Genomic DNA, 226,975 nt, shown 5'->3' on the forward strand with positions numbered 1-226,975 from the left:
CGACGCCGACGCCCTGCTGCTGGCCGAGGTGCGGGGCGAGCAGGGGGACCGCCGGATGCGCGTCGAGGTGACGGACACCAGCGACGACCTGCCGCACATGCGCCGCCCCGGGGAACTGGCGTCGTCCGGGCGGGGCCTGATGCTGATCGAGCTGCTGGCGCACGCCTGGGGCGTGGACCCGCGGGGCGAGGGCAAGAGCATCTGGTTCGAGTTCTACGAGTCCGAGGGCGCCGGGGGTGCGGGCGGGCCGGGGGGCGCGGACGGCTCCGAGGGCTCCGAGTCGCCGTAGCGCTCCCTGAGTTCGTGTACGACCGCGGTGGCGGCTGCGGTGAGCGGCACGGCGAGCAGCATGCCGAGGATGCCGGCCACGGAGGCCCCCGCGGTGATCGTCACCATGACGACGGCCGGGTGCATCTGGACGGTCCGGCTCTGGATCACCGGCGTCAGCACATGCCCCTCCAGCTGCTGCACGGCGAGCACGATGCCCGTCACCCACAGCGCGATGACGAAACCCCTGTCGGCCAACGCGACCAGCACGGCGACTGCTCCCGAGATGAAGGCGCCGAGATAGGGGATGTAGGCCCCGATGAAGACGAGCGCACCAAGCCCGACCGCACCCGGCACGTCGAGGATCAGCAGTCCGACGGTGATGCAGACGGCATCGATGAAGGCGATGAAGGTGGTCCCCCGCATGAACCCCTCCACCGCCCGGAAGGCGCGCCTGGCCATGGCCTCCACGAGGTCCCCGCTGTTACGGGGCACCACGGACCGCACGGCATCGGCGGCCCGGTCGGAGTCCCGCAGGAAGAAGAAGACGAGCAGCAGCGCGAGCACGGCGATGGCGATGGTCTCGCCCACGACACTGACCCCGCTGATGACCCCGGAGGCGGCCGTCCCGCCGAACTTGGTGAGTAGCTCCTTGGAGTTGGTGGCGAGGTCATCCAGCGAGGTTCCGGCGGCCCCGAAGTGCTCGGCCAGGTCCTGGCCCGCCTGCTTGAGCGAGGCGACGATCTGGTCCCCGCTGTCGACGATCGCGGCGGCGACGATGTAGACGGTCCCGCCCACGACGGCCACCACGGCGACACAGGTGAGCGCGGCGGCCACCGACCGGTTCACCTTGGCCTTCACCAGCCGCCGGTGCAGCGGCCCGAGCAGCGCCGTCCCGAGCATGGCGAGGAGGACGGGCACCACGGCCGTACTGAACTCCACGGCCAGCCGGATCCCGACGTAGACGACCCCGGCGACCAGCAACACGACGACGCACCAGGCGGCGAGCCGCCGTACGGGATCGGGGAGCAGCGGGGTGGGGGCCTGCACGGTTCCAGCGGATCATGCACGGGGCGATGCTGTCGTGCGCGGGCGGACCGGGTGGGTGACGGGACGACGGAAGGCCCGCAGCCGCACCGGGGGGCGGAGGCGGGCCTTCTCGTGTCGGCGGGTCAGGCGTGTGTCGCGGATCAGGCGGGTCAGGCCTTGGACGGGCCGTCCGCGCTCATCCCGTGCACGGCCGGGATCGTGCCGAGCCGGCCCTTCTGGAAGTCGTCGAAGGCCTGCTGGAGTTCGTCACGGGTGTTCATGACGAACGGGCCGTAGTGGGCCATCGGCTCCCGGATCGGCTGTCCGCCGAGGAGGACGACCTCCAGGTCCGGGGTGTGGGAGTCCTGCTTCTCGTCGGCGCGGACGGTCAGGGAACCGCCGTTGCCGAAGACCGCCGTCTGGCCCAGCTGGATCGGGCGGCGCTCGGCACCCACGCTGCCGCGGCCCGCGAGGACGTACGCGAGGCCGTTGAAGTCCTCTCGCCACGGCAGCGTGATCTCCGCGCCCGGAGCCAGCGTCGCGTGGATCATCGTGATCGGGGTGTGGGTGACACCGGGACCCTGGTGGCCGTCCAGCTCGCCCGCGATGACGCGCAGCAGCGCGCCGCCGTCGGGGGTGGTGAGCAGCTGGACGTTGCCGCCGCGGATGTCCTGGTAGCGCGGGGCCATCATCTTGTCCTTGGCCGGGAGGTTCACCCACAGCTGCAGGCCGTGGAAGAGGCCGCCGGACATGACGAGGGACTCCGGCGGGGCCTCGATGTGGAGGAGTCCGCTGCCTGCCGTCATCCACTGGGTGTCGCCGTTGGTGATGGTCCCGCCGCCGCCGTTGCTGTCCTGGTGGTCGAAGATCCCGTCGATGATGTACGTGACGGTCTCGAAGCCGCGGTGCGGGTGCCAGGGGGTGCCCTTGGGCTCGCCCGGCGCGTACTCCACCTCGCCCATCTGGTCCATCATGATGAACGGGTCCAGGTGGCGGTAGTTGATCCCGGCGAACGCACGGCGCACCGGGAAGCCCTCACCCTCGAAACCACTCGGCGCGGTCGTGACGGTCAGCACGGGACGGGCCACGGCGTCCGCGGGCGCGGCCACGCGCGGCAGCGTCAGCGGGTTCTCGACGGTCACTGCAGGCATGTCGGTACCTCCTTGTGCGTCCACTTTAGTTGAGCATTGAACTTCTTGCTACCCCTAACGGGAAGAACCCGGAGGGCATTCCCTCCGGGCACAGCCGAAGGCCGACACCCGGAGGGGGCGCCGGCCTTCATCACAAGGACCCGGTGTTGCGGGAGCGGCTCAGTGTGCCAGGAAGAGCGCGGACTTGAAGGTCAGACGACCGGTTCGAGCCGCTTGCCGGCCGTGGGGTCCGACTGGTCCGTTCCGGCCGTGCCGTCCGCGGCGTCCGGCTTCTTCCGGTCGTCCCGCATCACCAGCGTCGCCAGCAGCGCCGCCGCCAGGACACCGATCGCGCTGACCGTGAAGGTGGTGGACATCGAGGCGGTGAAGGCCTCGCGGGCCGCCGCGACCAGACCGGCGTCACCGCCGGCCACCGCCCCGGCGATCGAGTGCTTCGCCTCCTCCGGCGCCCCCTCGGGCATCCGGTCCGCGAAGCCGCTCGACAGCAGCGAGCCCAGGATCGCGATGCCGAGTGCGGTGCCGGCCTGCTGGATGGTGTCGTTCAGGGCCGAGCCGACGCCCGCCTTGTCCTCGGGGATGGTGCCCATCAGCGCGCCGACCGCGGCCGGCATCGCGAGGCCGGCGCCCAGGCCGAGCAGACCGAGCGCCACCGCCGGGACCGTGAAACCGGAGTCCGCCGAGACCGTGGCCATGAGGGCGAAGCAGGCCACCATCACCAGCATCCCCGCGAGGATCACCCACCTGTTGCCGTACTTCGCGGCGAGCTTGACGCCCACGCCGTTGCCGAGCAGCGCGGTGATCGCCAGCGGCAGGAAGGCGAGGCCCGCCTTGAGGGGCGAGTAGCCGAGCACGAACTGCAGGTACTGGGTGAGGACCAGCAGCAGACCGCCGTTGCCGATCTGCACGAGCGCCAGCGAGAGCGAACCGCCGCTGAAGTTGCGGTGCTTGAACAGGACCAGCGGGACCATCGGCGACTTGGTGACGTTCTCCCAGACCACGAAGCCGGCCAGGGAGGCGACCGCCGCCACCAGGGTGACCGTGGAACGCCCGCCCAGCGCACCGTGCTGCGGAAGCTCGATGATCCACCAGACCAGGGCCGTCATCCCGACCGCCGACAGCACCGCACCCAGCGGGTCCGCCTTCTGCCAGGGCGCCCTGGACTCCGGCATCAGCGCCAGGGCGGCGACGATCGCGAGCGCCACGATCGGCACGTTGATGAAGAAGATCGACTGCCAGGAGAAGTGGTCGATCAGGACGCCGCCCAGCACCGGGCTCCCGACCAGGCCGAGCATGGACACCGAGCTCCAGGCCGCCATCGCCTTGCCGCGCTCCTCCTCGTCGAAGACGGTGATGAGGATCGACAGGGTGGACGGCATGATCAGGGCCCCGCCGACACCCATCGCGACGCGTGCGGCGATCACCTCGCCGGGGCTGGTGCACCAGGTCGCGACCAGTGAGGCCGCCCCGAAGAGCAGGAGCCCGATCAGCATCACCTTCCGGCGCCCGAACCGGTCGCCCAGGCTGCCGGAGGTGAGCAGGAGGCCGGCGAAGACCAGGATGTAGGAGTCCAGGATCCACTGGGTGTCCTGGGCGCTCGCCCCGATGTCCCCGGTCATCACGGGCACCGCGACGGTCAGCGCCATGCTGTCGACGACCAGCACGAGCGTGCTCAGGCAGAGCACGATCAGGATCCACCAGCGGCGTGGATCACGCGTTTCCTTGACGTCCATGACGTTCCCCTCCATGACGCTCTCCCCGGCTTCGTGAACACCGTTCCTTCGATGCGAACACTGTACGCACAAAGGAACAGTGTTCGCAACTACCGATTCCTGTACGCTTGATGCGAACGATGTACGCAGGGATGCGAAGGAGTGCCGATGGCCGCCAGGACGACGAAGCAGAGCTCCATCCCCTCCGTCTGGGCCCGCCCCCAGCGCGAGTCCGACCAGCCGGCGCTCAGCCGCGCCACGATCGTGCGTGAGGCGATCGCCATGCTGGACGCGGAGGGTGTCGAGGCGCTGAGCATGCGCAAGCTCGCGACCCGGCTCAACGCCGGCGCCGCCTCCCTCTACCGGCACGTCGCCACCAAGGACGAGCTGATGGAGCTGGCCGTGGACGAGGTCGCGGCCGAGATCCACGTACCGCCGGCCGACAGCCCCGACTGGCGCACGGCGGTCGCGGAGGCGGCCCACTCGTTCCGTACGACGGCGCTACGGCACCCGTGGCTGTCGTCGGTTCTCGGCCAGGCCGGGCTGGCCTACCTCGGCCCCAACCTGATGTCGTACTCGGAGCGGCTCGCCGCTCTGTTCACGGCAGCCGGCTTCCAGGACCCCAACGGCGCGATCGACGCCGTCCTGTCGTACGTCATCGGCATGAGCACCACCGAGGGCGCCTGGCTCATCACGGTCGCCCGCTCCGGCGAGACCGAGGCCGACTTCATCGCCCGCCTCATGCCCGCCGCTCAGCAGGCCGTCGCGGAACACGAGCACCTGGCCCGGGGGTACGCAGAGACCGCACGGGTGACCACGGACCCCGTCGCGCTGCGCGACGCCAAGTTCGCCCATGCCCTGGACATCGTCCTCGACGGCCTGGCGCTACGGCTCAGGTGAGACGGGCCGCCGCTCGACCGTCGCCGGGGCAGGTGCGACGGCCGTGGATAGGGTGACGGCATGTACACGCGGGTGCCCGGAAGCAGATTCACGGCGGTGGCGGCGATGGCCGTGCTGGCCCTGACCGGGTTTTCGTCGGGTTGTGGTCACGAGGGCCGCGGCGATTCCCGTTCGGCCGGCGGCTCGTCCGGCAGTGACGCGCATGACTCCGGGACAAGTACCGGTGGCAGCGGCGGCGGTACGCACCTCGCGCAGCCCACTCGCCGTTCCACCCCCACGGCGTCCCTCGCCAGCGAACCCGCCCGGCCCCTGAAGGACGGCACCGCGGTGCTCATCAGCTGCGCGAGCACGGACGATCCGTACGCGATTGTCGACATCAGAAATCCGAACGCACGCGACGCCGTCTTCACCGTGAAGATCAGCTTCAAGGACGAGCACGGCTTCACCATGATCGACACGCGAGATCAAGTGTCGGTGCCCGCGAAGGACACGACGACCTACCGCCGGGCCATGGCCGGCGCGGGGCCCCTGGACGAGATCGCTCGCTGCGAGGTCGATCCGCGGGCCACTGCCGACCGGTGACGGCCCGCGGCACCCACCGCGTCCGGAAACCGGGACAGGGCGCAGGTCAGCCGTACATGCGCCGCATCGCGAACTCGACCATCTGCTCCACGGCCTTCGCGTCGAAGACCATGCGGTGCTCGCCCTCCATGTCGAGGACGCAGCCGTAGCCGGTCGGCAGCAGGTCGATCACCTCGGCGCCGGTGATGACGAAGTACTTGGACTCCTTGCCCGCGTACCGGCGCAGCTCCTTCAGCGAGGTGAACATCGGGATCACCGGCTGCTGGGTGTTGTGCAGGGCGAGGAAGCCCGGGTTGTCTCCGCGCGGGCAGTAGACCTTCGACGTCGCGAAGACCTGCTGGAAGTCCTCGGCGGACATCTGCCCGGTGGTGAAGGCCCGCACCGCGTCCGCGAGCGAGGGCGGTGACGGCTCGGGGTACAGGGGAGGCTGCTGGCCATAGCCGCCGACGCCGCCGGCCATGGGCTGCTGCGGCGAGGCGTACTGCTGCTGAGCGCCGACGTTCTGGTCGTAGCCGTACATGGACGCAAGCGTACCGAGAGCGGTGGGGAGAGCGGGCCGGTACCGGGGCCGCTTCGACGGCTCGGGCAAAACCGACAGCGAGTTGACAGCCGTCGTACTGCCTTCCGACAGCCGTCCCTCACTAGCGTCTGTCGTATCGGGAGTATCGGCAGGGGTGCCTGAACGGCACCGCACCAGCGAGGGGACAGCCATGGGCCGACACCACGCCGACGAGGTCCACGTCGGCGGAGTCCACGAGCACGACAGAGGGCTCTCGTACGACCTTCCCGTCCTCGCCCGCCGGCGCATGATCCGGCTGGTGGCGGGCGCGAGCCTGGTCCCGCTGGTGGGCTGCACCTCGCAGGACGGGACTCCGGCGTCGTCCTCGGCCTCCTCCGCCAAGGGCTCCGCGTCGTCGTCCGCGTCGTCCGCCGAGTGCGCGACCATCCCGGACGAGACCGCCGGGCCCTTCCCCGGCGACGGCTCGAACGGCGTGAACGTCCTCAAGGAGAGCGGTGTCGTCCGCAGCGACATCACCAGCAGCTTCGGCGACTCCGCGGGCGGCACCGCCGAGGGCGTGCCCCTGACCGTCACTCTCACGGTGGTCGACGCCGCCTCCGGGTGCGGGACGCCGAAGAAGGGCGCCGCGGTCTACATCTGGCACTGCGACCGGGCGGGCGACTACTCGCTGTACTCCGAGGGCGTCACCGACGAGAACTGGCTGCGCGGCGTCCAGGAGGCCGACGGCTCGGGCCAGGTCACCTTCCGGAGCATCTTCCCCGGGTGTTACGCGGGCCGCTGGCCGCACATCCACTTCGAGGTCTACGGCAGCCTGACGGACGCCACGGCGGCCACGTCCATCACCAGCACCTCGCAGCTCGCCTTCCCGAAGGACGTCTGCGACACGGTCTACGCCACGGACGGCTACGACGAGAGCATGCGCAACCTCAGCAGCCTCTCCCTGGACACGGACGGCATCTTCAGCGACGGTTACGACCGGCAGCTGGCCGCGATGAAGGGCAACGCGGCGGAGGGTTACACGGCGACACTGACGGTTCCGGTGTGACCTGTCACAGATTGCGGATCGGGGTTGCGTCTTATTACTGACGGGTAGCATCATCGTAGCTACTTGTTGGTACGTGAACTAGCGCGAGGAACCAAGTGCCTCGCCGACCCTCTACGGAGCCGTGACCATGGGGCACTACAAGTCGAACCTCCGCGACATCGAGTTCAACCTCTTCGAGGTACTCGGACGCGACAAGCTGTACGGCACGGGTCCGTTCGAGGAGATGGACGTCGAGACCGCGAAGAGCATCCTCGAGGAGCTGACCCGGCTCGCGGAGAACGAGCTGGCGGAGTCCTTCGCCGACGCCGACCGCAACCCGCCGGTCTTCGACCCCGAGACGAACACCGCGCCCGTCCCGGCGTCCTTCAAGAAGAGCTACAAGGCCTTCATGGACTCCGAGTACTGGCGTCTCGGCCTGCCCGAGGCCATCGGTGGCACCACCTCCCCCCGCTCCCTGATCTGGGCGTACGCGGAGCTGCTGCTCGGCTCGAACCCGGCCGTGTGGATGTACTGCTCCGGCCCGGCGTTCGCCGGCATCCTCTACGAGGAGGGCAACGAGGTCCAGAAGAAGATCGCCCAGATCGCCGTCGACAAGACCTGGGGCTCCACCATGGTCCTCACCGAGCCGGACGCCGGCTCGGACGTGGGCGCCGGCCGCGCCAAGGCGGTCCAGCAGGAGGACGGCTCCTGGCACATCGAGGGCGTGAAGCGTTTCATCACGTCCGGTGAGCACGACATGGAGGAGAACATCCTCCACTACGTTCTCGCCCGCCCCGAGGGCCACGGCCCCGGCACCAAGGGCCTGTCGCTCTTCCTCGTCCCGAAGTACCTGTTCGACTTCGAGACCGGCGAGCTGGGCGAGCGCAACGGCGTCTACGCCACGAACGTCGAGCACAAGATGGGCCTGAAGGCCTCCAACACCTGCGAGATGACCTTCGGCGACCAGCACCCCGCCAAGGGCTGGCTGATCGGCGACAAGCACGACGGCATCCGCCAGATGTTCCGCATCATCGAGTTCGCCCGCATGATGGTCGGCACGAAGGCGATCTCCACGCTGTCGACGGGCTACCTGAACGCGCTGGAGTACGCCAAGGAGCGCGTCCAGGGTCCGGACCTGGCGAACTTCATGGACAAGACCGCGCCCAAGGTCACCATCACTCACCACCCCGACGTCCGCCGCTCGCTGATGACGCAGAAGGCGTACGCGGAGGGCATGCGCGCGCTGGTGCTCTACACGGCGTCCATCCAGGACGAGATCCAGGTCAAGGAGGCCGCCGGCGAGGACGCCTCCACGCTGGAGGCCCTGAACGACCTGCTCCTGCCGATCGTGAAGGGCTACGGCTCCGAGAAGGGCTACGAGCAGCTCGCCCAGTCGCTGCAGACCTTCGGCGGCTCCGGGTTCCTCCAGGAGTACCCGATCGAGCAGTACATCCGCGACGCCAAGATCGACACCCTGTACGAGGGCACGACGGCGATCCAGGGGCAGGACTACTTCTTCCGGAAGATCGTCCGCAACCAGGGCGCCGCGCTGAACTCGCTCGCCGAGGACATCAAGAAGTTCCTGGCGCTCGGTGAGGGCGGCGAGGAGCTGGCCGGAGCCCGCGAGCACCTCGCGAAGGCCGCCGTCGAGCTGGAGGCGATCGTCGGTCTGATGCTGACCGACCTCGCGGCCACCGAGCAGGACGTCAAGAACATCTACAAGGTGGGCCTGAACACCACCCGCCTGCTGCTGGCCTCCGGTGACGTGGTCGTCGGCTACCTGCTGCTCAAGGGCGCCACGGTCGCCGCCGAGAAGCTGGAGACGGCCTCCGCCAAGGACAAGGCCTTCTACACCGGCAAGATCGCGGCGGCGAAGTTCTTCGCGGCCAACGTCCTGCCGGGCGTCACCGGCGCGCGCAAGCTCGCCGAGGGCGTCGAGCTGGACCTGATGGAGCTGGACGAGGCCGCCTTCTAGTCGGCCCCTTCCACTCGGCGAAGGCGGCGAAGGCGGCGAAGGGACGCCGCCACCGCCCCTTTCAAGCCACCTGTTCCAGTCACTCACGGACATTCCACATCGCCCTTACGAGGGCCCGCTCCCCTTCACCGGGAGCGGGCCCTCGTACGTCGTTAAGGTGAACCCATGAGCGAACCCCCCCGCTTCGACCGCGGCCACACCGACGACCTCATGTCCTTCCTGGCGGCGAGCCCGACGCCGTACCACGCCGTGGCGAACACCGCCGAACGGCTGGAAAAGGCCGGATTCAGGCAGGTCTCGGAGACGGACGCCTGGGACGGAACGAGCGGCGGCAAGTACGTGCTGCGCGGTGGCGCGATCGTGGCCTGGTACGTCCCCGAGGGCGCGGCGCCCCACACGCCGTACCGGATCGTCGGCGCGCACACGGACTCCCCCAACCTGCGCGTGAAGCCGCTGCCCGACACCGGTGCGCACGGCTGGCGGCAGGTGGCCGTGGAGATCTACGGCGGACCGCTCCTCAACTCCTGGCTCGACCGCGACCTGGGCATCGCGGGCCGGCTGACGCTGCGGGACGGTACGACACAGCTGGTGAACGTGGACCGGCCGCTGCTGCGCGTCCCCCAACTCGCCATCCACCTGGACCGTTCCGTGTCGGCGGAGGGGCTCAAGCTCGACAAGCAGCGGCATCTGCAGCCCATTTGGGGCCTTGGCAGCGATGTGCGCGACGGCGATCTGATCGCCTTCCTCGAGGAGACGGCCGGGCTCGCGGCGGGCGAGGTCGCCGGCTGGGACCTGATGGTGCACTCCGTGGAGCCGCCTGCCTACCTGGGCCGCGACAAGGAACTCGTCGCGGGCCCGCGCATGGACAACCTGCTCTCGGTCCACGCCGGAACCGCGGCGCTGGCCGCGGTGGCCGGCTCGGGCGCCGCACTGCCGTACATCCCGGTGCTGGCCGCCTTCGACCACGAGGAGAACGGCTCGCAGAGCGACACGGGTGCCGACGGCCCGCTGCTGGGCGGCGTCCTGGAGCGCTCGGTGTTCGCGCGCGGAGGGTCGTACGAGGACCGGGCGCGGGCCTTCGCCGGCACGGTCTGTCTGTCCTCCGACACGGGCCACGCGGTCCACCCCAACTACGCGGAGCGCCACGACCCGACGCACCACCCGCGCGTCAACGGCGGGCCGATCCTGAAGGTCAACGTCAACAACCGCTACGCGACCGACGGCTCGGGCCGGGCGGTGTGGGCGGCGGCCTGCGAGAAGGCCGACGTGCCCTTCCAGTCCTTCGTCTCCAACAACTCCATGCCCTGCGGCACGACGATCGGCCCGATCACCGCGGCCCGGCACGGCATCAAGACCGTCGACATCGGCGTGGCGATCCTCTCCATGCACAGCGCGCGGGAGTTGTGCGGCGCGGAAGACCCGTGGCTGCTGGCGAACTCGTTGGTGGCGTTCCTGGAGGGGTAGTTCCCGGGCGGTGGGGTACCCGCCTCCGACCGGAACCACCGGACCGGACAGGGAGGCGACAACTCATGGGCCTCGGCGGGTGCATCATCCTCATCGCCGCAGGAGCCATCCTCACGTTTGCAACGGACTGGGAGATGGAGGGGGTCAATCTCGACCTGGTCGGGATCATCCTCATGATCGTGGGGCTCATCGGCGTCACGACGTTCAGCAGCATCGCCAGGCGCAAGCGCGTGGTGGTCCCGCCGACGACACCGGTCGTCGGCCAGGAGCCCCAGCATCGGAGGGACGGCTACAGCGACGGTTACGGCGTCTGAGACTCCGCCCCGCTGTCCATCCCGGCGAGCACCAACGGGAGCCGGTCCGCGCCGGTCCCGGTCACGCGGACCGGCACACCCCAGTCCTGCTGATGGACGTGGCAGGCGGGGTATTCGTTGGCGGAACCCGCGGCGGAGCCACTGTCGGATGCTGTGTCGCAGGACGCCGCCATCGCCGAGACGTGCAGGACGCCCTCGGCGATCTCGGGGTTGAGGTGGAGGGTGCGGGCGAGACCGGTGTCCGCACCCTCGCCCGAGAGCAGCAGCTCGGGCGGGGTGGCGGAGACCAGGAGCCGCGTCGCCGGGCCGTATCGGGTGTCGAGCTTCTGGCCTGCCGGCGCCTGGAAGATCACGTCCAACTGAAGCCTGCCGGGGGCGACTTCGGTGGCGGCGCGCCGGGTGCGGTGGGCGACCGCATCCACGCGCACGGCCTCCTCCGGCAGGCGCAGCCGGGTCAGCCGGTGCCCGGCCGACTCCACCACCACGATCTCGTCCCCGACGAGCACGGCGTCCGACGGCTCCCGCAGATCCGTGGCCAGGGTGGTGACCTGGCCGCTCGCGGGGTCGTAGCGGCGCAGGGCGTGGTTGTAGGTGTCGCTGATCGCGACCGAGCCGTCGGGCAGAGCGGTCACGCCCAACGGGTGCTGCAACAGGGCCTGTTCCGCGGCACCGTCGCGGTGCCCGAAGTCGAACAGGCCGGTGCCCACGGCGGTGTGGACGGTGCCGTCGAGCTCGACCCGGCGCAGGGCGCTCGTCTCGGAGTCGGCGAGCCAGAGACGCTCCCCGTCGGGGGATACGGCGAGGCCGGACGGCTGGGCGAACCAGGCCTCGGCGCCGGGACCGTCGACCAGGCCCTCGTTGGTCGTGCCGGCTGTGACGGACACTGTGCCGTCGGCCGGGTCGTACGCCCACAGCTGGTGGACGCCGGCCATGGCGATCCACACCCTCCCGGCGAAGACGGCCACGTCCCACGGTGACGACAGGTCCACCTCGCGCGCGGGACCGGACGTGGGCGAGCCCTGCCACCACTGCCTGCCGGTGCCCGCGAGCGTGCTGACCTCGCCGGTGGCGAGGTCGAGGCGGCGCAGAGCGTGGTTGACGGTGTCGGCGACGACGGCCGTCGTCCCGTCGAGGAGGGCGAGGCCCTGCGGCTCGCTGAAGGCCGCCGTGCGGGCCGGACCGTCGGCGAAGGCGCGCGTGCCGGAACCGATCCGGCGCACGACCGTCTCCCCGTCCGCGTCCAGCTCCACCAGCTGATGCCGGGTGGTGTCACTGACCAGGAAGTTCCCGCTCGGCAGCAGTAGTGCCTTGCCCGGGAAACGCAAGGAGGTCGGCTCCGGCTCCGGCGCGACATACGGGCCGTCCCCGCGCCGCAGCGTCCCCTTCTCCTCGTGCTCGGCCTCCAACTCGGTCACGAGTCGCTCGATCGCATGCACATGCCCCTCCCCGGCGTGCTGCGCGACGACGTACCCCTCCGGATCGATCACGACGAGCGTCGGCCACGCCCGCACCGCGTACTGCTTCCAGGTGGCCAGCTCGGGGTCGTCGAGCACCGGATGCTCGACGCCGTACCGCTCCACGGCATCGACGACGGCCTGATGCTCGGCCTCGTGGACGAACTTCGGGGAGTGGACACCGATGACGACCACCGTGTCCCGGTGCTTCTCCTCCAGCTCTCTGAGCTCGTCCAGGACGTGCAGGCAGTTGATGCAGCAGAAGGTCCAGAAGTCCAGGATGACGATGCGTCCGCGCAGGTCGACGAGGGAGTACGAGCGGTCGCCCGTGTTCAGCCAGCCGCCGTCGCCGACCAGCTCGGGGGCGCGGACGCGGACGCGTCGAGGTGCGGAGTCGTTCATGCCCCCCAGGGTGCCACCGGCCACTGACAGTCAGGTCAGCGCATGCCCGGTGGTCGCGTCCACATGGTCCGGAACCTCGTCGTGGTGGTCGCCGACGGTCAGGGTGCCCGTGGGTTCGAAGAGAAGGATGGCCGTGGGGGCGGGGGCGTACGGCTTGTGTTCGGTGCCGCGGGGGACCGTGAAGACGGCGCCCCTGGGGAGGACGACCGTGCGCTCGCCCTGGGGCTCGCGCAGGGCGATGTGCAGTTCGCCGTCCAGGACCAGGAAGAACTCGTCGGTGTGGTCGTGGACGTGCCAGACGTGCTCGCCGTCGACCTTGGCGACGCGGACGTCGTAGTCGTTGACGGCCGTGACGATCCGGGGGCTCCAGGTCTGCGTGAAGGAGGCGAGGGCCTCTTCCAGGGAGATGGCCTGGGAGATGGGCTGGGAGACGGGCTGGGAGACGGGCCGGGAGACGGGCTGGGAGATGGGTTCCATGCGCTCATCGTGCGGGTGGTACCCGCGCCGCACGAGTGCTAGGAATCGCATATGGCGCAAGGATCCTCTCAGCAGCCCTCGGCGCACCGCGTCGCCGTGATCGTCGACGAGGGCACCAACCCCTTCGAGGTCGGCGTCGCCACCGAGCTGTTCGGACTGCCGCGGCCCGAGCTGGGCCTCGCCGGGCCGCTGTACGACGTGACGCTGTGCACGCCCACGCCCGAGGTCCGGATGAACCACGGCTTCTTCACGCTGACCGGCGTGCCCGGACTGGAGGCGGTCGACGCGGCGGACACCCTCGTCGTGCCCGGCCGTCCGGACAACGTCGTGCCGCGCGGCGCCGCCGTGCTCGACGCCATCCGGCGCAGCCACGCGCGCGGGGCCCGCGTCATGAGCCTGTGCACCGGCAGCTTCGCGCTCGCCGAGGCCGGGCTGCTCGACGGACGCCGCGCCACCACCCACTGGCGCTGGGCCGACACCTTCCGCGCGCTGCACCCCGAGGTCCTGCTGGAACCGGACGTGCTCTTCGTCGACGAGGGCGACATCCTGACCGCCGCGGGCAGCGCCGCAGCGCTCGACCTGTGCCTGCATGTCGTACGGCGCGACCATGGCGCCGAAGTCGCCAACGCGGTCTCTCGCAGGCTCGTGTTCGCCGCACACCGTGACGGCGGGCAGAAGCAGTTCGTGGAGCGGCCGGTGCCGGACGTGCCGGACGAGTCGCTGGCGCCCCTGCTGGCGTGGGCGCAGCAGCGGCTGGGCGAGCCGCTGACGGTGGCGGGCCTGGCGGCGCGGGCGGCGGTGTCGCCGGCCACCCTGCACCGCCGTTTCCGGGCGCAGCTCGGGACGACCCCGCTGGCCTGGCTGACGGGGGAGCGCGTGGCACTGGCGTGCCGGCTGATCGAGCGCGGGGAGGAACGGCTCGACGTGGTGGCGGCCAGGTGCGGGCTCGGCACCGCGGCGAACCTACGCGCGCGCGTGCGCCGCGACACGGGACTCAGCCCGTCGGCCTACAGACGGCGTTTCGGACCGGGCGGCGGGGAACCCCTCGTGTCATGAGATTCCTCGTACGCGACCGGCTCCTCGGCTTCGGTGACGACTACTGGATCGAGGACGACCGGGGCAACAAGGTGTTCCTCGTCGACGGCAAGGCGATGCGGCTGCGGGACACCTTCGAGCTGAAGGACACCCAGGGGCGCGTCCTCATCGACATCCACCAGAAGATGCTCGCCCTGCGCGACACGATGGTGATCGAGCGGGCCGGTGAACCGCTCGCCACGATCCGCCGCAAGCGGCTGTCCCTGCTGCGCAACCACTACCGGGTGTCCCTGGCGGACGGCAGCACGGAACTCGACGTCAGCGGCAAGATCCTCGACCGCGAGTTCGCCGTCGAGTACGACGGCGAGCTGCTGGCCGTCGTATCCCGCCGGTGGCTGCACGTGCGGGAGACCTACGGCGTGGACGTCGTACGGGACGACGCGGATCCGGCGCTGCTGATCGCGGTGGCGGTGTGCGTGATCCACCTGGCGGAGAAGGAGCGAGGGGACGACGACTGACGGATGGCTGCCCCCGGGGGGGGGAGGGGGACGGTACGGCGTCAGCGACGCGGCGGCGTCAGCCCCAGCATCCGGTCCTTGAGCGCCGGGAACCGATCCCGCGTCACCGCGACCTTCCCCGGGTCGAACTCCACCGTGAGGACCTGCTCCCCCGCACCGGCCTGCGCCAGCACCTCGCCCCACGGATCGACCACGATCGAGTGACCGGCCTGCGGAACTCCCGCGTGCGTCCCGGCCGTTCCACAGGCGAGCACGAACGCCTGGTTCTCCACCGCCCGCGCCTGAGCCAGCAGCGTCCAGTGCGCCCGGCGGCGCTCCGGCCAGCCCGCCGGGACGACCAGGGTCTCGGCGCCGGCGTCGACGAGGCCGCGGAAGAGTTCGGGGAAGCGGAGGTCGTAGCACGTGGCCACACCAAGGGTCGTCTCGGGCAGCCGGACCGTCACCAGTTCGTCGCCCGCGCCCATCAGCACCGCCTCGCCCTTGTCGAAGCCGAAGCGATGGATCTTGCGGTATGCGGCGGCCAGATCACCCGAGGGGGAGAAGACGAGAGAGGTGTTGTAGAGCGCTCCGTCAGGGTCCCGTTCGGGGATCGAGCCCGCGTGCAGCCACACGCCCGCGTCGCTCGCGGCCTTCGCCATCGCCTCGTGCGTGGGCCCTTCGAGCGGCTCGGCCCCGCTGCCGAAGTCCTCGTAGGCGAACGCCCCGGTGGTCCACAGCTCGGGCAGGACGACCAGATCCGCGCCCGCCTGTTCCCGCACGAGCGAGGCGACCCTCAGCCGACGCGATTCGACCGATTCGCCCTCATTGACGTCGATCTGAAGCAGAGAGGCGCGCACACTACCACCGTCCTGGCATTCGAGCGGTCCACACGGGCATCCACGCGGGGCCTACGATCGTCACACGAAAGCACTGCCGGGGTGCCTCACAGCAGCGTAACTTAGCGTTTCAAGACACCCGCCGCCGCCCACTGGCACCGCCGCCACAACCTGCCCGCGTACCGACGTTCCAACCGCCGAGGGGTCCCGTTTCCGTGAGTCTGCATCCCACCCTCCAGCCCTACGCCGACGCCTGGACCCACTCCATCGAAGCGATATCCGAGCTGGTGACGCCGCTTGTGGAGGGCGAGTGGAATCGGCGCACGCCCTGCCCCGGCTGGTCCGTCCGCGACGTCGTGTCCCATGTCATCGGACTGGACTGCGAGATGCTCGGCGACCCGCGTCCCATCCACACGCTTCCGCGCGACCTCTTCCACGTCACGAACGACAGCCAGCGCTACATGGAGATGCAGGTCGACGTCCGCCGCCACCACACGGCGCCGGAGATGACGTCCGAGCTGGAGTACACGGTCATCCGCCGCAACCGCCAGCTGCGCAACGAGTCCCGCGACCCCGGCACGAAGGTGCGCGGCCCGCTGGGGGCGGAGCTCACCCTCGAGGAGTCGATGCGCACCCACGCGTTCGACATCTGGGTCCACGAACAGGACCTGCGCGCGGCCCTCGGCCGCCCCGGCAACCTCGACTCCCCCGGCGCGCACGTCGCCCGTGACGTCCTGCTGTCCAAGCTGCCCGACATCATCGCCACCAAGGCGGACGCGCCCCGCAGTTCGGCGATCGTCCTCGACGTGCACGGTCCGATCGAGTTCCTGCGCACGATCCGCATCGACATCCAGGGCCGCGGCACCCTCGAAACGGCCCCCGCGCTGGGCCCCGCCGCCACCCTCACCCTCGACTGGGAGACCTACGTCCGCCTGGCCTGCGGCCGCATCACGCCGGAGGCCGCGGCGGACCGGCTGAAGTCGGAGGGCGACGCGGACCTGACCGCGGCGATCCTGCGGAACTTCACGGTCACGCCGTAGGAATCCAATCCCGTCGGGCGCCGGGCGCCGGGTGCCGAGTGCCGAGTGCCGGAAGGCGGGCGCCGAGTGCCGGGAGGCGGCTGCCCGTTATTCGCTGTCGGCGGCAGGGAACGCCGAGTTAGCGTGCCTGCCGTGACTGACACGACAACTGCAACCGAGGCCGCCCCCGGCCACCGTACCGACGAACCGCCCCGCCTCACCCGGCTGACCTTCCACGGTCCGCTGTCCGAGGCACGGGCGCAGGGCCTCGTCCAGCGGCTCACCCGCACGAACCCCACGTCGGTCCTCGACATCGGCTGCGGCTGGGGCGAGCTGATGCTGCGCGTCCTGTCCGCCGCGCCCGACGCGACGGGGGTCGGCATCGACATCAAGGCCGAGGATCTCGCACGCGGCCGCCGCCTTGCCGAGGACCGAGGGCTGGCGGGCCGGGCCGAGTTCGTCGAGGAGTCCGCGGTCGGGACCGCACGCGGTCCGGCCGACCTGGTGCTGTGCGTCGGGGCGAGCCAGGCCCTGAGCTCGGCCGAGCCGCCCCAGCTCCTCATGGACGCCCTGCGCGAACTGCGCCGCCTGGTCGCCGACGGCGGACGCGTACTGCTCGGGGAGGGTTTCTGGCAGCGCACCCCGACGGCTGCCGAGCTCTCCGGCATGTGGCCCGGAGCCGCCCCCACCGACCACCACGACCTCGCGACCCTGCTCGACCTCGTGGTCGACGCCGGTTTCCGCCCGGAGTGGACGGAGACGGCGACCCTCGGTGAGTGGGAGGAGTTCGAGTCGGCGTACCAGGCGGACGTCGAGATCTGGCTGGCCGAACACCCGGATCACCCGCTCGCGGCCGAGACGCGCGAGCGCCTCGACCGGCATCGCGCCCAGTGGATGAGCTACCGCGGGGTGCTCGGGATCGCCTACCTCACGCTCGTGCCCGTACGCGGCTGACGTCCCCTCCGGCTACGCCGGCACGTGTACGGTCTCCACCCTGCTGGCGACCAGCCGCTCCCGCTCCCTGCGCGCCGCGCGCCCGCGCAGCCGCAGGATCTGGCTGACGCCCAGGGCCTGGAGGACGAACACCGCCGAGAAGGCGACGGCGTAGTCGTCCCCCGTCGCGTCGAGCAGCACGCCGATCGCGAACAGTGTCGTCATCGAGGCGACGAACCCGCCCATGTTGGTGATCCCGGACGCCGTCCCCTGACGCTCCGGCGGGTTCGCCGGCCGCGCGAAGTCGAAGCCGAGCATGGAGGCGGGCCCGCACGCCCCGAGCACCGTGCACAGCACGATCAGCAGCCACATCGGCGCCGTCGCACCGGGCCAGGCCAGTGTCGTCGCCCACAGCACCGCCGTCGCTCCCACCGTGCCCAGCGCCAGCGGGAGCCGCGCCTCGTGGTGCCGGGCGACGACCTGGCCGTAGACGAGGCCCACGACCATGTTCGACAGGACGACCAGGGTAAGCAGTTCACCGGCCGTCGCCCGGGACAGCCCCTGCGCCTCCACCAGGAACGGCATGCCCCACAGCAGCAGGAACACCATCGCCGGGAACTGCGTCGTGAAGTGCACCCACAGCCCGAGACGGGTGCCGGGCTCCCGCCAGGACGCGGCTATCTGGCGTCGTACGTACGCCGACCCCCGGTGCGCGAGCGGTTCCGGCTCGTGCCCCTCGGGGTGGTCCTTGAGGAACAGGAGCAGCAGGACGAGTACGACGACACCGGCGGCCGCGCTGCCCGCGAACGCCGCCGTCCAGCCCACCCCGTGCAGCAGCCGCGCCAGGACCAGTGTGGAGACGAGGTTGCCCGCCATGCCCGCAAGGCCCGCGAGCTGTGCGATCAGCGGGCCGCGTCGGGCCGGGAACCAGCGGGTGCCGAGCCGCAGCACGCTGATGAACGTCATCGCGTCGCCGCAGCCCAGCAGGGCGCGCGAGGCGAGGGCCGTGCCGTACGACGGCGAGAAGGCGAAGCCGAGTTGGCCCGCCGTGAACAGCACCACGCCGATGGCCAGCACCTTCTTGGTGCCGAGCCGGTCGACCAGCAGGCCGACGGGTATCTGCATGCCCGCGTAGACGAGCAGTTGGAGGATCGAGAACGTCGACAGGGCCGAGGCGTTCACGTGGAAGCGGTCCGCCGCGTCGAGGCCGGCGACCCCGAGGGACGTACGGAAGATGACGGCGACGAAGTAGACCGAGACGCCGATGCCCCAGATGGCGACGGCGCGGCGGCCGCCCGGGGGTGACCCCTCTGAGGGAGGACCGCCCGGCAACGCGGCAGCCTTCATCGCTCCTCACCCCGCGCCAGATGCGAGAACCAGCCGATGTGCCGGTGGACCATCCCGACGGCCTCCTCGGCGTCCCCCGAGCGCAGGGCCTGCAGGATCTCCTCGTGCTCGACGAGGGTCTTGGCGATCCGGTCGGGGTGGGAGTGCAGGACGGCCACGCCCATGCGCAGTTGCCGGTCGCGCAGTTGGTCGTACAGCCGCGACAGGATCTCGTTGCCGCCGCTGCGGACGATCTCCACATGGAAGCACCGGTCGGTGACGGCGGCACCGGCGAGGTCACCGGCGGCGGCCTGTGCCTTCTGCCGGGCGAGCAGTTCCTCCAGGCGCTCGATGAGTCCGGGGGGCGCGGGGACGGCCTTGCGCGCCGCGTGCTCCTCCACAAGCATCCGCGTCTCCACCACGTCCTTGATCTCCTGTGCGGAGACCGGCAGGACCAGTGCGCCCTTCTTCGGGTAGAGCTTGATCAGCCCTTCGGCCTCCAGCCGCAGCAGCGCCTCCCGCACCGGGGTGCGCGAGACCCCCACGGCCTCGGCCAGCTCGCCCTCGGTAAGGAGGGTGCCGCCCTCGTAACGGCGGTCCAGGACGCCCTGTTTGACGTGGCTGTAGACGCGGTCGGCGGCGGGTGGCTGCCTGAGCGGGGCGGGTGGGGCGGAAGGCATGGCCACAGCATAGATACAACACGTACGCATGGCGGTCGGCGTCCACCATGCGGACCCCAAAAGGAATCCCTGGGTAAAGACGCGGCACCTGCCGCATCTGGTGCACAACCTTCTGTGTTAATTACGTGTCACACACGTGCGGCCCCACTTTCTTCCCCTTCCAACTCGGCCGCACTTTCGGGGCATTCGACGTAATCGGGGTATTTAAGTTGATAACCGCCACCAAGGGCCTCCGCGTGCGCAGAGCCGCAGCCGTCGCCGTCACGACCGGCGCCGTGCTCGTGACCGGAGCCCTCACCGCGGCTCCCGCGCAGGCCGTGACGGCGCCCTCCATCACCGCCAAGGGCGGGTACCTGATGAACAGCGCGACCGGCACGACGCTCTTCACCAAGGCCGCTGACACCAAGAGGCTCACCGCCTCCACCACGAAGATCATGACCGCGAAGGTCGTACTGTCGCAGTCGAACCTGAACCTGGACACCAAGGTGACGATCAAGAAGGAGGTCAGCGATTACATGGTCCGCAAGGGCTACCCGTCGACGGCCCACCTGATCGTCGGCGACAAGGTGACCGTCCGTCAGCTGCTGTACGGGATGATGCTGCCCTCCGGCTGCGACGCCGCGATGGCCCTCGCCGACAAGTTCGGTTCCGGCTCGACGGTCTCGGCCCGCACCAAGAGCTTCATCGGCAAGATGAACACCATGGCCAAGAGCCTGGGCATGACGAACACGAAGTTCGACTCCTTCGACGGCATAAGCAACGGCTCCAACGCCTCGACGCCGCGCGACCTGACGAAGCTCGCCCGCAGCGTGATGAAGAGCTCCACGTTCAAGACCGTCGTGAAGACCAAGTCGTACACGGCCAAGACGATCACGAAGACCGGTTCCACCCGCACGATGGCGGCGTGGAAGAACACCAACGCGCTGCTCGGCTGGAACGGCACGCTCGGCATCAAGACCGGCTCCGGCACCGAGGCCAAGTACTGCCTCGTCTTCGCCGCCACGATGAACGGCGAGCAGGTCATGGGCGCCGTGCTGACCGCCTCCTCGGAGGCCAACCGCACGGCGGACGTGAAGAAGCTGATCAACTACGGCTACGCCAGGATCAGCTGACGCGTGGACATGACTGAGGGGCCCGCTTCCGCGGGCCCCTCAGTCATGGGAACTACCGGGCTCAGTAGTAGGTGTTGCCGTCCCAGGCGGACACCTCGCAGCCGAGCGCCGAATCTCCCTCGAAGACGCAGACCTGGATACGCATCGCCCAGATGCCGCGGTTGTCCTTCAACGAGGTCACCCACGTGCCGGCGGTGCCGGCGCCGGCGGTGACGGAGCGCCAGGCGTAGTTGGTCACCACTCGGTCCGGGGTGAGGGACTGCGCCCGGATGCGGACGTGGTGCCCGTCCGCCTTCCTGTCGTGCAGTTCGAGGTAAATGTCGTCCGCGTGGGTCTTGCTCGCGTAGTGGAAGTCGCCCTGGCGCAGCCAAGGCCAGACCGGATCTCCGGTCAGGCTAGGCAGGGTTACCAGTGGAGACTTCGAACTGCATCTCCGGCGGGTCATCCGGGTCGAAGTCCGTCCCCGCCTTGGGAGTCTGCCTGAGCACGGTGCCCTCGCCGAAGGTGTTCTCGTCCACCTTCGTCGGTTCGTAGTCGTCCCATCCCGCGGCCTTCAGACACTCGACCACCGAATCCCAGTCCTTGTACGTGAGATCCGGCATCCGCACCTGATCGGGGTCGAAGGTCGACTCCAACGGCTCGGTGCACTCGGTGGTCTCGACCGTACGACCCTTGTCCCCGGCCCGGTACCCAGGCTCGTGCGACGTCGCCGTCGCCGTCGTGCCGCCGCTCCCACCCCCGTCGTCCTCGGTGCCCCCGCCCTTCAGCGTCAGGGCCACGATCAGGCCGCCCACCGCGACGACGGACACGATGATCGAGCCGATGATCATCGGCCGGTTGCTCTTGCCGCCGCCCGAAGTGGCCTGCGTCTGGGGCGACATGGTGTACGGCGCCGGGGTCGGGTGGCCCGGCTGCGGGGAGTACGAGGCCGGTGGCGGCGTCTGGAAGCCCTGCTGCTGCGGGTAGCCGTATGCCGGCGACGGCATCGACGGCGGCGGGGTGCCGTACGGGTTCGGGGCCGGCGTCTGCTGGTACGGCGACTGGACGGAGCCCGCGGGCGGGGACGTCTGGCCGACCGGCGGGAACACCGAGGCGCCGACGCCCTGGCCGCTCTGCGTCTGCGAGCCGGGCACGATGCTGGGCGGGGCCGCCTGGAAGGACGCGGCCACGCGCAGGCACTCGTCGCGCATGGACTCGGAGCTCGGGAAGCGCTCGTTCGGGTTCTTCTTCAGCGCGCGGGCGATCAGCGCGTCCACGGCCGGCGGCAGGGCGCTGTTGATCGAGGACGCAGGCACCGGCTCCTCCTGCACGTGCGCGTACGCGATCGCCAGCGGTGAGTCGGCGTCGAACGGCAGCCGCCCGGTGACCAGTTGGAACAGCATGATGCCGACCGAGTAGAGGTCGGAGCGGGCGTCCACGGCCCGGCCCAGTGCCTGTTCCGGCGATAGGTACTGCGGGGTGCCGACCACCATGCCGGTCTGTGTCATCGACGTCACACCGGACTGCATGGCGCGCGCGATGCCGAAGTCCATGACCTTGACGACGCCGCGCTTGTTCATCATCACGTTGCCCGGCTTGATGTCCCGGTGGACCAGGCCCATCTCGTGGCTGATCTCCAGCGCCGCGAGCACATCCGCGGTGATCTTCAGCGCCTTGTCTGCGGGCATCGCGCCGAACTGCCGTACGTCCTCGTCGAAGACGGAGCTGAGGGGGCGGCCCTCGATGTACTCCATGACGATGTACGGCGTCGTCATGCCGTCGACTTCGTCCTCGCCGGTGTCGAACACCGAGACGATGTTGGTGTGCGTGAGCTTCGCCACGGCCTGGGCCTCGCGGCGGAAGCGCTCGCGGAAGGCCTGTTCGCGGCCGAGTTCGGTGTGCAGCGTCTTGACCGCGACCTGCCGGTCGAGCACGGAGTCGTAGGCGAGATGCACGGCGGCCATGCCGCCCTGGCCGAGCAGGTCGCGCAGCTGATAGCGGCCGCCGGCCAGCGACCGCCCCGCGTTCTGGCCCTGTGCGCCGTCCTGGCTCATGTTCTGCGTCCCCCGTACCCTCTCGGGCGCCTGCGATTGCCGTGGATCGAGTGATCCCGAGTGATCCAATGTGGTATTCCCGGCCAAGTCTGCCCCACGGCACTGACAGGTCAAGCGCGGTGCCCGTTCCGTGACCGTACGCGAAGGCAGCGTCGCGGAAGCGTTACAGGGGCTGTACGGCCGGCGCACAGAATTTGCACGACGGGACGGAGTAACGGTTTGATGGCCGGTCCGTCTTCGTCAGGCCGGGGCCACCGTCTCGGACCGACGGCTTGCGCCGAGCCTGTAGCGTGGCCGACGGAGACCGTAACAACACCGCGCGCACCGCGGGCAGAAACGACGGCGAGGACCGATGGCACAGCAGCAGCGCGCTCAGGGCCCGTCCGACCCCGAGGCGGCTGGCGGCGGTATGTCAGATGCGCCGGAAATGTGGGGTAATGGCGGACTTGTCGGGGACGGCCGATATCGGCTGACCCGCAGACTCGGCCGGGGCGGCATGGCCGAGGTGTTCGCGGCCGAGGACGTACGCCTCGGACGCACCGTGGCGGTCAAGCTGCTGCGCTCCGACCTCGCCGAGGACCCCGTCTCCAAGGCGCGCTTCACGCGCGAGGCCCAGTCGGTGGCCGGCCTCAACCACCATGCGATCGTCGCCGTGTACGACTCCGGCGAGGACGTCGTGGGCGCGCACAGCGTGCCGTACATCGTGATGGAGATCGTCGAGGGCCGCACCATCCGCGACCTCCTCCTCAACGCCGAGGCGCCCGGCCCCGAGCAGGCCCTGATCATCGTCTCCGGTGTCCTGGAGGCCCTCGCCTACTCGCACCAGCACGGCATCGTGCACCGCGACATCAAGCCCGCCAACGTCATCATCACGCACAACGGCGCCGTGAAGGTGATGGACTTCGGCATCGCCCGCGCCCTGCACGGCGCGCAGTCGACGATGACGCAGACCGGCATGGTCATGGGCACCCCGCAGTACCTGTCGCCCGAGCAGGCGCTCGGCAAGGCGGTCGACCACCGCTCCGACCTGTACGCGACGGGCTGCCTGCTCTACGAACTCCTCGCACTGCGCCCGCCGTTCACCGGCGAGACGCCGCTGTCGGTGGTCTACCAGCACGTCCAGGACATCCCGACCCCGCCGTCCGAGGCCTCCGACGCCGTGCCGCCGGAGCTCGACGGCCTGGTCATGCGCTCCCTCGCCAAGGAACCGGACGACCGCTTCCAGACGGCCGAGGAGATGCGCGGCCTCGTCCAGTACGCCCTGCAGATGCTGTACGACCAGGGCGGCCACACCGGCACCTGGAACACCGGCCCGGTGGCGATGCACGAAGGCCGGAACACTCCGGCCGCGGGCTTCGCGAACACGACCGTCATGGGGCACCCCGGCGACTCCGGCTCCGGCACGACGCAGATCCCGCAGCCGATCATCCCCTCCGGGTACGGCGGCGGAGACGACGGCGGCTTCGAGGGGCGCGGGAACAGGGGCAGCGGGCGCGGCAAGCTGTGGATCCTCGCCGTCCTCGCCGTGATCGCCATCGCGGCGGGTGTCGCGCTGGCACTGAACAACGGCGGTGGTGGTGGCGGCGGCGGAGACACCAAGGAGACGCCGACCACCTCGCAGACCACCGACGAGGACAAGGCCACCGACGATCCGACGGACGAGCCGACCGACGAGCCGACCGACGAGGTCACGGACGACGGCTCCGGCACGGGCACCGACCCGGACTACACGCCGACGGACACGCCGACGGAAGAGCCGACGGAGGAGCCGACGGAGGAGCCGACGGAGGAGCCGACGGAGGAGCCGACCACCACGGAGCCGACGGACGAGCCGACCACCACGGAGCCGACGGACGAGCCGACCGAGGATCCCACGCTGCCGACACCGCCGACGGGCGGCGTCGAGGGCTGACCCCTTCCTTGGCGCCTTCCTGGCGCCCTCCTGGCGCAAAACAGCCTGTACACGCGCGTGCGGCCCGGCAACGGGCTGCACGCGCGTGTGGCGTTTTCGGGGCATATCGGCCGACCGGGTGGTACTCCGAGGACACCTCCGGCTGCGATCTCACGTCCGGCGACTCTTCCCGTGACCTGGGTCACCGATATAACGTGCCGTTGTTCCGGCCCCCTGCAAGGCTGTGACCAGGACTTGTTCCCGACTTTCGCGATTTACTTGGAAATCCAAGCAAAATCGCAGGTCAGGAGGGGTTTCACAGAAATGTGGAGCACTGGGTAACGTGCCTATTGCAGGGCGCTCGCCGGGGCACCTGTCACGCCTGTCCCCCATGAGCCGCACCCACCCTGTGCGTCCGTAGGGCTTCAGGTGAGCCGCACTGGCGCCCGGCGAACCCGGGTAGCCGGACCGACGGAGGAGCACACGTGACCGTGGAGAGCACTGCCGCGCGCAAGCCGCGACGCAGCGCCGGTACCAAGAGCACGGCCGGCAAGACAACCGCAAGGAAATCGCCGAGCACGGACCCCGAGCTCGTGCAATTGCTGACGCCCGAGGGCAAGCGCGTCAAGAACGCCGAGTACGACAAGTACGTCGCCGGCATCACCCCTGAAGAGCTCCGCGGCCTCTACCGCGACATGGTGCTCACCCGCCGCTTCGACGCCGAGGCCACCTCCCTGCAGCGCCAGGGCGAGCTGGGCCTGTGGGCGTCGCTGCTCGGCCAGGAGGCCGCCCAGATCGGCTCCGGCCGCGCGACCCGCGAGGACGACTACGTCTTCCCGACCTACCGCGAGCACGGCGTCGCCTGGTGCCGCGGGGTCGACCCGACCAACCTGCTGGGCATGTTCCGAGGCGTGAACAACGGCGGCTGGGACCCGAACAGCAACAACTTCCAGCTGTACACGATCGTCATCGGTTCCCAGACGCTGCACGCGACCGGCTACGCGATGGGCATCGCCAAGGACGGCGCCGACAGCGCGGTGATCGCGTACTTCGGTGACGGCGCCTCCAGCCAGGGCGACGTCGCGGAGTCCTTCACCTTCTCCGCGGTCTACAACGCCCCCGTGGTGTTCTTCTGCCAGAACAACCAGTGGGCGATCTCCGAGCCGACCGAGAAGCAGACCCGGGTGCCGCTCTACCAGCGCGCACAGGGCTACGGCTTCCCCGGCGTCCGCGTCGACGGCAACGACGTCCTGGCCTGTCTGGCCGTGACGAAGTGGGCGCTGGAGCGCGCTCGCAACGGTGAGGGACCGACGCTCGTCGAGGCCTACACGTACCGCATGGGCGCCCACACCACGTCCGACGACCCGACGAAGTACCGGGCCGACGAGGAGCGAGAGGCCTGGGAGGCGAAGGACCCGATCCTGCGCGTTCGCCGGTACCTCGAGGCTTCAAACCACGCGGACGAGGGATTCTTCGCGGAACTGGAGACCGAGAGCGAGGCGTTGGGCAAGGGAGTGCGTGAGGCGGTCCGTGCCATGCCGGACCCGGACCACTTCGCCATCTTCGAGAACGTGTACGCGGACGGGCATGCGCTCGTCGACGAGGAGCGCGCCCAGTTCGCCGCCTACCAGGCGTCGTTCGCGGACGTAGAGGGGGCCTGACATGGCAGCGGAGACAGTCAAGAGCATGGCTCTTGCCAAGGCGATCAACGAATCGCTGCGGCACGCGCTCGACGCGGACCCCAAGGTCCTCATCATGGGCGAGGACGTCGGCAAGCTCGGCGGCGTCTTCCGGGTCACCGACGGCCTGCAGAAGGACTTCGGCGAGAGCCGGGTCATCGACACCCCGCTGGCCGAGTCGGGCATCGTCGGCACCGCGATCGGCCTGGCCCTGCGCGGCTACCGCCCCGTGGTGGAGATCCAGTTCGACGGCTTCGTCTTCCCGGCCTACGACCAGATCGTCACCCAGCTCGCGAAGATGCACGCGCGCTCGCTGGGCAAGGTCAAGCTCCCGGTCGTCGTCCGCATCCCCTACGGCGGCGGCATCGGTGCGGTCGAGCACCACTCGGAGTCGCCGGAAGCCCTCTTCGCGCACGTGGCGGGCCTGAAGATCGTGTCGCCGTCCAACGCGTCGGACGCGTACTGGATGATGCAGCAGGCCATCCAGAGCGACGACCCGGTGATCTTCTTCGAGCCCAAGCGGCGCTACTGGGACAAGGGCGAGGTCAGCACCGAGGCGATCCCGGGCCCGCTGCACAAGGCGAAGGTCGTCCGCGAGGGCACGGACCTCACGCTGGCCGCGTACGGTCCGATGGTGAAGCTCTGCCAGGAGGTCGCCGCCGCGGCCGCCGAGGAGGGCCGGAACCTGGAGGTCCTGGACCTGCGCTCGGTCTCCCCTCTGGACTTCGACTCGATCCAGACGTCGGTCGAGAAGACCCGCCGTCTTGTGGTGGTCCACGAGGCCCCGGTGTTCTTCGGCTCGGGCGCGGAGATCGCCGCCCGGATCACGGAGCGCTGCTTCTACCATCTGGAGGCCCCGGTGCTGCGGGTGGGCGGCTATCACGCCCCGTATCCGCCGGCGCGTCTGGAGGAGGAGTACCTGCCGGGCCTGGACCGGGTGCTCGACGCCGTCGACCGTGCCCTGGCGTACTGAGGAGAGGGTCGTGACGACGATGACGGAAGCGTCCGTGCGCGAGTTCAAGATGCCCGACGTGGGCGAGGGACTCACCGAGGCCGAGATCCTCAAGTGGTACGTCCAGCCGGGCGACACGGTCACCGACGGCCAGGTGGTGTGCGAGGTCGAGACGGCCAAGGCGGCCGTCGAGCTGCCCATCCCGTACGACGGGGTGGTCCGCGAGCTGCACTTCCCCGAGGGCACCACGGTGGACGTCGGCACGGCGATCATCGCGGTGGACCTGGCGGGCGGGGCGGCGCCGGCCGCTGAGGCGCCGGCCGCGCAGCCAGAAGCCGCTCAGGAGGAGCCCAAGCCGGAGGGGTCCGGCCGCCAGCCGGTCCTGGTCGGCTACGGCGTGGCCCAGACCTCGACGAAGCGCCGCCCGCGCAAGGGGGCCGACGTCCCGCACCAGGAGCCCTCGACGCCGGCGCAGGCACTGCAGTCCGAGCTGAACGGCCACGGCCCGGCGCCGGCGGTGACGTCCGACCGACCGCTGGCGAAGCCGCCGGTGCGCAAGCTGGCGAAGGACCTGGGCGTCGACCTGGCCACGGTGACTCCGACGGGCCCCGACGGCATCATCACGCGCGAGGACGTCCACGCGGCGGTGGCCCCGTCCGCGCCGGCCGCCGAGCCGGTGCCCCAGGCCGCCCCGGCCGTCGCTCCGGCCGCCCCGGCGCCGATGGCCGCGGCCACGTACGACACGGCCCGTGAGACCCGTATCCCGGTCAAGGGCGTGCGCAAGGCGACGGCGGCGGCGATGGTCGGGTCGGCGTTCACGGCGCCGCATGTCACGGAGTTCGTGACGGTGGACGTGACGCGCACGATGAAGCTGGTCGAGGAGCTCAAGCAGGACAAGGAGTTCGCGGGCCTGCGCGTGAACCCCCTGCTGCTGATCTCCAAGGCCCTGCTGGTCGCGATCAAGCGCAATCCGGAGGTCAACGCGTCCTGGGACGAGGCGAACCAGGAGATCGTGCAGAAGCACTACGTCAACCTGGGCATCGCGGCGGCGACCCCGCGCGGCCTGATCGTCCCGAACATCAAGGACGCCCAAGCCAGGACGCTCCCGCAACTGGCCCAGGCGCTCGGCGAGCTGGTGTCGACGGCAAGGGACGGCAAGACGACCCCCGCCGCGATGCAGGGCGGCACGGTCACCATCACCAACGTCGGCGTCTTCGGCGTCGACACCGGCACGCCGATCCTGAACCCCGGCGAGTCCGCGATCCTCGCGGTCGGCGCGATCAAGCTCCAGCCGTGGGTCCACAAGGGCAAGGTGAAGCCGCGTCAGGTCACGACGCTGGCGCTCAGCTTCGACCACCGCCTGGTGGACGGTGAGCTGGGCTCCAAGGTGCTGGCGGACGTGGCGGCGATCCTGGAACAGCCGAAGCGGCTGATCACCTGGGCGTGAGCCATGCGTGAGGGAGCCCGGCACCTGCGGTGCCGGGCTCCGTCCGTCATGGGCCGGGCGCCTACAGGTACGGTCCGCCCGAGCGGCCGCCCGGGTGCTGCTCGCCGTCCTCGGGGCCGCCGACGCCCGGCGGGAGGGCCCGGCGCATCTGCTCCAACTGGGCCCGCGCGGCCATCTGCTGGGCGAACAGCGTGGTCTGGATGCCGTGGAACAGGCCCTCCAGCCAGCCGACCAACTGGGCCTGCGCGATCCGCAGTTCCGCGTCGCTCGGTGTCGCCTCGTCCGTGAACGGCAGGGACAGCCGCTCCAGCTCCTCGACGAGTTCCGGGGCCAGGCCGTCCTCCAGCTCCTTCACGGAGCTGGCGTGGATCTCCTTGAGCCGGACGCGGCTCGCCTCGTCCAGCGGCGCCACGCGGACCTCTTCGAGCAGCTGCTTGATCATGCTTCCGATCCGCATGACCTTCGCCGGCTGCTCGACCATCTCCGTCACCGGAACCTCGCGGGAGTCCTCGTCGCCTCCGCCGCCGATGGCCATCCCGTCCTGGCCCACGACCAGGATCTGGGGGTTCTCCGACGACCGTTCGTTCCTCGGCATCTCCATGCCGCCATTCTCTCGCACCCGTACAGCTCATCATCGTGGTGCCCCCCATGTGGGGTGATCCACCGTTTACAGGGCGGGAGATTCCGTCAGGCTCGGTTCGGTCGGGTGGCTGCTTCCGAAATGCCGGGTTTGCCAGGTCCTGTGAGGCTTGTGCCATGACTTCATGGCTGGGGGGCGTACGGGCGGGGCGGGCAGGGCGGGGGCGACCGCGGGAGCTGCGTGCCGCGGGAGTGCTGGGGGTGCTGGCGTTGGGGCTGATCCTGGGGCCGGGCGGGTCTGTGATGGCGTACGGGCTGGAGGGCGGGCGTGGCGCTGCCCCGTCAGGGGCTTCCTCCGATGCCAGGGCCGGGTCCAGGGGTTCCGCCGACTCCGGAGCCGGGTCCAGGGCCTCCTCCGACCCCACAGCCGGGTCCCGGGCCATCTCCCGCTCCACGGGCGAGTCCAGGGGCTCCTACGGCTCCGCAAGCACGCCCCGGCCCGGCCCGGCCGCCGCTTCCCGTGGCCCCTCCGGCTCGGCGGCGACGCCCCCGGCCTCCTCCGGGCCCTCGGGTTCCCCCGCAACGGCGTCCGAGGGCTCCGCCGGCTCCGACTCCGAGTCCGAGTCCGGGCCCCCCTCCGGTTCGCCCCCGGCGTCCGGGATCGCCTCCGCCCCCGCCTCCCCCACGGTCTCCGGGAAATCCGGCAAGCACTGGGAGGCCGGGAGGTCGGGCGAAGACATGAAGTCCGGGGCAACGCCCACCTCCACGGCCCACGGCCCCGGCGCCTCCCGCCCCAGCCCCTCCGACGGGCCGTCCCGGGCCGGGAGCCGGGCCGGCGAGGGACGGGAGCGGCCCGGGCGGGAGAAGGGGCCGCTGGAGGACGAGGAAGCGGTGACGGGGCGGGAACCCGACCGCGAGGAGTCGGGTGACGGCTCGACGCGGCCGGAGTCGGAGGGCGAGGACGACGGGGGTGGGGCGACGGAGAGCTCGGAGGCCGCCGGAGACGCCTCCGCCCCGGCGACCCACTCCGTACCCCGGCCCGTCACGCACGCCGAGGACCGCGCCGAACCCGTACTGCAGGTCCTGCCCCTCGGCGCCGGGCTCGTGCTCATCGGGCTCGGCCTGGGCCTCGCCTTCGTGGGTCTCAGGCTGCGGCGCGGCTAGCGGCCGGCGGCCGGCAGGTGGCCGCTCGGGGCGCCCTGGCCACCGTGCCCACCGTGGCCGACCTACGGCACGACGAGGAGCACCTTGCCCACGTGCCCGCTCTCCTCCAGCACCCGGTGCGCCCCGGCCGCGTCGTTCATCGGCATCTCGCGGTCCACCACCGGCCGTACGTGCCCGGCGTCCAGCAGGGGCCACACGTGCTCGCGTACGGCCGCGACGATCGCCGCCTTCTCACCGAGGGGACGGGCACGCAGCGAGGTCGCGCTCACGGCAGCCCGCTTGGCCAGGAGCGCGCCGATGTTGAGCTCGCCCTTGACGCCGCCCTGCAGGCCGATGATGGCGAGGCGGCCGTTCACGGCGAGGGTCTGGACGTTGCGGTCGAGGTACTTGGCGCCCATGTTGTCGAGGATGACGTCGGCTCCGGCCCCGTCGGTGGCCTTCTTGACCTCGGCGACGAAGTCCTGCTCCCGGTAGTTGACGAGGATGTCGGCGCCCAGCTCGGCGCACCGGTCGAGCTTCTCCTTGCTGCCCGCCGTGACGGCGACCTTGGCGCCGACGGCCTTGGCCAGCTGGACGGCCATGGTGCCGATGCCGCTCGAACCGCCGTGCACGAGCAGGGTCTCGCCCGGGCGCAGGTGGGAGACCATGAAGACGTTCGACCAGACCGTGCAGACCACCTCGGGCAGCGCGGCGGCCTGCGTGAGGCTCACGCCCTTGGGCACGGGCAGCAGCTGGCCCGCCGGTACGGCGACCTTCTCGGCGTAGCCGCCGCCCGCGAGCAGCGCGCACACCTCGTCGCCGACGGCCCAGCCGGAGACGCCGGGGCCGATCTCGGCGATCCGGCCGGAGCACTCCAGACCGGGGTAGGGGGAGGCGCCGGGCGGCGGGTTGTAGAAGCCCTGCCGCTGCAGGATGTCGGCACGGTTGACGGCCCCGGCCACCACCTCGACCAGCACCTCGCCCTCTCCGGCGACGGGATCGGGGACCTCGTCCCACACCAGCGCCTCGGGCCCACCAGGTTCGGGAATCGTGATCGCATGCATGGCACGGACGCTACTCCTCACTCCGCACACCCCGGCCGCGCTACTCCCACCCAAGCCCTCCAGCCACCGTCCCGGTCCCACCCGAGCCTTCGTCCCGGTTCCCCACCTGAGCCCCTCCGCTTCGGCCCCTGTCCTCCCGCCCGAGCCTCCCGCCTCGTTCCCTGTCCACCCGCCCGGCCCGCACTCCCGGCGGAGCCCCCACCTCGCCCCCGTCCTCCTACCCGACGCCCTCAACCCGGCCCCTGCGCTCCCGCCGGAGCTCCGCGCCCGGCCGCGGCACTCCCGCCCAAGCTTCTCCGCCCGGTCCCCCGTCTCGGGTTCGAGCCCCCGACTCCGCCCCGCACTCCCGGCGGAGCCCCCGCCTCGCCCCCGTCCTCCTACCCGACGCCCTCAACCCGGCCCCTCCGCTCCACCCGAGGCCCGTGCCCTGCCCGCGGCACTCCCGCCCGAGCTTCTCCGCCCTGCCCCCTCTCCCGTCCGAGCCCTCCAGGCTCCGCCCCCCGTTCCCCCGGCCGAGCCCCGCCTCACTCCCCGTCCTCCCGCCCGACGCCCTCAACCCGGCCCCTGCGCTCACGCCCGAGGTCCGCACCCCGGCCGCGGTACTCCCACCCGGCTTTCCAGCCACCGTCCCGGTCTCCCACCCGAGCCCTCCAGCCTCCGCCCCCGTTCCCGCGGCGGAGCCCCCCGCCTCGGTCCCCGGTCCCATGTCCCTCGGTCCTTGGGCCGGTCATTCGAAAATCCCTGTGCATCGCCGATGAGTTTGCGCGACCGTAAAGGTCTCCCCATGCGTAGCCCAAGAACGCGGAAGGACCACCCGGAAGGAACCCCGAAAGCATGAGCACGCAGACGACGTCCGGTCTCGCGATCGAGACCGCGGGCCTGGTGAAGACATTCGGTGAGACACGGGCCGTCGACGGCGTGGACCTCGCGGTTCCGGCCGGCACGGTCTACGGCGTCCTCGGCCCCAACGGCGCCGGAAAGACCACCACGGTGAAGATGCTCGCCACCCTCCTACGACCCGACGGCGGCGAGGCGCACGTCTTCGGCCACGACGTCGTCCGCGAGGCCGACGAGGTGCGCGGCCGCGTCAGCCTCACCGGCCAGTACGCCTCCGTGGACGAGGACCTCACCGGCACCGAGAACCTGGTCCTGCTGGGCCGGCTCCTCGGACACGGCAAGCAGGCCGCGCGGCAGCGCTCCGGGCAGCTCCTGGAGGCCTTCGGGCTGACGGAGGCGGCCGGGAAGCAGGTCAAGAACTACTCCGGCGGCATGCGGCGCCGTATCGACATCGCCGCCTCCATCCTCAACACCCCCGACCTGCTCTTCCTCGACGAGCCGACGACCGGCCTGGACCCGCGCAGCCGCAACCAGGTGTGGGACATCGTGCGCGCGGTCGTCGCCCAGGGCACCACCGTGCTGCTGACCACGCAGTACCTGGACGAGGCCGACCAGCTGGCCTCCCGGATCGCCGTGATCGACCGCGGCAAGGTGATCGCCGAGGGGACCAAGGGCGAGCTCAAGGCGTCCGTGGGCGCCGGTTCCGTCCATCTGCGGCTGCGCGACGCGGCGCAGCGTCCTGAGGCCGAGCGCATCCTGCGGCTGGCCCTGGACGCGGACGTGCAACTGGAGCCGGATCCCGTGGCCCTCACCGCGCGTGTCGGCTCCGGGGCGGCCAATGGCCAGGGCGCGGCGGAACAGGCCGCCCGCGCGCTCGCCGAGCTGGCCCGCACCGGCATCACCGTCGACAACTTCTCGCTGGGCCAGCCGAGCCTGGACGAGGTCTTCCTCGCCCTCACCGGGCACGACACCCACGACGCACGCGACGCACGCGACAACGACGACCGGACGGACAAGGCCGACGGGGCCGACGGGGCCGACGGGGCCGGCAAGGACGACAAGGACGGGGTGGCGGCATGAGCACCGTGACGCAGACCGAGAACAAGGAACTCGCCCCCGTCAGCGCCGAGTCGCTCGCGGCGTTGCTCGTCGCGGGGGAGCGGCCGGCGCGGCCCAGCGCCCTCTCCGCCTCGATGACCTTCGGCTGGCGCGCGATCCTGAAGATCAAGCACGTGCCGGAGCAGCTCTTCGACGTCACCGCGTTCCCGATCATGATGGTGCTGATGTACACGTACCTGTTCGGGGGCGCCCTCGCCGGGTCCCCGAAGGAGTACATCCAGTTCCTGCTGCCGGGCATCCTGGTGATGTCGGTCGTGATGATCACGATGTACACGGGCGTCTCGGTCAACACCGACATCGAGAAGGGCGTCTTCGACCGGTTCCGTTCGCTGCCCATCTGGCGGCCGTCGACGATGGTCGGCTATCTGCTGGGCGACGCCCTGCGCTACACGATCGCGTCCGTGGTGATGCTCACCGTCGGCATGATCATCGGCTACCGCCCGGACGGCGGGGTGCTCGGTGTCCTCGCCGGGATCGCCCTGCTGGTCGCCTTCTCGTTCGCGTTCTCGTGGGTCTGGACGATGTTCGGGCTGTTGCTGCGCAGCGAGAAGTCGGTGATGGGCGTCAGCATGATGGTGCTGTTCCCGTTGACCTTCCTGTCGAACATCTTCGTCGACCCGAAGACCATGCCGGGCTGGCTCCAGGCCTTCGTCAACAACAGCCCGATCACTCATCTGGCCTCGGCTGTCCGCGAGTTGATGGCGGGCAATTGGCCGGCGGACGAGATCGCCTGGTCGGTGGGCTGGGCGGGCCTGTTCGTGCTGGTCTTCGGGCCGATCACGATGCGGCTGTACAACCGCAAGTAGCGCGTACAGCCGCAAGCAGCGCGTACAACCCCAAGAAACGCGTACAGCCGCAAGCAGCGCCGGACATGAAGCCCGCCCGAGACGTCAGACGGGCTTCATCCCCGGGGGCAGACGCCGGTCATCAGGTGCGACCTGACTGCCCGGCGTCGCCCTCACGATCGTGATGAGCCGGTCCGTCAACTCCAGTGTCCCGACGGCCGGATCGTCGTATCCGAGCACCCGGTGCCCCCGCAGGACACTCACCACCAAGTCGTCCATCTGGCGCGGGTTCTTGCCCACCTCGGCCTTTATGACCGGCCGTTCGACGATGTCGAGCCCGCTGCCCTGCTGGATCAGGTCCTCCAGCACCATGCCCGCAGCGGGGCTGAGCACGGAGAGGCCGAGCAGCCGCCCGGCCGCGCTGGCGCTGGTGATGACCGCGTCGGCGCCGGACTGCTTGAGCAGCGGCGCGTTCTCCTCCTCACGCACCGCGGCCACGATCTTCGCCCCGCGGTTGAGCTGCCGGGCCGTCAACGTCACCAGGACGGCGGTGTCGTCGCGCTGGGTGGCGATGATGATCTTCCGTGCCTTGTGCACCTCGGCCCGCTTCAGGACCTCGCTGCGCGTCGCGTCCCCCGTGACCCCGGCGTATCCGTCCGCGACCGCTGCCTCGATCACCTTGGAACTCGGGTCGACCACGATGACCTGCTCCTTCTTCAAGCCCGTCGCGCAGACGGTCTGGATCGCCGAACGGCCCTTCGTGCCGAAGCCGACGACGACGGTGTGGTCGCGCAAGGTGGACCTCCAGCGGTTCAGACGCCATTCCTCCCGGGTCCGTTCGGTGAGGACCTCGAGCGTGGTGCCGACCAGGATGATCAGGAACAGCACACGCATGGGCGTGATGACGAAGATATTGGTGAGCCGCGCGGCGTCACTGACCGGGGTGATGTCGCCGTATCCGGTGGTGGAGAGGCTGACGGTCGCGTAGTAGAAGGCGTCGAGAAGGTCTACGGAACCATCGGAGCTGTCGTTGTAGCCGTCGTGGTCGGCGTAGACGATCAAGGCGGACGCAACGAGCAGTGACATGGCGATCGTGACCCGCTTGGCGACCTGGCGGAACGGATGCTCCACGATCTTCTTCGGGAGCTTCACGCGATAGGTGGCGACCCGCTCGTCCGCCTCGCGAGCTATGGCGTCCTGGCCCGGAAGTTTCACGTGAAACACACCTCGATACCGGCAGTGGCCCAGGGCAGGTCGAGCAGTTCGGTCTCCTGACCGGCGCGGACACCGCCCGGTGGTACGACAGCGACGGCATCGGCCGCCGCCATACCCCGCAGCATGGCAGGGCCGTGGTAGCGCAGTGGCACAGCATGGTCGCCGCGCAGCACGACGGGGATGAGCCGGGTGTCATACGGATGCCCGTGCGCCGCCTCGCTCAGCGGCAGCGTGTAGGGCTCCGGGGCGGGGCGTGCCGCGAGCGTACGCAGCAGGGGTTCGGCGAGCGTGAGCAGGCCGGAGACGGCGGCCAAGGGGTTGCCGGGCAGGCCCACTAGGTGCTGGTTCTCCTTGAGGCTGGCCAGCAGCATGGGATGGCCGGGGCGCACCTTGACGCTGTCGACCAGGAGCTCGGCGCCGATGCGGTGCAGGGTGGGGTGGACGTGGTCGACGGGGCCTGCCGCGGTGCCGCCGGTGGTGACGACGAGGTCCGCGTGGGAGCTGGTGAGCGCCTTGCGCAGGGCCTTGGCGTCGTCGCCGAGCCGGCGTACGGCGGTGACCTCTGCGCCGAGTGCGCGCAGCCAGGGCGGCAGCATCGGGCCGAGGGCGTCGCGGATCAGCCCGTCGTGCGGGAGTCCTTCGGTGAGCAACTCGTCGCCGAGGACGAGCACTTCGACGCGGGGGCGGGGTACGGCGGTGACGGTGTCGTATCCGGCGGCAGCGGCCAGGCCGAGCACGGCCGGGGTCACAAGGGTGCCGACGGCCAGCAGATGGTCGCCCTTACGGCACTCCTGGCCGCGTGCGCGGATGTCCTGACCGGGCTGGGTGTTGCGGGTGGCGTGCAGATGGCCCTGGGCGTCCGTGCGGCCGTGTTCGCTGCGCAGGACGGCGGTGGTGTCCGGAGGGATGCGGGCGCCGGTCGCGATACGGACGGCCTCGCCGTCGGTGAGCGGCTCGGGTTCGCCGTGCCCGGCCAGCACGCCCTCGTCCCGTACGTCCCAGGGGCCGGGGCCCGCGATGGCCCAGCCGTCCATGGCCGAGGTGTCGAAGGAGGGCAGATCGGTGAGGGCGGTGAGGGGAGCGGCCAGGGCGAGGCCCAGGGCGGCGTCGAGAGGGACGGAGACGGGGGCACGGCCGGCGGCCCGGGTACCGGACCGGGCGGCGCGGGCGGCGATGTCGCGGGCTTCGGGCCAGGGGGTGGCTTTGTGCCGGCCGTCCGGCTTGGGGGAGCCCGGGGTGGGGGAGCCGGGGGCGGGCGGGGTGGTTGCGGGCACGTGATCGCCCGGTGTGTGGTGGCCGTTGTCCTCGTTCACAAGGGCGAGCACCTCCTCGACGTCGAGGTCCTCGGCGTCCTCGTCGGCCTGGATGCCGCGGGGGGTCATCCGGCGTCCGGGCGGGTGTCCGGGGTGGCGTGGGGGGCCACGTCGGACTTGGCGGCGGCCTCTTCGGCCCAGCGCAGCGCGAGGGCGGCGGCCTTGCGGGACGCCTCGGCGACCGCTTCGGGTCCGCCTTCGCCGTCCCTGGCCTGCGCTGCCGCGTACCCGACGAGGAAGGTGGTCAGCGGAGCCGCGGGCCGTGCCACGCCGTGGGCGGCGTCGCGGGCGAGGTCCAGCAGCACCTTGGTGTCGACGTCGAGGTCGACGCCCAGTTCGTCCTTGACTGCGGAAATCCATTCATCCAACACGTGCCCATGCTCCCTGATGCGTGCCCTGGCGGTGGCGATGTCGTCCCAGGTGTCGCAGTCGAAGGACGCGACGGGGTCGGGGACGCGGGTGAGACCGAGCGCGCCGGTCAGCCGGCGCAGAGGAAGGCCGGCGAGGCCGTCCTGCCCTTCGGCGAGCACGGCCAGTTCGCGGCGCAGCGCGGGCGCGCGGTACGCGGCGACGAGCGGCTGGTCGCGGCCGTCGGCGTCGGTGAGCAGCGCGCCCTCGGCGTCGCCGGTGCGCAGGGCGGCCAACAGCCGCCGTACCGTGCCCTCGTCGAGGAACGGCAGGTCGGCGGAGAGGACGACGACCTGCTCCGCGCCGGTGTGCCGGAGCCCGGCGTCGAGGGCGGCGACCGGGCCGCCCCCGGGCGGGTCCTCACGCGCCCAGGTCACCGGGCGCGCGGTAGGCCGGGGGTCGGCGACGACGACGGTGGTGTGTGCGTCGGCGCAGGCGGCGAGCACTCGGTCGAGCAGGGGACGCCCGCCGACCCGCACCCCGGGTTTGTCCACCCCGCCGAGCCGCCGCGCGGCACCGCCGGCGAGCACGACGGCGTCGTACGCGACGTCGTGAACAGCATCGGCGGCGCCTTGGGCGCCCGTCGGTTCGTACGCGGTCACCCCCCGAGTATGCGTGCCTCGGCGATCACAGGGAACGCAGGGGAAGCAGCCGAAACTCGGGGGGCTTCGTCACAGCGTGCGCAGCAGCACCGCCGGGTGTTCCACGCAGTCCGCCACATATCGCAGGAAGCCGCCCGCGGTACCGCCGTCACAGACCCGGTGGTCGAAGGTGAGCGAGAGCTCGACGAGCTGCCGCACCGCCAGTTCACCCTCGTGCACCCAGGGCTTGGGGATGATGCGGCCGACGCCGAGCATCGCGGCCTCGGGGTGGTTGATGATCGGGGTGGAGCCGTCGACGCCGAACACGCCGTAGTTGTTCAACGTGAAGGTGCCGCCGGTGAGTTCCGCCGGTGTGAGGGTGCCCGTGCGGCCCGCCTCGGTCAGCCTGGCGAACTCCGCCGTCAGTGACTCCGCGTCCCGCGCGTGCGCGTCCCGTACGACCGGGACGACGAGCCCGCGCTCGGTCTGCGCGGCGAACCCGAGGTGCACGTGGTCGAACTGGACTACCTCCCTGGCCTCCATGTCGACCGTGGAGTTGAGCTCGGGGAACCGGGCCAGGGCAGCGGTGGTGATGCGGGCCAGCAGGGCGATCAGGGAGATCTTCGGTCCCCCCGCCGCGTTCATCGCGGCCCGCGCCCGCATGAGCTCCGTCGCGTCCGCGTCCACCCAGCAGGTCGCGTCCGGGATCTCCCGCCGGCTGCGGGAGAGCTTGTCGGCCACCGCACCGCGGACGCCCTTGAGGGGGGTGCGGATACCGGCGGGAGGGGCGGAGGAGCGGACGGGGGGCTGCGCGGTCGGGACGGCGGCGGAGGAAGCCGTGGCCGGTGCCGGGGTGGGGGTCACGCGCATGTGCGGCTCGGCCGCCGGCGGTGCCGTGCGCCCGTGTGCCTGGGCGGCCCGCAGGGCGTACTCGACGTCGGCGCGCAGGATCAGCCCCTCCGGCCCTGAGCCGTGCAACTCCCTGAGGTCCAGGCCGTTCTCCCGGGCGAGGCGGCGGACCAGGGGCGAGATGACGGGCACGGGCCCCTCGCTCACCTCCCGCGCGGCAGCGGCGCCGTTGGCGGACACGGGTTCCACGGGTACGGCAGGTGCCGACTCCCCCGGGCGCACCCTTCTGCGTCGCGCCGGCGCCTCGGAGGTGCCGTAGCCGACCAGGACATTGCCGGAGCCCTTGTCCGAGGCCGCACCCGAGTCCTCGGCCCGGCCGTCGGAGGCGGGCGCGCCGACAGCCACCGTCAGCAGCGGCGCCCCCACGGGAAGCTCGGAGCCCTCCTCGCCGAAGCGGGCCGTGACCACCCCGGCGTAGGGGCAGGGGACGTCGACCATCGCCTTGGCCGTCTCGACCTCGACGACCGGCTGGTCGACGGCGACGACGTCACCGACCTCCACCAGCCAGCGGACGATCTCCGCCTCGGTGAGCCCCTCCCCGAGGTCGGGGAGCTTGAACTCCAACACCTGTGCCATCAGCTCTCGGCCTCCCACTGCAGACGCCCCACGGCGTCCAGGATCCGGTCCACGCCGGGCAGGTGGTGACGCTCCAGCATCGGCGGCGGGTAGGGGATGTCGAACCCGGCCACGCGCAGCACCGGCGCCTCCAGGTGGTGGAAGCAGCGCTCCGTGACGCGGGCCGCGATCTCCCCTCCCGGGCCGCCGAACCCGCCCGACTCGTGCACGACGACCGCTCGCCCGGTCCGTCGTACCGAGGCGCTGACCGTCTCGTCGTCGAACGGCACCAGCGAGCGCAGATCGACGACCTCCAGGTCCCACCCCTCCTCCCGGGCCGCCTCGGCGGCTTCGAGGCAGACGGGCACGGACGGTCCGTACGTGATGAGCGTGGCGCTCCGGCCCGAGCGCCGCACCACCGCGCGGCCAATCGGTTCAACGCTCTGCGGCTCGTCCGGGTTCCAGGTGTCCTTCGACCAGTACAGCCGCTTCGGCTCCAGGAAGACGACCGGGTCGTCGGAGGCGATGGCGGCGCGCAGCAGCCCGTAGGCGTCGGCGACGGTCGCGGGCGTGACGACATGGAGCCCCGGAGTCGCCATGTAGTACGCCTCGGACGAGTCGCTGTGGTGCTCGACGCCGCCGATGCCGCCGCCGTAGGGGACGCGGATGGTGATGGGGAGCGGCATCCTGCCGCGGGTGCGGTTGCGCGTGCGCGCCACATGCGAGATGAGCTGCTCGAACGCCGGATAGGCGAACGCGTCGAACTGCATCTCCACGACCGGGCGCAGGCCGTACATGGCCATGCCCACCGCGGTGCCCAGGATGCCCGCCTCGGCCAGCGGTGTGTCGGTGCAGCGGTCCTCGCCGAACTCCTTGGCGAGCCCGTCGGTGACCCGGAAGACACCGCCGAGGGTGCCGACGTCCTCACCCATGACGTGCACGGTGGGGTCGTCCGCCATGGCGTCGCGCAGCCCGCGCGTGAGGGCCTGCGCCATGGTGGCCGGCTTGGCGGCGACGGTGGTCATCGGTGCGACCCTTCCGACTCGGCTTCGAGCTCGGCCCTCAACTGGGCCTGCTGTTCCCGCAGTTGCTGGGTGGGCTCGGCGTACACGTGGCCGAAGAGGTCCATCGGGTCGAGCGCCGGGTCCTGGTTCATGCGTTCGCGCAGGTCGGCGGCCATGGTCTCGGCGGCGTCCCGGGCGGCCTGCTTGCCGGCCTCGTCGAGCAGGCCGCGCTCGGTCAGCTCGTGCTCCAGGAGCGTGATCGGGTCGTGCCCGCGCCAGGTCTCGACCTCGGAGTCGCCGCGGTAGCGGGTCGCGTCGTCGGCGTTGGTGTGGGCGTCGATGCGGTAGGTGATCGCCTCGATCAGCGTGGGACCGCCGCCCGCGCGCGCATGCCGTACGGCGTCGCTCAGCACCTCGTGCACGGCGGCCGCGTCGTTGCCGTCGACCAGGCGGCCGGGCATGCCGTAGCCGACGGCCTTGTGGGCCAGCGACGGGGCCGCGGTCTGCTTGGCGAGCGGGACGGAGATCGCGAAGCCGTTGTTCTGGACGAGGAAGACGACCGGCGCCTGCCATACGGCGGCGAAGTTCAGCGCCTCGTGGAAGTCGCCCTCGCTGGTGCCGCCGTCGCCGACCATGGCGAGCGCGACCACGTCGTCGCCCTTGAGGCGGGCGGCGTGCGCGAGGCCGACGGCGTGCGGGAGCTGGGTGGCGAGCGGCGTGCACAGGGGGGCCACACGGTGTTCGTACGGGTCGTAGCCGGTGTGCCAGTCACCGCGCAGGAGGGTCAGCGCGTCGACGGGGTCCACGCCGCGTGCGACCGCGGCGAGGGTGTCGCGGTAGCTCGGGAAGAGCCAGTCGCGCTCCTGAAGCGCCAGCGCGGCGGCGACCTCGCAGGCCTCCTGGCCGGTGCTGGACGGGTAGACGGCGAGTCGGCCCTGCTTGGTCAGCGCGGTCGCCTGCACGTTGTACCGGCGGCCGCGGACCAGCGCGGCGTACAGCCGGCGCAGCAGGTCCGGGTCGGCCTTCGCGGCGGCCTCGGTGCCGAGGACGCGGTACGGCTCGGCGTCGGGCAGCAGCGGCGCGGGGTCCATGCGGGGCTGCCAGGCGGGCGGCGGCGATGGCCGGTACGCGCCTCGCTGCTCCATGACCGTCATGACGGCACCTCCTCGTGGGAGCGGCTACGGGAGGCGCAGCTCCAGTGACGCGCCTCACCTACCGATTGTTCGGTCGTCGGCACATTTTGGCTACAGGCGCCCTCAGGCTGTGGACAAACGGTTCTCCACAGCCTCCAATGAACGCAGTACGTCCACGGAGGGAAGGTGGGGGGACATGGCGCCTGAACAAATGGCCGAAAGCCCGGACGACGGCGCTCTCCTGCCACCCGCGCGCCCGCTCGACGCCATCGACGAGGACATCCTGCAGATGCTCCAGGCGGACGGCCGCGCGTCGATACGGTCGGTCGCCGAGCGGGTCCATGTCTCCCGCGCCAACGCCTACGCGCGCATCAACCGCCTCGTCGAGGACGGCGTCATCCGCGGTTTCGGCGCCCGCGTCAATCACGAGCGCGCCGGTCACGGAACCTCTGCCTACATCACCCTCAAGATCGTCCAGAACACCTGGCGCACGGTCCGCGAGCAGCTCAGACAGCTGCCGGGCGCCTCTCACATCGCCCTCGTCGGGGGCGATTTCGATGTCCTGCTGCTGGTCCACACCTCCGACAACAGGGCCCTGCGCGAACTGGTCCTCACCCGCCTCCAGGCGATCCCCGAGGTGCTCAGCACGCGCACGCTGCTGGTGTTCGAGGAGGAGGACCTGGAGCCGCAGGGCTGAGGGCCGAGTCGGACGGTCAGCCCGAGGCCATGGCCATCAGCATCGCGAACAGCACCGGAAGGAGTCCCGGCCCATCGGGCGGCGTACTCACCCGCTCACGCGCGCGTACTCAGGCCGGCCGTGCTGCGAGGTCGGCGACCTCGGCGGTCAGCTCGCCCGGCGCAGTCCCCCGAAGACCAGTCGCGCGACGGTGTCGGCGACCTCGCGCTCATTCATGCCACGGCCGTCGGGGCGGTACCACTCGACGATCGAGTTGATCATGCCGAAGACGAGTCGGGTCGCCAGCCGGACCTCCACGTCGGCGCGCACCTCCCCGTCGGCGGCGGCCGCCTTCAGCAGGGCGGCGACCTGGTGGTCGAAGTCGCGGCGCCGTTCGAGGGCCCACCGCTCGGCGTCGGTGTTGCCGCGCACCCGCAGCAGCAGCGTCACGTACGGCAGCTCCGCTATGAGCACCTCGACCATGCGCCGGACGACGTACTCAAGCCGGTCGGCGGCGTGCCCCCCGCGCGCCTGCTCCTCGTCGAGGATCCCGAAAAGGCCGTCCAGCGCCCGGCTGACGGCGCGGCGCAGCAGCTCCTCCTTGCCCGTGACGTGGTGGTAGATCGACGACTTGGAGATGCCGGCCGCGCGGGAGAGGTGCTCCATGGACGTGCCGTCGTAGCCGCGCTCGTTGAAGACCCGCACGGCGACGGAGAGCAGCGTCTCCGGGGTGTACGTGTCGCGCTTGGCGGTGGTCATGAGGTGCTGCCCTCCCGCTTGTCGGAGGCGTACGCGTGGCGGTACAGCGCGAGGGACGGTGCGTAGCGCCCGGAGGGGTCGCGCAGGTGCAGGTCGTCGAGCAGGGCGTACGCCCAGTTGCGGCCGAGCCTGCGGCTCCACTCGAAGGGGCCGAGCGGGTAGTTCACGCCAAGGCGCATCGCCGTGTCGATGTCCTCCTCGGTGGCCACTCCCTTGGCGACCGCGTCGTGCGCGAGGTCGACCACCCGGGCGACCGTGCGGGCGACGATCATGCCGGGGACGTCGCCGATGACGCTGACGTCCTTGCCGAGCGCCTGGAAGAGGCCGGTGGCCTCGGCGAGGGTCTGCTGCGAGGTGTCCTGGGAGGCGGACAGCGCGATCCGGGTGGCCCGGCGGTAGTCGACGGCGAGGTCGAAGTAGACGACGTCCCGGAACTCCACCGACGTCTGGCCGTCGGCGAGCGCGAGCTGGCCGCCGCCGGGCAGCACCAGGCGGCTGCCGTGGTCCTCGTCCTCCTCGCGGACCGGAATGCCCGCCTCGCGGATCAGCGTGAGCAGTTCGGAGGCGGGGCCCAGGTCGCCCTCGACGACGACGTAGGCGGGCTGCCGGGCCTTCTCCGCGGTGTGCGGCTCGGCGGCCTCGGCATCGTCGGCGTAGTCGTACCAGCCGTGTCCGCTCTTGCGGCCGAGCCGGCCGGACTCGACCAGGCGCCGCTGGGCGAGGGAGGGCGTGAAGCGCACGTCCTGGAAGAAGGACTGCCACACGGAGTGCGTGACGGATTCGTTGACGTCCTGCCCGATGAGGTCGGTCAGCTCGAACGCGCCCATCCTGAAGCCGCCGCACTCGCGCAGGACGGCGTCGATGGTGGCCGGATCCGCGCCCTGGGCCTCGTACACAGCGAAGGCCTCGGCGTAGAAGGGCCGCGCGATGCGGTTGACGATGAAGCCGGGGGTGTCCGCGCAGGCGACCGGCGTCTTGCCCCACGCGCGAGCCGTCTCGTACGCGCGCGTGGCCGACGTGACGTCGGTGGCGAACCCGGAGACGACCTCGACCAGCGGCAGCAGCGGCGCGGGGTTGAAGAAGTGCAGGCCGACGAAGCGGCCGGGGTTGTCCAGAGCGCCGCCGATGGCGGTCACCGACAGGGAGGAGGTGTTGGTGGCGAGCAGGCAGTCCTCGCCGACGACGCCCTCCAGCTCGCGGAAGAGCTCCTGTTTGACGTCGAGGCGCTCCAGGACGGCCTCGATCACCAGGGTGCAGTCCGCGAGCTCGGTGAGGGACTCCGCGGGCAGCAGCCGCGCGCGGGCCGCGTCCCGGTCGGCGCCGGTGAGGCGGTCCTTCTCCACGAGCCTGTCGAGGCGCGCGCCGATCGCGTCGGCGGCGTCCTGGGCGCGTCCCGGAGCAGCGTCGTACAGCCGTACGGGGTGGCCCGCCACCAACGCGACCTGGGCGATGCCCTGGCCCATGGTGCCGGTGCCGACGACGGCCACGGGGCTGCTGAGGTCGAGTGCTGTCATGAGCGCGATCCTCCCGCACGGGGTTTTCCACAGATGCGGCGGACCCCCTTGAACCGACCGATCGTTCGGTTACTCTAACTCTGACTGGCCTTTCCTGCCCATGTTTCTGCCCAGGTCATGAGCTCGACGGAGAGCTCTTGAAACGAGGAGTTGGTCCCGCATGGCCGCCGAACTGACCGCCCACGAGCTGATCGCCAAGCACCGGCCCACCCTCGACCAGGCGCTGGAAGCGATCCGCACACGTGCGTACTGGTCCCCGCACCCCGAGCACCCCAAGGCCTACGGCGAGAACGGCAGCCTGGACGCGGCGGCGGGCAAGGCCGCCTTCGACGCCCTCCTCGGCGGCCGCCTCGACCTCGGCCAGCCCGGCACCGACGGCTGGGTGGGCGGCGAGGCCTCTCCGTACGGCATCGACGTGGGCGTCGAGTACCCGCACGCGGACATCGACCAGCTGCTGCCCGCCATGAAGTCGGGCATGCGGGCGTGGCGGGACGCGGGCGCGGAGATGCGCGCGGTGGTCTGTCTGGAGATCCTCAAGCGGATCAGCGACCGCACGCACGAGTTCGCGCACGCGGTCATGCACACCTCCGGCCAGGCCTTCATGATGTCGTTCCAGGCCGGCGGCCCGCACGCACAGGACCGCGGCATGGAGGCGGTGGCGTACGCGTACGTCGAGCAGGTCCGCACCCCCGACACGGCGGAGTGGACCAAGCCGCAGGGCAAGCGCGACCCGCTCGCCCTGAACAAGCAGTTCACGCCGGTCCCGCGCGGGATCGCGATGGTCATCGGCTGCAACACCTTCCCGACCTGGAACGGCTACCCGGGCCTGTTCGCCTCCCTCGCCACCGGCAACGCGGTCCTGGTGAAGCCCCACCCGCGCGCGGTCCTGCCGCTCGCGCTCACCGTGCAGGTCGCCCGGCAGGTGCTCGCCGAGGCGGGCTTCGACGCGAACCTGGTCGCCCTGGCCGCCGAGCGCCCCGGTGAGGGCATCGCCAAGACGCTGGCCACGCGCCCGGAGATCCGGATCATCGACTACACGGGCTCGACCGTGTTCGGAGACTGGCTGGAGGCCAACGCCCGCCAGGCGCAGGTCTACACGGAGAAGGCCGGCGTCAACACGGTGATCGTCGACTCGACGGACAACTACAAGGGCATGCTGTCCAACCTGGCGTTCTCGCTGTCCCTCTACAGCGGCCAGATGTGCACCACCCCGCAGAACCTGCTGATCCCCCGTGACGGCATCCGCACCGAGGAGGGCCCGCGGACCTTCGACGAGGTCGTCGCCGACCTCGCCCGCTCGGTCGACGGCCTCCTCGGCGACGACGCCCGCGCGAACGCGCTGCTCGGCGCGATCGTCAACCCCGACGTCAAGGCGCGCCTGGAGGCTGCCGCCGGACTCGGCGAAGTCGCGCTCGCCTCCCGCGAGATCGCGAACCCGGAGTTCCCGGACGCGGTGGTCCGTACGCCGGTGATCGTGAAGCTGGACGGCGCCAAGCCGGACGACGAGGCCGCCTACATGAGCGAGTGCTTCGGCCCTGTCTCCTTCGCCGTCGCGGTCGACTCGGCCGCGGACGCGGTGGAGCTGCTGCGGCGGACCGTGCGCGAGAAGGGGGCGATGACGGTCGGCGCGTACACCACCGACGACGAGGTCGAGCAGGCCGTGCAGGAGGCGTGCCTGGAGGAGGCGGCCCAGCTGTCGCTGAACCTCACGGGCGGGGTGTACGTGAACCAGACGGCCGCGTTCTCGGACTTCCACGGGTCGGGCGGCAACCCGGCGGCCAACTCGGCACTGTGCGACGGAGCGTTCGTGGCGAACCGGTTCCGGGTCGTCGAGGTGCGCCGGGAGGCCTAAGCCCTGAAGGCGCCCCCGGTGAGACTCCAGTGATACAGCGTCATCGCCACGCTCGTCGCAAGGTTGTAGCTGGAGACCTGGGGGCGCATCGGCAAGGCCACCAAATGGTCGGCACGCGCGCGTAGTTCGGCCGACAGGCCGGTGCGTTCGGAGCCGAAGGCGAGGACGGCGTCGTCCGGGAGCTTGCTGCCCCGGATGTCGTCGCCCTCGGGGTCCAGGGCGAACAGCGGTCCGGGCGGCAGGTCTTCGACGCCCAGCCGCTCCACCGCGGTCGCGAAGTGCAGCCCCGCCCCGCCGCGTACGACCGTCGGATGCCAGGGGTCGAGAGTGCCGGTGGTGACGACGCCGGTCGCGCCGAAGCCGGCGGCCAGACGGATCACGGCGCCCGCGTTGCCCAGGTTGCGCGGGTTGTCGAGGACCACGACGGGGGCGGCGCGCGGGGTGTGCGCCAGCTTCTCCAGGTTGGCGGCGCGAGGCGGCCGTACCGCCAGGGCGGCGACCCCGGTGGGGTGCGGACGCGGCACCAGCGAGGTGTACGTCGACTCCGGGACCTGTGTCAGGAGCGCGTCCAGGGCGTCCCGAACGTCGGGCGCCAGCTCGTCGGCGAGGGCCAGCGCCGCAGCCCGGTCGACGGCGACCGCGACCGGGACCTCGGCGCCGAAGCGCACGGCGTGCTTGAGGGCGTGGAAGCCGTCGAGCAGCACGGAGGTGCCGGCGAGCCGGTTCCAGGAGGTCACGGTCATGCCGTGAAGCCTACGTGCGCGTGCTCCGGGTTCTCCGGGGCGCGCGGCCCCGGCAGTTCCGTGGGGTCGTCACCGCGCCGGACCAGCCTCGACAGCCCGCCACGCGTGCGTGCCGCCCAGCCGCCCAGGCGGCGCAGGAACGATGTCGGCAGGAAGACCGCGTCGGCCGCGATCATCGCCAGGGAGAAGAACGGCAGCCCGAGAACGATCGCGATCACGGCGTGCTCGGTGATCATCGCGGCCAGCAGGACGTTCTTGACCCGCCGGTTGAACAGCGTGAACGGGAAGGCGACCTGCACGATGACCGTGCCGTAGGTGATGAGCATCACCATCGTGCCGCTGGAGGACAGCAGGTCGGCGAGGGCGGGCCAGGGCGAGAAGTAGTCGAGGTGCAGCGGGTAGTGGACGGCGGTGCCGTCCTGCCAGCGGGAGCCCTGGATCTTGTACCAGCCGGCGGTCGCGTAGATCAGGCACGCCTCGGCCATGATCACCAGCAGGGCGCCGTTGTGGACGATGTTGCCGATGACGCCGAGCAGGATGCGGGGCTCGTCGGTCCGCGCGAGGCGGTGCACGATCCATCGGACGGCCAGTGCGAGCCAGACACCCCACAGGATCAGCGGCACGGTCAGGTCGCCGTCGAGACGGCCCACCGCGGTCACGGCGACCAGCGCGACCCCGAGCACGCTCCACAGGAGCGGACCGATCCGGTCCGGCCCGACCCGCTCGCCACGCGCGCGTGCCTCGCCCGCACGTCTGGCCCGGCGCTCGTCCAGCGACCAGACCTGGCCGCAGCGCGTGAACACGAGGTAGACGCACATCAGGTGCAGGACGTTGTCGCCGCCGTCGCCCATGAAGATGGAGCGGTTCTGCAGCGAGAGCACGCCGACCATGAAGAGCACGGACATCGTGCGGGTGCGCCAGCCGAGCAGCAGCAGCACGCCGGCCAGGACCGCGAGGACGTAGACGCTCTCGAACCAGAACTCGCTCCTCGACCAGATCAGGGCCGTGAACGAGCCGTTCGTCCCGATCAGCTGCTGGGCCAGGTCGAAGTCCCAGGGGCCGTCGGGGCCGTACAGCTCCTGGCGGTGCGGGAACTCACGCAGCAGGAACAGCAGCCAGGTCGCCGTGAAGCCGATGCGGATCACGGCCGTCTGGTACGGGCCGAGGGCGGACTCGGTGACCCGGGCGATGCCGGCGGAGACCGCGAGGGAGAAGCGGTTCACCGGGCGCTCCCCTCTTGCGCGCCCGCGCTGTCGGTCGTGTCATCGGTGACCCGCCACCAGGGCAGCACCCGGTAGGCCGGCTTGTCGGAGACCTGCTCGTCGCTCCACCTGGGCGGATGCACGTTGGTGGTGCGGGAGCGGACCTGGACGCGTTCGAGGACGCCGCTCTCACCGGCCGCGTCCGCGCGGGCGAGGCGCAGCTCGACGATGCGCCGCAGATACGTCTCGGACAGAGCGCCGCGCAGGCCCACGGGGCGGTTCCCGGCGTCATGCGTGGCCACGAAGAAGTCCCAGGCCCGGCGCAGCTCGTTCTGCTGGGTGTGGCTGGGCAGCAGATTGCCGTCGATGGCCCGGCCGTCCTGGGCGGACAGGTCGTACCAGCCGGTCGTGCGGCGCCCGCCGTCGGCCGTGCCGACCTGGGCGCGGACCTGCACCGCGATGTTCTGCTGCAGCGGGTTGGGGGCGAACAGCTTCCAGTTCTGTTCGAACTCCGGGTATATCCAGTCGTCTATCGCCTTGCCGTGCTGTTTGGTGACCGTGTTCGGCGGGGCGACGTGCAGAAAGACCATGCCTATGTGGACACAGACGGCGATCGCCACGACCGCGAGGGCGAGCGCGGCACCGATCTGGTAGCGCAGGGAGAGGGCGGCCACGCCGGTGCGGGGCTCGGCGGCCGGCAGGGCGGGAGACGGCTCGACGGCGGACGGGGCAGCGGCGCCCCGCGGCTCCTCGTCCGGCCCGTGCCGGGCGGCCGAGCCTGCGTCGTACGCGTCCATGTAGCCCCGTTTCCCGATTCCGGTCCGTCTTCCCTCAGCCCTCGGCACTCGCACCGGAACGGTACTCAGGCCCACCCGCCGGGCAAAGCCCCAGCCGGGCCGCCGTCGACCACACCTTACGGGGGTCCTACACGGCCGTAAGGGGCCCTGCGTGGGTCCTCCACAGAGCATTCCCTTCTTCTAGAACCTGTTCTATCTTGACGCTCCGTCAGATCGCCGTGGTGTGGACGTGTGGAAGGGCAGGGACCGTGGACTTCACCTTCACCGAGGAGCAGCAGGCGGCGGCCGAGGCGGCGCGCGGGGTGTTCGCCGGGGTCGCGCCGGACTCCGTGCCCTCGCCCGCGCTCACGCCGGGCGCCGTCGCCGACGACTTCGACCGCCCGCTGTGGGGCCGGCTCGCGGACGCCGACCTGCTGAGCCTGCTGCTCGCCGAGGAGTACGGCGGGGCCGGCCTCGACGCCGTCGCGCTCTGCCTGGTGCTGCGCGAGTCGGCGAAGGTACTGGCACGGGTGCCGCTGCTGGAGAGCAGCGCGGCGACGGCGGCCGTCCAGGCGTACGGCGGCCCCGAGCTGAAGGCCGGGCTGCTCGCGCGGGCGGGGCGCGGGGAGGCCGTGCTCACGGTCGCCGCGCACGGCCGCACCGGCCACGACCCGGCCGAGCTCGCGGTGACCGCCCGGCAGGACGGTGCCGGCTCCGGGTGGGTGCTGGACGGGGTGCAGACGGCGGTGCCCTGGGCGTACGACGCCGATCTCGTCGTCGTACCGGCCCGTACGACCGCCGACCGGACCGTCCTCGCGCTGGTCCCGCGCGAGGCGCAGGGGGTCACGCTCGCCGAGCAGTTCTCGACCAGCGGGGAGCGGCTGGGGGAGCTGCGGCTGGACTCGGTGGAGCTGGCGGCACGGGATGTCATCGACGCCGACGGGGCGTGGGAGTGGCTGCGGGAACTGCTGGCCACGGGGACCTGTGCGCTGGCGCTCGGGCTGGGTGAGCGTGTGCTGAGGATGACCTCGGAGTACGCGGGCAAGCGGGAGCAGTTCGGGCATCCGATCGCCACGTTCCAGGCGGTCGCCGTACAGTCCGCCGACCGCTACATCGACCTGCGCGCGATGGAGGCCACGCTGTGGCAGGCCGCGTGGCGGATCGCCTCGGGGGCGCCGGGAGCGCTGCCCGCATCCGGAGACGTGGCCGTGGCCAAGATCTGGGCCTCGGAGGGCGTACGCCGGGTCGTGCAGACGGCCCAGCATCTGCACGGCGGCTTCGGCGCCGACGTCGACTATCCGCTGCACCGGTACCACGCCTGGGCCAAGCACCTTGAGCTGGCGCTCGGCCCGGCGGCGGCACACGAGGAGGCGCTTGGGGATCTGCTGGCGGCGCATCCGCTCGGCTGACCCTTCGGGACCGGGAGCCCTGGGGGACATACAGTCCCTGCGGTCCCTACAGGACGAAGCCCGGCTGCCCCTCGTCGTTCACCACGGGACGTCCCACCGCCGCCCACACCTGCATGCCGCCGTCGACGTTCACGGCGTCGATGCCCTGCTGGACGAGGTACATCGCGACCTGCGCCGAGCGACCGCCGGAGCGGCAGATCACATGGACGCGGCCGTCCTGCGGGGCGGCCTCGGTCAGCTCGCCGTAGCGGGCGACGAAGTCGCTGATGGGGATGTGCAGGGCCTTCTCGGCGTGACCCGCCTGCCACTCGTCGTCCTCACGGACGTCCAGCAGGAAGTCGTCGTCCTTGAGGTCGGTGACCTCAACTGTCGGCACGCCAGATCCGAAATGCATGAGTCCGACGCTACCGGACGGGCGCGGGTGCCCGACGGGGCTCCCAGGAGGAGGCCCCTCACAGGCCCCTTGTGGGCGATTTCCGGCCCCTAGTCGAGCAGCGCTGTCAGTTCCGCTTCCCGCGCCTCGACCTGGGCCAGGAGCTGGTCGGCGATCTCTTCGAGAAGACGGTCGGGGTCGTCCGGGGCCAGGCGGAGCATCGCACCGATCGCGCTCTCCTCCAGTTCGCTCGCGACCAGGGCCAGCATCTCCTTGCGCTGGGCGAGCCACTCAAGGCGGGCGTAGAGCTCCTCGGCCGGGGTCGGGCCCTGCTCCTTCGGCACCGGTCCCGCGGCCCACTCCTCGGCCAGCTCTCGCAGCAGCACCTCGTCGCCACGGGCGTAAGCCGCGTTGACGCGGGTGATGAACTCCTCACGCCTCGAACGCTCGGCCGCCTCCTGGGCGAGGTCCGGGTGGGCCTTACGGGCCAGCTCACGGTAGAGCTTGCGGGCCTCGTCGCTCGGGCGCACCCGCTGCGGGGGCCGCACCGGCTGGTCCGTCAGCATCGCCGCGGCCTCCGGGAACAGCCCCTCGCCGTCCATCCAGCCGTGGAACAGTTCCTCCACGCCGGGCATCGGCAGCACCCTGGCGCGTGCCTCGTCGGCCTTGCGGATGTCCTCGGGGTCGCCGGTGCGGGCGGCGGTGGCCTCGGCGATCCGGGCGTCCAGCTCGTCGAGGCGGGCGTACATCGGGCCGAGCTTCTGGTGGTGCAGCCGGGAGAAGTTCTCCACCTCGACGCGGAAGGTCTCCACCGCGATCTCGTACTCGATCAACGCCTGCTCGGCGGCCCGCACGGCCCGCTCCAACCGCGCCTCGGGCCGCTCCGCCCCGTCCTCGGCCGGCACCTGTGCCTCACCACCCTGCTCAACTCCGCCGGCGGGCACCTCGGCACCGCCCGACGTCCCCGCACCAGCGGGCTCGGCCTGGGACTGTTCAGCTTCCGGCGTCGTCACCCGACCAGCGTAGGCCACGTGTGCCCGGCCCTTCGTGCCCTGCGACTCCACGCCGGGCAGCTCGGGCGCTTCGCCCGAGTCGACCCGGGGTCCTCGTGCCCTGAGGCCTTCGGCCCTCCGCCCCAGTCCGCTTGGCGTCTTCGTGCCCAGCGGCCGTCGGACCCCCGCCCCAGTCCGCTTGGCGTCATCGTGCCCTGAGGCCTTCGGACCTCCGCCCCAGTCCGCTTGGCGTCTTCGTGCCCAGCGGCCGTCGGACCCCCGCCCCAAGCGACTGGGCGTCCTCCTGCCCCGCGGCTCCGCACCCCGGCCCCAATCGACCCGGCCCCATCGCCTGCGCTGGGCTCCGGCGGCCACGGACCCTCGCGCCGGCCCCGGCCCTTCGCCCAGTGGGCCCGGACGTCCCTGGCTCTCTCCGGCTCGGCCCGGCACGTCCGGCCGGTGAGCCCGGTTAAGCCGGCGTTCGTCCCCACCGACGGCGCCGCTCCCCGGTCCTACCCGCCCCGCCCTCATGCCTCGGAACAGCCGGCGGCCACCCACTCCGCAACGAGATCCCGGCACACCACGAGCAGCGTCCCGGTCCGACAGGCGATCTCATGCGTGCAGCCCTCGGTATGGGGAAGCACCTCGTCGAGGATCACCTCTCCCAAGGTGCGCACGCAGACCTCCGCAGTGTCCGCATGGAAGCGCGAGACGCCCTCGTAGCGGACGACCAGGTCCTCGTCATGCTTCCAACAGTTGTGCCGGAGCCGGAGCTCGGCGCTGTCGCCGACGCGCCGGACCTCGTGCGGCGTCAGGTCCTTCACACAGCGTCTGCCGGAGAAGTCGTAGTGACCGGGGTCGGTGGCAAACGCACGTGCGCCGGACGGCAAGTCCTCCGCAAGCTCGGCCAGCCGGGCCAGATAGGCGGTCGGGTCGATCACGCCGGCGGCCTCACCGGGCCCACCGGTGCCGAGGGTGAGGTACCTCACCGCTCCCTCCCCGCGAACCGACCGCCGCCCCTCACACTCCCGTCTCCGCCGCGATCCGCCCCGCCCGCACCGCCGACACCAGCGCGGTGTGATCCGCCTCCGTGCGGTCGGCGTAGGTGACGGCGAATGCTGCGATCGCCTCGTCCAGTTCCTCGTTCTTGCCGCAGTAGCCGGCGATCAGGCGGGGGTCGGCGCTGTGGGAGTGGGCGCGGGCCAGCAGGGCGCCGGTCATGCGGGCGTAGTCGTCTATCTGGTCGGCAGCCAGCGCGGCCGGGTCGACGCTGCCCTTGCGGTTGCGGAACTGGCGTACCTGGAAGGGCCGTCCCTCGACCGTCGTCCAGCCCAGCAAAATGTCGCTGACCACCTGCATCCGCTTCTGGCCGAGCACCACGCGCCGCCCTTCGTGCTCCGGCTCCGGCACCTCGAAGCCGGCCGTCACCAGGTGCGGGACGAGGGCCGAGGGGCGGACCTCCTTCACCTGAAGGACCAGCGACTCGCCCCGGTGGTCCAGGAGCAGGACGACGTACGAGCGTGTGCCCACGCTGCCCGTGCCCACCACGCGGAACGCCACGTCGTGCACCGCGTGCCGGGAGAGCAGGGGGTGGCGGTCCTCGGAGAGCGTGCTGAGGTAGCTCTCCAGCGACGACGCGACCGCCGCCGCCTCCGCGTCCGGAACCCGGCGCAGCACCGGAGAGGCGTCGACGAACCGGCGGCCTCCCTGCCCGGTCGGCTCCGTCGACTTCGCGGCGAAGCGCCCGCTGGTGTTGCCCCGCGCCTTTTCCGCGACCCGCTCCAGCGTGCCGATCAGGTCATGGGCGTCGGTGTGGGAGACCAGTTCCTCGTTCGCGATCGCGTTCCACGCGTCCAGCACCGGGAGCTTGGCCAGGAGGCGCATGGTGCGCCGGTAGGCACCCACCGTGTCGTTCGCCGCCTTGCGGCACGCGTCCTCGTCCGCGCCCGCCTCCCGGCCCGCGAGCACGAGTGAGGTGGCGAGGCGCTTGAGGTCCCACTCCCAGGGGCCGTACAGCGTCTCGTCGAAGTCGTTCAGATCGATGACCAGGCCGCCACGCGCGTCGCCGTACAGGCCGAAGTTCGCCGCGTGCGCGTCACCGCAGATCTGGGCGCGGATCCGGGTCATGGGGGTGCGGGCGAGGTCGTACGCCATGAGTCCCGCCGAGCCGCGCAGGAACGCGAAGGGCGTCGCCGCCATCCGGCCGACCCTTATCGGCGTGAGTTCGGGGAGCCGGCCGAGGTTGGACTCCTCGACTGCGGCCACGGCGTCGGGCCGGGCGGCGTCGAGGTCGAGAACCGCGTGGTCACCGCGCGGAACCCGCTTGCGCAGTGCCTTGCCGTCCTCCTTGGGCGATCCGCCGCCGGGCCACTCGGCGAAGCCGCGCACACGGGGCAGCCGAGGCGCCGCGGACCCAGACGACGTCTCCGAAGCCGCCGCAGCCACCCGCGCCGCAGCCTCCGCACCGACCTCGGTCATACCGACCGCCTCCCCCGCTCACGCACGAACATCAACTCGTGCCGACGTTACAGCCGGTGGCCGAAACGCGTCAGACCCTGTGGACAACTCCACGGTTGTGGAAAACGCCGCCCGACGTGACGCCGGAGCGCCGTAGCGCCGTAGCGCCGTAGCGCCGTAGCGCCGTAGCGCCGTAGCGAGGGTGCCGCGATGCGCCGCGATGCACCTCAGCAGCTCTCGGGCCCCACTCCGTCAGCCAAGTGCTCCTGCGCCCACAGACCCAGCGCGGTGAGCGCGGGCTCCAGCGCGGCGCCGGCCTCGGTCAGCCGGTACACCACCCGCAACGGCGGCCCCTCGTACACCTCACGCACCACCAGTCCCGCTGCGGCGAGTTCGGTCAGCCGGTCGGAGAGCATGCGCTCGCTGATGCCGGGAATCGCCCGGCGCAGGGCGACGAAGTACGCGGGCCCCGCGGTCAGGACGGACACGATCGGGCCGGTCCAGCGCTTTCCGAGCAGCTGGAAGACGCGGGTGATGCCCTCGTCGACCCGTTTGCACGCCGATACGTCGTGACTCTGCTCACCCGCCATGCCCTTCAGGGTACTGCCCTGCCGTACGGGGATGAAAAAAAGTAAGTGACTGTGTTATTCATAGTCGAGTACGAATCCTCAGTAACTGCGGGAAGGTGCATCCAGCCCGCTGCCTGCCTCTCTGGAGACCTCCATGGCAACGCTTCTGCACATCGACTCCTCGGTCTTCCCGACCGATGCCTCCTCCTCCCGCGCCGTCACCGACGCCTTCCGCCGCACCTGGCAGGAACAGCACCCCGAGGGCACGGTGATCCACCGCGACCTGGCCTTGAACCCCGTCCCGCACATCTCCGCCCACGCCCACACCGCCGGCTTCGCCGATCCGGCCACGCACACCCCCGAACAGGCCGCCGCCTTCGCCGAGCGCGTGACACTGATCGAGGAACTGGAGGGTGCGGACGCCGTGCTGATCGGCGCCCCGATGTACAACCTGACAATCCCGTCGACGCTCAAGGCCTGGCTGGACCAGGTGGTCCTGTTCGGCCGTACCGCGGGCGACGCCCAGTCGGTCAAGGGCACCCCGGTCACCGTCGTGGCCAGCCGCGGCGGCGCGTACGGGCCGGGCACTCCGCGCGAGGGATACGAGTACGTGCAGAACTACCTTTCGGCAGTCCTGGCCGACTTCCTCGGCGCCGACCTCGAGTTCATCGTTCCGGAGCTCACGATGGCCCCGGCCGACCCGGCGATGGCCGAGCTGGTCCCCCTCTTCGAGGCCTCACGCGAGCGTGCCCTCGACGAGGCCGCCGCGAAGGCGAAGCAGCTGGCCCAGCGGCTCGCGGCGTAGCGACGTCGCAGGCTGCCGCAGGGCTGCCGCTCCGCAGCCACGCGCGCGTGGGAGACCCGCTCCGGCGAACGGGGCCCGGGGCTCTACGCGCGCGTGGCGTTGCGCACATCAGAGCCAGACAGGACGTCGCGGCTACACGGGGCGGTCGGTGGGATTTCGCACGGCCACTCAACCTCGGGACCTCGCACGGCCACTCAACCTCGCACCGAGACGGCACCAGCCACCTCCGCCGAACGCCCACCGTTCACAGCCTTCTCAGCGAGCCTCCCAGCCGAAAGACCGACCGGCCGGCCCGGCCTCCGACCCGGCCTCCGACCGGGGCTCGGCCCGGCCGAAGGGCCTGGCGGCGACCGCGGTCACCGGCCCCGAAGACCCCACCGGCACAATCACCGCATGCATCTGACCTCTGTCGTCCTCGTCGCCCTCATGGCGCTGCTGCACGTCTACATCCTGGTCCTGGAGATGTTCCTGTGGCAGCGCGGCCCGGGCCGCCGCTTCTCCGGCTTCGACGCCGAGTTGGCCCGCACCACCGCACCGCTGGCGGCCAATCAGGGCCTCTACAACGGGTTCCTCGCCGCGGGGCTGGTCTGGGGCCTGATCGCCGACGACCCGACCGGCTACCGGGCGCAGATCTTCTTCCTGTCCTGCATCGTCGTCGCCGGTGTCTACGGCGCGGCCACCGCCAACCGGCGCATCCTGTTCGCCCAGGCGCTGCCGGCCGCCGTTACCCTCGCCACGGTCATCGCGGCCGGCTGAACCCCCTTGGCAGCGGCCCGTGGAGCTACCCCCAAGCCCCCAAGCCGTCACGCCCTCAAACTCCCAGACCCGCAAACTCCCAGACCCTCAAGCGAGGTACCGACGATCCAGGCTCCGCGGTACCACGGCCGGATAGTCGAGATAGCGACGGCGAGGCGGGCCCTGCTCCGATGCCGCGGGAACCAGCTCACGCCCCCCGGCGGCGACGGTCATGGCCCGCGGCGCGAAGGTGACGTTGTGCATCCGCCCGACGGCCTCCAGATGGTGGGCGACACCCTCATGCACGACGTTCTCGTCCCGTGTCGCCAGATAGACGAACGTCGGATCGATGTCCCGCAGCAGTGACTTGGGGATCCGCGCCGGCAGGGTGAGCGCGTAGTAGCGCGGCCACTCCCGCAGCCGGTGCCGTTCCAGCCAGGACCGGCCGAAGGGCCGCAGGCTGGTGAACATGGCGAAGCTCCACTCGAGCTTGATGCCCGCGATGACCATGAGCAGATTCACGGCGAAGGCCAGCGCGACGAGGCCGTGCGCGAGGGATGCCCAGGGCGCGGACCGGTCGGGGCCGGGCGCCGCGGCCAGGAGCGCTGTCGCACACAGGGCGCCGTAGACCGCCCCCTGGTAAAAGTCCTTGATCAGCCAGCCGGCCGACCGGGGGCCCTTGGCGGTTCGCCCCGTGGCCATGGACAGCAGTCCCACGAGGAGCGCCCCGGCCCACAGGATCCAACCCGGGCCACCCGGTTCGATCGCACCGTCGGGTGAGAAGACCGTCACCCACAGGGCCAACGCCACCACGGAGAAGGGGTAGTTGCCCGATACGCCGAAGACCAGGTGCATCAGGATCGCGAGGCCGAGGGCCCACCGTTCCCCACCGGGGACGCAGGCGAGCACGCCGGCCAGCAGCTCGACGGCGATCACCGAGGCCGGTACGGCCCTCACCAGCCGGGGGAAGTCCGGCAGTCCGAGCAGGCGCAGGTAGTGGCCCGTGACGACACGGCCGGCGCTGCGCTCGGAGAACAGGTACTCGTCGTTGACCTTCAGCAGGGCCGCCGTCAGGTACACGCCCGCCAGGAGATCCTCGGCGACCAGAGCATGGAGGGGGCTCGGGGTGAACGCCATGACGGTCACCGCCACGGCCCCGAGCCAACAGTGGTCCGAGAGCCGGACCTGGGTGGCGAGCATCCAGAAGACGACCAGCAGGACCACGGCTGTACGGCCGACGAGCGAAGGAATCGTCAGCGCGACCAGGAGCGCCGCCGGGAGGGCCGCCAGCTGCCCGGCCGCCGCCGTCCGGCGGGGGAGCCGTACGCCGAATACCGGCGCGTAGTGCTGACCCGTACCTGCGAAACCATATTCCCACAGCCGATTGACCTGGTGAAAAAGAAGCGCCGCGACAATCAGAGCCATGGGCGTGAGCCGAAAAGCCACCCGCACCCCCGTTTATTGCGCGAGTAATTCAGAGGATCACCCACCGAACTTGATCCTGCATGGCATTGCTCACGCAGTCAACAACCGCATTTGAGACAGCAAGCGTTTAGCTTCAGCCAACATCCAAGATGATCACATTCACTTCATTGAACTCGTCTGAGCTGCGCGTTTGCCCGCGCGACTACGTTAGTTGGTCGTCAAAGTACACATAGAGTTCGCAAAGTGAAACCAAATAAACGTAAAGCCGGGAGCGTTAACGAAGAAGAGTTGGCAAAGTATGCGCCGGACATGAAACCTATTTCGACCGCGCGCGGTCACCACCGCCGCGCAACACTTGCGAAATAAATAACCTGGACGCTCGGCCAGAGCCGATGTAGCTTCCAATTGGCGCCACAGGGCGCCGAAAGTTCCCTCCTTTAATGAACGGGAGAAAGACATGGCTGAGGTCATTACCGAGACCACCAGCGAGGTCGAGGAGCTCACGGGCGAGGACTTCGAGGTCCTGTTCGGCGAGACCCCGCTGATCATCACCGACAGCGAAGTGCGCAACTGACACAGCGCGCATCCGGTGGTTCGCGCTGACTGATCCGCTCGAGTCGGTTCGACCGCCGGCACGCCGTTGAAGAAGGGGGAGGGGCATGGCGGTTCACGTGTTCGTCGGGCCGTCGTGCCCCGAACCTCTGGTGAGAGAACGCCACCCGGAGGTCGTGGCGCACGGCCCGGCCCGCCACGGCGACCTCTTCCCACAGGCGTTCCGCGCCGGGGACGTCGTCGTCATCGTGGATGGCATCTACCACCACCGCCTGGCCCTGCGGCACAAGGAGATCCTGGACGCTTTGGAGCGCGGGGTGACGGTGGTCGGCGCGGCCAGCATCGGTGCGCTGCGTGCCGCCGAACTCGACCGGTTCGGCATGATCGGCGTCGGCAGGGTCTACGGCTGGTACCGCGAGGGCGTGTTCGACGGTGACGACGCCGTCAGCGTGGCGCACGGCGAAACAGGCTCCCTCGCCGGACTCAACGTGCCGTTGGTGAACCTGTACTGCGCGGTCCTGGCCGCCCAGGAGGCGGGCATCCTCACCCAGCGGGCCGGCCGGAGCCTGACGGAGCGGATGGAGCGCGAGTACTACCCGCTGCGCACCCGGGAGCGGATCCTCGCGCTGGCCCGGGAGCGGGGCGAGAGTGCCTTCGCGGACTGGTACGCCGCCCAACTCGCCGCCGATCCGGCCGTCTTCGACCAGAAGCGGGCGGACGCGCTGGAGGCACTGACGCTGGCCGAGCGTCTCGGCTTCCACCCGCACAGCGGCCCACCGACCCCGACGGGAAGCAGCCGAACGGCCGAGACGCCCGTGACACGGCGCAGCCGCGCGGCGGAACCGACCCCGCCCGTGACGACCGACCGGGACTGGCGCACCGAGTACCACCGGCGCTGGCGCAACGTGTTCGCGCCCGCCGATCCCGCGCTCCGGCACCGGGTCGCCTACCAGCAGATCTTCACCGAGGACTTCCCCGACGTCTGGTGGGACTTCCTGCAGCACCGCGCGGGCGCCGCGGACCGCGACTGCCCCGGCACATTCCGGGACCACATCCTGCGCGAACTCGGGCCATCGGCCGCCCGATGGCACGACGACCCCACCCTGCGCACCCGCATCACGGCCCTGCTGTGTCCCCTGCCCGACCTGGCGGACTCCCGCGACGCGACCCTGCTGCTGTGCCAGGAGTCGGCGGAGGACCGGGCCCGGGTCACCGACTGGCTGGATGGCACCCGGCAGCACCTGGACCGTCACCCGGAGCGCAGCCTCACCCAGATATCCGAAGCCACCTGCGCACGGCTGCTCCGTCGGATCTGGAGCGTCCACACGGACGCCACCCTCGCCACGGAATGCACCCGGCGAGGCCTTCCGACCCTGCACGGCGCGGCGGCGGCCCTGCGTCCCTTCGCCATCGGCTACCTGAGCTCCCTCGCGGCACAGCAGCCCGTCGGAGGTGACGTCCATGCGTAAGCTCAGACTGCCCGGGACCCACCGCGCGGTCGCGCCCGAGACCACGTGGGAGCGGATCTCGCCCCGCCTGCGCCGCTACGGCATCACCCGGGTCGCCGACGTCACACGCCTGGACAACATCGGAATCCCCGTCTTCCTCGCCGTACGGCCCGAGTCGGAGACGCTGGCGGTGTCCCAGGGCAAGGGTGCCTCTCCGCTGCTCGCCAAGCTCTCCGCGGTCATGGAGTCCATCGAGTTGTGGCACGCGGAACGGCCGCCCCTCGACACCGTCACGGCCACAGCCGAGAGCCTGCGTCTGCCGTACTCCCTCACCGACCTGAACCTCCGGGTGGCGGACGAGTGGACCGGCCGGCTGCGGCTGCCGTGGGTCGAGGCCCGCTCGCTGCTCGACGACCGGACCGTACCGGTGCCCCTCGATGTTGTCCGGCTCTCCTACAGCGGACCGCACTTCTGGCGCCCCCGCCTCTTCGAGTCCAGCAGCACCGGGCTCGCCTCCGGCAACACGTTCACCGAGGCCTGTCTGCACGCCCTGTACGAGGCGGTCGAACGCGATGTCCTGGCCGCCCACCCGTCCGGTGCCGATCCGCGGCGGCTGACGATCGCCCCGGACACGATCGAGGACACGCACCTGCGGTCCCTGCTCGACCTGCTCACGGACGCGGGAGTGGACGTGCACCTCTCCTGCATCCCCAACCGCTTCGCCGTACCGACGTTCGCCGCGTTCGTGTGGTCGCCGCTCTTCCCCATCGTCTGCGCGGGCTCGGGCAGCCATCTGGACCCGGTGATCGCCGCGTCCCGGGCCCTGACCGAGGCGGTCCAGAGCAGGCTGACCGAGATCAGCGCCACCCGTGACGACATCCCCTCGGACCAGGACACCTGGCGGGACGCGAGCCCCGAGGCCCGCTTCCCCACCGGCCCGGACGCGGTGTCTCTCGACGAAGCGCTGCGCGGCCACGAAGCCGTTCACCACGACATGGAGCAGGAGCTGGCCGACGTGACCAGGCGCATCACGGACGTCACCGGCCATGCCCCGCTGGTGGTCCGGCTGTCCGGCCCGGACGAGCCGTTCAGCGTCGTCCGGGTCGTCTGCCCCGGCCTGTCCTTCGCGCAGGGGCGCACCCTGTCCGCCTGACGATCCCTGCCTGTGACGCCCAGGACCAGCCAGCCATAGCGAGGTTTCCAGTGAGAATTCAGCGGGACCGGTTCCGGCACCCGGAGGGCTACGTCCTCGAATACGAGGTGACCGTCCCCGACGTCGTCGAAAGCCCCTACCTGCACATCCTCTTCCACGGGTTCAGCCGCATCGAGAAACACGTGCCGCCGGTCTTCGCCCGCAAGCAGTGGAAGCAGGCGGAGCGGTCCGTGTGCCTGTCCTTCTCCGACCCCATCCACCTGCACACCCAGGACTCGTGCTGCGGCTGGTTCCTGCTGGGCGAGGAGGAGTTCGCGCCCCGCATGTACGACCTTCGAGCCACCCTGCTGGAACGCCACGGGCTGCGGGGCACCGTCTGGCACGGCCTGTCGTCGGGCGGGTACGCGGCGCTCAAGCACTGCATGCGGGCGGGTGGCGACGACCTCGCGTTCGTCATCTCCCCGCACGACGACCCGACGATCCTGCCCCAGTGGGAGCGCGAGGCAGCCCCCTTCACGCACCTCCCCAAAATGGCCGCTCCGCGGAAGACGACCGACACCATCGCCGACTGGGCTGAGCCCGGCTCCGGACGCTACCTCCACGCCCTGGTGTCCGAGAAGGACTCCTACTTCGCGCTGCACCACCTGCGGCCCATCATGGCCGGCCTGCGCGGCCGTCCGAGCGCCCGCGCCGTGATGCTCCGCGACGGGCGGGGCCACGGCTTCATCCAGGACGCGGACTACGACGCCCAGCTCCAGCAGGCCGTCCAGGGCTGGGAGAAGCACCTGGCACAGCGCTCCGCCACGGCGGTGAGCACCGCCGAATGAACACAGCCGAGCAGCACCGGAAGGAGAACGCAGTGTCCGAGGTCGAGGTCGTCCTGTCCACGCCCCTCGCCCGTTTCGCCGGCGGTGAGACCAAGTTCCAGGTACCCGTGGGCACGTTCCGGCAGGTCATCGACAGGGTCTACGAGCGTCATCCGGCGCTGCGTCAGCGCCTGGCGGACAGCTCCGGGGGCTTCCTCCCCTTCGTGAGCGTCTACCTCGGCGAGGACAACATCCGCGACCTCGGCTCGCTGGACGTGGTCGTCGAGCCACGGACCACCGTGATGATCATGTCGGCGGTGGCCGGTGGATAGCCCGGCGCCCATCATCCGTGAGGCGACCGCGGACGACGCCGGAGCGCTCCGTGAGATCTACGGGGCCGGTGACGTCGAACTGTTCGCCCACCGGGTGACGGACCGCGCGACCGCGCCCGGCACCACGCACTACGTCGCCGAGGCGGAGGGCCGGGTCACCGCGGCCTTCGCTCTCACCGCCCTGGGTCGCTTACGGCCCGACGGGAAGAGCCGACTGATCCTCCACGAGATCAAGCTCCGGCCGAACGTCCGGGGCACGGGTATCGCCGAGCACATCTTCGCCTGGCTGGCGACCAGCCTCGGCGTGGGCACGGACCGGGAGCTGCTGGCGCTGGCCTCGCTCGGCCAACGCCCGTCCACCTTCGACAGGTTCGGCCTGTCCGAGTCCCACCACGTGTTCCGGTGGCCCGTCCGGGAGGGGGGTGAGCCGCAATGACATATCTTGCGCCTCCTTCGCAGGAGTTCGCCGGCTGGCTGGCCGGGCTGCGGTCCTGGGCGGCCAAGTATCCGGAGGGCGAAGGCCTCTGGCGTACGGCCGCGGCTCAGGGCCTGCTCTCCCTGGCCGTCCCCGAGTCCGCGGGCGGTGGCGGCGCCGGCTACGAGGCAGCGTGTCTGGCCCTGGAGGCGCTCGCCGAGGAAACCGGGCTGAGCGGCCCGCCCTTCGCGATGGCGGCACAGATGTGGGCCTGCCAGGAACCCCTGCTCGAGTTCGGCACCAAGGCCCAGCACGATCGGTACCTGGCCCCCCTCATCGCCGGCACCGCGGTCGGCGCCTTCGCGGCCACCGAGTACGACTCGGGCTCCGACCTGCTGTCCCTGCGCACCCGCGCCGACCGCGACGACGAGGGCCACTGGCGGCTGAACGGCGCCAAGACCTTCATCACCAACGGGCCGACCGCCGACGTGTTCCTCATCCTCGCCCGCACCGCCGAGGGCAGTGCCCTGTCCGGACTCACCGCCTTCCTGGTACCCCGGGGGGCTCCGGGCCTGCACGTGGGCACAGTCATCGAGAAGACCGGGCTGGCGGGTGCGGACCTGGGCTCTGTGCACATCGACGACTGCGTGCTCGACGACAGCGACGTGCTCGGCGGCCCCGGCGGCGGTTTCGCCGTCCTCATGCACGCCATGCGACACGAGCGGGCGTTCATCCTCGCCCCGGCCCTCGGGCTGATGACCCGAGCACTGCGCCGGGCCGTCGAACACGCCCGGTCCAGGAGCCAGTTCGGACATCCGCTCGCTTCCTACGACACGATCCGCCGGCGCCTGGTCCGTATGCATGTGTGCCTGACCAGCGCACGCGAACTGCTCCACGCCACGGCCCGCCACGCGGACACCGGCACCCTCGACCACGGCCGCTCCTCGCTCACAAAACTCCACGTCAGCACCGAGTTCAACCGGTTCTGCGAGGAACTTCCGGACGTGTACGGCGGCTACGCACTGCTGCCGGAGACGGGAGCGACCGACCTGCTGGCCGACGCCGTCGCCAGCAGGTACTACTCCGGGACCTCGGACATGCAGATGAAGATCATCGCGGAAGGGCTTGGCTTGTGATGGATGACGACTCCGTGCTGCGGACCGTGCTGGCCACGGTCCGGGAGGTGGCGCCGGGAGCCGAGGTGCACGAGAACACCCAGCTCATCGCCCACCGCATCATCGACTCCCTGTCGCTGTTGAGCCTGGTGGCGCTGCTGGAGAAGGAGTTCTCCGTCACCATCCGCGACTCGGAGATCCTCCCGGCGCACTTCGAGACCCCGCTCGCCATCCGGACGTTCCTGAAGTCCAAGGGGCACTGATGAGTCCCGGCCGATCACTGGTGGACGACCTGCGGACGACCGCCGCCCGCCACGGCGAGCGCACCGCCGTCATCGACGGCACCGGCAGCCTCAGCTACAGCCGGCTGGACGCCATGGCCGAACACATCGCACAGGCGCTGCGCGAGGCAGGCGTACGGCCCGGGGACTGCGTCGCCTGGCACGGCGCGAAGTCCTGTACGGCGGTGGCCGCCGTACACGGCATCCTCCGCTCCGGGGCGGGATACGTGCCCGTGGACCCGGACGGCCCCATCGCCCGCGCCCGGCTCATCGTCGAGCGCAGCCGCCCCGGCGTCGTCGTCACCGACACCACGGCCCGCGACCAGTGGCACACCGTGGCGCCCGACCTCACCTGGCGGCCGCTGCCCACGGGGTCCCCGGCGGACGCCCCCCTGTGGTTCGCGATTCCGGCGACCGCTGCGCGCCCCCCGCTGCCGGACCTCGCCTACGTGTTCCACACCTCCGGCAGCACCAGCCACCCCAAGGGTGTGGTGCACACCCATGCCAGTGCCTCGGCCTTCGTCGCCTGGTCGGTCGACGAGCTGCGGCTCACGGAGCAGGACGTCATCATCAACTCGGCGCCCCTGCACTTCGACCCCACCACGCTGCACCTTTTCGGCGCGGCGCGGGTCGGAGCCGCCGTCGCGCTGATGCCCGCCTCCGCGGCCCCCTTCCCCGCGGCCTACATCGACTTCTGCCGGCAGGTCGGCGGCACCGTCTGGTACGCGGTGACCTCGACCCTGATCTGGCTCGCCCGCCGTGGCAAGGACCTGCTGCCGAGCCTCGGGTCGCTGCGCGCCGCCGTGGTGGGCGGCGAGGTGCTGCCGCCGGGTGACGTGAACGCCCTGTTCGCGGCTGTACCGGAGATACGGCTGCTCAACGTGTACGGACCGACCGAGAGCAACGTATGCACGTTCCACGAGATCCGGGGACCCCAGCCGCTCGACGCGGTCATCCCCGTCGGCCGGGTGCTGCCCGGTGCCGAGGTCGTCGTGGTCGACGAGGCACTCGCACCGGTGTCCTCCGGCAGTACGGGGCAACTGCTGGTCCGCGGCAGCATGCTGATGGAGGGATACCTGGACCCCGAGCAGACGGCCCGCGCCTTCGTCCACACCGCGGACGGACGTCGGTGGTACGCCACCGGGGACCTGGTCCGGGAGAACACGGCGGGCGAGTTCGAGTTCATGGGCCGCGGGGACGCGCAGATCAAGTCGCGCGGGTTCCGGGTCGAACTGGGCGAGATCGAGCGGCATCTGCACTCCCTCGACGGCGTCCACGAATGCGTCGTCGTGGCCACACCGGACGCCCTCTTCTCCACCGTGCTCACGGCGTTCGTGAGCACGGACGGCGTCGACGACGTCAAGGCACTGCCCGACCTGCTGCGGGAACGGCTGCCGCACTACATGATCCCGCAGCGGATCGTCCTGGCCACCGGCGAGCTGCCGAGGAACTCCAACGGCAAGGTCGACCGCAACGCGCTCAGCGAGCTTGCCGCTCGGCCGACTCTCGGCGACAGCCCCGGCCTGACGATCGTCCACTGAAGAAAGGCCGTGCCTGTGTCGCTCTCCGCATCGGTCGGCGTCCCCCCGGACGACTCGGTCGAAGTCCTCAAGGTCCCTGATTTCAGGCGGCTGTGGGCGGCGAACGGATTCCGGTACGCGGCCGCCGAGGTGGCCTCCTTCGCGCTGCCGGTCACCGCGCTGCTCCTGCTGCACGCCCGTCCACTGACGATGAGCCTGATCTTCATGTGCAGCCGGGCGGGCTTTCTCACCATCGGGCTGCCGGCCGGGGTGTGGATCGACCGCTGGCGCAAGAAGCCGGTGCTGATCTGCGCCGACATCGCGTACGCGGCCGCCTTCGCCAGCGTGCCGATCGCCTACTTCCTGGACGCTCTCACGGTGGCCCAACTCGTCGTGGTGGCCCTGGTGGTGAGCCTGTCGGGCGTCTTCTTCGACGTGGCACACAGCAGTGTGCTGCCCTACGTGCTCCCCCGGCGGCGCGTGGCGGACGGCAATGCCCGGCTGCAGAGCTCCGAGACGGCCATCCAGGCCGTGTCCCCCAGCGTCGCGGGCGTGTTGACGCAGAGCGTGGCCGCTCCGGTCCTGTACTGCTTCGCCGCGCTGAGCCATCTCGCGTCGCTCCTGCTGCTGCGGGGGATCCACCCGAAGGGCGACATCGCCCGGGCCAAGGGCGAGTCCGACCCGAAGTTCGGGCGGGAGATCAAGGACGGCATTCGTGTCCTGTTCCGGCAGCCGTTGCTGCGGCTGCTGCTCAACCAGGCGGCGCTCAACAACATCGGCGCGGGCATCCTCCTGTCGATGCTGCCGGTCTTCCTCCTGAAGGACATCGGCGTGGCTGCCTGGCTGTACGGGCTGCTGTCCACCCTCGGGGCCGTGGCCGGTTTCGCCACTTCCCTGCTGGCCCCTCGACTGCGCCGCCGCTTCGGCGAGATCCGCATGACGCTGATCTTCTCCGCGCTGGCCCCGTTCGCCGTGCTCGCGGCCCCACTGGCCGGAGTGTTCCGTCAGGCCGCGGTGCCGCTCATCGCCGTGGCGCAGGTCCTGATCGGCATCGCCATCGTCGGCAGGGCCGTCTCCACCGCCGGACTCCGCGCACGGGTGACCCCCGACGCGTACATGGGACGAGTGACGGCTGCCTACAGCGTCGTCATCCAGGGAGCGACCCCGCTCGGGGCACTCGCGGGCGGTCTGATCGCCGGCCACTGGTCCACCGGTACCGCCTTGTGGGCCGGCGGGCTGGTCATGGCCCTTCCCCTCGTCCTGCTGCTGTTCTCCCCGCTGCGCCGCCACCGCACGCTCCCGGCCGAGTGGGAGGTGTGAGCGCCGCGCACGTTTCGACCACCCCAGAGCAACGACGAACGGTTCTTTCGGAGACAGACATGACCCCACTGGAGCAGGCCGCCGCCGAGTACGAGGAGCGCGGCTTCGCGATCATCCGCAACGTCATTCCCGAGGATCTTCTGGACGAAGCGCGCAGCCATGTCGAGTGGCTGACCGCCAGGTACCCGGACCTGCGACCCGAGCACTTCCACCATCCACTGATCCGTAACGACGCTTTCTGGGTACGGCTCGTGTCGGACCCACGGCTGGTGGACATCGGCGAGCACTTCCTCGGCCCGAACCTCGCCTGTTTCACCGCGCACTACATCTGCAAGCCGCCGTACGACGGTCAGCCGGTCCTGTGGCACCAGGACGGTGCCTACTGGAAGCTGGCGCCGATGCGGGCCCTGACGGTCTGGCTCGCCATCGACGAGAGCACGACCGAGAACGGGTGCCTGCGCATGATCCCCGGCAGCCACAAGTTGCCGCTGCACCCGCCGAACCTGCGCACGGACAAGCCCAACATGCTCTTCTCTGAGGCCGATACCGACCTGGTCTCCCAGTGGGCCGCGGAGAAGGGCGTCGTCGACATCGAACTGAACCCCGGTGACGTCTCGATCCACCACCCGCACCTGCTGCACTGCTCCGAGGCGAACACCTCGCCCAAGCGGCGCTGCGGACTGGACATCGGATACATCTCGACGTCCACCCGCATCGAAAGCCAGGGCCTGTACCTCGATCCGGTGCTGGTACGCGGCGAGCCCGCCGACGGCGTGAACACCTACCGGAAGCTGCCCCGGTACATGCCGGCCGAGACCATACCTTTCGCAGGGCACGAGACCTGGAACGACCGGCCGGGCGTCGACGCGGCGGATGCCTCCTCGGGGGAGGCGCCCCTCGCGACGACCGAGCGCATGATCGAGCGGCTGCAGGAGGGCACCGTTGCCCGCTGAAGCCCGACCGGGCCAGAGGGTCGTCTACCTGCGCGACCGGGACGACGGCCAGCGTATGAAGGACGTCATCTACGTCCACCCGCCCAGCTACAAGGGGAGCGAGTTCCAGAACCCGGCCGGACTGCCGCGCCCCGTGGTGGCCGGCCTGCCCTTCCCCTGGGTCACGCCGATGGGAGACGGCGGGCCGCTCTTCCGGGAGGTCGAGCGGGTGAAGGCGGAGCTGTGCCGCCGCCTGTGGGGCTGCCAGGTGTGTGGACAGGACCTCGCCCCGACCGCCTGGGTGGCGCTCGAACGGCCCGAGGACGGCTCACCGGTGATCACGTCCGCCGCCATCCACCAGGCCTGCCTGCGCCTCGCGGTGCAGCACTGCCCCGTCCTGGGCGACGCGGCGAAGGGTTACGCCTTCACCGAGGTCTTCGAGGACGACATCGTCACTGCCGCCGACGGGGCGGGCCATGAGCGGGCTCCGGCGGCCCGATGGCATCTGCGCCCGGTCTCCGAGACCCCACGGCCCGACCGCACCAGAGCGTTCCTCACGCTCTCCCAGGTGCTCGAACGGGCATAGGGCGCACCCGGCGTCGCCGAGCCCGCCCCGCCCCGGCGGGCTCGGCGTCATCGGACGGGACGGGAACTCGCCGGCGGAAGATCAAATCCGGCCCGCAGGGGGCGCGACAGAGACGGTCGCCACCCGTGAGATAGATCACGCGCCAGGGGCGGTGGGGTGATCGGGCAGGCTGTGTGATGCCTCACAACGATCATGGAAACGAGAAACGGGCCCCTGCGATGACTTCCGCCATCTGCAGAGACCCGTTCTTCACGGTGCGCGAGGGGGGAGTTGAACCCCCACGCCCTTGCGGGCACTGGAACCTGAATCCAGCGCGTCTGCCTATTCCGCCACCCGCGCATTGGGTGTGTCCTCGGGCTCTTCCCTTGCGGTCCGGCGCCTTCCGACACGCAGAACATTAGCACGCCGTCCAGGGTGGATTCACATCCCTTATCCCCAGGCAGCCCGCCGTGCAGCGGGCATGCGCAGGCCGTGCGGATGCCCTGCGGCGGCCGTACAGTCGCCCACCAGCACGGTCCGGGACGGCCCGCCCCGGACCGGCCGAGAAGGGGTGCCCCGCGCTCCGTATCAACGAGAACCTGTTCACGTATCAACCTCGTACCGGTAACGCGCATCTCCCCAGGAGCCGGTCGGGGTCCACAGTCAGGTGCGGGACACTGGTCTCCGGCCGCCTCTACGATCCATGGCAAGACTGTGTCCGTGAGGAGTTCGAAGGGGAGCTCCACAGGGAACTTCGAGGGCGTCGACACCTGTCGACCGGGCCGACAGGGGGAACCAGCCGATTCACCGGCGCGTGGATACGATCAGTAAGCAGTACCAGGTAAGGCAGTGCCCGCCCGGCGGGAAAAAGGACGAAGCAGGCAACGGAGGAGGTGCCCCATGGGAGTCCTGAAGAAGTTCGAGCAGCGTCTCGAAGGTCTGGTCAACGGCACCTTCGCCAAGGTGTTCAAGTCCGAGGTCCAGCCCGTGGAGATCGCGGGAGCGCTCCAGCGCGAGTGCGACAACAACGCGACCATCTGGAACCGCGACCGCACGGTCGTCCCCAATGACTTCATCGTGGAGCTCAGCGCCCCGGACCACGAGCGTCTGAGCCCCTACTCCGGCCAGCTCGGCGACGAGCTCGCCGGCATGGTCCGCGACTACGCCAAGCAGCAGCGCTACACCTTCATGGGCCCGATCAAGGTGCACCTGGAGAAGGCCGAAGACCTCGACACCGGCCTGTACCGCGTACGCAGCCGCACGCTCGCCGGCTCCGCCGACCAGCAGAGCGGCCAGCCCGCCCCCGCACCCGCCGCCCCGGCCGGGCGGCCCGGTGGCAGCGGTGGCGCCCAGGGCGGCTACGGCTACCCGCCGGCCGCCGCACCCGCGGGCGCCCCGCCCATGCCGGCCGCGCCGCCGCCCGGCGGCCGCCCCGGCGGCTACGGCTACCCGCAGCCCGCGGGCGGCCAGCGACCCCCCGCCGCGCCCGCGGCCGGCGGTCGCACCCGCTACTGGATCGAGATCAACGGCACCCGCCATCAGATCTCCCGCGCGACGCTGGTGCTGGGCCGCAGCACCGACGCCGACGTGCGGATCGACGACCCCGGCGTCTCCCGCCGGCACTGTGAGATCCGGACCGGAACGCCCTCGACGATCGCGGATCTCGGGTCCACCAACGGCATCGTGGTGGACGGGCAGCACACCACCCGCGCTACGCTCCGCGACGGCTCGCGGATCGTCGTGGGCAGCACCACCATCATTTACCGGCAAGCCGAAGGGTGAAGCGGGGGCAATGTCAGAGCTGACCCTCACGGTCATGCGGCTGGGTTTCCTGGCCGTCCTGTGGCTGTTCGTGATCGTGGCCGTGCAGGTCATCCGCAGCGACCTGTTCGGTACGCGCGTCACACAGCGCGGATCGCGTCGCGAGGCCGCACGGCCGCAGCAGGCCGCACGTCAGGCGGCGACGCCGCCGCAGCAGCGCGGCCAGCAGGGCGGCGGCGGCCGCCAGCGCCGTAACGCCCCCTCCAAGCTGGTCGTGTCCGAAGGCACCCTCACCGGCACCACCGTCGCGCTCCAGGGGCAGACCATCACCCTGGGCCGAGCGCACGACAGCACGATCGTGCTGGACGACGACTACGCCTCCAGCCGGCATGCCAGGATCTACCCGGACCGCGACGGCCAGTGGATCGTCGAGGACCTGGGCTCCACCAACGGCACGTACCTCGACCGAACGCGGCTCACGACCCCGACACCGATTCCGCTGGGCGCGCCGATCCGCATCGGCAAGACCGTCATCGAGCTGCGGAAGTAGTACGACAATGAGCGAGCGGAGCGAGCACGCAGTGGCGGCCCCCACCAGGGGCCCCGGCGCGCTCCCGACCGGAGGGTGGGCACCGTGCGGATGTACCCGGAGCCGACGGGCGAGGTGCGCATGAGTCTGTCACTGCGCTTCGCCGCCGGATCGCACAAAGGCATGATCCGGGAGGGCAACGAGGACTCCGGATACGCCGGACCCCGCCTGCTCGCCATCGCCGACGGCATGGGCGGCGCCGCCGCGGGCGAGGTCGCCTCCTCCGAGGCGATCTCCACCATCGTCGCCCTCGACGACGACGTCCCCGGCTCCGACATCCTCACCTCGCTCGGTACGGCCGTGCAGCGCGCCAACGACCAGCTGCGCGGGATGGTCGACGAGGACCCGCAGCTGGAGGGCATGGGCACCACGCTCACGGCCCTGCTGTGGACCGGACAGCGCCTCGGCCTCGTCCACGTCGGCGACTCGCGCGCGTACCTGCTCCGCGACGGTGTGCTGACGCAGATCACGCAGGACCACACCTGGGTGCAGCGCCTCGTCGACGAGGGCCGCATCACCGAGGAAGAAGCGACCACGCATCCGCAGCGGTCCCTCCTCATGCGCGCGCTGGGCAGCGGCGACCACGTCGAGCCCGACCTCTCCATCCGTGAAGTCCGCGCCGGCGACCGGTACCTGATCTGCTCCGACGGCCTCTCCGGCGTGGTGTCCCACCAGACTTTGGAGGACACCCTCGCCAGCTACCAGGGCCCTCAGGAGACCGTCCAGGAGCTCATCCAGCTGGCGCTGCGCGGCGGCGGCCCCGACAACATCACCGTGATCATCGCCGACGTCCTCGACCTGGACACCGGCGACACCCTGGCCGGGCAGCTGTCCGACACCCCGGTCGTGGTCGGCGCGGTGGCCGAGAACCAGCAGCACCACTTGCACGACAACGGCATCATGCAGACCCCCGCCGGCCGCGCCTCCGGGCTCGGCCGCCAGGTGCCCGGACAGGGCGGCGGAGGCGGCGAGTTCGGCCCGCCCGGCTCCGGCGACACCACCGGCTACGTACCGGCGGGCGGCTTCGGCGACTACACCGACGACGACTTCGTCAAGCCCCGCAAGGGCCGCACCTGGCTGAAGAGATCCTTCTACTCGGCTCTCGCCCTCGCCGTCATCGGCGGCGGCCTGTACGGCGGCTGGCGCTGGACGCAGACCCAGTACTACGTCGGCACCAACGAGGAACACGTCGCCCTGTACCGCGGGATCAGCCAGGACCTGGCCTGGGTCTCGCTCTCGAAGGTGGAGAAGGACCACCCCGAGATCGAACTCAAGTACCTGCCGCCGTACCAGCAGAAGCTCGTCGAGGGGACCATCACCGAGGGCGGCCTCAAGGACGCCCAGGCGAAGATCGACGAGCTGGCGCTGCAGGCCTCCGCGTGCAAGAAGCGGTCCGAGCAGCAGGCCGCCCAGAGCGAGCAGAACTCCAAGACGGGCGAGGGCGAGGCCGGAGGCACCACGGGAACCACCCGTACCTCCCTTACGTCCAAGGCGACACCGACGCCGAATCCGTCCGCGTCCACCAAGTCCCCGCCCCCGTCCAACTCCACCTCCCCGACGCCGACTGCGACGCCAAACCCCGGCCCCACTCTCTCGGAGGAAGAGCAGAAGGTCGTCTCGAACTGCGGTACGCAGTAGGCAAGCCGTGAGAGGCCCCGTCACACGATGAGCAGTACTACGAACCCGTCGACGCACCACACGTCCACGATCGGCGCCATCGGCGCGCCGAGCAGGCGCAACACCGAGCTCGCACTGCTGGTGTTCGCGGTCGTGATCCCGGTATTCGCCTACGCCAATGTGGGGTTGGCGATCAATGACGAGGTACCGGCCGGCCTGCTGAGCTACGGCATCGGTCTGGGCCTGCTCGCAGGCATAGGTCATCTGGCCGTCCGGAAATTCGCTCCGTACGCCGATCCCCTGATGCTGCCCCTGGCAACCCTGCTGAACGGCCTGGGCCTGGTCGTGATCTGGCGTCTGGACCAGTCGAAGCGACTCAGCAACTACGCCGACGCCGCGCCGCGACAACTGCTGTACTCGGCGTTGGGCGTCGCCCTGTTGGTAGTCGTGCTGATCTTCCTCAAGGACCACCGCGTCCTGCAGCGCTACACGTACATCTCCATGGCCGGCGCCCTGTTCCTGCTGGTCCTTCCGCTCGTGCCCGGACTCGGCGCGAACATCTACGGCGCCAAGATCTGGATCAACATCCCCGGCCTGGGCACGGTCCAGCCCGGTGAGTTCGCGAAGATCGTCCTCGCCGTCTTCTTCGCCGGCTACCTCATGGTCAAGAGAGACGCCCTGGCCCTGGCCAGCCGCCGCTTCATGGGCCTGTACCTGCCGCGCGGCCGTGACCTCGGTCCGATCCTCGTCGTCTGGGTCATCTCGATCCTCATCCTGGTCTTCGAGACCGACCTCGGTACATCCCTGCTGTTTTTCGGGATGTTCGTCATCATGCTGTACGTCGCCACCGAGCGGACCAGCTGGATCGTCTTCGGTCTGCTGATGTCCGCGGTGGGCGCCGTGGGTGTGGCGAGCTTCGAGCCGCACATCCAGACGCGTGTGCAAGCCTGGCTCGACCCGGCGCGCGAGTTCGCGCTCTCCCGCGCCGGCGTCCAGGACGGCATCCTCCACTCCGAACAGGCCATGCAGGCCCTATGGGCCTTCGGCTCCGGCGGCACCCTCGGCACCGGCCTCGGCCAGGGCAACTCCGACCTCATCGGCTTCGCCGCCAACTCCGACTTCATCCTCGCCACCTTCGGCGAGGAGCTGGGCCTGGCGGGCGTCATGGCGATCCTGCTGCTCTACGGGCTGATCGTCGAGCGCGGTGTGCGCACGGCCCTCGCGGCCCGCGACCCGTTCGGCAAGCTGCTGGCCGTCGGGCTGTCCGGCGCCTTCGCCCTCCAGGTCTTCGTCGTGGCCGGCGGTGTCATGGGCCTCATCCCGCTGACCGGTATGACCCTCCCGTTCGTGGCGTACGGCGGTTCCTCGGTGATCGCCAACTGGGCCCTGATCGGCATCCTGCTCCGCATCAGCGACACTGCACGACGCCCCGCGCCCGCCCCCGCGCCCAACCCCGACGCCGAGATGACCCAGGTGGTCCGCCCGTCATGAACAAGCCCCTGCGCCGGATCGCGATCTTCTGCGGACTCCTCGTCCTGGCACTACTCATCCGCGACAACTGGATCCAGTACGTCCAGGCCGACGAGCTCAGGACCGACAAGAACAACCGCCGCGTCGTCATCGACCGGTACAGCACACCGCGCGGCGACATAATCGTCGACGGCAAGGCCATCACCGGCTCGGACGAGACCTCGGGCAGCGACTTCAAGTTCAAGCGCACCTATACGAACGGCCCCATGTGGGCGCCCGTCACCGGATACACCTCGCAGGCTTTCGGTGCCACCCAGCTGGAGTCCATCGAGGACGGCATCCTCACCGGCAACGACGACCGGCTGTTCTTCCGCAACACCCTCGACATGCTCACGGGCAAGGAGAAGGAGGGTGGAAACGTCGTCACCACCCTCAGCGGCGCCGCGCAGAAGGCCGCGTACAACGGTCTGAAGAATCAGGGCGCGAAGGGCGCCGTCGCGGCCATCGAGCCGTCGACCGGCAAGATCCTGGCGCTGGCCTCCTACCCGTCGTACGACCCCTCGTCCTTCGCCGGCAACTCCACGACGACCGACACCGAGGCGTGGCAGAAGCTCCAGAAGAAGAACAACCCGGACGACCCGATGCTCAACCGGGCCCTGCGCGAGGTCTACCCGCCGGGCTCGACCTTCAAGGTCGTCACCGCCGCCGCGGCACTGGAGCACGGCCTGTACACGGACGCCGACGCGAAGACGGACTCGCCGGACCCGTGGGTCATGGAGGGCACCACCACCAAGCTGCCGAACGAAGGCAACATCCCCTGCAAGAACGCGACCCTGAGGGTGGCCCTGCAGTACTCCTGCAACACCGTCTTCGGCAAGGTCGGCTCGGACCTCGGCAACGACAAGATGCTGGAGACGGCCAAGAAGTTCGGCTTCACCGAGGAGCAGTTCACGCCGGTCCGCACCAGCGCGTCGATCTTCTCCGACGACATGAACCCCTCGCAGACCGCACTGTCCTCCATCGGCCAGTTCAACACCGCCGCCAGCCCGCTACAGATGGCCATGGTCGCCTCGGCCGTCGCCAACGACGGCACGCTGATGAAGCCGTACATGGTCGACGAGGTCAAGACGCACGACGACGACCCCCTCGAGAAGACCGACCCCGAGGAGATGAGCAAGCCGCTGTCCCCGGCGAACGCTCAGATCCTGCAGTCGATGATGGAGACGGTCGTCCAGGACGGCACCGGTAAGAAGGCGCAGATCGAGGGCTACAAGGTCGGCGGCAAGACCGGTACCGCCCAGCACGGTGTGGACAACAGCGAGAACCCCTACGCGTGGTTCATCTCCTACGCCAAGCTCAGCGACAACAGCTCGCCGGTGGCCGTGGCCGTGGTCGTCGAGGACGAGAAAGCCGTTCGCGACGACATCTCCGGCGGCGGCCTCGCGGCACCCATCGCCAAGAGCGTGATGGAGGCGGTCATCGACAGCAAGAAGTGACCCCGCTCACGTCCCCTTCACATCGGTGCACGTTGCGATACCGGTCCTGTATCGGGTTACGGGCTTGGCCAGGTCACACAAGATGAGCCGGGTACGGTATGCCCGGACGGCACACCTCCGCACCCACAAGGGTGACGGCGGGACCGACGGAGAGGGCTGGTAGGTAGCTATGGAAGAGCCGCGTCGCCTCGGCGGCCGGTACGAGCTGGGCCAGGTGCTCGGCCGTGGTGGCATGGCGGAGGTATACCTCGCGCATGACACCCGGCTCGGCCGCACCGTGGCGGTGAAGACGCTGCGCGCGGACCTGGCGCGCGATCCGTCTTTCCAGGCCCGGTTCCGCCGGGAGGCCCAGTCGGCCGCCTCGCTCAACCATCCCGCGATCGTGGCGGTCTACGACACGGGCGAGGACTACATCGACAACGTGTCGATTCCGTACATCGTCATGGAGTACGTCGACGGCTCCACGCTTCGTGAGTTGCTTCACAGCGGCCGTAAGCTGCTGCCGGAGCGCGCCATGGAGATGACCATCGGCATCCTCCAGGGCCTGGAGTACGCGCACCGCAACGGCATCGTCCACCGTGACATCAAGCCGGCGAACGTCATGCTGACGCGCAACGGCCAGGTCAAGGTGATGGACTTCGGCATCGCCCGCGCCATGGGCGACTCCGGCATGACGATGACGCAGACCGCGGCCGTGATCGGCACCGCCCAGTACCTCTCGCCTGAGCAGGCGAAGGGCGAGCAGGTCGACGCCCGCTCGGACCTCTACTCCACCGGCTGCCTGCTGTACGAGCTCCTCACGGTGCGGCCCCCCTTCGTGGGCGACTCCCCGGTCGCGGTCGCGTACCAGCACGTGCGGGAAGAGCCGCAGGCTCCCTCGGTCTTCGACCCGGAGATCACGCCCGAGATGGACGCGATCGTCCTGAAGGCGCTGACCAAGGACCCGAACTACCGCTACCAGTCGGCCGACGAGATGCGCGCCGACATCGAGGCCTGCCTCGACGGCCAGCCCGTCGCCGCCACGGCGGCCATGGGCTCGGTGGGCTACGGCGGCTACCCGGACGACCAGCCGACCACGGCCCTGCGCTCCGCCGACGGCGGCGCCACGACGATGCTGCCGCCCATGAACCCGGACGACGGCGGCTACGGCTACGACGACCGCCCGGACCGACGCCGCCAGCAGAAGAAGTCCAACACCTCGACGATCCTGCTGGTCGTCGCGGCTGTGCTGGTCCTTGTGGGTGCGGTCCTGATCGGCCGGTGGGTGTTCAGCGGCGACGGCGTCGGGAACAACACGGTGCCCGTGCCCAACCTGGTCAACCAGTCCCAGAAGGACGCCGAGAGTTTGCTGACGAACAGCGACCTCAAGGTGGGCGAGGTCACGAAGAAGCCGTGCGAGACCCAGCCTGCGGGCAAGATCTGCGAACAGAACCCCGAGCCCAAGACCACTGTCGACAAGAACTCCTCGGTCGATCTGGTGGTGTCGACGGGTGCGCCGAAGGTCACTGTGCCGAGCGTGATCGGGCTGGATCTGGACGAAGCGAAGTCCCAGCTCGAAGGCGATGACTACCAGCTGGTAGTCAAGACGAAGTTCCGAGAGTCCTCGGATGAGGAGAACACCGTTCTCAACCAGGACCCGGTCAAGGGCGATGAGGTCGAGAAGGGCTCGACGATCACCCTCACCATCGCCAAGGCGGAGGAGAAGTCCACCGTCCCGGACGTCCTCGGCAAGACCTGTGACGAGGCCAAGGCGCAGATGACCGACAACGACCTGCTCGGCACCTGCACCGAGGTGGAGACCCAGGACCCGAACCAGGTCGGCAAGGTCATCGCGACCTCACCGGAGGCGAACAGCTCCGTGGACAAGAACTCGACGGTGACCATCCAGATCGGCAAGCAGGCCCAGCAGAAGACGCCGGTGCCGAACGTCGTCGGTCAGCGGGTGGCTCAGGCCAAGCAGATCCTGCAGCAGGCCGGCTTCACCAACATCCAGTTCGCCGAGGGCAGTGACCAGAACGACAACGCCTTCGTCACCCAGCAGGACCCGGCAGGCAACCAGCAGGTCGACGACCCCGCGAACACGCAGGTCACCCTGACCACTCTGGGCGTAGGCGGCAACGGAGGCGGCGACAACGGAGGCGGCAACGGCGGGATCTTCGGCGGCGTGACGGGAACGTCGGCCCGCACGGAGGACTGACCCCCGGTATCAATGGCTGAGCCCCGGTGCCCCGAACAGGGCACCGGGGCTCAGCCATATCCATCCCGGCCCGGCAACGAACAGGAGCTGAAGGGGGCTGCCGCTAACGCAGCTCCTCCGGCACCGTCCGCTCCTCATCCACCTTCTCGACCCGCTCCAACTCCCCCCACACCACATACCGATACCGGCTCGTGTACACCGGCGTGCAGGTCGTCAGCGTGATGTAGTGCCCCGCCTTCGTCTTGCCCGATTCCTTCGGGATGGCGGAGAGGACCTTGACGTTGTACTTCGAGGTCTCGGGGAGGACGGCGTAGACCTTGTAGACGTACCAGTCGCCCTTCGTCTCGAAGACGATCGGGTCGCCCTTCTTGATCTTGTGGATGTTATGGAACTCCGCGCCATGGCCGTCGCGATGGGCGGCGACGGAGAAGTTGCCCTTCTTGCCCGAGGTCGGCAGCGTCGCCTTGACGGGGTCGGTGTAGTAGCCGGCGACGCCGTCGTTGAGGATCTTCGACGTCGTGCCCTTCTCGACCAGGATGTCGTCGCCGCTCATTGTCGGCACGTGCAGGAAGCCGATGCCGTTCTTGGAGTCGAACTCGGCGGGACGGCCGGAGTCCTCGTCCTCGTGGGCCCAGATGTCACGGACCTTGTCAGCCTGTTTGTCCGCCGCGCGGTCGGCGACGACGTTCGTCCACCACAGGGAGTAGACGACGAACAGGCCCAGCACCAGGCCCGCCGTGATCAGGAGTTCGCCGAAGACGCTGACCGCCGTCGCGATCCGGCCCCTGCCGCGGCGGCGTGCCGGGGGGCGCGGTGCTGCGGGGGCGGCCGTCTGCTCTTCGGTGCCGTCGGTGGTCGCTGCCACTTTTTCATCTGCCTTTAACTGACGAGCGCATCCGGCTTGCCCTTGCTGCGCGGCCGTTCCTCGACCATCTTGCCCCAGACGATCATCCGGTACTTGCTGGTGAACTCCGGCGTACACGTGGTGAGTGTGATGTAGCGGCCCGGCCCGGTGAAGCCCGACCCCGGTGGAACCGGTTCAAGCACGCTCACATTGCTCGGCGACGTCACCGGCAGGATCGACGCCATCTTGTAGACGTAGTACTTGTCCTGCGTCTCCACGACCATCTCGTCGCCCTGTGCGAGCCGGTTGATGTACCGGAACGGTTCACCATGGGTGTTGCGGTGCCCGGCGAGCGCGAAGTTGCCGGTCTTGGCATCCGGCATCGCCGTCTTCAGCTTGCCCTCGGCGTAGTGGCCGACCATGCCCCGGTCGAGCACCTTCTTGTTGCTGATTCCCTCGGCGATCGGGACGACGACGTCCAGCTTCGGGATGTGCAGGATGGCGAAGCCCTGCCCGGGCTGGAAGGTCCCCGGGTTGCGCTTGCCGCTCGCCCAGTCGTTCTGGAGGCTGCTGGCTTCCTTGTCCGCCTGGGCGTGCGCCCGGACGTTCGTCCACCACAGCTGGTAGCTCACGAACAGCAGCATCAGCACGCCGGTGGTGATGAACACCTCTCCGATCGCCCGGCTGGCGAGTACCCCCGGGCTGGGCTTTCGTGCCCTTGCCTGTCTGCGGGCCTCCAGGCGCGAGAGGGGGGCCTGAGAGGATTCCGAGCCCGTCTCGGCGGACTCCGACGCCGCGTGTGAGCCGCCGTGCCGCCCATGACGCCGCTTGGCGGCCTTTCTGCGGGCCGCACGGCCGCCTGCCGGGGTTCCTGTGGCGGAAGCTGCGGAAGAGGCGGCAGAAGCCGATACGCGGCCGGTGCGGGGCGGCGGATCCGGTACCCGTAGGGCCACCGTCTCGTCGTCCGCGGGCGGTATGTACGGCTCTGCATACGGTTCTTCGTACGGCTGCCGGGCCGCGGCGGCCCCCTCGGCGCCGTACCCGTCGGCGCCGGGGTGCTGCGTGCCGTACCCGTCGGTGCCGTAGGTGTATCCGCCGCCGTAGCCGTCGGCGCCGTAAGCCTCGGCGCCCGCCCCGTGCGCCTGCCCCTGAGTGACGTGGTCCTCCCCGCCGTACCGCTCCCCGAGCGCACCCGACGCCCCGTACGGCTGCTGCCCGTACGAGGTGCCCTGGTCGCCGACGCCGCCGTAGGAGTCCGTGAAGGACTCCCCGTACGAGGCGCCGGACTCGCGCTCGGGGCGCAGCGCGGTCACGCCGTGGCCCTGCCCACCACCGGGGCGAGCCCCGTCGACCTCGCCACCGCGCCCTGGTCGCCGCACTCCACCAGCCAGTTGGCCAGCATCCGGTGCCCGTGCTCGGTCAGCACGGACTCCGGGTGGAACTGCACGCCCTCGACGGGAAGTTCACGATGACGCAGGCCCATGATGATGCCGTCGTGCGTCCGCGCGGTGACCTTGAGGTCGGCCGGCACCGTCTCGGGCTCGGCGGCCAGCGAGTGGTAGCGGGTCGCGGTGAAGGGCGTCGGCAGGCCCGCGAAGACGCCCTGGCCCTCGTGCTCGACCAGCGAGGTCTTTCCGTGCAGCAGCTCGGGCGCTCGGTCGACGACACCGCCGTACGCCACCTGCATCGACTGCATGCCGAGACAGACGCCGAAGACGGGCACCCCGGTCGCGGCGCAGTGGCGCACCATCTCGATGCAGACCCCGGCCTCCTCGGGCGTGCCCGGGCCCGGCGACAGCAGGACACCGTCGAAGCCGTCCTGCGCGTGTGCCGTCGACACCTCGTCGTTACGCAGGACCTCGCACTCGGCGCCCAGCTGGTAGAGGTACTGGACCAGGTTGAAGACGAAGCTGTCGTAGTTGTCCACGACGAGAATGCGCGCGCTCACTGATTGTCCACCGTCACATCGTTGAAGGGCAGGAGCGGTTCGGCCCACGGGAAGACGTAGTTGAACAGGACGTAGACCACGGCCACGACCAGAGCGAGCGAGAGCAGCGCCCTCACCCACGCGTTCCCCGGCAGATGCCGCCAGATCCAGCCGTACATGCCGTCCCTTCCGTCGCACCACGGCACCAGACTCACGCCGTACAGCCACCAGACTAACGGCGCAACGCCTCCGGTTTCCCGGCCTCCACAGGCTGGGTGGAGTCGAGATGGGCCCACACGATCAGCCGGTGACTGTGACCCCACTCGGGATCGCACGTGGTCAGGGTCAGATACCGGCCTTCACGCGTGTACCCCGACTTACGGGGCACAGGGTCAATCACCTCAATGTCGGTGGGCACGGTTTTGTAAGGGCCTTTGTCGATCCGATACGTGAACCAGGTCGTACCGTCCGTCAGCACCACCGCATCGCCGGCCCGCAGCCTTGGGAAGTCCTTGAAGGGGTCGCCGTACGTGCGCCGATGGCCGGCGACCGAGAAGTTGCCCTTCTGACCGAGCTGGGCGGTGCGCGCGTAGTGGCCGAGGCCCTTCTTGAGGGTCTTGGTGGCGGTGCCTTCGAGCACCGGCTTGTTCCACGTGAAACCAAGGCGCGGGATGTACATGATCGCGAAGGGCTTGTCCGCGGTGTACGGGGCGGGCTTCGGCGGACTCGTGGTCGCGCCCGGAGTCGTATCGGCGCCCGGACTTGCCGAACCGCCGGGGGCCGCGGCCGTCGGGCGTACCGCCCCTTGCGCCCACTGGTCCTGTAACTGACTGATCTGGTCGTCCATGACGTTGTCGGCCTTCACGCCGGTCCAGAACAGTACATAGACGACGAAGAGGACGATCACGGTGCCGGCAGTGATGCACAGTTCGCTGACGGTCCTGACGACGACACGCACCGGCAGCTCCAGAGAGGGGCTCACTCACTCCACGGGCTTGGCGTACTGCAGATCCACTGTGCCCGAGTAACCCGGCAGAGTCACCGTCCCGTCCTCGGTGACTTTCCAGCCGAGGCCGTAGACATTGACGTACACCATGTAGTTCTGAATCGCCGTCGAGGCCGCGAGCGCCTGCTGCATCTTCTCCGGATCACCGACCGCCGTGATCTTGTACGGCGGTGAGTAGACCCGGCCCTGGAGGATCAGGGTGTTGCCGACACAGCGGACCGCGCTGGTGGAGATCAGCCGCTGGTCCATGACCTTGATGCCCTTGGCGCCGCTCTGCCACAGCGCGTTCACCACGGCCTGGAGATCCTGCTGGTGAATGACCAGGTAGTCGGGCTGCGGCTCGGGATAGCCGGGGAGTTTGGCGGTCGCGTCCGGCGGAGCGTCGTTGAGCGTGACCGAGATCGCCTCGCCCGTCAGCTTCTGCGTCCCCGCGTTCTGCTCCAGGGCCGCCAGCTTGTCGTCCTCGGCCTTGGTGCTGCCGTCGTCGCGCTCGGCCAGGCCCTCCACATCGTCCTGCAGAGCCGCGTTGGACTCGCCCAGCTCGCCGTTCTTGTGGCTGCGCTCGTGGATCAGGTCCGAGAGCTTCAGCAGCGAGGCGTCCGTGCGGATATTGGTGCCCTTGGCCGTGTTGAAGCTGGTGAAGAAAATGAGCCCGGCGAGAGCGAAAACGGCCGCGGTCAGCACCCGCACCGGCCGGAATCGGCCGCGTACAGGGCTGGATCCAGCCCCGGGGGAGTCGGCAGAATTGCTCAACGTACCCTTATCTCCTTCGGCGCCGCGGAAGCACTACGCTAACGGACGCCCGGGGGAGCAATCAGAGTCCCCTTGTACGCTGCCCCGAGCCAGCCACAGTTCCCTGCGCGGCCACGCAGCGCATCGACAGGAGAGACCCTCGTGCCGAAGTCACGTATCCGCAAGAAGGCCGACTACACGCCGCCGCCGTCGAAGCAGACGACCGCGATCAAGCTGAACAGCCGCGCCTGGGTCGCGCCCGTGATGCTGGCCATGTTCCTCATCGGCCTCGCCTGGATCGTCGTCTTCTATGTGACCGACGGTTCGCTGCCCCTCGATGCGCTGGGCAACTGGAACATCGTCGTGGGCTTCGGCTTCATCGCCGCCGGCTTCGGTGTCTCCACTCAGTGGAAGTAGCGGTCGAGGCGGCAGCCTCAGCGGCAGCCCCAGCGGCGGACGAAGAGACAGTCGATGTGGCAGTCGACGTGGCAGTCGACATGGCGGCCACTTCGCGGTGAACAGAGTTCTGCCCAGGACTATCCGCTGAGTTATCCACAGCCTTGCAGCAATTTCCACAAGCTGACTGGGGAAAAGACGACGATCTGTGGATAACCCATCGGGGGTTGACGCCGGTATGACAGCCACACCGGTCACCTGAAGAGCTCTCGAACGGACGTACGCCCCCTGTCTGACCTGCGGAAACGTGGGGCTTGAACAGGGGGCGAAGCTGTTCCCACACCGTGCGCACAAGATCCACCACACGCTGTGGACAACAGCGCCGCTCACGTGGATAACGCCGCAGCTCAGGTGAGCTGGAGCGTTCTCAGCACGGTCATCAGCACCACTGCGGCCAGGACCAGCGCACATGTGCCGTACTGCACCAGCGCCCGGCGCTCGCGTGGGGCGTGGACCATGGCGTAGCCGATGACGACGCCGGCGACGAGGCCGCCGATATGGGCCTGCCAGGCGATGTTGCTCCACCCGAAGGTGAAGATCAGGTTGATCACCAGCAGGGCGATGATCGGCCGCATGTCGTACTGGAGTCGCCGCATCAGGATGGCGGTGGCGCCGAAGAGGCCGAAGATGGCGCCGGACGCACCGAGCGAGGCCGTGGTCGGGCCGGCCAGCAGGTAGGTGAGGGCGCTGCCCGCGAGGCCCGAGCAGAAGTAGAGCGCGATGTAGCGGGCGCGGCCGAGGGCGGCTTCCAGGGGGCCGCCCAGCCACCACAGGCTCAGCATGTTGAAGGCGAAGTGCCAGATGGCCTCGTGCGCGAACATCGAGGTCACCAGGCGGTACCACTGGCCTTCGGCGACGCCCTCGGTGGGGTTGAAGGGGGCGGGGGGCCAGGCGCCGATGAGGACGAGGTCGTTCAGGAGCGCGGTGCTGGTCTGTACGGCGATGAAGACCGCGAGGTTGATCCCGATGAGGATCTTGGTGAGCAGGCGCGGGTCGGCGGCGATGGTGCCGCCTGCGATGGTGCGGGGGCGGGCGGCGTCAGGGGCGTGTCCGGTGCCGGAGCCGCCGCGGACGCAGTCGGGGCACTGGAAGCCGACGGAGGCGCTGACCATGCATTCGGGGCAGATGGGGCGCTCGCAGCGGGTGCAGCGGATGCCGGTCTCGCGGTCCGGGTGGCGGTAGCAGACGGGCAGGCTCTGCGCGTCCTGCGGGCTGCCTGCCGGCTGGTCCATGAGGGTCCCCTAGGTCGTCGTACGCGATGCACGTCCTCATACATCGCCCCGCTCATCCTTACGGACGAGCGGGGCGATTGGTTCCCTGCGGGAGGTGTCGGACCCGCCCTCAGCGGGTCTCGACGACGACCGACTCGATGACGACGTCGTTGAGCGGGCGGTCGGTGCGGGGGTTGGTCTGGACGCTCGCGACGGCGTCGACGACCTTCTGGCTGGCCGGGTCGACGACCTCGCCGAAGATGGTGTGCTTGCGGTTCAGCCAGGTCGTCGGGGAGACCGTGACGAAGAACTGCGAGCCGTTGGTCCCCGGTCCGGCGTTGGCCATCGCCAGCAGGTACGGCCTGTCGAAGGAGAGGTCCGGGTGGAACTCGTCCTGGAACTGGTAGCCGGGGCCACCGGTGCCGTTGCCCAGAGGGTCACCGCCCTGGATCATGAAGCCGCTGATGACCCGGTGGAAGACCGTGCCGTCGTAGAGCTTGGCCGTGGACTTCTCACCAGTGGTGGGGTTCGTCCACTCCCGCTCGCCCTTGGCGAGTTCGACGAAGTTCTTGACCGTGATCGGCGCATGGTTCGGGAGGAGCCGGACCTCGATGTCGCCTTGGTTGGTCTTCAGGGTGGCGTAGAGCTGCTCGGCCACGATCTGCCTTCCGTTGTCTTCCTGTGACCCCACGATCCTCGCACGTACGGCGACATCCGTCCCCCAGCGCTCGTTCACCGGTACGCAACCGGGCGGATTGCTTGCAGAAAACCCGACGAGTCGGTCCGTGGCGGGGGCGCGACGCGGAGAACCGTGGCATTGTCGACGACAAGCCACCGTTGCCCCGCATTGGTCCGTTATCGCACTTGATCAAGCTTATGGGCACCCATATGCCCGCCCTCACATGCCGGGCAGCGTTCTGACAGGCATGATCCGTAAAAGTGTGGAAAGTCGAATTACCGTACGCCACCGTGGAGGAGGAACCCGTGACCCGCATCGACAGCGTGCGCGCCGCGACCGGCTCGGCGAAGGACAGCGTGCTGCACGCCGCGGAAGTGGTGGCGCCCTACGCCGACACCGCCAAGGACAGGGCCACGCACTACGCGCACGAGGCACGCGTACGGCTCGCGCCGAAGGTGACGCAGGCCACCGAGCAGGCCCGCGTTCAGTACGGCGTGTATGTCGCGCCGCGCTTGGAGCAGGCCCTTGCCCATGTGCCGCCGGGCGTCGACAACGCCGCGCATGAAGCCGCCGTCCGTACCCGTAAGGCTGCCCGTCAGGCCGCCGACTACTCCCGGCCGAGGCTTGAGCAGGCAGTGGCCGCGGCCGGGCCCGTCAGGGACGAGGCCACCGCGCGCGGCTTGGCCGCCGTTGCCGCGCTGCGCGGCCAGGTCTCGCCGAAGGAGATCGAGAAGCTCGTCCGTAGGCATGAGCGGCGCGCCAGGGCCGGCCGTGTCGTGAAGGTGCTGGCGGTGCTCGGCGCCCTCGCGGGCGGAGCGTTCGCCGTGTGGAAGTGGTGGGACAAGCAGGCCAACCCGGACTGGCTGGTCGAGCCTCCCGCCGCGACCGAGGTCCCTGAGTCGAACCGTCTCACTTCGGTGGACGGCAGTGGTGCCCTCGATCCCGAGGTCGAGGCGAAGGAGGCCGAGGAGGCCGCCCGCCGCGACGACGGCCGGTAGGGCGAGGGTCGGTGAGACGAGGACCGGTGAGGTGAAGGCCGGCTACGGCCGGGAGATTGAACTGCGCCGTGGGGCGGGAGACTTGAGGGTCTCCCGCCCCACGGCGATGTTTCACGTGAAACGCCGGTCACGTCCGCCGGCGCGACGGCAGAGGGGCGAGCCTGCGGCCACGCCGCACGGTGTCCTGCGCCACCGGGTCCGGTGTGGCCAGGGCGCGTATTCGGTCGGTGAAGTCGGGGTCCGGCAGCGGAAGGTCCAGGTCGTCGTCGACGTAGGCAACGGCGGCGGGGATGTAGTGCAGGACGGCGTTGACGGGGTCGGGGACGGGTGAGCAGTCGGGTTTGAGCGCCCGCAGGACGCGGAGGGTGGTGCTGATCTCGTCCTCGGGTTCCGGGCCGGAGTTTTCGATGCGGATGGCGGCGTCCACGCCGACGGTGTCCTCGCCGTGCGGGTCGTCCGTCTCGGGCCGGACGCTGCGGGCGTACCGCGCGTGCTGCGTCTGCCACCAGTCGGCGACGCCGGGTTCGCCCAGGGCGCGGTGGTGCAGATAGAGGCAGTAGCTGGCAGCGGAGTCACCGGCGCCCGCGGCGTACTGCCACCAGAAGCGTGCCGATTCCTCCCGAGCACAGAGCTGAAGCATGCAGCCGAGGACACGGGCTCCCGGGGGTTGGGGAAGCGCTCGGGCGAGGAATACCTCGAGATCAGCGAGAGCGTCGGTGTGGGTGATGACCGTCTCGCAGAGGGTCTGAAGATCGTCAGCGGCGGAGCGCTCGTCTGCCGGTGGAGCCTGGCCTTGCGCGATCAACGGGACCTGGCCGACGGCGACGTCTGCCGGGTTCGGGTCGGTTGGGTGCAGGACGGAGGCGGCACGCGCGGACAGGCGTACGGCGGCCGCATCTATGGCTGCCTGGGCGTAGGGCGGCCGGAGCAGGCGGGCCCGCCCGAGCAACTCGTCAAGGGGCGATGTCATCGGTATTCCCTTCGTTGGCCTGCCCTTCGTCGGCCTGCCCTTCCGCGCCCGTACAGGGCTCGGCATCCGTACGGGATTCCGCGAGGCTCTTCTTCACGCCATACGCGTGCTGGAGGCGCCGTTTGGCGTGGCGGACCGTGGAGCGAACGCCGGCCGGGGTGATACCGAGAGCGGCGGCTATCTCGACCGCGCTGTAGCCGAGCCCGAAGTGCAGGAGGACCACGTCCATCTGACGCGGCGGCAGCTGACCGATCTCCGCATAGAGGTTGAGGCTTTCCTCGAGTTGGCTGATGGGGTCCACGGCCCGGTTCAACGCCACGGTCTCGAAGGCCTCGCCGATGAGGGCCGGGCGGCGATCGCGGGTGCGGGAGTGGTCGATGGTGCTGTTCTTGAGCACGCGCCAGGCGTACGCGGTGGGGTTCTCCTTGGAGAGCACGGTGCTCCACGCCTTCAGCAACTGCTCGAAGGCGGCGTCGACCGCTTCCTCGGCGTCGTGCCAATTACCCAGCCTGGACTTGGCCCAATTGACGTACAGCGGCCGGTACATCTGGTGGAAGGCCTCGAAGTCCAGCGGCAGTTTTTTCATACGCGGGGCGCGAGGGGCTTGGCTCGGCAGGTCCTGACTCACGACGCCTGCCCCTCGTGGTGCGAGTCCCTGGCACCCTCGGGGAGGTCACGCCTCATCTCGCTGATGCCCGCCCGTACTCCGGCCGCGGCCAGCCGACGCAACAGAACGACCGTGTCACGGCCGAACACCCGTAGGGCGAGCGCCGCCAGGATCACCTCACCGGCAATGTCCATCGTCACTGTGCTGTTGTGCCTTCCTGATGCAAGGCGAGGCCGCTCAGCACCCCCGGTGGGCCTCGGGACGGCGCGTGTTTACGCCCTCCGCCCACGATGACGTTTGCAACGGCCCGTGTGTGCAAGTCCCGCACAGATTTTCTTAACGGAGCGCATCCTTCTGATTACGCCATCACGTTCACGCCAGCTCACACACGGCCTCCGCGCCCGAGCCCGCCACCCTGGCGCCACGTCCGCCACCTGCGCACCGACCTCGCGGGCTCCACCGATCCGACACATTTGCGCAAACATCTGCAACGACCTCAGAGCCCACCACGTGACACACGTCACTCAGGGCTTCGCGCCCGTAGGAGGCCGCAGGGCATACAAAAACCGGCCAGAGGCGACGAGGCATCTGACCGGTCCGGAGTGTGGAGCCTAGGGGAGTCGAACCCCTGACATCTGCCATGCAAAGACAGCGCTCTACCAACTGAGCTAAGGCCCCGGAAGGGGAGCAACCAACCGGAAGAACCACGTACCGGCGGGCGCCGCAGACCAGAGTACCGGGTCGCCCCCCGTATCTCGCAAAAAGATTGGGGGTCCCGATGAACGACCACTCTCCGTAAGATGCTCGGCGTGGTTCGCGACAGCGAACCGCGGGTTTTGGGGAAGCGATGGGGAGACGCAATGGACGCCGCACAGCAGGAAGCCACCGCAAGAGCGCGGGATCTGCAGCGGAACTGGTACGGGGAGCCGCTGGGGACGCTCTTCCGTAAGCTCATCGACGATCTTGGTCTCAACCAGGCTCGTCTTGCGGGGGTACTGGGACTGTCCGCACCGATGCTGTCGCAGCTGATGAGCGGCCAGCGGGCGAAGATCGGCAATCCCGCAGTGGTCCAGCGGGTGCAGCTGCTGCAGGACCTGGCGGGGCAGGTCGCGGACGGCAGCGTGAGCGCGGCGGAGGCCACCGAGCGCATGGAAGAAATCAAGAAGTCGCAGGGGGGTTCGGTGCTGAGCAACACGACGCAGACCACGAGCAGTTCGGGCGCGCCCACGGTCAAGCGGGTGGTCCGTGAGATCCAGTCTCTGCTGCGCTCGGTGGCAGCAGCCGGAGACATCATCGACGCCGCCGACACCCTCGCCCCCACCCACCCGGAACTGGCAGAGTTCCTCCGGGTGTACGGCGCCGGCCGCACGTCCGACGCGGTCACGCACTACCAGTCCCACCAGAACTGACCCTGAGGCCCGGTCGCCGAAGGGGGTTCGGCAACCGGGCCGACGGCCCACGTCCTGAGCGGGGACGAGGGCGCGGCGGGAGTGTCCCTCGCCGCGGCTGGGCGAGAAGGGGAGTCAGCGAGGGGGAGTCATATCGCTCGTCGAGGGGGAAGCAAGGGGGGTAGTCGAAGGGGGAGGAGCGACGCACAGCCATGGGTGAGGTCTTCGCCGGCCGGTACGAACTGGTCGACCCGATCGGACGCGGAGGCGTCGGCGCCGTCTGGCGTGCCTGGGACCACCGCCGCCGCCGGTATGTGGCCGCCAAGGTGCTGCAGCAGAGCGACGCGCACTCGCTGCTGCGGTTCGTCCGCGAACAGGCCCTCCGGATCGATCACCCCCATGTGCTCGCGCCCGCAAGCTGGGCTGCCGACGACGACAAGGTCCTGTTCACCATGGACCTGGTGGCCGGCGGGTCGCTGGTCCATCTCATCGGGGACTACGGCCCCTTGCCGCCGCCCTTCGTCTGCACACTCCTGGACCAGCTCCTCGCGGGTCTGGCCGCGGTGCACGCGGAGGGTGTCGTCCACCGCGACATCAAGCCCGCCAACCTGCTCCTCGAAGCAACCGGCACCGCGCGTCCGCGCCTGCGTCTGTCCGACTTCGGTATCGCCATGCGTCTCGGTGAGCCACGCCTGACCGAGACCAACCTTGTGGTGGGAACTCCCGGTTATCTCGCGCCCGAGCAACTCATGGGCTCGGAACCGGACTTCCCCGCCGACCTGTTCGCCGTAGGGCTGGTCGCCCTGTATCTGCTGGAGGGCGCCAAGCCTGACGTCAAGGCGCTCGTCCAGTACTTCACCGCGCACGGAACTCCCGGTGCGCCCAAGGGCATCCCCGAACCGCTGTGGCAGGTCGTGGCCTCGCTGCTGCAGCCGGATCCGCACGCGCGGTTCCGCACGGCAACAGGAGCGCGCAAGGCCCTCGCCTCGGCCGCCGAACTCCTGCCGGAGCCCGGCCCCGACGACGAGCTCATCGAGATCTTCGACCAAATCGGGCCGCTGCCAACGGGGTTCGGGCCGGAGGGGCCGTTCAAACGGGCACCCGGCGTCGAGGAGAGCACGGGGAACTCGCGCCAGTTCGGCGCGGACGCGACCCCGGGCGCTGCGGGGACCGCGAACACCGGCTCCGTGTCCACGCCTTCCGGCACCGGGTCGGTGTCGGGCGGCACCGGATACGCGGCCACCGGCACCGGGACCGGATTGGGCGCCGCCCGGAGCGATCCGCGCCGGGGCGTGGCGGGACCGACCCCAGGTTCGGCTTCGACTTCGGCTTCCGCCTCGACTTCGGCTTCGGCTTCGGCTTCGGCTTCGGACGTCACACCGTCCCAGGCCCCGCCCGCACCGCACTCCGCCGCCCCCCACCTGGGCCCCCAGTCGTCGGCCGCCTTCCCGGACGCCCAGCAGCCGTCCGCCCCATCGCAGCCCAGCGACTGGAGCGACAGGAGCGACGGAGACGGGGACAGGCAGGACGGGCGCCTCACCATGTCGGACACCGGCAGCTTCCACCTGCCACCCCCTCGGGCCACGTCCTCCTCGCTCAGGACTCACACGCCCCCGCCACAACCGCACCCGGCACATGGCCACGATCAGGCAGAAGGTCAGAGCCAGGGGGCGCCCCACGTCTCCCCCTACGACACCACCCATGTCCTGTCCTCCCCCCACCCGCACACACCGCAGTACCCGTCTCAGCCCCCGACGCCGGTGCACCCCCGGCGCGTCGATGCCTCTACTGCTTCGTACACCGCTCAGAGCCCGCAGGTTCCACCTTCGGCGGCCCCAGTTCCCCAGCCGCACCGCCGTGGCGGCCACCGCGCCAGCCGCCGTGCAGCCCACGGCATCGCGCGCCGCCCCGGCCCGCCTGCCAAGGTGGCGATCCCGCTGCTGCTGCTGGCTCTGGCCTGTTACGCCGTGGGTTTCTGGGCGCTGACGCGCGTCTGAGGCTGCTCAGGCCGCTGAGGCAGCGGCTGAGACGGCTGAGACGGCTGAGGCCGCTGCGGCGGCTGAGGCACCGAATGACGCCGAACAGTAACCCCGCCCCCGACGGACTTCACACGCCCTAGGCCCAACCAGTAGGCAGCAACCCCACAAGCCCGCCCCTCACCCATCCAACGGGCCCACCCCGCCCCTACAAAGCCCCAACCCTCCGCCGAGCCACCACCATCCACACCCCGAGCACCACCAGCACCACAGTCCCCGCCCCGATCCCGCTCACCGCGAGCACGGCCATCGCAGCGTCACCGTCGCCCGCGGCCCCGCTTTCCGCAGCGGCCTCCGGATCGCCTGCCCCGACCTGAAAGAGGCCGGGCGGCTCGGACTCCCCCGCATAGCCGGGACCTGACTCCACCGAACCCCCCACCCGCACCCGCAACGTCAGCGGGAGCGGCTCGTCGCCGTACTTCTCGGCCACCTCGGCCGCGAGGTGCACCACGAGGTAGTAGGAGCCGGCGAACCGCATGCCGTTGAGCCGCTTGGGCACGGCGTACCGGTTCTCGTACGCGACCGGCGGCAGGGGATCGATCTCGGCGGCCTTCTGACTGCCGTCGTAGTTGGTGTTCGAGTCGTCGACGAAGCCGCGCGCCGGGTTGTGGAGCGAGAGGTTGAGGGCACCCACCGCGGTGCCGCCGCCGTTGGCCGAGCTACCCAGTTCGGCGGTGGCGTACAGCTGGCGTCCCCAGGTCAGCGGCACCTTGTAGAAGAACGTCCGGCCGGGCTCGATGTCGGCGCTCCAGACCCCCTGACCGACGGACGCCGCCGAGGCGAAGCCGGCGCCGCCCTCGCGGCGCACACCCTCGCCCGTGAGCGCGGCGGGCGAGGCGGAGTCCCACGTCTCAGGAGCCCTCGTCGCGCCGGGCTCCTCCAGGGACGGCTCGGACGCGGTGAAAAGCTCCAGGTCCCAGGCGTCCGCCGCGGAACTCGCCGTACCGAGGCGCTCGACGACCACGTAGTAGGTGCCCGCGGTCTCGCAACGAGGACGGTTGGCGGAGATCTCACGTGCTGCCCACGCCGCGAGGGGCCGTGGGCTGTGGACGGTACCGAAGCGCTCGGAGTCGAAGGAGCAGGAGCCGCCGTCGGCATCCTGCACGGAGACCCTGATGCCGTCGTTCGCGGAGACGGTGCTGCCGGCGGCGGGGATCGCGGTCGCGGAGACGTAGGTGTCAGAGGTGGCGTCGAGGTCGAGGCGGTAGTAGAGCTTCCCATCGCTCGGCAGGGAGCTGTTGTACGTCCCTCCGGGTGTGAGGCGTGCGGCATCCGCAGTGCCTGTCGCGCCCGCGACGGACCGGGCGTCCGGCGCGAAGGCGTACGGACTGGGCGTGCCGGCCGCGAGAGCGGCCCCGCCCGGCAGTGCGGCAGTCGTACACAGCAGCAGTGCCCCTACGACGGTCACACGCGCGCGTGCCGACGAGTGATCGCGCCGCGTTCTCGCAACGCACCGCACCCTCGCATCCCGCCGCACCTCCGCGCGGCGCCACCACGCCGTACGCCGCCGCCTCATCACGCGCCACCCCTCGCCGCCGCCGGACCATGGACTCGCCCATCCTGCCCAGCCCGGCCGCTCGGCACCCCCGCAATCCGTACGGCTGTCCGAAACGCCCGGCTCTAAGGCCTCCCGCCCACTCCCGCAACCCGAGCACACAAAACCCCGACCGCAACGGCGGCCGGGGTCTGTTCAGATTCCGAAGTGGTGACTCACGAACCCGTGGGCACGGAGTCAGTCGCCTCCGTCCACAGATCCTGCTCGGCGCGATCCGCCTGGATCTGGCGGTACACGAGGAGCCCGCCGATGGCGGCCAGTGCGACCAGGAGAAGCTTCTTCACCGCGCGACCTCGTCTTTCCTTGACGTAGGGGACCTCTGGCGCCCGACTATACACACCGACCGATACCGATCGGTGACCTGCGTCGGGGCTCAACTGCCCTCCGAAACAGCGCAGTAGAAGCGGATCACGTCGCTCCGATCGGAGGGTGATCACACCCCGACAGACGGTGACTTCGCTCCCGTTCCTCCGACTTTCGGCACTCTTCCCGTCTCTTGCGCCCATTCGAGTGGTGTTCATCTGAAGATCGACGCGTCATGGGCGTCGGTCCATGACTTCTCGGCCCTCATACACATCATGAGGAAAGTACGCAAATCGCCCAACCCGAAAGTGAGGGGCCATGACCAGGAACAAGGTCATGAACCTGTGGACCGCCGTCGTCACAGCCTTCCTGGCGCTCTGCACGGCGCTCGGATTCGTCACGTCGACCTCCGCCGCGGCGGTGCCGCACACCGAGACGTCACGCAAGAGCGGCAGCGACGACAGTGACCGCAGCGCGGAGCTGACAGTGCCTGCGATGCCAAACTGGGCCTGGTCCTACGCCAGAGCACTGCCCCCCACGATGAAGCAGCGCATCCGGGCCGAGGCCCACGGCAAGACCCCCAGCTGCCGGCACCGACCGCTCACGGAAACCGAAGCGGAAGCGGCAAGCCCACCCTCGGCCCCCCGGGAGTGCGTCCACGCCGGCCCCCCGACACAACCCCTCGTGCCACACCAGCGTTGAACCGACGGCCCAACCTGAGCCGTCACCCCCTGTCCCAATGTGCACCACCGCGTAAGCGCCACGGCGTGCTCACCCCTCATCGACGATGTGCCGGAGATAGGCCCATGGATCGTTGAGATAGCGCCGCCAGTGGTCGACGAGCTCCAGATCCCGCCAGCCGGCGGGACGCATTCCGTGGTCACCCACCTCGATGATCTCGGCGCCAGGCAGCGCCGTCAGCACAGGTGAGTGCGTCGCGCAGATGATCTGTGCGCCGGAACGCCCCAGTTCATGCAGCAGACCCACGAGTTGAAGACAAGAAGCGAAGGACAGCGCAGCCTCGGGCTCGTCCATGACGTACAGCCCCGGCTCCTGAAACCGCTCGCGGAAGGCCATCAGAAAGCCCTCGCCGTGACTCATCTCGTCCGCGGCCCCGGACAGCCTTCCCGTCTTCTGCTCCCGGTCCAGCGCGTCCAGCGCCGTCTCCGCCCGCAGGAAAAAGCCTCTGCGGCGCGTACGAGGCCCCTGGAGCATGCGGCGACCGGCAGGCGTCGCCTCGAACCGTATCCGGCTGCCCAGCGCCGACGGCTCACGCCAGCTCGCGTACTTGTATCCCGCGGACCCGCCCCAGGAGTCCAGGCCGAAGCCCTCCGCCAGCGCCTCGACGAGGGTCGACTTGCCCGAGCCGTTCTCCCCCACCAGGAACGTGACCGGTGCGGCGAACTTCAGGCCGTCCTCCAGCAGCTGCCGCACGCAGGGCACCGACCAGGGCCACTGGCCGCCTTCCTCCAGCTCGCCCTCGGCAACATGCGCGTATGCCCGTTCGACGATCATGCAGCCAGGCTCTCATCCGGCACTGACAATCGGGCGTGCTCGATGTCCGCCGCCGACGACAAAGACCCCCAACCGGACTGGCTGGGGGTCTTTCGCTGGTGGGGCTAACAGGATTTGAACCTGTGGCCTCATCCTTATCAGGGATGCGCTCTAACCAACTGAGCTATAGCCCCGCCGCGCTCTGCGGGGGTGTGTCCCGCGCGCTGACTCCTGAAGATTAGCGCACGACGTGGGTAGTCCCAAAATCGGTTGTCGGGGGACCGTCAGGAGAGGTTTGAAGCCGCCATCGGGCGGCAACGGTCACTCGTCCTCCGCGAGCGTCAGCTCGACTCCGCCCACGAAGCCGGCGGAGAGGTTGTAGATGAACGCGCCGAGGGTCGCCAGCGCCGTCGCGAGGACGACGTCGATGACCGCGATGATCGACGTGAACATCAGGACGTGCGGCAGCGACAGGAAGGCCTGCAGGTCGAAGCCGTTCGACTCGTTCGAGCCGGTGGCCTCGGAGATGGTGCCGCCGACCGTCGAGAAGACGCCCATGGCGTCCATGACCATCCAGAGCACCGCGGACGCGACGATCGTGCAGATGCCCAGCGCGATGGAGAGCAGGAAGCTGACCTTCATCACCGACCACGGGTCGGCCTTGGCCACGCGCAGGCGCGCCTTGCGGGTGCGGGGCGTCGTACGGGCCCCGGTGCGCGGCCGGCGTACCGCGCTCTCCGGAGCGGGCGTCTGGTAGGCCTGCGGCGGGTGGTAGGGCCCGGCGGACTGCTGCGGCTGGCGTTCCCCGGGCAGCGGCGACGGGGACGGCGCGGAGGCCGCCTGCTGCGCCCTGGAGGGCTGCGGCTGAGGCTGGGGCTGGGCGCCCGGAGCAGCCGAGCCCGCGCCCGCCGCGTACTGCTGCTGGGTCTGCGAGCCTCGGGTGTCCGTCACAGGTCCCCCCTGGGTTCCAGGTGCGTCGGGCGAGGGCGAGCCCTTCGCGGGCGACTTGATCGCCTTCAGCTGGGTGGTGTGCGGGTCGTTCGCAGGCGCGGCGGAGCCACGGCCGCCGCCCGTATCCGAACCGGCCGTAGAACCGGTCGAGGTACCGGACGATCCGGCGCCCGTGGCTCCGCTCACGATGACTCTCTCCTCGTGCTACTCGGCCGAGGGCGTTTCACCCTCGTCCGTGCCGGTGGTCGCGGCACCTTCGGCGATGTCGTCGACGACGATGTCGCCGTCGACCTCCTCCGCCTCGCGTCCCGCCTCGGCGTTACGTGCGATACCGACGACGGCATCGCGCTTGCCCAGGTTGATCAGTTGGACGCCCATGGTGTCACGGCCCGTCTCCCTGACCCCGCTGACTCGCGTACGAATCACACCGCCGCCCAGCGTGATGGCGAGGATCTCGTCGGCCTCCTCGACCACCAGCGCACCGACGAGCGAGCCGCGATCCTCGACGATCTTGGCGGCCTTGATGCCGAGGCCGCCGCGACCCTGGACGCGGTACTCGTCGACGGGAGTCCGCTTCGCGTACCCGCCGTCGGTGGCAGTGAACACGAACGTACCGGGTCGAACAACATTCATCGAGAGGAGCTCGTCTCCCTCGCGGAAGCTCATGCCCTTGACACCCGAGGTGGCGCGGCCCATGGGCCGCAGTGACTCGTCGGTCGCGGTGAACCTGATCGACTGCGCCTTCTTGCTGATCAGAAGCAGATCGTCGTCGGCCGAAACGAGTTCGGCGCCGATCAGTTCGTCGTCGGAACCGTCTGCCGTTTCCCGGAGGTTGATCGCGATGACACCACCGGAACGCGGCGAATCGTAATCCTTCAGAGGCGTCTTCTTCACCAGACCCCCCTTCGTGGCGAGCACCAGGTACGGCACCGCCTCGTAGTCGCGGATCGCGAGGATCTCGGCGATCGCCTCGTCCGGCTGGAAGGCGAGGAGGTTCGCGACGTGCTGCCCGCGCGCGTCACGGCCGGCATCGGGGAGCTCGTACGCCTTGGCCCGGTAGACGCGGCCCTTGTTGGTGAAGAACAGCAGCCAGTGGTGGGTCGTCGAGACGAAGAAGTGGTCGACGATGTCGTCTTCCTTGAGCTTCGTGCCCCGTACGCCCTTGCCGCCGCGCTTCTGCGCCCGGTAGTCGTCCGTCTTCGTGCGCTTGACGTAGCCGCCGCGCGAGACGGTGACCACGATGTCCTCTTCGGCGATGAGGTCCTCGATGGACATGTCACCGTCGTAGGGGACCAGCATGGTCTTGCGGTCGTCGCCGTACTTCTCGACGATCGCGGCGAGTTCCTCGCTGACGATGCCGCGCTGGCGGACGGGCGAGGCCAGGATCGCGTTGTACTCGGTGATCTTCGCCTGGAGCTCGTCGTGCTCCTGGACGATCTTCTGACGCTCCAGGGCGGCCAGTCGGCGCAGCTGCATCTCGAGGATGGCGTTGGCCTGGATCTCGTCGATCTCCAGGAGCTCCATCAGGCCCGTGCGCGCGATGTCGACGGTGTCGCTGCGCCGGATCAGCGCGATGACCTCGTCGATGGCGTCCAGGGCCTTCAGCAGGCCGCGCAGGATGTGCGCCCGCTCCTCGGCCTTACGCAGGCGGAACTTCGTACGACGGACGATGACCTCGATCTGGTGCGTCACCCAGTGGCGGATGAACGCGTCCAGGGAGAGCGTGCGCGGGACGCCGTCGACGAGCGCCAGCATGTTGGCACCGAAGTTCGTCTGCAGGTCCGTGTGCTTGTAGAGGTTGTTGAGTACGACCTTGGCGACCGCGTCCCTCTTGAGCACGATGACGAGACGCTGGCCGGTACGGGAGCTGGTCTCGTCCCGGACGTCCGCGATGCCGCCGATCTTGCCGTCCTTGACCAGGTCGGCAATCTTCTGGGCGAGATTGTCGGGGTTGGTCTGGTAAGGCAGTTCCGTGACCACCAGGCACTGGCGGTTCTGGATCTCCTCGACCTCGACGACCGCGCGCATGGTGATCGAGCCGCGGCCGGTCCGGTACGCCTCTTCGATGCCCTTGCGGCCGACCACGAGGGCGCCGGTCGGGAAGTCCGGGCCCTTGATGCGCTCGACGAGAGCGTCCAGGAGCTCCTCGTGCGACGCCTCCGGGTTCTCCAGGTACCACTGGGCGCCGGACGCGACCTCGCGCAGGTTGTGCGGCGGGATGTTGGTCGCCATGCCGACCGCGATACCGGCCGAGCCGTTGATCAGCAGGTTCGGGAAGCGGGCGGGGAGGACGGTCGGCTCCTGGGAGCGGCCGTCGTAGTTGTCCGTGAAGTCGACGGTCTCCTCGTCGATGTCGCGGACCATCTCCATCGACAGCGGCGCCATCTTGCACTCGGTGTAGCGCATGGCCGCCGCCGGGTCGTTGCCCGGAGAGCCGAAGTTTCCGTTGGAGTCCACCAGCGGCATCCGCATCGACCACGGCTGCGCGAGGCGGACTAGGGCGTCGTAGATCGAGGAGTCGCCGTGGGGGTGGTAGTTACCCATGACGTCGCCGACCACGCGCGCGCACTTGTAGAAGCCGCGCTCGGGGCGGTAGCCGCCGTCGTACATGGCGTACAGGACGCGTCGGTGGACGGGCTTGAGGCCGTCACGGACGTCCGGCAGCGCACGCGAGACGATGACGGACATCGCGTAGTCGAGGTACGAACGCTGCATCTCCGTCTCGAGCCCGACGGGCTCGACGCGCAGGGCCAGGCCGTCGTCCTCAGGCGTGACGGGAGTGTTCTCGTCGGTCATTGCTGGTGAAGATCCTTCCTGGTTCGGTCAGCTGAGACCGACTCAGATGTCGAGGAAGCGGACGTCCTTGGCATTGCGCTGGATGAACTGGCGACGAGCCTCGACGTCCTCGCCCATGAGGACCGAGAACAGGTCGTCGGCCTGGGCGGCGTCGTCGAGGGTGACCTGGCCGAGGACGCGGTGCTCTTGGTCCATGGTCGTGATGCGCAGTTCCTCGGCGTTCATCTCGCCGAGGCCCTTGAAGCGCTGGATCGAGTCCTCGCGCACGCGCTTGCCACGCTGACGGCCCATTTCAAGCAGCGCGTCGCGCTCACGGTCGGAGTACGCGTACTCGACCTCGTCACGGCCCCACTTGATCTTGTACAGCGGGGGACGGGACAGGAACACGTGCCCGGCCTCGACCAGCGGCCGCATGAAGCGGAACAGGAAGGTCAGCAGCAGGGTGTTGATGTGCTGGCCGTCGACGTCGGCGTCCGCCATCAGGATGATCTTGTGATAGCGCAGCTTCTCGATGTCGAAGTCCTCGTGGACTCCGGTACCGAAGGCCGAGATCAGCGCCTGGATCTCCTGGTTCTGCAGGATCTTGTCGATCCGGGCCTTCTCGACGTTGAGGATCTTGCCTCGGATCGGGAGGATCGCCTGGTACTCCGGGTTACGGCCGGACTTGGCCGAGCCGCCGGCGGAGTCACCCTCGACGATGAAGATCTCGCACTTGATGGGGTCGTTCGACTGGCAGTCGGAGAGCTTGCCAGGCAGGGACGCGGTCTCCAGCAGGCCCTTACGGCGCGTCAGGTCACGGGCCTTGCGGGCCGCCACGCGCGCGGTGGCCGCCTGGATGCCCTTGCGGATGATGTCCGCGGCCTCGACCGGATTGCGGTCCAGCCAGTCGTTGAGGTGCTCGTAGACGACCTTCTGCACGAAGGTCTTCACCTCGGTGTTGCCCAGCTTGGTCTTCGTCTGGCCCTCGAACTGCGGCTCGCTCAGCTTCACCGAGATGATCGCGGTCAGACCCTCGCGGATGTCGTCGCCCGTGAGGTTGTCGTCCTTCTCACGCAGCAGCTTCTTGTCACGCGCGTACTTGTTGATCAGCGAGGTCAGCGCCGCGCGGAAGCCCTCTTCGTGCGTGCCGCCCTCGTGCGTGTGGATGATGTTGGCGAAGGAGTAGACACCCTCGGTGTAGCCACCGTTCCACTGCATGGCGATCTCGAGGGACAGGTGCTTGTCCTTGTCCTCGGCCTCCAGGTCGATCACGGTGGGGTGCACCACCTCTCCCTTGCGGGAGTTGAGGTACTTCACGAAGTCGACGATGCCGCCCTCGTAGTGGTACGAGACGTGCTTGACCTCGTGCTTCTCGTCCTCGCCCGCCTCGTCCGCACCGGCGGTGGCCTTCGCCGACTCACGCTCGTCCGTGAGGTTGATGCGCAGGCCCTTGTTGAGGAACGCCATCTCCTGGAAGCGCCGCGACAGCGTCTCGAAGGAGTACTCGGTGGTCTCGAAGATGTCCGGGTCGGCCCAGAAGGTGACCGAGGTGCCGTGCTCGTCCGTCGCCTCGTGCTGGGCAAGCGGGGCCGTCGGGACGCCCAACTTGTAGTCCTGCGTCCAGCGGTGGCCGTCGGTCTTGATCTCGACGGAGACCTTGGTCGACAGGGCGTTCACGACGGATACGCCCACGCCGTGCAGACCGCCGGAGACCGCGTAGCCGCCGCCGCCGAACTTTCCGCCCGCGTGCAGGACCGTCAGCACGACCTCGACGGCCGGCTTGCCCTCGGAGGGCACGATGCCGACCGGGATGCCTCGGCCGTTGTCGACGACGCGCACACCGCCGTCGGCCAGGATCGTCACGTCGATCGTGTCCGCGTGACCGGCCAGCGCCTCGTCGACGGAGTTGTCGACGACCTCCTGCACGAGGTGGTGCAGGCCGCGCTCGCCGGTCGAACCGATGTACATACCGGGTCGCTTGCGAACCGCGTCCAGACCCTCGAGGACGGTGATGGCGCTGGCGTCGTACGAGGCGGTGACCTCGCCGTTCGACGAGGTGACCGCGCCGTTGGCGCCGGCGTCGGTGGACGGGATGTTCTCGTTGGGGTTGCCGGAATCGGCCACGAAGCGCCCTTTCTGGCACAGCACGAGCCAGGCTCGTCGGCGGGTTGCCGGAGCGGCTGCGGCATGTTGCGTTGGTAAGCCTTGATCAGCGTTGCTCAGCTTTTCCCGGACGGTCCCCACGAGTGGGGCGGGATTGGGCTCCAGTCTACCGGTAGCGCCGACAGTGATGGGGGTTTGCCGGTACCTGAGTCCGCATGTGCCGCCCTGAACCCGGCTCGGCCGACTCCCGATATGCGGATGGGGTCTCCAAGAGGCTCACGGAGCCACTCAGCGCTTCCGGCCGTCAACCCTTGGCTACTTCGGAGTCAGGTCGCGATTCGCAACCGCGTGCGGTTGCACGAGGAGGAGGTCGCCGGCAGCGCTTCGCGACCGCCGATGACTGCTGATGTGATGTCGGTCACCTGTGGCCGACGGGGCCGTGGAGACGGCTGTGACGGCGGCTCGGGAAGCCTCTTCGCGCGCGGCCCCGCCGGTCCGATCACCCGTAGGTGTCGCCGGGCCCCGTGCTGCCAGGAGCGCGCAGCGGGCCGTAACGGCGGGCCGGGCCGCCGGGCCCCTGCACCTTGATCTGCCGCACCGCGCCATGCCCGAGGTCCTCGTTGAGGCGGGCGACCAGCGTCGGCGCGAGCAGCCGCAGGTTCGTCGCCCAGGCCGTCGAGTCGCAGCGCACGATCAGTGTCCGCTCGTCCTCGTCGTACTTCTCCGGCACGCAGTGCTTGGCGACGTCCTCGCCGACGATCTGCGGCCAGCGGCCCATCACCCCGCCCACCGCGGCCGGTGCCTCCCAGCCCCGCTCGGTGATCAAGCGGTTAATGGCGGAGCCGAGCGCCATGGGGTCGCGGCCGTCTGCCCGCGCGCCGGAACGCAGGCCGCCGCGCCGCGCCTGCTTCTTCTGCTGCACCGCGTCGCCACGCGCGCGTGCCTGCTCCTTGGCCGCCCTGAGCGCCACGCGGGCGAGGTCGACGCCGGAGGGTTCGGGCGTCTTCCTGGGGGAGCTCTCGTTGTCGCTCGCGGACGGGTTCTCGCTCATACGCGCTCCACCATCCCCTCGGACACCGTGTACCGCGCCCCCGCCAGCACGTGCGGTACGTCGTCGTCGACGGCGGCGGTCACCAGGACCTGCTCGCCGGGCGCGACCAGCTCGGCCAGGCGCTCACGGCGCCGGCTGTCCAGCTCGGCGAACACGTCGTCCAGGACCAGCACCGGTTCGTTGCCCTCCGCCCGCAGCAGGTCGTACGACGCCAGGCGCAGCGCCAGCGCGTAGGACCAGGACTCGCCGTGCGAGGCGTAGCCCTTGGCGGGCAGCTGACCGAGTTTGAGAAGCAAATCGTCCCGGTGAGGGCCTACGAGGGTGACGCCGCGCTCGATCTCCTGCTTGCGTGCCTCTTCCAGCGCCGCCATCAGCTGCTCGAAGAGGTCCTCGCGCGTGTGCGCCTCGCCGGGGGCCGACGGTTTGTAGTCGAGCGCGATGGGGCCGCCGCCGGGGGCCAGTTGCTCGTACGCCTTGTCGGCCAGCGGCTGGATCGTCGCGATCAGGTCCAGGCGCTGGGCGAGCAACTCGGCGCCCGCGCGGGCGAGATGCTGGTCCCAGACGTCGAGGGTCGACAGGTCCATGGAGCGGCCACCGTGCCGACGGGCCAGCGCGGCCGACTTCAGGAGCGTGTTGCGCTGCTTGAGGACCCGCTCGTAGTCGGAGCGGACGCCGGCCATGCGCGGGGAGCGGGCGGTGATCAGCTCGTCGAGAAAACGGCGCCGCTCGCCGGGGTCTCCCTTGACCAGGGAGAGGTCCTCCGGAGCGAACAGGACGGTCCGTACGATGCCGAGCACGTCACGGGGTCTGACCTGCGAGGACCTGTTGATGCGAGCCCGGTTCGCCTTGCCGGGGTTCAGCTCCAGCTCGATCAGCTGCTGCCGCTCGCCCTGCCGCACCTGCGCCCGGATGACCGCCCGGTCGGCGCCCATACGCACGAGGGGGGCGTCGGAGGCGACCCGATGGCTGCCGAGGGTGGCGAGATAGCCGACGGCCTCGACGAGGTTGGTCTTGCCCTGGCCGTTGGGTCCGACGAAGGCGGTGACGCCCGGGTCGAGGGGAACTTCGACCCGGGCGTACGAGCGGAAGTCGGCCAGCGACAGATGCGTGACGTGCATGGTCGTTCGCCGACCTCCCCCAACATGTGGTTCGACTGTCCCCAGTTGTGGACAACCGGGTCACTCCTGAGGGTGCCAGGGTGCCATCCCCAGGGTGTGGATTACTTTCTCTGGTCTCCGCCGGGCACTTCCGCCCCGACGGTCACTTGTGCTCCACCGGTCACTTCTTCTCGACCGCGTGGCCGCCGAACTGGTTCCGCAGCGCCGCGATCATCTTCATCTGCGGGGAGTCGTCCTGGCGGGACGCGAACCGCGCGAACAGCGACGCGGTGATCGCGGGCAGCGGCACCGCGTGGTCGATGGCTGCTTCCACAGTCCAGCGTCCCTCGCCGGAGTCCTGTGCGTAACCCCTGAGCTTGTCCAGGTGCTCGTCCTCGTCGAGGGCGTTCACCGCGAGGTCCAGCAGCCAGGAACGGATCACCGTGCCCTCCTGCCAGGAGCGGAAGATCTCCCGGACGTCGGTCACGGAGTCGACCTTCTCCAGCAGCTCCCAGCCCTCGGCATAGGCCTGCATCATCGCGTACTCGATCCCGTTGTGGACCATCTTCGCGAAGTGCCCCGCGCCGACCTTGCCGGCGTGTACAGCGCCGCGGTCGCCCTCCGGCTTGAGGGCGTCGAATATGGGCTGCACCTTGGCGACGTTCTCCGCGTCGCCGCCGTACATCAGCGCGTAGCCGTTCTGCAGGCCCCAGACGCCGCCGGAGACGCCGCAGTCGACGAATCCGATGCCCTTGGCCGCCAGCTCCTCGGCGTGCCGCTCGTCGTCCGTCCAGCGGGAGTTCCCGCCGTCCACCACGACATCACCGGGCTCCAGCAGCTCGGCGAGCTCGTCGATGGTCGACTGGGTCGGGGCACCTGCCGGGACCATCACCCAGATCACGCGCGGCCCGGGGAGCTTGCCCACAAGCTCTTCCAGGCTGTGGGCATCCGCGAGGTCCGGGTTGCGGTCGTATCCGACGACGGTGTGGCCTGCGCGGCGGATCCGCTCGCGCATGTTGCCGCCCATCTTGCCGAGGCCGACGAGACCGAGCTCCATCAGTTGTTCCTTAGGTTGCTGTGGCGTGTGGGGCACCTTCGTACCCGCGTACGAGCCTAAACCCGGACGCACGCGCACATCCGTGGGCATAGGCGCTCATACGTACGCCCTCACCTGCGGCTTCGTCCGACAGATCGTCCCCAGGCCCGGTGATCGTGATCCACCGGTGCTGGGGACGCTGTGGACAACCGCGGCTCCGACCTCGGCAGCCGCTCAGCCGCTCAGCCGCACCGGCATGATCAGGTACTTGTAGGCCTCGTCCGCCTCGGCGTCCAGCGCCGGCTTGCCGCTGAGCAGCGCGGGCTTCGTGGACGTCGTGAAGGACAGCTGGGCGACCGGGGAGTCGATGGCGCTCAGGCCGTCCAGCAGGAAGGTCGGGTTGAAGGCGATCGACACGTCGTCGCCCTCCAGCTGGGCGTCGACCCTTTCCACAGCCTGTGCGTCGTCGCTGGAACCGGCCTCCAGGATGAGCACGCCCTGCTCGAAGCTGAGCCGCACCGGGGTGTTGCGCTCGGCGACCAGGGCCACGCGCTTGACGGCCTCCACGAAGGGGGCGGTCTCGATCACCGCGACGCTGTTGAACTCCGTCGGGAACAGCGAGCGGTACTTGGGAAGGTCGCCCTCCAGGAGGCGCGTCGTGGTCCGACGGCCGGCGCCCTCGAAACCGATCAGGCCCTCGCCGGCGCCCGAGCCGGACAGAGCCAGGGTGACGCTGTCGCCGCTCGTGAGCGCCTTGGCGGTGTCCAGGAGCGTCTTTGCGGGCACCAGGGCGACCGCGGACGCCTCCGGGTTCTCCGGCTTCCACAGGAACTCGCGGACCGCGAAGCGGTAGCGGTCGGTGGAGGCCAGCGTGACGGTGTCGCCCTCGATCTCGATGCGCACACCGGTGAGGACGGGCAGCGTGTCGTCGCGGCCGGCGGCGATGGCCACCTGGGCGGCGGCGGAGGCGAAGACCTCACCGGGGACGGTGCCGGTGGCGGTCGGCATCTGCGGCAGCGCCGGGTACTCCTCCACAGGCAGGGTGTGGAGTGTGAACCGCGAGGAGCCGCAGACCACGGTCGCCCGTACACCGTCTGTGGAAATCTCCACCGGTCGGTTGGGGAGAGCGCGGCAGATGTCGGCCAGCAGACGGCCGGAGACCAGGACCGTGCCCTCCTCCTCGACCTCGGCCTCGACGCTCACCCGCGCGGAGACCTCGTAGTCGAAGCTGGACAGGCTCAGCTGGCCGTCCTCGGCCTTGAGGAGGAGGCCGGCGAGGACAGGCGCCGGCGGACGGGCCGGGAGGCTGCGTGCCGCCCAGGCCACTGCCTCCGCGAGTACGTCGCGTTCCACCCGGATCTTCACTGTTGCCGCCTCCTGCTGTTGCCGGCGCTTCTCGGCCTGCCTGGCTTCGTCGTCTGTCTCGGTGTCGTCGGCCCCAGTGAGGGGAAGGACACCGGGAACAGTCTGACGCACCCCACTGACAGTAGGTGCCTCTCGGGGTCAAGTCGTGACGAGGGGCAGCCGGGAGCCGGACAGCGAGTTGTGCACAGGACCCACTTCGAAACGGATTCCCAGCTCTCTCTAGTTGGGAGTAGTAGTAGGGCCTGTGGAAACCGTGGATAACCGTGTTTTCCCAGCTCAGAGCCAAGATTTTGTCCACGGGCCCTGTGGGCGACGGCAGTGGACAACCAGGCGTATCTGTGGAGAACGGAAAGTTCTGCACACCCCATGCACAGCCTGAGGCGACTTCTCCCCAGCGCCGTCCCCAGCTTTACCCACCTTTCCCACAGGCCAAGCCGGCACCTTCGTGTGACGCCTTTCACTCGCGCCGGTGAGAAGGCGCGTCGCGTTGCCGAACAGTGGACAGTGATGTGGAGAAGCTGGGGATCGCTGGGGACAACTGGCCCCAGCCTGTGGGTTGCCGGTGGACAACTTGATGCACAGCCTGTGGATCGTCTCGCTGTCCACAGTCTGTGGAGATCGTTCGTCCACGAATCCACAGGCAGTTGACCTGGCCTGATGGTCTTTCAACAGAGGCCTCTGTGGACACAGTCTGGACAACTTCCCAGTCCCCAGGATGTGGACGGGAGAAAGTCACCGAATCTGTGGAGAGTGGCCGTAACGCGGCAAGTATTCGAACAGCCGACAAGTGCGACATGACGAAGGGCGCCCCCGTGTCTTCCACCGGGGGCGCCCTTGCGTTCGTGCAGCTGGGTCCGTCAGCCGTTCTTGATGCGGTTCGTGAGCTCGGTGACCTGGTTGTAGATGGCGCGTCGCTCGGCCATCAGATTGCGGATCTTGCGGTCGGCATGCATCACCGTGGTGTGGTCGCGGCCGCCGAACAGCGCGCCGATCTTCGGCAGCGACAGGTCGGTCAGCTCACGGCACAGGTACATGGCGATCTGCCGGGCCGTGACCAGCTGGCGGCCGCGGGAGCTGCCGCACAGGTCCTCGACGGTGAGACCGAAGTAGTCGGCCGTGGCGCTCATGATGGCCGTCGAGGTGATCTCCGGCGTCGCGCCGTCACCGCCCGGGATCAGGTCCTTGAGGACGATCTCCGTCAGACCCAGATCGACCGGCTGCTTGTTGAGCGAGGCGAACGCCGTCACCCGGATCAGCGCGCCCTCCAGCTCGCGGATGTTGCGCGAGATGCGGGAGGCGATGAACTCCAGGACCTCCGGCGGGGCGTTGAGCTGCTCCTGCACCGCCTTCTTGCGCAGGATCGCGATGCGCGTCTCCAGCTCGGGCGGCTGGACGTCGGTGATCAGGCCCCACTCGAAACGGTTCCGCAGCCGGTCCTCCAGCGTGACCAGCTGCTTCGGCGGCCGGTCGCTGGACAGCACGATCTGCTTGTTGGCGTTGTGGAGCGTGTTGAACGTGTGGAAGAACTCCTCCTGTGTCGACTCCTTGTCCGCGAGGAACTGGATGTCGTCGACGAGCAGGATGTCCATCTCGCGGTAGCGCTTGCGGAAGCTGTCGCCCTTGCCGTCGCGGATGGAGTTGATGAACTCGTTGGTGAACTCCTCCGAGCTCACGTACCGCACACGCGTGCCGGAATACAGGCTCCGCGCGTAGTGCCCGATCGCGTGCAGCAGGTGCGTCTTGCCGAGCCCCGACTCCCCGTAGATGAAGAGGGGGTTGTACGCCTTCGCGGGCGCCTCGGCGACGGCGACCGCAGCCGCGTGCGCGAAACGGTTGGAGGCGCCGATGACGAACGTGTCGAAGAGGTACTTCGGGTTCAGGCGCGCGGTCGGCTCACCGGGCCCGGGCGCCGGCGCGGGCTGCGCGGCCAGCGGTCCGGGGGCGCCGGTGGTCGGCAGGTTCGCGCCGACGGGGCCGCCGCGGTGCACATGGCCGGAGCCGGAGGGCGGCTCGGGGCGGTCGCGGCGGCCGTCGAGGCCCCGGCGGGCGTCCAGGTCACGCCGGGCGTCGCGGTCGTAGTCGGCGCGCGGCTGGTCGTAGTCCGGCCGCTGCTGCTCGTAGTCGGGGCGGTGCCCGTCGTACGACGACCGCTCCATCGGCTGCGGGCGGTAGTCCTGGGCGGGCGGGCCGTAGGAGTCCTGTTGGTACGAGTCCTGGCCGTAGGAGTCCTGCGACGGCGACGCGTACGGGTCACGCTCCGGGAAGCCGAGCCGCTGCTGCTGCCAGCCGTAGTCGTCCTGGCTCGGGCGGGGCCAGCTGCCGGGGCCGGGCTCGGGGCGCTGGTACTCGCTCGGGTAGGCAGGGCGTGCGGTGGGCAGCTGGTCGCCGGGTCGCTGGTCGTCGGCGCGGTGGCGGCCGTAGCTCTCGTACGGGGGGAGTTCGGGCTCCTCGTAACGCGGCTGGGGCGGGGCGGGGGGCGCCGGTGGGGCCGGGGGCTCGCCGGCGGAGTCGTCGACGGTGATCGCGATGCGGATCGGACGACCGCACTCGCGGCTCAGAGTCTCGCTGACGATGGGGGCCAGGCGGCCCTCCAGTACGCCTTTCGCAAATTCGTTCGGTACGGCGAGCAGAGCGGTGTCGGCGACCAGCGCGAGCGGCTGGCAGCGTCGGATCCAGTGCTCGTCCTTCACCTCGACACCCTGACCGCGACCTTCACCGAGGAGTTGCTCGAGTACTCGTGGCCACACTGCGGCAAGATCGGCAGGTACGTCAGCCACAGGGCACGCTCTCTCATGGGTCCCACGAACGTGTGATGGTGGGACGGGTCGGGATTCAAACCGGGCGGAGCCCGAATCAAGGGGACAAGGGAACGAATCGGAGTTCAGTCACGGTAGTCAGGGCGGCGGGTGCGGTTCAAGTTGTTGTCCCCAGGCTGTGGATAGTGTCTCCCCATGACCTCTGGTTTGACCGGATGGCGTAGCCGCGCGTACCGTAACCAGGTCGAGTTGTCGATGGCTGCTGCCGCCTGCCTCCGATGGGCCAGATCGCGTCAAGGTGATCGGTAAGCGGTGCACTCGGGCGTTAACGCGAGCTACTCGTGGGCGCACGGTGACAGCCAGGACGGCACCCGCAAACCCCGATTTATTTCTGGAGCCCCCGAGTGAGCAAGCGCACCTTCCAGCCGAACAACCGTCGTCGTGCCAAGACCCACGGCTTCCGTCTGCGGATGCGCACCCGTGCCGGCCGCGCGATTCTGGCGAACCGCCGCAGCAAGGGTCGCGCCAGCCTGTCCGCCTGATCCCGATCAGGTCATGACGTCGTGCTGCCTACCGAGCATCGGCTGAGGCGGCGCGAGGACTTCGCGACCGCGGTACGACGAGGACGCCGGGCTGGACGCCCGACTCTCGTCGTCCACCTTCGTAGCGGTGCCACGGACCCGCACGCGCCTGGGGAGAGCGCTCCCCTGACGCGTGCGGGTTTCGTCGTGAGCAAGGCAGTGGGTGGCGCGGTCGTGCGGAACAAGGTGAAGCGCAGGCTTCGCCATCTGATGCGCGACCGAGTCGACCAGCTGCCCCCCGGTAGCCTGGTAGTCGTACGAGCGCTGCCCGGTGCGGGTGACGCCGACCATGCACAGCTGGCCCAAGACCTGGACGCCGCTCTGCAGCGGCTGCTGGGAGGGGGCGCGCGATGAAGTACCCACTGCTGGCCCTGATCAAGCTGTATCAGTGGACGATCAGTCCACTGCTGGGGCCGGTCTGCAAGTACTACCCGTCGTGCTCTCACTACGGCTACACCGCCATCGACCGGCACGGTGCGATCAAGGGCACCGCGCTCACCGCCTGGCGCATCCTGCGGTGCAATCCGTGGTCGCTGGGGGGTGTGGACCATGTCCCGCCGCGCAAGCGCCCGCGGTGGCACGAGCTGCTGCGCAACGCGTGGCGCGCACGCAAGGGCGGGCCCTCCGCCGCCGAAACGGCCACCGAGGACAATGTTCCTTCGAGCCCGGCCGCAGAGACCCCGTCCCATGCCCAAGGAGCATGATTAGTGGACACGATTGCCAGCTTCTTCAGCTTCATCACGACACCTGTCTCCTGGGTCATCGTCCAGTTCCACACGGTGTACGGCGCCCTCTTCGGCGATGACACCGGGTGGGCCTGGGGCCTGTCCATCGTGTCCCTGGTGATTCTGATCCGTATCTGCCTGATCCCGCTCTTTGTGAAGCAGATCAAGGCGACCCGGGCCATGCAGACGCTGCAGCCCGAGATGAAGAAGATCCAAGAGCGCTACAAGAACGACAAACAGCGCCAGTCCGAAGAGATGATGAAGCTGTACAAGGAGACGGGTACCAACCCGCTCTCCTCGTGCCTTCCCATCCTGGCGCAGTCGCCGTTCTTCTTCGCCCTGTACCACGTGCTCAACAGCATCGCGAACAACGACACCATCGGTGTCATCAACGAGAGCCTGCTGCAGAGCGCGCAGAAGGCGCACATCTTCGGTGCTCCGCTGGCCGCGAAGTTCACCGACAGCAGCTCGGACGTCGCGGCGCTCGACGCCAGTCTGACCACGGTCCGCATCGTCACCGCGGTCATGATCGTCCTGATGTCGGCGTCGCAGTTCTACACGCAGCGCCAGCTGATGACGAAGAACGTCGACACCACGGTGAAGACGCCGTTCATGCAGCAGCAGAAGATGCTGATGTACATCTTCCCGGTCATGTTCGCCGTCTTCGGCATCAACTTCCCGGTCGGTGTCCTCGTCTACTGGCTGACCACCAACGTGTGGACCATGGGCCAGCAGATGTACGTCATCCGCAACAACCCGACCCCGGGTTCCAAGGCGCAGGCCGCGTACCTGGAGCGTCTGGCCAAGCACGTCACGCAGCACGGGAAGACCCGTGGTCGCGGTGAGCGCGCCATCGTCAAGGCCATCGTCGCGAAGGGCCGCGACCGCAACGAGTTCGAGCGCAAGTTCATCAACGGCCTGAGCAAGGCGGGTCTGGCGGCGCAGGCCGACGGCACCGTGCTGAAGGGCGAGAGCGCTGTCGCCACAGTGGCCGAGGACGGTACGCCGACCACCGGTGCTGCCCCCAAGCGGCAGCAGCCGAAGCGGCAGAGCAAGTCCCAGCGTCAGACCGGTGCTGCCAAGCAGGCGGGTGAGCCGACGTCGCTGGAGAAGTCCGACGAGCCCGAGGACGACAAGCCCGCTGTTGCCAAGAAGACCGCGCAGAAGTCCGGCAGCGGTGGCGGCCGTAGCAAGGCCCAGTCCGGGCAGCGCAAGGGCGGTCCGCAGCGCCCCAAGTCCCCGACCAAGAAGTAAGAAGGAGCCCATCCCGTGACGGAAGGCACCACCTCCGCTGCTGCCGAGGGTGCAGACACCCTGTCCCGCCTGGAGCAGGAGGGCGAGATCGCGGCGGACTACCTCGAAGGTCTGCTCGACATCGCCGATCTCGACGGCGACATTGACATGGACGTCGAGGCCGACCGCGCCGCTGTATCGATCATCAGCGACTCGGGCGGCCGAGACCTGCAGAAGCTGGTCGGGCGTGACGGCGAGGTGCTGGAGGCACTGCAGGAGCTCACGCGTCTGGCCGTGCACCGGGAGACCGGGGACCGCAGCCGGCTGATGCTGGACGTCGCGGGCTACCGGGCCCAGAAGCGTGCCGAGCTCTCCGAGCTGGGTGCCAAGGCCGCCGCCGAGGTCAGGAGCACGGGCGAGCCCGTGAAGCTGAAGCCGATGTCGCCGTTCGAGCGCAAGGTCGTGCACGACGCGGTCAAGTCCGCGGGCCTGCGCAGCGAGTCCGAGGGCGAGGAGCCGCAGCGGTTCGTCGTTGTGCTTCCCGCCTGATCGGTCCCCTACGTTCCCCGGCCCCGTCTGCGCGCAGGCGGGGCCGAACTTTGTCAGCCTGAATAGTTGTGGTGGTTCTGGTGCCGGCGCTCTCTGCGTCGGCGCGAACGGAAGGACGGTCCCCCGTGACGGAGGCAGCGGAGCTTCCCCCTGTGCCCGAGGAGGCACGTGAGGTGTTCGGCGATCGCTACGGTGATGCGGTCCGCTATGCCGAACTGCTCGCCGAAGCGGGTGTGCAGCGCGGCCTGATCGGCCCACGAGAGGTGCCTCGCCTGTGGGAGCGGCATCTCCTGAACTGCGCAGTGCTCTCCGAGGTCGTCCCGGAGGGCGTGATGGTGTGCGACGTCGGCTCGGGTGCGGGCCTGCCCGGCATCCCTCTGGCGCTGGTCCGGGAAGACCTGAAGATCACGTTGCTGGAACCCCTGTTGCGACGGACGAACTTCCTGACGGAGGTCGTGGAGCTGCTCGGGCTGGACCATGTGACGGTGGTTCGTGGCCGTGCCGAGGAGGTCATGGGGAAGATGCCGCCGGTGCATGTGGTGACCGCGCGTGCGGTGGCACCGCTGGACCGTCTGGCGACCTGGGGCATTCCGTTGCTGCGGCCATATGGCGAGATGCTCGCCCTGAAGGGCGACACCGCCGAGGAGGAGCTGAAGAGCGCTTCGACCGCGCTGAGCAAGCTCGGCGCCGTGGAGACGTCGATCCTGCATGTCGGGGAGGGCGTCGTGGATCCCCTGTCGACGGTCGTCCGGGTGGAGGTCGGGGAGAGCCCGGGCGGTGTGCGCTTCGCTGCCAAGCGAGCGAAGGCGGCCAGGACGGGACGCGCTCGCCGACGCCGCTGATCCGTCCTGACGACGAGACGTACTCCACACAAGCTGGCAAACCTACCCATGCCGGAGTGTCGCGACAGTTCGGCCTCGGCGGCTGTGCATCGTGTTTCACGTGAAACGTCGCTCACTGCTTCACGGCATCATCAGCCGCAGCCGCGCTGCCGAACCTCGAGACAGAAAGCCCCTCGGCTCTCTCGGAGAAGGTGATTCTGACGACACTCCGTCCCCCCTGGGGGGCACGGAGTTGTCCACAGAGGTGGATTTCTCCACAGAACAACAGGCCTCACTGGTTCACGACCCCGAAGACATGGGAGGCTCTGTTCATTGCGAGCCTGAAGTCGAGGAGAGTGAATCCTTGCGGTCCGACGCCAACATCGCGGGACCGATGACCGATCCGGTCCCCGGTCCCCGTACCGAGTCGATGGGGGAGGATGTTTCACGTGAAACACCGCCCCCGATGGACGACACTCCCATCGGTCGTGCTGCCCAACTGGCAGTGGAAGCTCTAGGCCGCGCCGGCGAAGGCCTCCCACGGCCCGAGCAGACCCGCGTCATGGTGGTCGCCAACCAGAAGGGGGGCGTGGGCAAGACGACGACGACCGTCAACCTTGCCGCGTCGCTGGCTCTGCATGGTGGCCGTGTGCTGGTCATCGACCTCGACCCGCAGGGCAATGCTTCCACCGCTCTGGGGATCGACCATCACGCCGAAGTTCCGTCGATCTATGACGTGTTGGTCGAGAGTAAGCCGCTGTCGGAGGTCGTCCAGCCGGTCCCTGATGTCGAGGGTCTCTTCTGTGCCCCGGCCACGATCGATCTCGCCGGTGCGGAGATCGAGCTGGTCTCCTTGGTGGCACGCGAAAGCCGACTGCAGCGGGCGATCCAGGCTTACGAGCAGCCGCTCGACTACATCCTCATCGACTGCCCACCCTCGCTCGGCCTGTTGACGGTCAACGCGCTGGTCGCAGGGCAGGAGGTCCTGATCCCGATCCAGTGCGAGTACTACGCGCTGGAAGGTCTCGGCCAGCTGTTGCGCAACGTCGACCTGGTGCGGGGGCACCTCAACCCCGCTCTGCACGTCTCGACGATCCTGCTCACCATGTACGACGGCCGGACGCGGCTCGCGTCCCAGGTCGCGGACGAGGTGCGCAGCCACTTCGGCGACGAGGTGCTACGGACGAGCATTCCTCGCTCGGTCCGTATCTCCGAGGCGCCGAGTTACGGGCAAACCGTGCTGACCTACGATCCAGGATCTAGCGGTGCCTTGTCCTATCTTGAGGCGGCAAGAGAAATCGCGCTGAAGGGCGTTGGCGTCAGTTACGACCCGACGAACGCCCACTTCGGCGCCCAGAACAACCCGAGCATGGCGGAGGGGATCCAGTGAGCGAGCGACGGAGGGGTTTGGGTCGTGGTCTCGGCGCACTGATCCCTGCTGCACCGACGGAGAAGACGGTGCCCCCGGCAGCGATGGGGGGCGCTGCTTCCGCGTCCCCGGCTGCTGTACCGGTGCTGAGCGAGCGTGGCGTGGCCGCGGCCAAGGTGGCCACGCTGCCGCCTGTTTCACATGAAACCGAGGAGCCTTCGCTCAACGGTGCCGTGGAGACCCCCGCGTCTCCCATGGGCGCCCACTTCGCGGAGATCCCCCTCGACGAGATCACGCCGAACCCGCGGCAGCCGCGTGAGGTCTTCGACGAGGACGCACTGCAGGAACTCGTCACCTCCATCCAGGAGGTCGGCCTCCTCCAGCCGATCGTCGTACGGCAGATCGGCCCCGCACGGTACGAGCTCATCATGGGTGAGCGTCGCTGGCGGGCCTGCCGTGAGGCCGGCCTCGAGGCGATCCCGGCGATCGTGCGGGCGACGGACGACGAGAAGCTTCTCTTGGACGCCCTCCTGGAGAACCTGCACCGTGCTCAGCTGAACCCGATCGAAGAAGCGGCCGCCTACGATCAGCTGCTGAAGGACTTCAACTGCACGCACGACCAGCTGGCGGACCGCATCGGCCGTTCCCGCCCGCAGGTCTCCAACACTCTGCGTCTGCTGAAGCTCTCGCCCAAGGTCCAGAACCGCGTGGCCGCCGGTGTGCTCTCCGCCGGCCATGCGCGGGCGCTTCTCTCCGTGGATGACTCCGAGGAGCAGGAGCGGCTGGCCTACCGGGTGGTCGCTGAAGGTCTCTCGGTCCGGTCCGTCGAAGAGATCGTGACTCTGATGGGCTCCCGCCCGCAGAAGGCCCAGCGCTCCAGGGGGCCGCGGGCCGGCTCCGTGCCCTCCCCGGCGCTGTCCGACCTCGCGACCCGGCTCTCGGACCGCTTCGAGACACGGGTGAAGGTCGAGCTGGGCCAGAAGAAGGGCAAGATCACTGTCGAGTTCGCCTCGCCGGAGGACCTTGAGCGAATCCTCAGCACGTTTGCTCCGGGTGAGAAGCTCGCCCTCCAGAAGAGTCTCCTGGAAGGCGTTGCGGAGGAAGACGAGGCCTGAGGCCCTGCGGGGCTGGCTTCCTACCCAGCGTGCCCATGCGGGCCGTGTCCGGTGTGTACCGGAACACGGCCCGCACTTTGCTTTCTGGCGGTATCGATGGAATCGCATCGTCGATACGATGCGTTCGGGTATGGCGCATCCACCTGGCAGACCTCTAAGGGGAGGGCGGGGTCCATGCGAATGGTGAGCCGCACCGGATTGGTGAGCGCGGGTCTTGGGCTGGGCGCGGTCGGCGGATTCGTCGGCAGCCTGCTCAGGGAACGGAGCGCCCTGACAGCCGCTCGCGATGCCGCGGGCGAAGGAAGCGAGGAACAGCCTTCATGGGGCGCCGGCTCGTACCGCTCACGCTGGACAACCTTCCGGACCTTCCCAAGCGCTGCCGCGCTTGTGTCTTCTGGGAGTTGGACCCGGTCAGCGGTGAAGCCGCGGTAAGAGCCGGTACTCCGGCTCTGGAGAAGGAAGCCTGGATCTCAGCCGTCCTGCTGGATTGGGGCTCCTGCGGTCGTGTCGTCTACGTCGACGACGTACCGGTGGGCTTCGTGCTCTATGCCCCTCCGGCTTACGTCCCGCGCTCGACTGCGTTCCCCACGAGTCCCGTGTCGCCTGATGCCGTGCTGTTGATGACGGCGTTCATCATGCCCGGGTACCAGGGGCAGGGGCTGGGCCGAGTGATGGTCCAGACAGTCGCCAAGGATCTGCTGCGACGGGGCTTCAAGGCCATTGAGGCCTTTGGCGACGCGCGTTGGAAAGAGCCGGCGTGTGTGCTGCCGGCAGATCATCTCCTGGCCGTGGGCTTCAAGACCGTGCGCCCGCATCCCACCTCTCCACGTCTGCGGCTGGAACTGCGGACGACGCTGTCCTGGAAGGAAGACGTGGAGATGGCGATCGACCGGCTACTGGGGGCCGTGCAGAAGGAACCCGCCCTGCGGCCTCTCTGACCGCCGCTCTGGCTCCGCCAAAGCAAATGGGCCAACCCGAGGGTTGGCCCATTCGTGTTTCACGTGAAACATCACTCGGCGATGAAGTCCTCAAGGTCGCGGATGATCGCGGCCTTCGGCTTCGCGCCGACGATGGTCTTGGCGACCTCGCCGTTGTGGTAGACGTTCAGCGTCGGGATGGACATGACGCCGTACTTGGCGGCCGTACCCGGGTTCTCGTCGATGTTGAGCTTAACGATCTCGATCTTGTCGCCGTGCTCGGCGGCGATGGCCTCGAGGGACGGCGCGATCTGGCGGCACGGACCGCACCAGGCGGCCCAGAAGTCCACCAGGACGGGCTTCTCGCTCTTGAGGACGTCCTGCTCGAAGGAGTCGTCGGTCACGTTCTTCAGGGTGCCGGCCACGGCGGGCTCCTTAACTGTGGTGCGTGGGGTGGGTGGAGGTCAGACAGCGGTCTTCTCGGGCTCGGCCTGCTCCTCGTCCGAGAGGGCGGCGAGGAAGCGCTCGGCGTCCAGGGCCGCGGAGCAGCCGGTACCGGCCGCCGTGATCGCCTGACGGTAGGTGTGGTCGACGACGTCGCCGGCGCCGAAGACACCGGTCAGGTTGGTGCGGGTGGAGGGGGCCTCGACCTTGAGGTAGCCCTCCTCGTCCAGCTCCAGCTGGCCCTTGAACAGCTCGGTGCGCGGGTCGTGGCCGATCGCGATGAACAGGCCCGTGACCGCCAGGTCCGACAGCTCGCCGGTCTTGAGGTTGCGCAGCTTCAGGCCGGAGAGCTTCTGCTCGCCCTGAACCTCGGCCACCTCGCTGTCCCAGACGAACTTGATCTTCGGGTCGGCGAAGGCACGGTCCTGCATCGCCTTCGAGGCACGCAGGGTGTCGCGACGGTGGACGATCGTCACGGACTTGGCGAAGCGGGAGAGGAAGGTGGCTTCCTCCATCGCGGTGTCGCCGCCGCCGATCACGGCAATGTCCTGGTCCTTGAAGAAGAAGCCGTCGCAGGTCGCACACCAGGAGACGCCACGGCCGGAGAGGGCGTCCTCGTTCGGCAGACCGAGCTTGCGGTGCTGCGAGCCGGTGGCGACGATGACGGCCTTGGCCCGGTGGACGGTGCCCGCGGTGTCGGTGACGGTCTTGATCTCACCGCTCAGGTCGACGTTGACGATGTCGTCCGGGATGAGCTCGGCTCCGAAGCGCTCTGCCTGGCCGCGCATGTTGTCCATGAGCTCGGGGCCCATGATGCCGTCCTGGAAGCCCGGGAAGTTCTCGACCTCGGTCGTGTTCATGAGCGCACCGCCAGCGGTGACGGCTCCCTCGAACACGAGCGGCTTCAGCGATGCGCGCGCGGTGTAGAGCGCCGCCGTGTAACCGGCGGGCCCGGAGCCGATGATGATCACGTTACGGACATCGCTCACGGCTTGATTCCTCGTCTCTGGACTGCGTCGAAGGGCCGGGGGGAGCCCCTTTCAGGACTCTCACCCCACCCAACGGATCCTAAGGGGCGCGCATTCCCGCTGTGTCCGGGCACACGGTGACGCCACAGAGTAGGGGTTGGGTGGGCCTGACGGAGACGAGCTGCCGGGTCTCAGGAACGCGGGTAGGAGTCCTTCAGGAGAACCTCGGCCGTAGTCAACGACGGCTGCTTCACACAGGTCGAGTCCACCACGTAGACGGTGACCCGGCTGGCGTCGGAGGCGTCCGGCATCACGACGAGGAGAGCGTCCTTGCCCTGGTAGATGCCTTCCTCAGCGGCGAGCGCCGCTTCGTCGCGGTTGATGCCCTTCCTGACGCAGTCGGGCACCGTGATCTCACGCAGGATCTTGGGGCTCTGAGTGTCGGACCCGCCTTCCATGCCCAGGCTGCGGTCGGGACCGCGGGAGCTGCCTGGAGAGCTCTCGCTCTTGGCGAGGAGATCGGTGACCTGCTTCTCCATCTTCGCTGCGGAGAAGGTGTCGGCGGTGGTCTGCCCGCCATCAGCCGATGGACCGGCCCCTCCGCCACCCATCAGTGAGGTCAGCAGCACGGAGCCGAGTCCGAGAGCGGCAGCTGTGAAGGCGGCACCGAGGACGGCCACCCTGCGGCGCCCGGGCTTCTTGCGGTCCTTGCGGTTCTTGCGGCCGGGACCGGTGGTCGAGGAGCGGGCGTGCCCTGCCGGACGATGCGCCGCTGCCGATGTTTCACGTGAAACATGTGCGCCGTCGTCCGCACCGGAGACCGCAGCGTGGGCATCCCCACCCAGCGTCGGTGCCTCGACGCCATCAGGCGCCGTCGCGTTCAGCAGCGCCTCAGCGGCGAGAGCAGCGTCGATCCGGCCGGCGACATCGGCGGGCATACGCGCCGGGCCGGGCAGGGTGCCGAGCAGCTCCCGGATCTCCTCAAGCGAGGCGTGGACGTCCGCGCACAGTTCGCACTGGTCGAGATGACTCCGTACCTCGGTGGTCCTGGCCGGAGGGAGCACGCCCTCGGTGAGGTCGGAGAGCTCGGTGACGTCCGGGTGCCCGGCCGTGTCCGTCGTGGATGTCACGCTCGCCCACCTCCGCCCTTCACTGCTGCTGAATCACTCGGCCCGCTATCACGCGGATCCTTGGCTTGCGCCGTGTCATGAGGACCCGCTGCCGGTGGGACGGATGCCCCCTCCGTCCGGTTCCGCCTCTCGCCGGAGTCCTTGCCGCCGCGGGCGCTTTCCGGTCGTAGATGCGTGACGAGAGGCAGGAGTCTGGCTCTGCCGCGCGCACATCGGCTCTTGACCGTGCCGGTCGGCACATCGAGGACCCGGGCAGCCTCCGCGACGGGGTATCCCTGCATGTCCACCAGGACGAGTGCCGCGCGCTGATCGGGCGGCAGCGTGCCGAGAGCCTCCAACAACTGGCGATGCAGATCGTTGCGCTCAGCCGGCGCGGATGCCTCCTCGTGAGGCTCCAGCAACTGCTCCAGGCGCTCGGTGTCGTCGACGGGGGAGGTCTTCCGCGAGGCGGCCTTGCGAGCGCGGTCCAGGCAGGCGTTCACGGTGATCCGGTGCAGCCACGTCGTGACGGCCGACTGGCCTCTGAAGGTGTGGGCGGCCCGGTAGGCGGACACGAGCGCGTCCTGGACGGCGTCAGCGGCCTCCTCGCGGTCTCCGAGCGTCCGCAGCGCCACCGCCCAGAGTCGGTCGCGGTGACGCCGCACGAGCTCACTGAAGGCATCGGGGTCGCCCTTCACATGGAGGGCCAGGAGATCCTGGTCGCTCACCTCGCGGTGTGCGGTGCCCTCTGCCATCGGACCCCCTCCCCTGAACGTGGTGAGCTCTAGCCGGTGAACTTCAGGTCGGTGATGGCCTGCTTGTACCCGGAGCCGCTGTACTGGTCACCGTCCGCATGAGGCATGGCGGTGAGCCACACGAGAACGTACTGGGTCTTCACCGACTTGGTGACCTTCACCGTCGCACTGGTGCCGTTTGTCGTGACGGTGCCGATCTTTTCCATCGAGTCCAGCGACGAGGGAGTCAGGGAGTCCGACGCGTAGAGCGCGACGGTCGTGTGGTCGCCGGAGTAAAGAAGCCCTATCGAAGCGGCCGACACCGACTGAGACGATCCGAGGTCGTAGACGATGCCCACGCCGGGCTTGAAGGCCGGATTCATCTCAGGACCGTCGACGAAGCTCTTGGTGCGCCAGTACGACGAGCTGTCGCCGTCGTACGTCTTCCCCACGTCCTCAGGAGCCTGGGCTCCGCCCTTGGCGACGTACTCCTGGGCGTTCTGGATCTTGATCGGACGGACCGGCTTGGTGTTGTCGCCGTTCTTGTCGTTGTCGTCCGTCGTCTGCGTCTGGCTGCCGTCCTCGGAATTGTTGCCCTGGTCCATGAGCGCGTCAGCGAGCTGCCAGCTGCCGAGGCCCAGCGCCGCGATCAGGAGAGCCGACACGGCCCACTTCAGGGCCTTGCCGGTGCGGCTCTGCAGCGGGGGCGGCGGGGTCGGTACCGGCTGAGTGGCGCCCGGATGCGACGTCTGGCGGCCATACGTGCCCTGCTGGTACGTCGTGCGCTGATAGTCCGGCGGGGCCGTGAACGAGGGCTCCGGCGGGCGGATGCGGGGCATCTCGCCGATCGCCTTCACCAGTTCCTCCGGCGTCGTGCACGCGGACTCGTGGCGGGATGCGGTCGCGCCGTCGTTGACCAGCGCGCGCATGGCGAGCTCGGACAGGCCCCGGTGGACGCCGGCGCGCACCTGGTCGGGGGCGATCAGCCCGATGTCCTTGGGCAGCCCGGACAGCCCGTAGGCGTCGCTCTCGTACGGCCAGCGCTGGGTGAGCGCGGCGTACAGCAGGGCGCCGATGGCCTCCGTGTCGGTGCGCTGCGGGGTGTCGGAGCTGATGCCGCGCAGGGCGGCGTTCACCGCGAGGCCGCGGATGCGCCACTGGCCGGTCGATGCGCGCAGCACGGCGTTCGGGTTGAGACGCAGATGCGCCAGGCCCTCGCGGTGAGCGGCCGCCATGGCGGCGGACACCTGGGTGACCATCTGGTAGATGTCGTACGGCTCCAGCGGGCCGGAAGCGAGCAACGTGGTCAGCTCGGTGGCGTCGGGGAGCCATTCGTGAACGACGTAGACGAGGTCGTTCTCCTCGACGGCGTCGAGGACCTGGACGAACCGGGGGTCGCCGAGCAGTGCGGAGGAGCGGGCAGCGGCCAGCACGGAACGGGCCCGAGTGTGATCCGCGGGCAGGATGTGGACGCCGACGGCGCGACGGAGCTTCTCGTCGACCGCACGCCAGCTGCTGAAACCGTCCAGACGGGTGACGCACTCCTCGAGGCGGTAGCGTCTGGCGAGTTTGTGACCGCTGTGCAGTTCGGGCGGTGAGGCCTTTCCGGGACCCTCGGTCCCGCCACTCCCCTGTGCCTCGTCGATGTCCGTGTCCCGCTCCCGATTCTTGGCCACCCCGTCGGCCGTGGACTGGTCCGCCTGAGCGGTCAGCGGCTCATCGCCGCTGTTGTCTGCCACGTCGACGGCAGCCGTGCTCCGTTCCACCACCGTCGTTCCTGCCTCCCCATTCCTTGCGCGCCGTCCGACTCAGTGCGCGCCGTCCGACGCCGAACCCAATTGTGCCCACAGTCCGCCGCTATGCACGACACACGGTGGCGGACGATGGTTGTGCGCCTACCCAAGGTTCAGCGCCCCAGGCGCCCGCGGACCATGCCGACCAGTGAGTTCAGCTCCTCGATGCGCATCCTGCGGGCGGCTACGAAGAAGATCCCGAGCAGAACGGCTCCGCCGGCCAGCAGGGCGGCGAAGGAGCCGACGACACCCTGGCCGAGGGTCTGGGCGATCCCGTAGCAGGCCGCACCGCTCAGCAGGGCCGCGGGGACCGAGGCGATGCAGAGTCTGGCGTACGTCCGCATCACGCGGGTGCCGTCGAGGTCGCCGCCCAGCTTCTTGCGCAGCCGGCTCCAGGCGATGCCGACGCCGATCGCGTAGGCCAGGCCGTAGGAGGCGGCCATGCCGACGACGGCCCAGCGGGCCGGGATGACGAAGTAGCAGGCGGCCGAGGCGATGGCGTTGACCGCAGCGACGATCACCGTGTTGTAGAAGGGGGTCCGGGTGTCCTCGTAGGCGTAGAAGGCGCGCAGGACCACGTACTGCACGGAGTACGGGATGAGGCCGAGGCCGAAGGCCATCAGCATGAAGCCCATGTTGGTGGCCTCGCTGGTGCCCGAGGAGCCGAACATCAGCGTGCACATCGGGATGCCCAGGGCCAGGAATCCGAAGGCGATGGGGACGATGGCGACGGCCGTCGTCCGCAGGCCCTGGGAGATGTCGTCCCGGACGGCACCGCTGTCGCCCTCGGCGGCGGAGCGCGAGAGCCGTGGCAGCAGGGCGGCCATCAGCGAGACGGTGATGATGGCCTGCGGCAGGCCCCAGATCAGCTGGGCGTTGGCGTAGGCGGCGAAGCCGGTTCCGTCGACATCGGCGTCGACACCGGCGGCGGTGGAAAGCTGGGTGACCACGAGCGCGCCCGCCTGGTTGGCCAGGACGAACAGGATCGTCCACTTCGCGAGCATCGCTGCCTTGCCGAGACCGTGGCCCTTCCAGTCGAAGCGCAGCCGCAGCCGGAAGCCTGTCTCGCGCAGGTACGGGATCATCGCCAGGGCCTGGACGACCAGGCCGAGCAGAACACCGATGCCGAGGAGCCGCTGGCCCTCCGGCGGGATGTTCGTGACGGACATGCCGGAGTGCTCCGCGGTGCCGTACACCCAGAGGAACATTCCCAGCGTCACGATGATGACGATGTTGTTGAGGACCGGCGTCCACATCATCGCGCCGAACTTGCCGCGGGCGTTGAGGATCTGCCCCATCACCACGTGAACGCCCATGAAGAAGATCGAGGGCAGGAAGTAGCGGGTGAAGGTGACGGCCACTTCGTTGGCGGCGGGATCGTTGGCGACCGGAGTGGACAGGGCCCTGACCAGGAGTGGCGCGCCGAACATGGCCAGGGCGGTGAGTGCGGCCAGCGCCACCATCACCAGGGTCAGCAGCCGGTTCGCGTACGCCTCGCCTCCGTCCTCGTCGTCCTTCATCGCGCGCACGAGCTGCGGCACGAAGACGGAGTTGAGGCCGCCGCCGACGGTCAGGATGTAGATCATCGTCGGCAGCTGGTAGGCGACCTGGAACGAGTCGCCGAGCAGGCCGAGACCCAGCGCCGAAACGATCATCATGGACCGGACGAAGCCGGTGAGCCGGGACACCATCGTGCCCGCTGCCATCACGGCGCTCGACTTCAGCAGACCGCCGGCCCGCCCGCCCTTCCTGGCGGCCGGCGCAGGGGCGGGAGCGGGCGCAGGCGCCGGCGCAGCGGCCTCGGCCGCGGCCGAGGCAGGTGCCGCAGGTCCCGGGTAGGGGCCCCCGGCAGGCGCTGGGGAAGGCCCCGGGACCGTCGGCGGCTGGTACTGGCCGCCCTGCTGCTGGTCGCGGAAGAGGTGTGCGAAGGCGTCGTGCTCCGGGTGGTTCTCGGTGGAGTGCGTGACGAGGTCGTCTACGCCGACGTACTGGGTCGTACGGGGGTCGTCGCCGTACGGCAGGTACTGGGTCGGGCCCTCCGGCTCGGGCGCCGGGGTCTGCGCCCACACCTGGGGGTCGGGGGCGTACGGCGACTGGGGCGGCTGGGCGTACAGCTGTTGCTGCGGCGGGTACGTGCCCGGTGGGGGCGGCGGGTGCGCGGCACGGTCGTACAGGGCCTCTGCGACCGGGTCCTGGGACGAGAGGTCCTGGGCCCGGTAGGTGTCCTGGTCGTAGGCGTCCTGGAGGTACATGTCCGCGGGGTGCTGCGGCGGTACCTGGCCGTCCTCGGGCGGCGGGCCCTCGGGGTGCCCCGGGGGGCCCGCGGCCTGGCCGCGGTCACCGTCGTACGGCGCGTTCATGGTTACCCCACCTCATCGTCCCGGGCCCACCGGCCACGACATTGCTCAACGGTCCACTCTCTCACCCGTGCCGGACGGGTCGGCGCTTTCCGCTGCGGTGTCCGGTGTCGGGTCACTCGGCTGCTCCGGGGCCTTTTGCCGGGCGCTCGTGCGGGACTCCTCCTCAAGAAGGTCCTCGTGCGTGAGACGGTCCTCGGGGCCTTCGGGGTTCTCCGGATCGCCGTCCGCATCGCTCGTCTCCTCGGCCCCGTCTTCTTCGGCCGCACGGGCGGCGGCCCGTTTGCGCTGCGTGTACATACGGAACCCGGCGAGGACGAGCAGGAGGAAACCGCCGCCGATGACCAGCATCACGGTGGCCGTGAACTCGGTGACCTTCACGTCGAAGGTGACGGGTGCGCCGTACTTCTGGCCGTCCTCCGTGTACAGCTGGGCCACGACCGTGGCCTGGCCGTTGGCCTGAGCCGACGTGGGGAACTTCACCGTCTGGCTGTGCCCGCCGGACACCGCGACGGGCTGTTCGTAGAAGCGCTCCCCACCGATCTCCAGTCGCCTCGGACTGCTGGAGGTGAGTCGCAGCACCAGGTGCTCCGCGCCCTGCACCAGGTTGTTCTGCACCGTCACCGGGATCGTGGCGCTGCGTCCGGACAGCTTGGTCTCGGACTTGTCGATCAGCGTGACCTGGCCGGCCAGGGAGTCGACGTACGCTTCCACGCTGTTGCGATAGTCCGCGGCCTCTGCGGAGCGGCCGCGCCACGACGTGGACATCTCCCGGTTCATGGCCCGCCCGAAGGGGGTCACCACCCGGTCCTGGTTGGTGAGGATCACCTTGAACTTGTCGAGCTTGTCCTGCGTGGTCGCGATCTGTGTGAAGGCCGATCGCGGCAGCTCCTGCTTGCGCAGCGAGGAGGGGTACTTGGACGCCGCCGGCACCTGAGTGGTGGCGGAAGAGTCGGGCTTGGCCGTGGCGGCGGCCGTGAGGTCCTGGGACTGGGACCACGTGCCGTCCTGGAGCGCCGCCACCGCTTCGGCCATCGCGCGGGCCTGGCTCGCGGTCGGCATCCGCTGCGGGGCGACGACGATGTTGCGCTGATTGTCCGTCTGGAGGTTGAGGGCCAGGCTCTGCGCCAGGAACCTCTGCACGGCGAGCGTCGAACTCGACGCCCTGGTCAGGTTGCCCTGGAACAGCGTCGACATCCGTGCGTCCGTGACGACCGCTGTCGTACCGCCGCCGACGGGGCGGGACGCGGAGGGCGTGTAAGGCAGGCCGGCCGTCTCCGCCAGGCTGTCACTGCGGGCGATGATCTTGTCCGCGCCGGCGGAAGTGGCGACCTTGACGATGGACGGGTCGACGGCGCCGTTCACGGGCCAGGCGAAGTCGGTGGTCGGCTCCACGTGGAGGATCGAGTCGACGGTGCCGGCAGCGACGTCGGAGGCTTCCTTGAGGTGGCTGAGCGAGCCGGTGACGTTCGTGCCGTTGTGGGCCAGGGAAGCGAGGTCGGGGTCGCCGAAGGGCAGGGCGACGACCTCCTTGTCCTGCACTGCTTCCTGCAACTCGGCCAGCCACTGCTTGGCGAGCGCCTGGTGAGTGCCCGCGGTTGTCGAGTCACCCTCGCCCTGGACGCGGTAGCTCTCCGTCATCGCGTCCACGGAGGCCAGCAGGTCGGGGTCGATCACCCAGGTGACGTCGAGCTCCTTGCCCAGCGACACGAGCTGTTCGAGGCGCCCGCCGGGAGCGATCTCCTGGGCGAGATCGTCGTCACGGAAGACCGGCGTCTGCGACTCGTTCGACCCCGTCTGAGCCGTCATGTGCGCGGTGGAGATGAGCGGCCACATGACCGTCGTCCGGGTCTTTGTGTCGGCTTCGTCGGGCTGCCAGGGCAGGAACGTCCGCTGGATGCCGAGCACCTGGTCCCACGGCCGCGCGGACGTCTCTCCGGACAGGGAGACGGCGAACTCGTAGACGCCGTCCTCGCCGAGGTCCAGCTTGTCGACCGGCACGGAGATGTTGAAGTGCTGGGACACGCCAGGGGTGAGCTTGGGGAACTCCTTGACGTACTTCCCGCCCACCGGGGCTGCGTCGACGCCCTGCTGGTAGTCGCCGCGCCCGGCGATCCTGTCGATGGCCGAGCGGGTGTTGAGAGCGCCTCCGAGACGCAGGTCCACCTGCGCGTCCGTGACCGCCTGCTTCCCCTTGTTGGTCACCGTGCCGGACACGGTCAGTGTGTCGCCCTCACTGGGGACAGAGGGGGTGAGCGAATCCACAGCGACAGCCACCGTGCCCGAGCCGGCAGCGGCCTTCACGGAGTCCTGCCCCGCAGCCTGCGTGGGGGCGGCGGTGGGCAGCTGAAGCAGCCCTGCCAGCAGAGGCGCCCCGGCAAGCAGTGCTCCGGTGCGCCGCATCCACCGGCGGGCAGGTGAGGGAGTCATCCCCTGGAAGTCTGCCGCCTCGGCCACGCGCTCGTCCGTCCCTCGTCGTCGTCAGTGGTCGTCGGAATGTGCGTCCACGCATGGTAACGATGCGCGCTGAGGGGAAGTGCCGCGGTCTCCTCCACAAGATCGGTACTCGCCGTCGGCCTGTCCCGTATGTGCCCGTATAAAGAGGAGCGTTTCTTAAGGTCGCCAGGGCGGATCTTGTGAGCGTATCGATGGAGCTGTCTGCGGCCTCCGGTGTGCACGTTTAATGGGGGCGCCCACGGTCGGCCGGGCCACGTACCCTCTGCTGTTGTGCCGAACGCCAACGAAGAAAAGCCCAGCGCCCTGAGCCAGGCGCAGCACCGCGCGGTGAGCGAACTGCTGCGGGTTGCCCCTGTCGCCGACGACCTTGCCCGCCGTTTCCAGGAGGCCGGGTTCTCACTCGCCCTGGTCGGCGGATCGGTCCGGGACGCGCTGCTCGGCCGGCTCGGCAACGACCTGGACTTCACGACCGACGCCCGTCCCGAGGACGTGCTGAAGATCGTGCGCCCGTGGGCGGACGCCGTGTGGGAGGTCGGTATCGCCTTCGGCACGGTTGGAGCACAGAAGGGCGGCTACCAGATCGAGGTGACCACCTACCGATCGGAGGCTTACGACCGGACCTCTCGCAAGCCGGAGGTGTCGTACGGCGACTCGATCGAGGAAGACCTCGTCCGGCGTGACTTCACCGTGAACGCGATGGCCGTCGCGCTTCCGGAGAAGGAGTTCATCGACCCGCACGGCGGTCTGGAGGATCTCGCGGAGCGGGTACTGCGCACGCCGGGCACGCCCGAGGCGTCCTTCTCGGACGACCCGCTGCGCATGATGCGGGCGGCGCGGTTCGCGGCGCAGCTCGACTTCGAGGTCGCTCCCGAGGTTGTCACTGCCATGCAGGAGATGTCGGGGCGGATCGAGATCGTCTCGGCGGAGCGGGTGCGGGACGAGCTGAACAAGTTGATCCTTTCCGCCCACCCGCGCAAGGGGCTGAGGCTCCTGGTGGATACCGGGCTTTCCGACCGTGTGCTGCCCGAGCTGCCGGCCCTGCGGCTGGAGAGTGACGAGCACCACCGCCACAAGGACGTGTACGAGCACACGCTGATCGTCCTGGAGCAGGCGATGGCACTGGAGGAGAACGGTCCCGACCTGACCCTCCGCCTGGCCGCGCTGCTGCACGACATCGGCAAGCCCCGCACGCGTCGCTTCGAGAAGGACGGCCGGGTCTCGTTCCACCACCACGAGGTGGTTGGCGCGAAGATGACGAAGAAGCGCATGACGGCGCTGAAATACTCCAACGAGCTGGTGAAGGACGTCTCACGTCTGGTCGAACTCCACCTGCGCTTCCACGGCTACGGCACCGGAGAGTGGACGGACTCCGCCGTCCGCCGCTATGTCCGTGACGCCGGTCCGCTCCTGGACCGCCTCCACAAGCTGACCCGCTCGGACTGCACCACGCGGAACAAGCGCAGGGCGGCTGCGCTGTCCCGCGCCTACGACGGCCTGGAGGAGCGGATCGCTCAGCTCCAGGAGCAGGAGGAACTGGACGCCATCCGCCCCGACCTCGACGGCAATCAGATCATGGAGATCCTTGGCGTCGGTCCAGGCCCTGTCATCGGCCGCGCGTACAAGCAGATGCTGGAACTGCGGCTGGAGCACGGGCCGATGGGGCACGGCGAGGCCGTGGCTGCACTCAAGGAGTGGTGGGCCGAGCAGGACTGAGGCTTGCAGCCGGGCGATGTTTCACGTGAAACATGACCCGGCTCCGTGGAGAGCAGCAAGTGCTGAGGGGCGGTGTTTCACGTGAAACACCGCCCCTCAGTAGGTGGAGAGGTCAGATCAGACGTCCGACAGGCACAGCAGGAAGTTGTCGCCGTCGCCGGTCTGGGCGTAGAAGCTGGTGGCGCCGCTGACCTTGCGGCACTCGGTCTCGGCCGTCAGCGAGGTGTAGGTACCGTCGATCTTCTTGAGCACCTTGGCCTCGGCCTCGGAGGAGGTGCAGTCCACGACCTCCATGCGGTCGTTCGAGGACGACGAGGAGCTTGACTTCAGGCAGTCGCCCACCGCGGCGTTCTCGGCGTCGTCCAGGCTGATTATGTAGCCGACGACGAGCATGATGCCGACGATGGCGACGGCAGCAACGTTCTTGATCGTCTTAAAGCTGAACCGGCGGCCGGGCTGCTGCGGCGGAACCGGCGCATACGGCGCCGCGCCCTGCGGAGGGAACCCCGGCTGCCCCGGCTGCTGCGGGTAGCCGCCCTGGGGCGGGTACGGGGCCTGGCCCTGAGGCTGGCCGTAGGGCTGCTGACCCTGGGCGTACGGGTTCTGGCCCTGGGCGAACGGGTTGCCTTGGGGCGGCGGAGTTGTCACTTGGGGTCCCCCTGGAACATGGGTGCGTGGCGCGAACAATGCGCGTTATAAGACGCACGTAAGTTACCGGGCACCACTGACAGTCCCGTAGCCCAGGGGGACTCCGTGTCATTGATGTGACACAGAGCGGTGTTCAAAGCGGGCCATAGCCACCGCAACTGCCGCGTAGACAACGGCGACTGCGACCACCAGATGTGCCGAGCGGCCGTCCGGCGGCAGTACCAGGGCGGCCACTCCGGCCGCACCGACGAACGCGACGTTGAACAGCACGTCGTAGAGCGAGAAGATCCGGCCACGGAAGCCGTCCTCGACCGAGGATTGCACGATCGTGTCCGTCGCGATCTTTGCTCCCTGCGTCGCCGTGCCGAGTACGAAAGCCGCGACCAGCATGGGAGTTGCGGCGAAGGGCAGGCCGAGCGCGGGCACCAGCAGTGCGGCGATCCCCGCGCACACGGCGATCCAGCGACCGGGACCCAGACGCCCCGCCGCCCAGGGGGTTGCCAGGGCCGCCGCGAAGAAGCCGGCACCGGAGATGCCCAACGCCAGCCCCAGCAGGGCGAGTCCGTCATCCGCGTTCGTCGAGAAGGCGTACCGGCACAGCATCAGCAGCATGACCAGCAGGGCGCCGTAGCAGAAGCGCATCAGGGTCATCGTGAGCAGAGCCCAGACGGCCTCCCGGCGCGGCGGAGCGGCGAGATGGCGTACACCCGCCGCCAGGTCGCGCGCGGTGCCGGCCAGGGCCGTCGCTATGCGTGGCTGCACCAACTCGCGATCGGGGCCTAGCAGTTCCCGTGACATGCGCAGGGCCGCCAGTCCCGCGCACAAGTACAGGGCGGCGCCCAGGAGCACCACGGCCGCGTCGGAGTCCCAGGCCACCAGCCGTACGACGAAGGCCAGACCGGCGCCCGCCGTCGCGGCGAGTGTTCCGGCGGTCGGGGAAAGGGAGTTGGCGATCACCAGGCGCTCTTCGTCGACCACCCGCGGCAGTGCGGCGGACAGGCCGGACAGGACGAAGCGGTTGACGGCGGTGACGCACAGGGCCGAGACGTAGAAGAGCCAGTCCGGTACGTCGGTGATGATCAGGACGGCCGTCGCCGAGGCCAGCACGGTGCGCAGCAGGCTGCCGTACAGAAGGACCTGGCGGCGGCGCCAGCGGTCCAGGAGGACGCCGGAGAAGGGGCCCACCAGGGAGTAGGGCAGGAGCAGGACGGCCATCGCCGAGGCGATCGCGGTGGCCGACGTCTGTTTCTCCGGGGAGAAGACGACGTACGTGGCGAGCGCGGTCTGGTAGACGCCGTCGGCGCCCTGCGAGAGCAGGCGTACGACGAGCAGGCGCCGGAAGTTCCCGAAGCGCAACAGGACCCGCAGGTCGCGTACCACGGACATGGGGCACAGCCTCACATACGGGGAGGGTCCCCGGGCGGTGCAACCCGGGGACCCTCGGCAGCTCTGGCAGGAGCGTTCAACTGCGGCGCCGCGGTGCTTGGCGCACGGCTGGGTCTCGCTAGCGCTCGACCTCGCCCTTGATGAACTTCTCGACGTTCTCGCGGGCCACGTCGTCGAAGTACTGCACCGGCGGGGACTTCATGAAGTAGCTCGACGCCGAGAGGATCGGGCCGCCGATGCCGCGGTCCTTGGCGATCTTCGCGGCGCGCAGGGCGTCGATGATGACGCCGGCGGAGTTCGGGGAGTCCCAGACCTCGAGCTTGTACTCCAGGTTCAGCGGAACGTCACCGAAGGCGCGGCCCTCGAGGCGCACGTAGGCCCACTTGCGGTCGTCGAGCCACGCCACGTAGTCCGACGGGCCGATGTGGACGTTCTTCTCGCCGAGCTCACGGTCGGGGATCTGCGAGGTGACGGCCTGCGTCTTGGAGATCTTCTTGGACTCCAGGCGCTCGCGCTCGAGCATGTTCTTGAAGTCCATGTTGCCGCCGACGTTCAGCTGCATCGTGCGGTCCAGGATGACGCCGCGGTCCTCGAAGAGCTTCGCCATGACGCGGTGCGTGATGGTGGCACCGACCTGGGACTTGATGTCGTCGCCGACGATCGGGACGCCCGCCTCGGTGAACTTGTCCGCCCACTCCTTCGTACCGGCGATGAAGACCGGCAGGGCGTTGACGAAGGCGACCTTGGCGTCGATGGCGCACTGGGCGTAGAACTTCGCCGCGTCCTCGGAGCCGACGGGCAGGTAGCAGACGAGGACGTCGACCTGCTTGTCCTTGAGGATCTGAACGATGTCGACCGGGGCCTCGGCGGACTCCTCGATGGTCTCGCGGTAGTACTTGCCGAGACCGTCCAGGGTGTGGCCGCGCTGGACGGTCACGCCGGAGCGGGGCACGTCGCAGATCTTGATGGTGTTGTTCTCACTGGCGCCGATGGCGTCAACGAGGTCGAGGCCGACCTTCTTCGCGTCGACATCGAAGGCGGCGACGAACTCGACGTCACTGACGTGGTAGTCGCCGAACTGCACGTGCATCAGGCCGGGGACCTTGGACGCCGGGTCGGCGTCCTTGTAGTACTCGACTCCCTGAACCAGCGACGCGGCGCAGTTGCCCACGCCGACGACGGCTACGCGAACCGAACCCATTCCGGTTGCTCCCTGTGTGTACGAGTGAGGCCCTGACTGAGCTCTCACGTGGCGGTGTCGCCGGGCGAATCCGTCCTGGGGGTGACCCCAGGACGGGGCAGATCGCCCGGCTCTCCATTTGTGGTGTCCTGCTGAGCGGACCCCCCGGAAGCGGAACCCTTCAGGTCCCGCCCGGCCCGCTCGCTTTCGATGAGCTCGTTCAGCCAGCGCACTTCGCGCTCCACGGACTCCATCCCGTGGCGCTGGAGCTCAAGCGTGTAGTCGTCGAGGCGCTCCCGCGTGCGTGACAGGGAGGCGCGCATCTTCTCCAGACGCTCCTCCAGCCGGCTGCGTCGGCCCTCCAGCACGCGCATGCGCACGTCCTGCGGCGTGCGTCCGAAGAAGGCAAATCGGGCAGCGAAGTGCTCGTCCTCGTACGCGTCGGGGCCGGTCTGCGAGAGCAGTTCCTCGAAGTGCTCCTTACCTTCCGCCGTCAACCGGTAGACGATTTTCGCGCGGCGCCCCGCGAGTGGTGCGGCAAGGGCGTCCTCGGCGGTGTGCCCCGGTTCCTCGATCAACCAGCCGTTGGCGACCAGCGTCTTGAGGCAGGGGTAGAGCGTGCCGTAGCTGAACGCGCGGAACACGCCCAGTGACGTATTGAGTCGTTTGCGCAGCTCGTAGCCGTGCATGGGGGACTCGCGGAGCAGTCCGAGGACGGCGAACTCGAGGATCCCGGACCGTCGGCTCATCCCCTCGCCTCCTCGTCATATCTCGCGCTGATGTATCGACTCGATACATCTAGACGATAGAACGGCCTTCCGGGCGCGACAAGTGGGGGAACGGTGAACGGGATCACATCAACGATTCATGTGGAGCGAGTTGCCTGATTTGGGGTGAAGTTCGGAACTAGGCAGGCTTTGACGGTGCGTAGTCTGTGCGCCATGCACAGCACCGGGAACCGCGTGACACCTGAGGGCGTCGTTGTCCTTGGTGCAGTACGGGTGAATGCAGAACCGACCACATCCGTACTTCGGGGGGACCGGAAATCAGCCGCCGTTGTCAGGCGCGCAGGGGTGCGCCTGCCCGAGGAGTAGTCGTTCGATGAGCGAGCACCGTCGCAAACCGCCGCAGCCGCAGGAAGGCGGACGTGCCGCGGCCCGACGCGGCCAGTCCGGCTCGTCCTCCGGCCGCCGAGCGGCACCGCGAGGCGCCACCGGATCTCCTTCCGACTCGTACGGGTCGGGTTTCAGCGGTTCGGAAGGCGAAGAACGTCCGTACGGCGGGCGTGCCGAGGCACGACGCGCGGCCCAGAGAGGCGGCGGCAGCCGCCGCAGAGCGGCGGAGCCACCGGGCCGGGGCGGCCGCCGCGCCGCTCCTGGCGGCGCTGCCGGTCCCGGACGGGGCCGAGGGCGTGCCGCTCCCCCCGGAAAGAAGCGGTTCGTCGACTATCCGCGGGCGGGCAAGTACGGCGTCGCGCGCTGGGTGCCGTCATGGAAGCTCGTGGCGGGCCTCTTCGTCGGTTTCCTCGGAAGTCTGGTGGCCGTGGCCGGCATCGGTTACGCCATGGTGGGCGTCCCCAAGGTCGACGAGACCGCTACGGCGCAGAACAACGTTTACTACTGGAGCGACGAGAGCGAGATGGTCTCCACCGGTGGTGAGACCAACCGGCAGATCATCAACCTGTCGCAGATTCCCAAGGCGATGCAGAACGCCGTGATCTCGCAGGAGAACAAGACCTTCAAGAGCGACAGCGGCATCGACCCGAAGGGCATCGCCCGCGCCGTGTTCAACATGGCCACCGGTGGCGAGACGCAGGGTGGTTCCACCATCACCCAGCAGTACGTGAAGAACGCGAGGCTGGGTGACCAGTCTCAGACGCTCTCGCGGAAGTTCAAGGAGATCTTCATCTCGGTCAAGGTGGGCACCACGGTGTCGAAGGACGACATCATGGCCGGCTACCTGAACTCCGCTTACTACGGGCGCAACGCCTACGGGATCCAGGCTGCCGCCCGCGCGTACTTCAACAAGGACGCCATCAGGCTGAACGAGGGTGAATGCGCCTTCCTGGCGGCCATGCTCAAGGGCGCCACGTACTACGACCCGGCGGGTTCGGCGTCCATTGATTCGGCGGCCTCTCCCGAGGCCAACAAGAAGCGCGCCTTGGTCCAGATGCAGGACACCCTCGACAAGATGGTGCAGTACGGGCATCTGAGCCCTGAGGTGCGAGCCAAGTACACCAAGCTGCCCGAATGGAAGAACCCGCGCTTCAACTCCGCGCTGAGCGGCCAGATCGGCTACCTCGTGGATCTCGCCAACGGTTACCTGGTCAACAACAGCAAGACGACCAAAATCACCGAGCAGAAGCTGCGAGCGGGTGGCCTCTCGATCCAGACGACTTTCGACAAGAAGAAGGTCAAGGAACTCGAGAACGCGGTGAAGAAGGTCCAGAAGGCGAACATCAAGCCCGAGGAGCGTCCGAAGACGGACACCCACGTCCAGTTCGGCGGGGCTTCGGTGGATCCGGCGACCGGTGCCATCAAAGCCATCTACGGCGGTGCGGACGCGACCAAGCACTTCACCAACAACGCCGACGTCACCGGCGCCCAGGTCGGTTCGACGTTCAAGCCGTTCGTACTCGCGGCCGCGATGAAGTGGGGCGTACGGAACCCGGACCTCGAAGGGGAACAGGCTCAGGACGAGCGCACCCAGGTGTCGCCGAAGAGCCTGTACAGCGGCAAGAACAAGCTCAAGATCAGGGACTACAAGGGCGACATCTGGCGGGACGAGAAGGGTAAGGAGTGGAACCAGGTCAACGACGGCGATGAGTCGTACGGCACTCCTCCCGCCTACCGGATCGACCTCCGCGAGGCGATGAGGAACTCGGTGAACTCCGCCTTCGTGCAGCTCGGCATGGACATCGGGCTGGACAAGGTGAAGGAGGCGGCCGAGGACGCCGGAATCCTGGAGAGCAGTCTGACCGGTACGGACTACCCGTCCTTCTCCATCGGCACCTCTCAGCCCAGCGCGATCCGCATGGCGGGCGCCTACGCCACCTTCGCTTCCAGCGGGAAGCAGCGTGCTCCCTACTCCGTCAAGAAGGTGACGGACAAGGACGGCGAGGTCTTCTCCCACAAGGCCGAGACCAAGGAGGCCTTCACCCCGGAGGTCGCCGACAACGTCACGGACGTCCTCAAGACGGTGGTCGACAAGGGTACGGGTACCAGCGCGCAGCTCAGCGATCGTCAGGTGGCCGGCAAGACGGGTACGACGGACGGCAACCGGTCGGCCTGGTTCGTGGGCTACACCCCGCAGCTGTCGACGTCGATCGCGATGTTCAGGCTGGACGACGACGAGAAGAACCAGAACCGCGAGTTCCTGAAGATGTTCGGAACGGGTGGCCAGGAGAAGATTCACGGTGCTTCGTTCCCGGCCGAGATCTGGCACGACTACATGGAGCAGGCGCTGAAGGGCACCACCCCGACACCATTCCCGGTGCCGACGCCCATCGGTGAGGTCGTCAACGACATCCCCACGCCGACGCCCTCTCCCACGCCCAGCGAGACCGAGGAAACCAGCCCGACTCCGAGCCCGACGCCCAGCGAGTCGCTGACCTCGCCGACGCCTACGCCTACCGAGACCTGCTTCGGCTTCCAGTGCAACGACGTCGGAGGCTCGGACAACGGCGGCACGGACGGCGGCGTGACCTCCACGCCGACGCCTACGGAAACCGAGACGGACGGCAACAACAACGGCAATGGCAACGGCAACGGCGGCATCTTCGGCGGACCGTCAGGCTGACGGGCTCGTATGACGCCAGAAGGCCGGCGGCCGGCATCCACGCAGCGGGGTGCCGACCACCGGCCTTCGTCATGAGAACCAGGCCTTGGTCATGAGAACCCGGCCTTCGTCATAGAAAGGCCGCGGGCGGGCGGTCTCGGGCGAAGGCCTGTTTCACGTGAAACGTCGGTTTCACGTGAAACACTCAACCGCCTCATCCCGTCGCCTCGCACCGTCCTCAGACACGTACGGCAGGATGTGCCCATGCCCAGTGCAGAGACGACGCCCACAAGCGCGCACGAGCCGGACCTGGTGCGGCCGACCCGAGAGGACGAGGTCGCCGCCAACGGGAGTGAGCTGATCGGTGGCCCCATCGGACGGCGTGCCCTGCTCGGGACGTCCTGGTGGACTCCCGTGCGGATCATCGTGCTCGTGGCGATCGGCATGTTCGCCCTCGGGCTGGTCCAGAAGGCACCCTGCTACAACGGCGCCTGGTTCTTCGGCGCCAGCTCGCAGTACACGCATGCCTGCTACTCGGACATCCCGCACCTGTTCCAGGGGCGCGGTTTCGCCGATGGGCTGGTGCCGTACTTCGACAAGCTCCCCGGCGACATGGAGTACCTCGAATACCCGGTGCTGACCGGTGTGTTCATGGAAGTCGCCTCCTGGCTCACTACGGGCAGCGGCAGCATCCAGGACCAGGAGCAGTGGTACTGGATGGTCAACGCCGGGATGCTGATGGTCTGCGCGGCCGTCATCGCCGTCTGCGTGACCCGCACGCACGCCAGGCGTCCCTGGGACGGCCTGCTGGTCGCCCTGGCGCCGGCCTTCGCCCTGACCGCGACCATCAACTGGGACCTGCTGGCCGTCGCCCTGACGGCCGCGGCAATGCTGATGTGGTCACGTGGCCGCGCGCTCGCCTTCGGCGTCCTCCTGGGGCTCGCCACGGCCGCCAAGCTCTATCCCGTCTTCTTGCTCGGCCCGCTGTTCGTCCTGTGCTGGCGCGCGGGCAAGTGGCGGGACTTCGGGAAGGCGCTGGGCGGCACGGCGGTGGCCTGGCTGGTCGTGAACCTTCCGGTGATGCTCCTGGCCTGGGACGGCTGGTCGCAGTTCTACCGCTTCAGCCAGGAGCGAGGCGTGGACTTCGGCTCCTTCTGGCTGATCCTGGCGCAGAACTCCAGCGACCCGCTGAGCACCGAGACGGTGAACACGCTCGCCACGCTGCTGATGCTGCTGTGCTGTGCCGGCGTCGCCGCGCTCACGCTGACCGCGCCGCGTCGCCCGCGCTTCGCCCAGCTGGCCTTCCTGATCGTCGCGGCATTCATCCTCACCAACAAGGTCTACTCGCCGCAGTACGTCCTGTGGCTGGTGCCTCTGGCGGTGCTGGCCCGGCCGAGGTGGCGGGACTTCCTCATCTGGCAGGCGTGCGAGGTGGCGTACTTCCTCGGAATCTGGCTGTACCTCGCGTACACGACCAGTGGGAACGCCCACAAGGGACTGCCGCCCGACGGCTACCACTGGGCCATCGGCGTGCACCTGCTGGGAACGCTGTACATGTGCGCCGTGATCGTTCGGGACATCCTCATGCCGGAGCGGGACCCGGTGCGCCGTGCCGGCGACGACGACCCGTCGGGCGGCGTCCTCGACGGGGCGGAGGACGTGTTCGTGCTCGGCCCCGCAGCCCATCCACCGCGGCACGCGGCCCACTTCGAGGGGCCGCAGGTGGAGTGGGGCAGCCGGGGGGCGGCAAGCGGTTCGCTCTGAGCGAACACGGCCTAGGGAGCCTTCACGAAGGCCGTACAGGCGAAAGGCCGTACACGGGACAGTCCGTGTACGGCCTTTCGCTGTTACTGCTTTGCCGAGCGTGTGTGCCGAATGCGGCAGCTCAGCGGTCCACGATCCGGTCGAACTGTGTGGTGGTGTGCCGCAGATGGGCGACCAGTTCGTCCCCGACCTTCGGCTCAGGCGCATCCGAGGGAACGAACAGGATCGACACCTGCATGTGCGGGGGCTCCGCGAACCAGCGCTGCTTGCCGCCCCACACGAAGGGAGCCAGGTTCCGGTTGACCGTGGCGAGACCCGCCCGGGCGACGCCCTTGGCGCGCGGCATGACGCCGTGCAGCGCCTTGGGGGCCTCCAGGCCCACTCCGTGCGACGTACCGCCCGCCACGACCACCAGGAAGCCGTCCGAGGCCGCCTTCTGCTGCCGGTAGCCGAAACGGTCGCCCTTGGAGACGCGGGTGACGTCCAGGACCGCGCCGCGGTACTCGGTGGCGTCGTGGTCCCCCAGCCACAGCCTGGTGCCGATGCGGGCACGGAAGCGGGTCTGCGGGAACTGCTGCTGCAGGCGGGCCAGTTCCTCGGCCTTGAGATGGCTGACGAACATCGTGTGCAGGGGCAGCCGGGCCGCGCGCAGCCGGTCCATCCAGCCGATGACCTCCTCGACGGCGTCCGAGCCGTCGGTGCGGTCCAGCGGCAGGTGGATGGCGAAGCCCTCGAGCCGGACGTTCTCTATGGCGGCGTGCAGCTGCGGCAGGTCGTGCTCGCTGACGCCGTGCCGCTTCATCGAGGACATCACCTCGATGACGACACGGGCGCCCACGAGTCCGTACACGCCGTCCACCGACGACACCGAGCGGATGACCCGGTCGGGCAGCGGCACCGGCTCCTCGCCGCGTCGGTACGGCGTCAGCACCAGCAGGTCACCGCCGAACCAGTCCTTGATGCGCGCGGCCTCGTACGTCGTGCCGATTGCGAGGACGTCCGAGCCCAGTCGAGTGGCCTCCTCCGCCAGCCGCTCGTGCCCGAACCCGTAGCCGTTGCCCTTGCAGACCGGGACGAGTCCCGGGAACTGCTCCTGCACGTGCTTGTGGTGCGCCCGCCAGCGCGCGGTGTCGACGTAGAGCGTGAGCGCCATGGCCGGACCTGGAACCTTTCTGGTGGCTGCGGTGTATCAGAGATATGGAAGCTATCGACGGTGCAGCTGTTGACGGTATCGAAGCAGAGAGCGCAAGGTCAGCGACGCGACATGTAGATGTCGAGCGCCTTGTGGAGCAGCTTGTTGAGCGGGAAGTCCCACTCGCCGAGGTACTCGGCGGCCTGGCCGCCCGTGCCCACCTTGAACTGGATCAGGCCGAAGAGGTGGTCGGTCTCGTCCAGGGAGTCGGAGATGCCACGCAGGTCGTAGACGGTCGCGCCGAGCGCGTAGGCGTCGCGCAGCATGCGCCACTGCATCGCGTTCGAGGGCCGGACCTCACGGCCGATGTTGTCGGAGGCGCCGTAGGAGTACCAGACGTGCCCGCCGACGATCAGCATCGTCGCCGCCGACAGGTTCACTCCGTTGTGACGGGCGAAGTACAGCCGCATGCGGTTGGGGTCCTCGGTGTTGAGGGCCGTCCACATGCGCTGGAAGTACGACAGCGGGCGCGGGCGGAAGTGGTCGCGCACGGCCGTGATCTCGTACAGACGCTGCCATTCCTCGAGGTCCTGGTAGCCGCCCTGGACGACCTCGACGCCGGCCTTCTCGGCCTTCTTGATGTTGCGTCGCCACAGCTGGTTGAAGTTCTTGTGGACCTCTTCCAGGGACCGGTTGGCCAGCGGCACCTGGTAGACGTAGCGGGGCTGTACGTCGCCGAAGCCGGCCCCGCCGTCCTCGCCCTGCTGCCAGCCCATGCGGCGGAGCTTGTCGGCGACCTCGAAGGCGCGCGGCTCGATGAAGTCGGCCTCGATGTCACGCAGCCGCTTCACGTCCGGGTTCTGGATGCCCGCCTTGATGGAGGTGGTCTCCCAGCGCCTGATGATCACCGGCGGGCCCATCTTCACGGAGAAGGCGCCCTGGTTCTTCAGATGCGCGAGCATCGGTTCCAGCCAGTCGGTCAGATTCGGCGTGAACCAGTTGATGACCGGGCCCTCAGGCAGATAGGCGAGATAGCGCTTGATCTTGGGCAGCTGCCGGTAGAGGACGAGGCCTGCGCCGACGAGTTGGCCGGACTTGTCGAACCACCCGAGGCTCTCCGAGCGCCACTCAGCCTTGACGTCTGCCCAGGCCGGGACCTGCATGTGGCTCGCCGACGGCAGGCTCTGGATGTATGCCAGATGCTGCTCGCGACTGATCGTCCTCAGGGTCAGGCTCATTCGGGGCGCTCCTCGGGCTGGTGTGTCCCCATGGGTTCAGGGGCTCCGGCTCTCGCGCCGAAGCCTACTGCGCCTTGCGAGCGCCCCGACTGGGCGTATGGCAGCTTCGCCCCGGCCTTGAGGCCGCCGGGGCGTTCGAGGGTGTTCTATGCGCTGTCGTGTCGGTGTTCGGAGGTCGGTCTCCGAGACCGGCGCGAGGAGTGCGTGGGCGCAGGCGTCAGAAGCCGCCGAAGAGCCCGCCGTGTGCCATGCCGAGGAAGAAGCCGACTCCGGAGGCGCCGAGACCCACGATCAGGCCGAAGCGCTCACGGGTCGTCTCCGAGATCCACTGGCCGTAAGCACCCGTGAGGATGCCCACCAGACCGGTCCAGGAGCTGAGCAGGTGCAAGAAGTGGAACTGGGCCGTGATGAACGACGTGATGCCGAGCACCAGGGTCACCACGAGCAGGGTGTCCTGGATGGGATGGGACTTTCCGTCCGTGGCGAAGAGGCCTCCGACGGTGTTGGGTCGCATTGCCTGTGCCATAGGGCACCTCCTGCGGAAGGCGGCGCATCGTAGCGCCATACACACCCGATGTGTACAGATTGTGGACCAGGGCGGCCGGATTTCAACCGGAAGCGGGTGTGCGGGTACTGTGTACCGTCTGCACCGGTGTCTGCCCGGGCCAGCTCGGGGCGACCGCGAGGTCACCCCGATTGTCAGTGGCGGCCGATACCGTTGCGTACGCATCACAACCCTCCTGCCACGGAACGACCGTGGCCGCTGAGTCCAAAGGAGGTGGGTTCCACATGCGTCACTACGAGGTGATGGTCATCCTCGACCCCGATCTGGAGGAGCGCGCTGTCGCCCCCCTGATCGAGAACTTCCTCTCCGTCGTCCGTGAGGGCAACGGCAAGGTCGAGAAGGTCGACACCTGGGGCCGTCGTCGTCTCTCGTACGAGATCAAGAAGAAGCCCGAGGGCATCTACTCGGTCATCGACCTGCAGGCCGAGCCTGCGGTCGTCAAGGAGCTCGACCGCCAGATGAACCTGAACGAGTCGGTCCTCCGGACCAAGGTCCTCCGTCCCGAGACCCACTGAGCTCTCCCGCTCAGCTGATCTCGGGATTCGAGTAGCAGCAACCAAGCAGCCAGAGCAGCAAACCCGCCGAGAGGTTCCCCCATGGCAGGCGAGACCGTCATCACGGTCGTCGGCAATCTTGTCGATGACCCCGAGCTGCGCTTCACCCCCTCCGGTGCGGCGGTCGCGAAGTTCCGTGTCGCGTCCACTCCCCGCACCTTCGACCGCCAGACGAACGAGTGGAAGGACGGCGAGAGCCTGTTCCTGACCTGCTCGGTCTGGCGTCAGGCGGCGGAGAACGTCGCGGAGTCGCTCCAGCGAGGCATGCGCGTCATCGTGCAGGGCCGGCTGAAGCAGCGGTCCTACGAGGACCGCGAGGGCGTCAAGCGCACGGTCTACGAACTGGACGTCGAGGAAGTCGGCGCCAGCCTGCGAAGCGCCACGGCCAAGGTCACCAAGACCTCCGGTGGCGCTCGCGGTGGCCAGGGTGGTTACGGCGGCGGTGGCGGCCAGGGTGGCGGCAGCTGGGGTGGAAACTCCGGCGGCGGCCAGCAGGGCGGCGGTGCTCCCGCCGACGACCCGTGGGCGACCGGCGCTCCTGCCGGTGGCAACCAGGGCGGCGGCGGTGGCGGCGGCTGGGGTGGAAACTCCGGCGGCGGCCAGCAGGGCGGCGGCTACTCGGACGAACCCCCCTTCTAGGCCCCTGGGCCGAGGGTGGGTCGTACCCACACTTCTTGATCACACAGGAGAAACATCATGGCGAAGCCGCCTGTGCGCAAGCCGAAGAAGAAGGTCTGCGCATTCTGCAAGGACAAGGTCACGTACGTGGACTACAAGGACACGAACATGCTGCGGAAGTTCATTTCCGACCGCGGCAAGATCCGTGCCCGCCGCGTGACCGGCAACTGCACGCAGCACCAGCGTGACGTCGCCACGGCCGTGAAGAACAGCCGTGAGATGGCGCTGCTGCCCTACACCTCCACCGCGCGATAAGGGAAGGGTGACCGAAACATGAAGATCATCCTCACCCACGAGGTCTCCGGCCTCGGTGCCGCGGGCGACGTCGTCGACGTCAAGGACGGTTACGCTCGCAACTACCTGATCCCGCGGAAGTTCGCTATCCGCTGGACCAAGGGCGGCGAGAAGGACGTCGAGCAGATCCGTCGTGCTCGCAAGATCCACGAGATCCAGACCATCGAGCAGGCCAATCAGATCAAGGGCCAGCTCGAGGCCGTCAAGGTTCGTCTGGCCGTTCGCTCCGGCGACGCCGGTCGTCTCTTCGGTTCCGTCACCCCGGCCGACATCGCTTCCGCGATCAAGGCTTCCGGTGGTCCCGAGGTCGACAAGCGCCGCATCGAGCTCGGTTCGCCGATCAAGACCCTGGGCGCCCACGAGACGTCCGTGCGTCTGCACCCCGAGGTTGCCGCCAAGGTCAACATCGAGGTTGTCGCGGCCTGATTGCTGCGCTCGGCTGAACAGCTGAGATGAGGGGCCGTACCCAGCGGGTACGGCCCCTCATCTGTGTAGCGGGGCAGATCGAGCCCGTTTCACGTGAAACAGCGTGTTTCACGTGAAACATTCAGCGCGTCGCGCCCGTGACGAGCCAGCGTCCGGAGCGGGTGCGTGCCCAGAGCGTCAGCATGCGCACCGTCATCATCAGTGTCATGGCTGCCCAGACCGCGGTGAGGCCGCCACCGACCGCGAGGATGAGCAGCGCCACCGGAGTGAACACCACCAGAGTGAGCACCATGGCCCAAGCGAGGTAGGGGCCGTCGCCTGCTCCCATCAGGACCCCGTCCAGGACGAAGACGACGCCGCAGATCGGCTGGGAGAGCGCCACCACGAGCAGGGCAGGCAGGGCTGTGTTCTGCACGGCCGTGTCGCCGGTGAACAACGGCAGGAAGAGCGGCCGGGCGATCACCACGAGCAGTCCGAGGACGACGCCTGCTGCGATGCCCCACTCCACCATGCGGCGGCAGGCGGCTCGGGCGCCCTCGGCGTCGTCGGCCCCGAGATACCGCCCGATGATCGCCTGCCCGGCTATGGCGATGGCGTCCAGCGCGAAGGCGAGCAGGCTCCAGAGCGACAGGATGATCTGGTGCGCAGCAATGTCGGCGTCCCCGAGGCGGGCTGCGACGGCCGTCGCAATCATGAGGATGGCCCGCAGTGAGAGGGTGCGGACCAGCAGCGGAACTCCGGCTTGTGCAGAGGCTCTTATGCCGGTCGCGTCCGGGCGTAGGGAGGCACCGTGCTCGCGAGCTCCGCGGACGACGACTATGAGGTAGACCGCGGCCATGCCCCACTGAGCGATGACGGTGCCCCAGGCGGAGCCTGCGATGCCGAGGCCGGCGCCGTAAACGAGACCGACGTTCAGGGCGGCGTTGGCGACGAAGCCGGCGACAGCGACATAGAGAGGAGTCTTCGTGTCCTGGAGTCCGCGCAGAACGCCGGTGGCGGCAAGTACGACGAGCATGGCCGGGATGCCGAGCGCCGAGATCCGTAGGTAGGTGGTCGCGTACGGGGCCGCTGTGTCCGAGGCTCCGAAGAGTTCCACGAGAAACGGTGCGGTGGGCAAGACGGCCGCGATGACGGCGGCGCCGAGGAGAAGGGCTAGCCAGATACCGTCCATGCCCTGGCGGATGGCGGCTTGGAGGTCGCCGGCGCCGACACGTCGGGCAACGGCCGCTGTGGTGGCGTAGGCGAGGAAGACGAAGACGCTGACGGCTGTCATGAGGAGGGCGGAAGCGACCCCGAGCCCGGCGAGTTGAGCTGTGCCGAGGTGGCCGACGATCGCGCTGTCGGCGATGACGAAGAGGGGCTCGGCGACGAGTGCGCCGAAGGCCGGGACGGCCAGTGCGACGATCTCTCGGTCGTGCTGTCGCCGGGCGGCCTTGGGAGTCGCGGGAGCCTGTGTCATGGCCACCAATCTAATCGTCCACAGGTAAGCGATGCAATGAAGTACTGACCCTTACTCACCGTCTCATGGTGTGTGCTCTCGCGCACCGTTCGAAGCGATCTTGGTCCGACTGGGGAAGTTTTTCTTCTGCACAGCCGGTGGATGGCAAAGTCCCAGGTCAGAGCAGGTGATCGAGAATTGTTGGGGGCTTGTTCACAGGGCTGTCCACCGTGTCGTGCACAGGTTTTGTGGAGTTCTCCACAGCATCCGGGCCGTCGTCCACATGGCCTGTGGATAACCAGATTGGCTGACGGTGCCCGCAGGCCTACCGTGGTGCGGCGCCCACTACGTCCGTCGGCCCGGGAAGCCGCCGTACAACCGACATGCCAGACCCGGAGTTGGGCCTCTCATTTGTCAGTGTCGTGCCGTAGAACAGAGGGGCACGGCGAGGTCCGCTCGGCGGACGGGAGGAGGCTGCTCGGTGAGCATTTCCGAGCCCTTGGACGACCCGTGGGCCGACAGCGGCCCCAGTGATCGTCTGCCTGCCTCCCGCCGACAGGGCGACGGCGGCCGAGGACGAGACGAGCAGCATGATCGCGGCCGCGACAACGGCCAGTGGGACGGCGGCGGTTCGGCCTTCGAGCGGGTGCCGCCACAGGACCTGGACGCCGAGCAGTCCGTCCTCGGTGGCATGCTCCTGTCCAAGGACGCCATCGCCGATGTCGTCGAGGTCATCAAGGGCCACGATTTCTACAAGCCCGCCCACGAGACGATCTTCCAGGCGATCCTCGACGTCTATGCCAAGGGTGAGCCGGCCGACCCCATCACCATCGCCGCCGAACTCACCAAACGCGGCGAGATCAACAAGGTCGGTGGCGCCTCCTATCTCCACACCCTCGTCCAGACGGTGCCGACGGCGGCTAACGCCGAGTACTACGCGGAGATCGTCCACGAGCGAGCCGTCCTGCGCCGCCTGGTCGAGGCCGGCACCCGCATCACGCAGATGGGATACGCCGCCGACGACGACGTCGACGAGATCGTCAACCGTGCGCAGGCCGAGATCTACGCGGTCACCGAGCAACGGACCAGCGAGGACTATCTGCCGCTCGGCGACATCATGGAAGGCGCGCTCGACGAGATCGAGGCGATCGGCTCCCGTACCGGTGAGATGACAGGTGTGCCCACCGGGTTCACGGACCTCGACTCGCTCACCAACGGCCTGCACCCGGGCCAGATGGTCGTCATCGCGGCGCGTCCCGCCATGGGTAAGTCCACCCTCGCGCTGGACTTCGCCCGGGCGGCGTCGATCAAGCACAACCTGCCCAGCGTCATCTTCTCCCTGGAAATGGGGCGCAACGAGATCGCGATGCGTCTGTTGTCCGCCGAGGCGCGCGTGGCGCTGCACCACATGCGTTCCGGCACCATGACGGACGATGACTGGACCCGCCTGGCGCGGCGGATGCCCGAAGTCTCGGCGGCGCCGCTCTACATCGACGACTCCCCGAACCTGTCGATGATGGAGATCCGTGCGAAGTGCCGTCGGCTGAAGCAGCGCAACGACATCAAGCTCGTGATCATCGACTATCTACAGCTGATGCAGGCCGGTGGTTCGAAGCGTTCCGAGAGCCGTCAGCAGGAGGTCTCGGACATGTCCCGTAACCTCAAGCTCCTGGCCAAGGAGCTGGAGGTCCCGGTGATCGCGCTCTCGCAGCTCAACCGTGGCCCCGAGCAGCGCACGGACAAGAAGCCGATGGTGTCCGACCTGCGTGAGTCCGGCTCCATCGAGCAGGACGCCGACATGGTGATCCTGCTGCACCGCGAGGACGCCTACGAGAAGGAGTCGCCCCGCGCGGGCGAGGCGGACATCATCGTGGGCAAGCACCGTAACGGTCCGACGGCGACGATCACGGTCGCCTTCCAGGGCCACTACTCACGATTCGTGGACATGGCACAGACCTGATCGGGGCATGCCCGCGGGGATGGCGGGCTTCGGGGATATGCGCTCGACTCCCGTGCGGTCGACGGGGTGGACTGGGGCCATGACGACACCTCAGGAAGATCTGCTCCCCGCCACGCGTCGAGCGCTGCTGCACCGCATCGCAGTGGCCCAGGCCGAAGGACGGACGCCCTCGCTGGTCGCCGCGGTCGTACGGGACGGTCGGGTGGTGTGGCATGGCTCGCGTACGTCGGTGGACGGGCACGGGCCGGACGAGAACGTGCAGTACCGGATCGGCTCGATCACCAAGACCTTCACCGCCGTTCTCGTCCTGCGACTGCGCGACGAGGGCCTGCTGGCCCTCGGGGACCGGCTGGAGAAGCATCTGCCGGGCACGGCAGCGGGGGAGTCAACGATCGCCGAACTGCTCGCGCACACCAGCGGGCTGGCGGCCGAGACGCCGGGATCCTGGTGGGAGCGGACCCCTGGATCACTGCGACCCGAGCTCTCCGACGTCCTGGGCGATCAACCCTTCCTGCATCCGTCAGGCCGCCGCTTCCACTATTCGAACCCCGGCTACACGCTGCTGGGCGCCCTGGTCGAGAAACTGCGCGGCGCTCCGTGGGAGGACGTACTCCGGCGTGAAGTGCTCGAACCCCTGGGCCTGGAGCGGACGAGTACACGACCGCAGGCACCGCACGCGGGAGGCTGGGCGGTCCATCCCTGGGCCGACGTGATGCTTCCCGAGCCCCTCGAAGACCTCGGTCGGATGGCTCCGGCGGGTCAACTCTGGTCGACGACAGGTGACTTGGCGAAGTTCGCGGCGTTCCTGATCAAGGGTGACGACCGTGTGCTGAGTGCCGGGTCGCTGCGGGAGATGAGGACGCCGGCGGCTCCGGCGGAGGCGGCGGATGTGGCGAGTGGGTACGCGTACTGCCTGGGTCTGGAGATCCGACACCAGGACGGCAGGAGCTTCGTCGGCCATTCCGGATCCCTGCCGGGCTTCCTTGCCTGCCTCACTGCCAGCGTGGAGGACGACCTCGCAGCCATCGTGCTGACCAACTGCACCTCGGGCCCGTTGCTGTTCACGGTTGCCGCCGACCTCGTCCGGATCGTCGCCGAAGCCGAGCCCCGCATCCCCGAGCCGTGGCGTCCGATGGCCGTGGCCGACGCAGTGCCCCTGGAGTTGGCGGGACAGTGGTACTGGGGGACACACGCCTTCGCGCTGCGGCTCACGGCCGACGGGCTGCTCTCCTTGGAGCCGCTGTCGGGCAAAGGCCGCCGCTCGCGGTTCCGAGCCAACGGTGACGGCACATGGACGGGGCTGGAGGGCTACTACGCAGGCGAGCTCCTGAGGGCCGTACGACGCCCCGACGGGACCGTGGACCATCTGGACCTCGGGTCGTTCGTGTTCACGCGTCAGCCGTACGACGAGGGGGCTGCTGTGCCGGGCGGTGTGGATCCGGATGGCTGGCGGGGGATCGGCACGGTCTGACGGTTCGGGTGAGCGTCTGTTTCACGTGAAACAGACGCTCTGTCGTCGTCATAGCTGGATCTTGAAGCCCAAGTGCGAGGCCGTGAACCCGAGCCGCTCATAGAAGCGGTGGGCGTCGGTCCGGGACTTGTCGGTGGTCAGCTGTACCACTTGGCAGTTCTGGCGCCGGGATTCGGCCACCGCCCACTCGATGAGCTGCGTACCCAGGCCGCTGCCGCGCTCGTCGGCGTGGATGCGCACACCTTCGATGATGGAGCGGGTCGCGCCCATGCGGGACAGCCCGGGAATGATCGTGAGCTGTAGCGTGCCGATGACGCGGCCTTCGCGGACGGCCACGACCAAGTGCTGGTTCGGATCGGCGCTGAGCCGCTCCAGGGCGTCCAGGTAAGGGGCCAGGTCGTCCGGTGACTCACGCTGTGCACCCAGCGGATCGTCCGCGAGCATGCCGACGATCGCGGGGACGTCATCGGCGACGGCGGCTCGTATCTCAAGATCTCCCATGCCCGCACCCTATGCGGGCGGGCCCTCAGGCGGGGATGCGGAGCGTCTCGATGGCCCGGACCAGTGGGGCCAGCTCGGGATTGGTCGCGGCTTCGTCGAGTGCTTGGCGCAGCGCTTTGTCGTTGGTGGGCCGTGCCTCGTTGAGGAGTGTCAGGCCTGCTTCGGTGACGTCGGTGTAGATGCCGCGGCGGTCGGTGGGGCAGAGGTAGCGGGAGAGCAGGCCGCGGTCCTCGAGCCGGGTGACGAGCCGGGTGGTGGCGCTCTGGCTGAGGACGACGGCGTCGGCGACCTGCTTCATCTGCAGATGGCCGCCTTCGCCGCTGTGCTGGCGGCTGAGCACGTCGAGCAGGGAGTACTCACGCACGCTCAGGTCGTGCCCGCTCTGCAGGGCACGCTCGATGTGCGCCTCGATCCTCCCGTGCAGCAGGGAGAGTGCGCACCAGCCCTGGGCGAGCGCGGTGAGCGCGGGGTCCGTGGCGGTCATGGCGTTTCCTCCGTCCCGGAGTGGCTGAAGCCAGAGTAGAGCAGGATCGCAATAGCCAGCGCTTGCAAGTATGACGCGTCTGCAAGTATTGTCGTCAAGCGTAAAGCGCTCCTGCAATCTTCTGGAAGGTCTACCCCTTCATGCCTCTCGCGCTTCTGGCCCTCGCGATCGGGGCCTTCGGAATCGGCACGACCGAGTTTGTGATCATGGGCTTGCTGCCCGAGGTCGCGGGTGACTTCGGGGTCACCATCCCCACCGCCGGGCTGCTGGTGACCGGCTACGCGCTCGGCGTGGTCCTCGGCGCTCCCCTGATGACCGTGCTCGGCACCAAGGTCTCCCGCAAGCGGATGCTGATGCTGCTGATGGGACTGTTCATCGCCGGCAACGTGGTGTCCGCTCTCGCCCCCAGCTTCTCCGTCATGCTGATCGGCCGTGTGGTCGCCTCGCTTGCCCACGGTGCCTTCTTCGGCATCGGCTCGGTCGTCGCGGCCGACATGGTCGCGCCGAACAAGAAGGCCGGGGCCATCGCGATGATGTTCACCGGCCTGACTGTCGCGAACGTCGTCGGCGTCCCGCTGGGCACGTTCGTCGGGCAGTCCGCCGGCTGGCGCGTCACCTTCGGCATAGTCGCCGCCCTCGGGGTGGTCGGCCTGGCCGGGATCGCCAAGCTCGTCCCCGACATGCCCAAGCCCCAGGGCGTACACCTGCGCCATGAGCTGGCGGCGTTCAAGAACGCCCAGGTCCTGCTCGCCATGGCGATGACGGTCCTCGGCTTCGGCGGTGTCTTCGCAGCCATCACCTACATCGCGCCGATGATGACCCACGTCGCCGGCTTCGCAGACGGCTCCGTCACCTGGCTGCTGGTCCTCTTCGGACTCGGCATGGTCGGCGGCAACCTGATCGGCGGCAAGTACGCCGACCGCGCGCTGATGCCCATGCTGTACGTCTCCCTGGGCGCCCTCGCCGTCGTGCTCGCGCTGTTCACGCTCACGGCGCAGAACAAGGTCCTCGCGGCCATCACCATCGCGCTGATCGGCGCCCTGGGCTTCGCCACGGTCCCGCCGCTGCAGAAGCGCGTCCTGGACCAGGCGCACGGCGCCCCGACGCTGGCCTCGGCCGTGAACATCGGCGCCTTCAACCTCGGCAACGCCCTCGCCGCCTGGCTCGGTGGGATGGTCATCGCGGCCGGCTACGGCTACACGTCCCCCAACTGGGTGGGCGCCGCCCTCGCCGCGGCCGCCCTGCTGCTCGCGTTCCTCTCGGCCGCCCTGGAGCGCCGCGACGGAACAGCCCTCGGCACCGTAGTCACGAGCGCCGCGCCCGCCGAGCAGCGAGCCGTCGTACACCACTGAGCCGACACCACTGAGCCGACCCGTCAGCGGGGTCAGGGCCGCCCCCGCACACACGGCTCCGTGATTGCCCACACCAGGACTTCAGTTCCACACCTTCGCACCACACATCAAGGAGAACGCCCCCATGAGCACCAACACCGCCGCCGTGCCTCTGACCACCCAGGACGCCGACCTCCTCGTCGCCACCGCCCACCGGGCCGCCGAAGCCGCCGGAGTGACCGTCAGCGTCACCGTCCTCGACGCCGGAGGCCACCTGCTCGCGTTCCGGCGGGACGACCGAGCCGTGCTGATCTCCGGGGAGACCAGCACTCGCAAGGCCTACACGGCACTCCAGCTCAACGCCCCCACCGCCGATCTCGTCGAGGCCGTACAGCCGGGTGGCCTGTTCCACACCCTGCCGACCGCGCTGGACCGGCCGCTGCTGTTCATCGCGGGCGGCGTGCCGATCCACCGGGACGGCCGGCTGATCGGCGCGATCGGCGTGGGCGGCGGTGCGCCCGAGCAGGACCACCAGTTCGCGACGGCCGCGATCGAGGGACTTGTCTGACGGCACACCGCAGCAGCGGGGCACGCCGTCAAGGCACCCCATCAACAAGAACACGCCGGCTCCCGACGGGGACCGGCGTGTTCCATGACCGCCCCAGCCCGCCCCGCCTCGGTCCGCAGCCGGCTACCTCAGCCCGCCGCCACCGTCACCGGAGCGAACCGCCGGGTCCAGTCGCCCGGCAGTTCCGAGATGCCGTACGTCATCACCGAGTTGAAGGCGACGGACACAAGGCCGTGCTCCTTCGCCCAGGTGAGCAGTTCCTCATGGCGTACATCGATGTCGGTGCGCAGCGGACGGTCGGTGTGGGCTGCGAGGGAGGCGATGAGTGCCTTCGCAGTCTCCGTGTCGCGGGCGATCAGTGGGCCCACGACCTGTGTGTCCATGTTGGGCCAGGTACCCGCGTATCCGATGATCCGGCCGTTCTCCTCGGCGATGCGCAACCGGTCGGTGAAGGCGGGGAGCCGCGTGATGATGTGCGTGCGATCCGCGCCGAACACCTCCTCGTCGAGCCGGACGATTGCGCTGAGGTCCTCGGCGGTGGCCGCGCGCGTGGCTACCGAGGGCGCCGAGGCACCGGACCTGAAGCGCCCGCGCAGCATCTCCGCCCGGCCGGTGACCTTGAAGCCGAGTTCCTCGTAGAGCGCTTGGCCGTTCGGCGTCGCGTGCAGCGTCAGTGGTGTCGTGCCCATCGCGGAGACGACGTGCCGCATGAGCCGGCGCCCCACGCCCTGGCGTGCATGACGCTCGGCGACCAGGACCATGCCGATGGCCCCCAGATCGGGGCGGTCCCGCGGTCCGTAGGCCGTGACGACACAGGCGGTGACAAGCCCGCCGTCGGGGTCGTCGATCCCGTAACCCTTCCCGGCTGTCAGAAGGAACTGCCACTTGTGTTCCTCACGGGGCCAGCCCCGATCCTCGGACAAGTCAGCGCAGGCGGTGAGGTCACGAGGCGTCAGACGGCGAATGGGCAGAGCGGCGAGGGAAGGAGTCGGCACGCAGGTCAGGCTGTCTGACAACTGCCCTGGTCGTCCAGCCGTTTCCGGTGAGACGTACGAGCTTTTGGCCATGTCATGGTCCGCCGCACGGCCCACCGATAGACGCTGGGTGTTTCACGTGAAACATGGACGAACGGCGAGCGTCCACGAAGTGCGCCGGGAGACCATTCAACGCAGGCCGCCATTCGCCCGGACTCGCGAGCCGCTCCTACATGCGGATGGATCTGTGGGAAGCCTACGAATTGGTGCGCAGCAGGCGGTAATTGAAGGAATTGCTCGTTCGTCCCCTCGCCCAATTCGTGAGGGACCAAGGGGGGACTTGTGATCGGGGCAGCGGCCGGTATGGTCGACTCCGGTTCGTGTCCGAGCCGTGATGCGGACTGTCGACGCGGACCGAGCGCAAGGCAATGCAGCGTAACGGGACGGAGAGATCGAAGACCCGCATTCGCGGTTATGCGGCCTGGGTGCCCACACGCAGTGGGATGCTGCGGTGAGAGTACTGCGGCCAATGTCACACTCTCGCCTTACTTGTCCGTACCGAGTGTGAATACGGGTTGAATGTGGCCGTATTGGTTGCGGCAACGAACGGGGACACGCAAGCCGTCGCGGGGGAAGCAGGCACCTTCCGATAGGGGAAGTGCGCAGACCGACCGAAAGATGTTCGAGGCGAGGCACACCATGGACGCTCCGACCACCACGTCGGCCGACAACGGCACTTCCGGCGGCGGGAGCGGCTGGTTCACGCCGCGCAAGCAGCCGGAGACCTCTCCGGGCGGCGAACAGGAGGCGGCAGAGGGCAGCCGCCTGGCGGCGATGCGCCCGGTGGGCCGGACGGCCGCCGGTGACGGCTCGGCCCCTCCGCCCCAGAACACCACGCAGCCCACCGCGACGGCCGGCCCGCCACAGCCCAGCGCGACGACTCATCCGCCGGGGCCCATCCCCGCGGACGTCGGCTCAGATCCCGCCGCACCGGACCCCGTCGGCCGCCCATACGCGCAACAAGGGGCACCAGCGGGGATATCGACCCCCGACATGACCGCCCCGAATCACATACGGCCCACCCAGTCGACGCCGGCCCACGCCCCGTACTCAGTCCAAGCCCCGCAAGTCTCCGCTCAGGCCCCACAAGCCTCCGCCCAAGCCACCGCAGCACGTCCGGAGATGCAGGCCGCTCAGCCCCCACAAGCGTCCCCTCAAGCCACCGCAGCACGGCCGGAGACACCGGGCCCCGCCCCTCTCGCGTCGCCCTCCCCCCAACTGCGCGTGCCGACGCAGCGCCCCGCCCCCGCCCAACCGGTCTCCCCGGACGCCGTCCTGATCCGCCGGACCATGGCAGAGGTCGGCCCTGTGGCCGACAAGGTCACCTCCTACTTCTACGCGCTGCTCTTCGTACGCCACCCCGACCTGCGTTCCCTCTTTCCGGCCGCGATGGACACCCAGCGGGACCGGCTCCTGAAGGCGCTGCTCACTGCGGCCGAACACATCGACAACACCCCAGTCCTCGTCGACTACCTGCAGAACCTGGGCCGAGGACACCGCAAGTACGGCACCCGGCCCGAGCACTATCCGGCCGTCGGCGAGTGCCTCATCGGCTCGCTGAGCAAGTACGCAGCCGGCATCTGGGACGGCGAGATGGAGGCCGCCTGGGTCCGGGCGTACACGACGATCTCGCAGGTCATGATCGACGCGGCGGCGGCGGACGAACTGCGCGCCCCCGCCTGGTGGTACGCGGAGGTCGTCTCGCACGACCTCAGAACCTCGGACGTCGCGGTCCTCACCGTCCGGCCCGACCAGCCCTATCCCTTCCTCGCCGGGCAGTACACGAGCGTGGAGACGCCCTGGTGGCCCCGGATCTGGCGGCACTACTCGTTCGCCTCGGCGCCCCGCTCGGACGGCCTGCTGACGTTCCATGTGAAGGCCGTGCCCGCGGGCTGGGTCTCCAACGCGCTGGTGCACCGTGCCCGGCCGGGAGACATCATCCGGCTCGGCCCGCCGGCCGGTTCGATGACCGTGGATCACACCAGCGAGAGCGGGCTGCTCTGCGTGGGCGGAGGCACCGGCATAGCGCCCATCAAGGCACTGGTCGAGGACGTCGCCGAGCATGGCGAGCGGCGACCGGTCGAGGTCTTCTACGGCGCCCGCAGCAACCAGGACCTGTACGACATCGACACGATGCTCCGGCTTCAGCAGTCCCACCCCTGGCTGCATGTCCGCCCGGTGGTGGACCGGCATGGCCTGCTCCAGCTTCCCGAAGCCATACGCGAGTACGGGCCCTGGACCGAGTACGACGCCTATGTCTCCGGACCGCCCGGCATGATCCGCAGCGGTGTCGACGCATTGAGGAACATCGGGATGCCGTTTGAGCGCATACGGCACGACTCCGTGGAGGAGCTCGTCACAGCCGGGGACTGACAAGATCGCCGCGGCCGAGGTCCTCCGTCGGATCAGCCCAGATCCGGGGCGTGCATGGCCCGGACGCCCTCGATGTTCCCGTCGATGTAGTGCCGCAGGGACAGCGGAACGAGGTGGACGGAAGCGATCCCGACCCGGGTGAACGGCACGCGCACGATCTCGTACTCGCCGATGGGTTCGTCCACTTCGGGCCCGTGCCGCAAGGACGTGTCCATGGACTCCAGGCGGCACACGAAGAAGTGCTGCACCTTCACTCCGGTCGCTCCGCCGTCCTCGCCGATGTGCTCGACGGTGTCGACGAAGCAGGGCACGACGTCGATGATCTTGGCGCCGAGCTCCTCGTACACCTCACGGTGCAGGGCGTCGACGACGGTCGCGTCCGTGGGCTCGACTCCGCCACCGGGTGTGAGCCAGTAGGGATCGAGGCCGGGCTTGGTGCGCTTGATCAGGATCAGGTCGTCGCCGTCCAGCAGAACGGCGCGGGCGGTGCGCTTGACCACAGGTCGGACGGTCATGGGAGAAATGTGGCCCGGCTGGTTCCACGTGAAACATCGCGAAACGTCACTGGCCGAGCTCATCCTGTGAGGGCCTCGGATCTGCCCCGGATACGCCGTGAATGCCCGGCTCAGGCCCAGTCACATGCCGCCCGCAGCAGCCACTCATGGGCCCGCGCGATATGAGGCATCGCCAGTGTGCCGGTACGGACCACCAGGAAGTACGTCCGCAGCGGTGGCACCGGCGGATCGTGCAGGGCGACGACGTCGCCGCGCTCCAGGGCTGCCGCACACAGATAGCGGGGCAACACCGCCAGCCCTGCCCCCGCGACCGCACAGGCGAGGACCGCGCGAAGGTCGGGGACGATCACGGTGCCCGGGGCGGCGGGACGGGAGTCGTATACCGCGGCCCAGTAGCGGGAGACGAAGGGCAGGGACTCGTGCACCTCCATCACCGGGACGTCCTCCAGCGCGTGCGCTCCCTTGTGGCGCAGCTGCCCCGAGCCGATCCGGTCGATCCATTGAGGCGCGGCGACAAGCACGTGCACCTCGTCGCAGAGCGCAGTCGCCGTGAGCAGACCGCCACGCGGACGGGCCGTACTGATGGCCAGATCATGATGTCCGGCAGCCAGCCCCTCCAGGGTCTCCTCGGCGTTGCCGAAGGACGCGCGCAGAGCGAAGCCCTGGCCCTCCTCGCCGGTCAGCTCGGTGAGCGCGGGCAGGGCCCGCTCGGCGGTGAACTCGGGAGGGCCGGCGAGGTGCAGGGATCGTAAGGAGGACTCGTCGTCCAGGCCGGTCTCGGTGATCTCCACCAGGGCATCGAGATGAGGTGCGGCCTTGTGGGCGAGTTCGTCGCCGATGGTCGTAGGCGTCACTCCGCGGGCCTGGCGCAGGAAGAGGGGGCGGCCCAACTGCCTTTCCAGGGTGCGGATCTGCGAGGTCACGGCCGGCTGCGACAGCCCGAGCAGGGCCGCGGCGCGGGTGAAGGAGCCAGCCCGGTGCACGGTCACAAAAGTGCGCAACAAGGCCAGATCCATGCCACACCCTCCCCTTCCCCGCCCTTCTCTCCACCCCCAGGGCAGGGCCCAACTATAAATAAGTCGATAGGTCGCTGTCGCTACCGTGATTGGACACTGACAGAGAGTCAACTAGCCTTGTTCGCGCGGTTCTTCGCGCGCAGAACCGAGGGCGGTCCGAGCCACGAGGGGGGAGGCTCGGACCGCCCGTTTCACGTTTCCGGGCACCGATCGCCGCACCGGCGGACCAGGTCACCGTGCCGATTCGTCCAGCGCGCGCAGCACATCCGCCACCAGATCCTCGGGATCCTCGGCTCCGACGGACATACGGATGAAGCCCTCCGGCACGGCGTCGCCGCCCCAGCGTCCGCGCCGCTCGGCCGTGGAGCGAACTCCGCCGAAGCTGGTCGCGTCGTCGACGAGCCGTAGCGCGTCCAGGAAACGCTCGGCACGCGCGCGCGTGGGCAGTGTGAAGGACACCACGCACCCGTAGCGCCGCATCTGCTGCGAGGCGATCTTGTACGAGGGGTCGCGCGGCAGCCCGGGATAGCGCACGCCGAGCTCCTCCGGCCAGTCCTGCAGTGCCTCGGCGAGGGCCAGGGCGGTGGCGTTCTGCCGGTCCACACGCAGTTGGAGCGTGGCGAGGGAACGGTGCGCGAGCCAGGCCTCCATGGGCCCAGGAATCGCCCCGACGATCTTGCGCCAGCGCCGTACGGCGGCCATGGCCCCGGCGTCGCGGCCGCTGACGTATCCCAGCAGGATGTCGCCATGTCCCGTCAGCTGCTTGGTGCCGCTGGCCACCGAGAAGTCGGCGCCGAGCTCCAGCGGGCGCTGCCCGAGCGGCGTCGCGAGCGTGTTGTCGACCGCGACGAGGGCGCCACGCGCGTGTGCCGCTTCGACGAGCCGCCGGATGTCACACACGTCGAGGCCCGGGTTCGACGGAGTCTCGATCCACAGCAGCTTGGCGCCGTCCAGGACACCGAGCTGGGCGTCCCCGCCGGTCGGTGCCGTGCGCACCTCGATGCCGAATGCCTCCAGCTGCGCGCGCGCCAGGGGCAGCGCCTGGTAGCCGTCGCTGGGCAGGACGACCGCGTCTCCGGCCCGCAGCTGGGAGAAGAGCACCGACGAGGTGGCGGCCATGCCCGACGCGAAGACCAGCGTCTCGACGCCGTCCTCCCCCGGCGCCTCCAGGCTGCCGATGGCGCGCTCCAGATGGGTCCAGGTGGGGTTCTCGTCGCGGCCGTAGGTGTACGGTCCCGTCGGCTCGCCCGGCAGGTGGAAGTGGGCGGCGAACACGGGGCCGGGCAGGGTCGGCTCGTACGCGACCGGCTCGGGCAGCCCGGCTCGCACCGCGCGTGTGCCGTCACCGTCGGAAGGCAGCCCTTCGGAAGGCGGTCCTTGAGGATCCGTACTGCTCATACCGGTTGTCCCTCCACCTGTTCGCGGACCGCCGTGAGAAGGCCCGTACTTGCCGCCTCCACCATCTCAAGGCATTCCTCGAAGCCGTCCACGGCCCCGTAGTACGGGTCCGGAACGTCGAGGTCGTCGCCGGCAGCGGGGTCGTAGGAGCGCAGCAGGCGCACCTTCGCCGCGTCCTGCGGTGTGGGCGCCAGGCGGCGCAGGGCCTTGAGATGACCGGCGTCGAGAGCGATGACGAGGTCGAGCCGCGCGAACCAGGACGGCTGGAACTGGCGGGCCATGTGACCGCTGTCGTAGCCGTGCTCCTCCAGGACGGAGACGGTGCGCGGGTCGGCCGGGTCGCCCTCGTGCCAGCCGCCCGTGCCGGCGCTGTCGGCCTCGACCAGGTCGTCGAGCCCGGCCTCCGCCACGCGCGCGCGGAAGACGGACTCGGCCATCGGGGAGCGGCAGATGTTGCCGGTGCAGACGAAGCAGACGCGGTAGGTCATCGGATACTCAGTCCTCGTCGGGCAGGACGACGTTGAGCGCCCAGGAGACGATCGAGATGATCAGGCCACCGAGGACGGCCGTCCAGAAGCCCTCGACGTGGAAGCTCAGGTCGACCTTGTCGGCGAGCCACGAGGTCAGCAGCAGCATCAGCGCGTTGACGATCAGGGTGAACAGGCCGAGCGTCAGGATGAGCAGCGGGAGGCTCAGCAGCTTCACGATCGGTTTGACGACGAAGTTCACCAGGCCGAAGATCAGCGCGACGATGAGCAGGGTGCCGATCTTCTTGCCCGTGCTGTCACCAGTGAGGGTGATCTTGTCTATCAGCCATACGGCGACCGCCAGGGCACCCGCGTTGGCGATCGTCTTGACTACGAAATTCTTCATGTGTCTGATCGTGGCAGACGAGATCGGTCACGAGCACCGGGACAAGGGCGGACGAGAGCGATGAAGGCATTCCGGCTGGACGAACTGGAGGCGGAGCGCGCCGCCAACGAGGGCGCTTACCTGCAGTTTCTGCGGGAGCGGAACATGTCGGTCGGTCTCTACGCGCTCGACGCCGGTGCCCACGATCCACAGAAGCCGCACAACCAGGACGAGGTCTACTTCGTTGTGAGCGGCCGTGCTCAGATCACCGTCGGCATGGAGACCACACATGTGGCGCGCGGCAGTGTGGTGTACGTGCCGGCCGGGGTGGCCCACAAGTTCCACCACATCAGCGAGGACCTGAGGGTGCTCGTGGTGTTCTCTCCGCCCGAAAGCTGACCTTTGGCCTCGGGGTTCCCTAGGGGATCGATCAGGGGAGGACAAGGGCTGCGAGACGCCCGCTGGGCACCTGCCGGACCTAGCATCGAGTGCAGGAATCAGCAGATTCAAAGGATCAGGACCCGGCACAGTAACGGGCGGAGAGGTAAGGACGAGGGAGATGCGCGAGATCTTCGCAGGACTGCCGTGGTGGGTGAAGTGGATCGCGGTGCCGGTCATCGCTCTGGTGGTGTTCGGTGGGCTGATAGCCAGCGTCGTGGGGTTCGTCATCGGACTGCTCTTCAAGGTGCTGGTCTTCGTGGCAGTGGTCGGCGGACTGATCTACGTCGTACGGAAGTTCACGTCGAGCTCCTCGTCGCGCAGCGACTGGTGAGGACCGTGGGGGCCGTGGGGACCGGTGGGCGGTAACAGGAATCGCCGGTTCCCTCGGGCGAGGGAAGTTTTCCGAGCAGGGCGTCCCCGAGCGGTGACGGGCCAATAGAGTCCGGAAATCGACGCGGGGGCGACCCCGCGAGCGGCGTGCACCCCCCGTGTTCCCCAGCACGGGCTCCCCCCTCGCGCTTCGGGAGTAACCCTTGGCCACGGTCGACACCGCACCTTCAGAACCCCAGACACCCCTCGAACAGCCGCGCTCCTGCGTCCCTCAGGTCCCGCAGCAGGCCTCCCCGGCCTCCGCCGAGCAGTCGCAGTCCGCGACGCTCATCGGATCCGTCCAGCGCGCGATGCGCCTGCTGGAATGTGTCGCCGAGCATGAATACGGCGCCCCGGCCAAGCAACTAGCCCGCGAGGCGGGCCTGGCCCTGCCCACCGCCTACCACTTGCTGCGCACGCTGGTGCACGAGGGCTATCTGCGCCGTGACAAAGGGCTGTTCTTCCTCGGCGAGGCGGCCGTACGGCTCAGCAGCAGCGCAGCCGAGCAGAAACGTCGCAGCACGGTTGCCGACGCGCTCGCTCAATGGCGTGACGCCATTGGTGTCCCGGTTTACTTCGCCCAGTACCGCGACGGCGAGATCGAGGTCATGTGCGTCTCCGACACACCGGGCAATCCGGCGGTCGAGGAATGGGCCGACTTCCGGGAGACCGGCCACGCGCACGCCATCGGCCAGTGCCTGCTCTCCCAGCTGGACGAGGACGCTCGCCGCGATCATCTGGACCGCCATCCCGTGGAGTCCATCACCCCCTACACCGTGCGCGATACCCGCTCCCTGCTGCGACGACTCGAACGGACCCGGCGGATGGATCCGGTGACCGAGCGTCAGGAATACGCGCTGGGCACGGTGTGCGCGGCCATCCCCATCACGGTGGGCACCACGGCCGCGACGATGGCCATTTCGCTGCCCGCCCACCAGGCCGACCGGCTGCTGTCGGCGGTGCTGCAACTGCAGGAGGAGGTCGGGCGGCTCCTGGGGTCACTCTCGATCTCTATCAGTATCTGAAAACTCACTCCTTGTGATCTCTCGTGTACGTTCAGCAAGATTCCACCAGTGTCGGGGTCCGTTCCCGGCCAGTCGACTGCAAACGACGGGGTAGGGCGATGCGCGAGTCCGTAGAGGCAGAGGTCATGATGAGCTTTCTCGTGTCCGAGGAGCTCTCCTTCCGCATCCCGGTGGAGTTGCGCTACGAGACGTGTGATCCCTATGCCGTACGGCTGACCTTCCACCTGCCCGGCGATGCCCCCGTGACCTGGGCTTTCGGTCGGGAGCTGTTGGTCGACGGCGTGGGACGGCCCTGTGGGGAGGGAGATGTACGGGTCTCTCCGGCCGGCACCGAGACGCTCGGAGACGTCCTGATCCGGCTTCAGGTCGGTGCCGACCAGGCGCTCTTCCGCTCCTCCGTGGCGCCTCTGGTGGCCTTTCTCGACCGCACCGACAAGCTGGTGCCGCTCGGGCAGGAGGGCGCGCTCGCCGACTTCGACGCCCATCTCGACGAGGCCCTGGACCGCATCCTCGCGGAGGAGCAGAGCGCGGGCTGAGGCTTACGGCTGCGCAGGGGTGGCGTAACGCTTCGCCGGGCGCTCCAGGCGCGCATGGGAGCGCTTCCCTGCCGACGAGCTCCTCATGACGCCGGAGCTGCAAGGCCGTAGGCGCACAGGTTCGGGTGCGGGTGCGGGTGCGGGTTCGGCGCCCAGGACGCGCGCGGTTGGCGAACCGTGCCCGCCACTCCTTCCGCCGACGTCACTGCGCTCGGCGGACGCCCCCACTGCCCCGACGCCCCCACTTCCCTAGCGCCCCCACTTCCCTGGAGCCTCTGCTTCCCCGACGCCCCCACTTCCCTGGAGCCTCTGCTTCCCCGACGCCCCCACTTTCCCGACCTCACCGCTTCCGCCGACGCCCCCGCCCGCCGCGCCCCGAAGCCGGCTGTGCGCCCGTCGAGATCGGCGCCCCGCCTGCCGGGACCGGCTGAGCACCCGCCGGCACCGCCCCCTTCTCCGGCCGGTCGGCCGAGACCACCAGGGCCGCGAGGGCTGTGGTGACGGGCACCGAGGCAACCAGGCCGATGGAGCCCACCAGGGTGCGCACGATCTCCTCCGCCACCAACTCACTGTTGGCCACCGTCCCCACGCCGCTCTGCGCGATCGAGAAGAGCAGCAGCAACGGCAGCGCGGCACCCGCGTAAGCGAGGACGAGGGTGTTGACGACGGACGCGATGTGGTCCCGGCCGATGCGGATGCCCGCCCGGTACAGCCCACGCCAGCCCATCGCCGGGTTGGCCTCGTGCAGCTCCCAGACCGCGGATGTCTGGGTGACCGTCACGTCGTCGAGGACACCGAGCGAACCGATGATGATGCCCGCGAGCAGCAGACCGCTCATGTCGATCGACGGATACAGCCCGTGGATGAGGCCCGTGTTGTCGTCGGTGTTGCCGGTGAGCGCGGCCCAGTCGATGAACACCGACCCGAGGATGCCGATCAGCAGCAGCGAGATCAGCGTGCCGAGCACCGCCACCGATGTACGGGCCGACAGGCCGTGACACAGGTAGAGGGCGATCAGCATGATGGCGCTCGACCCGACCACCGCGACGACCAGTGGGTTCGAGCCCTGGAGGATCGCGGGGAGGATGAAGAAGTTGAGCACGGCGAAGCTGATGGCCAGCGAGATCAGTGCCATGAGACCCCGCAACCGCCCCACGACCACGACGGCGATTGCGAAGATGCCGGCGAGCACGGTCAACGGGACGCGCCGGTTCACGTCGGTGACCGAGTACTGCAGGTCCTTGGGTGCGGAGGGCTCGTAGGCGACCACGACCTCCTGGCCCTCGTGCAACTGCCGTGACTGGTCGGGCTGCACGATCTCCGTGAACGTACGGCCCTTGTCCTTGCCACCGTCGACGCGGATCGTCGCCTTCTTGCAGGTGCCGCTGTCCTGCTGAACGGCGGAGGATCCCTCGGCCGTGGACGTGTCGCCGGTCGGGGGCACCCCCGAGGCCCCCACCTCCTTGCAGCTCACCTCGACCACCTTGGTGACCGTGGCCTGCTGTGTCTGCCGGTCGAAGCCGACTCCGGTGCGCTCGTGCGGCGGGGCACCGCCCGGCCACAGCACCGCGAGCCCCACCACCACGGCCGCGGCGAACGGGATCAGGACTGCCGCGATGACCTTGCGCAGATGCCGGGAGACGGGAGCAGCCGGACCGTGGGCGTGACTGTGCGAGTGTCCGTGCCCGTGCTCGCCACCGTCATCACCGCCACGCCGGCCCCCTGATCCGGAACCGTGCCCATGGCCGCCTCCGGAGCCAGGACCGTGCCCATGACTGCCCCCGGAGTCGTGACCGTGCCCGTCACCCGGGCCGGGAACCGGCGCTTGTGAGCCGCCGGATTCGGGACCGCGCTCGTGAAAACCGCCGGGACCGGGCCTGCGCCCCTGCCCGCCGCCGACCCCGCGCCCGCGATCCTGCATCCCTCCGGATCCGGGGCCGTGCTCGTGCCAGCCCCCGTTCCCGGTCTCCTGGTCGCCCTGTCCGCCTCCGGGACCACGGCCGTAAGCACCGCCGTATCTCCCCCCGGGAACCTCCGAACCCAGGCCGCCCGTACGGCCGTTACCCCGCGCGGGGCCCAGTCCGGGGCCGTTTCCGGAGCCGGAGCCGCGGGGCGGATCGGGCGGTGGGTACGGAGGCTCATGCGTCGTGGTCACCGCCCGATCATCGCAAGAACGATTGGGGCCCCCTGTTCACCGCGCCCGAATTGACGCTAGCGTGGTGCCACCTTTGTACACGCGGGAGCTCGGAGCACCGGGCTGAGAGGGCGCTGACCTCCGTCCCAGCGATGTTTCACATGAAACATCACCCATCGCGAGTGATGTTTCACACGAAACGTCGGCAGACGGATACCGCTGCGTCGACCGCCGAACCTGTTACCGGGTAATGCCGGCGTAGGGAGTAGGTCTCATGACCATCAAGGACGCGCGCACGCCTGCCTCCGTTCAGGACGAGAAGTCCGAGGAGGCCGGGAAGTCCATCGGCTGGCACAAGGCGTATGTCGAGGGTTCACGCCCCGATCTGCGGGTGCCGGTCCGCCAGGTGCACCTCACCAACGGGCAGTCGGTCACGCTGTACGACACCTCTGGCCCGTACACCGATCCGCTCGCCGACACCGACGTCCGCAGGGGCCTGCCCCCGCTGCGGGAGAACTGGATCATTGCCCGCGGCGACACCGCCGAGTACGCGGGGCGTCCCGTCCGTCCCGAGGACGACGGCATCAAGCACACCTCGCCGCGCGGCGGTCTGCGCAACCTCGACGCGGTCTTCCCCGGTCGGCCGCGTCAGCCTCGTCGCGGCCGTGACGGCGAGGCGGTCACGCAGCTCGCGTACGCGCGTCGCGGCGAGGTCACGCCCGAGATGGAGTTCGTGGCTCTCCGGGAGAACGTTTCTCCCGAAGTGGTCCGCGAGGAGATCGCCGCGGGCCGGGCAGTGTTGCCGGCCAACGTGAACCACCCGGAGATCGAGCCGATGATCATCGGCAAGCGGTTCCTGGTGAAGGTCAACGCCAACATCGGCAACTCCGCGGTCACCTCCTCCATCGAGGAGGAGGTCGAGAAGATGACCTGGGCGACCCGCTGGGGCGCCGACACGGTCATGGACCTGTCGACCGGCCGCAACATCCACACCACCCGTGAGTGGGTGCTGCGCAACTCCCCCGTCCCCATCGGCACGGTGCCGCTCTACCAGGCGCTGGAGAAGGTCGACGGCCGGGCGGAGGAGCTGACCTGGGAGATCTACAAGGACACGGTCATCGAACAGGCCGAGCAGGGCGTGGACTACATGACGGTCCACGCGGGCGTCCGGCTGCCCTTCGTACCGCTGACGGCCAACCGCAAGACCGGCATCGTCTCGCGCGGCGGCTCGATCATGGCGGCGTGGTGCCTGGCGCACCACAAGGAGAGCTTCCTGTACGAGAACTTCGAGGAGCTCTGCGAGATTCTCGCCGCGTACGACGTCACGTACTCGCTGGGCGACGGCCTGCGGCCCGGCTCGATCGCGGACGCCAACGACGAGGCGCAGTTCGCGGAGTTGAGGACGCTCGGGGAACTCAACACGATCGCCAAGCGTTTCAACGTACAGACCATGATCGAAGGCCCGGGACACGTCCCGATGCACAAGATCAAGGAGAACATCGACCTTCAGCAGGAGATCTGCGATGAAGCTCCGTTCTATACGCTCGGCCCGCTGACCACCGACGTCGCGCCCGCGTACGACCACATCACCTCCGGCATCGGCGCCGCGATGATCGCCTGGTGGGGCACGGCGATGCTCTGCTACGTCACGCCCAAGGAGCACCTGGGCCTGCCCAACCGTGACGACGTCAAGACCGGTGTCATCACCTACAAGATCGCGGCCCATGCGGCCGACCTCGCCAAGGGGCACCCCGGTGCGCAGGAGTGGGACGATGCCCTGTCCGACGCCCGCTTCGAGTTCCGGTGGGAGGACCAGTTCAACCTGGCCCTCGACCCGGACACGGCACGGGAGTTCCACGACGAGACCCTTCCGGCCGAGCCCGCCAAGACGGCTCACTTCTGCTCCATGTGCGGGCCGAAGTTCTGCTCGATGAAGATCTCCCAGGACATCCGCCGCGCACATGGCGGGTCCAAGGAGGAGATCGAAGAGGGCATGGCTCAGAAGTCGAAGGAGTTCGCCGCAGCGGGGAACCGGGTGTACCTGCCGCTCGCGGACTGACGTCGACGTCCTGACCCGGGGCGCCCTGCCCCGGTGTCCGGCGTGCTGCCGTCGTGTCCGGCGTTGCGGTCCGGCTGTTCGGCTTGCGCCTCCCCGAGGAGGTCTCCCCGGGGTGCCGTCGTGGAGGAGGGACCCAACGTGGGGCCCTCCTGCGGCGGGGGCGCAAGCCGAGGTGCTAGTCCGGCTGGTGTTCCGGGCCTCCGAAGTCCGGGCTCGTGTAGTCCGGACTGCTGAAGCTCGGCCGCGAGCCCCGGGAGGCGCCGTCGTCCGGGCTGCTGAAACCCGGGCGGTCGTAGCCGAGGTTCGGGATGCGGCCGGCCGGTGTCGACGGTGATGTGCGGTGCAGGGCCGTCGCCGTGCCGGGGTCGGCGAGTGCCTCCCGCAGGAAAGGCAGGACGCCGCGCTCCAGCAGGGCCTCGCGCCAGACTTCCCTGGCCCGGGCGACCTCCTCGCTCAGTTCGCCGTACGGCCCGCCGTCGAATGCCGGGCGGTTCTGCAGGGCGGTGAGCAGGAGTCCGACGGCGGCGACCAGGATGGCGGCCGCTGCCACGGCGCCGAACACCCACCCGGTGGTGAGCATCGTCTGGGCGAACGCCGGCTCGGGGTCGAACATCTTCAGGATGTAGCCGACGAGCAGGAAGATCGCCGCGGCGGTGCCGGCGAGGACGGGTGCCAGGACCGCGAGCACGGCTATGACGCCCGGGCCGGCTGTCTCGGCGACTTCTCCCATGGCCGTGGCGAGCCCCATCGCGCCCGAGCCCGACTCGGAGGAGCCGGACTCGCGGTTGGAGGACGGGGTGGACGGCGCCGGCTGGCGCAGTTCCTCGCGGACCTTCACGTAGTGCTGGTACTCGGTCGCCGCGGCCGCCGTGATCAGAGCGGTGGCGTTGAGCGCCATCGTGCGCAGCTGTTCGGGGTTGAGCCGCTGACCGACAGCGGCCAGTTCCGGGCGGTGTGGGGCGGAGCGCAGCGCCTCATCGAGGATCCGCTCGTATTCCTGGCGGTCCTCGCTCAGCAGGTGCTGCGGAACGCTGTTCATGTGCATCCCCCGATGCTCCGTAGGGCTTGGGGCTCGCATGCCAACGAGCCGTCGGGCAGAAACGGAGGGGAGCCTGCTACGGATAAGCCGATGGTAGAGCGGTCACGGCACACGGTGACAGGGGGTTTGCCAAAATTGGGCCCTGGCCTGCGCCCTCTTCTGTCACCCCGCCTTGGGCGACGCCTGCCCCGTGAACGGTCAGATATCCAGGGGAAGTTGCTGGACCAGCAGCTTTCCGGCCATGGTCACGCCGCCGTCCATGGCGATGGCGAGACCCTCGGCGTAGAGGTGCGGACCCTCGATCAAGGGCCCGGTGTTGTCCTCGCCGTCCTCGGAGCCGACCTCGCCCGTCAGGTAAGGAATGGGGCTGTGACCGTGAACGATGCGGGTGCCGCCGTACGTATCGAGCAGGGAACGCACATGGTCGGCGCCGCCCTCGTCGCGGAAGGAGAAGCGCTTGGTGAACTTGCGGAAGAGATCCCAGACTTCGTCGGCGTCATTGCGCGTGAGCGTCTCGCGGACCGTGTCGTTGACCGCCTCGATCGAGTCGCCGTAGTCGAGATAGGCGGTGGTGTCCGAGTGGACGAGCAGATGCCCGTCGACCTCTTCCATGGCGTCCAGCCGCGACATCCATTGCAGATGGTGGTCCTGGAGACGGTCCATGTCGGTCTTCTGGCCGCCGTTGAGGAGCCAGGCAGCCTGGAAGGTGGCGGTGCCCGCGCCGGAGTTGACGGGGGTGTCGCCGAATCGCTTGGCGCCGATGAGCAGCAGTTCGTGGTTGCCCATCAGGGCCTTGCAGTAGCCGCCGGCCGCTGCGGCCTCCGCGGACAGCCGCATCACGAGGTCGATGACGCCGATGCCGTCCGGGCCGCGATCGGTGAAGTCGCCGAGGAACCACAGCCGGGCGGTGCCCGCGGACCAGTTCCCCGCCGAGTCGATGAGGCCCTGCTCCTGGAGTGCGGCCATCAGCTCGTCGAGATAGCCGTGCACGTCGCCGACCACGAACAGCGGGCCGGCACCTGCGGTCGAGTCCGGGACCGGCATGGCGGCGGGGTCGACGTGCACCTGGACCGTGTCGCCGCGATTGATCACGGGCAGGTCGCGCTGCGTGGGCGTGTACCCCTCCGGGTACGCCTCGTCGAGGGGCGGGGCGACCTCGCCCGGGTGCATGCTGTGGACGTACGGACCGGTCTCGTGCACGTAAGCGGGCACCCGGAAGTCGCGCAACGTCGCCGTCCGCTCCATCTCGGGTCCCTGACCGGCCCCCTGAGTCATCAGACCCCTCCACCATCGCGCCGCAGCTGCACCGCATCGGACTGCCTGGTCGCAGCGGCCCGTGGGTGTCGTGGGCCCATCATAGGAATGCCGATCGCGCCATGTGATGACCCAGGGGTGGTGAATCGGAGCAGGACTCCTGTTCACTGCCGCTTTCGCCCCGATTGGCCCGGGCTTCGGCAGCTCGATTGCCGTGTTCGTGACGCCTGTCGAGCTGCTCCTGAAGCCCCTCGCCCCGCTGCTGCAGTCCCTCGACCTGCCTCTGCCGCTCCTGGTCCGGCTTCTGCCACAGGTCATCGCCCGATTTCTACCGGCCCTCGGGCGACCGGGGCGGACTGACCGTCGTACGCGGCGGGCGTCGCTGGGACGAGGTACGCACAATCAACTCGGTCGGTATCACCTGCTCGACCGGCTGGTCCGACTCGACCCCCTCGATGGCGTCGATGAGGAGCTGCACGACGGCCGTGCCGATGCGGCGGGGCTTCAGGGAGAGCGTGGTGACCGGTGGCTCGGTGTTGGCGTACACCGTGGACTCGCTGCAGCACACCAGAAGCAGGTCGTCCGGTACGCGCATCCCGTAGCGACGGGCTGCGGCGAGCAGGTCCGTGCCGTTCGGATCGAACAGTCCGTAGACCGCGTCGGGTCGGTCGGGACGGGCGAGCAGCCGGTCGGCGGCGACGGCGCCCGCGCACGGGTCGTGCGCCGGGTAGGCCTCGTACACCGGGTCCTGGCCGACCCTTTCGCACCAGCGCAGATAGGCGGTGGTCGACAGATGGGTGTACGTGTCCGTCGTGGTGCCCGTCAGCAGTCCGATCCGGCGGGCGCCGGCGTCGGCCAGGTGGTCGAGGATGCCCATCACGGCGGCCTCGTGGTCGTTGTCGACCCAGGCGGTGACCGGGAGCGAGCCTGCCGGGCGGCCGTCGGAGACGACCGGCAGACCCTGTCTGACCAGCTCGCTGACGACCGGGTCCTGGTCGGACGGGTCGATGACGACCGTGCCGTCGAGGGCGACGTTCGACCAGACGTCGTGACGTGAGGTCGCGGGGAGGATCACGAGGGCGTAGCCGCGGGCGAGCGCGGCCGAGGTGGCGGCGCGTGCCATCTCGGCGAAGTACGCGAACTCCGTGAAGGTGAAAGGTTCATCCCCGTAGGTCGTCACGGTCAGGCCGATGAGTCCTGACTTGCCCGTACGGAGTGTGCGGGCGGCGGCCGACGGGCGGTAGCCCAGCCGGTCGGCGACTTCGCGGACATGGCGTCGGGTGGCGTCGGGGAGCCTGCCCTTGCCGTTGAGGGCGTCGGAGACGGTCGTGATGGAGACCCCCGCGGCGGCGGCCACGTCTCTGATACCCGCCCGGCCGGGTCGACTGCCTCGACGAGAGGTTTCCGCGCGGCTCACCTGGTGCTTCCCTGCTGCTGTCATGGCGAGCCGATAGTAGGGCTCATTCGGTGGGGTAGTGCGGACGCATATGCACGCGTTGACAGACACGTTTCTGCAAGGTCATCATGCGTCAATGCCCTTTGAAAACAAGGGAGTTGAACGATCCAATGGCAGGACGTGACTTGTCGGCGCGCATGGGCCTGCCAAGTGACCGATGTTTCGAAGAGGTCTCAACTCACCTTCACGGGTGATGCGCGCCACGGAGTGAGCCACCGGCGCGTAGATATATGTGCGGCGCGCCCCCTAATTCGTACGCCTTCGTACCGTGATGCCCCTGATGCAGGTGTGACAGGAGGGATCAACAGCCGGGCCGGCCTCTTCCGCGCGCATCGACCCTCCCTCACCTGTACGCATCGGCGCCGAATCCTCATAAGGTGAGCAGTATTGGAGCCGGCGGTGGTGATGGGCCGCCGGTGGTCGTGAGGAGGACTGCGGTGAGCGAGATGAGCCCCAAGCTGCGCGCGGAGCTGGAGGGTATCCCCACCTACAAGCCGGGCAAGCCTGCCGCGGCCGGTGGTCCGGCGGCCTACAAGCTGTCCTCCAACGAGAACCCCTATCCGCCGCTGCCCGGCGTGATGGAGACCGTGACGGCGGCTGTCTCGTCCTTCAACCGCTACCCCGACATGATGTGCACGGGGCTGATGAACGAGTTGTCGGAGCGCTTCGGCGTCCCGATCTCCCACCTGGCCACCGGCACCGGCTCGGTCGGCGTCGCCCAGCAGCTGATCCAGGCCACCGCCGGACCGGGTGACGAGGTCATCTACGCCTGGCGGTCCTTCGAGGCGTACCCGATCATCACGCAGATCAGCGGTGCCACATCCGTCAAGGTGCCGCTGACCGCGGGCGATGTGCACGACCTGGACGCGATGGCCGCCGCCATCACCGAGCGCACCAGGCTGATTTTCGTCTGCAACCCCAACAACCCGACGGGCACGGTCGTGAGGCGGGCCGAGCTGGAGCGGTTCCTCGACCGGGTGCCCAGTGACGTCCTGGTGGTGCTGGACGAGGCGTACCGCGAGTTCATCCGTGACCCCGAGGTGCCGGACGGGGTGGAGATCTACCGCGAGCGGCCGAACGTCTGTGTTCTGCGGACCTTCTCCAAGGCGTACGGTCTCGCCGGCCTCCGCGTCGGTTTCGCGATCGCCCACGAGCCGGTCGCGGCGGCCCTGCGCAAGACGGCCGTGCCGTTCGGGGTGAGCCAGGTCGCGCAGGAGGCGGCCATCGCCTCGCTGCGTGCCGAGGACGAACTGATCGGCCGGGTCGGCTCGTTGGTGTGCGAGCGCAACCGCGTGGTCGACGGGCTGCGCGCTCAGGGCTGGACGGTGCCCGAGACCCAGGCCAACTTCGTATGGCTGCGACTGGGGGAGCGCACGGTCGCCTTCGCTCAGGCGTGTGAGCAGGCGGGCGTCGTGATCCGACCGTTCCCGGGCGAGGGTGTGCGGGTGACGATCGGGGAGGACGAGGCGAACGACATCTTCCTGAAGGTGGCGGAAGGGTTCCGTAAGGAGTCCTAGGGCTCCACGGCCACGGTCAGGCGTCCACCAGCTCCACGCGGACGGGGTCGCCGTCGCGGACCGTCGCCAACAGACGGGGGGCGCCGTCGATGCGGCCCAGAACGTTGCACGGGCTCGCGAGGCGGCACTCCTCGCCTCGCGAGATCGGTGTGGGCCCGTAGGGGAGGGCGAGCGCGTCTCCGTCGGTCCAGAAGGCGACCGTGCCCGGCTCGACGACCTGCTGGGCGCTGGTTTCACGTGGAACAGCGACGCCCGTGTCGAAGTAGACCTCCTCTCCCCAGGTGCGGGCCGTGGAGGCGAGGGGCAGGGCCTTGACGAGGGCCTGCGTGGTGGGAGTGTCGTCGAGGGTCGCGGTGAGGTGTCCCGCGGGCCAGGAGATCAGTATCTGTAGGGGCGTCGGTGTCTGCATGGCTCCGATTCAACAATATGTTGAAGTGTGCGCCAAGGGGTTGATCTCGACGAAGGACCCCCCGTTGAGGGCAGGGATGGGCGTGCTGCATAATTGCTTGTGAATGTGAACGCTTTCACAAGCGGTAGGTAAGGAGCGGCGACGTGGACCTGGCTTTGGCGCCGGAGACTCTGGCGCGCTGGCAGTTCGGTATCACCACCGTCTACCACTTTTTGTTCGTCCCCCTGACGATCTCGCTGGCCGCCCTCACGGCCGGGCTGCAGACCGCATGGGTGCGCACGGAGAATGAGAAGTACCTCAGAGCGACGAAGTTCTGGGGCAAGCTCTTCCTGATCAACATCGCGATGGGTGTCGTCACCGGCATCGTGCAGGAGTTCCAGTTCGGCATGAACTGGTCCGACTACTCCCGCTTCGTCGGTGATGTCTTCGGCGCCCCGCTCGCCTTCGAGGCCCTGATCGCCTTCTTCTTCGAGTCCACCTTCATCGGGCTGTGGATCTTCGGCTGGGACAAGCTGCCGAAGAAGATCCACCTGGCCTGTATGTGGATGGTCTCCATCGGCACGATTCTGTCGGCGTACTTCATCCTGGCGGCCAACTCCTGGATGCAGCACCCCGTCGGCTACCGGATCAACGAGGCGAAGGGGCGGGCCGAGCTCACCGACTTCTGGCTCGTGCTGACCCAGAACACCGCGCTCGCCCAGGCCTTCCACACCCTCTCGGCGGCCTTCCTCACCGGTGGCGCGTTCATGGTCGGCATCTCCGCCTTCCACCTGCTGCGCAAGAAGCACATCAGCGACATGAAGACCTCGCTCAGGCTCGGCCTGGTCACCGTCGCCATCGGCGGCCTGCTCACCGCGATCAGCGGTGACACGCTCGGCAAGATCATGTACGAGCAGCAGCCGATGAAGATGGCTGCGGCCGAAGCCCTGTGGGACGGCGAGGAGCCGGCGCCCTTCTCGGTCTTTGCCGTCGGCGACGTCGACAAGGGCCACAACAAGGTCGCCATAGAGATCCCCGGCCTGCTGTCCTTCCTGGCCAAGGATGACTTCACCTCGTACGTCCCCGGCATCAACGACGTCAACAAGGCCGAGCAGGAGAAGTACGGTCCCGGCGACTACCGGCCCAACATCCCCGTCGCCTACTGGGGCTTCCGCTGGATGATCGGCTTCGGCATGGCGTCGTTCACCATCGGCCTGATCGGACTCTGGCTGACCCGCAAGAAGTTCATGCTGCCGCAGCACCTGAGGGTCGGTGACGACGAGGTGCCGCATCTGGTGCTGCTCCCGAAGAAGGCGCTCGGCCCGAAACTGACCACGTGGTACTGGCGTATCGCCATCTGGACCCTGGCCTTCCCGCTGATCGCCAACTCCTGGGGCTGGATCTTCACCGAGATGGGCCGTCAGCCGTGGGTCGTGTACGGCGTCCTGCGCACTCGGGACGCGGTCTCCCCCGGCGTATCCCAGGGCGAGGTCCTCACCTCGATGATCGTCTTCACGACGCTGTACGCCATCCTCGCCGTCGTCGAGGTCAAGCTCCTCGCGAAGTACGTCAAGGCCGGCCCGCCCGAGCTCACCGACGCCGACCTGAACCCGCCAACGAAGATCGGCGGCGACGACCGTGACGCCGACAAGCCGATGGCCTTCTCGTACTAGGCCGAGGGAGCTGCACAGTCATGGAACTTCACGACGTCTGGTTCGTACTGATCGCCGTCCTGTGGATCGGCTACTTCTTCCTGGAGGGCTTCGACTTCGGGGTCGGCGTCCTCACCAAGCTGCTGGCCCGCAACCGGCCCGAGCGTCGGGTGCTGATCAACACCATCGGCCCCGTCTGGGACGGCAACGAGGTGTGGCTGCTCTCGGCGGCAGGCGCCACCTTCGCCGCCTTTCCTGAGTGGTACGCCACGCTCTTCTCCGGCTTCTATCTGCCGCTGCTGCTCATCCTGATCTCCTTGATCGTCCGGGGCGTCGCCTTCGAGTACCGGGTGAAGCGGCCCGAGGAGCAGTGGCAGCGCAACTGGGAGAACGCCATCTTCTGGTGCTCGCTGCTCCCGGCGTTCCTGTGGGGTGTGGCCTTCGGCAACATCGTGCGGGGCGTGAAGCTCGACGAGAACCACGAGTACGTTGGCAACGTCCTGGACCTGCTCAACCCGTACGCGCTTGTCGGTGGCCTGGTGACGCTGACGCTGTTCACCTTCCACGGTGCGGTGTTCACCGCGCTCAAGACCGTGGGGGAGATCCGGGAGCGTGCGCGGAAGCTGGCCCTGTGGGTCGGTCTTGCCGCTGCCGTGCTGGCGCTGATCTTCCTGCTCTGGACGCAGATCGAGAACGGTGACGGTCAGAGCCTGGTCGCGCTCGTGGTGGCCGTGGCCGCGCTGGTGGCGGCGCTGGTGGCGAACCAAGCGGGGCGCGAGGGATGGTCGTTCGCCTTCTCCGGCGTCACCATCGTGGCCGCCGTCGCGATGCTCTTCCTGACGCTCTTCCCGAACGTCATGCCGTCCTCGCTCAATGACGAGTGGTCCCTCACGGTCACCAATGCCTCGTCGAGCCCGTACACCCTGAAGATCATGACGTGGTGCGCGGTGATCGCCACACCGGTCGTCATGCTCTACCAGGGCTGGACCTACTGGGTCTTCCGCAAGCGGATCGGTACGCAGCACATTGCCGCGGACGCCGCTTCGGGGGCCAAGCACTGAGTCCGCTGTGGCGCGGTGGTTCACGATGTTTCACGTGAAACACCCCGCCACGGACCGAAGGGCATGTTTCACGTGAAACCGATCGATCCGCGTCTCCTCCGATACGCCCGCGCCACTCGCCTCTTCCTGATCGCTGTCGTAGGTCTGGGTGCCGTCGGTGCCGTGCTGGTCATCGCGCAGGCGATGCTCATCGCCGAGGCGGTGGTGGGGGCATTCCAGCACGGCATGTCCGCTGCTGAACTACGCACTCCCCTACTGCTGTTGGTGGCCGTGGCCGTAGGCCGCGCAGTGGTTGCGTGGCTCACCGAACTCGCCGCTCACCGTGCCAGCGCGGCCGTGAAGTCGGAGCTGCGCGGACGACTGCTGGAGCGGGCGACCGAGCTGGGACCCGACTGGCTGAGCGGACAGCGGACCGGATCCCTCGTCGCGCTCGCCACACGGGGCGTCGACGCCCTCGACGACTACTTCTCACGCTATCTGCCGCAGCTGGGGCTCGCGGTGGTCGTACCGATCGCGGTGCTGGCGCGGATCGTGACCGAGGACTGGGTGTCCGCGGTCATCATCGTCGGCACCCTGCCACTGATCCCGATCTTCATGATGCTGATCGGCTGGGCCACGCAGTCCCGGATGGACCGTCAGTGGCGGATGCTGTCCCGGCTGTCCGGGCACTTCCTGGACGTCGTCGCCGGTCTGCCGACACTGAAGGTGTTCGGGCGTGCCAAGGCGCAGGCCGAGTCGATCCGGCGGATCACCGATGAATACCGCCGGGCGACCATGCGGACCCTGCGGATCGCCTTCATCTCCTCCTTCGCGCTGGAGTTGCTCTCGACGCTCTCGGTGGCCCTGGTCGCGGTGACGATCGGCATGCGCCTCGTCCACGGCGACATGCATCTGTACGACGGCCTGGTCGTCCTCGTGCTGGCACCCGAGGCCTACCTGCCGCTGCGTCAGGTGGGAGCGCAGTACCACGCGGCTGCCGAGGGCCTGTCCGCGGCCGAGGAGATCTTCGAGGTGCTGGAGACTCCGGCGCCGGCGTCGGGAAGCGCGGCGGTGCCGACGGGGGCGGTGTCGTTCGAGGGGGTCTCGGTCCGCTACCCCGGACGGTCCTCCGATGCAGTGTCGGATGTGTCCTTCGCCGTCGAGCCCGGGGAGACGGTCGCGCTCGTCGGGACGAGCGGGGCGGGCAAATCGACGCTGCTCAACGCGCTGCTGGGGTTCGTGCGGCCGGCCGAGGGGCGGATCCTGGTCAGGGGAGCGGATCTTGCCGAACTCGATCTGAAGGAATGGCGTTCGCGGATCGCCTGGGTGCCGCAGCGGCCGCACCTGTACGCGGGGACGATCGCCGAGAACGTACGGCTGGCTCGTCCCGACGCGGACGACGCTGCCGTGCGGCAGGCGCTGGGGAACGCCGGGGCTCTGGAGTTCGTGGACGCGCTGCCCGAGGGCGTCGAGACCGTGCTGGGCGAGGACGGGGCCGGCCTGTCCGCAGGGCAGCGGCAGCGGCTCGCGCTGGCCAGGGCGTTCCTGGCGGACCGGCCCGTCCTGCTCCTCGACGAGCCGACGGCCGCGCTCGACGGAGCCACCGAGGCCGAGGTCGTTGAGGCCGTGCGAAGGCTGGCGGTGGGGCGGACAGTGCTGCTGGTGGTGCATCGGCCGGCGCTGCTGGGCGTGGCGGACCGGGTGGTGCGGCTGTCGGAGGCCGTTGCGCCGGTGTCGGCAGAGGCCTTGCCCAAGGCGTCCGCTGACCGTCCGGTCGAGCATGACCCGGACAGCGGTTCTGCTTGCGAAGACGCAGGGACCGTGCCGCTCACCGCAGCCAAACGCGGTGTTCTCGCCCGCGTCCGCGCCATGTCCGGTCCCCGGCGCGGTCGTCTCGTCCTCGCGCTGGTGCTCGGCAGCCTCGCGCTCGGCAGCGCCGTCGGGCTCATGGCGACCTCCGGGTGGCTCATCTCGAGGGCCTCGCAGCAGCCGCCCGTGCTGTACCTGATGGTCGCCGTGACGGCGACGCGGGCCTTCGGCATCGGGCGGGCCGTGTTCCGGTACGCCGAGCGGCTGGTGTCGCACGACGCCGTGCTGCGGATGCTGGCCGATACGCGGGTCGCCGTGTACCGGCGGCTGGAACGGCTGGCGCCCGCAGGACTGCGCCGCACGCGTCGCGGCGATCTGCTGTCGAGGCTCGTCGCGGATGTGGACGCGCTGCAGGACTACTGGCTGCGGTGGCTGCTGCCCGCCGCTGCCGCGACCGTCGTGTCCGCCGGGGCCGTCGGGTTCACGGCCTGGCTGCTGCCCGAGGCCGGTGCCGTGCTCGCGGCCGGGCTCCTCGCGGCGGGGGCCGGAGTCCCGTTCCTCACCGGTGCCGTCGCCCGACGCGCCGAGCGCCGGCTGGCTCCCGCACGCGGAGAGCTCGCGACGCGCGTGACGGATCTGCTCACCGGCACCGCGGAACTGACCGTCGCCGGCGCCCTGCCCAGCCGTACGGCACAGGCGCGGCGGGCCGACGGGACGCTGACCCGGATCGCTTCGCGCGCCGCCTCCGCGACCGCGCTCGGCGATGGGCTCACCGCGCTGATCTGCGGGCTCACCGTCGCCGCCACCGCCCTCGTGGGCGCCCAGGGGGTCGCCGACGGGCGGCTCGGTGGTGTGACCATGGCCGTTGTCGTCCTCACCCCGCTGGCCGCGTTCGAGGCCGTCCTGGGGCTGCCGCTCGCCGTGCAGTACCGGCAGCGGGTGCGCAAGAGTGCGGAGCGGGTGTACGAGGTGCTGGACGCGCCCGAGCCCGTACGGGAACCCGCCCGGCCCCGGCAGGCGCCCGCATCGCCCTTCCCGGTCGCCGTCACGGGCCTGACCGCCCGCCACGCCGGACAGGACCGGGACGCGCTCGCCGGACTCGACCTGACCCTGGATAAGGGTCGCCGGATCGCCGTGGTCGGCCCGTCGGGGTCCGGCAAGACGACGCTGGCGCAGGTGCTGCTGCGCTTCCTGGACGCTGACGCGGGCTCGTACACGCTGGGCGGCGTGGACGCGCACGCGCTGGACGGTGACGACGTACGGCGTCTCGTCGGGCTGTGTGCGCAGGACGCGCACCTCTTCGACAGTTCCGTGCGCGAGAACCTGCTCCTCGCCAGGAAGGACGCCACCGAGGCCGACCTGCGTGACGCCCTGCACCGCGCCCGGCTGCTCGACTGGGCCGATGGCCTGCCCGACGGGCTGGACACGCTCGTGGGTGAGCACGGGGCACGGTTGTCGGGCGGTCAGCGGCAGCGGCTCGCGCTGGCCCGCGCACTGCTCGCCGACTTCCCCGTCCTCGTCCTCGACGAGCCCGCCGAGCATCTCGACCTGCCTACCGCCGACGCCCTCACCGCCGACCTGCTGGTCGCCACCGAGGGTCGCACGACCCTGCTCATCACGCACCGACTCGCCGGGCTGGAGGCCGTCGACGAGGTGGTCGTCCTGGACCAGGGGCGGGTGGTGCAGCGGGGCACGTTCGCGGAGCTGGCCGCTGCGGATGGTCCGCTGCGGGGGATGGTGGAGCGGGAGGAGCAGGCGGATCTGCTGGTGGGGGCGCCGTAGCGGCCGACGGGACCGTGGCCGTGGGCGCCTGCGGCCCGGCAGACACGCACTGTCGGCCCGGGCGGGGCGCGACGCTTGCCGGCGCTCGCGTCAACGGCCGTACTGACCCATCCGCAGCAACACGTCCCCCAGCTGTACGACTTGAACAGGGCCCTCACCCGCCTCGCGGGCCAGGATCGCTGACATGTGCTCATATCGCCGTCGCCTCCTGGTCGTTCCGGCGCTGTTGTGCGTGCTCGTCGGCCTCGTGGCCCGGCCCGCCGACGCGGCCGGTGACGGCAAGGGCACCTCGGGCCACAACGGCACCGGAACCGGCGGTGACTCGACCCTCAGCGGCCAGGTGCTGAAGCTGTACGAGGAAGCGGCCGTGGCGACCGGGCGGTACGAAGCGGGGCGAAAGCGGGTAGAGGTGCAGCGGGCGAAGGCACTGCGGGTCGAGGCGTTGCTCGAGCGGGAGCGGCGGGAGATCGGCGTCCTGCGCAAGGACCTCGGCCGGATCGCACGCGCCCAGTACCGCAACGGCGGCGGCATGCCGCTCACCGCGCAGATCGTCCTCGCGACGAGCCCGGAGCAGCTGATGCGAGGTCAGCATGTGTTCTCACAGGCGAACCTGGCCGTCGCCAACTCCATCGAGAAGAGCCGTCGCGCCGAGGTGCGGCTCGCAGGGGACGAGGCCAGGGCCGCGGCGGCCTGGGAGGTGCTGGAGAAGCGCAATGCCGAGCTTGCTGACCTCAAGCAGGGCATCGAGGACAAGCTCGAAGAGGCGCGGTGGGAGTTGCAGGGTCGGGCCGACGTCTCCGTGGCCGCCGGGTCGTGCCCGGGTGCGGTCCGGCTCGACCAGAAGGAGACGGACAGCACGAGTGCCTGGGTCAAGCCGGTCGCGAAGTACGAGCTGTCCGCCGCGTTCGGCAGCGGTGGAAAGCGCTGGGCGAAGCGGCACACCGGGCAGGACTTCGCGGTGCCGATCGGCACGCCCGTGCGGGCGGTCGGGGACGGACGCGTGGTGAAGGTGGCGTGCGCGGGCGCCTTCGGCATGGAGGTCGTCGTCCGGCACACGGACGGCTACTACACGCAGTACGCCCACCTCGCCTCCGTCGCCGTGGACCAGGACGAGCGGGTCGACACCGGGCAGTGGATCGGCCAGTCGGGCACGACGGGCAACTCCACCGGCCCGCACCTGCACTTCGAGGTGCGGGTCACTCCGGAACTCGGCTCAGGGGTGGACCCGGTGCCGTGGCTCTCCGAACGCGGAGTGCCGCTCGGGTAGGTCTAGGGCCGCTTCGCCAGCAGCTGTTCGATCACCACGGCCACGCCGTCCTCGTTGTTGGCGACCGTCCGCCCCGACGCGGCGGCGACGACATCCGGGTGCGCGTTGCCCATCGCGTACGACTGGCCCGCCCACGTCAGCATCTCGACGTCGTTGGGCATGTCCCCGAAGGCCACGACCTGCTCGTGCGAGATGCCGCGCTCGGCGCAGCACAGGGCGAGCGTGCTGGCCTTGGATACGCCGGGGCCGCTGATCTCCAGCAGGGCGCTGGGGCTGGAGCGGGTGACGTTGGCCCGGTCGCCGATGGCGAGGCGGGCAAGGGTGAGGAAGGCGTCGGGGTCGAGGGTGGGGTGGTAGGCGAGGATCTTGAGCACTGGCTCGCCGGCCCCCGGGGCGTCCGGCGCCAGGAGGTCCTCGGCCGGCGCGAGCTCGTCCGGTATCTCCATGTGCAGCTTGGGATAGCCCGGCTCCTGGTAGAAGCCGTACGTCTGCTCCACCGCGTACACCGTGCCCTCAGCCGCGTCACGCAGCAGCCGTACGGCGTCCAGGGCGTTCTCCCGGGCCAGCTCGCGCACCTTCACGAACCGGTGGGTGCCGGGGCCGCCGTGCAGGTCGACCACGGCGGCGCCGTTGCCGCAGATCGCCAGGCCGTGCCCGTGGACGTGGTCGCTGACGACGTCCATCCAGCGGGCGGGGCGGCCGGTGACGAAGAACACCTCGATGCCCGCCTTCTCGGCGGCGGCCAGCGCGGCGACCGTGCGGGGGGAGACCGACTTGTCGTCCCGCAGCAGCGTGCCGTCCAGGTCGGTGGCGATGAGCCGCGGGCGGACAGCGGCGGCCGGGGTCTGGGGCTGTCGAGTCGCTGAGGTCACCGGGCCATTCTCCCGTATGTGCCTGCACGGCCGTGCAGCAGCCCGCACATCTGAGTCCGCACCTGAGGAGAAACCGCCCCTGCGAACACTGCCCACATCCTCCTGACCAGCACCGTCGCTCCCGTGAGCTCAGTCCAGCTGCGCCAAGGCCTCCATGGCGATCTGCTCGAAGACCTTCTCGTCGGCCGCGAAGTCCGAGTCCGGGATCGGCCAGTGGACCACGATCTCGGTGAATCCCAGCTCCTGATGGCGCCCGGCGAAGTCCACGAACGCGTCGAGGGACTCCAGCGGACGACCGCGGTCCGGGGTGAACCCGGTGAGCAGGATCTTGTCGAGCCCGGCCACGTCCCGGCCGATCTCGGCGCAGGCGTCTGCCAGCTTCCCGACCTGTCCGCGAATGGCTTGAACCGACTGTTCAGGAGTGCCGTTCTCATACAGCTTCGGGTCTCCCGTGGTCACCCACGCCTGCCCGTGGCGCGCCGCGAGCCGCAGGCCGCGAGGCCCGGTCGCGGCGACCGCGAACGGCAGCCGAGGGCGCTGCACACAGCCCGGTATGTTCCGCGCCTCGTGCGCCGAATAGAAGTCGCCCTCGTACGACACCGAGTCCTCGGTCAGCAGCTGGTCCAGCAGCGCGACGAACTCGGCGAACCGGTCGGCACGCTCGCGCGGGGTCCATGGCTCCTGGCCGAGTGCGGTGGCGTCGAAGCCGGTGCCGCCCGCGCCGATGCCGAGCGTGACCCGTCCGCCCGAGATGTCGTCGAGGGAAATCAGTTCCTTGGCCAGGTTCACCGGGTGCCGGAAGTTCGGCGAGGTCACCAGGGTGCCCAGGCGCAGCCGGTCGGTGACGGCCGCGGCGGCGGTCAGTGTCGGCACGGCACCGAACCAGGGGCCGTCCCGGAAGCTCCGCCAGGACAGGTGGTCGTAGGTGTACGCGGTGTGGAAGCCGAGCTCCTCCGCGCGCTGCCATGCCTGGCGGCCCCCCTCGGACCAGCGGCGGTACGGGAGGATCACGGTGCTCAGGCGCAGGCTCATGCATCGAGCCTATGCGGCCGAATGGGTTTCACGTGAAACAGCCACCGACCGCGGCTGCGCGGCCACGGAGCGCGGTCGGTCACCGGTGTCTGAGTCGATCACCGGTATGGGCGGGGGCCCGTGGCGGCCTGGATCAGTGCGCCTCGGGAAACCGCAGATACTCCGGCGGCACGGCCTTCGTCAGCCACACCCCGTTCGCGCTGACGTGGAAGACATGGCCGTCGCTGTGCATGGCGTCGGCGTCCACGGAGAGCACCACCGGGCGGCCACGCCGGGCTCCGACCCGCGTTGCGGTCTCGCGGTCCGCGGAGAGGTGCACATCGTGCCTGTTCATGGGCAGCAGGCCCGCGCTGCGAATCGCGTCCAGGTTGCCGGCCACGGTGCCGTGGTAGAGGTGGGCCGGCGGGGTTGCCGGGGGCAGGCCGAGTTCGACGTCGATGCTGTGGCCCTGGCTGGCGCGGATCCGGGTGCCGTCGATCGCGAAGCGCTGCTTGTCATTGGCGGCCACCACGTGATCCAGCTCTTCCCGGGTGAACCGGAATCCGTGCGCGGTCGCGGCGGCGATCAGGGTCTCGATCTCGACCCAGCCGCCCTCGTCGAGGGTGAGCCCGATGCGCTCGGGCTGGTGGCGCAGGTGCTTCGAGAGGTACTTCGAGACCTTCACGGTGCGTCTTTCGTCCATGCCACCAGACTGCCGGGAGAGGCTCGAATCACGCGAACGATTTCAGTCCCGATGTTTGGTCCACAACCAAGTGCGGTTATCCACAGGGGGATTGGCGATTCTGTGGACAACGAGCCGTCGTTTCAAGGGGTTTCGTCAAGGTCACCTGATGAGCTGTGATTTGCGGCGAGCCGGTCCAAGGTCCTTGTCTGTACCTCCCGTTCGGCGGCCAGCGCGATGAACTCGGCTGACTGCTTCGCGCCAACCAGACGCTCGACGGCCTGCATTGTCTCCTCGGGTACGGGCACAGCTCTCGTCCGATTCTGGAGTTCGGGAGCCTCGTCCGCGCCGAGGTGCTGACGCAGATGGCGCACGGCCAACCGCCTCATGGCGCGGGCGAGTTCCGCGTCCACGGTGTGCTGGGCGAGTGGACGCAACCGCCGTATGAGAGAGGCCGCCTCGGCCGCCTCCGCGTCCGTCGGACGGTGGGCGCCGTCGAGGTAGCGGGCGAAGACGTGTTCGGTGGTGAACTCCAGGAAACGGGCGGCGATGTGCTCGACCTGGCCCCTCAACTCCCTTAGATGGCCAGAGATCGCGGACAGCGGCACCCCGGCCGAGTGCAACTCGACTGCCACCGCTAGCTCTTGAGGGCTCGGAACGACGAACGAGTTCTCGTCGCCGGGGGTCGCCTCCAGTACGCCGAGCTCCACGGCCTCGGCCACTGCCGCGTCGTCCGGGGTGCCGCCGAAGCGCTCCTCCAGCTCGGCACGCGAGATCCGTACCGCCTCCTCGTCGGTCCACGGCCCGTCCACCTCGGCGACCAGCCCGAGCACCCCACCGAGGCCACGACCGGCGTCCCAGGCCTCCAGGAGCTCCTTGATGGACGCCAGGGTGTACCCGCGGTCGAGGAGATCGGCGATCTGGCGCAGCCGGTGGAGATGGGCGTCCGCGTAGAGGTTGGCCCGGCCATGGCGCTCCGGGCGGGGGAGCAGGCCTCGGTCCTGGTAGGCGCGGATGGTGCGGACGGTGGCGCCGCTGAGGTGCGCGAGGTCCTCGATCCGGTAGGCGGGTGCAGGCGCCGCCTCGGCCGCGCGCCCTGCCTCACCGCGCCTCCCGGACAGGCCTTCGCCGGCAACCGCTCCCCCGCGCGCGGGACCCCCGTCGCTCATAGCGGCGGCTCCAACCGCGCGATCCTGCGCAGCGCCTTCGGCGTGTACCTCGACATGAGATACGCCCCACGCGCCTCCGGCGTCACAGGAACAACTGCATCGCCCCGCACCACGGCCCGCAGGATCGCGTCGGCGACCTTCTCCGGCGGATAGTTCCGCAGCCCGTACAGCCGCGCGGACTTCTTCTGGCGGCGCTTCTCCTCATCGGCGTCGACACCGGCGAAGCGCGCGGTCGAGGTGATGCTGGTGTTGACGAAGCCGGGGCATATCGCGGTGACGCCGATGTCCTGGCCGGCCAGCTCAGCGCGCAGGCACTCGCTGAGCATCAGTACGGCCGCCTTGGACGTGCTGTAGGCGGGCAGCGACTTGGAGGGCTGGTACGCCGCCGCCGAGGCGGTGTTGACGATGTGGCCGCCCTGTCCGCGCTCGGCCATCTGCTTGCCGAACAGCCGGCAGCCGTGGATGACGCCCCACAGATTGACGTCGAGGACCTTCTTCCAGTCCTCCGGTGTGGTGTCGAAGAAGGAGCCCGACAGGCCGATTCCGGCGTTGTTCACCAGGACGTCCACCACGCCGTACTCTCTGGCGACCTTCTCGGCGAGCTTCTCCATGGCCTGCTCGTCGGAGACGTCGACCGTCTCGGCCCAGGCGTCGGGTGCGCCGATCAGCCGGGACATCTCGGCGGTGCGACCCGCGGCCTCGGCGTCCCGGTCGACGGCGACCACGCGCGCGCCGGCCTCCGCGAAGGCGTACGCCGTCGCCCGTCCGATGCCGCTGCCCGCGCCGGTGACCAGGACGAGCTGTCCGCCGAAGCGGTCGGCGTACTTCCCGGTGGCCGTCACGCCTTTCGGCCGGCCGCCCTCGACGGACGTCACGAACTCCGTGATCCAGGACACCAGTTGGTCGGGGCGGGAGCGAGGGATCCAGTGCTTCGCCGGAAGCGTGCGCCGGGTCAACTGCGGAACCCACTGCTCCAGTTCGTCGTAGAGCCGCTCCGAAAGGAAGGCGTCCCCGAGGGGCGTGATGAGCTGCACGGGCGCGTGTGCGTAGGCGTCCGCGCGCGGGCGGCTCAGTCGGGCCCGTACGTTGTCCCGGTACAGCCACGCACCGTGTGCCGCGTCCGTCGGCAGGGACGAGGTCGGGTAGCCGCCGCCGGGGACCTTCTCCATCCGTTCCAGGATGCGCGGCCAGGTCTTGCCGAGGGGGCCGCGCCAGGCCAGTTCGGGCAGTACGGGCGTGTGCAGCGCGTAGACGTACCAGGACTTGGCGCCCTGACCGAGGAGCTGCCCGATCCGGCGCGGGGTGGGCCGCTTGAGGCGCCCGCCGATCCAGTGGCCAAAGTGGTCGAGGGAGGGCCCGGACATCGAGGTGAAGGACGCGATCCGGCCCTCGGTGCGCTTGACCGTGGCGAACTCCCAGGCCTGCACCGAGCCCCAGTCGTGCCCGACCAGATGCACGGGCCCGCCCGGACTGACCGCGTCCGCGACGGCCAGGAAGTCGTCCGTCAGCTTCTCCAGCGTGAACCCGCCGCGCAGCGGCTTCGGTGCCGTCGACCGTCCGTGGCCGCGGACGTCGTACAGCACGACATGGAAGCGGTCGGCCAGCCGTGGCGCGACCTCGGACCACACCTCCTTGCTGTCCGGATATCCGTGCACGAGCATCACCGTCGGCCGGCCGGGGTCGCCCAGCTCGGCGACGCACAGCTCGACGTCGCCGGTCCGCACCCGGCGCTCGCGCGCGCCCTGAAGAGTCACCGGCACCGTCACTTCTCCTCCGCCCAGCGCCGCACATGCGGCAGATCGTCGTCCAGCCAGAAGGCGCTCTGCTCGGGGTCCTCGGAGTCGGTGACGACCAGGATCTCCTCGAACTTGGCGCCCGTACCTCTGAAGCCGAGGTGCGGTTCGACCGCCCACAGGCCCGGCTGCGGCGGGTGGTCGGAGAAGCGGTACGGCGACCAGAGCGGGGACCAGCCCTCGCGGTGGCCGTGCAGCGCGTCGCTCGCCAGGCCCTTCAGGGACTGGGTACCGAACCCGAAGACATGCGGTGACCAGCGGCGTTGGCTGACCCGGTCGACCTTGTGCGCGATCACGCCGAAGGGATAGGCGCGGTGCCGGTTGGCGTAGCCCTGGCGGACCATGAGCCGGTCCACGTCGTCGTAGATCTCCCGCAGCGGCCGGCGCTCGCGCACCTCGCGCAGGATCAGCTCGCGGTGCGCCTCCAGGTCGTCCATCAACTTGTCCTGGATCGGGTTGATGCCGAGCGAGCCGGAATAGCCGATGTCGGCCGTGAAGCCGTCGTACACAGGGGCCATGTCCAGGATGAACGGCATCCCGGGCTCCAGGCGGCGGTTGGTGGGGAAGAACTGCAGCGGGACGCGGAAGTTCACGAACGCCGTGCGGTTCCCGAACCACGCGAAGGGCAGGTGGAACCAGTCACGCACACCGCGCTCGCGCAGCCACTCGCGCTGCATGCGCGCCGCCTCGCGCTCGGTGATGCCGGGTTCCAGCTGCGCGGCGACGGCTTCCGCGCACTCGTACGCGAGGCGCTGCACCTTTCTGAACCCGCGCAGTTCCGCGGTCAGTTCACCTGAACCTGCTTCCACTGCCGTCGTCATGCCACCGCCCACCCTCGTCCACGCTGACTGCGGTACGTGCCCGTAACTTGACACTGATGAATGTGACAGTTGTTAGAGGTTGCGTCAATAGATCGCGTGAGACCTCAGGGTGACCCTTAGACGCCCGTACACCTGAGGTCTGATATCAAGACGGCTCTCGGGTCTGATGACCTGAGTGGTACGGGTCACTACCGTCTATGCCGTGACTGTGATCGCGACCGAAAGCCTGAGCAAGCGGTTCCCCAGGGTGACCGCGCTTGACCGGCTGACCATGGACATCGGGCCCGGGGTGACCGGACTCGTCGGTGCCAATGGAGCCGGCAAGTCCACCATGATCAAGATTCTGCTGGGTCTGTCCCCCGCCACCGAGGGCCGTGCCGAAGTGCTCGGACTCGACGTCGCCACCAAGGGCGCCGCCATCCGCGAGCGGGTCGGGTACATGCCGGAGCACGACTGCCTGCCGCCCGACGTCTCGGCCACCGAGTTCGTCGTCCACATGGCGCGCATGTCGGGCCTCCCGCCCGCCGCCGCGCGCGAGCGCACCGCGGACACGCTGCGCCATGTCGGCCTGTACGAGGAGCGCTATCGCCCCATCGGCGGCTACTCGACCGGCATGAAGCAGCGCGTGAAGCTGGCGCAGGCCCTGGTGCACGACCCGCAGCTGGTCTTCCTGGACGAGCCGACCAACGGCCTCGACCCGGTCGGCCGCGACGAGATGCTCGGCCTCATCCGCCGCATCCACACCGACTTCGGCATCTCGGTCCTGGTCACCTCGCACCTGCTGGGCGAACTCGAGCGCACCTGCGACCACGTCGTCGTCATCGACGGCGGCAAGCTGCTGCGCTCCAGCTCCACCACCGACTTCACCCAGACCACGACGACGCTCGCGATCGAGGTCACCGACACCGACGACCACCCGGACGGCACCCGCGCGGTGCGCGACGCGCTCCACGCGCGCGGGGTGGAGGTCCTCGACGGCAGCGGCGGCCTTCCCGGCGCCGGTCACATCCTGCTGCTCACCGCGCAGGGCGAGGAGACCTACGACCTGGTGCGCGACGTGGTCGCCGACCTCGGGCTCGGCCTGGTGCGCATGGAGCAGCGCCGGCACCACATCTCGGAGGTCTTCACGGACACCGAGCACAGCGAGCAGAGCACCGACGCACAGCGGAAGGAGGCGGTCGGCCATGGCGGTTGAGCAGCCCGTAACCACACAGTCGGGTGACCAGACCCGCATCCACAACATCGGCTACCGCAGCTACGACGGCCCCCGCCTCGGCCGCTCCTACGCGACCCGGTCCCTCTACTCGCAGTCCCTGCGCGGCTCCTACGGCCTCGGCCGCTCGGTCAAGTCCAAGGTGCTGCCGATGCTGCTGTTCGTGGTGATGTGCGTGCCCGCGGCCATCATGGTCGCCGTCGCGGTCGCCACCAAGGCCAACGACCTGCCCGTCGACTACACGCGCTACGCGATCGTCATGCAGGCCGTGATCAGCCTGTACGTCGCCTCGCAGGCACCGCAGTCCGTCTCCCGCGACCTGCGCTTCAAGACCGTGCCGCTGTACTTCTCGCGGCCGATCGAGACCGCCGACTACGTCCGCGCGAAGTTCGCGGCGCTGGCCTCCGCGCTGTTCCTCCTCACCGCGGCCCCGCTGCTCGTGCTCTACGTGGGCGCGCTGCTGGCCAAGCTCGACTTCGCCGACCAGACCAAGGGATTCGCGCAGGGACTCGTGTCCGTCGCACTGCTCTCACTGCTGTTCGCCGGAATCGGCCTGGTCATCGCGTCGGTCACGCCACGCCGCGGCTTCGGCATCGCGGCCGTGATCGCCGTGCTGACCATCTCCTACGGCGCGGTCTCCACACTCCAGGCCATCGCCGACGCGCAGGCCATCGACGGCGGGGGCAGCAGCGGCGCCATCGCCTGGATCGGCCTCTTCTCGCCGATCACGCTCATCGACGGTGTGCAGTCCGCCTTCCTGGGCGCGACCTCCGCCTTCCCCGGCGGGGTGGGCCCGAGCAACGGCGAAGGCGCTGTCTACGTCCTCGTCACCCTGGGCCTGATCGCCGCCGCCTACGGCCTCCTGATGCGCCGCTACAAGAAGGTGGGACTGTGACCACGCTCCAGATCGACCACGTCTCCCGCTGGTTCGGCAACGTGGTCGCCGTCAACGACATCACCATGACGATCGGCCCCGGCGTCACCGGCCTGCTCGGCCCCAACGGAGCCGGAAAGTCCACCCTCATCAACATGATGGGCGGCTTCCTGGCCCCCTCCACCGGCACCGTCACCCTCGACGGACAGCCGACCTGGCGCAACGAGGCCATCTACAAGCAGATCGGCATCGTCCCCGAGCGCGAGGCGATGTACGACTTCCTCACCGGCCGCGAATTCGTCGTTGCCAACGCCGAGTTGCACGGCCTCGGCGACAAGGCAGCCCAGAAGGCGCTCGCCACGGTCGAGATGGAGTACGCGCAGGACCGGAAGATCTCCACGTACTCCAAGGGTATGCGCCAGCGCGTGAAGATGGCGAGCGCCCTCGTCCACGACCCCTCGCTGCTCCTGCTCGACGAGCCCTTCAACGGCATGGACCCGCGTCAGCGCATGCAACTCATGGACCTGCTGCGACGCATGGGCGACGAGGGCCGCACGGTGCTGTTCTCGTCCCACATCCTCGAAGAGGTCGAGCAACTCGCCTGGCACATCGAGGTTGTGGTCGCCGGGCGGCACGCGGCCAGCGGCGACTTCCGCAAGATCCGCCGTCTGATGACCGACCGCCCGCACCGCTACCTGGTGCGCTCCAGCGACGACCGCACCCTCGCGGCGGCGCTGATCGCCGACCCGTCGACATCCGGGATCGAGGTCGACCTGGCCGAGGGCGCGTTGCACATCCAGGCCGTCGACTTCGGTCGCTTCACTGCCCTGCTGCCGAGGGTGGCACGCGAGCACGGCATCCGCCTGCTCACGGTCTCGCCGTCCGACGAGTCCCTCGAGTCCGTGTTCTCGTATCTGGTCGCGGCGTAGGAGGCCGAAAAGATGTACGACCCCACAGTCGCCCGACTTACCTACCGGGCCCTGCTCGGCCGTCGCCGGGCCCTCATCCTCGGCGCGTTGCCGCTGCTGCTCATCGGGATCTCGGTGGTGGTGCGCGCCCTCGCCGGAGCCGACGACCAGACCGCGTCCGACCTGCTCGGCGGGCTGGCGCTCGCCACCATGGTGCCGATCATCGGCGTCATCGCCGGAACCGGCGCGATCGGCCCGGAGATCGACGACGGCTCGGTGGTGTACCTGCTGTCCAAGCCGGTGAAGCGGCCGACGATCATCTTCACCAAGCTGATCGTCGCGATCGCCGTGACGATGGTGTTCTCGGCGCTGCCCACGTTCATCGCGGGCTTCATCCTCAACGGCAACGGCCAGCAGATCGCCGTCGCCTACACGGTGGCCGCGCTGGTCGCGTCCATCGCCTACGCCGCGCTCTTCCTGCTGCTCGGCACGGTGTCCCGGCACGCGGTGGTCTTCGGGCTCGTCTACGCGCTCGTCTGGGAAGCCCTGTTCGGTTCCCTGGTGCCGGGTGCGCGCACGTTGAGCGTCCAGCAGTGGGCCTTGGCGGTGGCGCAGAAGGTCGCCGGCGGGGACATGGTGACCTCGGATGTCGCCCTGTCCACCGCGACGGTGCTGCTGGCGGTGGTGACCGTCCTCGCGACCTGGTACGCGGGACAGAAGTTGCGGTCGCTGACGCTCGCCGGTGAGGAGTGACGGGCGCCGGTGCCTGCCGGTGCCGGTGACGTGTAGATGCCAGTGACGTGTAAAGAGGCGGGCCCCTGAGGGGGCCCGCTCTTGACGGGGGCTTCACAGCCGCGCGGGCACACTGGGCAAAGGGGATGCACCGGGGTGCACTGCACGAACTGGAGGACAGGGATGGCAGGCGGCATGTCGCAGCACGAGGATCGCGAACGGTCCGGGGACGACACCTGGGACAGCCTGGTCCTGGACGACGACTTCATACGCGCGGCCGACACCGCCGAGCCGTCCGCCCGGGCCCGCATGCTGGCCGCGCGCTGGCGCCGTGAGAAGCCCGAGCCGCAGCCGTGGCGCTCCGACGAGCCGCCTGCCGGATGGTTCTTCAGCAAGGGGCGCCGTCGTAAGTGGCGCCGCCGGTAGGGGACATACGGCGTCCTTCCGGGATCCCCCCGGCCTTGTTATTCGGTGGCGCCCAACTTTCCGTACAGGCACAGTGGTTGTGTCCACATCGCCGGACGGTGTGTTCGGCGCCACTTGCTGGGAGAGGAGCAGGGCGATGTCCATGCACGACAGTACGTCCAGCTCCCATCAGGGCAGTCCGCGGCGGGCTCCGGAGTAATCGCTACCCCTCCGTCGAGTCCGTACCGCATGGGGAGCTGCCCGGGGCGGCCGCTTCGAGCACGCGATGTCGCTCTCGCGTGGGCCGCCCACCCGGAGGATTGGCCGAGTGGTAAGGCACCGGTTTGCTAAACCGTGGTCGGGTCCGAAAGGCCCGCGCACGTTCGATCCGTGCATCCTCCGCGAGACGTTGCCACTGGGGCTTGGCTGCATTGCAGGGCTGGGGTGCCTTGAGGATGCGGTCCGGCGCTGCAGCTGAGAGGTCGGCCGCGTGGACCGGCGGTACCGGGTGCTGTTCGCGCCCACCCATGCCGCCCCGGGCGCCATGTATGCCCGCGAGTTTCGGCGCCCCGGGCGCTGGTGCGGGCGCCTGCTGCTGCGGCCGGCATCGGCGGACGTCGGGGGTACGTCGGCCTCCGGCGTGCGGGTACGTCGGCCGGCAACTTCGCAGTGACCACGGCCGCCGACCACGGGGCATCGCCCGCGAGGGCAACCGCGATCCGGCGTCGGCCCGACGACCGGGAGTGGCCGTCGGGTCGGCCCGGCCATACGGAGCGGGCGTTGGGCCCGGCGACGAGGGCGCGTCGTCTCGGTCAGGCGCGAGTGGGTGTCAGCCTGGCCCCGCGGGTTGGTGTTGGCCCAGTAGCTCGTGGCGGGTGTTGTCCCGGCACCCGAGGGTTGCCGTCAGCTCGGTCAGGCGCGGGTCGGTGTCAGCCTGGCCTCCGCGGGTCGGTGATGACCCCGTAGCCCGCGGCAGGCAATTGCCGGCAACCGTCACTCGCTGCCGGCCAGCAACCGGGATTCGCCGCCATCCCGGCAACCACGAGTCCCCGGCGCCCCGAGAGCCCCGGCCAGGCCGGAAACCGAGGCGAGCCCCAGCCGACGTCCCGGCCGAGCAGCCGACGAGGTACCAGCCGGCGTCGGCCAGTTGGCCTCGGCCAGCGGGCCGACGGCGATGGCCGGCATTCGGGAGTCGACGTCGACCGTGCAGCCGACGGGCGACGGGACATCAGCCCCCGCGTCGGGGCACAGGCGTCGGGCCGGCGGTCGCCGAGAGGCGGCGGTCGGCCTCGGCACCTCAGCCCAGGCCACCTCAGCCCAGCAACCTCAGCCCAAGCCACCACAGCCCAAGCCACCTCAGCCCAGCAACCTCAGCCCAAGCCACCTCAGCCCAGGCCACCTCAGCCCAAGCCACCTCAGCCCAGGCCACCTCAGCCCAGCAACCTCAGCCCAGGCCACCTCAGCCCAGCAACCCCTCCAACACCACCGCGATCCCATCCTCCTCGTTGGAGGACGTCACCTCGTCGGCCACCGCTCTCAGTTCGACGTGGGCGTTGGCCATGGCTACGCCATGTGCGGCCCAGGCGAACATCGGGATGTCGTTCGGCATGTCGCCGAAGGCGATGGTGTCGGCGGCCTTCAGGCCCAGGCGGCGGGCTGCCAGGGAGAGGCCCGTTGCCTTGGAGAGGCCCAGGGGGAGCAGTTCCACGATGCCCTCGCCGGCCATCGCCACCGTGACGAAGCCGCCCGCGGCCTTGCGGGCGGCCTTGGCCAGCTCGTCGTCCGAGAGTTCCGGGTGCTGTATGTAGATCTTGTTCAGCGGGGCGGTCCACAGATCCGACGCGTCCGTGAACGGCGTGGACGGAAGCTTGCCCGTGAGCGAGTAGCCGGGGCCGACCAGCACGTCGCCGTCGAGCCCGTCGCGGCTCGCGGCCATGAACAGCGGGCCGACCTCCGCCTCGATCTTGGCCAGGGCCACGCCCGCCAGCTGACGGTCCAGGGTCACCGACGTCAGCAGGCGGTGTTCGCCGGCGTCGTAGACCTGGGCGCCCTGGCCGCACACGGCGAGGCCCTCGTAGCCGAGGTCGTCGAGGATGTGGCGGGTCCAGGGGACCGCACGGCCCGTGACGACGATGTGCGCGGCGCCCTCGGCGGTCGCGGCGGCGAGGGCGTCACGCGTGCGCTGCGAGACCGACTCGTCGGAGCGCAGGAGCGTTCCGTCGAGATCGGTCGCGATCAGCTTGTAAGGGAAACCGGCGCTCACTTGGCGACCGGCTCCAGGACCTCCCGGCCACCGAGGAACGGGCGCAGCACCTCGGGGACCCGGACGGAACCGTCGGCCTGCTGGTGGTTCTCCAGGATCGCCACGATGGTGCGCGGGACGGCGCACAGCGTGCCGTTGAGCGTGGCCAGCGGCTTGACCTGCTTGCCGTCACGCATGCGGATCGAAAGGCGACGGGACTGGAACTCGGTGCAGTCCGAGGTCGACGTCAGCTCGCGGTACTTGCCCTGCGTCGGGATCCACGCCTCGCAGTCGAACTTGCGGGCGGCCGAGGAGCCGAGGTCGGCGGAGGCGACGTCGATGACCCGGAACGGCAGCTCCAGCGACGTCAGCCACTGCTTCTCCCACTCCAGCAGGCGCTGGTGCTCGGCCTGCGAGTCCGCCGGGTCGACGTACGAGAACATCTCGACCTTGTCGAACTGGTGCACGCGGAAGATGCCGCGGGTGTCCTTGCCGTGCGAGCCGGCCTCGCGGCGGAAGCACGGCGAGAAGCCCGCGTAGCGCAGGGGGAGCTTGTCGGCGTCGAGGATCTCGTCCATGTGGTACGCCGCGAGCGGGACCTCGGAGGTGCCGACCAGGTAGAGGTCGTCATTGGCCAGGTGGTAGACGTCCTGGGCCGCCTGCCCGAGGAAGCCGGTGCCGGCCATCGACTGGGGGCGGACCAGTGCCGGGGTCAGCATTGGCGTGAAGCCGGCCGCCGTGGCCTGGCTGATCGCCGCGTTGACGAGAGCGAGCTCCAGCAGGGCGCCGACGCCGGTGAGGAAGTAGAAGCGCGAGCCCGAGACCTTCGCGCCGCGCTCGACGTCGATCGCGCCGAGGAGCGCACCGAGCTCCAGGTGGTCCTTCGGCTCGAAGCCCTCGGCGGTGAAGTCGCGGATCTCGCCGTGCGTCTCCAGCGTGACGAAGTCCTCCTCGCCGCCGACCGGGACGTCCGGGTGGACGAGGTTGCCGAGCTGGAGGAGCAGTTCCTGGGTCTCGGTGTCGGCCGCGTCGCGCTCGGCGTCGGCCGCCTTGACGTCGGCTGCGAGCTGGCTGGCCTGCTTCAGCAGCTCGGCCTTCTCGTCCGCGGAGGCCTTGGGGATGAGCTTGCCGAGCTGCTTCTGCTCGGCACGGAGCTCGTCGAAGCGGACGCCGGACGACCTGCGCCGCTCGTCGGCAGACAGGAGGGCGTCGACGAGCGCGACGTCCTCTCCACGGGCGCGCTGCGAGGCGCGCACTCGGTCGGGGTCCTCACGGAGCAGGCGAAGGTCAATCACGCGCTCAAGGCTACCGGGGAGGGGTGACAGCCCACGACTCGCTATTCCGGACTGCGGCTTACATACCGTTATGGGGGAATTGCTAACCGTGTCAATAAAAGGCGTCTCACTCCCTGGAACGGGGCAGGCGGGAGGCGGCCGGTTGACTCGATTCCCTTGTGGAGAGCGGGACTTGGGTCTCGGTTGTCCACAGGGATCCCCAGCCTCCGAAAAGTTATCCACAGGGTGTGTGGATGAACTGTGGACTTCGGAATTGATCACTCCGCAAGTTGCCGCGTGAGTCGAGGATTCCCAGGACAAACCCTGACCATCCGCACTTTCGAGTGGAAAGGGGTCGCCTCAAAGGATTGCTCAAAGGAAAAGAGTGGACGAAGGGTGACTTGCGCGATGGTGGACGCCTAGAGGGCCTGGGGAGCGATTTGTCGACAGACTCACGCTTGTCTGTCGACTTGTCCCCAGGTCGAGATGAGTACCTGTGGATAACCTCTGTGGATAACGATAATCCGCTGGTAGTACTGGCCGGAAACCTACACCGGCACCAGTCGGCACCGGCCGCCGTAGGGCCGCTCAGAACCGCCCGTCCTGGCACCGCGCCACCCAGTCCGCCGCCGACACGAACTCCTCGTCCGACGTCCCGAGGCGCGGCGGCTGCACATCCCCCGGCTTCATGTCCGCGCGCGGATACGACCCCAGGAACCGCACCCCCAGGCAGATCCGCTTGAGCCCCATCAGCGCCTCGGCCACCCGGCGGTCGGAGATGTGCCCCTCGGCGTCGATGCAGAAGCAGTAGTTGCCGATGCCCGCGCCGGTCGGCCGGGACTGCAGCAGCATCAGGTTGATGCCGCGTGTGGCGAACTCGCCGAGCAGGTCGCGCAGCCCGCCGGGATGGTCGTCGCGCTGCCACAGCACGACGGACGTCTTGTCCGCGCCGGTCGGCGCCGCGGGCCGGGCGGGCCGGCCCACCAGCACGAACCGCGTCTGGGCGTTCTCCGCGTCGTGGATGCCGGTCTCCAGGGCCTCCAGGCCGTACCGGGCGGCCGCGAACTCGCCCGCGAAGGCGGCGTCGTACTGGCCCTCCTGGACCAGACGCGCGGCGTCCGCGTTCGAGGCGGCGGACTCCCACTGGGCGTCCGGGAGGTTCCGCTTCAGCCAGTTGCGGACCTGCGGCTGGGCGGCCGGGTGCGCGGAGACCGTCTTGATGTCCGACAGCTTCGTGCCGGGTCTGACCAGCAGCGCGAAGGTGATCGACAGCAGCACCTCGCGGTAGATCATCAGCGGCGTGCCCGCCACCAGTTCGTCGAGCGTGGTCGTGATCCCGCCCTCGACGGAGTTCTCGATCGGCACGAACGCGGCCTCGGCCTCGCCGACGCGCACCGCGTCGAGCGCGGACTGCACGGACACGTACGGGATCAGCTCCCGGGTCGCGGCCTCGGGAAGCGTGCGCAGGGCGACCTCGGTGAAGGTGCCCTCGGGGCCGAGATAGGCATAGCTCGCTGGCATGACCTCACCCTAATGGGCCTTGCGAAACGCGGCGTACACATCTCACCCGGGCGCCACAAGGGGTTGGTCCGTGGCCGATGGTCCGCAAGAGGTTGGTCCGTGGCCGATGGTTGGCAAGGGGCGGACGTCGCCGATGGCCCGGGAGGGCGGCCGTCACCCCTCCAGCAGCCGCTGCCCCACGTACTCCCCTTCCGCCGCCCCGCCCGGCACCGCGAACAGGCCGCTCGCCTCGTGCCGGATGTACTTCGAGAGCGCGTCGCCCCGGTCGAGCTTGCGCTGGACGGTGACGAAACCGCGCAGCGGGTCGGCCTGCCAGCAGATGAAGAGCAGCCCCGCATCGGGCACCCCGTCCGCGTCGATGCCGTCGTGGTACGAGAACGGGCGCCGCAGCATCGCCGCCCCGCCGTTCTGGTCGGGCCGGGTGATACGTGCGTGGGCGTTGATGGGGACGACCAGGTTCCCTGCCTTGTCGGTCTTCTCCAGGTCCATCTCGGTCGTCTCGGTGCCCCCGGACAGCGGCGCCCCGTCGGACTTGTGGCGCCCGATGACGTCCTCCTGGGCCTTGACCGAGAGCTGCTCCCAGTCGTCGAGCAGCATGCGGATGCGGCGTACGACGGCGTAGGAGCCGCCCGCCATCCAGGCCGGGTCCTTCGAGCCGGACTCCGGCACGAAGATGCGCTCGTCGAAGTCGGCTTCCGTCGGCTTCGGATTGCGCGTGCCGTCCATCTGGCCCATCAGGTTGCGCGCAGTCATCGGGTGCCCGGTGGCACCCGGCGACCGGTTGAAGCCGTTCATCTGCCAGCGGACCCGGGCGGCCCGGCCCGCGTCCTTCTGGATCGCGCGCAGGGCGTGGAAGGCGACCAGGGCGTCGTTGGCGCCGATCTGCACCCACAGGTCACCGTTGCTGCGCGCCTTGTCGAGCTGGTCCGAGGAGAAGTCGGGCAGCGGATCCAGGGAGACCGGACGCTGCTTCTCCAGGCCGGTCCGCGCGAAGAAGCTGTGCCCGAAGCCGAAGGTGATCGTCAGCGACGACGGCCCGGCGTCCCGGGCGACATCCGTGTCGTCCTGCTGCGCCGCCTCGCCCGCCATCAGCCGCCGAGCCGTCTCCGACCAGCGGCGCAGCAACGCCGCCGCCTCCTTGCGGCCCGCGCCCGCCGCCAGGTCGAACGCGACGACGTGGCCGCGCGCCTGGAGTGCCTGGAGGATGCCGGGCTGATGTTTCCCGTGAAACATCACCTGATCGGCGCCCAACGAGGTGAGCGGCGTCGCCTCGGCCGGCCGGGCGGCGTAGCCCACCGCCCCACCGGCCGCACCGAGCACCAGCCCGGTCGCACCGGCGGTCCCGAGCAGGTGCCGCCGCGACAGGCCCTCCTTGCGCGACAGGCTCCCCTTAATAGGGGCGCTTTCGGAAACGCCGCCATTAAGTGCCGTCTCGCCCCTGCGCGGGCTCCCGCCCTTGGACGCCGGCTCAGGAGTCTTCGGAGTCTTGGGCGTACGGGCCTCCGGAATGGACTGGTCAGCCATGGTCAGGTTCAGCCGATCTGCGCGTTCTTGGAGACAGTGGTCTGGTCGATGTCCGAGGTCCGCACGGTCGCGGTGATCTTCCACTCGCCCGCCACGGGGATCTGTACTCCGCTCGCCGACCAGTGTCCGGTGGCGATGTGGTCGGGGACGACGGGCAGCGGCCCGATGTCCTGGGACTCGAGGGTGAAGGCGACCTTCACCTCGGGGATGTCGAAGGCACGGCCGTTGGGGCGCTGCACGTAGACGTGCATCTCGTTGCCGCCCACGCGCGCGGGATCGAGGTCGATCCGTACGACGCCCTTGCCATCCTCGCCCCCGGTGTCGAAGGACATGTCCAGCGTCAGCGCACCGGCCGACGACGCCTCCGCGGGCGAGGACGATGTGGCCGCCCGCGCGTCCTCCTCCGTACGTCCCGGTTCGGTCGACGTCAGCATCGTGGTGACGGCGAGCAGGACGACGGCGACGCCCGCCTCGGCGAGTACCGAGCGGCGCAGCCCGAACCGGTTCGGATCGGCGTCCCGCTCCTGCTTCTGCCGTGCCGTGTCGATCGCGGCCTGCTGCCGGGCGAGCTGGGCGGCGCGCTCGGAGCCGCCGCCCTTCTTGCCGGAGACCTCGGCCGAGGCACCCTTCTTGCCGGAAGCGGCGGCAGAGGTGGAGGCGGACGCACTGGCCTGGGCCGTGGCGTGCTCCTTCTCGCCGTCGGAGTCCTCCGTCGCCTTCCGATGCTTGGCCACGACCGTCTCCGCCAGCCGGGCGGTCCACCGCCGCGAGATCCAGGCGATCCCCACCAGCAGCATCACGAGCCCGATCTTGACCAGCAGCAACTGCCCGTACCGCGTGCCGGTGAACGCCGACCACGAACCGAGCTGCCGCCACGACTGGTAGATCCCGGTCGCGACCAGCGCCAGCACGCTGCCGAAGGCGACGCGCGAGAACCGTCGTACGGCGGACCCGGGGAGCGGCGTGTCCGCGGGCGCCCGGTAGAGCGCGACGAGCAGGGCGGCCAGCCCGCCGAGCCAGCTCGCGACGGCCAGCAGGTGGAGGATGTCGACGGGCATCGCGATCCCGGCCTGGAGCCCGGTCGAGGCGTGCTCGGACATCGCCCAGCTGGCCGCGAGCCCGGCCGCCACGACGGTCCCGCCGATGCCCAGCCCGAAGGTCAGGTCCCGCTTCTCCTCGTCCTCCCGCTTGTCGAACGCCCCGAACAGCACGGCGATGAACAGTGCCGCCGCGGCGAGCAGCAACAGCCGGGACACCAGTGCCGCACCCGTCTTGGTCTGCAGCACCTGCCCGAGCAGGTCCAGGTCGAAGACGTCGCCGACCTTCCCGGTGCTGGTGTACGAGCCGCGCAGGAGCAGCAGTCCGAGTGTGGCGGCGGTCAGGGCGAGCCATCCGGTGACGACGAGCCGCTGCAGCGCCCGCACGCCCGACCCACGCTGCCAGCAGGCGAGCACAAAGGCGGCGCCGCCGACCAGGACGATGAACCCGGCGTACGACACGTACCGGCCGAACCCGTAGAGCCAGCCGACGACACCGCCCCCCGCCTCCTGGCCGGAGACCGAGACGCTCGTCTGGGAGGGCGCGCCGATGGAGAAGGTGTAGGCGCCGGCGACGGGATGGCTGTCCTCGGACACCACCTGGTAGGTGACGGTGTACGTGCCGTCGGGCAGGCCGCTGTGGAGTTTCACGGCGTACGTCGTGCCGCTGACGTTGGCCGGGTCGCCGCGGTCGATGCGCTTGCCCTTGGGATCGAGCACGCGCAGGGAGTCGTTCGAGAGGGCGACCCCCTCGGAGAACGTCAGCGAGACCTGCGTCGGGGCCTTGTCCACCACCGCCCCCTGCTGGGGGTCGCTGCCGGTCAGCGCGGCGTGCGCGGAGACCGGACCGGCACCGGCGAGGAGCAGACCAGTGGCGGCCAGGAGCAGCAGCACCAGGGTCCGGACGCGGGGGGCGATGGTCTGGGTCAAGGCGATCTCTCCCTCAGTGTCCGGTCTTCGGGCTGTACGTGGCGGACTTCACCGGCATCTCGACGGTGACCGTGCCGGACTCGGCGAAGTGGAGCTTCACAGTCACTTTCTCGCCCTGCTTCGGCTTCCGCTTCAGCTTTTCGAACATCAGATGGCTGCCACCGCTCTTGAAGACGAGCTGACCGTGCGCGGGCACGGCGACGTCCTTGGCCTCCTGCATCGACGATCCGACCGTCTCGTGGGCGGTCACGTCACCGACGTCACTGGTGACGGACGTCAACTCGTCCTCCGAGCCGCCCTTGTTGGTGACGGTCAGGAAACCGGCCGCCATGGAGTCGGAGACCGGCTGCGGCATGTAGGCGCCGCCGATGGACAGTTCGGCCTTGGAGTCGTCCTGGGAATCGCCGGAGCCGCAGCCCGCCAGGACGAGGGCTCCGGTCAGCACCGCGGTCACCGGGAGGAACCGCCTCACGGCTTCGCCCCCTTGATCAGCTCGGGGAGGTCCTTGGTGTAGTCGTCGACCGTGGCGGACTCGGTGTACAGGACATACCCGGCGTCGGTCTTCGGCGAGAACGCCACGACCTGCGTGCCGTGGGTCGAGACCATCTTGCCGTTCTTGTCCTTGTGCGGCGGCTCGATGGAGATGCCGAGGGTGCGGGCGCCGGCCTGGATGGTGTCGAACTCGCCGGTCAGGCCCACGACCTGCGGGTCGATGCCCTTGAGCCACTTGCCGAGCGCGGCCGCGGTGTCCCGCTCAGGGTCGGTGGTGACGAACACCACGCGCAGCTCGTCCTGTTCGGCCTTCGGCAGCTGCTTCTTGGCGACGGCGACGTTGTTCATCGTCAGCGGGCAGACGTCGGGGCAGTTGGTGTAGCCGAAGTAGATCAGCGTCGGCTTGCCCTTGGTCTCCTTGCGGAGGTCGTACTTCTTGCCGTTCGTGTCGGTGAGGACCAGGTCCGGCTTCTCGAACGGCTTGTCGAGGACGATGGCGGCCTTGTCCGAGCCGGCCTCCTCGGAAACCACGGTGACGGGCTCGGCGCTGTCGTCACCGTTGCCGCAGGCGGAGAGGGTGAGGGTGGCGGCGGCGAGCAGGGCGGCCGCGGCAAAGGTCTTCTTACGGGTCTTCGTACGCATAGAGAAATGTCCCAATTGTGTGAGCTCCGGCGCGCACCGGGGGCGTGTGCCCCGGCGCGCGCCGTGAACCGAAGGTGCCGTCAGGCGTCGGTGCGCCGACGGCCGGCGATCACGCCGTACGCCACGCCCAGCGCGCCGACGACGATGCCGACCACGCCAAGGACGCGGGCCGTGGTGTCGCTGCTGTCGGCGGGCTCGGCGGCGTCCGTCTTCGCGGAGGCGGCTTCGGCGTCGTCGGAGTCGGAAGCCTTGTCGGAGGACGACGAGCCGTGGTGGCCCTCCTCGGCGGCGGAGAGTTCGAGCACCGGCGCCGGGTTCTCGGGCTCCTCCTGACCCTCCTGCGGCACCTCGATCCAGCGCACGACCTCCTTGTTGGAGTACGTCTGGACGGCCTTGAAGACGAGCTCGTCGGCGTCCTCGGGCAGGGTGCCGACGGAGACGGGGAACTTCTGGAAGAAGCCGGGCTTGACGCCTTCGCCGTCGGCGGTCCAGGTGACCTTGCTGACCGCCTCCGTGATCTTCTTGCCGTGCATCTCCAGCGGCTTGTCCAGCTTGGACTTGGTGACCTCGGCCTTCCAGCCGGGAATGGCTTCGGGCATCACGGACGCCAGCGGGTGGTCGGTCGGGAAGGTGACCTCGAGCTTGGTCGTCGACGCGTTGTCGCGCTCGTTCGGGACCTTGAAGTCGACCACTGCGTAACCGCCCTTGGCGGCGGTGCCCTCCGGCTGCACGCTGACGTGGGCGAAGGCGGGGACGGACAGGGCGAGCACACCCGTGCCGGCGAGGGCGCCGACGGCGGCGATACGAGAGACCTTCATGCTGAGCACTCCACTGTGAGTGAGATCGGGATTCCGGTGGTGAAGAGGAGTACGCGTGCGCGGGGGTGCCCGATCAGACGGAAAAGAGGTGTCCCTCCGGGAAAGCCGGAGGTCCGGAGCAGTCCAGAGGTCCGGAGCAGTCCAGAGGTCCGGAGTTCAGAACTCCGAGGGCCCGGAGTCCGGAGGCGGAAGCCCCTCTTCCTCGATCGGTGCACGCGGGCACGCGCGCGTGCCGCACGACGGCGGCCCTTGTCCCCACCTCGGTGGAGTGGCGGTCGCGTCGTGTCAGGCGGCGAGGATCAGCGCGGCGACCGGCGGGCCGCGCCTGATCACCGTGTGCTGGAGGGCGACGGTGCGGGGTGCGGACCGCCCGAGCGTCTCGGCGCGCGGCAGCCGCGGCCCCGCCTCGGGCGCACCCGGGAGCCCGGCACGCTGGGCGCGCACCAGCGCGAGCGCCCCGCGCAGGGAACGTACGAGCGCCCCCTCGGCGACCACATGCGCCGACACCGCGGACATCTCGGCGATCCGCAGCAGGGCCAGGTCCCCACGCCGCAGCAGCCACCCCGCGACGACCGCCGCGAGAACGTGGGCGAGCACCATGGGCAGGGACGGCAGCAGCGATGCGGAGGAGTCGGTGGCGGCGGACATGGCGTCCGCCGACGGGTGTGACGCATGTGCCCCGGCGGCCGGGTTCAACCGCGCCTCGGTGAGGAGCCGCTGGGCCTGGGCGGGGCTGATCGCCGCAGCGGCGGTCCCGCAGACCAGCCGCGCGGCCTGCTCCACCAGTGCGGCGTCCGACAGGGAGGCGGACGTCGCGGAGGACCCGGTGGCCGCCCCGGCACCCGCCCCGTGCTGACCCAGCCCGAACAGCGTGTGCAGGACGGTCTGGCACGCCGCGAGCAGCGCGGCTATCCCGGGCAGCGAGCGTTCACGCCCGGTGAACGGCACCGTGACCAGGAGGACTCCCAGGAACCCCGCGCCAAGCGTCCACAGCGGGATCGTGGCGCAGGAGCCCAGCACATGCCCGACTCCGGCCAGCACGACGCAGACCGCGGCGAACACCGCGGCCCGCAGTATCCGGAGATCACTCCCGGAGCGCACCGTGCGCGGGTGGGGGGCAGTCATGGCGGGGTCATCATCGCACTGGCCTTATGACTGCCATACGGCAGGTCCGCAAGATGACATACGAGCGGTAGGGGGACGTACGGGGCATAGGGGCAGTACGGGTCGTTGGGGTCGTACGACCGGAAGGTCACCCTCTGGTGTGGGCCGCCCCCACATACACCGATTCCCGCGTAGACGCATCGACCATATGGGCGGCATCACGTCAATGGTGTGCTTACCGATGGGCACTCGTGGCAATACGTAACGGTATGTCGAGCCGCAGCCAGGAGGCTGGAGCATGAGCATCTGGTGGTCACTCCATTTGCGGCGAGAAGCTGCGAGCGTGCCTCTCGCCCGACGGCTGCTGATCGGCACCATGGAGACCGCGGGCGTCGACCCCGACGTGTCGTACGACCTCTCCGTCGCCCTCAGCGAGGCCTGCGCCAACGCCGTCGAACACGGCGGCGACACCACGCCCGACGGCTCCCCACCGGCGTACCGCGTGACCGCGTACCTGGACGGCGAGAAGTGCCACATCGAGGTCGCCGACTCAGGGCCCGGCTTCACCGCACCGCTGCGCGCACCCCGCCCGGCGACCACCGACGCCGAGCACGGCCGGGGACTCTGCCTCATCGAGGAACTCGCCGACCACGTCCAGTTCGGCAACAAGCCGGGGCGGGGCGGGGCCGTGGTGAGCTTCGACAAGATCCTCAAGTGGAAGAAGGACCCGTCGCTGATGGCGGTGTAGCGCCGACGCCCCGACGCCGTAGGTCACGTCGAGCGTCGATCGGCTTCAGCTTCCTCGGGACTCACAGCCCCCGCACAGTGCCACCCCAAGCTGTTGACGGGCGGCGTCCCTAACTTCCTGGCCATGACGGGAAACCACACGGACAAGTCGATCACCCGGCGCCGCGCGATCGTGGTGACCGGTGGCACGGTGGCCGCGGGCGGACTGGCCGTCGCGGGCTATCAGGCGGCCTTCGCCGACACGGTCGAGACGGCGACCGACGCCGCGGCGACGGCCACCACGACCGCCTCGGAGAGCGCCGGCACCTGCATGACGCTGATGTCGAGCGTCACCGAAGGGCCGTACTACCTCGACAACGCCCTGGTGCGGAAGGACATCACCGAGGGCAAGAGCGGCGTCCCGCTGACGCTGCGCCTCACCGTCGTCGACGCCACGGACGGCTGCACCCCCGTCAAGGGAGCCGCCGTGGAGATCTGGCACTGCGACGCCTGGGGCTACTACTCCGGCTACACCACGGCCAATCCCGGCGGTTCCGCGCCCGCCGAGAGCGAGGACGGCTCGACCGCGAACGACAACACCTATCTGCGCGGGTATCAGATCGCCAACGCCAACGGGGTCGTGAAGTTCGAGACGATCTTCCCGGGCTGGTACACCCCACGCACCTGCCACATCCACCTCAAGGTGCACACCGGCGGCCAGAAGGAGGACGGCACCTACGAGGGCGGCACGGTCAACTACACCGGCCAGCTGTTCTTCGACGACGCGATCGCCGAGGAGATCTTCGCGCTGGAGCCGTACGCGAAGCACTCCGGCAGCTACACCACCCTCGACAACGACATGGTCTACGACGGCGGCGGCGCCTCCAGCGGCCTGCTGACCCTGAAGGCCGTGCACAAGAAGGACCCGTCCAAGGGCTACAAGGGCACCCTCACCATCGGCGTCGACCCGGATGCCGAGAACACCGGCGCGGGCAGCGGCGGCGGTGGCGGTACGCCCCCGAGCGGAGCGCCGAGCGGCGCCCCCGGCGACGCGCCCAGCGGCACCCCGTCGGCCTCGGCCTCCTCCTAGGGGTACGGCCATGAGCAGCCGCGAGGACGAGGCCCTGGCGCAGGCCGCCGTGGCCGCGCTGACCGGGCAGCTGGCCCTGGCCCCCAAGCCGGGCCTGCCCGACCCGCGCGACCTGGGCGCCCGTGTCGCCCGTCGGGACCACGGCATGCTGCGCTGGTCGGCGAAGGCACTCACGCCCGGCCTCGCGGCGATGGCGGCCGCCGCCCGGCGCACGGGTGAGCCGACGCCCGGCCTTCGCAGCGAACTCGGCGCGATCGGCAGGTGCGCCGAGCACTCGGTGCACCTCGCGGGCGGCGGCCACCGGGGCGCGCTGTGGACGCTCGGCCTGCTGGTCGCCGCGGCGGCACTCGACCCTCGGGCCGGGGCACGGGACGTCGCCGCGACCGCCAAGCGCATCGCCGCCCACACCGACCGGCGCGCCCCGCGCAGGCCCTCCCGGGGTTCCTCGGTGTCCGCGCAGTACGGCGCCGCCGGGGCGCGGGGCGAGGCACGGGCCGGATTCCCGCACGTACGGCGGGCGTTGGACGCGCTCGCCGCCGCCCGGGCGGCCGGCGCCACGGAGCAGCGGGCCCGCCTGGACGCCCTCCTGACGGTGATGTCCACCCTCCAGGACACCGAACTCCTCCACACCGCGGGCCCGATGGGACTGAGGCACGTCCAGGCGGGCGCCCGCGGAGTCCTGGAGTCGGGCGGTACGGCCACCGACGCCGGTGCCGAGGCCCTCACCGCCCTCGACGCCGACCTGCACGCACGCGCGTGGAGCCCGCGGGGGAGCGCCGGGCTCCTCGCGGGGGCGCTGTTCCTGGACGCCCTGCCCGTCACGGCACGAGCGCGGGCTGCCTGACGCGGTCCTCCTCGGCGCGGCGACCGGCGGCCCACCGCACCGCCGGTCCCATCGCGTACGACGCGGCCAGCATCGCCCCGCCGAGCAGCAGCCAGCCCGGCGTCCCCCACTCCACCAGCAGGGCCGTGAGCAGGAGCGGACCGAGGGTGCGGGCGACGGTGACGCCGGTCCCGAACAGGCCCTGGTACTCGCCGACACGGCCCTCGGGAGCCAGGTCGAAGGACAGCTGCCAGGAACCCGCCGACTGCCCCATCTCAGCAACCACTTGAAGCACCGCACCGACCACGAGGACCCCTACGGCCAACCACAGGGAGGCCCCTGCCGACAGCGCGAACACCACGCACGCGGCGAGCATCACCCAGCCCGCACGGCGCACCGCGCGCGTGGCCGTGCCAAGCCCCGTGACGCCGCGCGCCGTCCTGACCTGGAACAGCATCACCGCACCGGTGTTGAGCACGAACAAGGCGGAGACCAGCCAGGCGGGCGCCTCGGTCCTACGAGTGATCCACAACGGCAGCACGAGGCTGAGCAGCGGCAGCCGCAGCAGCAGGACCGTGTTGAGCAACGCGACGAGGGCATACGGCCGGTCCCGCAGGACGCCGATGCTGCGACGTTTCTGCAAGGGGCCCGGCACAAGCGCGGGTCGCGGCACGGCGGGCAGCCGCATCAGCAGCCCGGCACACAGCAGGAAACTCGCCGCGTCCAGCGCGAACACCCCTAGATAGGCCGCCCGCGTCCCGGCGTGCAGTGCCAGCCCGCCCAGCCCGGCGCCCACCGCGAGACCGGCGTTGAGCGTCGACTGGAGATGCGCCAGCAGCCCGGTCCGCTCCGCGGCCGGCACCAGCCCCGCGAGCAGCGCCTGCCGGGCCCCCGCGAGCCCGGACTGCGCGGCCGCGTATCCGCACGCGGCCAGCACGAACGGCACGAATCCGCGCACGACCACGAAGGACGCCACCGCCAGGCCCGTCGCGAGGGCCAGCAGCACGGCCGTACCGCGTGCGCCGCGCCGGTCGGCGAGCCGCCCCAGCGGAACCCCCACCAGCGATCCGACCGCCCAGCCGACGGTCAGCCCGAGCCCCACGCGCGCGGGGTCGAGGCCGACGACCTGGGTGAAGTAGAGAGCGGACGTCGTGTAGTAGGCCCCGTCCCCGACCGAGTTGCTCAACTGGGCCAGGGCCAGGACGCGTTGCGGACCGGCGGGCGGGACGAGCGAGTTCGTCATGCCTGCGACACTAGAAACGCGGTGGGCTGCTCAGTAGCACCAATCACGGGCTGTTTCAGTGGCCCAATCGGCGCCGGTCGGCCACTCCTCTCAGCCCGCCCCTCTCAGCCCGCCCCCTTCAGCCGCCGTCCAGCACCTTCCCGAGCACCTCCAACGCCTCCGGATACACCCGCTCCCGAGGCGTCCCGTACCCCACGACCAGCCCCTGCGGTCGCCCTTCACCACCGCCCGGCGCATGCCAGTGCTCCCCCAGACACCCCACCGCGAGCCCCTCCTCCTCGGCCCGCGCCAGCACCCGCGCCTCGTCGTCGACCGCCACCAGCGCGTGCAGCCCGGCCGCGATCCCCCGCACCTGCCGCCGCGCCCCCAGCCGCTCCACGAGCCGGTCCCTGCGCCGCCGGTACCGCAGCCGGCAGGCGCGCACATGACGGTCGTACGCATGGCTGTCGATCAGCTCGGCCAGCGCCAACTGGCCGATGGACTCGGTGTGATGGTCACTGTGCAGCTTGGCGTCGGCCACGGCGTCGACCAGATGCGGTGGCAGTACCATCCAACCGAGCCGCAGTGCGGGCCCGAGGGTCTTAGAGGCCGTGCCCAGATAGACCACCTGCCCCGGCGCCATCCCTTGCAGCGCGCCCACGGGCTGGCGGTCGTAGCGGAACTCCCCGTCGTAGTCGTCCTCGACGATCAAGCCCCCACGCGCGCGTGCCCAGTCGGTGAGCGCCCGCCGCCGCTCCGGGTGCAGCGTCACACCGGTCGGATACTGATGCGCGGGCGTGACGACAACGGCGTCACAGTCCTCCAACCCCTCGGCGCAAGCCCCTCGTTCGTCCACCCGAACGGGCACGACGATGCCACCGCCCCGCCGCACCACCTCCCGGTGAAACGGCAGCCCGGGGTCCTCCATCGCGAACGAGCCGCCCTCCAGCACACGCGTGAGCAGCGCCAGCCCCTGCACATACCCGGAGGTGATCACGATGCGCTCCGCCGGCGCCAGCACCCCGCGTGCCCGCCCCAGGTACCCCGACAGCGCGTTCCGCAGCTCGATACGCCCGCGCGGATCGCCGTAGTCATACGCCGGTGAGGGCGCCGCGGCGATGGCCCTGCGCAACGCCCGCAACCAGGCAGCCGCCGGAAACGCCCCCACGTCCGGACTCCCGGGCCGCAGATCAAAACGCGGCACACGCGCGCGTACGGCGGCCTGCGGCGGTTCGGTGTCGATGGGCGGCAAGGCGGCGACCTGCGTGCCGGCCCCCTGTCGAGCGGTGAGATACCCCTCGGCGACAAGCTGGTCGTACGCCGCCTTGACGGTGTTCCGCGAGATGCCGAGTTCGTCGGCGAGCCGCCGGGTCGCGGGCAAGCGAGCACCGGGTGCCAGCCGTCCGTCCCGGACAGCGTCGCGCAGGGCATGCTCCAGTCCCGCGCGGCGCCCTTCGACGACGGCGAGTTCTATGTGCAGGTCCACACCAACTCCCTGAGGGGGTGCGGGCTGTGTCCCTTTGCGGCTCCGCCGCGTGGGCGCGACCGGCCACGAACTGCCTGCAGACCGCAACGATGGCCGGACACCCCCTTGGTATCCGGCCATCGATCACACATCAGCCCTTCAGAGAGGACATCCAGCTCTCGACCTCGTCCGACCGCCGCGGCAGCGCAGCGCTCAGGTTCCGGTTCCCGTCCCCGGTCACCAGGATGTCGTCCTCGATCCGCACACCGATACCCCGGTACTCCTCCGGCACCGTCAGGTCATCGGCCTGGAAGTACAGCCCCGGCTCGACGGTCAGCACCATGCCCGCCTCCAGCGTGCCGTCGACGTACGACTCCACACGCGCGGCGGCGCAGTCGTGCACGTCCATGCCGAGCATGTGCCCGGTCCCGTGCAGCGTCCAGCGCCGCTGGAGCCCGAGCTCCAGCACCCGCTCGACCGGCCCCTCGACAAGCCCCCACTCGACGAGCCGCTCGGCGAGCACCCGCTGCGAGGCGTCATGGAAGTCCCGGTACTTCGCACCCGGCTTCACGGCCGCGATACCGGCCTCCTGGGCGTCGTACACGGCGTCGTAGATCTTCTTCTGGATCTCGCTGTACCGCCCGTTGATCGGCAGCGTGCGCGTGACGTCGGCGGTGTAGTACGTGTGCGTCTCGACGCCCGCGTCGAGCAGCAGCAGGTCGCCCGAGCGCACGGGCCCGTCGTTGCGCACCCAGTGCAGCGTGCAGGCGTGCGGACCGGCCGCGCAGATGGAGCCGTAGCCGACGTCGTTGCCCTCCACGCGCGCGCGGAGGAAGAACGTGCCCTCGATGTAGCGCTCGGAGGTCGCCTCGGCCTTGTCGAGGACCTTCACCACGTCCTCGAAGCCGCGCACGGTCGAGTCGACGGCCTTCTGCAGCTCGCCGATCTCGAACTCGTCCTTGACGAGCCGCGCCTCGGACAGGAAGACCCGCAGTTCCTCGTCCCGCTCGGCGGTGACCTTGTCGGTGAGCGCGGCCTCGATGCCGGCGTCGAAGCCCCGGACGACCCGCACCGGACCGGTGGCCTCACGCAGCGCGTCCGCCAGCTCGCGCACGTCGGACGCGGGGATGCCGTGCAGCTTCTCCGCCTCGGTGAGCGAGTGCCGGCGTCCGACCCACAGCTCGCCCTGTCCGGACAGCCAGAACTCGCCGTTCTCGCGGTCGGAGCGCGGCAGCAGATAGATCGTCGCCTTGTGCCCGTCGGCGGCGGGCTCCATGACGAGCACACCGTCCTCGGTCTGGTTGCCCGTGAGGTACGCGTACTCGACCGACGCCCGGAAGGCGTACTCGGTGTCGTTCGAGCGCGTCTTCAGGTTGCCCGCGGGGATCACCAGCCGCTCGCCCGGGAACCGCGCCGACAGCGCGGCGCGCCGCGCGGCGGTCTCGGCGGCCTGGGGGATCGGCCCCAGGCCGTGCAGCTCCGTGTCGGCCCAGCCGGACTTCATGTTCTCGGCAAGCTCGTCGGACACGCCCGGGTACAGGCCGTTCTTGCGCTGCTTGACCGGCTCTTCGGACTCGGTCTCCGGGGTCTCCGGGGTCTCCGGGGTGAGCTCGTCGGCCACGGTCTTCCTCCTCGATACGGCACTGGACCCCGTCCATCGTACGGTCGTACGGGACATGTCCCAGGGCCGATGGGCAGGATGCCCGCCGGTGCTATGACGCAGGCCACGTGCCTGTTATGGGTGAGTGACCGAAGGGCCACGGGCCGCTACTCGAAGCGCGCAGCCAGCAGGACGACGTCCTCCTCGCTGTCCGCCTGGTCCACCCCGTCCGGCAGCACGGTCCGCAGGACGTGGTCGACGACGGCGTCCGGGTCGTGCCGGACGGCCCTCGGTACCCCGGCCGCCGCGGCATGCAGCCGGGCGAAGGCGCGGTCCGTGGCGTCGCCGGTGCGGTGCAGCAGCCCGTCGGTGTACAGCAGAACCGTCTCTCCGGCTTCGGCGAACAGCTCCACGCTCGGCGCTTCCCAGCAGGCCAGCATGCCCAGCGGCGCCGACACGGAGGTCTCCACGAACTCCGTGCGCCGATCGCCGATCAGCAGCGGCGGGGTGTGCCCGGCACCGGCGAGCGTGATCTTGCGCAGGGAGGGCTCGCAGTAGGCGAACAGGGCGGTGGCGGAGCGGGCCGGCTCGGTGAGTCTGAGCAGCAGTTCCAGGTCGGAAAGGACCGCGACCGGGTCCTCGCCCTCCATCACGGCATACGCCCGCAGGCTTGCCCTCAGCCGGCCCATCGCGGCGACCGCGCTGGGCCCGGACCCGGTCACCGAGCCGACCGCGAGGCCGAGCGCGGCGTCCGGCAGGGGCAGCGCGTCGTACCAGTCGCCGCCCCCGCGCGGGCCGGTGCGGTGCCGGGCGGCGAGCTGGACGCCGGCCATGCGGGGCAGACGGGAGGGGAGCAGTTCCTCGGCCATCGTCCTCATGGCCGCGCGGGTGCGCTCGACCTCGAGGAGCCGGGCCAGGTGCTCGGTGGCGTAGCGGACGTACAGGCCGACGAGGTGGCGCTGGCGCTCGACCGGTTCGGCGGGCTCGTCGTACAGCCATACGGCGGCACCGAGGCGGCCGGCCGCGTCGGTGGACAGGGGGAGGGCGTAGCTGGCGGCGTAGCCGAGGCGGGCGGCCACCTCGCGGTGGCGGGGGTCGAGCTTGTCCCCGGCGAACAGGTCGGGCTCGGCGATCTCGCCGTCGCCGCCGGGCAGCCCGTCGAGGATCCTGCCGTAGGAAAGGGAGCTGCGGGGCACGGTCTCGATGTGCCCGAGGTCGGCGCGCGCGAGGCCCAGCCCGATGGTCGTGTCCGGGCCGAGGCCGTCGGCGGGTTCCAGTACGACAAGACCGCGCCGGGCGCCGACGAGGGCGGATCCGGCGCGCAGCAGTTCCTGGAGGGCATCGTCGAGCGCGTCCGTGCGCGCCAGGCGTTCGGTGAGTTCGTGGAGTGTCGTGAGGTCCGAGACCCAGCCGGCGAGACGGTCCTGAAGCAGTGCGCCCGGCGGGTTCGGTGGGGGAACCGCTGGGGTTCCCGAGGCTCCGGGCGCGGGCGCGACAGTGTGTGCGGGCGAGGGAACCGTGGAATCGATTCCGGCCACTTTCGAAGGGTGAGGGGCGTTCATGGCGTCCGGCTTTCCGACCGGTGCGTATTGCTCAAAAGCATCGCAAACCCCCATGTCATTCTGCGCCGCTAGCAGTGTCTCCACATGTACACGCACTCGTAAGGGGATGTCCAGCATTGTCCTGCTGGGATTCCTGGTGTCCGTGGGTCACCCGAGCACTCCTTGTAGACCTCTTGCGTAAAGGCAAACTTGGCTTAAAACTGCCTCAGGGAACGGGGTATTGCGGTCGACTGGTTTCGCTCCACGGAGCGTCACAGCGGTCGTGATGGGTACGTACTCGGTGAAGGCCAGGGGTGGTGGACAACCACCCGGAACCTGGTGACGGACCCGGGCGTCTTAGCCACTGACGATCGTGCCCCATCCTCCCGTGGCGGAGGCGAAGAGAAATACGCGCGACGGCAAAACGCCAGACTTCGCCACCCCACGCCACGCCCATGCTTTTGGTAGACGCAGTGTGGACGAGGCTGCCGCGGACGCAGCCAATGCTCGGCCCATAGGGGTTCCCCTTGCTCAGTGCAGGGGTGTGATGCGCCAACAGGTACGCACAGTGAAGAGATCGACACATGGTGTGATGAAGCCCACGGTGTTGCCAGCGGTGCAACGGAAAGGAACGAGCGCTCATGCGCGAGATCCTCGGAAAGCGACGCAGGCTCCTGCGCGGTGACGGGAAGTCTGAGCAGTTCAGCGCGGCCCTGACCTTCGCGACGCAATGGCGCTGGCCCGTACTCCCGGGCGTGACGACGCACCCGCAGGGACACTCCCGCTGCGGCTGCCCCGACCCGGACTGCACGGTGCCCGGCGCGCACCCCTTCGACCCCGGCCTGCTCGCGGCCACCACCGACGAGCGCATGCTGCGGTGGTGGTGGACCAATCGGCCGGCGGCCCCGATCATCCTCGCCACCGGTGGCCAGGCTCCCTGCGCGGTCAGCCTGCCCGCTCTGCCGGCCGCTCACGCACTCGCCGCACTCGACCGCATGGGCATGCGCCTCGGTCCGGTCGTGGCCTCGCCCGCCCGCTGGGCGATCCTGGTGAAGCCGTACTCCATGGAGCAGCTGGGCGAACTGCTGTACGCCAAGGACTTCGTCCCCGGCTCCCTCCGCTTCCACGGCGAGGGCGGCTACATCGCCCTGCCCCCGTCCGAGACGGGTCAGGGCACCATCAGCTGGCAGCGCGCCCCGCTGCCCGGCTCGGCCTCCCCGTGGGTGCCCGATGTGGAGGCCGTGGTGGACGCGGTGGTCGAGGCCCTCACTCGTACGGGTGTGAGCGCGCCCGAGTTGTAGGGCTCTCCGGCGCGCGCGGAACGGTGCACACGCGCACGGTCGTTATGTTCCGCTATATGTCGCGTCATTCCAGGGGAAACCGGGCACCGTCATCGCATCGCCGCGGGCCGAACCACAGAAGAATCCGTCTGATCGCCCTCGCGTCCGTCGCGGCGGCCGCGGTCGCCCTGCCGCTGGCCTGGGCGGCCGCCGGCCAGGTCGTCGAAGCGGGCCGGGCCGCCGTGGGCTCGCCCGCGCGCGATGCCGTACGGTCCTCCCCGCCCGCCCCGAAGGACGGCGTCGTACGTCCGTCCCCTCGCGGTGACGCCAAGGCGCCGTCGGCTGCTGCCACCGGCTCCCCGCTGCTGCTCGACCTGGGCCTCGCCACCGCCGTGCGCTGCGGTCCCGAACTCACCTCGCCCGAGGGCATCGAGGCGCAGACCTGTGTCCTCACGCAGGGCGAGGACACCTGGGCGCGCACCTACTTCCGCAATGCGACCGGCGGCGCGCTGGACTCCGTACTGAGCCTCATGGGGCCCGCTGGACGCACGCTGCAGATGCGCTGCGTCGTGGGTGCCGAGGACGAACCGGGGACCTGCGAGACGCCCCGGGAGCGCACGCGTGGAGATGCGGGCGCCTACACGGCCGTCACGGAGTTCGCCGAGCGGGCCGGGGGCGGGGCGTTGTTGCTGCGTTCCGCGAGCAACTCTGCACCGGGCAATTCAGGGGCGGGTACGGGCCGTTGACATGTGACGTCGTTCCGTAAAGGTCTGCGCACATGGAAAGACCCGGTTGCTGGCGACGGGGGATGCACCAGCAACCGGGCTACTCGAACGGTAACAAGAGATCGGCGGTTCGCAAATTCGATCCGGGCTTTCCAGTCACGGATTCCCTTGCTCCGTATGGGAGTTGTGATCGGATTCACCCCTCCCGAGGGGTGCCGTGCGGCTGAACGGTCGTTCAGCCGCACCCGATCCGTGAGGCGCCCGTCAGCTGAGCGTGACCTGCCGGTTGGTCAGGCCGCCACGCGCGCGACGCTCGTCCGCGGTGAGCGGGGCGTCCGCGGCCAGGGCCGCGGCGAGACGCTCGGCGAACTCGGCCGCCGGCTTCTCCACGTCCTCCGCGCCGACACCGCTCGGCAGGTCCCAGACCGGCACGGTGAGGCCGTGAGCGCGGAAGGAGCCCACGAGACGCGTGCCCTCGCCGAGGTTCGACTTCCCTGCCGCGTGCAGCCGCGCGAGAGCGTCCAGAAGCTGCTCCTCGGGGTGCGGCATGACCCAGCGCAGGTGGTTCTTGTCCGGCGTCTCGCACCAGTAGGCGGCGTCCACGCCGGTGAGCTTGACCGTCGGGATGGCCGCGGCGTTGGCCCGCTCCAGGGAGGCGGACACCTCCGGAGTGGCGTTCTCCGCGTCCGGGACCCAGAACTCGAACCCGGAGTGGACAACTGGCTCGAAGGCGCCCTCGGGGTCGAGCAGATCCTGCAGCCGCGGACCGTCGGCCGGGGCGCGGCGGCCCTGGACCGGGGTGCCGGGCTGCGCGGCGAGCGCCTGCTGGAGGGTGTCGGCGAGGTCGCGGCTGATGTCGCCCGACGCCGTGTCGTTCTGCAGGCCGAGCAGCACCGAGCCGTCGTCGCGGCGCAGGGCCGGCCAGGCCATCGGCAGCACCGTGGCCAGCGTGACGGACGGGACACCTTCGGGGAGGCCGCCCTTCAGGGGCAGTTCGACGGTGGCGGCCGGCACCAGCTCGCGCAGGGCCACCCAGTCGCACTCGCCCGGCAGCCCGTCGAACGGGCGCTGCACCAGCTCGGTCACCGCCTGCGCGGCGGACCGGCCATGACAGGCCTTGTAGCGGCGGCCGCTGCCGCAGGGGCATGGCTCGCGTGCGCCGACGACCGGGACCTCGCCGTCGATGATCTGCGGGCGCTTGGCCTTGGTCTGGGGTCGCTTCTTGGCCATCGTGGGTGTCTCCCGGTTACGGCTCGTCTCGTACGGGCGCGAGCCTAGCCGTTCACGCCATGGTCGACGGGAGGCTGTGGACAACCCACGGTCGTGCCGGGAGCGGAGGAACTTCGCGACGGAGGCGGAACGTCGGTCGAAACCGATGGTTCCATTTCCGTTTCTCTCGGTTGGGTGCCTTCAGCCCTCGGTTCGGTGCCTTCAGTCCAGATCGTCGAAGGCGTCCGCGAAGTCGAGGCCGGATATCGCGCCCACGGTCGGGGCTGCGACGCGCGTAGCGAAATCGTCGCGGCGGTGCCCCGCATCCGGATCATGAACGTCGTCGTGGACCACGACCCAGACCGTGACCTCGCCGCGGGCGTCGTCCCGTACACCCCAGTCGTCGGCCAGGGCGGTGATGATGTTCAGCCCGCGGCCGCCGTGCGCGGTGACCGAGGGCGTGGCCGGAGCAGGGCGAGTGGGTCCGCCGCCGTCCGTCACCTCCAGCGTGAGCCTGCCGCCCGCCTCCATGCGCCAAGCGGCACGGACGTCGCCGTCCCCGGACAGCGCGTCACCCAGCGGTCGGCCGTGTTTGCACGCGTTGCTCAAGAGTTCGGAAAGAATCAGAACGGCGTCGTCGATGACCGATTCCGCTACGCCGCCCCTGCGCAATTGAGAGCGCATACGGTGCCGCGCCTTGCCCACGCCCGCAGGGCCGTGGGGAACGGCCATGCTTGACGACGTGGGCACCTCCTGTGCCACCACCAACGCCACCCCCGAGACCTCCTTTGCCCCACGCCACGGTGTGGATGCCCCATTGGCCTGTACCGGAAACCGGCCAACCAAGGTCCGGGGACGCATTCAGAACGATCGAATACGGAACGAACGCGCCGGAGCACTCCCTGTAATCGGGATGGCTGGAATTCGTCGGTGTGGCCGAAGTGGAGAATGGGGCTGGAGGGGTTCAGGGGTCAAGAGGTTGCGCAGGGATTGAAGGGGTTCAAGGGGTTCCCCTGTGTGTCAGCGTGTGTCAGCGGCCGAGCTGGTGCAGCACCGCGCGCGGGCGGTTGGTGATGATGGCGTCGGCGCCCAGCTCGACACAGAGGTCGACATCCTGTGGCTCGTTCACGGTCCAGACGTGCACCTGGTGACCGGCCCGCTTCAGGCGCTCCACGTAAGCGGGGTGACTGCGCACGATCCGGATCGAGGGGCCCGCGATGTGGACGCCGGCCGGCAGGCGTCCGTCCCGCAGCCTCGGTGAGACGAACTGCATCAGATAAACAGTGGGCAGCGTGGGCGAGGCGGCACGCACGCGATGCAGCGAGCGCGCGGAGAAGCTCATGACGCGCACCGGGGACTCCGCGGCCGAGGCGGGCGCGTCGAGCCCGAACCGCTTCAGCAGAAGCAGCAGCCGTTCCTCGACCTGCCCCGCCCACCTGGTCGGATGCTTCGTCTCGATCGCCAGCTCCACCCGCCGCCCCGCGTCGGCGACGAGCCCCAGCAGCCGTTCCAGAGTGAGTACGGAGGTGTCCTCGGGGTCCTCCGGCCGGAACTCCCAGTCCGGCTCCTCGGCCCGGTTCTTCCACGAGTCGCGGTTCTTGCGGGAGCCGAAGTCCAGGGCGGCGAGCTCGGCGAGCTCCAGCGCGGAGACCGCGCCGCGGCCGTTGGACGTACGGTTGACGCGACGATCGTGGACGCACACGAGGTGACCGTCGGCGGTGAGGCGTACATCGCACTCAAGGGCGTCCGCGCCGTCCTCGATGGCCTTCTTGTACGCGGCCAGGGTGTGCTCGGGGGCGTCTTCGGAGGCTCCGCGATGGGCGACGACTTGGATCTGCTGCTGCCGTGCTTGGGTCACCGCGTCATGGTGCCACCGAGCGGGGGTAGGCGTGGGACCGGAGGAGTCGTAAAGACGCTCGGATTGTGCCCTTTTAGTCGCACATGACCTATATAAAGAGTGGCCGTGGACCCACAGCAACCGCTTATGGTGCTCTGACGGCCCGTGGGAAAAGCTGACGGCATACAAAAAGCCATGCACAGCTGAAGCGCACCGACAGCCGACAATTACTGCAGCGTGAACGGGCGTGACCGAGTGCGACCGATATCAACAGCCGTGGATCGAGGAGAGAAGCTGTGAGCACCGAGAACGAGGGCGCCGCGGTACCCCCGGCCCCGTCCGCACCCCCAGTGCCGGTGGATGCTCCTGCTGCTCCGGCGTCCCAGGAGCGTCCGGCTCCCGAGGGCGGTGACGCCCCGACCGCTTCGATCCCGCCGGTGCCGAGTGACGCCCCGGCAGGCTCGAACAGCACGCAGCCGTACGCGGCCCCGGCCGCCGACGGCTCTCAGCCGCCCGCCGGCGAGGCCGCCTCGAACGGAGCCCAGCAGCCTGCGCAGGCCCCCGTGCCGCAGAGCTCGGCCCCCGACGCGTCCTGGCCGCCCCCGCCGCCGCCCGGCACCCCGCAGTACGCCGACAGCGGCGCCGGTGCGGGTGGTGCGGGTGCCTTCGGTGCCGGTGGTTTCGGTGCGGGCGGCTCCGGCGCGGGCACCGGCTGGGGAGCGGGCTACCAGCAGCCGGAGCCGAAGTCCGGCCGCGGGCGGGGCGGGCTGCTCGCCGGGGTTCTCATCGCCGCGCTGGTCGCGGGCGGCCTGGGCGGCGGCCTCGGCTACACGCTGGCCAAGAACAACGAGAACACCTCCTCGACGACCGTCTCCGCCCCCGACAGCGGCGGCTCCGTCAAGCGCGACCCGGGCACTGTCGCGGGCGTGACGGCCAGGGCGCTGCCGAGCACCGTCACCATCCAGGCCGAGAGCAGCGGCGGCGAGGGCGGCACCGGCACCGGCTTCGTCTTCGACACCGAGGGCCACATCGTCACCAACAACCACGTGGTGGCCGACGCGGTCGACGGCGGCAAGCTCACGGCGACCTTCGCGAACGGCAAGAAGTACGACGCGGAGGTCGTCGGCAACGCGCAGGGCTACGACGTCGCGGTCATCAAGCTCAAGAGCGCCCCGTCGGACCTCAAGCCGCTGACGCTGGGTGACTCCGACAAGGTGGCCGTCGGCGACTCGACGATCGCGATCGGCGCCCCCTTCGGCCTCTCCAACACGGTCACCACCGGCATCATCAGCGCCAAGAACCGCCCGGTCGCCTCCAGCGACGGCACCGGCAGCAACGCCTCGTACATGAGCGCCCTGCAGACCGATGCCTCGATCAACCCCGGCAACTCCGGCGGCCCGCTGCTGGACGCCCAGGGCAACGTCATCGGCATTAACTCCGCGATCCAGTCCGCCGCCAACGGCCTGGGCGGCACCAGCCAGTCCGGCTCGATCGGCCTCGGCTTCGCCATCCCGATCAACCAGGCCAAGTACGTCGCCCAGCAGCTGATCAAGACCGGCAAGCCGGTCTACGCCAAGATCGGCGCCTCCGTCTCCCTGGAGGACACCACCGACGGCGCCAAGATCACCGAGCAGGGCGCCAGCGGCTCGGACGCGGTCGAGGCGGGCGGCCCCGCCGCCAAGGCCGGCCTCAAGCCCGGCGACGTCATCACCAAGCTCGACGACCGGGTGATCGACTCCGGCCCGACCCTGATCGGCGAGATCTGGACGCACGAGCCCGGCGACAAGGTCACCATCACCTACGAACGGGGCAGCCAGTCCCGCACGGTCGACCTGACCCTGGGTTCCCGCACGGGCGACAGCTGACACCGACCGCCACGCGCGCGTACGCCCGGCTCCGCCGACCAACCCCTCCCGACGGCGGAGCCATTGGCCCCAAACGGACCGCGCACCCCGCACAGCCCGCGCGGCCGGTAGGCTGTAGCCGCTCCGCCCCAGGTGGGCCGGGGCCGAGGTGGGTTGCCCGAGCGGCCTAAGGGAACGGTCTTGAAAACCGTCGTGGCAGCGATGTCACCGTGGGTTCAAATCCCACACCCACCGCGCGATAAGCAGTGCGAACGGCCCCTGACCTGGTAAATCGGTCAGGGGCCGTTCTGGTGCGTGATACCTGCACGGAGGCGGCTCCGGGGGCGGAGCATCTCGATCTCGACGACGGGCACTCGGAGAGTGCTGCCGTCCAAGGAGGTCCGATGCGCATGACCGCCCCGATCGCCTACAAAGGGCTCGACTCAATGCCCACTTGGTTCGTCGTCCTGGTCGTGGTGCTGGCCACGATCGGGATCGTCCTGGCCTATCAGCGCAGGCGTTGATGGATGCGCGCGCTCTCAGTGGTTCTCACTGACGCCGCTGCCCAAGGATGCAGAACTCGTTGCCTTCGGGGTCTGCCATGACGACCCAGGACTTGTCGCCCTGGCCGATGTCGACACGCTTCGCGCCGAGGGCCTCGAGGCGAGCCACCTCGGCGGCCTGGTCATCCGGCCTGAAGTCGAGATGCAGCCGGCTCTTGGCTTTCTTTGCCTCGTCGAGCCGGACGAAGTCCAACCCTGGCAGGCGATCCGGTTCCGGGCGGATCTCGAACTCGTCATCATCCTGGTGGACCACGACCCAACCAAGAGCCCTGGCCCACCACTGCCCCAGGGCCACCGGATCCGCCGAGTGAACGATTACTTGTTCCCATTCCAAGGTCATGTACGGAGCCTAGACACACCGTGACGTCGAGATCAGGCGTTTCCTCGGCTCGTCGCTTCTCCCCCCCCGGGCTGTTGCGTGCTGCGCTGCGAAGTGCCGTGCCGACGAGGTTCAGGACTTCTTCGCGGCGGTCCCCTTCGCGGCAGCGGCAGCTCGTTTCGCGGTGGTTCGTTTCGCGGTGGCTCGCTTCGCCGTGGTCCGTTTCGCCGTGGTCCGCTTCGTGGCGGTCCGCTCTTCCGTCGTCGGCGATGGCGCCGTCCGGGCAGCCGATGTGATCGGCCACTTGAGCTCGATCTCGAGTTCGATCTCCCCGTCCTCGACCTCGAACTCGATTTCGCTGTGGATGTCGTCGGGGATCCGCAGGCTCAACTTCCAGGGATCGATTTCCAGTTCGGCGTCCCCGCCCTGCCGCAAGGCGGTCGCGAGCGCCGCCAGCTGATCAGCCGCCTCCAGGCGGGACAGGGACCGCTTCTGCTCAAACTTGAGGTCCGTCATGGCGTCTCCGATCCGATCCGGCGCACAAAACACCTGGTAATGCCCATTCTGGGGGTGCAGGCCGAGTTGGACATCTCGTAGCGCCATGCAGTGAACGCCCAGGTCAGCCGCCCGTCCGGCTCGCCCGCAGCAGCCTCAACTGCCCGATCTCCGCGGCGTTCTTCATCAGCTCGGCGTTCACCCAGCCGATCATGTGGGCGATCGTGTACTGCGGGTCGTTCGGCCACGGGAACGTCGCCGTGGCCTCCAGGCCCGTCTCGTCGAGCCCCTCCAGTGCCGCCAGCCAGTCCGTGCGCAGGTCGCGCAGCCAGGCAACGGTTGCCGTGCCGGCGCCGGGCCACGTGACGTCGGTCCGCTCCCGGGGCGGGCGTCCCCGCAGATGGTCCGTGGCCACGCTCCACCACCAGCCGATGTGCCAGCTCACCCAGGCGATCGTCGGCACCGGGACGGGCTCGGGCTCGGTCTCCGCCCAGTCCGGCGCCCAGGTGCCGTCTGCGGCACGGCGTACCGTCCAGCAGTGCGGTCCGGATTCCCACAGGAAGTCCTCGGGCCGGAGCCGGTCGAGGTGGTACTCGAACAGCGCCCAGGTCAGATCGAACTGCCAGCGCAGCAGGTCACGTCGGGAAACGCTCATCGGCCGACCTTGGCACGGGAGCTCCCCCACGGGGCAAGCCGATTTCTCCACGGCGCGGCTACTCCGCAGCACGCTGAAGATCGCAGAGCGCTAAGGCGCGCAGAGCGCTAAGGCGCGCAGAGCGCTAAAGCTCGTAGTCCCGCGCCAACCCCTCCCAGTCCACCTCCCGCAGCGCGTCCTCCGCGTCGCAGCCGTACGGCACGTGCGTGGTGGGCTGGAACCAGATGATCGTGAGGGCGGAGCGGTGCAGGACCGGGTCGTGGTCGCGGTCGAGGGGCGTGGAGCGGAAGGCGCCGACGCAGGCCACGGAGGGCAGCACCTCGACCGGGCCGAACGCGCCCGCGTACTGGTCGGGATACTCGCGCGGCGGCGGCACGACGTGCACCGGCACGGAAGGATGGTCTCGTTCCGCGGCACCGACGAGGCCCTTGATCTTCATGTCGTTGACCGGCTTGCACGGGTAGCCCTCCAGCATTCCGCCGTACGTCGAGGAGAACTGCAGCTCGGAGAGGTCGAGCGAGCGGCCGGACGTGAGGACGACACGGGTCAGCGACATGGTCGGCACTCTAGGGCGGTGGTGCATCGAGCTCCCGTGCATTTTCGAGGCCTCGGTCGGATTCAAGGCCTCGGTCGGTTCAGGGCCTCGGTCGGACGTCTGCGCCCGTCAGGGCCGGTGCCCCGTCATCCGCGCCGCCGAAGCGATCGTCGCGCGGGCCTCGCGTTCGGTCAGGCCGGTGTTGAGCGCCGCCTCGACAAGGGGGTCGACGAGCGCGGGGCCGATGCCGTCCTCGTAGGCGCGGCAGGCCGCCCAGAACAGGCGGGTGTTGCGTTGGCCCTCGTGGGCGGCGAGCACGAACTGGACGAGCCCCTGGCCGTGGCCGCCGGCCGCCAGGGGCGTGAAGTGGTGCGTGCGGGGCGGGGGGAGCAGAAGGCGCAGGAGGGCGCGCGGGCAGGGCGCGGGGGTGATGTGGGTGGTGCCGGGAGCGGTGCTGTAGGTGCCGTGGTCGGTGCGGGAACCGGGGCCGACTAGGTAGCCGCCGGCGCCGCGGATGTCGATGCCGGGTGCGAGGCGGCCCGCCGAGTTGGGGACGACGACGTCGGCCGGGCCGGTCAGCCAGAGGTGGCGGCCGCCGCTCGGGGTCAGGACGACCACCGTGGGCGGAATGGTGAACAGGTGGCGCAGTGCCAGTTCGCGCAGGGCGGCGGAGGAGTCCGTACCGGATTTGGTGTCGAGGTCGATGCCGATCAGATGGTGCGGGGGCAGGCCGCAGGCGATGCCGTAGCCCGTGGCCCAGGGGGCGGCGGCGAAGAGCTCGCGGATGCGGGCGGGGTCGGTGGAGGCGTCGTAGACCCCGTGCCCGAAACGGCCGCACTCGCCGTGGCAGGGCGCGGGGGCGGGGTCGTCGCGATGCGGGGAGCGCAGGGCCGGGAGCTTCGTCCGGGACAGGGGGATGACGGCCAGTCCGCGCTCGGCGGCTGACAGGGCGTGTGCGAGGGCCAGCGTCGTGGCCTGCCGGTCGGTGGTGGCCATGCCTCTATGTTCGTACGTGTGTTCGAAAAAAGAAAGAGGGGGAGGGGGCGACTCGCCGGGTGACGCGCCGATCGGCGGGGATTGGCCGGAAGTGCGCCGGAACCTTTCCTCCCTTGTGCGGCTTGGGGTGGAGCTGCCCGTACTGCCCTGGCTTGGGAGATGGAAGTGGTGAAAGGGGTTTATCGACTTGTCATCACGCTTGAGGGCGAATAGGTGCTTCCGGGGTGGTTCGCCGGGGATTCGGTGGGCAACTCTGATCTCGCGACGTCGTGCAGAACTCCGGGGCGGTCGGCCAACTGCCTTGGAGAGAGCAGTACTTCATGCACCACCAATGCGTCCGGCGGGGAGCCTGGACGCACCTGTTCTGGAGGAACAAACATGGCAAGCATCCGTACCGCCCGCGTCATCGCCGCCGTCTCCGCACTCCCGCTGGCCGCCGCCCTCTTCACCGGCGTCGCGACTGCGGACAACGGCGCCTTCGCGGACGACGGATCCAGCGCGGCTGTCACGAACGCCGCTCAGGGCCTCATCGGCAGCGGGGTCGGCGGCGACAACTACGGCAACTCGTCCACCACCCAGCAGCAGGCGACCGGCTCCGGCGCCTCGAACCAGAGCAACACGGCCCAGGTCAACGGCTCCGCGTTCACGTCCGTCAACCAGGGCAACGACAACACGGCCGTCAACTTCACGCCGCTCTGGTGGTGAGCTGAGGGGTCGGTGTCCCGTGCTCAGACACCGGCCTCCTCGGAGTGTGCGGGGTGTGCTCTGTGGGGTGTAGCGCGTCTGCGCGGCGGTACTTCGGTACCGCCGCGCAGGCGTTTTTCCGTGGCCTTGACAGTGTGTCGTATCTGACGGACAGTCAGAAACCTTCGTGGGGCCTCGTGGACGTTCCCGAGAAGTGGTGGGAACCGGATCGGCGGTCGCGGTGTACCAGAAGTGTCAGAGCGATGTCAGTGCGATGCGCCGTGGGGCAATAAGGACGAGGGGGCGACGGTGAGCTACGAGTCGGTGGTGAGCCATGAGGTGAAGGCGGGCGACGAGTTCGAGACGCGGCTCAAGGCCTACGAGGGCCGGTGGGCCGCCGTGGCCCGTGCGGGCCGGGATCCCGTCAACGCGCCCATGATCCGGCACTGGTGCGAGGCGATGGGCGACACCAACCCGGCGTACTCGGGACCGGACGCCATCGCACCGCCCACCATGCTCCAGGCGTGGACCATGAGCGGTCTCGTGGGCCATACGGGACGCACGCACGCGTATGACGACCTGCTCGGCCTGCTCGACGCAGCGGGCTTCACCTCGGTGGTCGCCACGGACTGCGAGCAGGAGTATCTACGGCCCCTGCGGCCGGGGGACGAGATCACCTTCGACTCGGTGATCGAGTCGATCTCGGAGAAGAAGACGACGAAGCTCGGCACGGGGTACTTCGTCACCACCCGCATGGACATCCGCGTCGGCCCCGACCTCGCCGGCACCCACCGCTTCCGCATCCTCAAGTACGCGCCCATACGCCGGACAGGGCCGAAGCCGTCACAGCCGGACCGGCGACAGAGGCCCGCCCGCCCCCGCCCTGTCGTCAACCGCGACAACGCCGGCTTCTGGGAGGGCGTGGAGCAGCACAGGCTGCTCGTCCAGCGGTGCACCGGCTGCGGCACCCTGCGCCACCCCTGGCTGCCCGGCTGCAACGCCTGCGGCGGGCTGGACTGGGACACGGTCGAGGCGAGTGGCGAGGGGACGGTCTATTCGTACGTCGTGATGCACCATCCGCCGTTCCCCGCCTTCGACCCTCCGTACGCGGTCGGCCTGATCGAACTGGCCGAAGGGGTGCGGATGATCGGCAACGTGCTGGGGGTGCCGTACGACAAGGTGCGGATCGGGCTGCCGGTGCGGCTGGAATTCCAGCAGTACGAGGAGGAGTTGGTGCTGCCGGTCTGGCGCGTTCAGGAGGCTGAGCAGATGCAGGAGGCGGACACATGACGGGCGGTGAGGGAGTAGCGGTGAGGCACATGAGGGCCGGTGACGAACTGCCTCCGCTGGAGGTCCCGATCACCCGCACGCTGATCGTCGCCGGCGCCATCGCCTCACGCGACTACCAGGACGTGCACCACGACGCGGAGCTGGCCCGGCAGAAGGGCTCCCCCGACATCTTCATGAACATCCTGACGACGAACGGCCTGGTCGGCCGCTACATCACCGACCACTTCGGACCGACAGCCGTCCTGCGCAAGGTGGCCATACGACTCGGGGCGCCCAACTACCCCGGGGACACGATGGTGTTGACGGGCAGGGTCGAGGAAGTCGACGGCGGCACGGCCACGGTGAGGGTGACCGGCGCGAACGGCATCGGCAAGCACGTGACCGGGACAGTGACGGTGACCGTGTCGGAGGGACCGGCATGAGCGTGCGGACGCGGGACGCCCTCGCCGGGCGGGCGGCGATCGTCGGTGTCGGGGCCACCGAGTTCTCCAAGGACTCGGGGCGCAGCGAGCTGCGGCTGGCGGTGGAAGCGGTGCGGGCCGCGTTGGACGACGCGGGGCTGACGCCGGGGGACGTGGACGGGATGGTGACGTTCACGATGGACACCAGCCCGGAGATCGCCGTGGCCCAGGCGTGCGGGATGGGTGACCTGTCCTTCTTCTCCCGCGTCCACTACGGCGGCGGCGCGGCCTGCGCGACCGTCCAGCAAGCGGCGCTCGCCGTGGCCACGGGGATTGCGGAGGTGGTGGTCTGCTACCGGGCCTTCAACGAGCGGTCGGGGCGGCGCTTCGGCTCGGGAGTGCAGCACCGGGAGCCGTCGGCGGAGGGCGTGGCGCTCGGCTGGTCGTTGCCGTTCGGGCTGCTCACCCCGGCCTCCTGGGTGGCGATGGCGGCGCAGCGGTATCTGCACACCTACGGGCTGACGCCGGAGGCCTTCGGACATGTGGCGGTCATGGACCGCAAGTACGCCGCGACCAACCCGGCCGCGTACTTCCACGGCAGACCCATCACCCTCGCCGACCACGCGGCCTCGCGCTGGATCGTCGAACCGCTGCGGCTGCTGGACTGCTGCCAGGAGACGGACGGCGGCCAGGCGATCGTCGTCACGTCCGTCGACCGGGCCCGTGACCTGCCCCACCCGCCGGCCGTCATAGCGGCGGCGGCGCAGGGCGCCGGGCGCGGGCAGGAGCAGATGACGAGCTTCTACCGGGACGACCTCACCGGCCTGCCGGAGATGGCCGTGGTGGCGCGGCAGCTGTGGCGGACGGCGGGGCTGGGGCCGGGGGAGATCGACGTGGGCATCCTGTACGACCACTTCACACCTTTTGTGCTGATGCAGCTGGAGGAGTTCGGGTTCTGCGGAAAGGGGGAGGCTGCGGACTTCGTGGCCGAGGAGCGGCTGCCGCTCAACACACACGGGGGGCAGCTCGGGGAGGCGTATCTGCACGGGATGAACGGAATCGCGGAGGGGGTGAGGCAGGTGCGGGGGAGGTCGGTGAACCAGATACCCGGGGTGGAGAGAGTGCTGGTGACGGCGGGGACAGGGGTGCCGACATCCGGGCTGGTCCTGGCCGGCGACGGGTGACCCCGGCCTCGCCGGCGGCGGGTGACCCTCAGGGGTAATCCCGCAGTATGCGTCCGTCGCTCGTCCACCTTCAGGAGGTGGAGTCAGCCCCACCCCTACAACCTGAGGCGGACGTTGCTTCGGCACCTGCGGCCGATCCGCTGAAGTAGGGGTCGCTCATAGCGTGGAGCCATGACCACACCCGTCTGCACCAGCGCTTCCGACGCCGCGACGCGGTCCTTTCCGAACGCGACGTATCCCTCCTTCACGTCGTACGTGCGGGCCCGCCAGCCGGTGCTGCTGCGTACCGCCCGGTCGCTGACCGCGAACCCGTGCGACGCGGAGGACCTGCTGCAGACCGCGCTCACCAAGACATACGTGGCCTGGGAGCGCATCGAGGACCATCGCGCGCTCGACGGCTATGTGCGCAGGGCGCTGCTGAACACGCGGACGTCGCAGTGGCGCAAGCGCAAGGTCGACGAGTTCGCCTGCGATGAGTTGCCCGAGCCGGAGCCCACCCTCGGCCATGACGCCGACCCGGCCGAGCAGCAGGCGCTGCACGACGCCATGTGGCGCGCGATCATGCGGCTGCCGGCGCGGCAGCGGGCGATGGTCGTCCTGCGGTACTACGAGGACCTCAGCGAGGTTCAGACGGCCGAGGTGCTGGGCGTCTCCGTCGGCACGGTGAAGTCGGCGGTGTCGAGAGCCCTCGGCAAGCTCCGCGAGGACCCTGAGCTGGTGCTGGCCCGGTAGGACCGGCGCAGGCGCAGGCGCAGGCGCAGGCGCAGGCGTCCGACCGACGCCGACGCACGGCCACCGCCCCACCCCTGCCTGCCGGCCTCTCCACCGTCCCGCCCCCCGCCCCGCCCCCGCCCCGCCTCCCACCCCTGCCCGGCGGCCTGCTCACCCCCCGGCTCCGCCTACCGTCACAGCCCCGTGAACGCAACGTGACGTGATCGATCAGCCGGTACTAGTGACATACCGCGCGGTATGCGCGCAGAATCTCCGCAACCCTTACTACCGCGTAGGCAATGTCGCCCCCGGGAGGACGCCGTGCTGAGCACGATGCAGGACGTACCGCTGCTGATCTCGAGGATCCTGGCCCATGGGTCGACGATCCACGGAACATCACAGGTCACCACCTGGACCGGTGAGGCCGAGCCGCACCGCCGTTCCTTCGCCGAGGTCGGTGCCCGCGCGGCCCAGCTGGCGCATGCCCTGCGCGAGGACCTGGGCGTGGTCGGCGACGAACGCGTCGCGACCCTGATGTGGAACAACGCCGAGCACGTCGAGGCCTACTTCGCGATCCCCTCCATGGGTGCGATCCTGCACACCCTCAACCTCCGGCTTCCGGCCGAGCAGCTGGCCTGGATCGTCAACCACGCGGCCGACCGCGTGGTCATCGCCAACGGTTCGCTCCTCCCCCTGCTCGCCCCGCTGCTCCCGCACCTCAAGCCGATCGAGCACGTGGTGGTGACGGGTCCGGGCGACCGTTCCCTCCTCGCGGGCGCCTCCGTCCAGGTCCACGAGTACGAGGACCTGATCGCCGGCAAGCCGACGGTGTACGACTGGCCCGAGCTGGACGAGCGGCAGGCCGCCGCCATGTGCTACACCTCCGGCACCACGGGCGACCCGAAGGGCGTCGTCTACTCGCACCGTTCGATCTACCTGCACTCCATGCAGGTCAACATGACTCAGTCGATGGGCCTGACGGACCAGGACACCTCGCTCGTGGTGGTGCCCCAGTTCCACGTCAACGCCTGGGGGCTGCCGCACGCCACCTTTATGACCGGCGTCAACATGCTGATGCCGGACCGCTTCCTCCAGCCCGCGCCGCTCGCGCAGATGATCGAGGGCGAGAAGCCGACCCACGCGGCCGCCGTGCCCACCATCTGGCAGGGCCTGCTCGCCGAGCTCACCGCGAACCCCCGGGACGTCTCCACCCTCGGCCAGGTCACCATCGGCGGCTCGGCCTGCCCGCCCTCGCTCATGGAGGCGTTCGACAACCTGGGCATGCGGGTCTGCCACGCCTGGGGCATGACGGAGACCTCCCCGCTCGGCACGGTCGCCCGGCCGCCGGCCCACGCGGTCGGCACGGAGGAGGAGTTCGCCTACCGGCTCACCCAGGGCCGCTTCCCGACGAGTGTCGAGGCCCGGCTCACCGGCCCCGGCGGCGAGCGCATCACGTGGGACGGCGAGTCGGCGGGCGAGCTGGAGGTGCGCGGCCCCTGGATCGCAGGCGCGTACTACAACGGCCCCGACGCCGAACCGCTGCGCCCCGCCGACAAGTTCAGCGAGGACGGCTGGCTGAAGACCGGCGACGTCGGCACCATCTCCCCCGACGGCTTCCTCACCCTCACCGACCGCGCCAAGGACGTCATCAAGTCCGGCGGCGAGTGGATCTCCTCGGTCGACCTGGAGAATGCGCTGATGTCCCACCCGGACGTCGCCGAGGCCGCCGTGGTCGCCGTCCCCGACGAGAAGTGGGGCGAGCGCCCGCTCGCGACTGTCGTCCTCAAGGAGGGCGCCAACGCCGACTTCGAGACCCTGCGCGCCTTCCTCGCCGACGAGGGCAAGATCGCCAAGTGGCAGCTGCCGGAGCGGTGGACGGTCATCGCGGCGGTGCCGAAGACGAGCGTCGGCAAGTTCGACAAGAAGGTGCTGCGCAGGCAGTACGCCGAGGGCGGCCTGGACGTCACCCAGCTCTGACGGCTCTGACGGCTCTGACGGCCCTGACGGGGCGTCGTTGCGGGGAACTGTCGTAGGGCGGGCGGCTGCGGGTGATCCGTGGTTGCTCGCCCCACGCGGCGGTGACCGCACATCGAAACCGCTCATCGAAACCGCACCTCGAAACCGCACATCGAAACGGCACATCGAAACCGCATCTCGAAACAGTCCCGCGCCCCTTTCGGGGCGCTTCACCGGTCCTTAGTTGGTCCCGATCCGCGACAGCAGGTCCACGATCCGAGACTGCACCTCACCGCTCGTGGACCGTTCGGCCAGGAACAGCACCGTCTCGCCCGAGGCCAGGCGGGGCAGGTCGGCCTGGTCGACGGCGGCGGTGTAGACGACGAGCGGGGTGCGGTTGAGCTGCCCGTTCGCGCGCAGCCAGTCCACGATCCCGGCCCGGCGCCGATGCACCTGGAGCAGGTCCATCACGACCAGGTTCGGCCGGAAGTCACCCGCCAGCGCCACCGCGTCGGCATCACTCGCGGCCCGCGCCACCTGCATCCCGCGCCGCTCCAACGTCGCGGTCAGCGCCAGCGCGATCTCCGCGTGCTCCTCGATCAGCAGCACGCGCGGCGGGTGCTGCTCACTGTCCCGCGGCGCCAGCGCCTTGAGCAGCACGGCAGGATCGGCGCCGTACGCCGCCTCCCGCGAGGCCTGTCCGAGGCCCGCGGTCACCATCACCGGCACCTCGGCCGCCACGGCGGCCTGCCGCAGCGACTGCAGCGCGGTCCGCGTGATCGGCCCGGTCAGCGGGTCGACGAACAAGGCGGCAGGGAACGCCGCGATCTGCGCGTCGACCTCCTCGCGCGAGTGCACGATGACCGGACGGTAGCCGCGGTCGCTCAGCGCCTGCTGGGTCGTCACATCCGGCGCGGGCCACACCAGCAGCCGCCGCGGGTTGTCGAGCGGCTCCGGCGGAAGCTCATCGTCCATCGGCTGCGGGCGCGGAGTGTCGGCGACCTCGATGGCCCCGCCCGGCCCGTCCAGCGGCTCGGGTCCCTCGGCGGCGTTCTCGTCCGGTGCGCCTATGGCGTACGACCGTCCGGCCGCCTCGCCCGTCGGCGCCAGCCGTGACTGCCCGGCCGGCGACGGCTGGGGCTGCGGCTGGGACTGCGGTTGCCCGCCGAGCGACTGCTGCGGCTGCGCGGGTACCGGCTGCTCGGTCGGTGGATGCGGCCGCGCCGCCTGCTCCGGCGAAGCGCCGGGCCGCGCGGCGGGGTCGGGCGGCGTACCCAGCTTGCGGCGCCGTCCGCCGCTGGTCTGATGCGGGGGAGGCGTGGCCGACGGCGACGTCGGCTGCTGCACCTGAGCAGCCTGCCGCGTGAACGGCACCCCCTGCCCCAACGTCCGCACACTGATCGCCCGGCCCTGCGTCGAGTTCGGGTCGATGGGGGCGGCCGGGGCACCGGGAGCCGTGGCTTCGGCGGGCAGCGGCTGGGCCGCCCGCTCCGACGGACCGGCCGCACCTGCCGCTTCCGGAGGCAACGGGGTGCCCGGAGCCGGCGTGCCCGAGGCGGGCTGGGGCTGCGCGGGCTGGGTGCCGTTCGGCTTCGGCGGTACGGGGGCGCCAGGCGCGGCCTGCGGGGGCACGGGCGTGCCGGCAGCGACGTTCGCCGGTACGGCAGTCCCGGCGTCCGGGGTGTCATCGGCGGCGGGCCACGGCTGCGGGGCCGGAGTGCCTTGAGCCGGGGTGCCCTGCTCGGGGGCCGCCTCGGCGGGGAGGGGCCCGCTCGGCGCGGCGGGATTCGGCGCGGTGGCCCGGGCGGGCTGGTCCGTAACCGGCGGTGCGGGGTGCTCCGCACCCGGCTGGCCCACGGCCCGTCGGCGACGTCCGGTCGGCGCGCTGGTCGGATGCGGCTGCGGCGGGGTGTGGTCCGCGGCCTGATCGTGCGGCACGGCATCGTGCCGGCCCTCGTCGACAAGAACGTCCCCAGGAGCGCCCTGCCCGGGTACCTGAATTTGCCCGGGTACCTGAACCTGCCCGGGAACCTGAACCTGCGCCTGCACGGGAGCTGGGACCGCACCCGGAGCAGCCACAGGCGCACCCGGCGCGCCAGCCACACCCGGCGTCATGGCCGCGGCCGCGGCCGGCGCCGTAGAGGGAGCCGCAGCCGGCTCACCACCGCCGTGCCCCTCCCCCTTACTGGCAGCAGTCCGGTCCGCCGCGGCGGGCGGCAGCGCGAACACCGGACGGGGCCCCGCCTCCTGCGCCTGCGCGGCACCCCGCTCGGCGGCCGTGGCGAGGGCACGTCGACGCCGTCCGGACGGCTGAGGAGCGTCGCCCGGGCCGGCCGTACCGGACCCGGAAGCCGAAGCCGAAGCGGAGGCGCCGGCCGCGGGCAGGGCGGGCGGCAAGGCGTGCTGCTCGCCGCCGTCCCGCCGGGCGCGCCGGCCGCCGGGAGCGGGCACCCCTTGCGGAGGTACGGTCCCGCCGAGGCCGTTCCCGGTGGCCGCGGCCCCCGCCGCATGTTCGGCGGCCGTGACGACGGCCCCCTCGGAGACGTCGTCGCCGCCGTCCCCGCCGTCCTCGGCAGGTCGTCCGCGCCGCCGTCCGGTACCGCCGGAGGCCTCGCCGCCGGCGTCCGACCCACCCTGGGGCAGTTCCGGAGTGGCGGCTGCCGCACGCCTGCGCCGTCGCCCGGTGGGCGCAGAGCCCTCCGCGTCACCGGAATCGGCGTCGGCACCGGGCGTGTCGCTCTCCAGGAAGGCGTCCACGGAGGACCGCCGGGCCCGCCGCCGCCCGCCGCCGGCACTCTGCTCGGCACCGGTGGCCGCAGCGGCCCCCTCGGTCCCGTCACCGGCCTCAGGCGCGACGCCGTCCGCGGGGGCGGCCGGAACGGCTCCCGCCCCACCCCCGATGGGCACTTCGAGGACGTACGCACTGCCGCTCATCCCCGGCACGTCGTGCGTCTGCAGCACGCCGCCGTGCGCCCGCACGATCCCGCGCACGATCGGCTCGTGCACCGGGTCTCCCCCGGCATACGGCCCGCGCACCTCGATCCGTACGACCTCCCCGCGCTGTGCCGCGGCGACGACGACGGTGTTGTCCATGTAACCGCCCGCCGACACGGGTGAGTTCCCGGTCGCGTCGACCCCTGCGACATCCGCGACGAGATGCGCGAGCGCGGTGGCGAGGCGCTGCGGGTCGACCTCGGCCTCGATGGGCGGCGCGTGCACGGCGAACTGCACCCGGCCCGGCCCGATGAGCTCGACGGCCCCGTCGACACCCGCGGCGACGACGGCGTCGAGCATCACCTTCGTACGGGAGACCTGGCCGGTCCCCGAGTCGAGCTGCTGGTACCCGAGGACGTTGTCGATGAGCGTCGTGATCCGGGAGTAGCCGGCCGACAGGTGATGGAGCACCTGGTTGGCCTCGGGCCACAGCTGCCCGGCGTCGTCGGCGGCGAGCGCAGCCAGTTCGCGGCGGAGTTCGTCGAGGGGGCCCCGGAGAGAGCCGGCGAGCAGCGTCAGCAACTGCTCGTGCCGAGCCGCCAGCGCCTCGTACCGGTCCTTCTCCCGTTCCCCGAGGGCGGCGTACCGCTCCTCGCCGGCGGCGAGCTCCTCGGCGTGCAGCTCCTGGAGCTCCTCGACCTCGCTCACATGCTTCTGCCGCAGGGCGGTCAGCTCCGAGGCGTGCTCCTCGGCGAGCCGTTCCAGCTCCTCGGCGTGCCGCTCCTCGGCGGTGGTCTTCTCCTCGGCGAGGGCGTCGTAGGGCCGACGGTCGGTGAAGGTCATCACGGCGCCGACGAGCTGGTCGCCGTCGCGCACGGGCGCGGTCGTCAGGTCGACGGACACCTCGTCCCCGCCCTTGGACCACAGCACCTGCCCACGCACCCGGTGCTTGCGCCCCGAGCGCAGGGTGTCGGCGAGCGCGGACTCCTCGTACGGGAAGGGCGACCCGTCGACACGGGAGTGCAGGACGAGCGTGTGCAGCTCGCGTCCACCGAGGTCGCTGGCCCGGTAACCCAGTATCTGAGCGGCGGCCGGGTTGACGAGGACGATCCGCCCGTCGGTGTCGGTGCCGACGACACCCTCCGAAGCGGCCCGCAGGATCATCTCGGTCTGCCGCTGCGAACGCGCCAGCTCGGCCTCGGTGTCGACGGTGCCGGTCAGATCACGTACGACGAGCATCAGCAGCTCGTCACCGCCGTAGCCGTATCCGTCGTAGGCCTGTTGCCCGTTTTCGAGGTTCGCGGACGTGACCTCGACGGGGAACTCGCTGCCGTCGGTCCGGCGGGCCATCATCCGGGTCGGCTTGGTCCGGCCCTGCGGGTCCATGTGGTCGGGCCGCCGCATGGACCCCGGGATCAGCTTGGAGTCGAACTGCGGCAGCAGATCGAGCAGCCCCCGCCCCACCAGAGCCGTCCCCGGCGCCTCGAAGGCCTCCAGGGCGATGGTGTTGGCGTTGACGACGGTCCCATTGGCGTTGACCAGCACCAACGCATCGGGAAGCGCGTCGAGTATGGCTGCGAGGCGAGCAGCGCCTCGGGATGGCCTGCTGCTCACGAGACGCTTCCTCCCTGTTACCGCACCTTGCCGACCGCTCGGGCCATCTTGCCAACCGGCCCGCGACGTGTCACGCGAGGGAGTCTAAAGGCTGGGGTTGCGCTCGCGACGTCGGATGAGAGGGAGGTCGCACGACGAAGTGACCCAGAACGTATGTCCGCCTGTGCCGACGTCCTGCCAGCGTCCTTCGGGCTTCGCGAGACCTTCGCGGGACTTTTACGGAGCCGATGCTTCCCCCATGGAACCCCTGTGCGACGGCGTACCGGACCCCCTGCTTCCTGACGTACGGCGCCCCGGTGCTGTCGTGCGGCTACGGCCGTCCCTGCTGCCGCAGGTCGGGAAGGAGCGGCACGAGCCGGTCCCAGCGGTCGATCTCGCACCCGTTGCTGCGGTCGTACCGCGTGTCGACGGGGCGCCCGGCCCAGGTCCCGGTGACACGAGCGGTGGCCGGCCCGCCGTACTGCATGGTGCAGAAGCCGTCCCGCGCCGCCGGGGCGAAGGTGTCCTTGCCCCACCTGCTCCCGCGATCGAGCGCAGCACAGGCGCCGGTGGCGTCGGGGTGGTCGCCGCCGGCCGGGTGGCAGGAGAGCTCATAGGTCCCGTCGGCGGCGCCGCCGGCGTTGCGGACGGTGACGGTGAGGTGGTCGCCGGAGCGGCCGGTCTCTTTCAGCGACGGGGACGCGAGGGGAACCGGCGCGGCCTGGGCGTGCGCGGCGGCGGGCACGACGGATGTGGAACCGGCGGCGACGAGAGAGCCGGCGGCGACGAAGAGCAGCCGGCGAAGGCGCCGGGCCGGGGCGGAACGGTCGACCTGCAACATGACCTGACTAACGCCGCACCCTCGCGTACGTTGCGGCCCCGCCTCTCCCTGCCCGGCGCTCCGCGAAGCACGCCGGGAAGAGCTTTGCCCTGCGGCCTACCCGCCTAGTACCGTGGAGGTCGATTGGTGACAGCACGCTCGACTGTGTCATCATCTGCACGCACCACTCGCGCTCGCGCGGGCGGCTGTGCTGGAGGCGTCGCCTAGTCCGGTCTATGGCGCCGCACTGCTAATGCGGTTTGGGCCTTAAAGCCCATCGAGGGTTCAAATCCCTCCGCCTCCGCGCTAGATCACGAAGCCCCGGTCCCAGGACCGGGGCTTCGGCGTTTTGCGACACCCCTGAGACCCGCCCCGATCAGGCCGTTTCCGCAGGTCACAAGGGGTGCGGCAAACGGATTTCACATGGCGGCGGCAGTCATGTAATGTTCTTCCTGTCGCCGCGAGCGGGCCGGAAGGGCCGGGAGCGGCGAGAAAACAGAACAACAAGCACTCGTAGCTTAACGGATAGAGCATCTGACTACGGATCAGAAGGTTGCAGGTTCGAATCCTGCCGAGTGCACATCAGTTCAAAGGCCCCGGAGAGATCCGGGGCCTTTGGCGTTTTCAT

At 69.6% G+C, this 226,975-nt stretch carries 203 protein-coding genes and 7 tRNA genes (1 of these 210 only partly in view); 98 read left to right on the forward strand and 112 right to left on the reverse strand.

Annotation, left to right across the window (positions count from 1 at the left end):
• A protein-coding gene (locus ACZ7L5_RS15205; RefSeq protein ID WP_471517009.1) for an ATP-binding SpoIIE family protein phosphatase crosses the window boundary here: on the forward strand, positions 1–289 show its final stretch. Its footprint begins 1,916 nt before the window's first position; 289 of the gene's 2,205 nt are visible here — the last part of the coding sequence; the start codon falls outside the window, past its left edge; the stop codon is at positions 287–289.
• On the opposite strand, the gene ACZ7L5_RS15210 is transcribed toward ACZ7L5_RS15205, so the two are convergent.
• From ACZ7L5_RS15210 to ACZ7L5_RS15220, 3 genes are all read right to left on the reverse strand, one after another.
• Complete coding sequence (locus ACZ7L5_RS15210) at positions 214–1,317, reverse strand: AI-2E family transporter (protein WP_471517010.1); 1,104 nt, start codon at positions 1,315–1,317, stop codon at positions 214–216. The two genes, ACZ7L5_RS15205 and ACZ7L5_RS15210, sit on opposite strands and share 76 nt — an antisense overlap.
• A gap of 149 nt (positions 1,318–1,466) precedes the next feature.
• Entirely contained in the window at positions 1,467–2,447 is a 981-nt protein-coding gene (locus tag ACZ7L5_RS15215) for a pirin family protein (RefSeq protein ID WP_471517011.1), read from the reverse strand.
• A gap of 191 nt (positions 2,448–2,638) precedes the next feature.
• Complete coding sequence (locus tag ACZ7L5_RS15220) at positions 2,639–4,192, reverse strand: MFS transporter (RefSeq protein ID WP_471517012.1); 1,554 nt, start codon at positions 4,190–4,192, stop codon at positions 2,639–2,641.
• Between the two features lie 132 nt (positions 4,193–4,324).
• On the opposite strand from ACZ7L5_RS15220, the gene ACZ7L5_RS15225 reads away from it, so the two are divergent.
• Together ACZ7L5_RS15225 and ACZ7L5_RS15230 are read left to right on the forward strand one after the other, a co-directional pair.
• Entirely contained in the window at positions 4,325–5,056 is a 732-nt protein-coding gene (locus tag ACZ7L5_RS15225; protein ID WP_471517013.1) for a TetR/AcrR family transcriptional regulator, read from the forward strand.
• 60 nt (positions 5,057–5,116) lie between these two features.
• The gene (locus ACZ7L5_RS15230; protein ID WP_471517014.1) at positions 5,117–5,638 is read left to right on the forward strand and encodes a hypothetical protein; all 522 of its coding nucleotides are present in this window, start codon (positions 5,117–5,119) and stop codon (positions 5,636–5,638) included.
• A 46-nt stretch (positions 5,639–5,684) separates the two neighbouring features.
• Here ACZ7L5_RS15230 and ACZ7L5_RS15235 read toward each other — a convergent pair whose 3' ends face one another.
• A complete protein-coding gene (locus tag ACZ7L5_RS15235) occupies positions 5,685–6,158 on the reverse strand; it encodes an SseB family protein (protein ID WP_328880457.1) in 474 nt (157 codons plus the stop codon).
• Between the two features lie 190 nt (positions 6,159–6,348).
• Between ACZ7L5_RS15235 and ACZ7L5_RS15240 the strand changes: the two genes are divergently transcribed.
• The 4 genes from ACZ7L5_RS15240 (at position 6,349) to ACZ7L5_RS15255 (ending at position 10,935) form a co-directional block, all read left to right on the forward strand.
• Entirely contained in the window at positions 6,349–7,203 is an 855-nt protein-coding gene (locus tag ACZ7L5_RS15240) for an intradiol ring-cleavage dioxygenase (RefSeq protein ID WP_471517015.1), read from the forward strand.
• 127 nt (positions 7,204–7,330) lie between these two features.
• Positions 7,331–9,157 carry an acyl-CoA dehydrogenase gene (locus tag ACZ7L5_RS15245; protein ID WP_365055555.1) on the forward strand — a complete coding sequence of 609 codons (1,827 nt, stop codon included), beginning with the start codon at positions 7,331–7,333 and terminating at the stop codon, positions 9,155–9,157.
• Positions 9,158–9,322: 165 nt separating this feature from the next.
• The gene (locus ACZ7L5_RS15250) at positions 9,323–10,621 is read left to right on the forward strand and encodes a M18 family aminopeptidase (RefSeq protein WP_471517016.1); all 1,299 of its coding nucleotides are present in this window, start codon (positions 9,323–9,325) and stop codon (positions 10,619–10,621) included.
• 65 nt (positions 10,622–10,686) lie between these two features.
• The gene (locus ACZ7L5_RS15255) at positions 10,687–10,935 is read left to right on the forward strand and encodes a DUF6458 family protein (protein ID WP_328880461.1); all 249 of its coding nucleotides are present in this window, start codon (positions 10,687–10,689) and stop codon (positions 10,933–10,935) included.
• Here ACZ7L5_RS15255 and ACZ7L5_RS15260 read toward each other — a convergent pair.
• On the reverse strand, positions 10,923–12,791 hold the full coding sequence (locus ACZ7L5_RS15260; RefSeq protein ID WP_471517017.1) for a thioredoxin-like domain-containing protein: 1,869 nt from the start codon (positions 12,789–12,791) through the stop codon (positions 10,923–10,925). The genes ACZ7L5_RS15255 and ACZ7L5_RS15260 overlap by 13 nt on opposite strands.
• Before the next feature lie 30 nt (positions 12,792–12,821).
• Positions 12,822–13,268 carry a cupin domain-containing protein gene (locus ACZ7L5_RS15265; RefSeq protein WP_471517018.1) on the reverse strand — a complete coding sequence of 149 codons (447 nt, stop codon included), beginning with the start codon at positions 13,266–13,268 and terminating at the stop codon, positions 12,822–12,824.
• 51 nt (positions 13,269–13,319) lie between these two features.
• On the opposite strand from ACZ7L5_RS15265, the gene ACZ7L5_RS15270 reads away from it, so the two are divergent.
• A complete protein-coding gene (locus tag ACZ7L5_RS15270) occupies positions 13,320–14,324 on the forward strand; it encodes a helix-turn-helix domain-containing protein (RefSeq protein WP_471517019.1) in 1,005 nt (334 codons plus the stop codon).
• Entirely contained in the window at positions 14,321–14,821 is a 501-nt protein-coding gene (locus ACZ7L5_RS15275; protein WP_328880465.1) for an LURP-one-related/scramblase family protein, read from the forward strand. The genes ACZ7L5_RS15270 and ACZ7L5_RS15275 overlap by 4 nt, the downstream gene beginning before the upstream one ends.
• A 41-nt stretch (positions 14,822–14,862) precedes the next feature.
• On the opposite strand, the gene ACZ7L5_RS15280 is transcribed toward ACZ7L5_RS15275, so the two are convergent.
• Positions 14,863–15,657: a carbon-nitrogen family hydrolase gene (locus ACZ7L5_RS15280; protein ID WP_471517020.1), complete on the reverse strand. Its 795-nt coding sequence runs from the start codon at positions 15,655–15,657 to the stop codon at positions 14,863–14,865.
• A gap of 194 nt (positions 15,658–15,851) precedes the next feature.
• Between ACZ7L5_RS15280 and ACZ7L5_RS15285 the strand changes: the two genes are divergently transcribed.
• Positions 15,852–16,676, forward strand: coding sequence for a maleylpyruvate isomerase family mycothiol-dependent enzyme (locus ACZ7L5_RS15285; RefSeq protein WP_328880467.1), 825 nt, complete (start codon positions 15,852–15,854; stop codon positions 16,674–16,676).
• Positions 16,677–16,808: 132 nt separating this feature from the next.
• Positions 16,809–17,609: an SAM-dependent methyltransferase gene (locus ACZ7L5_RS15290; protein ID WP_471517021.1), complete on the forward strand. Its 801-nt coding sequence runs from the start codon at positions 16,809–16,811 to the stop codon at positions 17,607–17,609.
• A gap of 12 nt (positions 17,610–17,621) precedes the next feature.
• On the opposite strand, the gene ACZ7L5_RS15295 is transcribed toward ACZ7L5_RS15290, so the two are convergent.
• Both ACZ7L5_RS15295 and ACZ7L5_RS15300 read right to left on the reverse strand, forming a co-directional pair.
• Entirely contained in the window at positions 17,622–18,935 is a 1,314-nt protein-coding gene (locus tag ACZ7L5_RS15295) for an MFS transporter (RefSeq protein ID WP_471517022.1), read from the reverse strand.
• Entirely contained in the window at positions 18,932–19,594 is a 663-nt protein-coding gene (locus ACZ7L5_RS15300) for a GntR family transcriptional regulator (RefSeq protein ID WP_471517023.1), read from the reverse strand. Before ACZ7L5_RS15300 ends, ACZ7L5_RS15295 begins: the two co-directional genes overlap by 4 nt.
• Positions 19,595–19,803: 209 nt before the next feature.
• On the opposite strand from ACZ7L5_RS15300, the gene ACZ7L5_RS15305 reads away from it, so the two are divergent.
• On the forward strand, positions 19,804–20,706 hold the full coding sequence (locus tag ACZ7L5_RS15305; protein WP_471517024.1) for a D-alanyl-D-alanine carboxypeptidase family protein: 903 nt from the start codon (positions 19,804–19,806) through the stop codon (positions 20,704–20,706).
• Positions 20,707–20,767: 61 nt separating this feature from the next.
• Here ACZ7L5_RS15305 and ACZ7L5_RS15310 read toward each other — a convergent pair whose 3' ends face one another.
• The gene (locus ACZ7L5_RS15310) at positions 20,768–21,151 is read right to left on the reverse strand and encodes a hypothetical protein (RefSeq protein ID WP_471517025.1); all 384 of its coding nucleotides are present in this window, start codon (positions 21,149–21,151) and stop codon (positions 20,768–20,770) included.
• Positions 21,102–22,739 (reverse strand): protein kinase domain-containing protein, encoded by a 1,638-nt coding sequence (locus ACZ7L5_RS15315; protein WP_471517026.1) that lies wholly within the window; start codon positions 22,737–22,739, stop codon positions 21,102–21,104. Before ACZ7L5_RS15315 ends, ACZ7L5_RS15310 begins: the two co-directional genes overlap by 50 nt.
• A 352-nt stretch (positions 22,740–23,091) precedes the next feature.
• Here ACZ7L5_RS15315 and ACZ7L5_RS15320 point away from each other — a divergent pair, with 352 nt between their 5' ends.
• The 4 genes from ACZ7L5_RS15320 (at position 23,092) to ACZ7L5_RS15335 (ending at position 28,708) form a co-directional block, all read left to right on the forward strand.
• Entirely contained in the window at positions 23,092–24,651 is a 1,560-nt protein-coding gene (locus tag ACZ7L5_RS15320) for a protein kinase domain-containing protein (RefSeq protein WP_471517027.1), read from the forward strand.
• A gap of 464 nt (positions 24,652–25,115) precedes the next feature.
• Positions 25,116–26,291, forward strand: coding sequence for a pyruvate dehydrogenase (acetyl-transferring) E1 component subunit alpha (gene pdhA, locus ACZ7L5_RS15325; protein WP_363034996.1), 1,176 nt, complete (start codon positions 25,116–25,118; stop codon positions 26,289–26,291).
• Position 26,292: 1 nt separating this feature from the next.
• Positions 26,293–27,282 (forward strand): alpha-ketoacid dehydrogenase subunit beta, encoded by a 990-nt coding sequence (locus ACZ7L5_RS15330; protein WP_328880473.1) that lies wholly within the window; start codon positions 26,293–26,295, stop codon positions 27,280–27,282.
• Between the two features lie 10 nt (positions 27,283–27,292).
• Entirely contained in the window at positions 27,293–28,708 is a 1,416-nt protein-coding gene (locus ACZ7L5_RS15335) for a dihydrolipoamide acetyltransferase family protein (protein ID WP_471517028.1), read from the forward strand.
• Between the two features lie 61 nt (positions 28,709–28,769).
• Here ACZ7L5_RS15335 and ACZ7L5_RS15340 read toward each other — a convergent pair whose 3' ends face one another.
• The gene (locus ACZ7L5_RS15340; protein WP_328425801.1) at positions 28,770–29,309 is read right to left on the reverse strand and encodes a bacterial proteasome activator family protein; all 540 of its coding nucleotides are present in this window, start codon (positions 29,307–29,309) and stop codon (positions 28,770–28,772) included.
• A 155-nt stretch (positions 29,310–29,464) separates the two neighbouring features.
• Between ACZ7L5_RS15340 and ACZ7L5_RS15345 the strand changes: the two genes are divergently transcribed.
• Positions 29,465–30,451, forward strand: coding sequence for a hypothetical protein (locus tag ACZ7L5_RS15345; RefSeq protein WP_471517029.1), 987 nt, complete (start codon positions 29,465–29,467; stop codon positions 30,449–30,451).
• Positions 30,452–30,513: 62 nt separating this feature from the next.
• Here ACZ7L5_RS15345 and ACZ7L5_RS15350 read toward each other — a convergent pair whose 3' ends face one another.
• Positions 30,514–31,494 carry an NAD(P)H-quinone oxidoreductase gene (locus ACZ7L5_RS15350; protein ID WP_391398085.1) on the reverse strand — a complete coding sequence of 327 codons (981 nt, stop codon included), beginning with the start codon at positions 31,492–31,494 and terminating at the stop codon, positions 30,514–30,516.
• Between the two features lie 834 nt (positions 31,495–32,328).
• Between ACZ7L5_RS15350 and ACZ7L5_RS15355 the strand changes: the two genes are divergently transcribed.
• Both ACZ7L5_RS15355 and ACZ7L5_RS15360 read left to right on the forward strand, forming a co-directional pair.
• Positions 32,329–33,411, forward strand: a complete 1,083-nt coding sequence (locus ACZ7L5_RS15355) for an ATP-binding cassette domain-containing protein (protein ID WP_471517030.1) — start codon at positions 32,329–32,331, stop codon at positions 33,409–33,411.
• The gene (locus ACZ7L5_RS15360) at positions 33,408–34,256 is read left to right on the forward strand and encodes an ABC transporter permease (protein WP_471517031.1); all 849 of its coding nucleotides are present in this window, start codon (positions 33,408–33,410) and stop codon (positions 34,254–34,256) included. The genes ACZ7L5_RS15355 and ACZ7L5_RS15360 overlap by 4 nt, the downstream gene beginning before the upstream one ends.
• A gap of 84 nt (positions 34,257–34,340) precedes the next feature.
• Here the strand turns inward: ACZ7L5_RS15360 and ACZ7L5_RS15365 are convergent, their stop codons facing one another.
• From ACZ7L5_RS15365 to pdhA (ACZ7L5_RS15390), 6 genes are all read right to left on the reverse strand, one after another.
• Positions 34,341–35,450 carry a potassium channel family protein gene (locus ACZ7L5_RS15365; RefSeq protein ID WP_383234766.1) on the reverse strand — a complete coding sequence of 370 codons (1,110 nt, stop codon included), beginning with the start codon at positions 35,448–35,450 and terminating at the stop codon, positions 34,341–34,343.
• Complete coding sequence (locus ACZ7L5_RS15370) at positions 35,447–36,832, reverse strand: molybdopterin molybdotransferase MoeA (RefSeq protein ID WP_471517032.1); 1,386 nt, start codon at positions 36,830–36,832, stop codon at positions 35,447–35,449. The genes ACZ7L5_RS15365 and ACZ7L5_RS15370 overlap by 4 nt, the downstream gene beginning before the upstream one ends.
• A complete protein-coding gene (locus ACZ7L5_RS15375; protein ID WP_471517033.1) occupies positions 36,829–37,773 on the reverse strand; it encodes an NTP transferase domain-containing protein in 945 nt (314 codons plus the stop codon). The genes ACZ7L5_RS15370 and ACZ7L5_RS15375 overlap by 4 nt, the downstream gene beginning before the upstream one ends.
• Positions 37,774–37,842: 69 nt before the next feature.
• Positions 37,843–39,237, reverse strand: a complete 1,395-nt coding sequence (locus ACZ7L5_RS15380; RefSeq protein ID WP_471517034.1) for a dihydrolipoamide acetyltransferase family protein — start codon at positions 39,235–39,237, stop codon at positions 37,843–37,845.
• Positions 39,237–40,241, reverse strand: coding sequence for an alpha-ketoacid dehydrogenase subunit beta (locus ACZ7L5_RS15385; protein WP_328880485.1), 1,005 nt, complete (start codon positions 40,239–40,241; stop codon positions 39,237–39,239). The genes ACZ7L5_RS15380 and ACZ7L5_RS15385 overlap by 1 nt, the downstream gene beginning before the upstream one ends.
• On the reverse strand, positions 40,238–41,374 hold the full coding sequence (pdhA, locus tag ACZ7L5_RS15390; RefSeq protein WP_362386062.1) for a pyruvate dehydrogenase (acetyl-transferring) E1 component subunit alpha: 1,137 nt from the start codon (positions 41,372–41,374) through the stop codon (positions 40,238–40,240). Before pdhA (ACZ7L5_RS15390) ends, ACZ7L5_RS15385 begins: the two co-directional genes overlap by 4 nt.
• Before the next feature lie 190 nt (positions 41,375–41,564).
• Between pdhA (ACZ7L5_RS15390) and ACZ7L5_RS15395 the strand changes: the two genes are divergently transcribed.
• Positions 41,565–42,050 carry an Lrp/AsnC family transcriptional regulator gene (locus ACZ7L5_RS15395; RefSeq protein WP_471517356.1) on the forward strand — a complete coding sequence of 162 codons (486 nt, stop codon included), beginning with the start codon at positions 41,565–41,567 and terminating at the stop codon, positions 42,048–42,050.
• A gap of 147 nt (positions 42,051–42,197) precedes the next feature.
• Here the strand turns inward: ACZ7L5_RS15395 and ACZ7L5_RS15400 are convergent, their stop codons facing one another.
• Positions 42,198–42,788 (reverse strand): TetR/AcrR family transcriptional regulator, encoded by a 591-nt coding sequence (locus ACZ7L5_RS15400; protein ID WP_363034974.1) that lies wholly within the window; start codon positions 42,786–42,788, stop codon positions 42,198–42,200.
• Positions 42,785–44,302: a 3-hydroxyacyl-CoA dehydrogenase gene (locus ACZ7L5_RS15405; protein WP_471517035.1), complete on the reverse strand. Its 1,518-nt coding sequence runs from the start codon at positions 44,300–44,302 to the stop codon at positions 42,785–42,787. The genes ACZ7L5_RS15400 and ACZ7L5_RS15405 overlap by 4 nt, the downstream gene beginning before the upstream one ends.
• Positions 44,303–44,462: 160 nt before the next feature.
• Between ACZ7L5_RS15405 and paaN the strand changes: the two genes are divergently transcribed.
• Positions 44,463–46,154 (forward strand): phenylacetic acid degradation protein PaaN, encoded by a 1,692-nt coding sequence (gene paaN / locus ACZ7L5_RS15410; protein WP_471517036.1) that lies wholly within the window; start codon positions 44,463–44,465, stop codon positions 46,152–46,154.
• Here paaN and ACZ7L5_RS15415 read toward each other — a convergent pair.
• The 3 genes from ACZ7L5_RS15415 to ACZ7L5_RS15425 are packed head-to-tail and all read right to left on the reverse strand — an operon-like array spanning position 46,151 to position 48,896.
• Complete coding sequence (locus ACZ7L5_RS15415) at positions 46,151–46,897, reverse strand: TrmH family RNA methyltransferase (protein ID WP_471517037.1); 747 nt, start codon at positions 46,895–46,897, stop codon at positions 46,151–46,153. The genes paaN and ACZ7L5_RS15415 overlap by 4 nt on opposite strands.
• Positions 46,894–48,120, reverse strand: coding sequence for an HTTM domain-containing protein (locus tag ACZ7L5_RS15420; protein WP_471517038.1), 1,227 nt, complete (start codon positions 48,118–48,120; stop codon positions 46,894–46,896). Before ACZ7L5_RS15420 ends, ACZ7L5_RS15415 begins: the two co-directional genes overlap by 4 nt.
• On the reverse strand, positions 48,117–48,896 hold the full coding sequence (locus ACZ7L5_RS15425) for a DUF5819 family protein (RefSeq protein WP_471517039.1): 780 nt from the start codon (positions 48,894–48,896) through the stop codon (positions 48,117–48,119). Before ACZ7L5_RS15425 ends, ACZ7L5_RS15420 begins: the two co-directional genes overlap by 4 nt.
• A gap of 248 nt (positions 48,897–49,144) precedes the next feature.
• On the opposite strand from ACZ7L5_RS15425, the gene ACZ7L5_RS15430 reads away from it, so the two are divergent.
• Positions 49,145–50,284 (forward strand): acyl-CoA dehydrogenase family protein, encoded by a 1,140-nt coding sequence (locus ACZ7L5_RS15430; RefSeq protein WP_471517040.1) that lies wholly within the window; start codon positions 49,145–49,147, stop codon positions 50,282–50,284.
• Between the two features lie 46 nt (positions 50,285–50,330).
• On the opposite strand, the gene ACZ7L5_RS15435 is transcribed toward ACZ7L5_RS15430, so the two are convergent.
• From ACZ7L5_RS15435 to ACZ7L5_RS15455, 5 genes are all read right to left on the reverse strand, one after another.
• Entirely contained in the window at positions 50,331–50,660 is a 330-nt protein-coding gene (locus ACZ7L5_RS15435) for a rhodanese-like domain-containing protein (protein ID WP_328430494.1), read from the reverse strand.
• A 107-nt stretch (positions 50,661–50,767) separates the two neighbouring features.
• Positions 50,768–51,670 carry a J domain-containing protein gene (locus tag ACZ7L5_RS15440; RefSeq protein ID WP_363041692.1) on the reverse strand — a complete coding sequence of 301 codons (903 nt, stop codon included), beginning with the start codon at positions 51,668–51,670 and terminating at the stop codon, positions 50,768–50,770.
• Positions 51,671–52,176: 506 nt separating this feature from the next.
• Positions 52,177–52,638, reverse strand: a complete 462-nt coding sequence (locus tag ACZ7L5_RS15445) for a hypothetical protein (RefSeq protein ID WP_471517041.1) — start codon at positions 52,636–52,638, stop codon at positions 52,177–52,179.
• 31 nt (positions 52,639–52,669) lie between these two features.
• The gene (locus tag ACZ7L5_RS15450) at positions 52,670–54,127 is read right to left on the reverse strand and encodes a DUF2252 domain-containing protein (RefSeq protein ID WP_471517042.1); all 1,458 of its coding nucleotides are present in this window, start codon (positions 54,125–54,127) and stop codon (positions 52,670–52,672) included.
• Between the two features lie 206 nt (positions 54,128–54,333).
• Positions 54,334–54,696, reverse strand: a complete 363-nt coding sequence (locus ACZ7L5_RS15455) for a winged helix-turn-helix transcriptional regulator (protein WP_362386041.1) — start codon at positions 54,694–54,696, stop codon at positions 54,334–54,336.
• 133 nt (positions 54,697–54,829) lie between these two features.
• Between ACZ7L5_RS15455 and ACZ7L5_RS15460 the strand changes: the two genes are divergently transcribed.
• A complete protein-coding gene (locus tag ACZ7L5_RS15460; protein ID WP_471517043.1) occupies positions 54,830–55,480 on the forward strand; it encodes an FMN-dependent NADH-azoreductase in 651 nt (216 codons plus the stop codon).
• A 393-nt stretch (positions 55,481–55,873) separates the two neighbouring features.
• Entirely contained in the window at positions 55,874–56,236 is a 363-nt protein-coding gene (locus tag ACZ7L5_RS15465) for a DUF1304 domain-containing protein (protein WP_362386039.1), read from the forward strand.
• Between the two features lie 87 nt (positions 56,237–56,323).
• Here the strand turns inward: ACZ7L5_RS15465 and ACZ7L5_RS15470 are convergent, their stop codons facing one another.
• Positions 56,324–57,640: a hypothetical protein gene (locus ACZ7L5_RS15470; RefSeq protein WP_471517044.1), complete on the reverse strand. Its 1,317-nt coding sequence runs from the start codon at positions 57,638–57,640 to the stop codon at positions 56,324–56,326.
• Between the two features lie 659 nt (positions 57,641–58,299).
• On the opposite strand from ACZ7L5_RS15470, the gene ACZ7L5_RS15475 reads away from it, so the two are divergent.
• Genes ACZ7L5_RS15475 through ACZ7L5_RS15525 form a run of 11 tightly spaced genes read left to right on the forward strand, consistent with a single transcriptional unit; the run spans position 58,300 to position 68,100 of the window.
• A complete protein-coding gene (locus ACZ7L5_RS15475; RefSeq protein ID WP_471517045.1) occupies positions 58,300–59,661 on the forward strand; it encodes a TfuA-like protein in 1,362 nt (453 codons plus the stop codon).
• Positions 59,654–60,793 carry a YcaO-like family protein gene (locus ACZ7L5_RS15480; protein WP_471517046.1) on the forward strand — a complete coding sequence of 380 codons (1,140 nt, stop codon included), beginning with the start codon at positions 59,654–59,656 and terminating at the stop codon, positions 60,791–60,793. The genes ACZ7L5_RS15475 and ACZ7L5_RS15480 overlap by 8 nt, the downstream gene beginning before the upstream one ends.
• Positions 60,794–60,843: 50 nt before the next feature.
• Entirely contained in the window at positions 60,844–61,620 is a 777-nt protein-coding gene (locus tag ACZ7L5_RS15485) for a hypothetical protein (RefSeq protein WP_471517047.1), read from the forward strand.
• A gap of 32 nt (positions 61,621–61,652) precedes the next feature.
• Entirely contained in the window at positions 61,653–61,931 is a 279-nt protein-coding gene (locus tag ACZ7L5_RS15490) for a ubiquitin family protein (protein WP_365055445.1), read from the forward strand.
• Positions 61,924–62,367, forward strand: coding sequence for a GNAT family N-acetyltransferase (locus tag ACZ7L5_RS15495; RefSeq protein WP_471517048.1), 444 nt, complete (start codon positions 61,924–61,926; stop codon positions 62,365–62,367). The genes ACZ7L5_RS15490 and ACZ7L5_RS15495 overlap by 8 nt, the downstream gene beginning before the upstream one ends.
• Positions 62,364–63,482 carry an acyl-CoA dehydrogenase family protein gene (locus ACZ7L5_RS15500; RefSeq protein ID WP_471517049.1) on the forward strand — a complete coding sequence of 373 codons (1,119 nt, stop codon included), beginning with the start codon at positions 62,364–62,366 and terminating at the stop codon, positions 63,480–63,482. The genes ACZ7L5_RS15495 and ACZ7L5_RS15500 overlap by 4 nt, the downstream gene beginning before the upstream one ends.
• Positions 63,482–63,724, forward strand: coding sequence for a phosphopantetheine-binding protein (locus ACZ7L5_RS15505; protein WP_471517050.1), 243 nt, complete (start codon positions 63,482–63,484; stop codon positions 63,722–63,724). Before ACZ7L5_RS15500 ends, ACZ7L5_RS15505 begins: the two co-directional genes overlap by 1 nt.
• Positions 63,724–65,283 carry an amino acid adenylation domain-containing protein gene (locus ACZ7L5_RS15510; protein ID WP_471517051.1) on the forward strand — a complete coding sequence of 520 codons (1,560 nt, stop codon included), beginning with the start codon at positions 63,724–63,726 and terminating at the stop codon, positions 65,281–65,283. The genes ACZ7L5_RS15505 and ACZ7L5_RS15510 overlap by 1 nt, the downstream gene beginning before the upstream one ends.
• A gap of 15 nt (positions 65,284–65,298) precedes the next feature.
• A complete protein-coding gene (locus ACZ7L5_RS15515) occupies positions 65,299–66,582 on the forward strand; it encodes an MFS transporter (protein WP_363041664.1) in 1,284 nt (427 codons plus the stop codon).
• A gap of 59 nt (positions 66,583–66,641) precedes the next feature.
• A complete protein-coding gene (locus ACZ7L5_RS15520) occupies positions 66,642–67,535 on the forward strand; it encodes a phytanoyl-CoA dioxygenase family protein (RefSeq protein ID WP_471517052.1) in 894 nt (297 codons plus the stop codon).
• Entirely contained in the window at positions 67,525–68,100 is a 576-nt protein-coding gene (locus ACZ7L5_RS15525) for a hypothetical protein (RefSeq protein WP_471517053.1), read from the forward strand. The genes ACZ7L5_RS15520 and ACZ7L5_RS15525 overlap by 11 nt, the downstream gene beginning before the upstream one ends.
• Positions 68,101–68,355: 255 nt before the next feature.
• On the opposite strand, the gene ACZ7L5_RS15530 is transcribed toward ACZ7L5_RS15525, so the two are convergent.
• A tRNA-Leu gene (locus ACZ7L5_RS15530) sits at positions 68,356–68,439 on the reverse strand.
• 540 nt (positions 68,440–68,979) lie between these two features.
• Between ACZ7L5_RS15530 and ACZ7L5_RS15535 the strand changes: the two genes are divergently transcribed.
• The 6 genes from ACZ7L5_RS15535 to pknB all read left to right on the forward strand — a co-directional run bounded on the left by ACZ7L5_RS15535 (position 68,980) and on the right by pknB (position 77,209).
• Complete coding sequence (locus tag ACZ7L5_RS15535) at positions 68,980–69,861, forward strand: DUF3662 and FHA domain-containing protein (RefSeq protein WP_362386023.1); 882 nt, start codon at positions 68,980–68,982, stop codon at positions 69,859–69,861.
• Positions 69,862–69,871: 10 nt separating this feature from the next.
• Complete coding sequence (locus tag ACZ7L5_RS15540; protein WP_328880500.1) at positions 69,872–70,390, forward strand: FHA domain-containing protein FhaB/FipA; 519 nt, start codon at positions 69,872–69,874, stop codon at positions 70,388–70,390.
• Positions 70,391–70,480: 90 nt separating this feature from the next.
• Positions 70,481–72,067, forward strand: coding sequence for a Stp1/IreP family PP2C-type Ser/Thr phosphatase (locus ACZ7L5_RS15545; RefSeq protein WP_467476961.1), 1,587 nt, complete (start codon positions 70,481–70,483; stop codon positions 72,065–72,067).
• A 27-nt stretch (positions 72,068–72,094) separates the two neighbouring features.
• The gene (locus tag ACZ7L5_RS15550; protein ID WP_471517054.1) at positions 72,095–73,537 is read left to right on the forward strand and encodes an FtsW/RodA/SpoVE family cell cycle protein; all 1,443 of its coding nucleotides are present in this window, start codon (positions 72,095–72,097) and stop codon (positions 73,535–73,537) included.
• Positions 73,534–75,012, forward strand: a complete 1,479-nt coding sequence (locus ACZ7L5_RS15555; RefSeq protein WP_471517055.1) for a peptidoglycan D,D-transpeptidase FtsI family protein — start codon at positions 73,534–73,536, stop codon at positions 75,010–75,012. The genes ACZ7L5_RS15550 and ACZ7L5_RS15555 overlap by 4 nt, the downstream gene beginning before the upstream one ends.
• Before the next feature lie 169 nt (positions 75,013–75,181).
• Positions 75,182–77,209 (forward strand): Stk1 family PASTA domain-containing Ser/Thr kinase, encoded by a 2,028-nt coding sequence (gene pknB / locus ACZ7L5_RS15560; RefSeq protein WP_471517056.1) that lies wholly within the window; start codon positions 75,182–75,184, stop codon positions 77,207–77,209.
• A 103-nt stretch (positions 77,210–77,312) separates the two neighbouring features.
• On the opposite strand, the gene ACZ7L5_RS15565 is transcribed toward pknB, so the two are convergent.
• The 6 genes from ACZ7L5_RS15565 to ACZ7L5_RS15590 are packed head-to-tail and all read right to left on the reverse strand — an operon-like array spanning position 77,313 to position 81,739.
• Positions 77,313–78,074 carry a class E sortase gene (locus ACZ7L5_RS15565; RefSeq protein WP_363041648.1) on the reverse strand — a complete coding sequence of 254 codons (762 nt, stop codon included), beginning with the start codon at positions 78,072–78,074 and terminating at the stop codon, positions 77,313–77,315.
• A 14-nt stretch (positions 78,075–78,088) separates the two neighbouring features.
• Complete coding sequence (locus tag ACZ7L5_RS15570; protein ID WP_471517057.1) at positions 78,089–79,366, reverse strand: class E sortase; 1,278 nt, start codon at positions 79,364–79,366, stop codon at positions 78,089–78,091.
• The gene (locus ACZ7L5_RS15575) at positions 79,363–80,001 is read right to left on the reverse strand and encodes an aminodeoxychorismate/anthranilate synthase component II (RefSeq protein ID WP_471517058.1); all 639 of its coding nucleotides are present in this window, start codon (positions 79,999–80,001) and stop codon (positions 79,363–79,365) included. The genes ACZ7L5_RS15570 and ACZ7L5_RS15575 overlap by 4 nt, the downstream gene beginning before the upstream one ends.
• A complete protein-coding gene (locus ACZ7L5_RS15580; protein ID WP_164905044.1) occupies positions 79,998–80,195 on the reverse strand; it encodes a hypothetical protein in 198 nt (65 codons plus the stop codon). Before ACZ7L5_RS15580 ends, ACZ7L5_RS15575 begins: the two co-directional genes overlap by 4 nt.
• Before the next feature lie 17 nt (positions 80,196–80,212).
• The gene (locus ACZ7L5_RS15585; protein ID WP_471517358.1) at positions 80,213–80,938 is read right to left on the reverse strand and encodes a class E sortase; all 726 of its coding nucleotides are present in this window, start codon (positions 80,936–80,938) and stop codon (positions 80,213–80,215) included.
• A 24-nt stretch (positions 80,939–80,962) separates the two neighbouring features.
• Entirely contained in the window at positions 80,963–81,739 is a 777-nt protein-coding gene (locus tag ACZ7L5_RS15590) for a DUF881 domain-containing protein (protein ID WP_362386007.1), read from the reverse strand.
• Positions 81,740–81,880: 141 nt separating this feature from the next.
• Here ACZ7L5_RS15590 and crgA point away from each other — a divergent pair, with 141 nt between their 5' ends.
• Positions 81,881–82,135 (forward strand): cell division protein CrgA, encoded by a 255-nt coding sequence (gene crgA, locus ACZ7L5_RS15595; protein ID WP_328425900.1) that lies wholly within the window; start codon positions 81,881–81,883, stop codon positions 82,133–82,135.
• A 386-nt stretch (positions 82,136–82,521) separates the two neighbouring features.
• On the opposite strand, the gene ACZ7L5_RS15600 is transcribed toward crgA, so the two are convergent.
• Positions 82,522–83,406, reverse strand: coding sequence for a rhomboid family intramembrane serine protease (locus ACZ7L5_RS15600; protein WP_328880508.1), 885 nt, complete (start codon positions 83,404–83,406; stop codon positions 82,522–82,524).
• 109 nt (positions 83,407–83,515) lie between these two features.
• Positions 83,516–84,043, reverse strand: coding sequence for a peptidylprolyl isomerase (locus tag ACZ7L5_RS15605; protein ID WP_471517059.1), 528 nt, complete (start codon positions 84,041–84,043; stop codon positions 83,516–83,518).
• A gap of 326 nt (positions 84,044–84,369) precedes the next feature.
• On the opposite strand from ACZ7L5_RS15605, the gene ACZ7L5_RS15610 reads away from it, so the two are divergent.
• The gene (locus ACZ7L5_RS15610; protein WP_471517060.1) at positions 84,370–85,062 is read left to right on the forward strand and encodes a DUF5324 family protein; all 693 of its coding nucleotides are present in this window, start codon (positions 84,370–84,372) and stop codon (positions 85,060–85,062) included.
• A gap of 127 nt (positions 85,063–85,189) precedes the next feature.
• On the opposite strand, the gene ACZ7L5_RS15615 is transcribed toward ACZ7L5_RS15610, so the two are convergent.
• From ACZ7L5_RS15615 to ACZ7L5_RS15630, 4 genes are all read right to left on the reverse strand, one after another.
• Positions 85,190–86,032 carry a hypothetical protein gene (locus ACZ7L5_RS15615; RefSeq protein WP_471517061.1) on the reverse strand — a complete coding sequence of 281 codons (843 nt, stop codon included), beginning with the start codon at positions 86,030–86,032 and terminating at the stop codon, positions 85,190–85,192.
• Positions 86,016–86,618 carry an RNA polymerase sigma factor gene (locus ACZ7L5_RS15620; protein ID WP_471517062.1) on the reverse strand — a complete coding sequence of 201 codons (603 nt, stop codon included), beginning with the start codon at positions 86,616–86,618 and terminating at the stop codon, positions 86,016–86,018. The genes ACZ7L5_RS15615 and ACZ7L5_RS15620 overlap by 17 nt, the downstream gene beginning before the upstream one ends.
• Before the next feature lie 38 nt (positions 86,619–86,656).
• Positions 86,657–86,839 (reverse strand): hypothetical protein, encoded by a 183-nt coding sequence (locus ACZ7L5_RS15625; RefSeq protein WP_471517380.1) that lies wholly within the window; start codon positions 86,837–86,839, stop codon positions 86,657–86,659.
• A gap of 405 nt (positions 86,840–87,244) precedes the next feature.
• Positions 87,245–87,317: transfer RNA gene (locus tag ACZ7L5_RS15630), tRNA-Ala, on the reverse strand.
• A gap of 182 nt (positions 87,318–87,499) precedes the next feature.
• Between ACZ7L5_RS15630 and ACZ7L5_RS15635 the strand changes: the two genes are divergently transcribed.
• Both ACZ7L5_RS15635 and ACZ7L5_RS15640 read left to right on the forward strand, forming a co-directional pair.
• Positions 87,500–88,048: a DNA-binding protein gene (locus tag ACZ7L5_RS15635; protein ID WP_328880513.1), complete on the forward strand. Its 549-nt coding sequence runs from the start codon at positions 87,500–87,502 to the stop codon at positions 88,046–88,048.
• 191 nt (positions 88,049–88,239) lie between these two features.
• Positions 88,240–90,024 (forward strand): serine/threonine-protein kinase, encoded by a 1,785-nt coding sequence (locus ACZ7L5_RS15640; protein WP_471517063.1) that lies wholly within the window; start codon positions 88,240–88,242, stop codon positions 90,022–90,024.
• Positions 90,025–90,211: 187 nt separating this feature from the next.
• Here ACZ7L5_RS15640 and ACZ7L5_RS15645 read toward each other — a convergent pair whose 3' ends face one another.
• Positions 90,212–91,579, reverse strand: coding sequence for a hypothetical protein (locus ACZ7L5_RS15645; protein ID WP_471517360.1), 1,368 nt, complete (start codon positions 91,577–91,579; stop codon positions 90,212–90,214).
• 194 nt (positions 91,580–91,773) lie between these two features.
• Positions 91,774–91,902: a DLW-39 family protein gene (locus ACZ7L5_RS15650; protein ID WP_003999697.1), complete on the reverse strand. Its 129-nt coding sequence runs from the start codon at positions 91,900–91,902 to the stop codon at positions 91,774–91,776.
• A gap of 337 nt (positions 91,903–92,239) precedes the next feature.
• On the opposite strand from ACZ7L5_RS15650, the gene ACZ7L5_RS15655 reads away from it, so the two are divergent.
• Positions 92,240–92,623 carry a DUF6344 domain-containing protein gene (locus tag ACZ7L5_RS15655; protein WP_471517064.1) on the forward strand — a complete coding sequence of 128 codons (384 nt, stop codon included), beginning with the start codon at positions 92,240–92,242 and terminating at the stop codon, positions 92,621–92,623.
• Between the two features lie 69 nt (positions 92,624–92,692).
• Here the strand turns inward: ACZ7L5_RS15655 and ACZ7L5_RS15660 are convergent, their stop codons facing one another.
• From ACZ7L5_RS15660 to dnaA, 10 genes are all read right to left on the reverse strand, one after another.
• Positions 92,693–93,436 (reverse strand): AAA family ATPase, encoded by a 744-nt coding sequence (locus ACZ7L5_RS15660; protein WP_471517065.1) that lies wholly within the window; start codon positions 93,434–93,436, stop codon positions 92,693–92,695.
• Between the two features lie 96 nt (positions 93,437–93,532).
• Positions 93,533–93,609, reverse strand: a tRNA-Ile gene (locus ACZ7L5_RS15665).
• A gap of 127 nt (positions 93,610–93,736) precedes the next feature.
• Positions 93,737–94,552, reverse strand: coding sequence for a DUF3566 domain-containing protein (locus ACZ7L5_RS15670; protein WP_363041624.1), 816 nt, complete (start codon positions 94,550–94,552; stop codon positions 93,737–93,739).
• Positions 94,553–94,570: 18 nt separating this feature from the next.
• Complete coding sequence (gene gyrA, locus ACZ7L5_RS15675) at positions 94,571–97,162, reverse strand: DNA gyrase subunit A (protein WP_328880519.1); 2,592 nt, start codon at positions 97,160–97,162, stop codon at positions 94,571–94,573.
• A 42-nt stretch (positions 97,163–97,204) separates the two neighbouring features.
• Positions 97,205–99,265 (reverse strand): DNA topoisomerase (ATP-hydrolyzing) subunit B, encoded by a 2,061-nt coding sequence (gene gyrB / locus ACZ7L5_RS15680; RefSeq protein WP_383234903.1) that lies wholly within the window; start codon positions 99,263–99,265, stop codon positions 97,205–97,207.
• 478 nt (positions 99,266–99,743) lie between these two features.
• Positions 99,744–100,295 (reverse strand): DciA family protein, encoded by a 552-nt coding sequence (locus tag ACZ7L5_RS15685; protein ID WP_365055381.1) that lies wholly within the window; start codon positions 100,293–100,295, stop codon positions 99,744–99,746.
• Positions 100,292–101,413 (reverse strand): DNA replication/repair protein RecF, encoded by a 1,122-nt coding sequence (recF, locus tag ACZ7L5_RS15690; RefSeq protein ID WP_383234909.1) that lies wholly within the window; start codon positions 101,411–101,413, stop codon positions 100,292–100,294. The genes ACZ7L5_RS15685 and recF overlap by 4 nt, the downstream gene beginning before the upstream one ends.
• Before the next feature lie 160 nt (positions 101,414–101,573).
• Positions 101,574–102,449 carry a phosphogluconate dehydrogenase (NAD(+)-dependent, decarboxylating) gene (gene gnd / locus ACZ7L5_RS15695; protein ID WP_362385980.1) on the reverse strand — a complete coding sequence of 292 codons (876 nt, stop codon included), beginning with the start codon at positions 102,447–102,449 and terminating at the stop codon, positions 101,574–101,576.
• Between the two features lie 213 nt (positions 102,450–102,662).
• The gene (gene dnaN / locus ACZ7L5_RS15700; protein ID WP_362386260.1) at positions 102,663–103,793 is read right to left on the reverse strand and encodes a DNA polymerase III subunit beta; all 1,131 of its coding nucleotides are present in this window, start codon (positions 103,791–103,793) and stop codon (positions 102,663–102,665) included.
• 857 nt (positions 103,794–104,650) lie between these two features.
• A complete protein-coding gene (dnaA, locus tag ACZ7L5_RS15705; protein WP_471517066.1) occupies positions 104,651–106,570 on the reverse strand; it encodes a chromosomal replication initiator protein DnaA in 1,920 nt (639 codons plus the stop codon).
• Between the two features lie 383 nt (positions 106,571–106,953).
• Here dnaA and rpmH point away from each other — a divergent pair, with 383 nt between their 5' ends.
• The 9 genes from rpmH (at position 106,954) to ACZ7L5_RS15750 (ending at position 113,880) form a co-directional block, all read left to right on the forward strand.
• A complete protein-coding gene (gene rpmH, locus ACZ7L5_RS15710) occupies positions 106,954–107,091 on the forward strand; it encodes a 50S ribosomal protein L34 (protein WP_005482975.1) in 138 nt (45 codons plus the stop codon).
• 21 nt (positions 107,092–107,112) lie between these two features.
• Positions 107,113–107,484: a ribonuclease P protein component gene (gene rnpA / locus ACZ7L5_RS15715; RefSeq protein ID WP_365055372.1), complete on the forward strand. Its 372-nt coding sequence runs from the start codon at positions 107,113–107,115 to the stop codon at positions 107,482–107,484.
• Positions 107,481–107,834 carry a membrane protein insertion efficiency factor YidD gene (yidD, locus tag ACZ7L5_RS15720; RefSeq protein WP_328426094.1) on the forward strand — a complete coding sequence of 118 codons (354 nt, stop codon included), beginning with the start codon at positions 107,481–107,483 and terminating at the stop codon, positions 107,832–107,834. Before rnpA ends, yidD begins: the two co-directional genes overlap by 4 nt.
• A gap of 3 nt (positions 107,835–107,837) precedes the next feature.
• Positions 107,838–109,109, forward strand: coding sequence for a membrane protein insertase YidC (gene yidC, locus ACZ7L5_RS15725; protein WP_363041615.1), 1,272 nt, complete (start codon positions 107,838–107,840; stop codon positions 109,107–109,109).
• 15 nt (positions 109,110–109,124) lie between these two features.
• Positions 109,125–109,637 carry a Jag family protein gene (locus ACZ7L5_RS15730; RefSeq protein WP_362385975.1) on the forward strand — a complete coding sequence of 171 codons (513 nt, stop codon included), beginning with the start codon at positions 109,125–109,127 and terminating at the stop codon, positions 109,635–109,637.
• A 125-nt stretch (positions 109,638–109,762) separates the two neighbouring features.
• On the forward strand, positions 109,763–110,479 hold the full coding sequence (gene rsmG / locus ACZ7L5_RS15735; protein WP_471517067.1) for a 16S rRNA (guanine(527)-N(7))-methyltransferase RsmG: 717 nt from the start codon (positions 109,763–109,765) through the stop codon (positions 110,477–110,479).
• Positions 110,480–110,774: 295 nt separating this feature from the next.
• The gene (locus ACZ7L5_RS15740) at positions 110,775–111,848 is read left to right on the forward strand and encodes a ParA family protein (RefSeq protein WP_328884391.1); all 1,074 of its coding nucleotides are present in this window, start codon (positions 110,775–110,777) and stop codon (positions 111,846–111,848) included.
• Positions 111,845–112,942, forward strand: a complete 1,098-nt coding sequence (locus ACZ7L5_RS15745) for a ParB/RepB/Spo0J family partition protein (protein ID WP_471517068.1) — start codon at positions 111,845–111,847, stop codon at positions 112,940–112,942. Before ACZ7L5_RS15740 ends, ACZ7L5_RS15745 begins: the two co-directional genes overlap by 4 nt.
• A 320-nt stretch (positions 112,943–113,262) precedes the next feature.
• Entirely contained in the window at positions 113,263–113,880 is a 618-nt protein-coding gene (locus ACZ7L5_RS15750; RefSeq protein WP_471517069.1) for a GNAT family N-acetyltransferase, read from the forward strand.
• A 71-nt stretch (positions 113,881–113,951) separates the two neighbouring features.
• Here the strand turns inward: ACZ7L5_RS15750 and trxA are convergent, their stop codons facing one another.
• From trxA to ACZ7L5_RS15785, 7 genes are all read right to left on the reverse strand, one after another.
• Positions 113,952–114,284 carry a thioredoxin gene (gene trxA, locus ACZ7L5_RS15755; RefSeq protein ID WP_328880530.1) on the reverse strand — a complete coding sequence of 111 codons (333 nt, stop codon included), beginning with the start codon at positions 114,282–114,284 and terminating at the stop codon, positions 113,952–113,954.
• A gap of 39 nt (positions 114,285–114,323) precedes the next feature.
• Entirely contained in the window at positions 114,324–115,292 is a 969-nt protein-coding gene (gene trxB, locus ACZ7L5_RS15760; protein ID WP_362385967.1) for a thioredoxin-disulfide reductase, read from the reverse strand.
• Between the two features lie 170 nt (positions 115,293–115,462).
• Complete coding sequence (locus tag ACZ7L5_RS15765; RefSeq protein ID WP_471517070.1) at positions 115,463–116,401, reverse strand: anti-sigma factor family protein; 939 nt, start codon at positions 116,399–116,401, stop codon at positions 115,463–115,465.
• Complete coding sequence (gene sigM / locus ACZ7L5_RS15770) at positions 116,398–117,135, reverse strand: RNA polymerase sigma factor SigM (protein ID WP_471517071.1); 738 nt, start codon at positions 117,133–117,135, stop codon at positions 116,398–116,400. The genes ACZ7L5_RS15765 and sigM overlap by 4 nt, the downstream gene beginning before the upstream one ends.
• Positions 117,136–117,164: 29 nt before the next feature.
• Positions 117,165–118,883 carry a protein kinase family protein gene (locus ACZ7L5_RS15775; RefSeq protein ID WP_471517072.1) on the reverse strand — a complete coding sequence of 573 codons (1,719 nt, stop codon included), beginning with the start codon at positions 118,881–118,883 and terminating at the stop codon, positions 117,165–117,167.
• Between the two features lie 137 nt (positions 118,884–119,020).
• Positions 119,021–121,267, reverse strand: coding sequence for a murein biosynthesis integral membrane protein MurJ (gene murJ, locus ACZ7L5_RS15780; RefSeq protein WP_471517073.1), 2,247 nt, complete (start codon positions 121,265–121,267; stop codon positions 119,021–119,023).
• Between the two features lie 45 nt (positions 121,268–121,312).
• A complete protein-coding gene (locus ACZ7L5_RS15785) occupies positions 121,313–123,721 on the reverse strand; it encodes a DUF6049 family protein (RefSeq protein WP_471517074.1) in 2,409 nt (802 codons plus the stop codon).
• Between the two features lie 270 nt (positions 123,722–123,991).
• Between ACZ7L5_RS15785 and ACZ7L5_RS15790 the strand changes: the two genes are divergently transcribed.
• Entirely contained in the window at positions 123,992–125,434 is a 1,443-nt protein-coding gene (locus ACZ7L5_RS15790; protein WP_471517075.1) for a CCA tRNA nucleotidyltransferase, read from the forward strand.
• A 117-nt stretch (positions 125,435–125,551) separates the two neighbouring features.
• On the opposite strand, the gene ACZ7L5_RS15795 is transcribed toward ACZ7L5_RS15790, so the two are convergent.
• The 4 genes from ACZ7L5_RS15795 to ACZ7L5_RS15810 form a co-directional block, all read right to left on the reverse strand.
• Complete coding sequence (locus ACZ7L5_RS15795; RefSeq protein WP_328880538.1) at positions 125,552–126,082, reverse strand: LppU/SCO3897 family protein; 531 nt, start codon at positions 126,080–126,082, stop codon at positions 125,552–125,554.
• A 108-nt stretch (positions 126,083–126,190) separates the two neighbouring features.
• Complete coding sequence (locus ACZ7L5_RS15800) at positions 126,191–127,468, reverse strand: MFS transporter (RefSeq protein WP_471517076.1); 1,278 nt, start codon at positions 127,466–127,468, stop codon at positions 126,191–126,193.
• Between the two features lie 118 nt (positions 127,469–127,586).
• Positions 127,587–128,669, reverse strand: a complete 1,083-nt coding sequence (locus tag ACZ7L5_RS15805; RefSeq protein ID WP_328880540.1) for an inositol-3-phosphate synthase — start codon at positions 128,667–128,669, stop codon at positions 127,587–127,589.
• Between the two features lie 44 nt (positions 128,670–128,713).
• Positions 128,714–129,397, reverse strand: a complete 684-nt coding sequence (locus ACZ7L5_RS15810; RefSeq protein ID WP_471517077.1) for a PadR family transcriptional regulator — start codon at positions 129,395–129,397, stop codon at positions 128,714–128,716.
• 352 nt (positions 129,398–129,749) lie between these two features.
• Here ACZ7L5_RS15810 and ACZ7L5_RS15815 point away from each other — a divergent pair, with 352 nt between their 5' ends.
• The gene (locus ACZ7L5_RS15815; RefSeq protein WP_471517079.1) at positions 129,750–132,446 is read left to right on the forward strand and encodes a transglycosylase domain-containing protein; all 2,697 of its coding nucleotides are present in this window, start codon (positions 129,750–129,752) and stop codon (positions 132,444–132,446) included.
• A 243-nt stretch (positions 132,447–132,689) separates the two neighbouring features.
• Positions 132,690–134,189: a glycosyltransferase family 87 protein gene (locus ACZ7L5_RS15820; RefSeq protein ID WP_471517080.1), complete on the forward strand. Its 1,500-nt coding sequence runs from the start codon at positions 132,690–132,692 to the stop codon at positions 134,187–134,189.
• 121 nt (positions 134,190–134,310) lie between these two features.
• On the opposite strand, the gene ACZ7L5_RS15825 is transcribed toward ACZ7L5_RS15820, so the two are convergent.
• The 3 genes from ACZ7L5_RS15825 to ACZ7L5_RS15835 form a co-directional block, all read right to left on the reverse strand.
• The gene (locus tag ACZ7L5_RS15825) at positions 134,311–135,342 is read right to left on the reverse strand and encodes an alanine racemase (protein ID WP_328880544.1); all 1,032 of its coding nucleotides are present in this window, start codon (positions 135,340–135,342) and stop codon (positions 134,311–134,313) included.
• Positions 135,343–135,440: 98 nt separating this feature from the next.
• A complete protein-coding gene (locus tag ACZ7L5_RS15830) occupies positions 135,441–136,559 on the reverse strand; it encodes a lipid II:glycine glycyltransferase FemX (RefSeq protein ID WP_471517081.1) in 1,119 nt (372 codons plus the stop codon).
• 217 nt (positions 136,560–136,776) lie between these two features.
• Positions 136,777–137,085, reverse strand: coding sequence for a hypothetical protein (locus tag ACZ7L5_RS15835; protein WP_328880546.1), 309 nt, complete (start codon positions 137,083–137,085; stop codon positions 136,777–136,779).
• Positions 137,086–137,348: 263 nt separating this feature from the next.
• Between ACZ7L5_RS15835 and rpsF the strand changes: the two genes are divergently transcribed.
• The 4 genes from rpsF to rplI all read left to right on the forward strand — a co-directional run bounded on the left by rpsF (position 137,349) and on the right by rplI (position 139,076).
• The gene (gene rpsF / locus ACZ7L5_RS15840; RefSeq protein WP_005482942.1) at positions 137,349–137,639 is read left to right on the forward strand and encodes a 30S ribosomal protein S6; all 291 of its coding nucleotides are present in this window, start codon (positions 137,349–137,351) and stop codon (positions 137,637–137,639) included.
• Between the two features lie 81 nt (positions 137,640–137,720).
• Positions 137,721–138,317 (forward strand): single-stranded DNA-binding protein, encoded by a 597-nt coding sequence (locus ACZ7L5_RS15845; protein WP_363043833.1) that lies wholly within the window; start codon positions 137,721–137,723, stop codon positions 138,315–138,317.
• Positions 138,318–138,374: 57 nt separating this feature from the next.
• A complete protein-coding gene (gene rpsR / locus ACZ7L5_RS15850) occupies positions 138,375–138,611 on the forward strand; it encodes a 30S ribosomal protein S18 (RefSeq protein WP_003949403.1) in 237 nt (78 codons plus the stop codon).
• 18 nt (positions 138,612–138,629) lie between these two features.
• Positions 138,630–139,076 carry a 50S ribosomal protein L9 gene (rplI, locus tag ACZ7L5_RS15855; RefSeq protein WP_059194386.1) on the forward strand — a complete coding sequence of 149 codons (447 nt, stop codon included), beginning with the start codon at positions 138,630–138,632 and terminating at the stop codon, positions 139,074–139,076.
• A gap of 121 nt (positions 139,077–139,197) precedes the next feature.
• Here the strand turns inward: rplI and ACZ7L5_RS15860 are convergent, their stop codons facing one another.
• The gene (locus ACZ7L5_RS15860) at positions 139,198–140,535 is read right to left on the reverse strand and encodes an MATE family efflux transporter (RefSeq protein ID WP_471517082.1); all 1,338 of its coding nucleotides are present in this window, start codon (positions 140,533–140,535) and stop codon (positions 139,198–139,200) included.
• A 460-nt stretch (positions 140,536–140,995) separates the two neighbouring features.
• Between ACZ7L5_RS15860 and dnaB the strand changes: the two genes are divergently transcribed.
• Both dnaB and ACZ7L5_RS15870 read left to right on the forward strand, forming a co-directional pair.
• The gene (dnaB, locus tag ACZ7L5_RS15865) at positions 140,996–142,474 is read left to right on the forward strand and encodes a replicative DNA helicase (protein WP_328880549.1); all 1,479 of its coding nucleotides are present in this window, start codon (positions 140,996–140,998) and stop codon (positions 142,472–142,474) included.
• 79 nt (positions 142,475–142,553) lie between these two features.
• Positions 142,554–143,945, forward strand: coding sequence for a serine hydrolase domain-containing protein (locus tag ACZ7L5_RS15870; protein WP_471517083.1), 1,392 nt, complete (start codon positions 142,554–142,556; stop codon positions 143,943–143,945).
• Between the two features lie 48 nt (positions 143,946–143,993).
• Here ACZ7L5_RS15870 and ACZ7L5_RS15875 read toward each other — a convergent pair whose 3' ends face one another.
• On the reverse strand, positions 143,994–144,446 hold the full coding sequence (locus ACZ7L5_RS15875) for a GNAT family N-acetyltransferase (protein ID WP_471517084.1): 453 nt from the start codon (positions 144,444–144,446) through the stop codon (positions 143,994–143,996).
• Positions 144,447–144,471: 25 nt separating this feature from the next.
• The gene (locus ACZ7L5_RS15880) at positions 144,472–144,930 is read right to left on the reverse strand and encodes a MarR family winged helix-turn-helix transcriptional regulator (RefSeq protein ID WP_471517085.1); all 459 of its coding nucleotides are present in this window, start codon (positions 144,928–144,930) and stop codon (positions 144,472–144,474) included.
• A 140-nt stretch (positions 144,931–145,070) separates the two neighbouring features.
• Here ACZ7L5_RS15880 and ACZ7L5_RS15885 point away from each other — a divergent pair, with 140 nt between their 5' ends.
• Entirely contained in the window at positions 145,071–146,282 is a 1,212-nt protein-coding gene (locus tag ACZ7L5_RS15885; protein ID WP_471517087.1) for an MFS transporter, read from the forward strand.
• Between the two features lie 124 nt (positions 146,283–146,406).
• Positions 146,407–146,829, forward strand: coding sequence for a GlcG/HbpS family heme-binding protein (locus tag ACZ7L5_RS15890; RefSeq protein ID WP_471517088.1), 423 nt, complete (start codon positions 146,407–146,409; stop codon positions 146,827–146,829).
• 128 nt (positions 146,830–146,957) lie between these two features.
• Here the strand turns inward: ACZ7L5_RS15890 and ACZ7L5_RS15895 are convergent, their stop codons facing one another.
• Positions 146,958–147,824: a GNAT family N-acetyltransferase gene (locus ACZ7L5_RS15895; protein ID WP_471517089.1), complete on the reverse strand. Its 867-nt coding sequence runs from the start codon at positions 147,822–147,824 to the stop codon at positions 146,958–146,960.
• 657 nt (positions 147,825–148,481) lie between these two features.
• On the opposite strand from ACZ7L5_RS15895, the gene ACZ7L5_RS15900 reads away from it, so the two are divergent.
• Positions 148,482–150,236 carry a globin domain-containing protein gene (locus tag ACZ7L5_RS15900; protein WP_471517090.1) on the forward strand — a complete coding sequence of 585 codons (1,755 nt, stop codon included), beginning with the start codon at positions 148,482–148,484 and terminating at the stop codon, positions 150,234–150,236.
• A 32-nt stretch (positions 150,237–150,268) separates the two neighbouring features.
• On the opposite strand, the gene ACZ7L5_RS15905 is transcribed toward ACZ7L5_RS15900, so the two are convergent.
• The 5 genes from ACZ7L5_RS15905 to ACZ7L5_RS15925 form a co-directional block, all read right to left on the reverse strand.
• Positions 150,269–150,751: an NUDIX domain-containing protein gene (locus ACZ7L5_RS15905; RefSeq protein WP_471517091.1), complete on the reverse strand. Its 483-nt coding sequence runs from the start codon at positions 150,749–150,751 to the stop codon at positions 150,269–150,271.
• A 110-nt stretch (positions 150,752–150,861) separates the two neighbouring features.
• Positions 150,862–151,767 carry a LysR family transcriptional regulator gene (locus ACZ7L5_RS15910; protein WP_471517092.1) on the reverse strand — a complete coding sequence of 302 codons (906 nt, stop codon included), beginning with the start codon at positions 151,765–151,767 and terminating at the stop codon, positions 150,862–150,864.
• Positions 151,768–151,998: 231 nt separating this feature from the next.
• Positions 151,999–153,165, reverse strand: coding sequence for a cystathionine gamma-lyase (locus tag ACZ7L5_RS15915; protein WP_471517093.1), 1,167 nt, complete (start codon positions 153,163–153,165; stop codon positions 151,999–152,001).
• Positions 153,162–153,653, reverse strand: a complete 492-nt coding sequence (locus tag ACZ7L5_RS15920; protein ID WP_471517094.1) for a low molecular weight protein-tyrosine-phosphatase — start codon at positions 153,651–153,653, stop codon at positions 153,162–153,164. The genes ACZ7L5_RS15915 and ACZ7L5_RS15920 overlap by 4 nt, the downstream gene beginning before the upstream one ends.
• A gap of 7 nt (positions 153,654–153,660) precedes the next feature.
• Positions 153,661–154,038 carry a phage holin family protein gene (locus ACZ7L5_RS15925; protein ID WP_471517095.1) on the reverse strand — a complete coding sequence of 126 codons (378 nt, stop codon included), beginning with the start codon at positions 154,036–154,038 and terminating at the stop codon, positions 153,661–153,663.
• 60 nt (positions 154,039–154,098) lie between these two features.
• Here ACZ7L5_RS15925 and ACZ7L5_RS15930 point away from each other — a divergent pair, with 60 nt between their 5' ends.
• The 4 genes from ACZ7L5_RS15930 to ACZ7L5_RS15945 all read left to right on the forward strand — a co-directional run bounded on the left by ACZ7L5_RS15930 (position 154,099) and on the right by ACZ7L5_RS15945 (position 156,388).
• On the forward strand, positions 154,099–154,416 hold the full coding sequence (locus ACZ7L5_RS15930; protein ID WP_328880561.1) for a cupin domain-containing protein: 318 nt from the start codon (positions 154,099–154,101) through the stop codon (positions 154,414–154,416).
• 160 nt (positions 154,417–154,576) lie between these two features.
• Positions 154,577–154,789: a DUF5326 family protein gene (locus tag ACZ7L5_RS15935; protein WP_471517096.1), complete on the forward strand. Its 213-nt coding sequence runs from the start codon at positions 154,577–154,579 to the stop codon at positions 154,787–154,789.
• Between the two features lie 328 nt (positions 154,790–155,117).
• A complete protein-coding gene (locus tag ACZ7L5_RS15940) occupies positions 155,118–155,852 on the forward strand; it encodes an IclR family transcriptional regulator (RefSeq protein ID WP_328884392.1) in 735 nt (244 codons plus the stop codon).
• A gap of 98 nt (positions 155,853–155,950) precedes the next feature.
• Positions 155,951–156,388, forward strand: coding sequence for an SsgA family sporulation/cell division regulator (locus ACZ7L5_RS15945; protein WP_362386916.1), 438 nt, complete (start codon positions 155,951–155,953; stop codon positions 156,386–156,388).
• 340 nt (positions 156,389–156,728) lie between these two features.
• Here ACZ7L5_RS15945 and ACZ7L5_RS15950 read toward each other — a convergent pair whose 3' ends face one another.
• Positions 156,729–158,309, reverse strand: coding sequence for a YibE/F family protein (locus ACZ7L5_RS15950; RefSeq protein ID WP_471517097.1), 1,581 nt, complete (start codon positions 158,307–158,309; stop codon positions 156,729–156,731).
• A gap of 487 nt (positions 158,310–158,796) precedes the next feature.
• On the opposite strand from ACZ7L5_RS15950, the gene thiC reads away from it, so the two are divergent.
• Positions 158,797–160,581, forward strand: a complete 1,785-nt coding sequence (gene thiC / locus ACZ7L5_RS15955; RefSeq protein ID WP_362386920.1) for a phosphomethylpyrimidine synthase ThiC — start codon at positions 158,797–158,799, stop codon at positions 160,579–160,581.
• Between the two features lie 175 nt (positions 160,582–160,756).
• Here thiC and ACZ7L5_RS15960 read toward each other — a convergent pair whose 3' ends face one another.
• From ACZ7L5_RS15960 to ACZ7L5_RS15970, 3 genes are all read right to left on the reverse strand, one after another.
• Positions 160,757–161,626, reverse strand: coding sequence for a hypothetical protein (locus tag ACZ7L5_RS15960; RefSeq protein ID WP_471517098.1), 870 nt, complete (start codon positions 161,624–161,626; stop codon positions 160,757–160,759).
• 192 nt (positions 161,627–161,818) lie between these two features.
• On the reverse strand, positions 161,819–162,895 hold the full coding sequence (locus tag ACZ7L5_RS15965) for a metallophosphoesterase (protein WP_471517099.1): 1,077 nt from the start codon (positions 162,893–162,895) through the stop codon (positions 161,819–161,821).
• A 307-nt stretch (positions 162,896–163,202) separates the two neighbouring features.
• The gene (locus tag ACZ7L5_RS15970; RefSeq protein WP_471517100.1) at positions 163,203–164,315 is read right to left on the reverse strand and encodes a LacI family DNA-binding transcriptional regulator; all 1,113 of its coding nucleotides are present in this window, start codon (positions 164,313–164,315) and stop codon (positions 163,203–163,205) included.
• Positions 164,316–164,767: 452 nt separating this feature from the next.
• On the opposite strand from ACZ7L5_RS15970, the gene hisC reads away from it, so the two are divergent.
• A complete protein-coding gene (gene hisC / locus ACZ7L5_RS15975) occupies positions 164,768–165,847 on the forward strand; it encodes a histidinol-phosphate transaminase (protein WP_471517101.1) in 1,080 nt (359 codons plus the stop codon).
• A gap of 16 nt (positions 165,848–165,863) precedes the next feature.
• Here the strand turns inward: hisC and ACZ7L5_RS15980 are convergent, their stop codons facing one another.
• Complete coding sequence (locus tag ACZ7L5_RS15980; protein WP_471517103.1) at positions 165,864–166,256, reverse strand: cyclophilin-like fold protein; 393 nt, start codon at positions 166,254–166,256, stop codon at positions 165,864–165,866.
• A 143-nt stretch (positions 166,257–166,399) separates the two neighbouring features.
• Here ACZ7L5_RS15980 and ACZ7L5_RS15985 point away from each other — a divergent pair, with 143 nt between their 5' ends.
• The 4 genes from ACZ7L5_RS15985 to ACZ7L5_RS16000 all read left to right on the forward strand — a co-directional run bounded on the left by ACZ7L5_RS15985 (position 166,400) and on the right by ACZ7L5_RS16000 (position 173,785).
• Positions 166,400–167,908, forward strand: a complete 1,509-nt coding sequence (locus ACZ7L5_RS15985) for a cytochrome ubiquinol oxidase subunit I (protein WP_471517104.1) — start codon at positions 166,400–166,402, stop codon at positions 167,906–167,908.
• A gap of 20 nt (positions 167,909–167,928) precedes the next feature.
• Positions 167,929–168,948 carry a cytochrome d ubiquinol oxidase subunit II gene (gene cydB / locus ACZ7L5_RS15990; RefSeq protein ID WP_471517106.1) on the forward strand — a complete coding sequence of 340 codons (1,020 nt, stop codon included), beginning with the start codon at positions 167,929–167,931 and terminating at the stop codon, positions 168,946–168,948.
• 63 nt (positions 168,949–169,011) lie between these two features.
• The gene (gene cydD, locus ACZ7L5_RS15995; RefSeq protein ID WP_471517107.1) at positions 169,012–172,518 is read left to right on the forward strand and encodes a thiol reductant ABC exporter subunit CydD; all 3,507 of its coding nucleotides are present in this window, start codon (positions 169,012–169,014) and stop codon (positions 172,516–172,518) included.
• A 184-nt stretch (positions 172,519–172,702) separates the two neighbouring features.
• Positions 172,703–173,785, forward strand: a complete 1,083-nt coding sequence (locus tag ACZ7L5_RS16000) for a M23 family metallopeptidase (protein ID WP_471517108.1) — start codon at positions 172,703–172,705, stop codon at positions 173,783–173,785.
• Between the two features lie 2 nt (positions 173,786–173,787).
• On the opposite strand, the gene ACZ7L5_RS16005 is transcribed toward ACZ7L5_RS16000, so the two are convergent.
• The 6 genes from ACZ7L5_RS16005 to ACZ7L5_RS16030 all read right to left on the reverse strand — a co-directional run bounded on the left by ACZ7L5_RS16005 (position 173,788) and on the right by ACZ7L5_RS16030 (position 180,133).
• Positions 173,788–174,657, reverse strand: a complete 870-nt coding sequence (locus tag ACZ7L5_RS16005; protein WP_471517109.1) for an HAD hydrolase family protein — start codon at positions 174,655–174,657, stop codon at positions 173,788–173,790.
• 129 nt (positions 174,658–174,786) lie between these two features.
• A complete protein-coding gene (locus tag ACZ7L5_RS16010) occupies positions 174,787–175,689 on the reverse strand; it encodes an LLM class flavin-dependent oxidoreductase (protein WP_471517110.1) in 903 nt (300 codons plus the stop codon).
• Positions 175,690–175,822: 133 nt separating this feature from the next.
• Positions 175,823–176,371, reverse strand: coding sequence for an RNA 2'-phosphotransferase (locus tag ACZ7L5_RS16015; protein WP_471517111.1), 549 nt, complete (start codon positions 176,369–176,371; stop codon positions 175,823–175,825).
• A gap of 122 nt (positions 176,372–176,493) precedes the next feature.
• Positions 176,494–177,519, reverse strand: a complete 1,026-nt coding sequence (locus ACZ7L5_RS16020) for a MerR family transcriptional regulator (protein ID WP_471517112.1) — start codon at positions 177,517–177,519, stop codon at positions 176,494–176,496.
• Positions 177,516–179,273 (reverse strand): SDR family oxidoreductase, encoded by a 1,758-nt coding sequence (locus ACZ7L5_RS16025; protein WP_471517363.1) that lies wholly within the window; start codon positions 179,271–179,273, stop codon positions 177,516–177,518. Before ACZ7L5_RS16025 ends, ACZ7L5_RS16020 begins: the two co-directional genes overlap by 4 nt.
• Positions 179,274–179,281: 8 nt before the next feature.
• Entirely contained in the window at positions 179,282–180,133 is an 852-nt protein-coding gene (locus tag ACZ7L5_RS16030; RefSeq protein ID WP_471517113.1) for a M24 family metallopeptidase, read from the reverse strand.
• A 208-nt stretch (positions 180,134–180,341) separates the two neighbouring features.
• Between ACZ7L5_RS16030 and ACZ7L5_RS16035 the strand changes: the two genes are divergently transcribed.
• The 6 genes from ACZ7L5_RS16035 to ACZ7L5_RS16060 all read left to right on the forward strand — a co-directional run bounded on the left by ACZ7L5_RS16035 (position 180,342) and on the right by ACZ7L5_RS16060 (position 184,667).
• The gene (locus ACZ7L5_RS16035) at positions 180,342–181,328 is read left to right on the forward strand and encodes an ABC transporter ATP-binding protein (RefSeq protein WP_328884394.1); all 987 of its coding nucleotides are present in this window, start codon (positions 180,342–180,344) and stop codon (positions 181,326–181,328) included.
• Positions 181,318–182,241 (forward strand): ABC transporter permease, encoded by a 924-nt coding sequence (locus tag ACZ7L5_RS16040; RefSeq protein WP_328880579.1) that lies wholly within the window; start codon positions 181,318–181,320, stop codon positions 182,239–182,241. The genes ACZ7L5_RS16035 and ACZ7L5_RS16040 overlap by 11 nt, the downstream gene beginning before the upstream one ends.
• On the forward strand, positions 182,238–183,149 hold the full coding sequence (locus tag ACZ7L5_RS16045; RefSeq protein ID WP_471517114.1) for an ABC transporter ATP-binding protein: 912 nt from the start codon (positions 182,238–182,240) through the stop codon (positions 183,147–183,149). Before ACZ7L5_RS16040 ends, ACZ7L5_RS16045 begins: the two co-directional genes overlap by 4 nt.
• Before the next feature lie 12 nt (positions 183,150–183,161).
• Positions 183,162–183,881 (forward strand): ABC transporter permease, encoded by a 720-nt coding sequence (locus ACZ7L5_RS16050; protein ID WP_365061467.1) that lies wholly within the window; start codon positions 183,162–183,164, stop codon positions 183,879–183,881.
• A gap of 162 nt (positions 183,882–184,043) precedes the next feature.
• Complete coding sequence (locus ACZ7L5_RS16055) at positions 184,044–184,286, forward strand: SGM_3592 family protein (RefSeq protein WP_443052526.1); 243 nt, start codon at positions 184,044–184,046, stop codon at positions 184,284–184,286.
• 293 nt (positions 184,287–184,579) lie between these two features.
• Positions 184,580–184,667, forward strand: a tRNA-Ser gene (locus tag ACZ7L5_RS16060).
• A 1,057-nt stretch (positions 184,668–185,724) separates the two neighbouring features.
• Here ACZ7L5_RS16060 and ACZ7L5_RS16065 read toward each other — a convergent pair.
• From ACZ7L5_RS16065 to ACZ7L5_RS16105, 9 genes are all read right to left on the reverse strand, one after another.
• The gene (locus ACZ7L5_RS16065; protein WP_328880583.1) at positions 185,725–186,528 is read right to left on the reverse strand and encodes an HAD family hydrolase; all 804 of its coding nucleotides are present in this window, start codon (positions 186,526–186,528) and stop codon (positions 185,725–185,727) included.
• Entirely contained in the window at positions 186,525–187,802 is a 1,278-nt protein-coding gene (gene serS / locus ACZ7L5_RS16070; RefSeq protein WP_328880584.1) for a serine--tRNA ligase, read from the reverse strand. The genes ACZ7L5_RS16065 and serS overlap by 4 nt, the downstream gene beginning before the upstream one ends.
• Before the next feature lie 567 nt (positions 187,803–188,369).
• Positions 188,370–189,302, reverse strand: coding sequence for a prephenate dehydratase (pheA, locus tag ACZ7L5_RS16075; protein WP_363040415.1), 933 nt, complete (start codon positions 189,300–189,302; stop codon positions 188,370–188,372).
• A gap of 153 nt (positions 189,303–189,455) precedes the next feature.
• On the reverse strand, positions 189,456–190,826 hold the full coding sequence (gene efeB / locus ACZ7L5_RS16080; protein ID WP_471517118.1) for an iron uptake transporter deferrochelatase/peroxidase subunit: 1,371 nt from the start codon (positions 190,824–190,826) through the stop codon (positions 189,456–189,458).
• 8 nt (positions 190,827–190,834) lie between these two features.
• Positions 190,835–192,793, reverse strand: coding sequence for a copper resistance CopC/CopD family protein (locus ACZ7L5_RS16085; protein ID WP_471517120.1), 1,959 nt, complete (start codon positions 192,791–192,793; stop codon positions 190,835–190,837).
• A 13-nt stretch (positions 192,794–192,806) separates the two neighbouring features.
• Positions 192,807–193,265 (reverse strand): copper chaperone PCu(A)C, encoded by a 459-nt coding sequence (locus tag ACZ7L5_RS16090; protein ID WP_471517122.1) that lies wholly within the window; start codon positions 193,263–193,265, stop codon positions 192,807–192,809.
• Positions 193,262–193,927 (reverse strand): SCO family protein, encoded by a 666-nt coding sequence (locus ACZ7L5_RS16095; protein ID WP_471517124.1) that lies wholly within the window; start codon positions 193,925–193,927, stop codon positions 193,262–193,264. Before ACZ7L5_RS16095 ends, ACZ7L5_RS16090 begins: the two co-directional genes overlap by 4 nt.
• Before the next feature lie 80 nt (positions 193,928–194,007).
• The gene (locus tag ACZ7L5_RS16100; protein WP_471517126.1) at positions 194,008–194,745 is read right to left on the reverse strand and encodes a YcnI family copper-binding membrane protein; all 738 of its coding nucleotides are present in this window, start codon (positions 194,743–194,745) and stop codon (positions 194,008–194,010) included.
• Positions 194,746–195,030: 285 nt separating this feature from the next.
• On the reverse strand, positions 195,031–195,870 hold the full coding sequence (locus ACZ7L5_RS16105) for a hypothetical protein (RefSeq protein WP_471517128.1): 840 nt from the start codon (positions 195,868–195,870) through the stop codon (positions 195,031–195,033).
• A gap of 277 nt (positions 195,871–196,147) precedes the next feature.
• On the opposite strand from ACZ7L5_RS16105, the gene ACZ7L5_RS16110 reads away from it, so the two are divergent.
• The 3 genes from ACZ7L5_RS16110 (at position 196,148) to ACZ7L5_RS16120 (ending at position 198,509) form a co-directional block, all read left to right on the forward strand.
• Entirely contained in the window at positions 196,148–196,597 is a 450-nt protein-coding gene (locus ACZ7L5_RS16110; protein ID WP_328880592.1) for an ATP-binding protein, read from the forward strand.
• A gap of 123 nt (positions 196,598–196,720) precedes the next feature.
• Complete coding sequence (locus tag ACZ7L5_RS16115; protein ID WP_471517129.1) at positions 196,721–197,665, forward strand: intradiol ring-cleavage dioxygenase; 945 nt, start codon at positions 196,721–196,723, stop codon at positions 197,663–197,665.
• Between the two features lie 10 nt (positions 197,666–197,675).
• A complete protein-coding gene (locus ACZ7L5_RS16120) occupies positions 197,676–198,509 on the forward strand; it encodes a triphosphoribosyl-dephospho-CoA synthase (protein WP_471517131.1) in 834 nt (277 codons plus the stop codon).
• On the opposite strand, the gene ACZ7L5_RS16125 is transcribed toward ACZ7L5_RS16120, so the two are convergent.
• The 4 genes from ACZ7L5_RS16125 to ACZ7L5_RS16140 all read right to left on the reverse strand — a co-directional run bounded on the left by ACZ7L5_RS16125 (position 198,484) and on the right by ACZ7L5_RS16140 (position 204,454).
• Positions 198,484–199,731, reverse strand: coding sequence for an MFS transporter (locus tag ACZ7L5_RS16125; protein WP_471517132.1), 1,248 nt, complete (start codon positions 199,729–199,731; stop codon positions 198,484–198,486). The two genes, ACZ7L5_RS16120 and ACZ7L5_RS16125, sit on opposite strands and share 26 nt — an antisense overlap.
• 118 nt (positions 199,732–199,849) lie before the next feature.
• Entirely contained in the window at positions 199,850–201,196 is a 1,347-nt protein-coding gene (gene pdxR, locus ACZ7L5_RS16130; RefSeq protein ID WP_471517134.1) for a MocR-like pyridoxine biosynthesis transcription factor PdxR, read from the reverse strand.
• Between the two features lie 130 nt (positions 201,197–201,326).
• Entirely contained in the window at positions 201,327–202,796 is a 1,470-nt protein-coding gene (locus tag ACZ7L5_RS16135) for an aminopeptidase P family protein (protein ID WP_471517136.1), read from the reverse strand.
• A gap of 146 nt (positions 202,797–202,942) precedes the next feature.
• The gene (locus tag ACZ7L5_RS16140; protein WP_471517138.1) at positions 202,943–204,454 is read right to left on the reverse strand and encodes a PP2C family protein-serine/threonine phosphatase; all 1,512 of its coding nucleotides are present in this window, start codon (positions 204,452–204,454) and stop codon (positions 202,943–202,945) included.
• 503 nt (positions 204,455–204,957) lie between these two features.
• Here ACZ7L5_RS16140 and ACZ7L5_RS16145 point away from each other — a divergent pair.
• On the forward strand, positions 204,958–205,617 hold the full coding sequence (locus tag ACZ7L5_RS16145; protein ID WP_471517140.1) for a bifunctional DNA primase/polymerase: 660 nt from the start codon (positions 204,958–204,960) through the stop codon (positions 205,615–205,617).
• A 56-nt stretch (positions 205,618–205,673) separates the two neighbouring features.
• On the forward strand, positions 205,674–206,342 hold the full coding sequence (locus ACZ7L5_RS16150; RefSeq protein ID WP_471517142.1) for a hypothetical protein: 669 nt from the start codon (positions 205,674–205,676) through the stop codon (positions 206,340–206,342).
• Positions 206,343–206,585: 243 nt separating this feature from the next.
• Here the strand turns inward: ACZ7L5_RS16150 and ACZ7L5_RS16155 are convergent, their stop codons facing one another.
• The 3 genes from ACZ7L5_RS16155 to ACZ7L5_RS16165 all read right to left on the reverse strand — a co-directional run bounded on the left by ACZ7L5_RS16155 (position 206,586) and on the right by ACZ7L5_RS16165 (position 209,388).
• On the reverse strand, positions 206,586–207,551 hold the full coding sequence (locus ACZ7L5_RS16155; RefSeq protein ID WP_471517144.1) for a DUF5926 family protein: 966 nt from the start codon (positions 207,549–207,551) through the stop codon (positions 206,586–206,588).
• A 201-nt stretch (positions 207,552–207,752) separates the two neighbouring features.
• A complete protein-coding gene (locus ACZ7L5_RS16160) occupies positions 207,753–208,391 on the reverse strand; it encodes an ATP-binding protein (protein WP_328880600.1) in 639 nt (212 codons plus the stop codon).
• Between the two features lie 169 nt (positions 208,392–208,560).
• Positions 208,561–209,388 (reverse strand): glycerophosphodiester phosphodiesterase, encoded by an 828-nt coding sequence (locus tag ACZ7L5_RS16165; RefSeq protein WP_471517146.1) that lies wholly within the window; start codon positions 209,386–209,388, stop codon positions 208,561–208,563.
• A gap of 275 nt (positions 209,389–209,663) precedes the next feature.
• Between ACZ7L5_RS16165 and ACZ7L5_RS16170 the strand changes: the two genes are divergently transcribed.
• Both ACZ7L5_RS16170 and ACZ7L5_RS16175 read left to right on the forward strand, forming a co-directional pair.
• Positions 209,664–211,232: a S1C family serine protease gene (locus ACZ7L5_RS16170; RefSeq protein ID WP_471517148.1), complete on the forward strand. Its 1,569-nt coding sequence runs from the start codon at positions 209,664–209,666 to the stop codon at positions 211,230–211,232.
• Positions 211,233–211,379: 147 nt separating this feature from the next.
• A tRNA-Ser gene (locus ACZ7L5_RS16175) sits at positions 211,380–211,466 on the forward strand.
• Positions 211,467–211,760: 294 nt separating this feature from the next.
• On the opposite strand, the gene ACZ7L5_RS16180 is transcribed toward ACZ7L5_RS16175, so the two are convergent.
• The 5 genes from ACZ7L5_RS16180 to ACZ7L5_RS16200 all read right to left on the reverse strand — a co-directional run bounded on the left by ACZ7L5_RS16180 (position 211,761) and on the right by ACZ7L5_RS16200 (position 214,774).
• The gene (locus tag ACZ7L5_RS16180; protein WP_471517150.1) at positions 211,761–212,114 is read right to left on the reverse strand and encodes a VOC family protein; all 354 of its coding nucleotides are present in this window, start codon (positions 212,112–212,114) and stop codon (positions 211,761–211,763) included.
• Positions 212,115–212,225: 111 nt separating this feature from the next.
• Positions 212,226–212,696 (reverse strand): amphi-Trp domain-containing protein, encoded by a 471-nt coding sequence (locus ACZ7L5_RS16185; RefSeq protein WP_471517152.1) that lies wholly within the window; start codon positions 212,694–212,696, stop codon positions 212,226–212,228.
• 16 nt (positions 212,697–212,712) lie between these two features.
• Complete coding sequence (locus ACZ7L5_RS16190) at positions 212,713–213,243, reverse strand: DinB family protein (RefSeq protein WP_471517154.1); 531 nt, start codon at positions 213,241–213,243, stop codon at positions 212,713–212,715.
• Between the two features lie 124 nt (positions 213,244–213,367).
• Entirely contained in the window at positions 213,368–213,799 is a 432-nt protein-coding gene (locus ACZ7L5_RS16195; RefSeq protein WP_471517155.1) for a hypothetical protein, read from the reverse strand.
• Between the two features lie 108 nt (positions 213,800–213,907).
• The gene (locus ACZ7L5_RS16200) at positions 213,908–214,774 is read right to left on the reverse strand and encodes a bifunctional DNA primase/polymerase (protein WP_471517156.1); all 867 of its coding nucleotides are present in this window, start codon (positions 214,772–214,774) and stop codon (positions 213,908–213,910) included.
• 378 nt (positions 214,775–215,152) lie between these two features.
• Between ACZ7L5_RS16200 and ACZ7L5_RS16205 the strand changes: the two genes are divergently transcribed.
• The 6 genes from ACZ7L5_RS16205 (at position 215,153) to ACZ7L5_RS16230 (ending at position 221,021) form a co-directional block, all read left to right on the forward strand.
• Positions 215,153–215,479, forward strand: coding sequence for a hypothetical protein (locus ACZ7L5_RS16205; RefSeq protein WP_328880608.1), 327 nt, complete (start codon positions 215,153–215,155; stop codon positions 215,477–215,479).
• Between the two features lie 288 nt (positions 215,480–215,767).
• Positions 215,768–216,748 (forward strand): bifunctional MaoC family dehydratase N-terminal/OB-fold nucleic acid binding domain-containing protein, encoded by a 981-nt coding sequence (locus ACZ7L5_RS16210; RefSeq protein WP_471517158.1) that lies wholly within the window; start codon positions 215,768–215,770, stop codon positions 216,746–216,748.
• A gap of 29 nt (positions 216,749–216,777) precedes the next feature.
• A complete protein-coding gene (locus tag ACZ7L5_RS16215) occupies positions 216,778–217,170 on the forward strand; it encodes a MaoC family dehydratase (protein WP_471517365.1) in 393 nt (130 codons plus the stop codon).
• Positions 217,167–218,333, forward strand: a complete 1,167-nt coding sequence (locus tag ACZ7L5_RS16220) for a lipid-transfer protein (protein WP_471517159.1) — start codon at positions 217,167–217,169, stop codon at positions 218,331–218,333. The genes ACZ7L5_RS16215 and ACZ7L5_RS16220 overlap by 4 nt, the downstream gene beginning before the upstream one ends.
• Before the next feature lie 171 nt (positions 218,334–218,504).
• Positions 218,505–219,065 carry a SigE family RNA polymerase sigma factor gene (locus ACZ7L5_RS16225; protein WP_328880611.1) on the forward strand — a complete coding sequence of 187 codons (561 nt, stop codon included), beginning with the start codon at positions 218,505–218,507 and terminating at the stop codon, positions 219,063–219,065.
• A gap of 312 nt (positions 219,066–219,377) precedes the next feature.
• Positions 219,378–221,021, forward strand: coding sequence for a long-chain fatty acid--CoA ligase (locus ACZ7L5_RS16230; RefSeq protein ID WP_471517367.1), 1,644 nt, complete (start codon positions 219,378–219,380; stop codon positions 221,019–221,021).
• A 219-nt stretch (positions 221,022–221,240) separates the two neighbouring features.
• Here the strand turns inward: ACZ7L5_RS16230 and ACZ7L5_RS16235 are convergent, their stop codons facing one another.
• Positions 221,241–225,548 (reverse strand): hybrid sensor histidine kinase/response regulator, encoded by a 4,308-nt coding sequence (locus ACZ7L5_RS16235; protein ID WP_471517161.1) that lies wholly within the window; start codon positions 225,546–225,548, stop codon positions 221,241–221,243.
• Between the two features lie 310 nt (positions 225,549–225,858).
• Complete coding sequence (locus ACZ7L5_RS16240) at positions 225,859–226,368, reverse strand: SSI family serine proteinase inhibitor (protein WP_471517163.1); 510 nt, start codon at positions 226,366–226,368, stop codon at positions 225,859–225,861.
• A gap of 192 nt (positions 226,369–226,560) precedes the next feature.
• Between ACZ7L5_RS16240 and ACZ7L5_RS16245 the strand changes: the two genes are divergently transcribed.
• Both ACZ7L5_RS16245 and ACZ7L5_RS16250 read left to right on the forward strand, forming a co-directional pair.
• Positions 226,561–226,651: transfer RNA gene (locus ACZ7L5_RS16245), tRNA-Ser, on the forward strand.
• A gap of 203 nt (positions 226,652–226,854) precedes the next feature.
• Positions 226,855–226,927 (forward strand) — tRNA-Arg (locus tag ACZ7L5_RS16250).
• The last annotated feature ends 48 nt before the right edge of the window (positions 226,928–226,975 follow it).

It is taken from the genome of Streptomyces sp. NPDC107528, assembly GCF_055639295.1.

Bases quoted from the DNA above. Each gene is read 5' to 3' on its own strand.
- ACZ7L5_RS15215 (WP_471517011.1), bottom strand. From the start codon at position 2,447: ATGCCTGCAGTGACCGTCGAGAACCCGCTGACGCTGCCGCGCGTGGCC.
- ACZ7L5_RS15220 (WP_471517012.1), bottom strand. From the start codon at position 4,192: ATGGAGGGGAACGTCATGGACGTCAAGGAAACGCGTGATCCACGCCGC.
- ACZ7L5_RS15225 (WP_471517013.1), top strand. From the start codon at position 4,325: ATGGCCGCCAGGACGACGAAGCAGAGCTCCATCCCCTCCGTCTGGGCC.
- ACZ7L5_RS15230 (WP_471517014.1), top strand. From the start codon at position 5,117: ATGTACACGCGGGTGCCCGGAAGCAGATTCACGGCGGTGGCGGCGATG.
- ACZ7L5_RS15235 (WP_328880457.1), bottom strand. From the start codon at position 6,158: ATGTACGGCTACGACCAGAACGTCGGCGCTCAGCAGCAGTACGCCTCG.
- ACZ7L5_RS15240 (WP_471517015.1), top strand. From the start codon at position 6,349: ATGGGCCGACACCACGCCGACGAGGTCCACGTCGGCGGAGTCCACGAG.
- ACZ7L5_RS15245 (WP_365055555.1), top strand. From the start codon at position 7,331: ATGGGGCACTACAAGTCGAACCTCCGCGACATCGAGTTCAACCTCTTC.
- ACZ7L5_RS15250 (WP_471517016.1), top strand. From the start codon at position 9,323: ATGAGCGAACCCCCCCGCTTCGACCGCGGCCACACCGACGACCTCATG.
- ACZ7L5_RS15255 (WP_328880461.1), top strand. From the start codon at position 10,687: ATGGGCCTCGGCGGGTGCATCATCCTCATCGCCGCAGGAGCCATCCTC.
- ACZ7L5_RS15260 (WP_471517017.1), bottom strand. From the start codon at position 12,791: ATGAACGACTCCGCACCTCGACGCGTCCGCGTCCGCGCCCCCGAGCTG.
- ACZ7L5_RS15265 (WP_471517018.1), bottom strand. From the start codon at position 13,268: ATGGAACCCATCTCCCAGCCCGTCTCCCGGCCCGTCTCCCAGCCCGTC.
- ACZ7L5_RS15270 (WP_471517019.1), top strand. From the start codon at position 13,320: ATGGCGCAAGGATCCTCTCAGCAGCCCTCGGCGCACCGCGTCGCCGTG.
- ACZ7L5_RS15275 (WP_328880465.1), top strand. From the start codon at position 14,321: ATGAGATTCCTCGTACGCGACCGGCTCCTCGGCTTCGGTGACGACTAC.
- ACZ7L5_RS15295 (WP_471517022.1), bottom strand. From the start codon at position 18,935: ATGAAGGCTGCCGCGTTGCCGGGCGGTCCTCCCTCAGAGGGGTCACCC.
- ACZ7L5_RS15300 (WP_471517023.1), bottom strand. From the start codon at position 19,594: ATGCCTTCCGCCCCACCCGCCCCGCTCAGGCAGCCACCCGCCGCCGAC.
- ACZ7L5_RS15310 (WP_471517025.1), bottom strand. From the start codon at position 21,151: ATGACCCGCCGGAGATGCAGTTCGAAGTCTCCACTGGTAACCCTGCCT.
- ACZ7L5_RS15315 (WP_471517026.1), bottom strand. From the start codon at position 22,739: ATGAGCCAGGACGGCGCACAGGGCCAGAACGCGGGGCGGTCGCTGGCC.
- ACZ7L5_RS15320 (WP_471517027.1), top strand. From the start codon at position 23,092: ATGGCACAGCAGCAGCGCGCTCAGGGCCCGTCCGACCCCGAGGCGGCT.
- ACZ7L5_RS15330 (WP_328880473.1), top strand. From the start codon at position 26,293: ATGGCAGCGGAGACAGTCAAGAGCATGGCTCTTGCCAAGGCGATCAAC.
- ACZ7L5_RS15340 (WP_328425801.1), bottom strand. From the start codon at position 29,309: ATGGAGATGCCGAGGAACGAACGGTCGTCGGAGAACCCCCAGATCCTG.
- ACZ7L5_RS15345 (WP_471517029.1), top strand. From the start codon at position 29,465: ATGACTTCATGGCTGGGGGGCGTACGGGCGGGGCGGGCAGGGCGGGGG.
- ACZ7L5_RS15350 (WP_391398085.1), bottom strand. From the start codon at position 31,494: ATGCATGCGATCACGATTCCCGAACCTGGTGGGCCCGAGGCGCTGGTG.
- ACZ7L5_RS15355 (WP_471517030.1), top strand. From the start codon at position 32,329: ATGAGCACGCAGACGACGTCCGGTCTCGCGATCGAGACCGCGGGCCTG.
- ACZ7L5_RS15360 (WP_471517031.1), top strand. From the start codon at position 33,408: ATGAGCACCGTGACGCAGACCGAGAACAAGGAACTCGCCCCCGTCAGC.
- ACZ7L5_RS15370 (WP_471517032.1), bottom strand. From the start codon at position 36,832: ATGACCCCCCGCGGCATCCAGGCCGACGAGGACGCCGAGGACCTCGAC.
- ACZ7L5_RS15380 (WP_471517034.1), bottom strand. From the start codon at position 39,237: ATGGCACAGGTGTTGGAGTTCAAGCTCCCCGACCTCGGGGAGGGGCTC.
- ACZ7L5_RS15385 (WP_328880485.1), bottom strand. From the start codon at position 40,241: ATGACCACCGTCGCCGCCAAGCCGGCCACCATGGCGCAGGCCCTCACG.
- pdhA (WP_362386062.1), bottom strand. From the start codon at position 41,374: ATGACGGTCATGGAGCAGCGAGGCGCGTACCGGCCATCGCCGCCGCCC.
- ACZ7L5_RS15395 (WP_471517356.1), top strand. From the start codon at position 41,565: ATGGCCGAAAGCCCGGACGACGGCGCTCTCCTGCCACCCGCGCGCCCG.
- ACZ7L5_RS15400 (WP_363034974.1), bottom strand. From the start codon at position 42,788: ATGACCACCGCCAAGCGCGACACGTACACCCCGGAGACGCTGCTCTCC.
- ACZ7L5_RS15405 (WP_471517035.1), bottom strand. From the start codon at position 44,302: ATGACAGCACTCGACCTCAGCAGCCCCGTGGCCGTCGTCGGCACCGGC.
- paaN (WP_471517036.1), top strand. From the start codon at position 44,463: ATGGCCGCCGAACTGACCGCCCACGAGCTGATCGCCAAGCACCGGCCC.
- ACZ7L5_RS15415 (WP_471517037.1), bottom strand. From the start codon at position 46,897: ATGACCGTGACCTCCTGGAACCGGCTCGCCGGCACCTCCGTGCTGCTC.
- ACZ7L5_RS15425 (WP_471517039.1), bottom strand. From the start codon at position 48,896: ATGGACGCGTACGACGCAGGCTCGGCCGCCCGGCACGGGCCGGACGAG.
- ACZ7L5_RS15450 (WP_471517042.1), bottom strand. From the start codon at position 54,127: ATGACCGAGGTCGGTGCGGAGGCTGCGGCGCGGGTGGCTGCGGCGGCT.
- ACZ7L5_RS15455 (WP_362386041.1), bottom strand. From the start codon at position 54,696: ATGGCGGGTGAGCAGAGTCACGACGTATCGGCGTGCAAACGGGTCGAC.
- ACZ7L5_RS15460 (WP_471517043.1), top strand. From the start codon at position 54,830: ATGGCAACGCTTCTGCACATCGACTCCTCGGTCTTCCCGACCGATGCC.
- ACZ7L5_RS15465 (WP_362386039.1), top strand. From the start codon at position 55,874: ATGCATCTGACCTCTGTCGTCCTCGTCGCCCTCATGGCGCTGCTGCAC.
- ACZ7L5_RS15470 (WP_471517044.1), bottom strand. From the start codon at position 57,640: ATGGCTCTGATTGTCGCGGCGCTTCTTTTTCACCAGGTCAATCGGCTG.
- ACZ7L5_RS15475 (WP_471517045.1), top strand. From the start codon at position 58,300: ATGGCGGTTCACGTGTTCGTCGGGCCGTCGTGCCCCGAACCTCTGGTG.
- ACZ7L5_RS15480 (WP_471517046.1), top strand. From the start codon at position 59,654: ATGCGTAAGCTCAGACTGCCCGGGACCCACCGCGCGGTCGCGCCCGAG.
- ACZ7L5_RS15500 (WP_471517049.1), top strand. From the start codon at position 62,364: ATGACATATCTTGCGCCTCCTTCGCAGGAGTTCGCCGGCTGGCTGGCC.
- ACZ7L5_RS15505 (WP_471517050.1), top strand. From the start codon at position 63,482: ATGGATGACGACTCCGTGCTGCGGACCGTGCTGGCCACGGTCCGGGAG.
- ACZ7L5_RS15510 (WP_471517051.1), top strand. From the start codon at position 63,724: ATGAGTCCCGGCCGATCACTGGTGGACGACCTGCGGACGACCGCCGCC.
- ACZ7L5_RS15520 (WP_471517052.1), top strand. From the start codon at position 66,642: ATGACCCCACTGGAGCAGGCCGCCGCCGAGTACGAGGAGCGCGGCTTC.
- ACZ7L5_RS15535 (WP_362386023.1), top strand. From the start codon at position 68,980: ATGGGAGTCCTGAAGAAGTTCGAGCAGCGTCTCGAAGGTCTGGTCAAC.
- ACZ7L5_RS15540 (WP_328880500.1), top strand. From the start codon at position 69,872: ATGTCAGAGCTGACCCTCACGGTCATGCGGCTGGGTTTCCTGGCCGTC.
- ACZ7L5_RS15545 (WP_467476961.1), top strand. From the start codon at position 70,481: ATGTACCCGGAGCCGACGGGCGAGGTGCGCATGAGTCTGTCACTGCGC.
- ACZ7L5_RS15550 (WP_471517054.1), top strand. From the start codon at position 72,095: ATGAGCAGTACTACGAACCCGTCGACGCACCACACGTCCACGATCGGC.
- ACZ7L5_RS15555 (WP_471517055.1), top strand. From the start codon at position 73,534: ATGAACAAGCCCCTGCGCCGGATCGCGATCTTCTGCGGACTCCTCGTC.
- pknB (WP_471517056.1), top strand. From the start codon at position 75,182: ATGGAAGAGCCGCGTCGCCTCGGCGGCCGGTACGAGCTGGGCCAGGTG.
- ACZ7L5_RS15600 (WP_328880508.1), bottom strand. From the start codon at position 83,406: ATGGACCAGCCGGCAGGCAGCCCGCAGGACGCGCAGAGCCTGCCCGTC.
- ACZ7L5_RS15615 (WP_471517061.1), bottom strand. From the start codon at position 86,032: ATGACATCGCCCCTTGACGAGTTGCTCGGGCGGGCCCGCCTGCTCCGG.
- ACZ7L5_RS15620 (WP_471517062.1), bottom strand. From the start codon at position 86,618: ATGAAAAAACTGCCGCTGGACTTCGAGGCCTTCCACCAGATGTACCGG.
- ACZ7L5_RS15635 (WP_328880513.1), top strand. From the start codon at position 87,500: ATGGACGCCGCACAGCAGGAAGCCACCGCAAGAGCGCGGGATCTGCAG.
- ACZ7L5_RS15640 (WP_471517063.1), top strand. From the start codon at position 88,240: ATGGGTGAGGTCTTCGCCGGCCGGTACGAACTGGTCGACCCGATCGGA.
- ACZ7L5_RS15645 (WP_471517360.1), bottom strand. From the start codon at position 91,579: ATGAGGCGGCGGCGTACGGCGTGGTGGCGCCGCGCGGAGGTGCGGCGG.
- ACZ7L5_RS15655 (WP_471517064.1), top strand. From the start codon at position 92,240: ATGACCAGGAACAAGGTCATGAACCTGTGGACCGCCGTCGTCACAGCC.
- ACZ7L5_RS15660 (WP_471517065.1), bottom strand. From the start codon at position 93,436: ATGATCGTCGAACGGGCATACGCGCATGTTGCCGAGGGCGAGCTGGAG.
- gyrA (WP_328880519.1), bottom strand. From the start codon at position 97,162: ATGACCGACGAGAACACTCCCGTCACGCCTGAGGACGACGGCCTGGCC.
- ACZ7L5_RS15685 (WP_365055381.1), bottom strand. From the start codon at position 100,295: ATGAGCGAGAACCCGTCCGCGAGCGACAACGAGAGCTCCCCCAGGAAG.
- recF (WP_383234909.1), bottom strand. From the start codon at position 101,413: ATGCACGTCACGCATCTGTCGCTGGCCGACTTCCGCTCGTACGCCCGG.
- gnd (WP_362385980.1), bottom strand. From the start codon at position 102,449: ATGGAGCTCGGTCTCGTCGGCCTCGGCAAGATGGGCGGCAACATGCGC.
- yidD (WP_328426094.1), top strand. From the start codon at position 107,481: ATGAAGTACCCACTGCTGGCCCTGATCAAGCTGTATCAGTGGACGATC.
- ACZ7L5_RS15740 (WP_328884391.1), top strand. From the start codon at position 110,775: ATGGGAGGCTCTGTTCATTGCGAGCCTGAAGTCGAGGAGAGTGAATCC.
- ACZ7L5_RS15750 (WP_471517069.1), top strand. From the start codon at position 113,263: ATGGGGCGCCGGCTCGTACCGCTCACGCTGGACAACCTTCCGGACCTT.
- sigM (WP_471517071.1), bottom strand. From the start codon at position 117,135: ATGGCAGAGGGCACCGCACACCGCGAGGTGAGCGACCAGGATCTCCTG.
- murJ (WP_471517073.1), bottom strand. From the start codon at position 121,267: ATGAACGCGCCGTACGACGGTGACCGCGGCCAGGCCGCGGGCCCCCCG.
- ACZ7L5_RS15800 (WP_471517076.1), bottom strand. From the start codon at position 127,468: ATGTCCGTGGTACGCGACCTGCGGGTCCTGTTGCGCTTCGGGAACTTC.
- ACZ7L5_RS15805 (WP_328880540.1), bottom strand. From the start codon at position 128,669: ATGGGTTCGGTTCGCGTAGCCGTCGTCGGCGTGGGCAACTGCGCCGCG.
- ACZ7L5_RS15810 (WP_471517077.1), bottom strand. From the start codon at position 129,397: ATGAGCCGACGGTCCGGGATCCTCGAGTTCGCCGTCCTCGGACTGCTC.
- ACZ7L5_RS15815 (WP_471517079.1), top strand. From the start codon at position 129,750: ATGAGCGAGCACCGTCGCAAACCGCCGCAGCCGCAGGAAGGCGGACGT.
- ACZ7L5_RS15820 (WP_471517080.1), top strand. From the start codon at position 132,690: ATGCCCAGTGCAGAGACGACGCCCACAAGCGCGCACGAGCCGGACCTG.
- ACZ7L5_RS15825 (WP_328880544.1), bottom strand. From the start codon at position 135,342: ATGGCGCTCACGCTCTACGTCGACACCGCGCGCTGGCGGGCGCACCAC.
- ACZ7L5_RS15830 (WP_471517081.1), bottom strand. From the start codon at position 136,559: ATGAGCCTGACCCTGAGGACGATCAGTCGCGAGCAGCATCTGGCATAC.
- ACZ7L5_RS15835 (WP_328880546.1), bottom strand. From the start codon at position 137,085: ATGGCACAGGCAATGCGACCCAACACCGTCGGAGGCCTCTTCGCCACG.
- rpsF (WP_005482942.1), top strand. From the start codon at position 137,349: ATGCGTCACTACGAGGTGATGGTCATCCTCGACCCCGATCTGGAGGAG.
- ACZ7L5_RS15845 (WP_363043833.1), top strand. From the start codon at position 137,721: ATGGCAGGCGAGACCGTCATCACGGTCGTCGGCAATCTTGTCGATGAC.
- rpsR (WP_003949403.1), top strand. From the start codon at position 138,375: ATGGCGAAGCCGCCTGTGCGCAAGCCGAAGAAGAAGGTCTGCGCATTC.
- rplI (WP_059194386.1), top strand. From the start codon at position 138,630: ATGAAGATCATCCTCACCCACGAGGTCTCCGGCCTCGGTGCCGCGGGC.
- ACZ7L5_RS15860 (WP_471517082.1), bottom strand. From the start codon at position 140,535: ATGACACAGGCTCCCGCGACTCCCAAGGCCGCCCGGCGACAGCACGAC.
- ACZ7L5_RS15870 (WP_471517083.1), top strand. From the start codon at position 142,554: ATGACGACACCTCAGGAAGATCTGCTCCCCGCCACGCGTCGAGCGCTG.
- ACZ7L5_RS15875 (WP_471517084.1), bottom strand. From the start codon at position 144,446: ATGGGAGATCTTGAGATACGAGCCGCCGTCGCCGATGACGTCCCCGCG.
- ACZ7L5_RS15880 (WP_471517085.1), bottom strand. From the start codon at position 144,930: ATGACCGCCACGGACCCCGCGCTCACCGCGCTCGCCCAGGGCTGGTGC.
- ACZ7L5_RS15885 (WP_471517087.1), top strand. From the start codon at position 145,071: ATGCCTCTCGCGCTTCTGGCCCTCGCGATCGGGGCCTTCGGAATCGGC.
- ACZ7L5_RS15890 (WP_471517088.1), top strand. From the start codon at position 146,407: ATGAGCACCAACACCGCCGCCGTGCCTCTGACCACCCAGGACGCCGAC.
- ACZ7L5_RS15900 (WP_471517090.1), top strand. From the start codon at position 148,482: ATGTTCGAGGCGAGGCACACCATGGACGCTCCGACCACCACGTCGGCC.
- ACZ7L5_RS15905 (WP_471517091.1), bottom strand. From the start codon at position 150,751: ATGACCGTCCGACCTGTGGTCAAGCGCACCGCCCGCGCCGTTCTGCTG.
- ACZ7L5_RS15910 (WP_471517092.1), bottom strand. From the start codon at position 151,767: ATGGATCTGGCCTTGTTGCGCACTTTTGTGACCGTGCACCGGGCTGGC.
- ACZ7L5_RS15915 (WP_471517093.1), bottom strand. From the start codon at position 153,165: ATGAGCAGTACGGATCCTCAAGGACCGCCTTCCGAAGGGCTGCCTTCC.
- ACZ7L5_RS15920 (WP_471517094.1), bottom strand. From the start codon at position 153,653: ATGACCTACCGCGTCTGCTTCGTCTGCACCGGCAACATCTGCCGCTCC.
- ACZ7L5_RS15925 (WP_471517095.1), bottom strand. From the start codon at position 154,038: ATGAAGAATTTCGTAGTCAAGACGATCGCCAACGCGGGTGCCCTGGCG.
- ACZ7L5_RS15930 (WP_328880561.1), top strand. From the start codon at position 154,099: ATGAAGGCATTCCGGCTGGACGAACTGGAGGCGGAGCGCGCCGCCAAC.
- ACZ7L5_RS15935 (WP_471517096.1), top strand. From the start codon at position 154,577: ATGCGCGAGATCTTCGCAGGACTGCCGTGGTGGGTGAAGTGGATCGCG.
- ACZ7L5_RS15945 (WP_362386916.1), top strand. From the start codon at position 155,951: ATGCGCGAGTCCGTAGAGGCAGAGGTCATGATGAGCTTTCTCGTGTCC.
- ACZ7L5_RS15950 (WP_471517097.1), bottom strand. From the start codon at position 158,309: ATGCAGGATCGCGGGCGCGGGGTCGGCGGCGGGCAGGGGCGCAGGCCC.
- thiC (WP_362386920.1), top strand. From the start codon at position 158,797: ATGACCATCAAGGACGCGCGCACGCCTGCCTCCGTTCAGGACGAGAAG.
- ACZ7L5_RS15960 (WP_471517098.1), bottom strand. From the start codon at position 161,626: ATGCACATGAACAGCGTTCCGCAGCACCTGCTGAGCGAGGACCGCCAG.
- ACZ7L5_RS15965 (WP_471517099.1), bottom strand. From the start codon at position 162,895: ATGACTCAGGGGGCCGGTCAGGGACCCGAGATGGAGCGGACGGCGACG.
- ACZ7L5_RS15970 (WP_471517100.1), bottom strand. From the start codon at position 164,315: ATGACAGCAGCAGGGAAGCACCAGGTGAGCCGCGCGGAAACCTCTCGT.
- ACZ7L5_RS15980 (WP_471517103.1), bottom strand. From the start codon at position 166,256: ATGCAGACACCGACGCCCCTACAGATACTGATCTCCTGGCCCGCGGGA.
- cydB (WP_471517106.1), top strand. From the start codon at position 167,929: ATGGAACTTCACGACGTCTGGTTCGTACTGATCGCCGTCCTGTGGATC.
- cydD (WP_471517107.1), top strand. From the start codon at position 169,012: ATGTTTCACGTGAAACCGATCGATCCGCGTCTCCTCCGATACGCCCGC.
- ACZ7L5_RS16000 (WP_471517108.1), top strand. From the start codon at position 172,703: ATGTGCTCATATCGCCGTCGCCTCCTGGTCGTTCCGGCGCTGTTGTGC.
- ACZ7L5_RS16010 (WP_471517110.1), bottom strand. From the start codon at position 175,689: ATGAGCCTGCGCCTGAGCACCGTGATCCTCCCGTACCGCCGCTGGTCC.
- ACZ7L5_RS16015 (WP_471517111.1), bottom strand. From the start codon at position 176,371: ATGGACGAAAGACGCACCGTGAAGGTCTCGAAGTACCTCTCGAAGCAC.
- ACZ7L5_RS16020 (WP_471517112.1), bottom strand. From the start codon at position 177,519: ATGAGCGACGGGGGTCCCGCGCGCGGGGGAGCGGTTGCCGGCGAAGGC.
- ACZ7L5_RS16030 (WP_471517113.1), bottom strand. From the start codon at position 180,133: ATGACGACGGCAGTGGAAGCAGGTTCAGGTGAACTGACCGCGGAACTG.
- ACZ7L5_RS16040 (WP_328880579.1), top strand. From the start codon at position 181,318: ATGGCGGTTGAGCAGCCCGTAACCACACAGTCGGGTGACCAGACCCGC.
- ACZ7L5_RS16050 (WP_365061467.1), top strand. From the start codon at position 183,162: ATGTACGACCCCACAGTCGCCCGACTTACCTACCGGGCCCTGCTCGGC.
- ACZ7L5_RS16055 (WP_443052526.1), top strand. From the start codon at position 184,044: ATGGCAGGCGGCATGTCGCAGCACGAGGATCGCGAACGGTCCGGGGAC.
- pheA (WP_363040415.1), bottom strand. From the start codon at position 189,302: ATGCCAGCGAGCTATGCCTATCTCGGCCCCGAGGGCACCTTCACCGAG.
- efeB (WP_471517118.1), bottom strand. From the start codon at position 190,826: ATGGCTGACCAGTCCATTCCGGAGGCCCGTACGCCCAAGACTCCGAAG.
- ACZ7L5_RS16095 (WP_471517124.1), bottom strand. From the start codon at position 193,927: ATGCGTACGAAGACCCGTAAGAAGACCTTTGCCGCGGCCGCCCTGCTC.
- ACZ7L5_RS16100 (WP_471517126.1), bottom strand. From the start codon at position 194,745: ATGAAGGTCTCTCGTATCGCCGCCGTCGGCGCCCTCGCCGGCACGGGT.
- ACZ7L5_RS16105 (WP_471517128.1), bottom strand. From the start codon at position 195,870: ATGACTGCCCCCCACCCGCGCACGGTGCGCTCCGGGAGTGATCTCCGG.
- ACZ7L5_RS16110 (WP_328880592.1), top strand. From the start codon at position 196,148: ATGAGCATCTGGTGGTCACTCCATTTGCGGCGAGAAGCTGCGAGCGTG.
- ACZ7L5_RS16115 (WP_471517129.1), top strand. From the start codon at position 196,721: ATGACGGGAAACCACACGGACAAGTCGATCACCCGGCGCCGCGCGATC.
- ACZ7L5_RS16120 (WP_471517131.1), top strand. From the start codon at position 197,676: ATGAGCAGCCGCGAGGACGAGGCCCTGGCGCAGGCCGCCGTGGCCGCG.
- ACZ7L5_RS16125 (WP_471517132.1), bottom strand. From the start codon at position 199,731: ATGACGAACTCGCTCGTCCCGCCCGCCGGTCCGCAACGCGTCCTGGCC.
- ACZ7L5_RS16140 (WP_471517138.1), bottom strand. From the start codon at position 204,454: ATGCTGGACATCCCCTTACGAGTGCGTGTACATGTGGAGACACTGCTA.
- ACZ7L5_RS16145 (WP_471517140.1), top strand. From the start codon at position 204,958: ATGCGCGAGATCCTCGGAAAGCGACGCAGGCTCCTGCGCGGTGACGGG.
- ACZ7L5_RS16150 (WP_471517142.1), top strand. From the start codon at position 205,674: ATGTCGCGTCATTCCAGGGGAAACCGGGCACCGTCATCGCATCGCCGC.
- ACZ7L5_RS16155 (WP_471517144.1), bottom strand. From the start codon at position 207,551: ATGGCCAAGAAGCGACCCCAGACCAAGGCCAAGCGCCCGCAGATCATC.
- ACZ7L5_RS16160 (WP_328880600.1), bottom strand. From the start codon at position 208,391: ATGCGTCCCCGGACCTTGGTTGGCCGGTTTCCGGTACAGGCCAATGGG.
- ACZ7L5_RS16180 (WP_471517150.1), bottom strand. From the start codon at position 212,114: ATGACCTTGGAATGGGAACAAGTAATCGTTCACTCGGCGGATCCGGTG.
- ACZ7L5_RS16185 (WP_471517152.1), bottom strand. From the start codon at position 212,696: ATGGCGCTACGAGATGTCCAACTCGGCCTGCACCCCCAGAATGGGCAT.
- ACZ7L5_RS16190 (WP_471517154.1), bottom strand. From the start codon at position 213,243: ATGAGCGTTTCCCGACGTGACCTGCTGCGCTGGCAGTTCGATCTGACC.
- ACZ7L5_RS16195 (WP_471517155.1), bottom strand. From the start codon at position 213,799: ATGTCGCTGACCCGTGTCGTCCTCACGTCCGGCCGCTCGCTCGACCTC.
- ACZ7L5_RS16200 (WP_471517156.1), bottom strand. From the start codon at position 214,774: ATGGCCACCACCGACCGGCAGGCCACGACGCTGGCCCTCGCACACGCC.
- ACZ7L5_RS16205 (WP_328880608.1), top strand. From the start codon at position 215,153: ATGGCAAGCATCCGTACCGCCCGCGTCATCGCCGCCGTCTCCGCACTC.
- ACZ7L5_RS16215 (WP_471517365.1), top strand. From the start codon at position 216,778: ATGAGGGCCGGTGACGAACTGCCTCCGCTGGAGGTCCCGATCACCCGC.
- ACZ7L5_RS16220 (WP_471517159.1), top strand. From the start codon at position 217,167: ATGAGCGTGCGGACGCGGGACGCCCTCGCCGGGCGGGCGGCGATCGTC.
- ACZ7L5_RS16225 (WP_328880611.1), top strand. From the start codon at position 218,505: ATGACCACACCCGTCTGCACCAGCGCTTCCGACGCCGCGACGCGGTCC.
- ACZ7L5_RS16230 (WP_471517367.1), top strand. From the start codon at position 219,378: ATGCAGGACGTACCGCTGCTGATCTCGAGGATCCTGGCCCATGGGTCG.
- ACZ7L5_RS16240 (WP_471517163.1), bottom strand. From the start codon at position 226,368: ATGTTGCAGGTCGACCGTTCCGCCCCGGCCCGGCGCCTTCGCCGGCTG.